This is a genomic window from Psychroserpens luteolus, assembly GCF_021032705.1.
Taxonomy (GTDB): Bacteria; Bacteroidota; Bacteroidia; order Flavobacteriales; family Flavobacteriaceae; genus Psychroserpens; species Psychroserpens luteolus.
Window position 1 is genome coordinate 749,730 of sequence record NZ_JAHVXI010000001.1, and the last position, 230,686, is coordinate 980,415.

Annotated in this window: 196 protein-coding genes and 20 tRNA genes (2 of these 216 only partly in view); 86 read left to right on the top strand and 130 right to left on the bottom strand. The window is 33.9% G+C overall.

Annotated elements, in window-relative coordinates; genetic code table 11:
* The 20 genes from KWG70_RS03325 to KWG70_RS03420 all read right to left on the bottom strand — a co-directional run.
* A protein-coding gene (locus tag KWG70_RS03325) for a CDP-glycerol glycerophosphotransferase family protein (protein ID WP_230934578.1) crosses the window boundary here: on the bottom strand, window positions 1–408 show its start. 786 nt of this gene lie to the left of the window's left edge; the window shows 408 of its 1,194 coding nt (coding positions 1–408); its start codon is at window positions 406–408; the stop codon falls past the left edge of the window.
* A 17-nt stretch (window positions 409–425) separates the two neighbouring features.
* Complete coding sequence (locus KWG70_RS03330) at window positions 426–866, bottom strand: adenylyltransferase/cytidyltransferase family protein (RefSeq protein ID WP_230934579.1); 441 nt, start codon at window positions 864–866, stop codon at window positions 426–428.
* 16 nt (window positions 867–882) lie between these two features.
* A complete protein-coding gene (gene asnB, locus KWG70_RS03335; RefSeq protein WP_230934580.1) occupies window positions 883–2,697 on the bottom strand; it encodes an asparagine synthase (glutamine-hydrolyzing) in 1,815 nt (604 codons plus the stop codon).
* A gap of 84 nt (window positions 2,698–2,781) precedes the next feature.
* Window positions 2,782–3,690: a DUF4296 domain-containing protein gene (locus KWG70_RS03340; protein ID WP_230934581.1), complete on the bottom strand. Its 909-nt coding sequence runs from the start codon at window positions 3,688–3,690 to the stop codon at window positions 2,782–2,784.
* A gap of 24 nt (window positions 3,691–3,714) precedes the next feature.
* Complete coding sequence (locus tag KWG70_RS03345) at window positions 3,715–4,968, bottom strand: sulfate adenylyltransferase subunit 1 (RefSeq protein ID WP_230934582.1); 1,254 nt, start codon at window positions 4,966–4,968, stop codon at window positions 3,715–3,717.
* Window positions 4,969–4,981: 13 nt separating this feature from the next.
* Window positions 4,982–5,887 (bottom strand): sulfate adenylyltransferase subunit CysD, encoded by a 906-nt coding sequence (cysD, locus tag KWG70_RS03350; RefSeq protein WP_230934583.1) that lies wholly within the window; start codon window positions 5,885–5,887, stop codon window positions 4,982–4,984.
* Complete coding sequence (gene cysC / locus KWG70_RS03355) at window positions 5,880–6,482, bottom strand: adenylyl-sulfate kinase (RefSeq protein WP_230934584.1); 603 nt, start codon at window positions 6,480–6,482, stop codon at window positions 5,880–5,882. Before cysC ends, cysD begins: the two co-directional genes overlap by 8 nt.
* Before the next feature lie 4 nt (window positions 6,483–6,486).
* On the bottom strand, window positions 6,487–6,921 hold the full coding sequence (locus tag KWG70_RS03360) for a DUF2061 domain-containing protein (protein WP_230934585.1): 435 nt from the start codon (window positions 6,919–6,921) through the stop codon (window positions 6,487–6,489).
* Window positions 6,921–7,730: a 3'(2'),5'-bisphosphate nucleotidase CysQ gene (gene cysQ, locus KWG70_RS03365; RefSeq protein WP_230934586.1), complete on the bottom strand. Its 810-nt coding sequence runs from the start codon at window positions 7,728–7,730 to the stop codon at window positions 6,921–6,923. The genes KWG70_RS03360 and cysQ overlap by 1 nt, the downstream gene beginning before the upstream one ends.
* Window positions 7,708–8,754 (bottom strand): GDP-L-fucose synthase family protein, encoded by a 1,047-nt coding sequence (locus KWG70_RS03370; protein ID WP_230934587.1) that lies wholly within the window; start codon window positions 8,752–8,754, stop codon window positions 7,708–7,710. Before KWG70_RS03370 ends, cysQ begins: the two co-directional genes overlap by 23 nt.
* Window positions 8,755–8,802: 48 nt before the next feature.
* Window positions 8,803–10,173 carry an SGNH/GDSL hydrolase family protein gene (locus KWG70_RS03375; RefSeq protein WP_230934588.1) on the bottom strand — a complete coding sequence of 457 codons (1,371 nt, stop codon included), beginning with the start codon at window positions 10,171–10,173 and terminating at the stop codon, window positions 8,803–8,805.
* Window positions 10,174–11,292 carry a GDP-mannose 4,6-dehydratase gene (gene gmd, locus KWG70_RS03380; protein ID WP_230934589.1) on the bottom strand — a complete coding sequence of 373 codons (1,119 nt, stop codon included), beginning with the start codon at window positions 11,290–11,292 and terminating at the stop codon, window positions 10,174–10,176.
* A gap of 100 nt (window positions 11,293–11,392) precedes the next feature.
* Entirely contained in the window at window positions 11,393–12,253 is an 861-nt protein-coding gene (gene rfbD / locus KWG70_RS03385; protein WP_230934590.1) for a dTDP-4-dehydrorhamnose reductase, read from the bottom strand.
* Window positions 12,243–12,794, bottom strand: a complete 552-nt coding sequence (gene rfbC / locus KWG70_RS03390) for a dTDP-4-dehydrorhamnose 3,5-epimerase (protein ID WP_230934591.1) — start codon at window positions 12,792–12,794, stop codon at window positions 12,243–12,245. The genes rfbD and rfbC overlap by 11 nt, the downstream gene beginning before the upstream one ends.
* A 5-nt stretch (window positions 12,795–12,799) precedes the next feature.
* Window positions 12,800–13,654 (bottom strand): glucose-1-phosphate thymidylyltransferase RfbA, encoded by an 855-nt coding sequence (gene rfbA / locus KWG70_RS03395; RefSeq protein WP_230934592.1) that lies wholly within the window; start codon window positions 13,652–13,654, stop codon window positions 12,800–12,802.
* On the bottom strand, window positions 13,654–14,670 hold the full coding sequence (gene rfbB, locus KWG70_RS03400; RefSeq protein WP_230934593.1) for a dTDP-glucose 4,6-dehydratase: 1,017 nt from the start codon (window positions 14,668–14,670) through the stop codon (window positions 13,654–13,656). Before rfbB ends, rfbA begins: the two co-directional genes overlap by 1 nt.
* A complete protein-coding gene (locus KWG70_RS03405; RefSeq protein ID WP_230934594.1) occupies window positions 14,660–15,715 on the bottom strand; it encodes a hypothetical protein in 1,056 nt (351 codons plus the stop codon). The genes rfbB and KWG70_RS03405 overlap by 11 nt, the downstream gene beginning before the upstream one ends.
* Before the next feature lie 8 nt (window positions 15,716–15,723).
* Window positions 15,724–17,412: a DUF6909 family protein gene (locus KWG70_RS03410; protein ID WP_230934595.1), complete on the bottom strand. Its 1,689-nt coding sequence runs from the start codon at window positions 17,410–17,412 to the stop codon at window positions 15,724–15,726.
* Between the two features lie 28 nt (window positions 17,413–17,440).
* Entirely contained in the window at window positions 17,441–18,943 is a 1,503-nt protein-coding gene (locus tag KWG70_RS03415) for a GH3 auxin-responsive promoter family protein (RefSeq protein WP_230934596.1), read from the bottom strand.
* Window positions 18,943–19,809: a M23 family metallopeptidase gene (locus KWG70_RS03420; RefSeq protein WP_230934597.1), complete on the bottom strand. Its 867-nt coding sequence runs from the start codon at window positions 19,807–19,809 to the stop codon at window positions 18,943–18,945. Before KWG70_RS03420 ends, KWG70_RS03415 begins: the two co-directional genes overlap by 1 nt.
* Before the next feature lie 115 nt (window positions 19,810–19,924).
* On the opposite strand from KWG70_RS03420, the gene tatA reads away from it, so the two are divergent.
* On the top strand, window positions 19,925–20,116 hold the full coding sequence (tatA, locus tag KWG70_RS03425) for a twin-arginine translocase TatA/TatE family subunit (protein WP_298755457.1): 192 nt from the start codon (window positions 19,925–19,927) through the stop codon (window positions 20,114–20,116).
* Between the two features lie 53 nt (window positions 20,117–20,169).
* On the opposite strand, the gene KWG70_RS03430 is transcribed toward tatA, so the two are convergent.
* The 4 genes from KWG70_RS03430 to KWG70_RS03445 form a co-directional block, all read right to left on the bottom strand.
* Window positions 20,170–21,144 carry a DUF4837 family protein gene (locus tag KWG70_RS03430; RefSeq protein ID WP_230934598.1) on the bottom strand — a complete coding sequence of 325 codons (975 nt, stop codon included), beginning with the start codon at window positions 21,142–21,144 and terminating at the stop codon, window positions 20,170–20,172.
* Window positions 21,145–21,164: 20 nt separating this feature from the next.
* The gene (locus tag KWG70_RS03435; protein ID WP_230934599.1) at window positions 21,165–22,766 is read right to left on the bottom strand and encodes a LysM peptidoglycan-binding domain-containing protein; all 1,602 of its coding nucleotides are present in this window, start codon (window positions 22,764–22,766) and stop codon (window positions 21,165–21,167) included.
* Window positions 22,767–22,902: 136 nt separating this feature from the next.
* Entirely contained in the window at window positions 22,903–24,090 is a 1,188-nt protein-coding gene (locus KWG70_RS03440; protein WP_230934600.1) for a phosphoglycerate kinase, read from the bottom strand.
* 14 nt (window positions 24,091–24,104) lie between these two features.
* Entirely contained in the window at window positions 24,105–25,175 is a 1,071-nt protein-coding gene (locus KWG70_RS03445) for a DUF2652 domain-containing protein (protein ID WP_230934601.1), read from the bottom strand.
* Between the two features lie 193 nt (window positions 25,176–25,368).
* On the opposite strand from KWG70_RS03445, the gene KWG70_RS03450 reads away from it, so the two are divergent.
* Entirely contained in the window at window positions 25,369–26,514 is a 1,146-nt protein-coding gene (locus tag KWG70_RS03450; protein ID WP_230934602.1) for a DNA polymerase III subunit, read from the top strand.
* A 9-nt stretch (window positions 26,515–26,523) separates the two neighbouring features.
* Here KWG70_RS03450 and KWG70_RS03455 read toward each other — a convergent pair whose 3' ends face one another.
* The 8 genes from KWG70_RS03455 to KWG70_RS03490 all read right to left on the bottom strand — a co-directional run bounded on the left by KWG70_RS03455 (window position 26,524) and on the right by KWG70_RS03490 (window position 38,249).
* Window positions 26,524–28,890: a TonB-dependent receptor plug domain-containing protein gene (locus tag KWG70_RS03455; protein WP_230934603.1), complete on the bottom strand. Its 2,367-nt coding sequence runs from the start codon at window positions 28,888–28,890 to the stop codon at window positions 26,524–26,526.
* Complete coding sequence (locus tag KWG70_RS03460) at window positions 28,887–29,798, bottom strand: FecR family protein (protein ID WP_230934604.1); 912 nt, start codon at window positions 29,796–29,798, stop codon at window positions 28,887–28,889. Before KWG70_RS03460 ends, KWG70_RS03455 begins: the two co-directional genes overlap by 4 nt.
* 52 nt (window positions 29,799–29,850) lie before the next feature.
* Window positions 29,851–30,366 (bottom strand): RNA polymerase sigma factor, encoded by a 516-nt coding sequence (locus KWG70_RS03465; RefSeq protein ID WP_230934605.1) that lies wholly within the window; start codon window positions 30,364–30,366, stop codon window positions 29,851–29,853.
* A 385-nt stretch (window positions 30,367–30,751) separates the two neighbouring features.
* The gene (locus KWG70_RS03470; protein ID WP_230934606.1) at window positions 30,752–31,270 is read right to left on the bottom strand and encodes an OmpH family outer membrane protein; all 519 of its coding nucleotides are present in this window, start codon (window positions 31,268–31,270) and stop codon (window positions 30,752–30,754) included.
* Between the two features lie 217 nt (window positions 31,271–31,487).
* A complete protein-coding gene (locus KWG70_RS03475) occupies window positions 31,488–32,345 on the bottom strand; it encodes a class I SAM-dependent methyltransferase (RefSeq protein ID WP_394801626.1) in 858 nt (285 codons plus the stop codon).
* A gap of 60 nt (window positions 32,346–32,405) precedes the next feature.
* Window positions 32,406–34,277 carry a tRNA uridine-5-carboxymethylaminomethyl(34) synthesis enzyme MnmG gene (gene mnmG / locus KWG70_RS03480; RefSeq protein WP_230934608.1) on the bottom strand — a complete coding sequence of 624 codons (1,872 nt, stop codon included), beginning with the start codon at window positions 34,275–34,277 and terminating at the stop codon, window positions 32,406–32,408.
* 77 nt (window positions 34,278–34,354) lie between these two features.
* Window positions 34,355–34,765 carry an rRNA maturation RNase YbeY gene (ybeY, locus tag KWG70_RS03485; protein WP_230934609.1) on the bottom strand — a complete coding sequence of 137 codons (411 nt, stop codon included), beginning with the start codon at window positions 34,763–34,765 and terminating at the stop codon, window positions 34,355–34,357.
* Window positions 34,758–38,249 (bottom strand): DUF4175 family protein, encoded by a 3,492-nt coding sequence (locus KWG70_RS03490; protein ID WP_230934610.1) that lies wholly within the window; start codon window positions 38,247–38,249, stop codon window positions 34,758–34,760. The genes ybeY and KWG70_RS03490 overlap by 8 nt, the downstream gene beginning before the upstream one ends.
* A 121-nt stretch (window positions 38,250–38,370) precedes the next feature.
* Between KWG70_RS03490 and KWG70_RS03495 the strand changes: the two genes are divergently transcribed.
* Window positions 38,371–39,411 (top strand): alkane 1-monooxygenase, encoded by a 1,041-nt coding sequence (locus tag KWG70_RS03495; RefSeq protein WP_230934611.1) that lies wholly within the window; start codon window positions 38,371–38,373, stop codon window positions 39,409–39,411.
* Between the two features lie 320 nt (window positions 39,412–39,731).
* Entirely contained in the window at window positions 39,732–41,243 is a 1,512-nt protein-coding gene (gene gltX / locus KWG70_RS03500) for a glutamate--tRNA ligase (RefSeq protein ID WP_230934612.1), read from the top strand.
* 37 nt (window positions 41,244–41,280) lie between these two features.
* Here the strand turns inward: gltX and KWG70_RS03505 are convergent, their stop codons facing one another.
* Window positions 41,281–41,964 carry a PorT family protein gene (locus KWG70_RS03505; protein WP_230934613.1) on the bottom strand — a complete coding sequence of 228 codons (684 nt, stop codon included), beginning with the start codon at window positions 41,962–41,964 and terminating at the stop codon, window positions 41,281–41,283.
* 76 nt (window positions 41,965–42,040) lie between these two features.
* Here KWG70_RS03505 and KWG70_RS03510 point away from each other — a divergent pair, with 76 nt between their 5' ends.
* Window positions 42,041–42,967: an SPFH domain-containing protein gene (locus KWG70_RS03510; protein ID WP_230934614.1), complete on the top strand. Its 927-nt coding sequence runs from the start codon at window positions 42,041–42,043 to the stop codon at window positions 42,965–42,967.
* 64 nt (window positions 42,968–43,031) lie between these two features.
* Here the strand turns inward: KWG70_RS03510 and KWG70_RS03515 are convergent, their stop codons facing one another.
* The 4 genes from KWG70_RS03515 to KWG70_RS03530 form a co-directional block, all read right to left on the bottom strand.
* Window positions 43,032–43,532 carry a hypothetical protein gene (locus KWG70_RS03515; protein ID WP_230934615.1) on the bottom strand — a complete coding sequence of 167 codons (501 nt, stop codon included), beginning with the start codon at window positions 43,530–43,532 and terminating at the stop codon, window positions 43,032–43,034.
* A 59-nt stretch (window positions 43,533–43,591) separates the two neighbouring features.
* Window positions 43,592–44,749 (bottom strand): GNAT family N-acetyltransferase, encoded by a 1,158-nt coding sequence (locus KWG70_RS03520; protein WP_230934616.1) that lies wholly within the window; start codon window positions 44,747–44,749, stop codon window positions 43,592–43,594.
* A 64-nt stretch (window positions 44,750–44,813) separates the two neighbouring features.
* Entirely contained in the window at window positions 44,814–45,305 is a 492-nt protein-coding gene (locus KWG70_RS03525; protein ID WP_230934617.1) for a DUF1761 domain-containing protein, read from the bottom strand.
* 89 nt (window positions 45,306–45,394) lie between these two features.
* Window positions 45,395–47,398 carry a glutamine--tRNA ligase/YqeY domain fusion protein gene (locus tag KWG70_RS03530; RefSeq protein ID WP_230934618.1) on the bottom strand — a complete coding sequence of 668 codons (2,004 nt, stop codon included), beginning with the start codon at window positions 47,396–47,398 and terminating at the stop codon, window positions 45,395–45,397.
* A 111-nt stretch (window positions 47,399–47,509) separates the two neighbouring features.
* Between KWG70_RS03530 and folB the strand changes: the two genes are divergently transcribed.
* On the top strand, window positions 47,510–47,872 hold the full coding sequence (folB, locus tag KWG70_RS03535; protein ID WP_230934619.1) for a dihydroneopterin aldolase: 363 nt from the start codon (window positions 47,510–47,512) through the stop codon (window positions 47,870–47,872).
* Window positions 47,873–47,940: 68 nt separating this feature from the next.
* Window positions 47,941–48,011: transfer RNA gene (locus KWG70_RS03540), tRNA-Cys, on the top strand.
* Window positions 48,012–48,053: 42 nt separating this feature from the next.
* On the opposite strand, the gene KWG70_RS03545 is transcribed toward KWG70_RS03540, so the two are convergent.
* From KWG70_RS03545 to rnr, 6 genes are all read right to left on the bottom strand, one after another.
* Window positions 48,054–48,920 carry a hypothetical protein gene (locus KWG70_RS03545; RefSeq protein ID WP_230934620.1) on the bottom strand — a complete coding sequence of 289 codons (867 nt, stop codon included), beginning with the start codon at window positions 48,918–48,920 and terminating at the stop codon, window positions 48,054–48,056.
* 14 nt (window positions 48,921–48,934) lie between these two features.
* Window positions 48,935–49,465 carry a GldL-related protein gene (locus KWG70_RS03550; RefSeq protein ID WP_230934621.1) on the bottom strand — a complete coding sequence of 177 codons (531 nt, stop codon included), beginning with the start codon at window positions 49,463–49,465 and terminating at the stop codon, window positions 48,935–48,937.
* A gap of 11 nt (window positions 49,466–49,476) precedes the next feature.
* A complete protein-coding gene (locus tag KWG70_RS03555) occupies window positions 49,477–50,163 on the bottom strand; it encodes a LysE family translocator (protein ID WP_230934622.1) in 687 nt (228 codons plus the stop codon).
* Window positions 50,164–50,228: 65 nt separating this feature from the next.
* The gene (locus KWG70_RS03560; RefSeq protein WP_230934623.1) at window positions 50,229–50,903 is read right to left on the bottom strand and encodes a head GIN domain-containing protein; all 675 of its coding nucleotides are present in this window, start codon (window positions 50,901–50,903) and stop codon (window positions 50,229–50,231) included.
* Window positions 50,904–50,986: 83 nt separating this feature from the next.
* A complete protein-coding gene (locus KWG70_RS03565; RefSeq protein WP_230934624.1) occupies window positions 50,987–51,280 on the bottom strand; it encodes a YbjQ family protein in 294 nt (97 codons plus the stop codon).
* Window positions 51,281–51,333: 53 nt separating this feature from the next.
* Window positions 51,334–53,520 (bottom strand): ribonuclease R, encoded by a 2,187-nt coding sequence (rnr, locus tag KWG70_RS03570; RefSeq protein ID WP_230934625.1) that lies wholly within the window; start codon window positions 53,518–53,520, stop codon window positions 51,334–51,336.
* Window positions 53,521–54,235: 715 nt separating this feature from the next.
* Between rnr and rpiB the strand changes: the two genes are divergently transcribed.
* Together rpiB and KWG70_RS03580 are read left to right on the top strand one after the other, a co-directional pair.
* Complete coding sequence (rpiB, locus tag KWG70_RS03575) at window positions 54,236–54,670, top strand: ribose 5-phosphate isomerase B (RefSeq protein ID WP_230934626.1); 435 nt, start codon at window positions 54,236–54,238, stop codon at window positions 54,668–54,670.
* A gap of 9 nt (window positions 54,671–54,679) precedes the next feature.
* Entirely contained in the window at window positions 54,680–55,126 is a 447-nt protein-coding gene (locus tag KWG70_RS03580; RefSeq protein ID WP_230934627.1) for a GNAT family N-acetyltransferase, read from the top strand.
* 72 nt (window positions 55,127–55,198) lie between these two features.
* Here KWG70_RS03580 and KWG70_RS03585 read toward each other — a convergent pair whose 3' ends face one another.
* The 4 genes from KWG70_RS03585 to KWG70_RS03600 all read right to left on the bottom strand — a co-directional run bounded on the left by KWG70_RS03585 (window position 55,199) and on the right by KWG70_RS03600 (window position 58,939).
* The gene (locus KWG70_RS03585) at window positions 55,199–56,035 is read right to left on the bottom strand and encodes an OmpA family protein (RefSeq protein WP_230934628.1); all 837 of its coding nucleotides are present in this window, start codon (window positions 56,033–56,035) and stop codon (window positions 55,199–55,201) included.
* 66 nt (window positions 56,036–56,101) lie between these two features.
* Window positions 56,102–57,736, bottom strand: a complete 1,635-nt coding sequence (locus tag KWG70_RS03590; protein WP_230934629.1) for a S41 family peptidase — start codon at window positions 57,734–57,736, stop codon at window positions 56,102–56,104.
* Window positions 57,737–57,748: 12 nt separating this feature from the next.
* Complete coding sequence (gene rnpA, locus KWG70_RS03595) at window positions 57,749–58,129, bottom strand: ribonuclease P protein component (RefSeq protein WP_230934630.1); 381 nt, start codon at window positions 58,127–58,129, stop codon at window positions 57,749–57,751.
* Window positions 58,130–58,939: a S24 family peptidase gene (locus tag KWG70_RS03600; RefSeq protein WP_230934631.1), complete on the bottom strand. Its 810-nt coding sequence runs from the start codon at window positions 58,937–58,939 to the stop codon at window positions 58,130–58,132. It lies immediately after the preceding gene.
* A 348-nt stretch (window positions 58,940–59,287) separates the two neighbouring features.
* Between KWG70_RS03600 and KWG70_RS03605 the strand changes: the two genes are divergently transcribed.
* The 11 genes from KWG70_RS03605 (at window position 59,288) to KWG70_RS03655 (ending at window position 72,802) form a co-directional block, all read left to right on the top strand.
* Window positions 59,288–63,022 (top strand): hypothetical protein, encoded by a 3,735-nt coding sequence (locus KWG70_RS03605; RefSeq protein WP_230934632.1) that lies wholly within the window; start codon window positions 59,288–59,290, stop codon window positions 63,020–63,022.
* 140 nt (window positions 63,023–63,162) lie between these two features.
* On the top strand, window positions 63,163–65,457 hold the full coding sequence (locus KWG70_RS03610) for a hypothetical protein (RefSeq protein WP_230934633.1): 2,295 nt from the start codon (window positions 63,163–63,165) through the stop codon (window positions 65,455–65,457).
* A gap of 11 nt (window positions 65,458–65,468) precedes the next feature.
* Window positions 65,469–65,852 (top strand): hypothetical protein, encoded by a 384-nt coding sequence (locus tag KWG70_RS03615; RefSeq protein WP_230934634.1) that lies wholly within the window; start codon window positions 65,469–65,471, stop codon window positions 65,850–65,852.
* Between the two features lie 320 nt (window positions 65,853–66,172).
* A complete protein-coding gene (locus KWG70_RS03620) occupies window positions 66,173–66,415 on the top strand; it encodes a hypothetical protein (RefSeq protein ID WP_230934635.1) in 243 nt (80 codons plus the stop codon).
* A gap of 123 nt (window positions 66,416–66,538) precedes the next feature.
* Window positions 66,539–67,042: an endonuclease V gene (locus tag KWG70_RS03625; protein WP_230934636.1), complete on the top strand. Its 504-nt coding sequence runs from the start codon at window positions 66,539–66,541 to the stop codon at window positions 67,040–67,042.
* A 308-nt stretch (window positions 67,043–67,350) separates the two neighbouring features.
* On the top strand, window positions 67,351–67,773 hold the full coding sequence (locus KWG70_RS03630) for a TIGR02594 family protein (protein ID WP_317206743.1): 423 nt from the start codon (window positions 67,351–67,353) through the stop codon (window positions 67,771–67,773).
* 18 nt (window positions 67,774–67,791) lie between these two features.
* Window positions 67,792–68,223, top strand: coding sequence for a phage holin family protein (locus tag KWG70_RS03635; RefSeq protein WP_230934637.1), 432 nt, complete (start codon window positions 67,792–67,794; stop codon window positions 68,221–68,223).
* A gap of 116 nt (window positions 68,224–68,339) precedes the next feature.
* Window positions 68,340–68,948 (top strand): hypothetical protein, encoded by a 609-nt coding sequence (locus KWG70_RS03640; RefSeq protein ID WP_230934638.1) that lies wholly within the window; start codon window positions 68,340–68,342, stop codon window positions 68,946–68,948.
* Window positions 68,949–68,975: 27 nt separating this feature from the next.
* Complete coding sequence (locus tag KWG70_RS03645; protein ID WP_230934639.1) at window positions 68,976–69,614, top strand: peroxiredoxin-like family protein; 639 nt, start codon at window positions 68,976–68,978, stop codon at window positions 69,612–69,614.
* 141 nt (window positions 69,615–69,755) lie between these two features.
* On the top strand, window positions 69,756–71,606 hold the full coding sequence (locus KWG70_RS03650) for a CBS domain-containing protein (protein ID WP_230934640.1): 1,851 nt from the start codon (window positions 69,756–69,758) through the stop codon (window positions 71,604–71,606).
* A gap of 47 nt (window positions 71,607–71,653) precedes the next feature.
* Entirely contained in the window at window positions 71,654–72,802 is a 1,149-nt protein-coding gene (locus KWG70_RS03655; protein ID WP_230934641.1) for a succinylglutamate desuccinylase/aspartoacylase family protein, read from the top strand.
* A gap of 49 nt (window positions 72,803–72,851) precedes the next feature.
* Here the strand turns inward: KWG70_RS03655 and KWG70_RS03660 are convergent, their stop codons facing one another.
* Genes KWG70_RS03660 through KWG70_RS03670 form a run of 3 tightly spaced genes read right to left on the bottom strand, consistent with a single transcriptional unit; the run spans window position 72,852 to window position 77,224 of the window.
* Window positions 72,852–74,717, bottom strand: a complete 1,866-nt coding sequence (locus tag KWG70_RS03660) for a M1 family metallopeptidase (protein WP_230934642.1) — start codon at window positions 74,715–74,717, stop codon at window positions 72,852–72,854.
* A 22-nt stretch (window positions 74,718–74,739) separates the two neighbouring features.
* Complete coding sequence (locus KWG70_RS03665) at window positions 74,740–76,356, bottom strand: S8 family peptidase (RefSeq protein ID WP_230934643.1); 1,617 nt, start codon at window positions 76,354–76,356, stop codon at window positions 74,740–74,742.
* Between the two features lie 7 nt (window positions 76,357–76,363).
* Complete coding sequence (locus KWG70_RS03670; RefSeq protein ID WP_230934644.1) at window positions 76,364–77,224, bottom strand: MBL fold metallo-hydrolase; 861 nt, start codon at window positions 77,222–77,224, stop codon at window positions 76,364–76,366.
* A 216-nt stretch (window positions 77,225–77,440) separates the two neighbouring features.
* Here KWG70_RS03670 and KWG70_RS03675 point away from each other — a divergent pair, with 216 nt between their 5' ends.
* Window positions 77,441–79,288 carry a cation:proton antiporter gene (locus KWG70_RS03675; protein ID WP_230934645.1) on the top strand — a complete coding sequence of 616 codons (1,848 nt, stop codon included), beginning with the start codon at window positions 77,441–77,443 and terminating at the stop codon, window positions 79,286–79,288.
* 111 nt (window positions 79,289–79,399) lie between these two features.
* On the opposite strand, the gene KWG70_RS03680 is transcribed toward KWG70_RS03675, so the two are convergent.
* The 4 genes from KWG70_RS03680 to lepA all read right to left on the bottom strand — a co-directional run bounded on the left by KWG70_RS03680 (window position 79,400) and on the right by lepA (window position 84,437).
* Window positions 79,400–80,146 (bottom strand): hypothetical protein, encoded by a 747-nt coding sequence (locus KWG70_RS03680; RefSeq protein WP_230934646.1) that lies wholly within the window; start codon window positions 80,144–80,146, stop codon window positions 79,400–79,402.
* A 22-nt stretch (window positions 80,147–80,168) separates the two neighbouring features.
* Window positions 80,169–80,936 (bottom strand): hypothetical protein, encoded by a 768-nt coding sequence (locus KWG70_RS03685; protein WP_230934647.1) that lies wholly within the window; start codon window positions 80,934–80,936, stop codon window positions 80,169–80,171.
* Window positions 80,937–81,038: 102 nt separating this feature from the next.
* A complete protein-coding gene (locus tag KWG70_RS03690; RefSeq protein ID WP_230934648.1) occupies window positions 81,039–82,544 on the bottom strand; it encodes a LytTR family transcriptional regulator in 1,506 nt (501 codons plus the stop codon).
* A gap of 96 nt (window positions 82,545–82,640) precedes the next feature.
* Window positions 82,641–84,437 carry a translation elongation factor 4 gene (gene lepA / locus KWG70_RS03695; protein ID WP_230934649.1) on the bottom strand — a complete coding sequence of 599 codons (1,797 nt, stop codon included), beginning with the start codon at window positions 84,435–84,437 and terminating at the stop codon, window positions 82,641–82,643.
* A gap of 154 nt (window positions 84,438–84,591) precedes the next feature.
* Between lepA and KWG70_RS03700 the strand changes: the two genes are divergently transcribed.
* On the top strand, window positions 84,592–87,006 hold the full coding sequence (locus KWG70_RS03700; protein WP_230934650.1) for a TonB-dependent receptor domain-containing protein: 2,415 nt from the start codon (window positions 84,592–84,594) through the stop codon (window positions 87,004–87,006).
* A gap of 7 nt (window positions 87,007–87,013) precedes the next feature.
* Here KWG70_RS03700 and KWG70_RS03705 read toward each other — a convergent pair whose 3' ends face one another.
* Complete coding sequence (locus KWG70_RS03705; protein WP_230934651.1) at window positions 87,014–88,129, bottom strand: TolB family protein; 1,116 nt, start codon at window positions 88,127–88,129, stop codon at window positions 87,014–87,016.
* Window positions 88,130–88,168: 39 nt separating this feature from the next.
* Between KWG70_RS03705 and KWG70_RS03710 the strand changes: the two genes are divergently transcribed.
* Together KWG70_RS03710 and KWG70_RS03715 are read left to right on the top strand one after the other, a co-directional pair.
* A complete protein-coding gene (locus KWG70_RS03710; protein ID WP_262910596.1) occupies window positions 88,169–89,419 on the top strand; it encodes a M28 family peptidase in 1,251 nt (416 codons plus the stop codon).
* Complete coding sequence (locus KWG70_RS03715; RefSeq protein WP_230934652.1) at window positions 89,420–89,830, top strand: DUF4345 domain-containing protein; 411 nt, start codon at window positions 89,420–89,422, stop codon at window positions 89,828–89,830.
* A 58-nt stretch (window positions 89,831–89,888) separates the two neighbouring features.
* On the opposite strand, the gene KWG70_RS03720 is transcribed toward KWG70_RS03715, so the two are convergent.
* Window positions 89,889–91,415, bottom strand: a complete 1,527-nt coding sequence (locus KWG70_RS03720; RefSeq protein WP_230934653.1) for a serine hydrolase domain-containing protein — start codon at window positions 91,413–91,415, stop codon at window positions 89,889–89,891.
* Window positions 91,416–91,541: 126 nt separating this feature from the next.
* On the opposite strand from KWG70_RS03720, the gene dusB reads away from it, so the two are divergent.
* Complete coding sequence (gene dusB / locus KWG70_RS03725) at window positions 91,542–92,534, top strand: tRNA dihydrouridine synthase DusB (protein ID WP_230934654.1); 993 nt, start codon at window positions 91,542–91,544, stop codon at window positions 92,532–92,534.
* Between the two features lie 4 nt (window positions 92,535–92,538).
* Here dusB and KWG70_RS03730 read toward each other — a convergent pair whose 3' ends face one another.
* Together KWG70_RS03730 and rbfA are read right to left on the bottom strand one after the other, a co-directional pair.
* The gene (locus tag KWG70_RS03730; protein WP_230934655.1) at window positions 92,539–93,741 is read right to left on the bottom strand and encodes an FtsX-like permease family protein; all 1,203 of its coding nucleotides are present in this window, start codon (window positions 93,739–93,741) and stop codon (window positions 92,539–92,541) included.
* Between the two features lie 39 nt (window positions 93,742–93,780).
* Window positions 93,781–94,176 carry a 30S ribosome-binding factor RbfA gene (rbfA, locus tag KWG70_RS03735; protein WP_230934656.1) on the bottom strand — a complete coding sequence of 132 codons (396 nt, stop codon included), beginning with the start codon at window positions 94,174–94,176 and terminating at the stop codon, window positions 93,781–93,783.
* Between the two features lie 123 nt (window positions 94,177–94,299).
* On the opposite strand from rbfA, the gene mce reads away from it, so the two are divergent.
* Both mce and KWG70_RS03745 read left to right on the top strand, forming a co-directional pair.
* Window positions 94,300–94,701, top strand: coding sequence for a methylmalonyl-CoA epimerase (gene mce / locus KWG70_RS03740; RefSeq protein WP_230934657.1), 402 nt, complete (start codon window positions 94,300–94,302; stop codon window positions 94,699–94,701).
* A 60-nt stretch (window positions 94,702–94,761) separates the two neighbouring features.
* Window positions 94,762–94,835 (top strand) — tRNA-Ile (locus tag KWG70_RS03745).
* A gap of 256 nt (window positions 94,836–95,091) precedes the next feature.
* On the opposite strand, the gene KWG70_RS03750 is transcribed toward KWG70_RS03745, so the two are convergent.
* On the bottom strand, window positions 95,092–97,128 hold the full coding sequence (locus KWG70_RS03750) for an adenylate/guanylate cyclase domain-containing protein (protein ID WP_230934658.1): 2,037 nt from the start codon (window positions 97,126–97,128) through the stop codon (window positions 95,092–95,094).
* Between the two features lie 113 nt (window positions 97,129–97,241).
* Between KWG70_RS03750 and KWG70_RS03755 the strand changes: the two genes are divergently transcribed.
* The 7 genes from KWG70_RS03755 (at window position 97,242) to KWG70_RS03785 (ending at window position 108,658) form a co-directional block, all read left to right on the top strand.
* The gene (locus KWG70_RS03755) at window positions 97,242–99,080 is read left to right on the top strand and encodes a sigma 54-interacting transcriptional regulator (protein WP_230934659.1); all 1,839 of its coding nucleotides are present in this window, start codon (window positions 97,242–97,244) and stop codon (window positions 99,078–99,080) included.
* Window positions 99,081–99,254: 174 nt separating this feature from the next.
* On the top strand, window positions 99,255–99,809 hold the full coding sequence (locus tag KWG70_RS03760; RefSeq protein WP_230934660.1) for an OsmC family protein: 555 nt from the start codon (window positions 99,255–99,257) through the stop codon (window positions 99,807–99,809).
* A 63-nt stretch (window positions 99,810–99,872) separates the two neighbouring features.
* Entirely contained in the window at window positions 99,873–103,346 is a 3,474-nt protein-coding gene (locus KWG70_RS03765) for a thiamine pyrophosphate-dependent enzyme (protein WP_230934661.1), read from the top strand.
* A 186-nt stretch (window positions 103,347–103,532) separates the two neighbouring features.
* Window positions 103,533–104,276 (top strand): hypothetical protein, encoded by a 744-nt coding sequence (locus tag KWG70_RS03770; protein ID WP_230934662.1) that lies wholly within the window; start codon window positions 103,533–103,535, stop codon window positions 104,274–104,276.
* Window positions 104,277–104,425: 149 nt separating this feature from the next.
* Window positions 104,426–107,452 carry a ligand-binding sensor domain-containing protein gene (locus KWG70_RS03775; RefSeq protein ID WP_230934663.1) on the top strand — a complete coding sequence of 1,009 codons (3,027 nt, stop codon included), beginning with the start codon at window positions 104,426–104,428 and terminating at the stop codon, window positions 107,450–107,452.
* 2 nt (window positions 107,453–107,454) lie between these two features.
* Window positions 107,455–108,204, top strand: coding sequence for a LytR/AlgR family response regulator transcription factor (locus KWG70_RS03780; RefSeq protein ID WP_230934664.1), 750 nt, complete (start codon window positions 107,455–107,457; stop codon window positions 108,202–108,204).
* A gap of 253 nt (window positions 108,205–108,457) precedes the next feature.
* Window positions 108,458–108,658 carry a hypothetical protein gene (locus KWG70_RS03785; RefSeq protein WP_230934665.1) on the top strand — a complete coding sequence of 67 codons (201 nt, stop codon included), beginning with the start codon at window positions 108,458–108,460 and terminating at the stop codon, window positions 108,656–108,658.
* Here the strand turns inward: KWG70_RS03785 and KWG70_RS03790 are convergent, their stop codons facing one another.
* The gene (locus KWG70_RS03790) at window positions 108,659–109,249 is read right to left on the bottom strand and encodes a riboflavin synthase (protein WP_230934666.1); all 591 of its coding nucleotides are present in this window, start codon (window positions 109,247–109,249) and stop codon (window positions 108,659–108,661) included.
* Between the two features lie 60 nt (window positions 109,250–109,309).
* Here KWG70_RS03790 and pdxA point away from each other — a divergent pair, with 60 nt between their 5' ends.
* From pdxA to KWG70_RS03885, 19 genes are all read left to right on the top strand, one after another.
* Window positions 109,310–110,356, top strand: a complete 1,047-nt coding sequence (gene pdxA, locus KWG70_RS03795; protein ID WP_230934667.1) for a 4-hydroxythreonine-4-phosphate dehydrogenase PdxA — start codon at window positions 109,310–109,312, stop codon at window positions 110,354–110,356.
* 72 nt (window positions 110,357–110,428) lie between these two features.
* Window positions 110,429–110,971, top strand: a complete 543-nt coding sequence (locus KWG70_RS03800) for a YceD family protein (RefSeq protein WP_230935017.1) — start codon at window positions 110,429–110,431, stop codon at window positions 110,969–110,971.
* A gap of 8 nt (window positions 110,972–110,979) precedes the next feature.
* A complete protein-coding gene (gene rpmF / locus KWG70_RS03805; RefSeq protein ID WP_040279531.1) occupies window positions 110,980–111,183 on the top strand; it encodes a 50S ribosomal protein L32 in 204 nt (67 codons plus the stop codon).
* A gap of 180 nt (window positions 111,184–111,363) precedes the next feature.
* Complete coding sequence (locus KWG70_RS03810; RefSeq protein WP_230934668.1) at window positions 111,364–112,359, top strand: beta-ketoacyl-ACP synthase III; 996 nt, start codon at window positions 111,364–111,366, stop codon at window positions 112,357–112,359.
* Window positions 112,360–112,396: 37 nt separating this feature from the next.
* On the top strand, window positions 112,397–112,885 hold the full coding sequence (accB, locus tag KWG70_RS03815; protein ID WP_230934669.1) for an acetyl-CoA carboxylase biotin carboxyl carrier protein: 489 nt from the start codon (window positions 112,397–112,399) through the stop codon (window positions 112,883–112,885).
* Between the two features lie 96 nt (window positions 112,886–112,981).
* Window positions 112,982–114,334, top strand: a complete 1,353-nt coding sequence (gene accC / locus KWG70_RS03820) for an acetyl-CoA carboxylase biotin carboxylase subunit (RefSeq protein WP_230934670.1) — start codon at window positions 112,982–112,984, stop codon at window positions 114,332–114,334.
* Between the two features lie 191 nt (window positions 114,335–114,525).
* The gene (locus KWG70_RS03825; protein ID WP_230934671.1) at window positions 114,526–115,116 is read left to right on the top strand and encodes a hypothetical protein; all 591 of its coding nucleotides are present in this window, start codon (window positions 114,526–114,528) and stop codon (window positions 115,114–115,116) included.
* Between the two features lie 5 nt (window positions 115,117–115,121).
* Entirely contained in the window at window positions 115,122–116,231 is a 1,110-nt protein-coding gene (locus KWG70_RS03830) for an NAD(P)/FAD-dependent oxidoreductase (RefSeq protein ID WP_230934672.1), read from the top strand.
* Window positions 116,231–116,680 (top strand): GreA/GreB family elongation factor, encoded by a 450-nt coding sequence (locus KWG70_RS03835; protein ID WP_230934673.1) that lies wholly within the window; start codon window positions 116,231–116,233, stop codon window positions 116,678–116,680. Before KWG70_RS03830 ends, KWG70_RS03835 begins: the two co-directional genes overlap by 1 nt.
* A 36-nt stretch (window positions 116,681–116,716) precedes the next feature.
* Window positions 116,717–117,256: a YceI family protein gene (locus KWG70_RS03840; protein ID WP_230934674.1), complete on the top strand. Its 540-nt coding sequence runs from the start codon at window positions 116,717–116,719 to the stop codon at window positions 117,254–117,256.
* 1 nt (window position 117,257) lies between these two features.
* Window positions 117,258–118,397 (top strand): NAD(P)/FAD-dependent oxidoreductase, encoded by a 1,140-nt coding sequence (locus KWG70_RS03845; RefSeq protein ID WP_230934675.1) that lies wholly within the window; start codon window positions 117,258–117,260, stop codon window positions 118,395–118,397.
* Complete coding sequence (locus KWG70_RS03850) at window positions 118,394–119,107, top strand: methyltransferase domain-containing protein (protein WP_230934676.1); 714 nt, start codon at window positions 118,394–118,396, stop codon at window positions 119,105–119,107. The genes KWG70_RS03845 and KWG70_RS03850 overlap by 4 nt, the downstream gene beginning before the upstream one ends.
* Window position 119,108: 1 nt before the next feature.
* Window positions 119,109–120,161, top strand: coding sequence for a type III polyketide synthase (locus KWG70_RS03855; RefSeq protein ID WP_230934677.1), 1,053 nt, complete (start codon window positions 119,109–119,111; stop codon window positions 120,159–120,161).
* Window positions 120,155–120,949, top strand: coding sequence for an enoyl-ACP reductase FabI (locus tag KWG70_RS03860; RefSeq protein WP_230934678.1), 795 nt, complete (start codon window positions 120,155–120,157; stop codon window positions 120,947–120,949). Before KWG70_RS03855 ends, KWG70_RS03860 begins: the two co-directional genes overlap by 7 nt.
* A 1-nt stretch (window position 120,950) precedes the next feature.
* Window positions 120,951–121,388, top strand: coding sequence for a 3-hydroxyacyl-ACP dehydratase FabZ family protein (locus KWG70_RS03865; RefSeq protein WP_230934679.1), 438 nt, complete (start codon window positions 120,951–120,953; stop codon window positions 121,386–121,388).
* The gene (locus tag KWG70_RS03870; RefSeq protein ID WP_230934680.1) at window positions 121,385–122,656 is read left to right on the top strand and encodes a beta-ketoacyl-[acyl-carrier-protein] synthase family protein; all 1,272 of its coding nucleotides are present in this window, start codon (window positions 121,385–121,387) and stop codon (window positions 122,654–122,656) included. Before KWG70_RS03865 ends, KWG70_RS03870 begins: the two co-directional genes overlap by 4 nt.
* A 3-nt stretch (window positions 122,657–122,659) precedes the next feature.
* Window positions 122,660–122,914 (top strand): acyl carrier protein, encoded by a 255-nt coding sequence (locus KWG70_RS03875; RefSeq protein WP_230934681.1) that lies wholly within the window; start codon window positions 122,660–122,662, stop codon window positions 122,912–122,914.
* Window positions 122,911–123,483: a 4'-phosphopantetheinyl transferase family protein gene (locus KWG70_RS03880; protein ID WP_230934682.1), complete on the top strand. Its 573-nt coding sequence runs from the start codon at window positions 122,911–122,913 to the stop codon at window positions 123,481–123,483. Before KWG70_RS03875 ends, KWG70_RS03880 begins: the two co-directional genes overlap by 4 nt.
* A gap of 70 nt (window positions 123,484–123,553) precedes the next feature.
* Window positions 123,554–125,005, top strand: coding sequence for a TlpA family protein disulfide reductase (locus tag KWG70_RS03885; RefSeq protein ID WP_230934683.1), 1,452 nt, complete (start codon window positions 123,554–123,556; stop codon window positions 125,003–125,005).
* Between the two features lie 156 nt (window positions 125,006–125,161).
* Here the strand turns inward: KWG70_RS03885 and KWG70_RS03890 are convergent, their stop codons facing one another.
* From KWG70_RS03890 to KWG70_RS03900, 3 genes are read right to left on the bottom strand one after another with little or no spacing between them, the layout of a single operon-like run.
* Complete coding sequence (locus tag KWG70_RS03890; protein ID WP_230934684.1) at window positions 125,162–127,525, bottom strand: TonB-dependent receptor plug domain-containing protein; 2,364 nt, start codon at window positions 127,523–127,525, stop codon at window positions 125,162–125,164.
* The gene (locus KWG70_RS03895) at window positions 127,525–128,448 is read right to left on the bottom strand and encodes a FecR family protein (RefSeq protein WP_230934685.1); all 924 of its coding nucleotides are present in this window, start codon (window positions 128,446–128,448) and stop codon (window positions 127,525–127,527) included. The genes KWG70_RS03890 and KWG70_RS03895 overlap by 1 nt, the downstream gene beginning before the upstream one ends.
* 56 nt (window positions 128,449–128,504) lie before the next feature.
* A complete protein-coding gene (locus tag KWG70_RS03900; protein ID WP_230934686.1) occupies window positions 128,505–129,026 on the bottom strand; it encodes an RNA polymerase sigma factor in 522 nt (173 codons plus the stop codon).
* A 99-nt stretch (window positions 129,027–129,125) separates the two neighbouring features.
* Here KWG70_RS03900 and KWG70_RS03905 point away from each other — a divergent pair, with 99 nt between their 5' ends.
* Genes KWG70_RS03905 through KWG70_RS03920 form a run of 4 tightly spaced genes read left to right on the top strand, consistent with a single transcriptional unit; the run spans window position 129,126 to window position 133,041 of the window.
* Window positions 129,126–130,697 carry a 7TM domain-containing protein gene (locus KWG70_RS03905; protein ID WP_230934687.1) on the top strand — a complete coding sequence of 524 codons (1,572 nt, stop codon included), beginning with the start codon at window positions 129,126–129,128 and terminating at the stop codon, window positions 130,695–130,697.
* 21 nt (window positions 130,698–130,718) lie between these two features.
* The gene (locus tag KWG70_RS03910) at window positions 130,719–131,597 is read left to right on the top strand and encodes a sugar-transfer associated ATP-grasp domain-containing protein (protein WP_230934688.1); all 879 of its coding nucleotides are present in this window, start codon (window positions 130,719–130,721) and stop codon (window positions 131,595–131,597) included.
* Between the two features lie 51 nt (window positions 131,598–131,648).
* The gene (locus KWG70_RS03915) at window positions 131,649–131,864 is read left to right on the top strand and encodes a hypothetical protein (protein WP_230934689.1); all 216 of its coding nucleotides are present in this window, start codon (window positions 131,649–131,651) and stop codon (window positions 131,862–131,864) included.
* Between the two features lie 58 nt (window positions 131,865–131,922).
* Window positions 131,923–133,041, top strand: a complete 1,119-nt coding sequence (locus tag KWG70_RS03920; RefSeq protein ID WP_230934690.1) for a DUF2860 family protein — start codon at window positions 131,923–131,925, stop codon at window positions 133,039–133,041.
* 66 nt (window positions 133,042–133,107) lie between these two features.
* Here KWG70_RS03920 and KWG70_RS03925 read toward each other — a convergent pair whose 3' ends face one another.
* From KWG70_RS03925 to KWG70_RS04030, 22 genes are all read right to left on the bottom strand, one after another.
* Window positions 133,108–134,511, bottom strand: a complete 1,404-nt coding sequence (locus tag KWG70_RS03925) for an RtcB family protein (protein WP_230934691.1) — start codon at window positions 134,509–134,511, stop codon at window positions 133,108–133,110.
* A gap of 187 nt (window positions 134,512–134,698) precedes the next feature.
* Window positions 134,699–135,160 (bottom strand): alpha-ketoglutarate-dependent dioxygenase AlkB, encoded by a 462-nt coding sequence (locus KWG70_RS03930; protein ID WP_230934692.1) that lies wholly within the window; start codon window positions 135,158–135,160, stop codon window positions 134,699–134,701.
* A gap of 113 nt (window positions 135,161–135,273) precedes the next feature.
* The gene (locus tag KWG70_RS03935) at window positions 135,274–135,759 is read right to left on the bottom strand and encodes a ribonuclease H-like YkuK family protein (protein ID WP_230934693.1); all 486 of its coding nucleotides are present in this window, start codon (window positions 135,757–135,759) and stop codon (window positions 135,274–135,276) included.
* A gap of 32 nt (window positions 135,760–135,791) precedes the next feature.
* Window positions 135,792–135,864, bottom strand: a tRNA-Phe gene (locus KWG70_RS03940).
* A 4-nt stretch (window positions 135,865–135,868) separates the two neighbouring features.
* Window positions 135,869–135,941, bottom strand: a tRNA-His gene (locus KWG70_RS03945).
* A 9-nt stretch (window positions 135,942–135,950) separates the two neighbouring features.
* Window positions 135,951–136,023: transfer RNA gene (locus tag KWG70_RS03950), tRNA-Ile, on the bottom strand.
* Between the two features lie 6 nt (window positions 136,024–136,029).
* Window positions 136,030–136,100 (bottom strand) — tRNA-Gln (locus KWG70_RS03955).
* 5 nt (window positions 136,101–136,105) lie between these two features.
* A tRNA-Arg gene (locus KWG70_RS03960) sits at window positions 136,106–136,178 on the bottom strand.
* A gap of 153 nt (window positions 136,179–136,331) precedes the next feature.
* A tRNA-Leu gene (locus tag KWG70_RS03965) sits at window positions 136,332–136,405 on the bottom strand.
* A 5-nt stretch (window positions 136,406–136,410) separates the two neighbouring features.
* A tRNA-Met gene (locus KWG70_RS03970) sits at window positions 136,411–136,484 on the bottom strand.
* Window positions 136,485–136,489: 5 nt separating this feature from the next.
* Window positions 136,490–136,614: transfer RNA gene (locus tag KWG70_RS03975), tRNA-Val, on the bottom strand.
* A gap of 5 nt (window positions 136,615–136,619) precedes the next feature.
* Window positions 136,620–136,745: transfer RNA gene (locus KWG70_RS03980), tRNA-OTHER, on the bottom strand.
* Window positions 136,746–136,916: 171 nt separating this feature from the next.
* Window positions 136,917–136,988, bottom strand: a tRNA-Arg gene (locus tag KWG70_RS03985).
* 6 nt (window positions 136,989–136,994) lie between these two features.
* Window positions 136,995–137,076, bottom strand: a tRNA-Tyr gene (locus KWG70_RS03990).
* Between the two features lie 8 nt (window positions 137,077–137,084).
* A tRNA-Cys gene (locus tag KWG70_RS03995) sits at window positions 137,085–137,158 on the bottom strand.
* Between the two features lie 5 nt (window positions 137,159–137,163).
* Window positions 137,164–137,235, bottom strand: a tRNA-Asn gene (locus KWG70_RS04000).
* Window positions 137,236–137,241: 6 nt separating this feature from the next.
* Window positions 137,242–137,314, bottom strand: a tRNA-Ala gene (locus tag KWG70_RS04005).
* Window positions 137,315–137,321: 7 nt separating this feature from the next.
* Window positions 137,322–137,408, bottom strand: a tRNA-Ser gene (locus KWG70_RS04010).
* Between the two features lie 96 nt (window positions 137,409–137,504).
* Window positions 137,505–137,577 (bottom strand) — tRNA-Pro (locus tag KWG70_RS04015).
* A gap of 207 nt (window positions 137,578–137,784) precedes the next feature.
* Window positions 137,785–137,858, bottom strand: a tRNA-Lys gene (locus KWG70_RS04020).
* Between the two features lie 736 nt (window positions 137,859–138,594).
* Window positions 138,595–139,152: a metallophosphoesterase family protein gene (locus tag KWG70_RS04025; RefSeq protein ID WP_230934694.1), complete on the bottom strand. Its 558-nt coding sequence runs from the start codon at window positions 139,150–139,152 to the stop codon at window positions 138,595–138,597.
* Between the two features lie 32 nt (window positions 139,153–139,184).
* Window positions 139,185–139,733, bottom strand: a complete 549-nt coding sequence (locus tag KWG70_RS04030; RefSeq protein WP_230934695.1) for a hypothetical protein — start codon at window positions 139,731–139,733, stop codon at window positions 139,185–139,187.
* Between the two features lie 510 nt (window positions 139,734–140,243).
* Between KWG70_RS04030 and KWG70_RS04035 the strand changes: the two genes are divergently transcribed.
* Window positions 140,244–142,547, top strand: a complete 2,304-nt coding sequence (locus tag KWG70_RS04035) for a CAP domain-containing protein (RefSeq protein WP_230934696.1) — start codon at window positions 140,244–140,246, stop codon at window positions 142,545–142,547.
* A gap of 3 nt (window positions 142,548–142,550) precedes the next feature.
* Complete coding sequence (locus tag KWG70_RS17935; protein ID WP_317206744.1) at window positions 142,551–144,272, top strand: WYL domain-containing protein; 1,722 nt, start codon at window positions 142,551–142,553, stop codon at window positions 144,270–144,272.
* A gap of 20 nt (window positions 144,273–144,292) precedes the next feature.
* On the opposite strand, the gene KWG70_RS04050 is transcribed toward KWG70_RS17935, so the two are convergent.
* The 11 genes from KWG70_RS04050 to KWG70_RS04100 all read right to left on the bottom strand — a co-directional run bounded on the left by KWG70_RS04050 (window position 144,293) and on the right by KWG70_RS04100 (window position 158,207).
* Window positions 144,293–144,589, bottom strand: a complete 297-nt coding sequence (locus KWG70_RS04050) for a S26 family signal peptidase (protein WP_230934697.1) — start codon at window positions 144,587–144,589, stop codon at window positions 144,293–144,295.
* Between the two features lie 100 nt (window positions 144,590–144,689).
* Window positions 144,690–145,601 (bottom strand): ABC transporter ATP-binding protein, encoded by a 912-nt coding sequence (locus tag KWG70_RS04055; protein WP_230934698.1) that lies wholly within the window; start codon window positions 145,599–145,601, stop codon window positions 144,690–144,692.
* A gap of 70 nt (window positions 145,602–145,671) precedes the next feature.
* Complete coding sequence (locus KWG70_RS04060) at window positions 145,672–147,840, bottom strand: prolyl oligopeptidase family serine peptidase (protein ID WP_230934699.1); 2,169 nt, start codon at window positions 147,838–147,840, stop codon at window positions 145,672–145,674.
* A 93-nt stretch (window positions 147,841–147,933) separates the two neighbouring features.
* On the bottom strand, window positions 147,934–150,348 hold the full coding sequence (locus KWG70_RS04065) for an FG-GAP-like repeat-containing protein (RefSeq protein ID WP_230934700.1): 2,415 nt from the start codon (window positions 150,346–150,348) through the stop codon (window positions 147,934–147,936).
* An 80-nt stretch (window positions 150,349–150,428) separates the two neighbouring features.
* Window positions 150,429–152,429, bottom strand: a complete 2,001-nt coding sequence (locus tag KWG70_RS04070) for an FG-GAP-like repeat-containing protein (protein WP_230934701.1) — start codon at window positions 152,427–152,429, stop codon at window positions 150,429–150,431.
* Window positions 152,430–152,444: 15 nt separating this feature from the next.
* Window positions 152,445–153,812, bottom strand: a complete 1,368-nt coding sequence (locus KWG70_RS04075; RefSeq protein ID WP_230934702.1) for an Ig-like domain-containing protein — start codon at window positions 153,810–153,812, stop codon at window positions 152,445–152,447.
* A gap of 226 nt (window positions 153,813–154,038) precedes the next feature.
* Window positions 154,039–154,809, bottom strand: a complete 771-nt coding sequence (locus KWG70_RS04080) for a glycosyltransferase family 32 protein (RefSeq protein ID WP_230934703.1) — start codon at window positions 154,807–154,809, stop codon at window positions 154,039–154,041.
* A 49-nt stretch (window positions 154,810–154,858) separates the two neighbouring features.
* Complete coding sequence (locus KWG70_RS04085) at window positions 154,859–155,848, bottom strand: aspartate-semialdehyde dehydrogenase (RefSeq protein WP_230934704.1); 990 nt, start codon at window positions 155,846–155,848, stop codon at window positions 154,859–154,861.
* Between the two features lie 136 nt (window positions 155,849–155,984).
* Complete coding sequence (mscL, locus tag KWG70_RS04090; protein WP_230934705.1) at window positions 155,985–156,386, bottom strand: large conductance mechanosensitive channel protein MscL; 402 nt, start codon at window positions 156,384–156,386, stop codon at window positions 155,985–155,987.
* Between the two features lie 74 nt (window positions 156,387–156,460).
* Window positions 156,461–157,567 carry an alanine racemase gene (gene alr / locus KWG70_RS04095; protein WP_230934706.1) on the bottom strand — a complete coding sequence of 369 codons (1,107 nt, stop codon included), beginning with the start codon at window positions 157,565–157,567 and terminating at the stop codon, window positions 156,461–156,463.
* On the bottom strand, window positions 157,554–158,207 hold the full coding sequence (locus KWG70_RS04100; protein ID WP_230934707.1) for a thymidine kinase: 654 nt from the start codon (window positions 158,205–158,207) through the stop codon (window positions 157,554–157,556). The genes alr and KWG70_RS04100 overlap by 14 nt, the downstream gene beginning before the upstream one ends.
* A 103-nt stretch (window positions 158,208–158,310) precedes the next feature.
* Here KWG70_RS04100 and KWG70_RS04105 point away from each other — a divergent pair, with 103 nt between their 5' ends.
* Both KWG70_RS04105 and KWG70_RS04110 read left to right on the top strand, forming a co-directional pair.
* Window positions 158,311–159,045, top strand: coding sequence for a hypothetical protein (locus KWG70_RS04105; protein ID WP_230934708.1), 735 nt, complete (start codon window positions 158,311–158,313; stop codon window positions 159,043–159,045).
* A gap of 20 nt (window positions 159,046–159,065) precedes the next feature.
* A complete protein-coding gene (locus KWG70_RS04110) occupies window positions 159,066–159,446 on the top strand; it encodes a DoxX family protein (protein WP_230934709.1) in 381 nt (126 codons plus the stop codon).
* On the opposite strand, the gene KWG70_RS04115 is transcribed toward KWG70_RS04110, so the two are convergent.
* Window positions 159,415–162,810 (bottom strand): DUF7933 domain-containing protein, encoded by a 3,396-nt coding sequence (locus KWG70_RS04115; protein WP_230934710.1) that lies wholly within the window; start codon window positions 162,808–162,810, stop codon window positions 159,415–159,417. The two genes, KWG70_RS04110 and KWG70_RS04115, sit on opposite strands and share 32 nt — an antisense overlap.
* 92 nt (window positions 162,811–162,902) lie before the next feature.
* Here KWG70_RS04115 and rsmI point away from each other — a divergent pair, with 92 nt between their 5' ends.
* Genes rsmI through KWG70_RS04130 form a run of 3 tightly spaced genes read left to right on the top strand, consistent with a single transcriptional unit; the run spans window position 162,903 to window position 164,811 of the window.
* On the top strand, window positions 162,903–163,574 hold the full coding sequence (gene rsmI, locus KWG70_RS04120; protein WP_230934711.1) for a 16S rRNA (cytidine(1402)-2'-O)-methyltransferase: 672 nt from the start codon (window positions 162,903–162,905) through the stop codon (window positions 163,572–163,574).
* On the top strand, window positions 163,574–164,143 hold the full coding sequence (locus tag KWG70_RS04125; RefSeq protein WP_230934712.1) for a uracil-DNA glycosylase family protein: 570 nt from the start codon (window positions 163,574–163,576) through the stop codon (window positions 164,141–164,143). The genes rsmI and KWG70_RS04125 overlap by 1 nt, the downstream gene beginning before the upstream one ends.
* A complete protein-coding gene (locus KWG70_RS04130; protein WP_230934713.1) occupies window positions 164,140–164,811 on the top strand; it encodes a hypothetical protein in 672 nt (223 codons plus the stop codon). Before KWG70_RS04125 ends, KWG70_RS04130 begins: the two co-directional genes overlap by 4 nt.
* Window positions 164,812–164,864: 53 nt before the next feature.
* Here the strand turns inward: KWG70_RS04130 and KWG70_RS04135 are convergent, their stop codons facing one another.
* From KWG70_RS04135 to KWG70_RS04145, 3 genes are all read right to left on the bottom strand, one after another.
* Window positions 164,865–169,439: a TonB-dependent receptor plug domain-containing protein gene (locus tag KWG70_RS04135; RefSeq protein ID WP_230934714.1), complete on the bottom strand. Its 4,575-nt coding sequence runs from the start codon at window positions 169,437–169,439 to the stop codon at window positions 164,865–164,867.
* Between the two features lie 5 nt (window positions 169,440–169,444).
* The gene (locus KWG70_RS04140; RefSeq protein ID WP_230934715.1) at window positions 169,445–172,291 is read right to left on the bottom strand and encodes a carboxypeptidase-like regulatory domain-containing protein; all 2,847 of its coding nucleotides are present in this window, start codon (window positions 172,289–172,291) and stop codon (window positions 169,445–169,447) included.
* Between the two features lie 168 nt (window positions 172,292–172,459).
* The gene (locus tag KWG70_RS04145; RefSeq protein WP_230934716.1) at window positions 172,460–173,062 is read right to left on the bottom strand and encodes a carboxymuconolactone decarboxylase family protein; all 603 of its coding nucleotides are present in this window, start codon (window positions 173,060–173,062) and stop codon (window positions 172,460–172,462) included.
* A 58-nt stretch (window positions 173,063–173,120) separates the two neighbouring features.
* Here KWG70_RS04145 and KWG70_RS04150 point away from each other — a divergent pair, with 58 nt between their 5' ends.
* The 4 genes from KWG70_RS04150 to KWG70_RS04165 all read left to right on the top strand — a co-directional run bounded on the left by KWG70_RS04150 (window position 173,121) and on the right by KWG70_RS04165 (window position 177,668).
* Entirely contained in the window at window positions 173,121–173,543 is a 423-nt protein-coding gene (locus KWG70_RS04150) for an OsmC family protein (protein ID WP_230934717.1), read from the top strand.
* Window positions 173,544–173,565: 22 nt separating this feature from the next.
* Window positions 173,566–175,254: a single-stranded-DNA-specific exonuclease RecJ gene (recJ, locus tag KWG70_RS04155; RefSeq protein ID WP_230934718.1), complete on the top strand. Its 1,689-nt coding sequence runs from the start codon at window positions 173,566–173,568 to the stop codon at window positions 175,252–175,254.
* A gap of 77 nt (window positions 175,255–175,331) precedes the next feature.
* Window positions 175,332–176,387, top strand: coding sequence for an OmpA family protein (locus KWG70_RS04160; protein WP_230934719.1), 1,056 nt, complete (start codon window positions 175,332–175,334; stop codon window positions 176,385–176,387).
* Window positions 176,388–176,390: 3 nt separating this feature from the next.
* Window positions 176,391–177,668, top strand: a complete 1,278-nt coding sequence (locus tag KWG70_RS04165) for an MFS transporter (RefSeq protein ID WP_230934720.1) — start codon at window positions 176,391–176,393, stop codon at window positions 177,666–177,668.
* Here the strand turns inward: KWG70_RS04165 and KWG70_RS04170 are convergent.
* The 4 genes from KWG70_RS04170 to KWG70_RS04185 form a co-directional block, all read right to left on the bottom strand.
* Window positions 177,661–178,419: a UDP-2,3-diacylglucosamine diphosphatase gene (locus tag KWG70_RS04170; RefSeq protein WP_230935019.1), complete on the bottom strand. Its 759-nt coding sequence runs from the start codon at window positions 178,417–178,419 to the stop codon at window positions 177,661–177,663. The two genes, KWG70_RS04165 and KWG70_RS04170, sit on opposite strands and share 8 nt — an antisense overlap.
* A gap of 10 nt (window positions 178,420–178,429) precedes the next feature.
* Entirely contained in the window at window positions 178,430–178,882 is a 453-nt protein-coding gene (locus KWG70_RS04175) for a 6-pyruvoyl trahydropterin synthase family protein (RefSeq protein ID WP_230934721.1), read from the bottom strand.
* 150 nt (window positions 178,883–179,032) lie between these two features.
* The gene (locus tag KWG70_RS04180) at window positions 179,033–180,367 is read right to left on the bottom strand and encodes an MATE family efflux transporter (protein ID WP_230934722.1); all 1,335 of its coding nucleotides are present in this window, start codon (window positions 180,365–180,367) and stop codon (window positions 179,033–179,035) included.
* Window positions 180,364–180,864, bottom strand: a complete 501-nt coding sequence (locus KWG70_RS04185) for a GNAT family N-acetyltransferase (RefSeq protein WP_230934723.1) — start codon at window positions 180,862–180,864, stop codon at window positions 180,364–180,366. The genes KWG70_RS04180 and KWG70_RS04185 overlap by 4 nt, the downstream gene beginning before the upstream one ends.
* 54 nt (window positions 180,865–180,918) lie before the next feature.
* Here KWG70_RS04185 and KWG70_RS04190 point away from each other — a divergent pair, with 54 nt between their 5' ends.
* Window positions 180,919–181,713, top strand: coding sequence for a universal stress protein (locus KWG70_RS04190; RefSeq protein ID WP_230934724.1), 795 nt, complete (start codon window positions 180,919–180,921; stop codon window positions 181,711–181,713).
* A 5-nt stretch (window positions 181,714–181,718) separates the two neighbouring features.
* A tRNA-Ala gene (locus KWG70_RS04195) sits at window positions 181,719–181,792 on the top strand.
* 803 nt (window positions 181,793–182,595) lie between these two features.
* On the opposite strand, the gene KWG70_RS04200 is transcribed toward KWG70_RS04195, so the two are convergent.
* Window positions 182,596–183,663: a LamG-like jellyroll fold domain-containing protein gene (locus KWG70_RS04200; RefSeq protein ID WP_230934725.1), complete on the bottom strand. Its 1,068-nt coding sequence runs from the start codon at window positions 183,661–183,663 to the stop codon at window positions 182,596–182,598.
* A 207-nt stretch (window positions 183,664–183,870) separates the two neighbouring features.
* Between KWG70_RS04200 and KWG70_RS04205 the strand changes: the two genes are divergently transcribed.
* From KWG70_RS04205 to KWG70_RS04215, 3 genes are read left to right on the top strand one after another with little or no spacing between them, the layout of a single operon-like run.
* Window positions 183,871–184,395, top strand: coding sequence for an RNA polymerase sigma factor (locus tag KWG70_RS04205; RefSeq protein ID WP_230934726.1), 525 nt, complete (start codon window positions 183,871–183,873; stop codon window positions 184,393–184,395).
* A gap of 53 nt (window positions 184,396–184,448) precedes the next feature.
* Window positions 184,449–185,351, top strand: a complete 903-nt coding sequence (locus KWG70_RS04210; protein WP_230934727.1) for a FecR family protein — start codon at window positions 184,449–184,451, stop codon at window positions 185,349–185,351.
* Between the two features lie 39 nt (window positions 185,352–185,390).
* Window positions 185,391–187,835 (top strand): TonB-dependent receptor plug domain-containing protein, encoded by a 2,445-nt coding sequence (locus tag KWG70_RS04215; RefSeq protein WP_230934728.1) that lies wholly within the window; start codon window positions 185,391–185,393, stop codon window positions 187,833–187,835.
* A 4-nt stretch (window positions 187,836–187,839) separates the two neighbouring features.
* Here the strand turns inward: KWG70_RS04215 and KWG70_RS04220 are convergent, their stop codons facing one another.
* The 5 genes from KWG70_RS04220 to KWG70_RS17940 form a co-directional block, all read right to left on the bottom strand.
* Window positions 187,840–188,688, bottom strand: coding sequence for an alpha/beta hydrolase family protein (locus KWG70_RS04220; RefSeq protein WP_230934729.1), 849 nt, complete (start codon window positions 188,686–188,688; stop codon window positions 187,840–187,842).
* 1 nt (window position 188,689) lies between these two features.
* Entirely contained in the window at window positions 188,690–191,452 is a 2,763-nt protein-coding gene (locus KWG70_RS04225; RefSeq protein ID WP_230934730.1) for a PD-(D/E)XK nuclease family protein, read from the bottom strand.
* 70 nt (window positions 191,453–191,522) lie between these two features.
* Complete coding sequence (locus KWG70_RS04230) at window positions 191,523–192,881, bottom strand: OmpA family protein (RefSeq protein WP_230934731.1); 1,359 nt, start codon at window positions 192,879–192,881, stop codon at window positions 191,523–191,525.
* Between the two features lie 125 nt (window positions 192,882–193,006).
* Window positions 193,007–194,200, bottom strand: a complete 1,194-nt coding sequence (gene kbl / locus KWG70_RS04235) for a glycine C-acetyltransferase (RefSeq protein WP_230934732.1) — start codon at window positions 194,198–194,200, stop codon at window positions 193,007–193,009.
* A 22-nt stretch (window positions 194,201–194,222) separates the two neighbouring features.
* Window positions 194,223–197,375: a UvrD-helicase domain-containing protein gene (locus tag KWG70_RS17940; RefSeq protein ID WP_230934733.1), complete on the bottom strand. Its 3,153-nt coding sequence runs from the start codon at window positions 197,373–197,375 to the stop codon at window positions 194,223–194,225.
* 113 nt (window positions 197,376–197,488) lie between these two features.
* Between KWG70_RS17940 and KWG70_RS04245 the strand changes: the two genes are divergently transcribed.
* The gene (locus KWG70_RS04245) at window positions 197,489–198,097 is read left to right on the top strand and encodes a superoxide dismutase (protein ID WP_230934734.1); all 609 of its coding nucleotides are present in this window, start codon (window positions 197,489–197,491) and stop codon (window positions 198,095–198,097) included.
* Between the two features lie 584 nt (window positions 198,098–198,681).
* Here KWG70_RS04245 and KWG70_RS04250 read toward each other — a convergent pair.
* The 5 genes from KWG70_RS04250 to purN all read right to left on the bottom strand — a co-directional run bounded on the left by KWG70_RS04250 (window position 198,682) and on the right by purN (window position 203,534).
* The gene (locus tag KWG70_RS04250; RefSeq protein ID WP_230934735.1) at window positions 198,682–200,580 is read right to left on the bottom strand and encodes an amidophosphoribosyltransferase; all 1,899 of its coding nucleotides are present in this window, start codon (window positions 200,578–200,580) and stop codon (window positions 198,682–198,684) included.
* Between the two features lie 89 nt (window positions 200,581–200,669).
* Window positions 200,670–201,596 carry a PfkB family carbohydrate kinase gene (locus tag KWG70_RS04255; RefSeq protein WP_230934736.1) on the bottom strand — a complete coding sequence of 309 codons (927 nt, stop codon included), beginning with the start codon at window positions 201,594–201,596 and terminating at the stop codon, window positions 200,670–200,672.
* A 72-nt stretch (window positions 201,597–201,668) separates the two neighbouring features.
* Window positions 201,669–202,265, bottom strand: a complete 597-nt coding sequence (locus KWG70_RS04260; RefSeq protein ID WP_230934737.1) for an START domain-containing protein — start codon at window positions 202,263–202,265, stop codon at window positions 201,669–201,671.
* A 68-nt stretch (window positions 202,266–202,333) separates the two neighbouring features.
* The gene (locus KWG70_RS04265) at window positions 202,334–202,975 is read right to left on the bottom strand and encodes a ribonuclease H1 domain-containing protein (protein ID WP_230934738.1); all 642 of its coding nucleotides are present in this window, start codon (window positions 202,973–202,975) and stop codon (window positions 202,334–202,336) included.
* The gene (gene purN, locus KWG70_RS04270) at window positions 202,968–203,534 is read right to left on the bottom strand and encodes a phosphoribosylglycinamide formyltransferase (protein WP_230934739.1); all 567 of its coding nucleotides are present in this window, start codon (window positions 203,532–203,534) and stop codon (window positions 202,968–202,970) included. The genes KWG70_RS04265 and purN overlap by 8 nt, the downstream gene beginning before the upstream one ends.
* 185 nt (window positions 203,535–203,719) lie before the next feature.
* Between purN and KWG70_RS04275 the strand changes: the two genes are divergently transcribed.
* From KWG70_RS04275 to KWG70_RS04300, 6 genes are all read left to right on the top strand, one after another.
* Window positions 203,720–203,953, top strand: a complete 234-nt coding sequence (locus KWG70_RS04275) for an acyl carrier protein (RefSeq protein ID WP_013750595.1) — start codon at window positions 203,720–203,722, stop codon at window positions 203,951–203,953.
* 13 nt (window positions 203,954–203,966) lie between these two features.
* Window positions 203,967–205,217 (top strand): beta-ketoacyl-ACP synthase II, encoded by a 1,251-nt coding sequence (gene fabF, locus KWG70_RS04280; protein WP_230934740.1) that lies wholly within the window; start codon window positions 203,967–203,969, stop codon window positions 205,215–205,217.
* Window positions 205,218–205,224: 7 nt separating this feature from the next.
* Window positions 205,225–205,968 carry a ribonuclease III gene (rnc, locus tag KWG70_RS04285; RefSeq protein WP_230934741.1) on the top strand — a complete coding sequence of 248 codons (744 nt, stop codon included), beginning with the start codon at window positions 205,225–205,227 and terminating at the stop codon, window positions 205,966–205,968.
* A gap of 134 nt (window positions 205,969–206,102) precedes the next feature.
* Window positions 206,103–206,585, top strand: coding sequence for an IPExxxVDY family protein (locus KWG70_RS04290; protein ID WP_230934742.1), 483 nt, complete (start codon window positions 206,103–206,105; stop codon window positions 206,583–206,585).
* Window positions 206,585–208,027 carry a pyruvate kinase gene (gene pyk / locus KWG70_RS04295; protein WP_230934743.1) on the top strand — a complete coding sequence of 481 codons (1,443 nt, stop codon included), beginning with the start codon at window positions 206,585–206,587 and terminating at the stop codon, window positions 208,025–208,027. Before KWG70_RS04290 ends, pyk begins: the two co-directional genes overlap by 1 nt.
* Window positions 208,028–208,195: 168 nt before the next feature.
* Entirely contained in the window at window positions 208,196–208,435 is a 240-nt protein-coding gene (locus tag KWG70_RS04300; protein WP_230934744.1) for a hypothetical protein, read from the top strand.
* Between the two features lie 5 nt (window positions 208,436–208,440).
* On the opposite strand, the gene KWG70_RS04305 is transcribed toward KWG70_RS04300, so the two are convergent.
* Window positions 208,441–209,439 (bottom strand): TolB-like translocation protein, encoded by a 999-nt coding sequence (locus KWG70_RS04305; protein WP_230934745.1) that lies wholly within the window; start codon window positions 209,437–209,439, stop codon window positions 208,441–208,443.
* 81 nt (window positions 209,440–209,520) lie between these two features.
* Window positions 209,521–210,630, bottom strand: a complete 1,110-nt coding sequence (gene dinB, locus KWG70_RS04310) for a DNA polymerase IV (RefSeq protein ID WP_230934746.1) — start codon at window positions 210,628–210,630, stop codon at window positions 209,521–209,523.
* A gap of 32 nt (window positions 210,631–210,662) precedes the next feature.
* Here dinB and KWG70_RS04315 point away from each other — a divergent pair, with 32 nt between their 5' ends.
* Complete coding sequence (locus tag KWG70_RS04315) at window positions 210,663–211,136, top strand: CYTH domain-containing protein (protein WP_230934747.1); 474 nt, start codon at window positions 210,663–210,665, stop codon at window positions 211,134–211,136.
* Window positions 211,137–211,147: 11 nt separating this feature from the next.
* Window positions 211,148–211,657, top strand: a complete 510-nt coding sequence (locus KWG70_RS04320) for a YciI family protein (protein WP_230934748.1) — start codon at window positions 211,148–211,150, stop codon at window positions 211,655–211,657.
* Window positions 211,658–211,707: 50 nt separating this feature from the next.
* Here KWG70_RS04320 and KWG70_RS04325 read toward each other — a convergent pair whose 3' ends face one another.
* Window positions 211,708–212,220: a heavy-metal-associated domain-containing protein gene (locus tag KWG70_RS04325; protein ID WP_230934749.1), complete on the bottom strand. Its 513-nt coding sequence runs from the start codon at window positions 212,218–212,220 to the stop codon at window positions 211,708–211,710.
* Window positions 212,221–212,313: 93 nt separating this feature from the next.
* Between KWG70_RS04325 and KWG70_RS04330 the strand changes: the two genes are divergently transcribed.
* On the top strand, window positions 212,314–213,192 hold the full coding sequence (locus tag KWG70_RS04330; RefSeq protein ID WP_230934750.1) for a DMT family transporter: 879 nt from the start codon (window positions 212,314–212,316) through the stop codon (window positions 213,190–213,192).
* Between the two features lie 54 nt (window positions 213,193–213,246).
* Here KWG70_RS04330 and KWG70_RS04335 read toward each other — a convergent pair whose 3' ends face one another.
* Together KWG70_RS04335 and KWG70_RS04340 are read right to left on the bottom strand one after the other, a co-directional pair.
* Complete coding sequence (locus tag KWG70_RS04335) at window positions 213,247–215,316, bottom strand: insulinase family protein (RefSeq protein WP_230934751.1); 2,070 nt, start codon at window positions 215,314–215,316, stop codon at window positions 213,247–213,249.
* Between the two features lie 14 nt (window positions 215,317–215,330).
* Window positions 215,331–216,665, bottom strand: a complete 1,335-nt coding sequence (locus tag KWG70_RS04340) for a M16 family metallopeptidase (RefSeq protein WP_230934752.1) — start codon at window positions 216,663–216,665, stop codon at window positions 215,331–215,333.
* A 195-nt stretch (window positions 216,666–216,860) separates the two neighbouring features.
* On the opposite strand from KWG70_RS04340, the gene KWG70_RS04345 reads away from it, so the two are divergent.
* From KWG70_RS04345 to rpmA, 3 genes are all read left to right on the top strand, one after another.
* Window positions 216,861–217,316 (top strand): DUF4199 family protein, encoded by a 456-nt coding sequence (locus tag KWG70_RS04345; protein ID WP_230934753.1) that lies wholly within the window; start codon window positions 216,861–216,863, stop codon window positions 217,314–217,316.
* Between the two features lie 77 nt (window positions 217,317–217,393).
* The gene (gene rplU / locus KWG70_RS04350) at window positions 217,394–218,083 is read left to right on the top strand and encodes a 50S ribosomal protein L21 (protein WP_230934754.1); all 690 of its coding nucleotides are present in this window, start codon (window positions 217,394–217,396) and stop codon (window positions 218,081–218,083) included.
* 39 nt (window positions 218,084–218,122) lie between these two features.
* A complete protein-coding gene (rpmA, locus tag KWG70_RS04355; RefSeq protein WP_204344633.1) occupies window positions 218,123–218,383 on the top strand; it encodes a 50S ribosomal protein L27 in 261 nt (86 codons plus the stop codon).
* A gap of 136 nt (window positions 218,384–218,519) precedes the next feature.
* On the opposite strand, the gene KWG70_RS04360 is transcribed toward rpmA, so the two are convergent.
* From KWG70_RS04360 to KWG70_RS04405, 10 genes are all read right to left on the bottom strand, one after another.
* Window positions 218,520–220,292 carry a MutS-related protein gene (locus KWG70_RS04360; protein WP_230934755.1) on the bottom strand — a complete coding sequence of 591 codons (1,773 nt, stop codon included), beginning with the start codon at window positions 220,290–220,292 and terminating at the stop codon, window positions 218,520–218,522.
* Window positions 220,293–220,376: 84 nt separating this feature from the next.
* Window positions 220,377–221,123, bottom strand: coding sequence for a succinate dehydrogenase/fumarate reductase iron-sulfur subunit (locus KWG70_RS04365; RefSeq protein ID WP_230934756.1), 747 nt, complete (start codon window positions 221,121–221,123; stop codon window positions 220,377–220,379).
* Between the two features lie 12 nt (window positions 221,124–221,135).
* Entirely contained in the window at window positions 221,136–221,498 is a 363-nt protein-coding gene (locus KWG70_RS04370) for a hypothetical protein (protein ID WP_230934757.1), read from the bottom strand.
* A 36-nt stretch (window positions 221,499–221,534) separates the two neighbouring features.
* Window positions 221,535–223,532 carry a fumarate reductase/succinate dehydrogenase flavoprotein subunit gene (locus KWG70_RS04375; protein WP_230934758.1) on the bottom strand — a complete coding sequence of 666 codons (1,998 nt, stop codon included), beginning with the start codon at window positions 223,530–223,532 and terminating at the stop codon, window positions 221,535–221,537.
* Between the two features lie 15 nt (window positions 223,533–223,547).
* Window positions 223,548–224,240 carry a succinate dehydrogenase cytochrome b subunit gene (locus KWG70_RS04380; protein WP_230934759.1) on the bottom strand — a complete coding sequence of 231 codons (693 nt, stop codon included), beginning with the start codon at window positions 224,238–224,240 and terminating at the stop codon, window positions 223,548–223,550.
* A 96-nt stretch (window positions 224,241–224,336) separates the two neighbouring features.
* Complete coding sequence (locus KWG70_RS04385) at window positions 224,337–225,572, bottom strand: hypothetical protein (RefSeq protein WP_230934760.1); 1,236 nt, start codon at window positions 225,570–225,572, stop codon at window positions 224,337–224,339.
* Window positions 225,573–225,779: 207 nt separating this feature from the next.
* Window positions 225,780–226,649, bottom strand: coding sequence for a hypothetical protein (locus KWG70_RS04390; RefSeq protein ID WP_230934761.1), 870 nt, complete (start codon window positions 226,647–226,649; stop codon window positions 225,780–225,782).
* Window positions 226,650–226,687: 38 nt separating this feature from the next.
* The gene (locus tag KWG70_RS04395; protein WP_230934762.1) at window positions 226,688–229,531 is read right to left on the bottom strand and encodes a VPS10 domain-containing protein; all 2,844 of its coding nucleotides are present in this window, start codon (window positions 229,529–229,531) and stop codon (window positions 226,688–226,690) included.
* 102 nt (window positions 229,532–229,633) lie between these two features.
* Window positions 229,634–230,344 (bottom strand): LytR/AlgR family response regulator transcription factor, encoded by a 711-nt coding sequence (locus KWG70_RS04400; protein ID WP_230934763.1) that lies wholly within the window; start codon window positions 230,342–230,344, stop codon window positions 229,634–229,636.
* A protein-coding gene (locus tag KWG70_RS04405) for a sensor histidine kinase (RefSeq protein ID WP_230934764.1) crosses the window boundary here: on the bottom strand, window positions 230,344–230,686 show its end. Its footprint extends 704 nt past the window's final position; only the last 343 of its 1,047 coding nucleotides appear in the window; its start codon lies off the right edge, out of view; the stop codon is at window positions 230,344–230,346. The genes KWG70_RS04400 and KWG70_RS04405 overlap by 1 nt, the downstream gene beginning before the upstream one ends.

The window sequence follows — 230,686 nt, forward strand, 5'->3', positions numbered from 1 at the left end:
ACTATTTGGATCATCTAAATAACCAATGGTTTTGATAGGCATACCATGCCATAGGTTAATTTTTTTTTGACAAGGAATTAATCCCAAAAAATTATATAACCCATGAGTATGAAAAATAATACTGGCAGTAAAATAATGAAAGAAGCCTGTAATAGACTTCTTTTTCACAATAATTAAGTTATTTGTTTTTGTATAGTTAGCAGTGAGTTTTAAAAACTTTTCTTTTGAAGCATAGTTATCTACTAACCATACATTTTTATACGTTTTAAAATGCTCTGCTACATATATGAAAGTCGCAAAACTATTATCAGAAAAATCAGGAAAACTATGGTATACTATTTTTTGCTCTTTCTTTGAAAATATTTGGCATAAAAATATTATGCTTTTAACAAGTACTTTTTTTAACATGTTTGATTTTCAAAAAGTTATGATTCTCTGAGTTTAGATAATGTTTCATTGATTAATGTAGATGATGTCCCTTCGGTATATGGGAAATAGATGATTTTAACACCAACTTCTTTAAATTTCGTGTCAAGTTCTTTCCATTTTTCACTTTCAAACCAGTCATCTCCCACAAACATGACATCAAACTTTAAACGTTCCCACATTTTAAATTTGTCCATATCGTTTTGAGGAACAACAGCATCAACATGTTTTATGTTTCTCACTATTTCCATTCGTTCAGAATGTCTAATAACCGCTTTTTTGTTTTTATAAGCAACGAGCTCATCAGAAGTAACACCTACTATAAGTTTATCACATAAGCCTTTTGCATTTTTAATTAAATTTAAATGTCCAATATGGAATAAGTCATACACTCCTGAAGTGTAACCAATTGTTGTTTTTTCATCTCCTCTTTTATACATACTCTATAAAATTATATTACCACCTCCAATTTTTGTTAAAATAATTCTTTTTGAACAATTCTATATTAATAAACATCCATAAAATTTGTCCAGCTCTAGTTTCTGTTTTACTTTTTTCTATCAACTCTTGAACAACACCTTCTTTTAACCAGTTGGCTTTAGGTAAAAGTTCTTCTGCTAACGACTCTAGATTTTCAAACCACTCTGTAAGTGGAACAGGAAACCCAACTTTTTTTCGTTCTATAATCTCTTTAGGAAGATACTTATACGATAATTTTCTCAATAAATATTTTGGAGTATCTAATACTTCGCTATAGTCATTAGAACTCATTTTTGATGCTCGTTCTTTAGCTGTTTCATCATTCCAGCGAAGCTTTAATTCATAAGGCACTTGACGATATGAATACTCTATTAGGTTATGGTCTAAAAATGGAACACGAGCCTCAACAGATGTTTGCATCGTTGTCATGTCAACCCTTTGCAATAGACCTTTTACATGGTATTTATGAAAAAACTTAAATACATTTTCTTCATTAGGTCTATCTTTAAATTCATTTTTAATTTCTTCGTCAAACTGTGACCTATAATTCTTTGGTGTATTAATTAATTCGTCACGCATTGATCGAGGAACATAATCGTATTTAGATATAAAGTAATCGTAAAAAGATGCTTTACTATCTTCATTTTTATAATCAAAAGGCGCTCTAAATATACGTCCATATCCGCCCATTAATTCATCAGCTCCCTCACCAGACAATACGACGGTTATTTTTTCTTTCAACTTACTAGACATTACTGCCAACGGAATTTCATTTGGAACACCTAGAGGTGCGTCTTTAAAATTTATAAGTCGTTCCCAGTTATCAATGTAGTCTTTTTTTGTCATCAATATTTCATGATGATCTGTGTTGTATTGATTCGCAATGACTTTAGAATACTCAAATTCATTTAGTTCTTCAAAACCAATGGTATAGGTATTCACTTTTTCATTTTTATTTAAAGCCGTTATTGCTGTAATAAGGCTTGAGTCTACACCACCACTTAAATAGGTTCCTAATGGAACATCAGCAATAAGCCTATATTTAATAGCTTTGTTTAGTTCTTCATCTAAACCTTCTAAAACCTCATCTTCATTATATGTTGTTGACATATTGAATTCTGAAGGAATATTCCAATACTCAAATTCCTTTTTAGTGAGTTTTTCATCAATGGTCACATAGGTGCCTGGAGGTACCTGAAATATGTTTTCAAAAAACGTATAGGGAGACCTAATGTATCGATTGGCTAAATACTCATCTACTGCTTCTTCATTAAATTTAGCATCCACTAAACCACTTGAGAGTATCCCTTTAATTTCAGAAGAAAAGACAAAATTACCATTAGAACTATGGACATAAAGTGGTTTAATCCCTAATCGATCTCGAACTAAATAGAGTATTTTGGTTTTTGAATTATACAATGCTATTACAAACATTCCATTAGCCTGAGTTAAGAACCAATCCATTCCTTTTTCTTCAACAGCAGCAATTATAACTTCTGAGTCAGAAGTTGTCTTAAAATCATAGTTAAGATTCGTCTTAATTTCTGCAAAATTGTAGATCTCACCATTAAAAGCTAAATGCCAATCATTACTATTTGAATGCATTGGCTGATTAGAGATTTCTCGAGTGTCAATAATACTTAATCTTCTATGCCCTATAACAAAATTATTATCTTTATAATAGCCATCTGAATCAGGTCCTCTATGTTGAATAGAAGAATTCATTTTTTGAATCCTTTTTTCCAAATCTGGAATAGTATTTATAGAATAAACTCCTGTAATTCCGCACATAATTTATATCTCTTGAGACTTTTTTAGTTTGTTTTTTAAAAAATAATTACAATTGTAATTATCTAATTCTTTATACCTTTTAAATTAATTCACTTGTACTTTAGGTAGGGTTAAATACACTGTAGAAAACATGTCAGATTTTCCTTCCCATGCACCAATTGATTTATCAATATCTGTCGGTCCAAAAATAATTCTCACTTTATCTATATTCGCTTTTGCCTTTATTTTGCATTGATACCAATCCTTATTTATCAATTTAATTGAGGCGTCTTCATTTTCAAAATAACCTGTAGATTTAACTCCTTTTAGCGTATTGTTATTTAAATCAAATACAGCATCCACTCTATTTGGATACACTCCAGAAATTCTTAATCCCAATGCACTTTTATTTTTAGGTTTTTTTACAAAAACCGTAACCTCTACTAAGCTATTAGGCACAATATCAATACTTCCCATTTCTGCATATGCAGAGCTAATTGTTGTTGTTCTAGAAACTTTAAGTACATCACTCTCCCTAAAATCTGTATCTGTACTCTCAAAACTTAATCTTACATTACTTACTCTATAACCATCTGTTAAATTACTTATATCGTCATTAGTAAGTAAGTGTCTTAGCCTGTTTTTAGGAATTTCTTTCCTTTTAATGTCCCTGCTTTCACCTTCAATGTCTATTTGTTCTTTTTGGGTATTAATACGTTCTTCTACCCTAATATAGATATTGTCATATGTTTCGATATCACTTGCATAGTAATTAAGACTAGATATGAATTGTAAACTATCTATATTATGCTTTGAATAAATAAAGTTTTCAGGTAATATTCCATTATTTTCGAGAAGTTTTTTATTAACTCCTTTCGCTGCAGTTAAAATTGATACATCATAGATAATATCAACCATTTTCTCTTCCGAAATAAGGTTTTTAGGTTTAGATGGTCTGTTTGAGCAAGAAAAAATCAGTACTACTATAAAAACTACTATGATGGAATATTTCATTAGGTATTGGCTTATAATAGTTTATTAAACAACCATTCCGGCTGCCACTGTTTCGTTAGTTGTATCATCGATAAGAATAATACTTCCTGTAGTTCTGTTTTCTCGATAGGAATCAATCATCAATGGTTTGGTTGTTCTTATTTTTACTTTGGAAATATCATTCATTTTAAGGTCTTTATCCTCCGTATTTCTATCTAAAGTTTCAATATTTATTTTGTAAACAATATCTTTAATCATTGCCTTTTGCTCATTGCTCGTATGACGAATGCTGTATTTAGCTCTTGGTTTTGCTGGATCATTGTGCAGCCAGCAAAGCATAACTTCAATATCTTGGAGAGGCTCTGGTTTATTGTTAGACCTTACAATCATATCTCCTCTACTAATGTCAATATCATCTTCTAAGGTTATAGAGACAGACATCGGCGCATAAGCTTCTTTTAGACTTTCGTTTAACGTGTCGATGGTTTTTATTTTTGAAGTAAACCCTGACGGCATTATTGTTACCTCATCACCAACTCTAAAGATTCCACTTGAAACTCTACCTGCATACCCTCTATAATCTCTATGTGTTTCGTTTTGAGGCCTTAATACAGTTTGAACAGGAAATCGTGCATCTACTTTATTTATATCGCTACTAATATGCATGGTTTCTAGAGTATGTAAGAGAGGAGCTCCTTGGTACCAGTCCATGTTTTGCGATCTATTGACGACGTTGTCTCCATTTAATGCGCTTATAGGTATAAATCGAATATCTTTTACTAATAACTTAGATGAAAATTCTTCAAATTGATTGATTACTGTATTATAAGCCTCTTCAGAATAGTCTACTAAATCCATCTTGTTTACACAAACAATAATATGTGGGATTTGTAGTAATGATGCGATAAATGAGTGACGTTTCGTTTGTTCGATAACACCATGTCTTGCATCAACAAGTATAATTGCTGCATTTGCTGTAGATGCTCCAGTTACCATGTTTCTGGTATATTGGATATGTCCAGGTGTGTCGGCAATTATAAATTTTCGTTTTGGGGTAGTAAAATACCTGTAAGCGACATCGATAGTAATTCCTTGATCTCTTTCGTCTCTTAAACCATCTGTAAATAATGCTAAGTCAACACCTTTGTGACCTTTCTTTTTGCTTGTGTTCTCAATAGCTTGTAATTGATCTTCAAATATAGATTTTGAATCATAGAGTAAGCGCCCAATAAGTGTGCTCTTTCCATCATCTACACTTCCGGCAGTTGTAAACCGTAATAATTGATTATTATCTAACATTCATTTAATTTCTTTAAAAGTATCCTTGACGCTTTCGGTCTTCCATGGCAGATTCTGAACGTTTGTCATCACTCCTGTTTCCTCTTTCTGTTTGCCTCATTCCTGACACCTCATCTGCTATTTTTTCGAGCGTGTCGGCTTCCGATTCTATTCCTCCTGTGATGGTAATGTCACCTAAAGTTCTAAACCTAACCTTTTTTGTTATAATTTCTTCATGGTCTTCTAGAATTAAAAATTCTGAATTAGGTATCCAGCTATCTTGTCTCCAAACCACTTCTCTTTCATGAGCAAAATATAATGACGGGATGGCAATATTTTCTCTTTTGATATAATTCCAAACATCCATTTCTGTCCAGTTACTTATTGGAAATGCTCTAAAATGCTCACCCTCAAAATGTTTTCCATTAAATATATTCCAAAGTTCTGGTCGTTGGTTTTTAGGATCCCATTGACCAAAATCATCTCTGTGTGAGAAAAAGCGTTCTTTTGCTCTTGCCTTTTCTTCATCACGTCGTCCTCCACCAATAGCGCAATCTATTTTATTAGATTCTATAGCATCAAGTAAGGTTGTAATTTGAAGTGCGTTTCTAGTGGCGTTTTTCCCTTTTTCTTCAGCAACTCTACCTTCATCAATAGACTCCTGTACAGAACCAACAATAAGTTCTACACCTAAATCTTTAATAATATCATCTCTAAACTTAATCGTTTCAGGAAAATTATGACCTGTATCGACGTGCATTAAAGGAAAAGGGATTTTTGCAGGATAAAATGCTTTCTTAGCTAAATGCGTCACTAAAATAGAATCTTTTCCTCCAGAAAATAATATAACTGGGTTATCAAACTGAGCCCATACTTCTCTTAAAACGAAAATAGCTTCGCTTTCTAATTCGTCTAAATAATTTAGGTAATACTTACTCATTGTTGAGTTCTAATTTCGGTATTATTAAGTCTATTATTTTTGCAACTGAAACGTCTATAGACTCGTGTTCTGTTTTTATTATTATGTCTGGATTTTGAGGCACTTCATAAGGTGCCGAAATCCCAGTCATATTCTTAATTTCTCCAGCTCTCGCTTTTTTATATAAACCCTTTACATCTCTACGTTCACATTCTTCAATACTCGTATTTATATAAACTTCCACAAAGTTAACATCTTTAACGATAGTTCTAATGTTCTGTCTGTCTTTTTTATAAGGTGATACAAAGGCTGCTAAAACCACTAATCCAGCATCTATCATTAAATTAGCAACTTCTGCAATACGTCTAATATTTTCTGTTCGGTCTTCAGGAGCAAATGATAGATCTTTATTGATCCCTCCTCTAATGTTATCACCATCAAGAGAATAGGTTTTTATTCCCTTTTCAAACAATGCTTTTTCAACAAGGTTGGCTATCGTAGATTTTCCTGAGCCTGAAAGCCCTGTAAACCAAATTAAAAAAGCATTATGCCCATTTAACTTTGTTCTATCTGCTTTTTGTAAATGATATGAGTGTGGAATAATATGTTTTTTCATTTATTTAAGCTTTTGGATTATTCCTATTCGTTAATCCATAGTTTAATTTATACCATAAACGCTCATGTAAGTAATATAGTGCCATTTTTGTAATTACTTCTGCAAATCCAATTTGTAATCCTATTAACGCATCTCCAGAAATAATCCAAGCTAATAAAACTGTGTCTAAGGTACCTATAAACCTCCATGTTACAGTTTTTGCTAAATGTCGTTTACGACTTTCAAGTATTTGACCATTTTTAGATAAATTAATTTTAAACCAAACGCGTTCATGTAAATAATACAGTAGCATTTTAGTTACGACCTCGGCAAATCCAATTTTTAATCCTGTTGTAGGGTTTCCTGAAATAAGCCAGGATAGTAAAACCGTATCTAAGGTACCTAAAATTCTCCAAGTTATGGTTTTAGCAATATGCCTTTTATGTGATTGATCTTTCATTACTTAGATACAATAAACCAAGGGTTCAATAGGTTTTCTTTATTATAAAGCAATGGTTTATTTGTTTCCTTTGATATGACCTCAACACCAACTGCTTGACATATGGCTTGACCAGCTGCTGTATCCCATTCCATTGTTGGCGCAAATCTTGGATACACATCTGCAGTACCCTCTGCAACTAAACAAAACTTAAGAGAACTCCCTTTTGAAACAATTTCTACATCATAGCCTTTTTCTTTAATATCATCTACATAATCTAAGGTATCCTGACTCATATGAGATCGACTTCCCACAACTTGAATTATTTGTGAAGGCTGTGTTTTTGGCTGAAGGTATTCTGCTTTTTCCAAAACAGTATGTATTGACGCTTCATGAGAATCTAATTGAACTTTATACGCTTTCTGTTGTATCACATCTCCAAAATAAAGTGTTTTAAAGGCGGGGACGTAAATAACACCTATAATTGGCTTTCCGTTTTCTACTAATGCTATGTTGACTGTAAACTCTCCATTGCGTTTTATAAACTCTTTGGTACCATCTACTGGGTCTACAACCCAACAGGTGTTCCAGTTTTTTCGAACTGAAAAATCTATTTGTTTATTCTCTTCGCTTATGATAGGAATTAATGTAGGTTCTAAAAACGAATTTATTATGTCGTTAGCTCTTTTATCGGCCTCTGTTAAAGGAGACTTATCGGCTTTAATTTCAACATCAAAAGCGGTGTCATACACTTGCATGATAACATGTCCGGCTTTTAGAGATGCTTTAATAGCTCTCTGTAAATTTTTATTTATTTCCGTACCAGTCATACATCTGTTGAATTCCGTCTTCTAATTCTATTTTATGTTTCCACCCCAAGCTGTTTAATTTTGAGACATCTGTCAATTTCCTTAAAGTACCATCAGGCTTTTCTGTATTAAAGATTAGGTTTCCTTCGTAACCTACGATCTTTTTTATAGTTTCAGCTAATTCTTTAATTGAAATATCTTTTCCTGTTCCTATATTGATATGTGTATTTCTAATTTCTTTTTCGCCTTCAGAAAAAGTATCTTTGAATTCCCTTTTTTCCATTATAAACACGCAAGCATCTGCCATGTCTTTAGACCACAAAAACTCACGTTTTGGTTTACCCGTTCCCCATATCTCGACAGTATTTTCTGAAACACCAAATGAAGACAAGTACGTTTTTGCTTCTTCAATAGTTGCCAGCCCAGTGTCTTTCAATATCTCATCATATGCCGATTTGCTTAATAGTTTTGAAAGGTGAATTTTCCTTATTAAGGCTGGAAGTACGTGGGATTTTTCTAAATCAAAATTGTCGTTTGGACCATACAAATTAGTAGGCATAACCGAAATAAAATTTGTCCCATACTGTAAGTTATAGCTTTCACACATTTTGATTCCTGCAATCTTTGCAATCGCATAAGGTTCATTTGTATATTCTAAAACATCTGTAAGAAGATAGTCTTCTTTCATTGGTTGTGGTGCATTTTTAGGGTAGATGCACGTGCTTCCTAAAAACAACAGCTTCTTAACTTTGTTGATGTAACTTTGATGAATCACATTATTTTGAATCATCATATTATCGTAGATAAAATCTGCTCTGTAAATATTATTGGCCACTATACCACCAACTTTAGCGGCTGCCAGGAATACATATTCTGGTTTTTCTGAGTTAAAAAAATGGGCGACATCGTTTTGGTTGGTAAGATCTAACTCTTTGTGCGTTCTTGTTATAAGGTTGGTATACCCTTTTTGTTGGAGGTTCTCTAATATAGCGCTACCTACTAAGCCTCGATGGCCAGCGATATAAATCTTAGAATTTTTATTCATTTTCAAAAGATGATTTTTAAATTTAAATCATTAGAAATAACCTATTAATTACTCTATAATATATGGTCTTGAAATCATAAGGTGTTTAAACTTCGGTTTACCTTCTATGACATTAATCTTTAGTTTGTGAGATGTAATGTCACAGTCAGATCTAAATAATGTATATTTCTCCTTATTTGGTTCAACTTTTATAGTGTCTTTTACAATTTGATTAACCTCAAATTTAATTTTAAAGTTTTCTGGAGTTTCGTTTTTAAGGATTTTTTCAATTCTAAAAATATTAAAATTACTTCCATCAATACAGATTCTATTTGACGTCGAAATAAACTTTCCTGAGTTAGTTCCTTCACCATCCAAGCCTGTTTTCTCTCCTTCTAATTTGAATTTAAATGTTTTGTTTACTCTATCAATTTCAAAAATTGTTATTGTCCATTCTTCTTCAATAGGAAATGTTTCTCCTAGGGTAATCTTACTTATCGCTGGCATCCAGCTTTTAAAACCTTTTGACGGTCTTTCTATATGATAAGAACCTCGAAGCTCCGACGGTTTTTTATCGTCAATAGTGATCGCTATATGAGTTTTGTTCTTTTGTGATTTATTATCTGAAACGAGTTCAATAAACGTGCCTGAATATTCTACTTCTATAGACTTTTTTATAGTATTTAATTGGATAATCTCTCTTAAGCTATCACGTCTGATATCATATGTAATAGAATCTGTTTTAATAAATTTTGATAGCACAATTTGTCTCAATAGCATATTCCCTCTATCATTTGGATGCACATTAGGGTCTACAGTATTTCCCATTAATTCATTTGGTGCTATGTTATTGTTGTCTAAATGTGTTTTCCATAACTCTCTTACATTTACAAAACCACAGCCATATTTTTTTGCAATGGCTTTTATTGCTTTTGAATCAAAGTCGTGAGATTTATTAATCGATTCTAATTTATCATTAGGAGTATTCCAAACATAATGATGATCTAATAATAATATATCTGAAGGGATTCGCTTTCTTAGGTCTTTTATAAAAGAATCATATAACCCATCCTTTATCCCACTATAAGCATGAAATATAATTAGGTCTGGGTTTTCTTGATAAACATCATGAATTACTGTATTGGTTAAATCGGGTATTGTAAATCCACCTATTGGTTTATGCTTAAAAGAAATGTTTGCAAAAGGAAAACGGGTTTTTAGAGAATCTACTAAAATACTTGTTTTCATTCCGCCTATAATAGATTGTCCATAAAATAAAATCTCTACGTTGTTTGGGTTTTCTTTTGTACTACTATTGAGAAGACTTAAAGTTCTATCAATATTAATATATTTTATCTTTCCCTCTTGAGTATATTTTATACAGCAAAAAGAAGTTAAGATAACTATAGTAAGTAAAAAAAGCGTTTTGAGATTTTTCATTTACTCAAAGTAATTTTTAATTCTATAACCTCCGTCTTTGAGGTATTGTTGTTTTTGCATTAATTTAATATCGCTAGACATCATATCTTCTACTAAAGCTGGTAGATCATATTTAGGAACCCAACCTAGTTTTTCTCTGGCTTTTGTTGCATCACCCACAAGTAAATCTACTTCGGTTGGTCTATAATATTTTTCGTCAACTGCTATAACTTCCTTACCAATTTCTACCTGATAGTCTGGATTATTACAAGATTTGATATAGCCTTTTTCATTTGAACCCTCACCTTTAAATTCTAGTTCAATTCCAACATGATCAAAACTCATTCTAACAAAATCTCTTACAGATGTCGTTTTACCTGTAGCGATGACCCAATCTTCTGGTGTATCGGCCTGTAAAATCATCCACATCATTCGAATATAATCCTTTGCATGTCCCCAGTCTCTTTGGGCATCTAGATTACCTAGGTAAATTTTATCTTGTAAACCTAAAGCTATTCTAGATGTTGCTCTAGTTATTTTTCTAGTAACAAAAGTTTCTCCTCTAATTGGCGATTCGTGATTAAATAAAATACCGTTGCAGGCATAAATACCATAAGCTTCTCTATAGTTAACTGTAATCCAATACGCATACATTTTTGCGACTGCATAAGGACTTCTTGGGTAAAACGGAGTCGTTTCAGTTTGAGGTACTTCTTGAACTTTACCATATAATTCTGATGTAGAAGCTTGATAGATTCTTGTCGATTTTTCTAAGCCGAGTATTCTAATTGCTTCTAATAATCTAAGTGTCCCTAGACCATCAGCATTTGCTGTATATTCAGGTGTTTCGAAAGACACATGAACATGGCTCATTGCTGCTAAGTTGTATATCTCATCTGGTTTTACATCTTGAATGATTCTAATGAGGTTTGTACTATCGGTTAAATCACCATAGTGTAAGATGAAATTTTGATCTTCTTCATGAGGATCTTGATATAAATGATCAATTCTAGCTGTATTGAATAAAGATGATCTTCTTTTAACACCATGAACGATATATCCTTTCTTTAATAGGAACTCACTTAAATAAGCTCCATCTTGACCTGTTACGCCTGTAATTAATGCTATTTTTTTCTGCATTTCTTCTATTTAAAACATTAAATTAATCCTTTTTTTGGATAGGTTTAATAATCTGCAAATGTATGATTTTTGTTGCTATTTATCACACCCTAAACCTAGCTTAATCTGTAGATAAGCTTTTAATGACCTCATCAACACTTGCTTTCCAGTTGTTAAGTGGTTTTTTAATGAGTTGTTCTGCTTTTTTGGTATTCAACACACTGTATAATGGTCTTTTGGCTTTAGAGGGATAATCTTTTATAGCAGAGACATTGGAAGTTTTACCCAAAAGTTGTGCTATGTGCAATGCAAGACCATGCCATGTTGTTTCTCCTTCGGCTGAAAAATGATAGATTCCAAAATTACTCACTCTATTAATGATTAAAAACATTATAAAATTTGATAAATCAACACAGCTTGTAGGTGTGCCTTTTTGAGAAGTAATTATAGTTAGTTTTTTATCGTTTTTAAGCTTATTAAAAATTGTCTTTACAAAGTTCTTATTAAACGTCGAATACAACCAAGACGTTCTGATAATAAAATGTCTATCTAAATGCTTTCTTATATAGTCTTCACCCAAAAGTTTTGATGTTCCATAAGCGTTTATTGGTTGCGTTGGATCATCTTCATTATAAGGGCGTGTACTTTGTCCATCAAAAACATAATCTGTAGATATATGAATGAGTGTTGTATTATAGGTTTTACAATTCTCTGCTAAATTTTTTACCGCATTTGCATTAATATCAATTGCAGCTGCTATTTCACTTTCTGCTAAATCTACATTAGTATATGCTGCACAATTAATACAATAGTTAAAGTGATTTGTTTTAAAAAGAAGTGCTAGACTTTTACTATTGGTAATATCTAATTCAGACCTTTCAACAAAAACAAAGTCAATGGATTTGGCAAAATTAGTTGAGAGCTCTCTAATCGTTTTACCTAATTGACCATTGGCACCTGTAACTAAAACTTTACTTTTCATTTAAATACTCTGAAAGTGATGGTAATTTTTTATCCTTTTCTGAGAGGATCGCATCGTCTTCAGAAATTCCCCAGTCAATATTTAAATCTTTATCATTAAATATAAGCCCTCTTTCTGAAGGTTGGTGGTAAAAGTTATCACATTTATAGTTAATAATCGTGTTGTCTTTTAATACGACAAAACCATGTGCAAAACCTTTAGGCACGAACAATTGCTTTTTATTGTCTTGGTTCAATTCTATTGAAAAAGATTGACCAAAAGTTGGAGACTCTTCTCGAAGGTCAACACAAACATCAATCACTGCTCCTTGAACAACGCGAACTAGTTTTGACTGTTCATATTCGCCTATTTGAAAATGTAGTCCTCTTAGCACGTTTTTGGATGACTTAGATTCATTGTCCTGAACAAAATCGATAGTTAGACCAGTTATATTTTGAAATTTATTGGCATTAAAGCTTTCAAAAAAATAACCTCTATTATCTTCAAACACCTGAGGTTTTATAACATAACAGTCTTTGAGATGTGTTTCTTCTACTATCATAAAAACTAAAGGTTTTGTAAATACTCTCCGTAACCACTTTTAAGTAATGGTTTAGCTAATTTAGTAAGTTGAGTTTTATCAATGAACCCCATTTTATAAGCAGTTTCTTCAATGCATCCTATTTTTAACCCTTGACGTTCTTCAATAACCTGTACAAACTGAGATGCTTGCATCAAGGAGTTAAATGTTCCTGTGTCTAACCAGGCAGTACCTTTATCTAAAATTTGAACATTCAAATTTCCTTGTTCTAGATACGTTTTATTAACGTCGGTGATTTCTAATTCTCCTCGCGCACTTGGTTGTATATTCTTAGCTATTTCAATTACAGAATTATCGTAAAAATAAATTCCGGGAACAGCATAATTTGATTTAGGATGCGTTGGTTTTTCTTCTATTGAAAGGGCTTTGTTATTTTCATCAAAATCAACAACACCATAGCGTTGAGGGTCTTGAACATGGTAGGCAAAAATAATGCCTCCATCAATATTGTTGAGTTGCCTTAGTTTTTCTTCTAATCCTGAACCGTAAAAAATATTATCTCCTAAAATTAGTGCCACTTTATCATTGCCCACAAAAGACTCTCCTATAATAAAGGCCTCTGCAAGACCGTTTGGGTTTTCTTGAACCTCATATTTAAAAACACAACCATAATCCTCTCCATTACCAAGTAATTCTTTAAATCTCGGTGTGTCTTTTGATGTTGAAATAATTAAGATCTCTCTAATACCAGCCGACATTAATGTTGTTAACGGGTAGTAGATCATTGGCTTATCATATACTGGCATTAATTGTTTGCTTACAACCCTAGTTAATGGATGTAATCGTGTACCAGAACCTCCTGCTAAAATAATTCCTTTCATTAGTTGTTGTATTTATCTAGATACCAATCAATCGTTTTTTTGATTCCTGTTTCAAAATTTTCATCGGCTTTCCACCCTAATTCATCTTCAATCTTAGATGCGTCTATGGCATATCTAAAATCGTGTCCAGGTCTATCTTTAACAAATGCTATTTGTTCTTTGTAAGATTGCTCTTTAGGTTGTAACTCATCTAAAATCTCACATATTTTATGAGCGATATATAAATTATCTCTTTCGTTACGACCACCTATATTATACGTTTCTCCAGATACTCCTTTTTGAAATACTAAATCTATTCCTTTACAATGATCAAGCACATACAACCAATCTCTAATGTTTTTTCCATCACCATATATTGGAATTTGCTCTCCACTTATTGCTTTTCTAATTATGGTTGGTATCAGTTTTTCGTTGTGCTGTTTTGGTCCATAATTGTTAGAGCAATTGGTGGTAACTACATTCATTCCATAAGTATGAAAATAACTCCTTACAATGAAATCAGAAGATGCTTTAGAAGCGCTATACGGACTATTAGGTGCATACGATGTTTCTTCCGTAAATAAGCCTGTTTCACCTAAAGTACCATAAACCTCATCGGTTGAAATATGATGAAAACGCTTAGATTCACACCCTTCTTTAAATTGATGCGAATCTTCCATCCAGTGCTTTTTCGCTACATCTAAAAGATTAAATGTTCCAATGATATTGGTTTTTATAAATTCGTCAGGCTTTTCAATAGAGTTGTCTACATGAGACTCTGCGGCAAAATGAATAACGGCATCAAAATCATGCGCTTCAAAAAGGCTTTCTATTAAATCTCTATCACATATGTCTCCTTTGACGAACGAATAGTTATCATACGCTGAAACCTCTTCTAAATTAGAAAGCTCACCTGCGTAAGTGAGCTTGTCTAAATTTATAACTTTTACAGTGTTGTAACTTTCTAAAAAATACGGAATAAAATTAGACCCAATAAAACCTGCGCCTCCAGTAATTAAAACACTTTTATCTTTCATATTCTTTAGCATACTTTATAACTTTCATTGTAATATACATCAAAAATAAAATTACGATTGCCAACGCGGGAAACACAAGGGAATATCTCTTAGATAATGTATCAGACCTTAAACCTATATCTGAAAAATTAGATAACACATCATAATATACATTCTCTTCAACCTTAAGTTGATCAAGAACTCGAATCGAATCTCTGATTCTCAATTCATTTTGAAATAAGTCGTACTCTTTTGTGGGAGTTCTTTCCTGAGTAATAGGTAAAAATCCATCAACTCCAACTGAGAGAGTTGCTTTTTCTGATTCTTGATTTAATATCTTTAAATATATTTTTTGTAAAGAATCTATTTTATTTAAATCTTTAAAATACATTGCTTTTTTAATAGCAATTGTAGAATCTCTAACACGCATTAGTTTTTTTGAATACTCATTACTAAATGTGGTTTTGAAACCGTTAGATAATTTCTTAAAAATATCCCTTTTTGTCGACTCTACTCTAATACTAAAAATATCGCTAGAATATAAATCTCGGTTATCAACAAAATCTTCAAAACTTACTTCTTGAGCTCTTATGCTATCAATAGATTTTGCATATTTATCATATTCTTGAATAAGTTGATTTTCTGTTTCTGGGCCAATATCGATTTCAACCTTTTTAATTGTTTTTAAGTCTTCTTCAGAAACATCAAAAATAGTACTTAGTGTCTCATAACTTTCACTTTCCAGTAAAGAGTTGTAGTAATCTATATTTGATACCAGTTGATATTTTGAATTGAAATATGGTTTAACAAGCATTTCAGAATAAAACACTGGTTTTTGTATTTTTTCTAAACCAAAACCCAATAATAAGGCGGCCAAAACCACAATAAAAATCAATTTAAAATTTTCTATTATCGCTTTAATTAAATAAATAATAGAAGAATAAATAGCTTGAAGAATATTTAATATAAAACCAAATATCTTATTAAAGAAATTTCCAATTGCGTTGAATAAAATCCCTAAATCAACTTCTTCGTTAGGATTATTATTAGGTAAATTTTCACTCATATCTGTAATTATTTAAATATCTGTTGTAATATTTTTCTTGTTATTAAATACGTTGGTCTTACACCTGAAGTGCCTAAACCTCCAGAGGCTAATGTACTTCCTGTTTCTAAAGGGTTGTCACTTGCATAGTAAGCATATCTTACTTTAACATCTGGATTGATACTTCCTCTAACTTTAGAAGCTGCTTGAATGGCTTTTTGATAATGTGCTCCTTCCATTTCAAGTCCGATGACATTCCAAGTTGAATTATAAAAGAACTTTAAAATTTCCTTATTCTGAAGAGAGGTACCTAATACTGTAATCATTGCGCCTTCATAAACATCAACGCCTTGACCTTCAAGATCGGTCTTGGATAATTCATTTTCAAATGGGTAATTATCTGCAGTCCCCTCGAATATGTGTGCAGATGGAATCATAATATCGCCTTTTCCTCCTTCTAAAATACCTGCTTTCCCCATGATAGAAACCGATTCTACATTGAGATGTATTTTCTCTTTATCAACTTTATAAGGCTTCAACAATTCATCTATAGTTTCGTAGGCTTGTTCTCCAAAGGCATAGTCCATTACAAATATTACAGGTTTTTCTTCATTTTTAAATGAATCTCCTATCTCGATATCTGTTTTTGAAAAATCTATTTTTTCCGTATCAAAAATCTGAACGTCAATGTTGGTTCCTGAAGTATCTTTAATATACATCATTCCTCTCTGCAACGCTTCTTTACTAATTTTATTGCGCAAAGTCTCATTTTCTTTTTGGCTTATCGCCTCATAGACTTCAAATATATCTTTCTTAGTCGTCAAATTTTTAAGTGCTATTGGTGCAAATATTGAATTCATTACACTGTGCATGTTAGCACTTATCACATGAATTGGTCGGCCTAAAAGATTGTTTTGGTGTAGCACCTCCTTTATATTATCTGCCCAAATTTCACCATGAATATGATGCCCTAATCGTTCTCTTAATACAGGACTAAACGTTACAGTTCTCTTATTGTTATTGACCACCTCTTCGATAGCAAGTTTCCCTAACCAATATACAATATGAAGTAGTCGTTCTGGTTTTATTTTAGTCGTAAATAATGCATGTGCATTTGTTAATTCTTGAAATGTTCTTCCTAAAATGTTCGCAGTATGGGTGATTGCAATTTCACGTTCTTGTTGTGTCAATTTCTTTTTAGAAAGTACTGCTTTTTCAAGTTTGACCCAATCCCGAGTCGTAGCGCCATCTTCGTTTATTAAAACGCGCTTACTTATTTTGTGAGACTCTACAAATAAAAATGTTAAGTGGGTAAGAATATCATAAATTTCAGATCGTCCTCTGGTAATTTCAATATTCATCTGCTCGTCATCTATTCGATAACAATTACGACGCCTTTTAGGAGGTATAATAGGTTTGAAATGAGAGCTTCCATAACCTTCATCGCTAGTAAGATTGATAAATGTACATTCTTCAATACCTTCAGGGAGTCGATCTATCACATATAATAAGCCTTCTAATTCGGCTTTTTCTTCAGCAATAGAACCATATATTTCCGGTCGTAATAACAGTAGGGATTCTCTAAGTGTCTCTCCCGAAACTCCCATAGGTTTATAAAAACCACGATTAAACAAGTGTCTCATCGTAACATACATTCTTTCAATTGCATTCGAGCTCTCTTGGGCTCTCGTTCTTTCATGATGTTTCTTTTTACTCATACGCATAAGTTTGCGCACAAATATAGCACTATTTAGTTAATTTTTGAACGTATAAAGCATCTGCAATTTTTCTGTCGTTTGATAGTCTCGGAATCTTATTTTGTCCACCTAATTTTCCGATGGATTTCATATAATCTTGGAATCCATTTTTTTGTACCGTCGTCACCTTTAGTGGTTGAAGTACTTTTCCATCGATAAGATCATAATAATAACTGTTTTGTTGTTGTAAAGATCTATCTATTTTAGTGGCAAGATCCGACAGGTTTTCAGGTTCATTTTCAAACTCAATAAACCATTCATGAAACGGCAATCCAGAGTCAGGATTAATTTGAGGTGCAACCGTAAATTCAGTAACACTAATTGACGATGACGCTATAGCTTCTTGAAGCGCCTGTTCAACCTCCTTCCCAATAACATGTTCTCCAAATGCTGAAATAAAATGTTTTATTCTTCCAGATACTATAACTCTGTAAGGCTTGGTCGATGTAAACTCGACTGTGTCTCCAATATTGTATGCCCAAAGTCCTGCGTTGGTGGATATAATCATAACATAATTGACACCTACTTCTACATCTGCAATTGTGATTCGCTTTGGGTTTTCATCAAAGAATGTATCCGCTTCTATAAACTCATAAAACATTCCAGAATTTAATTGTAACAACATTCCTTTTTCGTTTTGCCTGTCTTGAAAAGCAAAAAACCCTTCACTTGCTGGGTATAGTTCTATACTGTCTACTTTTCTTCCAATGAGATTTTCAAATTTAGATCTGTAGGGCTCATAATTAACACCACCAAAAATGAATAGGTTGAAGTTTTTAAAAACATCTCCAACTTTTTGTCCCGTTTTATGCTGGATTTTCTCAAAATACATTTGCACCCAAGATGGTATTCCCGAAATTACCGTCATGTTTTCTGGTAGGGTTTCTTCTACAATAGCTTCTACTTTGGTTTCCCAGTCATCGATACAATTTGTTTCCAGTGACGGCATTCTGTTTTTTTGAAGATATTTAGGAACGTAATGCGCTACAATTCCCGAAAGGCGTCCAAGTTGAATTCCGTTTTTTTCCTCTAAAACAGGACTGCCTTGCAGAAAAATCATTTTCCCATTAACAAACTTACTGTTTCCTGTTTCTGCAATGTACATTAAAATTGCATTGCGAGCAGCTTCAACATGGGTTGGCATACTCTCTTTTGTTAGCGGAATATATTTTGCACCCGATGTTGTCCCTGAGGTTTTGGCAAAGTAAAGCGGCTTCCCTTTCCAAAGCACATCTTCTTCACCAGCCACCACTTTATCTACATAAGGCTTTAAAGCTTCATAATCTCTAATAGGAACGCGTTCTATAAAGTCTTGATGTGTGTTTATAGATTTAAAATCGTGATCTTTTCCAAACTTAGTATGGCTTGCCTCTTTTATTAATTTCTGAAAAACTTTTTTTTGGGTTTCAATAGGTTTATTTGACCATTTTAAAATGGTCTTCCTAACATTTTTTGCAAATAGTTTTGCTAGTTTAGGCTTTAATGATATCATTAATTAAAATCTATAAATTGAGTTGGATTTACTGGATATCCTTTTTGCCATAGTTCAAAATGCAAATGAGGTCCAGTGGTTAACTCGCCTGTATTTCCTGCCATAGCAATAACTTCTCCAGATTTTACCAAATCTCCTTGTTGTTTAGTGATTGAAGCATTGTGCTTATATACTGAAATAAGTTCATAACTATGTTCAATAATAACCACATAACCTGTTTCTGCTGTCCATTCGGCGAAAATTACTGTACCATCTGCAGTGGCTTTTACTGGTGTGTCTTTTGCTACAACCACATCAACTGCAAAGTGCTTTTCTCTTAAATTGTAACCTTCAGAAATGGTACCGTTTACTGGAGGAAATAGCACAAAATTAGAGGACGAAATATTAGATTCAAATACATTATACTTGTCTTCTTTATCAACTAAATCTCTTAATATGGAATCTTCCTTTGTTGGAACCAAATCTAAATCGTTAGGATCTATTGTAGAGGCGTCAACAATAGAGTCTCTATTAAATTCAACTGTGCTAACATCTCCTGTAAGCACTTTTTTTATCGACGTATAATACTGTTCATTAAGATCAATAACTTGTTGTAGTGAATCGGTCTTATAATTTAAAACTGTTGCTTGTTTTTTAAGAGCAGTCGAAGAATAGCCTGGTATATACTCTTTCAAAGATGTAAATGCTATTAAAAAAATAGTGCCAGCTATCAATAAAATTGTACCTAAAGATAAAATAACAAATACATTGAGTCGTGTTAATTTTATAGCAAAACGTTCTTCAAAAGTATCTTCATTTAAAACGACTAAACGATACTTGTGAAGTAATTTTTTTGAAAATTTTTTTTCTTTATTTTTTTTAGCCATAAGACTACAAAATTAAATAAAATTACTCCAAGTTAGTGGGATGAATCTTAAAGTTTAAATTTAAACGTTTTGTTTGAAGTTTAATTATTAAATTTGCAGTTCAAAATAATATATTATGATATCAAGTTCAATTTTTTTAGGAATGCCAGGATACGGTTCAATCATATTGATCGTTGTGGTTGTATTACTTTTATTTGGAGGAAAGAAAATTCCTGAACTTATGAGAGGTCTAGGAAGCGGTATTAAAGAATTTAAAGACGCTAGTAAAGAAGATGATAACTCATCTACTGCAGATAAAAAAGAATAGTGAAATTTCTATTAATAAAAAAAAGCCAACATTTGATGTTGGCTTTTTTTTATTTATTTTATTCGTAATGATTTTATGATGGACTCGAGTTCAAAAACATAATCTCGCTTTTGTACTGAAGGTGCAAAAACATAACCTTCAATAACAACATATCTATCATTCACTTTGTCTTCTATGGCATAGTTGATAAATGGTCCAGACATAAAGGCATTTTTCAAATCCCATAGCCCTTTAGTCTCAAAAGCTGGCTTGTTATCTACAATGGCTTCGTTTATAAAAGGTGTGAAATGCTGATCAGTTCCCATAAAAGAGCCTTCAAGAGCGCCTTCAATATGAATTTTACCTACCGAATCTCTCACTTTAATAACATCTAAAACTGTACTGTCGCCTTTTCTTATGGACGACAAAGGAACCTCATAAACCATTAAATCTACATTACCCGTTTCAATATCTCTTCTAATCCAGAAAAAATCACCATCAGATTTAGCAATTCTATAAGCCGATGGGAATTTAAGTGAAACGCCAAGTTGTTTCTCTAATTGAGCATCATTAAATAAGGATTTAGATGTTCTACGTTGTCTTTCGGTAATTTCAGTTTTTTTGAAAGCATCTACAATTTTTGGAGCGTTTGCTTTAATTTCAGCTATGATTTCTGCATTAGTTTGTCCCGAAATAACGACCATTGTTTGTGGAGTCGCATAAGCATCTTTTGCTATTTTGGTCGCAGCTTCTTTTCCTTTTTCTATTTTTAAAACCGTTCTGTTTTTTTTTGCAAACCCCGAAAACACTTGTGTTGGCATTTGGCTCATTGTGAATTGAGGCTCTTCATTAGATAGTCCTTCTACAGGTGCTGCTAGTACATCTCTAATAGCATCTCCAACTTTGCCATCCCACAAAAGATTATCTGAAACAACAACAACACTATTAATGTTTCCAGATGATTTACCAACGAAACGCTTCTGGTTTTCATCCTCACAAGAATTAAATAAAGTAATAATTAACAGTAGGCTTAATGCTTTTTTTATCATGTCTTTAAAGTTTATTACGCTTACTTGGATACTACAAGCGTCATTCCTATTTTTAATTTGTTACTGCTAATATCGTTCCATTCTTTAATGTTTTGAACAGAAACTCCTGGAAATTTTTGAGAAATACTCCAAAGCGAATCTCCTTTTTGCACTCTGTAAGTAGATTTGCCTTCAGAATTTATCACTTTTTTGGGTTTACCAGATGTGACTTTATTACCAGAAGACGTTGACGGTTTTCTAGGATAAATAGTTAATCGTTGACCTATTCTTAAATTATTACTTCTGAGACCATTCCATCTTTTAATTTGGCTAACTCTAACCCCATATTTCCTTGCAATTTTTCCGAGATAATCTCCAGACCTAACACGATACCTAATTTTGCTGTTTGAATCAAAAAATTGAGGTAATGGTTTTTCTCTTTTGCTTAATTCTTCTTCTACAAAAGCATAAATCTGTTGCTCATTAGTTACGAACTTACCTACCGCTTCTCTTGGTAACCTCAGCGTATAATTCTCTCCTTTTATATACGGAATAATATCAAGCTTGTATGATGGATTCAAAAACTGTAATTGCTCCATTGGAACGTCAACTAGTTCTGAAACCTGATCGAGTGTTATCATTTTTTTAACATGAATCGTGTCTGTTTCAACATAGTGATACTTAGGTCTTTCAACCTTGAAACCATGTTCTTCGGCAAACTCAAAAATATACATTGTGGCTAAAAATGCTGGAAGATAACCAGCGGTTTCACGTGGAAGATGTGGTCTTATATTCCAATAATTCTCATAACCTCCAGAACGACGAATGGCTTTAGTAACATTTCCTGGTCCCGAATTATATGCGGCCAAAGCTAAATCCCAATCACCAAAAATTTTGTACAGTCGGGCTAGGTATTTACTAGCTGCTTCTGTAGATTTTATTGGGTCGCTTCGTTCATCAACATAACTACTTACATTAAGACCATATTCTTTACCTGTTCCAAACATAAATTGCCACAATCCTGTAGCACCAACTCTAGATCTTGCTCTAGGCTTTAAAGCAGACTCTACAATGGCCAAGTACTTTACTTCTAAAGGAATGTCATAGTTGTCTAAAGATTCTTCAAATAATGGGAAATAGTAGTGGCTTAACGACATCAATCGAGACATTGAATTACGACGATGTTTCAAATACGATTTTATAACACTTTCTAAAGACGGATTGTATTCAATATTGAAAGGTGTTCTTGCATTGAGTCGCTTTAACCTTGCTTTTAAAGTGTCGGTAGTTAGCTCTGGATAATCTACAGGGTCGTATTTTAATTCTGAAACAGACTTGTATATGGTATCAAATAAGTTATTGCTATATAATTCTTCAAGCCATTTTTCATCAATTTCTGCGGCAAGCTTCTGGTCTTCCAGCGTTCTAACAGCTACAGAATCTGCCACTGGTTTTATACCAAGATGTTTTCTAAAGTAGGTTTTACCATCAATAATGGTATCGACGACGTAGGTTTCGCCTTCTATAAATTCAGATTCTGTTAGTCTTTTAACTTTGGTTGTCTTCGGAATTGAGTCTTGACCAAAACCAAAAAAACAGCACAACAAAATACCAAACGTTAGGGATATTAGTTTTGGTTTCATGGGTTAACTATTTATCTATCTAAAACGATAGGTCAGCTAAAATCGTATTTTTTTGGTTAAAATGAAAGTTTAATTAGACAATTTAACGTGTTTTGTAGGATTATTCTGAGAGAATATGGTTGTTACTTACGACCATTTATTCTAAAATGGCAGCAATACCTGGAAGTGTTTTCCCTTCAAGACTTTCTAACATTGCACCTCCTCCAGTACTTACATAGCTCACCTTGTTTTCAAAACCAAATTGTTTTACGGCAGCAACAGAGTCTCCTCCTCCAACAAGTGAAAATGCACCATTTTTTGTAGCCTCTGCTATAGAATCTCCAAGAGCAATTGTTCCTTTTGCAAAATTCTCCATTTCAAAAACACCTAAGGGTCCATTCCATAAAATGGTTTTACACTGTATAACTACATCGTGAAATAGTGTTTTAGATTTTGGTCCAGCATCTAAACCTTGCCATCCATTAGGAATTTCAGTTACGTCCATAATTTGAGTATCGGCATCGTTGCTAAATGCATTCGCTGCTATAACATCTACTGGTAAGTGAATTTGAACATTTTTCTCTTTAGCTTGTTTCATAATCTCTATTGCCAAATCCATTTTATCATCTTCACAAATAGAATCACCAATAGCGCCTCCTTGTGCTTTTATAAAAGTGAAGGTCATTCCGCCACCAATAATTAGGTGGTCTACCTTATCGAGTATATTTTCAATAATTGTGATTTTAGATGACACTTTAGCACCACCAAGAACGGCAAGTACAGGTTTCTCACCTGTTTTCATTACTTTTTCAATGCTTTCAATTTCTTGTGCAAGTAAATGACCAAAGCATTTTGTGTCTGGAAAAAATTGTGCGACAATCGTCGTTGAAGCATGTGCTCTATGCGCTGTGCCAAATGCATCATTAATATAAATATCTCCTAGTTTCGATAAAGATTTAGCGAAGTTTTGATCTCCTAATTTTTCTTCTTCGTGAAAACGGAGGTTTTCTAATAATAATATTTCTCCCGGTTTTAAATTATCTGATGCTTCTTGGGCAATTGGACCAACACAATTTTCGGCAAACTTTATGGATACGCCTAAAATATCTTCTACCTTACTCAAAATGTGCCTTAATGAAAACTCTTCTTGAACACCTTTTGGTCGTCCTAAATGCGACATTAAAATGCAACTTCCTCCATCTTCCAAAACTTTTATAATGGTAGGTTTAGCAGATATAATTCTTGTGGCATCTGTGACTTGAAAATTATCATCCAAAGGCACATTAAAGTCTACTCGAATTAATGCCTTTTTATCTTCAAAATTAAAATCGTTTAACGTTTTCACTTGTTTAAGATATTTTAGTTGTTAGTTTGTTCTGTTGTAAATCCAGAATCGATTAGCAAAATAAGTTCTTTAATATTTTCTGAAATAATTTTTTGGAAGTTTTTTTTCATTAATGGCTTCATTATTATCCCAAAAGGTTTAAAATCTACAAAAACCTCAATATTTAGCTTAGTAAATCCTTTTTCTAATTCTTCCAACACATAATAAACATGTACGCGTTTTGTAAATGGGATTTCTTGAGTGGATTCTCCATATACCAATTGATTAGGTTCAACCTCCTTTTTTAGTGTAGTTTGTTCAACGCGTTTTTTATTAATTAGGCATTGGTGCTTAAGCCCAGACCTATTGACCTTGTTTTTTTCATATTCTAATTTGTCTACGCCTTTTACCCATAACAGTCTATAATCGAAGTTACTGATAACCTCATAAAGCTCCAGAATGGGTATTTGAATTATTTCAGTACTATCAAATAATTTATGTTTTGGGATGTCATCAGGAATTGGTTTTATTTCCGGTAATTGATCCTTTAGATGCGCTAATGGTTCATAAGAAAAGTTAATGCTTCCAAAATCGTAAATTCCAGTTAAGGTGTTTGGTGATGTCTTATAGTTACTCGGTATTAAGGGTTCGGTAAACATCGCATACTCCTCCAGTGGCACTTCATTTTTGAGTAATCTATGTACCTTAATCACATTGCTACCATACGGTTTTTTACTGTCTTTAATTTTAATAAACTCAATCTCGCCATAATGCACGATAAATTTCAGTGTTAAATTATATGCAGAAGAACAGGCGCCACAATTACAAATACGCTGGTATTCATAACGTTTTAAATGCGAATGAAATGCTAAATACATTTGCTCGATTTGCTTATTGACTTCTTTTAAATTCACCTCATCTTCAAGTTTATATAAAAACAAAGCGTCTCCTTCAATTTCTGCCAATTTTAGATCCATACTAATACTATCGATTAACAGCTCAAGAAGCTCAGAAATGATATGGCGACTGTGGTAGATATCTGTATTATGGACAAACTCAGTAAACCCAGAGATATCTGGAATAAAAAGAATAGCGTTTTGAGTCATTTTTTAATCTATAAGCGGCTTTTTTTGTATTCATAAAAATAAGCTGATTTATCTTTTTATGCTTACAATATTATGTTAAAACCAAAAAGAGCCTAGGTCTTATTTTTTTCAATTGTTCTAACGAGTAAAAGATAACCTTGATAGATATTAATAAACCTATTAAAGATTTAAAAAAAATATGTAGGTTTGCTTCATGTTATTCTCTGAAATTTTAGGCCAAGAGCACATAAAAACCCACCTGACTAAAAGTGCCGATTTTGGGCGTGTTCCTCATGCGCAATTATTTGTTGGCCCAGAAGGTTCTGGAACTTTAGCAATGGCAATCGCTTATGCTCAATATTTGTTGTGTAAAAACACTAATGGAGAGAACATTGAAGGTGATGAAGCTTGTAATATAAAGTTCAAAAATTTATCTCATCCAGATTTACATTTTGCTTTTCCAGTAGCAACAAATGATAAAGTGAAAAGCCACCCTGTTTCTAGTCATTTTTTAGAAGAATGGAGGCAATTAATAGACAGGCAGCCTTACGGAAACTTATTTGATTGGTATCGTTTGTTAGGGATAGATAATAAGCAAGGTCAAATTGGTGTTGATGAAGCTCAAGATATTGTTAAAGCACTGTCTCTAAAATCTTATGAAGGTGGCTACAAAGTGATGTTGATATGGATGGCCGAAAAAATGAATACGTCTGCAGCTAATAAACTTTTGAAGCTTATTGAGGAGCCACCAAATAAAACAATTTTCATTTTAATCGCTGAAGATGAAGAGCAAATTATAAACACTATTAGATCACGTTGTCAAGTTTTACATTTTCCGCCTTTAGCTGAAGAAGTCATTAAAGAGGCGTTAATTAAAAACTATCAAATTCCGGAACCCGATGCTATTAAAATAGCTCATCAAGCCAATGGAAATTATAATAAAGCCTGCGATATTGTTTATAGTGATAGCGAGGATACTCAGTTTGAAGAATGGTTTGTGTTTTGGATTAGATCTGCATTTAAAGCAAAAGGAAACAAAAGCGCTATACATGATTTGATTTCTTGGAGCGAGACTATTGCTAAAACTGGACGTGAAACGCAAAAACAATTCTTGAGTTTCTGTCTTGATTTTTTTAGACAGGCATTATTACTTAATTATAATGCCAATGAATTGGTTTTTATGGAACCTAAAACTGCATTTAAATTAGAAAAATTTGCGCCTTTTGTTCATGGTAATAATATCATGGATATTTCAAATGAGCTTCAGGATGCAATCTATCATATTGAGCGCAATGGAAATTCTAAAATTATCCTTACCGACTTATCAATTAAGTTAACAAGATTACTTCACAAAAAGTAAAAACACTATCTAAAACTCGACTCTAAACACGAGGTTTGGTGTTATTCCAAATGAAAAGAAATCAGATTGAACCACTTCATAATCTGGCGTATTACTATCATCTAAAGGATCGCCTAAAAAGAATTGACGAAACAGCACATTTTCTCTATCATATAAATTGATAACAGAAATACCTACTTTACCCTTCCATCTCCCATCTTTTGAAAATTTAAACTTGTATGTGGACGAAAAATCTAATCTATGGTAGGTTGGCAATCGTTCTTCATTAACATCGCCAAAATTGAAAAATATAAACTCTTCGTCTGAGGTAATCGATTCAAGTTCTGTGTAAGGTCTACCTGTTCTAATCCTCCATCCCAAAGAGACTTCGAGGTTTTTAAAATTATAAGCATGAGACCAGCTAAAATTATGTGTGATGTCATAATTTCCAGGATACGTCATATCATTATTAAATTCGAACGTATCAAAGTTTAACTCTTGGATGGTGATGTCGTTATTTAAAAAAGAATAGGCAATCCAAGTTCTATAATTTCCAATTTTCTTGTTGACTAATACATCTACACCAAAGGCCTCGGTGCTTCCCGTTGTATAAAAAAACGACACATCTCTAAAACCTCTAGTATTAGTTGTGATTCCTTTTATGTTTCTATAATAGGCCTCAACATCAATATTCCATTTGTTTTTCTGATATTCAAAACCTGCTGAAACCTGTCGGCTTCTCTGAATAGGAATACTATCACCAGAAGCCAAAGTCCACACTTGGTTTTCTAGACCAAATCCCAGATTTGAAGATTGAAATTCTATCACTTGACTTACAGCCTGAGTCTTTGCTTCGAAAGCAGCCTTTAGCTTAATGTCGTTTGTTAGTTTGGTTTTTAAGGTCAATCTTGGTTCAAGATACATGTTATCGGCAACGGAATAGTTTGTTGCTCTAATACCAGCAATAGCCTCAAACTTATCACTATTGTATTGGTATTCGGAGTAAAGTGTGTGTGTGTTATTAATTAGTGACAATGATTCTTCAAAAGGTACAAGGTCAAACAACTCTTGAAAGCTATATAATGAATAGCTCACATCATTTGAAGAAAACTGATACCCAGCATTTATGGCGTGTGTTTCGTTAAGCTTAATGTTCGTTTCTATAGAAGCACCTATCTCTTTGATATCATTTCTTTTTTCGCCTTCTTCAAAAAAACCAAAAAATGTTTTCTCACCAGAATAGTCTAATTCAAAATTTGAGAAAAAAGCTTCAGTTTTAAAAGCCACCTTTTCATTTAATGTTCTATTCCATGTTAAACTAGCTCCTCTGTTTTTTATATCTAATCTATCTCGAGACGTCTCAACATCATCTTCAAATCTAAACTCATAATCTAAATCATTATTTGTGTATAATGTGCTAAATGTTAGCTTATCTTTTGGAGAAAGTTCGGCAATAACTTTAGCTGTATAATCTGCAAAATAAAATGTATTGTCGACACTCGAGTTTAGTTCGTTTTCATCAATATATGATCTTATATCTTGAAATACACGATCAGAAAAATTACTAAAGGTTATAGTTTCAAAAACATCAGTAAATGATCGTCTTGCAGATACAACAAGCCCTATTTTATTCGTTACAGGAGCTTTAACATAAAAATCGGCATGGGTTAAATTAGAACCAAAACCAACTTTTAGTTCTTTAGGTACATCTGGTGTAGACGTAATATCAATAACACCAGACAATGCATTTCCATAACGCGCTCTAGTTCCATTTTTTGTGAGGTTCACCTCGTTTGTTACATAGGGATTGAACGCAGATAATATACCAAAGAAATGTCCAGAATAATACATTTTTATGCCATCCCAAAGCACCAAATTTTGATCAGGAGTTGCACCTCTTATATACAAACCAGCAGCGGTTTCATCTGGACTTTGTAATCCGGGTAAAATTTGAAGACTTTGTAATACGTCTGGCTCAATTAAACCAGGTAATATGGCTAATTTATCTGGCGAAACAGAAATGGAGCCATCACTTTTTTTATTGATTCCTATAGTGGGATACTCTGTAAGAAGCACCTCATCCAACTCTTGAAGGTTAGATATACTAGAGTTATTAGCCCTTATAGTATAATATCGATCTGTGATTTTTTTGAAACTAACCCTAGATTGTTTGGTAATAGCTTCTAGTATGCTATTTAAATCAATTTCATCGTTATTTAAAGTTATGAATTGATTTTTTAAAAGTTTTGTGTTGAACGAAAACTTTACGGCATACTTCACCTCAATGTCTTTTAATACATCTTCTAAAGGCGTTTTGTTGTAGTTTACAGAAGTTAACTCTTGGGAACATACTGTAAACGAAAGCAATAGTATAATTATTAGAAATTTATATCTCATTCGCTTTTAAAAAGAACAATCTTTTGTTCTCCCTCAAAAGTATATGAAATTTCCATAGCATCAAATAAAGTTTCTAAAGCAGTATTAATATCGTCATGTGTAAAGCTTCCAGTAAAGCGCTGATTTTTATCAATACCCTTGGTTTCAAAAGTTACATTGTATTGGTTTTGAAAAGCAATTAGAACTTGTGTTAATGGTGAATCATTAAAGCTACTCTCTCCCAGAATCCATGATGGTTTTTTGTTATTAAAGTTCCACTCTTGAATCACACCGTTAACAGACCTAAAGCCTTTGCCCTGGGTTAATGTAACTTGCTTTTGTTTTAAATCAGATGCCTTTACCTTTCCTTCTAAACATTGCACTTCAAAAAAGTTAGGTTGAACAGCCACATTAAATTCTGTTCCTAATACCTCAACAGTTCCTTCATTCGTTGTTACTAAAAACGTACTCCCCTTTTCAACTTCAAAAAAGCCTTCACCTACAAGTTTTAGAGCTCTTTCTTCATCCCAATTACCTTCATTAAATTCTATGCTCGAATTGGCATTTAATCTTACTTTAGAATTATCTGGTAAGGTTATCGCTAATTGTTCTCCAAAACCTGTTTGATAGTTTGTTGAAGTGTCTGTAAAATAAAAATATCCTAAGGTTACTACTAAAACCGCAGCTGCTGTATATATCCAGTTTTTTAATTGTTTAACAGCTTTGTTTTTATGTGTTCTTAACTGTTGTATTTTGACATATTCCTTTTCAATATCATAGTCAGGTACATTTAAATTATTAGTAGCATCTATGATTTTTTTATAATCATCATACACATTAGAAGACTTGAGTGCTTCTATCTCTTCTTGAGATAATTCGCCTTCAAGCCATTTCCTAATAATTTCTCCATTTGTAATATCGTTCTCCATTTTAAAATTCTTCTTACTTTAGTAAAACCGTTATACTGTGTTTTACCCTACTTTATATATTACTTATTTTTTTTCTCAATGTATCTAAGGCTTGACTCATCCGTTTTTCGACCGCTTTAATCGAAATACCTAACAATTCTGAAATTTCTCTGTACTTTTTCTTATCTATTCGGCTTAATAAGAAAACAACACGTTGCTTTTCTGGTAAATCTGCAATGGCTTTGTTTAGTTTTAACAGAAACTCTTTTTCTTCTAAAATAAACTCAGGACTCTCATTAGTTTGCTGCCTCATAATCGTTTTTTGATACTCTAAAACCACTTTTTTGTGAGTAACCTGATTTAAAAATGCATTGTTAGCCAATGTAAACATATAAGACTTTGCCTTTTTAAGAGCCACTTTTGCACAGTTTTTCCATAACTTAATAAAAGTGTCTTGAACAATATCTTCCGCTTGCTGAATATCACCACACTTATAGTAAATGTAATTCCTAAAGACTTTAGAATGTGTTTTAAAAAATAACTCGTAGGTTTTTTCATCACACATAGATGAGTTCTTAATTGTCGCCATATATCTAAAAAAGAATTGGACCTAAAACTATAAAAAAATACTTAAAAAGCGAGGTCTTTATTCTTTAAACAAATTAAAGCCCTAAAACCTTTCTAAATAAAATTGAAAAAAAAAGTAGGGTGTTTGTTTTTTAAACTGTTTAATATTAGTAACCGCTAGTTTTTTACTACTGGTTTTTAATAGTCTCAAGTTTGCTAATCATATATAAATCCATTTTTATGGTATAGACAACATAGTCTTTTGGTTAGAATGAAAAAGGAAACACGTATTTAGAGTTGGAAAAATTGTTATGAATTAATTAGTTAGTTATCCTTTTTTAACAAAAAGAGAGGTGAAATTCACCTCTCTTTTCTTGTTTTTTATCTGATAATGAGGTAGTTAAATACTACTCTTCCTCTTTTGATTCAGAATTCAAAGCCTCGATTACTGCTTTAGTAATATCATTCCCTTCGGCACCATACAGAACGCTCCCAGCATCATTTGATCCTAAAATATAAGTATATCCATTTTTCTTTCCATACTCTTTTACAAAAGCTTTAACCTGTTTTACTAGTGTATCTAACTCCTTTTGTCCTTCTGCATTTAAACTTTGCTCTTCTGCTCTCAACTGATAGTCCTGCATTTGCTTTTTTTGTAGCAAGGCTTGATATTGAGTCTCAGCATTCTTTTTAGACATTGAAGCAGAATTGGTTTGAAATAATTGCGCTTCAATTTGAATGGCTTGTTGTAAGCTATCTGCTTTTTTATTGAATTTGTCAATTTTAACCTGAAAGGTCTTTTCGAAATCCACTTTTTTATCAAACTTACTGACTACTTCTGTATTATCTACGAAAGCAATTTTTTGTTGTTCTTGACATGACACCAAAACAATTACGAAAGTCAAGACAGCTACTATTTTTTTCATTTTACTTTTAATTTAATTTTTGCAAATGTAAGAAAGTGCATGAGTTTTTTGGTAAAAAACAACACTATAGATAATATTTATAGAGTTTTGTTTATATATTTCTAAAAACTATAAAAATCCAACTCGTAAAACCGCTGTTTTAATTCTATAAATCTTTAAGACACCCAATTACATGTCTTCAATAGTAAAAAGCTCTTAAATCGCATAAAAATGTGTTTTAGCTCTTTTTTATCACATATATTAGTGAAGAATACTCTCCTGTGCGTCTTGCTTTACTATTTGAACGCCAACCATTCCAAAACGCTTTGATTGGGTTCATAACCCCTCTTTTATATTTTTCAGAAAGTAAGGATACATAATAGGCATCAAATAGCATTGGAACCGTTTTTACAATTTCCATGTTTTTTAGAGCCACTAATCTAGAAATCGCTTTTTGAGAAAAATGCCACAAATGTCTTGGTACATCAAAAGCTGCCCAATAGTTTTTATAATATGTAGCATCGTAGCTTTTAAAATTTGGAACAGCGATAATTAATCGCCCTTCTGGTTTTAATAATCTTTCAAAAATTGCGATATGGTTTTCTAATTGTGGTAAATGTTCAAGGACATGCCATAGAGAAATCACATCAAAAGTTTCGGGTTCAAACTTTGATAAATGTGAGATTTCAAAAACAGTATCTCCTGTTTTTTGATTAGCAATTGATCTTGCATTTTCATTTGGCTCAATTCCAAAAACATCCCAACCTTTATCTTTTACAACTTTTAAAAAATCACCTGTCCCACATCCAACATCTAATAAAGTATGTCCTTTTAAATGAAATGAATTAATCAATTTTAGTTTCCGTTTAAGAGCAATTGATTTTACAAAGTGATAGACCTTTTCAAATATATTTCGTTTAGAATCTGTATGTGAAATATAATCTTCACTATCATAATAACTACTTAATGTGTCTTCAGATGGTTGAGGAAATGTTTCAAGCATATCCATTTCAGTATTATAAATCAACTGAAATTCTTCTCCTGAAACAGAATAATCTTTAACATTCAAATAGGTCTTATCTTCAGATTTAGTTATCACAAAAAAAGATTGGTTTTAAAATGTTCCACGTGAAACATATCATATGAAATTGTGTTTTTATCGGCCCAAATATACTAACAACACCGAAACATCTGCAGGAGAAACTCCACTTATTCGCGATGCCTGAGAAATCGTAACTGGTTGAATTTTTGTTAATTTCTGAATAGCTTCAGTGCTCATAGATTTCAATTTTGTATAGTCAAAATTTGTCGGGATTTTCACGTCTTCTAACCTATTAAGTTTATCTGCGTTGTTCTTTTCCTTTTCTATATATCCAGAATATTTGATTTGTATTTCAGTTTGTTCGATGACTTCTCTGTCGAGATTATGTTCTTGAATATAATTCTCAACAGCCTCAAAACGACGCATGTCTTCAGTAGTTATATTAGGTCTAGAAAACAATTTAAACATCTTATCAGATTGCTTCACCAACGATGAGTTTTTTGCTTCTAAGACTGGATTTGCTTCCTCTGGTTTAACACTCGTTTGTCTAAAGAAGTTGACAAAATTATCAGATTGTGTTTGTTTTTCTTCCATTCGCCTCAATCGGTTCTCACTCGCTAAACCAAGTTTATACCCTTTTGGCGTTAGTCTAAAATCAGCATTATCCTGTCGTAATAACGTTCTGTATTCTGCTCTAGAAGTAAACATTCGATAAGGCTCTTCAGTTCCTTTAGTGATTAAATCATCAACCAAAACACCTATATAGGCTTCGTTCCTTTTTAATATAAATTCATCCTTTTCCTGAACTTTCAACGCAGCATTAATTCCCGCCATCAATCCTTGAGAAGCTGCTTCTTCATATCCAGTTGTTCCGTTAATTTGACCAGCAAAAAATAACCCGTCAACTAATTTAGTTTCTAAAGTGTGTTTCAATTGTGTCGGCGGAAAATAATCATATTCGATAGCGTAACCTGGTCTAAAGAATTTCACATTTTCAAAACCTACAACAGATTTTAATGCTTTAAACTGAACGTCTTCTGGAAGTGACGTAGAAAACCCATTCACATAAACCTCGACGGTATTCCAACCCTCGGGCTCCACAAATAATTGATGTCTATCCTTATCAGCGAAACGATTAATCTTGTCTTCAATTGACGGACAATATCGCGGCCCAGTACTTTGAATTCTTCCATTAAACATTGGCGAACGATCAAACCCCTCACGAAGTAAATCATGAACTTCAGGACTCGTATAAGTCATATGACACGAACGTTGTTCGGTTAATGGTTTTATATGTTCTAAATACGAAAATTTTTCAGGTTGATCATCTCCAGGTTGCTCTATCATTTTAGAATAATCTAAAGAACGACCATCTACTCGAGGAGGTGTGCCTGTTTTCATTCTGCCAGAATCAAATCCGAGATTAATGAGCTGTTCCGTAATTCCGGTTGCTGCTCTTTCTCCTGCCCTTCCTCCTCCAAAATTTTTATCACCTATATGAATCAAGCCATTTAAGAAAGTACCATTAGTAAGCACAACAGTTTTTGCTTTAATTTCTAAACCAAGCGATGTTTTTACTCCAACAACTTTGTGGTTTTCTACAATTAAACCTGACACCATTTCCTGATAAAAATCCAAGTTTTGAGTCTGCTCCAAAAGTAGTCGCCAGTCTTCAGCAAAACGCATTCTATCACTTTGTACTCTCGGACTCCACATAGCTGGTCCTTTAGATTTATTAAGCATTTTAAATTGAATAGCAGAGGTGTCACTTACAATTCCACTATAACCACCAAGCGCATCTATCTCTCTAACAATTTGTCCTTTAGCAATTCCACCCATAGCTGGGTTACATGACATTTGCGCAATGTTTTGCAAATTCATTGTAATAAGTAAGGTTTTGCTTCCCATATTGGCAGCAGCGGCAGCAGCTTCACTTCCCGCATGTCCTGCACCAACAACTATGACATCATATACTTCGTTGAACATAATCCTTTGTATTGTTCCACGTGGAACATTAATATTCAAAAATTCAGTTTGCAAATATACGCCGAATTCCTAATATACTAATGGCGTGTCGTTAAGTAGTGATTTTCTTTTGATCTCATAATTTCTATATCTTCATCTGTTTTGTCTTTGTAACCACAATAATGAAGTATACCATGAATAACTACTCGAGATAACTCTTCTAAGAAATCCACATTAAAATCCTTAGCATTATCAGCAACCCTTTCAACAGAAATATAAATATCTCCGTGTAGCTCTTTTCCGACGGAATAATCAAAACTAATAATGTCTGTGAGTGTGTCATGATTAAGATATTCTACATTTAATTTATGTAGATACTCATCATTACAGAAGATATAATTAATCTCACCTTCTCTGCAATTTTCTTCTAAAATAGTTTGTGATATCCAATCTGAAATCTCAGCTTCTTTCTCTAATATGAAATTGGTCTCGTAGTTAAAACTAATCATTAGTCTTTTTAAAATACTCTTGAACTTTCTTTTTGTAAACTTGTTGCAAAGGTAATGCTTGGCGGTTTAAAATTTCAGTAGTATTAAAATATTCTTTAGCCTTAGGTATTTGGTTGGGCGCTCTATTATCGTATGTTTTATTATTTGTTTCAGATTTTCGCTTATTATCTTGGCCTTGCATGAACGTCGCGTTCTCCAGTTTAAGCAATTGATGTTGCAATTCCATCATCTTTTGAAGCGTTTGATTAGTAAAACCCTTATTAATTAGGTCCAACTCTATCTCTTCCATTTGCTTCAATAATTCGCCTCCAAAACCTTTTTTACCTTCCTTTCCTAATTTATTTTCTAAAGCTTGACGTAACTGTTGCTGTCTTTGGTAGATTTCATAAAGTTCACCATTAGTGTCTTCGCTATTTCCTTCACCTTCGCCTTGACCTTCGCCTTCGCCTTGCTTTTTTCCATCTTTACCATCCTTTCCATTGTCTCCATCTTTTGGGTTGCCATTCTCTCCATTTTGTTCTTTCTGGCCTTCACCTTCTTGACCATTTTCGCCATCTTTTGGTTTCTTTCCTTTTTGGTCTTTTTTCATGCCTTCTTCCATTTTCTTATTAAGCTCTTCCTGGCTCATAATAATATCTGGAAGTTGTTCGCCTTGTCCTTGACCCTGACCCATTGAAGGATTCATTTGCATGTTCATATTATCTAAAACATCACTTAAAAAGCTCGCTAATTCATTAGTAGACGTAATCGTATATTGCTGTGAAGAAATGCCTTGATATATCTGATTTTCAGATAATTGAGCCATAGACTTATCTATATTATAAAACACATTGGTGATTTGTGCATTGACCTGCTCAGATATTGCAGGCTGTCGTAATGATAATGCGAATAAACTATCATCAACATGCTCAAAGTGTTCTCTTAAGTTGTATTGTTTTCTTAAGAATTTACCATACTCATTATGGTTAACTTCAATGCTTTTAAATTGATTCATTAAGTTTTCTTGATCAAAAGAAAATAACACTAAGTTGTCTAATATTTGTCGCAGCACGTCAATATCTTCTTGCATTTGTTCGCCACCACCCATCTGCATGCCTTGCGCCATTTTTTGGCTCATCTCTTTCATTTTCTGAGCCGCTTGCTTTTGCTTTTTCTTAGCCTTCTGTTGAGCATCTTGTGGTCCCTGAGGTTCTTGTGGCTCTTGCTTATCTTTAGGTTCCCCTTGTTCTTGTTTTTCTCCCTGTTGTTCCTGTTGCTCTTGAGCGTCTTTTTCTTCTTGCTTTTCTAAGGCATCAGTAGCCTCTTGTTGATCTTGTTTAATAGATTCCTCTGTTGGTTTATCTTGAGGTAAATCCATTGGTTTTTGGAGTTCATTATTTTCCTTTTCTAGATCCTCCATTTCCTTCTGGAAATCTTCAAACTTCTCGTTGAGCTTTTCTTGTTCTTCTTTGGTATTATTTTCTTTGGTTTCTTCAGATAACTTCTCTTGTTCTTCAGCAAGCTCTTCGAGTTCTTTCATTAATTTCTCGGCTTTCTTAGCTACATAAAAGCGTTTTGTGAGCTCCAAAAGTTGCTTTAGACTCTTCTCCTTGTTTTTGTTTTGTTTTGCTAACTGCTCAAGTTTCTGAGTGAATTCTTCCTTGTTAATTTTATCCTTCATCTTCTCCAACTCCTCTAAAAGTTTTTCATCCTTTTTGAGTTGTTGTTCGTTCTCTTCTAATCGCTTTTGTAAATCTTCTTTAAACTGATCTTTCTCTTTGTCTTCGTTTTGAAATTCTTCAATATTTTCTTTCAATTTTTTATTGAAGTTTTGCATCAATTGCTCTTGCTCTTTTTGGCGTTTGATAAAATTCTCAAACTTTTTCTTGTCATTAAAATTGAGTTCTTTCTTTTCTTTTTGTGTTTTAGACAACTCCTTGAGCTGTTTGTCTTGTTCTTTAAGTTTATCAAACGTGTTGCTTATGTCTTTTATCGTTTCATTTTGTTCTTCCAATTGCTTCTGCTCCTCTTCATCTTTAGTCAGTTTTCTATAACTAAAAACTGAGCTTTTCGAACTCTTATAACTATGCAGCGCATCATTGTCAAATACTTGAAAATAGAGTTCGTAATCTACTCCTTCTTCAAGGTTTAGTTGATTTGGAAAAGCGCTTACAAATTCATCAAAATTAGATTTAGAAACACTCATAACTTCATACGACTTCGCTTCTGGATTATTACTTGGGTAATACACCATTTGAAGTTTACTCAATCCATAATCATCACTTACTTGACCAAAAAAGTACAAGGTTTGATTGTCTAGAGAATCTTTTTCCATTTTCACATTCATTTCAGGATAACTATCCTTGATGACATTAATAGAAAAAGCAAGATTTTCATAATCTTTTAATTGTTCGTTACTCGTACTTATACTATAATCTGTATTGCTAAAAATACGTTTTTGGGTTTCAAACTTCCCTTCGGAAATAGACTCAAATGCTATTGTGTCTTTAGAGTAAAAAACAACGTCATCTGTAGATTTAGTGTTTACCTTCCATGTAACATTGGTGCCTTCAGGAATAGTAGAACTCCCGGTGCTTTTTAATACCTCATCCTGTTTTTTGGTATAGGCTGGGTAATCTAATACCATTTCAAAATTGACCAATGTAGGCACTTTAATAATGTCTAAGTTGTAGTTTTTTGATAGCACATCATTAGCCGATAAGCTAAACGATAAAGCCTCTTTTGGTTGTGCGAATACATATTCAAACTGACCAGGTGCTTTTTGTTGCATAAAAAACGACTGTCCATTAAAATGAATTTGCGCATTTTCTGGGATGATATCTCCTGCAGTATTGACAACTACTTTAAAGTCTTTATTTTCTATGGCTTTTAAATCTTCATTAACCACAAAAAACTGAAATGGTGCTGGAGGTTCATAAGCCGTATTGTAATTCACAACGCGTTCATAGCTATCACTAAACCAATCTATTTTTCCTGTTAGGAAAGACAGGAGTAAAATCGCGACAGGAATCGCAGCATATTTTAAATATTTGGCATTTTTCTTAAAGTTTATAGCGAGTTTGAATGGGATTGGGCTCAACTCAGCAGATTTCTGCTCAATACTAGCTTCCAATAATTCCGATTGCTGACTATTTTGGTTTAACTGAAGTACATTTAACAGTTTATCATTCACTTCTGGAAAATGGTTCCCAATAATTTGAGACGCTTCTTCGTAATCGATTCCTTTTTGAAGCTTAAACAACTTCGCTAAAGGAAATGCAATAAACTTAGCAAATAGAGCTATTTCTACAGCAATAAAGACCCAAAACAAGATGGTTCTTGCCGTAGGACTTAGCCATAAAAAATATTCAATAAGTAAGGTGACAATAAGATATAAAAGTCCGATTGCAAAAAATAAAATCGCACCTTTAAGTAATTCATTGGTGTAATAACGCTTAATGAATTGTTCTAATTTGCCTTGTATTTGATTAAAATTACTTGCCATACTGATAATTAACTCACTAATCTACAATTTTATTTTAAACGGTAAATGCCTAAATTTGGTAAGATTCTGTTAATTTCGAGGAGTTGTGTTAAAATAGAGACCAACTTAAAACCAAATTTATATGAAAGACCTCAAATACCTCGCTGCTTTTTCTATTCCAATTGTTGCCTTAATAAGTCTTTATTTTAAAGGCCCTTTAGTGTACTTAACACCTGTTTATGCTTTTGTTATTATTCCTGTTTTAGAGCTCATATTTCCAGTAGATACTTATAATTTGAATTCTGAGGAAGCTGATAGTAAATTAAAGCGTAAACTATTTGATTGGCTATTATACCTTAACCTTCCTGTAGTTTATAGTTTGGTATTCTATGGCGCCTATGTGGTATCTTCTACAGCAATTGAAACTTACGAGCTTATTGGAATTATCTTATCTGTAGGCATTGTACTTGGCGTAAATGGAATAAACGTTGCTCACGAATTAGGTCACAGACAAGCCACTAATGAACGTTTTATTGGTAAAGCCTTGCTTCTACCATCTCAATACATGCATTTTTATATAGAGCATAATTTTGGACATCATTTGCACGCAGCAACACCTGAAGATCCAGCAACCGCTAGATATAATCAAACGGTGTATTCATTTTGGGTGACTTCAATTGTTAGGCAATATCTAAGTGCGTGGCGAATTCAGAGAACAATATTAAAAAATAACGATCAAAAGTTTATTTCGGTAAAAAACGACATGCTTTGGTATATCGTCTTTCAGGCAGGTTATTTAGTTGTTATGTTTTATGTGTTTGGTGCTCTCGGACTCTTATTTGCTTTTACCGCTGCAGTCGTTGGGTTTTTATTGCTCGAAACCGTTAACTATATTGAACATTATGGTTTAATGCGTTTAAAAACCAAATCTGGTCGTTATGAACGCGTCAAAGAAATACACTCCTGGAATTCTAACCATATGATAGGAAGAATTGTGCTGTACGAACTCACTAGGCATAGCGATCATCATTTTAAATCATCAAAAAAGTATCAAATTTTAGACTGTCATGATGAGAGTCCGCAAATGCCATATGGTTATCCAACATCTATGGTGTTGGCGATGCTTCCGCCATTATGGTTTAAGATTATGAACAAGCGTGTGCCAAAGGAAATGATTGTCTAAGCTAATTAAAACAGTCTTTTAGCTATGTAAATAAATGATATGGAAATGCATAGTGCTATTATAAAACCATACAAATTATTTAGATCTAAGTAGTTGTCTGTTATATATTTACCAATAAAAAACAACAAAAATATAATGGATAAAAAAAATGAGATGTACCCTATACTGGCTAAGATGTATGGCAGTAGTTTTTTCATTAAACAAAAATAAGCAAACCAATACAACAGCTTTATTTTTTCAAAATAAAAACAAAGGCTCCACTCTATTTTCTTTGTTCTCTAATCTTATCAATCTATCTTTGCGGCTTTAAATAACAGATAATGACTAAACCCGTTCGTGTGCGTTTTGCACCAAGCCCAACAGGACCTTTGCATATTGGAGGCGTTAGAACAGCGCTTTTTAATTATTTATTTGCCAAAAAACATAATGGCACATTTGTACTTCGTATTGAAGACACCGATCAAAATCGTTATGTTGAAGGTGCTGAAGATTATATTGTGGACTCCTTAAATTGGTGCGGAATTCCTTTTGATGAAGGTGTTGGAAAAAACGAAAAATTTGGACCATACAGACAAAGCGAGCGTAAACATTTGTACAAGCAATATGCAGATGAATTGATTGCAAAAGGTCATGCCTACTATGCCTTTGATACTTCGGAGGAATTAGACTTTCATAGAAAAGACCATGAGGCTAAAGGCAAAACCTTTATTTATAATTGGCACAACCGATTAAAACTGAGTAACTCTTTATCGCTTTCTGAAGATGAAGTCCAAACAAAATTAAATGCAGGTGAGGATTATGTGATTCGATTTAAATCACCTCAAGATGAAACTTTGCATTTACAAGATATCATTCGTGGTGCTATTAAAATTGACACCAATGTTTTGGATGATAAGGTCTTATTTAAAAGTGACGGTATGCCAACATACCATTTGGCCAATATTGTCGATGATCACCTTATGGAAATCTCACATGTGATTCGTGGTGAAGAATGGTTGCCTTCATTGGCGTTACACTTTCAATTGTATGCTGCTTTTGGTTGGGAAGCGCCTCAATTTGCACATTTACCACTAATCTTGAAACCAACCGGAAAGGGAAAGTTGAGTAAACGTGATGGCGATAAATTAGGGTTTCCAGTATTTCCATTAGAGTGGAGAGATCCTAAAACTGGTGATCTCTCAAGAGGTTATAAAGAAGATGGTTATTTTGCTGAAGCTATGGTGAATTTCCTTGCTTTTTTAGGTTGGAATCCAGGCACAGAACAAGAAATATTTTCTTTAGACGAATTAATCAATGCCTTCGAATTAGAACGTGTTAATAAAGCTGGAGCGCGATTTGATCCTGATAAAATAAAGTGGTTTAACCATCATTATATGCAAGATCAAGACAATCATGATTTGGCTTTGGCATTTCAGAAATCGAAATCAGAATTATCTCAGATAGACACCCAATATATTGAAATGGTTATCGCTCTAGTAAAAGAACGCGCTACGTTTGTAAGTGACTTTTGGGATCTAAGCCATTTCTTTTTTGTAGCACCTTCGGTATACGACGAAAAAGCATCTAAGAAAGCTATAAAAGAAGGCACAACCACTATTCTTAATACAATAAAAGAATTAGTTGATAGTGTTGATGATTTCACCGTAGAGAACCTTCAAAATTCAATAAAAGGGTGGATCACATCTAATGACATTGGCTTTGGAAAAGTGATGATGCCATTACGTTTAGCGCTTGTAGGTGCTTTACAAGGCCCTGATGTATTTGACATTATTTACATGATTGGAAAAGCTGAAACCTTAAAGCGTATCGATGGCTTGATTGCCACAGCATAACTTCTAATTTTAGATATATTCTAAAATACTTGAGTTTTTAAAACGTAATCATCAAAGCAAACGATAGCATGCTTTGATTGCCTTCAAAGCGATCGGCATTACCGCCTACATTTAAGTTTTGATCATTCAGTTTATTGAATATATTGGTAAATCCGTAACTGTAAGCTGCTCTCAACTTAAAACTTCCTATGCCAGCAGAAGCGCCTACAACACCATTGACATTAAACTGTGAAATTGGTGTAATATCTTCGGCTAATAAGGCATCAAAACCATTGATAACATAGTTGCTCTGACTGTCATCTTTTAATTCCAGTTCACTATTATACTGTAGTTGTGGTCCTAAATCTATCGTAAGGTAGTCACCTAATAACTTCGCATGAAATAAAAAGGCGAGCTGTACTGCTTTAAGCTCATACTCCACTTGTTCTTGAGTAACAGTAGCTGCAGATGGTCTTCCAGTAATTTCAAATGAGTTTTGAGAAAACTGCAAACCATAACTTACGGTATACCATTTATGCGGAAGATCTACTGTGGCAATCATACCTCCAATAAACCCGTTTCCGCTTTTGGTGGCGAAATTATCAGTTTTAATATCATATTGTGTTAAACCTCCAATTACTCCTATTCCATTTCTAATATTGTAGTTCTTGGGCTGTGCAACAGATAGTGTAACAAAACCTATACAAAACGCTACTAATAAAATAAACTGCTTTTTTTGCATGTGTTTAGTGTGTGATTTGAGCAAATATAACTTAAATTAGTAATTCATTATTTTATCTAACCATTAAAAACTTTATATGGAAAATTATATTTTTATACCAATCATCTTTTTTACAGTAATTGTTCTAATTTCGGCCTTCTTTATTGTCAAACAGCAAACTGCTGCTATTATAGAGCGATTTGGTAAATATCAAAGCATAAGACACTCTGGCTTACAACTTAAAATTCCTTTAGTTGATCGTATTGCTGGAAAACTGAGTTTAAAAATTCAGCAATTAGATGTGATTATTGAAACCAAAACCTTAGATGACGTATTTGTGCGTTTAAAAGTATCTGTACAATATAAAGTGATAAGAGACAAGGTTTACGATGCCTTTTATAAACTGGACTATCCTCATGATCAGATCACATCTTACGTGTTTGATGTGGTACGTGCCGAAGTTCCAAAAATGAAATTAGATGATGTATTTGTGCGTAAAGATGATATTGCTATCGCAGTAAAATCGGAACTTAATGATGCCATGATAGAATATGGTTATGATATCATTAAAACTTTAGTAACAGATATAGATCCAGATTCGCAAGTAAAAGCAGCGATGAACAGAATTAATGCATCTGAGCGTGAAAAAATTGCAGCGCAGTTTGAAGGAGATGCTGCACGTATCTTAATTGTAGAAAAAGCAAAAGCAGAAGCAGAAAGCAAGCGCTTACAAGGACAAGGTATTGCAGATCAACGTCGTGAAATTGCACGTGGTTTAGAAGAATCTGTAGAAGTGCTAAATAAGGTTGGTATTAACTCTCAAGAGGCTTCAGCATTAATTGTTGTAACTCAGCATTATGACACGTTACAGTCTATAGGTCAAGAAACTAATAGTAACTTAATCTTGTTACCTAATTCTCCACAAGCAGGAAGTCAAATGCTTAATGATATGGTGGCGAGCTTTACAGCGAGTAATCAAATTGGTGAGGCCATGAAAAATGCTAAAAAGAAAAAAGAAGAGTAATCGACGACCTCTATAAATAAAAAAGAACCCGAAAATAGCAATCAACTTTCGGGTTCTTTTTTATTTAAATCTTCTTAGTCTTCGACGTTTTCTTTTTTTTATCAGGTTCTTTTGCCTCACTTCCTGCCCATGGAAATGTTAAAGAGGTGCTAGCAAATGTGGTTCCAAAATTAATATTCGCGTGATAGACTTGGCTTATAGCGTCTTTAACCTGGTGATCGGTCAATTCTTTTAAAGGATGAATAAAAACAGCCCAAAGAATACCTTCGGAAACAGCATATTTTACATCTAAGGCTGTATGAAAATTAGCTACTAAAGCAGCTTTAAGCAAGTCATCATCTAATGAGTTCGCTTCTACAATAGGTGAAATGATTCGCATTCTATTATGATTGGTGTCTGTAAAAGAAGCCAATTGGACATCATTGACAAAAAATTGCCAAGCACCATTATTCCCTTGAATTGAATCACTAAGTGTGGTATATATCTCGTTTAATTTGTCGTTATTCATCTCTTGACCAAAGGATAATAATGGCAAAAGACATAGCAGGAAGATTACTTTTCTCATGATATTGCGTTTTATACTAAGTCGGAAAAAACGCTAATTACAAACAAATAAGTTATTAATTATTTAAATGGATGGCGTTCATCCCACTCTCGTATGGGGTTAGCATACTTTACAACCAACTTTAAAACCGTATTAGCAATGACATTATTGGTGTGTTTTAAATAAATATGCATGCCATATGGCTTTGCGCCTACTGAACTTTTAATTTCCATGGCTGTTCTGGCGAAAATAACTTCATTATACTCATGATTAATACCAAAAGAAGCCATGTCAAATAACATATTAAGATACATTTGGTGTTGGTGTTGTAATGCTTGATCATAACCTAAAAAATACGTTTCAAGTTTGTTATGGTTCAAAACCAATGTATAAAAACCGACTAGACGATCCTCCAAAAAGTATCCAAACAATTTAAAATTGTCCTTAAGTTGAAACTTTAAATTATAAAAGTGATCCTTATGTAATTTAAAGGAGTTAACACCTGCGTTATCAGAGACACACTCGTATAATTCATATAATCTATCAGAAGATTGTTTAACCTCATCAAGATTTAATTCTTTACACCTTATGGCTGCACTTTTTTTTCGTGCTGTTTTATAGCGCCTACGATACTTCTTGTTAAACGAACTTATATAGTCATCAGGTGTTTTCCAGTCATCTCGCACATTAAAAATCATATTCGGTTGCACTTGTGCTTTATATAACTGTTCACTTTGGAAAAAAGAGGAACTATGATGAATTGGATCATCTTCAAAATAATCTTTGAAGCCTATAATTCTAATTTTTTTATTGAATTGTTCTCTAATTGTTTTTGTGAGTGCTTTAATTCCTTCGGAAATGGTATTTAAAAATTCATCTTGAGATAGAGCATCAGCATTAAAATATAAACCATGCTGTCCAGTATGCATTAAATTACCTACGATAAGCGCATTTCCTTTAACAATTTTGGAGATGAGTATCTTTCCGCAGCGTTTAAAAAACTGGTTTGATGTTTTTCTAAACACATCGTCTAAATACATTTCAACACGTTGGATAATAGCAATACCCACTAACTTTTCCGAAGAAAACACAGCTAAAAAATAACTAGAAATATTTGTTGGTGACGATGCCTCTAATGCTTTTAAAAAAGGTGTTTTTAAAAAAATATCGTTAACCAAAAGCTCATCCCAAGACTCAGGTAGATCTGCAACCGAATTGTATAGTTTAAAGTGTATCAATGGAAAAAGAAAGGCCGAAAATTACAATTCTCAGCCTTTAATTATGTTAAATCTATATAAAAGTTTAGTTCCATCCGCATAGGATTGCTCCCATTACAGCTAATGTTACTATCCAATATCCAGAATTAATAAAAATATATTTAGCATTTTTTCGTTCAAACAACGCTATGGTTCCAATTATAGGCAGTGCTCCAAATACTCCAAATAATGTTCCATGAAGCGCGCCATGTTTAAAGGTTCTGAAAGCCGTTCCGTAATCACTCATAAACGCTTCAAACGACGCTTTAGCTGTCTCTGGTTCTCCGCCAACCATACCTAGCGCTCCCCATTGATGATTAGTGAATTGCATTAATAACACGGCTAACATAGCAGCAAAAAGCAAGGCTAGACCAAAAATAACAGCCATATTGCCGCTTTTCATTTTTTCTTCGGTCATCCCAGAAGCTCTCATCCAAGCATTCCCAAATACTTTTGGGTTATACCAGATGGCTCCAAGAACCAATGCTGCAACCGCTGCAACTGGTATTGCTAATGGGGAAATTGGTAATGTATCCATAATAATAAAATTTTAGTTAGTCCTCTAAATGTACAAAAAAACCTCAAAGCGTATTTCTTTGAGGTTGTTAAAACTATAATGTGTTGGTTTTATAAAGCCTTTGCTTCCGCTACCAATAATTCGTTTTTATCTTCTAATGCTTTCGATATAAACGCTTCGATATCACCATTGCGTTCTTGCCCATTTTTAAGCAGAACGCTTAGTGTCAACATGGTTGCAATACGTGTTCCTACTTTTTTAGCTGCAGTATTGAAAAGTGGTTGTAAATCCTCATAACTAACGTTTTCTGCTAGTTTTAAAATTTCAGCTTTAGATTTTTCTTGTTTCAGTTCTGGTAAGTTTGTGTATTTTTTACCTAGCTGCTTAATCACTTCAATTGCTGGTCGCTGTTGTTGAGGTTGTTTTGGCTTATTTTGATTGTGTTGAGGTTTTGGTTTTTGTTTTGCCCAAGAGTCTCTAAGTCCAACCGTTTTATTAAACACTAACCGTTCTGAGGTTGCATCATTATCAACATTAAAATAACCAATACGTTGAAACTGAAAACGATCACCAATACTAACATTAGCTAAGCTTGGTTCTACATATGCCTCTGTCGTTTTTAAAGAGTTTGGGTTGATAAACGCCATATAATCTTTGTCTTGGTGACTATCTGGAGCTTCATCCATAAATAATCGATCATATTCTCTAACCTCAGCTTTTATAGCATGTTTAATAGACACCCAATGTAAGGTCCCTTTTACTTTCTTTTCGGTATCTGTAGAATACGTACAGTGAATTTCGGTAATGTTACCATCAGCATCCTTAATCACTTGTTCTCCTTTGATAATATATGCGTTTTTTAAACGTACTTCACTACCTAATTTTAGTCTAAAAAACTTATTACTGGCTTCTTCTTTAAAATCGGCTTTTTCAATATACAGCTCTCTTGAAAATGGTACTTTTCTAGATCCAGCACTTACATCTTCAGGGTTATTTTCAGCTTCTAACCATTCTTCTTTATCTTCAGGGTAATTGGTAACGACTAATTTTACAGGATCCAATACAGCCATGACTCTTGGTGCCGTTTTATTTAAGTCTTCACGAATACAAAACTCTAGAAGCGATACATCAATGACATTTTCGCGTTTAGCCACACCAACACGTTCGATAAAATGGCGAATAGAATTTGGCGTATATCCACGACGTCTCAACCCAGAAATAGTTGGCATTCTAGGGTCGTCCCATCCAGAAACAATTCCTTCTTCTACCAACTTGAGTAACTTTCGTTTACTCATAATGGTGTAGCTTAAGTTTAAACGTGCAAATTCTCGCTGTTTTGGAAGCATAGGAAGCTCTTTTGAAGCATAACCATATACATGTTCCTTGAACCAGTCGTAAAGCTCTCTATGCGGCTTAAATTCGAGAGAACACAATGAGTGTGATATTTGTTCAATATAATCGCTTTCGCCATGCGTCCAATCGTACATTGGATAAATACACCAGTCGTTTCCAGTTCTATGATGATGCTTTTTTAGAATACGGTACATCAATGGATCGCGCATCAACATATTGGGATGTTGCATATCTATTTTAGCTCGAAGAATATGTTCGCCTTCGTCAAACTCACCATTTTTCATGCGTTCGAACAAATCGAGGTTCTTTTCAATGCTTCTGTTACGATACGGCCCTTCAACACCAGGTTGGGTTGGTGTTCCTTTTTGCTCAGCCATAGCTTCACTAGACTGTGAGTCTACATACGCTTTTCCATCTTTAATAAGTTGAATCGCCCAGTCGTAAAGCGTTTGGAAATAATCTGAAGAATATAGTTCATTCGCCCATTCATAACCAAGCCACTTGATATCGCGCTTAATCGCATCGACATATTCCTGTTCTTCCTTTGCAGGATTAGTATCATCAAAACGAAGATTTACAGGCGCATTGTATTTTTCTCCTAAACCAAAACTGATGCCAATAGCCTTAGTATGACCAATATGCAAGTAACCGTTTGGCTCTGGCGGAAAGCGAAAACGAAGTTTATCTTTTGATAATCCATTTTCTAGATCTTCTTCTATAATATGCTCTATAAAATTGAGCGATTTAGTTTCTTCAGACATGCTTTTAAAATAATAGGCAAAGTTATTAAATAATATATCAAATAAACATCTAAAATGAATTCGATGTATAATTGATATTTGCGTCTTATATTTGTTGTAAAATAGAATACTTTGGGAATAATAAAAGTTGAAAACATACGTGTTTTTGCACATCATGGTTGCTTAAAAGAAGAAACTAAAATTGGAAGTGATTACCGTGTAGATCTTGAGGTTAAGGCTAATTTAAAAACCTCAGCTGTTACCGACAAGCTTAGTGATACAGTAGATTATGTATTACTAAATAAAATAGTAAAAGAAGAAATGCTGCAACCTTCCAAATTATTGGAAACTGTTGCACAGCGTATATTGGATCGTATTTTCAAAGAAGATTCGTTAGTAAAAAAAGCAAGTGTGAGTGTGAGCAAACTCAACCCTCCAATTGGTGGAGATGTAGAGAGCGTAACGATAAAAATGACCAAAAGACGAAAAAACTAAGGGTTTATAGTGTAAAATGGTAATTTTTTATACATTTGCCTTCCTCGTTTACGAGTAATAATAAACAAGGCATCTTGGCCGAGTGGCTAGGCAGAGGTCTGCAAAACCTTGTACAGCGGTTCGAATCCGCTAGATGCCTCTAAAACCTTCAAGTATTAACTTGGAGGTTTTTTTGTTTGTATTACTTTTTAATCTTGACATAGTAATTCAAGAATCGATATAATTGTGAATAGTTTGCGCTTTTAGAATCTGAGACCAGCTGAAAAAAGTAGCGTTCATTATTGTAATCTATAATTCTTGCCACACCAATAATACGATCGACTTTGTTTTTAATTTCAAAGTTTATTCTATCGATGTTATCAGAAACGGTTGAAGAATCGATATTATTCACTGTTAACTCACTTAAAGGATATTGGTCGACCAAACGTTTTCTAAAAGTTTCCCATTGATTAAAAAGGCTTTTGGTTTTATCTCTTTCAATTTTATTATATATAAAATAATACCCTCGAGATGTTGCTCTAACAGGAAGATCTGAATCATTATTTGCAATGGATAAATGAAATCCATCAGGCAAATTAAGTTTCATGCGTTGATTTAAAACAACAACGGTATCTTCTATTAGTTTTTTACTGAAATGTGCATTTCTATATCTATCACTTAAATAATTAAGTGTGTTCACGTGATGTCGTCTTTGATATGCTCTTTCCTGCTGCTCTTCGAAATATTTATCGTGTTGTGATTGTTGAGTAGGGTTATTATTCTTCTGATATCTTGCTACCGATCGTATTATTTTAAAACTTAGCAAGACGATTGAAATTACTACAGACGCTGTAATCCATGAAGAACTTCTATTTAGCTTCATGCGATCTCTCTCTTTCTCTTTTTTTAATAGGGCAGTATCTTCAACATAATCCTTACAAAAGCCTTCAAAATTGGGTTTTTCATCTGTTAATCCACATAATATTCCAGCTTTCAAGTTATTTTTCCTATGCACACAGTTTTTACAAAACCTTAGACGCTCCTTTAGTAAAATATCTTCATTATTCATAAAATTATGAGGTGTTAAGGTCGTTCAATTACAAAATAATCAACTATAAGCATGATGCTTAATAATAAAAAGCCAAATGTTAAAATTAATGAGCCATAAGGCCAGTGCTGTATTTTAAATAATGCTCCAAATATGATTAATGCTATTGCCACAATACAAAATCCATAATAGAAGAATTTTACAAAGCCATTGTTTATAAGTTGCCTACTTGTAAAATAATTGAGTCCATCTTCAATAAGCCACCAGACAAAAAGGATTAATAAAACTAATTCAAGTGCATATGCTATAAAAGCAATATGATATGTTTTTAGTACGAGGTTTACCGTCCATACAAGAACGAGTCCTAGTTTTACAACATCAATACGAGTTTTATCTTTTTTATATAGAAACCGAATACAATATAAAAGCATTAATAGTACACTACCTATTAATAATAATTGGTTGGCATAAGGCCAGTGCATTATTTTAAATAATACACTATAAATCACAAGTATTAATACTATTCTAAGCGGAAATGTAAGTATCTTTTTAGTTGGATTTTGCACTGTAACCAGATTTAATTACCAATAGGATTAACACGCTCTATTTGCTCTTTACTTTTTTCGTAAAGTTCAGGGAACAAACCTTGTGTTAATAAGAGTACTCCAAAACCTAAAATCACTAGAGCAATGATTTTTTTTGTTTTAAAAATGAGACGAGGCGTTAGTTTATTCTTTAATCGTTTAGCGAGTGCAATTTTAATTAAATCTGTTAAAAAATAAACCGTTAACATAGTGATAATAAAGATAAGCACACCGTTTTCAGATTCGGTAATAGTGCTTCCAATAACAATAAATCCTAGCCAACCTAATAGCACACCGATATTTATAAAATTAAGTAAGAAGCCTTTTATGAATAGCTTTCCGTAGGCATTCTTTTGGATTTCAACACGATGATATTCTTTGACAATCGAACGAAAAGACTTAGATGTTTTTATAAAAGATATAAAGCCATAAACCGCTAAAAGTATACCTCCAAAAATTAGGAAATTTGGGTCATCTTTTATTTTATCAATAAGGTTATTGGTACTATAAAATGCTAATAAAATAAAGACAATATCTGCTAAAATAACACCTAAATCAAAGATTAAAGCGCTTCTAAATCCTTTGGTAGCACTAGTTTCGAGCAGTACAAAAAATACTGGACCAATTGTGAACGCAAGGATAATTCCGAAGGGAATAGCCGCTAAAATATCATCAAACATATAGGAAATAGCTTTCCTACAAAACTAATAAAAAAGACGCGTACTCTGCTAGTTTGAGCAACAGATTAGTTCATTCGTTTAATTCGACCGCCTAATGTCGTTTTTTCTTTAACATTTTGTGGATTTCCGTAGATGTATACATCACCACCAGCAATAACTCTTGCATCTACTGTTTTAGACGCATTGATATCGGCTTCTCCAGCAGCTTTTATATTTACTGAAGTATTTTTAGTCTCGAAAGCTTTTCCTTCGTAAACACCACCAGTGTTTAATGTAATGGCTTGAGAAATAGCCTTACCACGAGTTTCAACAATGCCTCCAGATACGGCTTTAATATCAACTTGTTCTACATCTAAACCTATCTTTAAATGTGCACCTTCTTGAGCTCTTAATTCGATTTGATTTTGTTCAATAAGCTCATTAGATGTAATAAAAGCACCTTCATTACCATCAATAACATCTAGTGTTGTATAATGCACTGAAACGAAGGTACGATCGCCATTAAAACTCTTGTCGGTTTTCATTCTGATCTTTAATTTACCATCTTTATTAATTACAACTACATCTTCTATATCATCTCCAGTAATTTCTACTTTTGATTCGTCAGATTTGACAAGATTAACAGCAATGAGGTCATAAACTTTAACTTCATTAAAGTCACCAACAGCTCTCTCTTTAGGATTTTGAGCAATTAATAGTGAAGTAAATAAGGTTAGTGTGAGGGTAAAAAAAGTTTTCATCTTGATGTGTTTTTATAATACTTACGTTTGATTGATGTATTAAAGATGATACCAAATGTTAATTGTTACAGTATTATCAAAATTTAAGCAACATGAACAGCAGTTCCTGTAACAGATACAAAAAAATACGAACCACCAACCGTTTCAATATCTACACTTATTCCAACAACAGCATTAGCATTTAATTGTTGGGCGTTGGTTTTCATTTTTTGAAAGGCTTGTTCTTTGGCTTCGTTCATAAGGTCTTCAATAATCGTCATATTCTTTTCTGTTTTAAAAGAAAACTTTGTTTTTAATTCAGAAGATGTTCCTGTGACAATTCCTTTATATTCAAGTATTTTGAAACCTTCAATAGAATTTGTTGTGGTTAGAATCATAATTGTATTTTTTCAATAAGTGTCTATTTATTCTGAAATGTTACACTATAAAATTACGCATCTTCATGCTTTCCTATGAGTGTAAAATCTAAATGTTTTTTAACAAGATCGGTGTTTTTTACTTTTACAACAACCTCATCACCTAGCTGATACATGAGTTTAGCATTTTTACCAATTAAGGCATAATGATCTTCATCAAAAACATACTGATCATCTTTCATATCACGAATACTCACCATGCCTTCGCATTTATTTGATATGATTTCAACATAAATTCCCCAATCGGTTACTCCAGAAATAACACCTACAAATTCTTCATCTTTATGATCTTCCATAAAACGAATTTGCATGTATTTGATAGAATCTCGTTCGGCTTTAGTTGCTAAATTTTCCATATTACTCGAATGGTTGCATTTATCTTCATAAGCCTCTTCATTAACCGATTTTCCACCATCGAGATAATGTTGTAATAAGCGATGTGCCATCACATCAGGATAACGTCTAATTGGTGATGTAAAGTGACTGTAGTAATCAAATGCTAATCCGTAATGACCAATATTATGTGTGGTATATTCGGCTTTACTCATCGAACGAATCGTTAATGTATCAACAAGGTTTTGTTCCTTTTTACCATTAACATCTTTTAATAAATTATTTAAAGAATTAGAAATACTTTTTCTGTCCTTAAAATTGAGTTTATATCCAAAGCGTCCCACAACATTTTGTAAGGCAGCTAATTTACTATCATCTGGTTCGTCATGTACTCGGTAGACAAAGGTTTTCTTTTGTTTACCAATAAATTCGGCCACTTTTTTATTAGCCAATAGCATAAACTCCTCAATAAGTTTATTAGCATCTTTACTAGTTTTAAAGTACACACCTACAGGATTTGCTTCTTGATCTAAATTAAATTTTACTTCAACTTTATCAAAAGAAATAGCACCAGTACTCATACGTTTACGACGCATGATTTTTGCTAATTCATCTAGTTTTAAAACAGCATTTGCAATAGATTGATCTGCTTGATACGCCTTTCCTGTTAAAGACACGTCTTTAGGAATAGCATTGGTTTTAGTTTCTATAATAGATTGCGCTTCTTCATAAGCAAAACGTGCATCAGAATACGTGACTGTTCTACCAAACCATTGGTCTTTAATTTCAGCTTTATCATTCATTTGAAACACTGCAGAAAAGGTATATTTTTCTTCATGAGGTCGTAATGAACACGCACCATTAGACAAAATTTCAGGTAACATTGGCACAACACGATCAACCAAGTATACTGAGGTGGCACGCTCATAAGCTTCATCGTCTAACACAGTACCTTCTTGTAAATAATGCGATACATCGGCAATATGAATTCCTATTTCATATAAGCCATTATCTAAGATTTTAAAAGATAAAGCATCATCAAAATCTTTAGCATCTTTTGGATCTATGGTAAATGTTAAATCTTGTCGCATATCACGACGCTTGGCTATCTCTTCTTTAGTAATAGAAGTATCTAATTGGTTCGCATAATCTTCTACATCATGAGGAAATTCGTAAGGCAATCCATACTCAGCTAGAATAGAGTGAATCTCGGTACTATGTTCTCCAGGTTTACCCAGAACTTTAAGTACTCTTCCATAAGGAGAATCGGCTTTTTCTGGCCAATCTTCTAAGGAAACTAGTACCTTATCACCTTCTTCGGCTTTGTTGATTTTATTGATAGGTACAAAAATATCGGTATGCATTTTATTACCATCAGTAATCACAAAAGCATAGTTTTTATGAATTTGAATTACACCAACATATTCGCTTTTAGCGCGTTTAATAATACCAGTAATCTCACCTTCTATTCTACCGCGTTTTCTTCTTTTATAGGCATAAAATTCAACCTCATCACCATCTAAAGCTTTGTTCATATTATTAGACGCTATATAGATATCTTCATCAAAATCGTCGCTAATGATATATCCAGAACCTCTGGACGCCATATCAACAATACCGATATGATATTCGGTATTAATAATCGCTTTAAACTTACCGCGATCTATTTGTTCTATTTCCTGTTTCGCAGCGAGTTTGGCTAAAGTCTTTATAATTTGATTTCTACTACTGGCGTCATTAACACCAAGCTTAGCAGCAATTTGTTTATAGTTAAAGGATTGGTTTCTGTCTTTTTTTAAAATACTAAGAATTGTATTTGTAAGGTTTGAAATCCCTTTTTTGGATTTCCTTTTTTTCTTTTTTGTCATTATAATTTGTAATCATTTTCATTTCCTAAAAGTGTTAGGAATTCAGTCTTTAAAAAACTTAATATAAGGAGGAGTGAAGATATTAAGTTTCTGCAAATCTACGGTTTAATTATTTAATCGTGTTTAGTTAAGGTTAAATTAATGAAAAAGACTTGTTATCAACACATATATTCATATTATCTTTTTTCTTTTAAAATTTCAAAAATAAAATGATGGTTATTATTGCTTGTTAATAGTGAGTATAACTTTTTAAACTTTTGTTTTGATTAGTGACTTATATAATTCAATTAATAAGTAATGAACATTAAATTGAGATATAAACCACTCATTTTAAAGATAAATAGTAATACTATTAACAGCTGTTGATAATTGATGTTGACAACTAAAATTTAATAAGTATTTATAAAATTTGTGTTGGTATCTTAAGATTTGAATGCTGATAACTTCACCAAAAAAAACCTGTAACTTTTTTGGTTATCATAACTCTGTTTTGGTTTGAAAAAATTATCAGATAATCCTAATAAAAGTTTTAAATACTTAACAGAAGATATTAACAAGTAATGCTATAAAAATAGCTTAGAAGTTAACAACGTCTATTATCATATAAAATCAGATCTTATTCAAACTTAATTATTATGAATAACTATGTGTTTTATCCTTCGGTTTATTTATAAGCAATTATTAACTTTAAGGTTTTAAACAACACCCTAAAATTATGACCATTTCAATAGGTAACGATCACGCAGGAACCCAATATAAACAGGCTATTGTAGAACATCTGGAGGCTAAAGGTTTTACAGTTAATAACTATGGAACAAATGCTAATGACAGTGTTGATTATCCAGATTATGTACATCCAGTAGCAAATGATGTAGCTGATAACAAAGTGAATTTCGGAATCTTGATCTGCGGAAGTGCTAATGGTGTAGCGATGACCGCTAACAAGCATCAAAAAGTTAGAGCAGGAATTTGTTGGACCAAAGAAATCACCGAATTAACCAGACAACATAATAATGCTAATATTTGTTGCATTCCAGCTCGCTTTACAGCCTTACAGCAAGCAATTCAAATTGTAGATACGTTTTTAAATACCGAATTTGAAGGTGGTCGCCATCAAAAACGAGTAGATAAAATTCCTGTGTCTTGTTAATCTAGGTCTATGCTAGAGATAAAAGTAAAAACGTTTGAGGAGTTATCAACTCAAGAATTATATGAAGTACTTCAATTAAGAAGTGAGGTATTTGTGGTAGAACAAGATTGTGTGTATCAAGATTTAGATGGAAAAGATCAAAATGCACTACACGTTATTGGTTTTAAAAACAACAAAGTAGTCGCTTATACGAGAGTATTTAAACCAGGTGATTATTTTACATATGCTAGTATTGGTAGAGTAGTGGTTGATGCTAAAGAAAGAGCTCATAAATATGGTTATGATATCATGAAAGCTTCTATTGAAGCAGTGAAGTCTCACTATAATGAAACTCAAATTAAAATTTCGGCACAAACGTATTTAAAACGTTTTTATAATAATTTAGAATTTTATGAAGTAGGAGAGGAGTATCTAGAAGATGGAATTCCGCATATAGGTATGATGTATAAAACATAAGATGAGTTCTATTGCACCACAATTTATTATTAGAATTGGTAGAATTTTATGCTTCGTAAGGTCTTTAGATCACTAATTATTTTCACCAACATAGGTGACTAGAATCTCGACACGACGATCAAATTTTGGCTCACCACCTAACGGAAATTTTCTGCGCATCCCTACATATTTCATACGCCTTTTACTTACCCCTTTTTTAGCTAAATAATCATAAATAAATTTAGCTCTAGCCACTGATAAATTACGCTTTTTAGTTTTACGATCTATAGCATCTCTACTGTTTTGGGTACAACAAACGTGACCTTGAATTGTGAAATAAATATCTTCTCGCTCTACTAAAGCTTTAGCAATATTTTCAAGTGTTGGTTTTGATTCGGGTAATAATTTACTATACCCAGTTTTAAATAAAATATTGTCTAATGTAAATTTATCACCAGCTTTTAATTCGCCTTTAATGATTTCTTCAACCTTAGGTTTTTCTTCAACTACTTCTTGAACTCTAGGTGGATTATAGGGCTGAACAATAACCTCAACCTTTCTATTTAAACCTCTAATTTTATGAATATCTTCCTCTTTTACTAATTTAAGAAGCACCTCTCCTTTTCCATCAACATTCGTTATGATGGATTCATCAAATTCATTATTAGAAAAAATAGTTTTTATCGAATTAGCTCGATTTTGTGATAGAACCAAGTTATAAGAATCTGATCCTCTGTCATCTGTAAATCCATAAATAGAGACTTTTTCAATATCTAAAGTTTCAATTTCAGATAAAAATAACAGCAAACGATAGTGTTCTGTTGGAGGTACATCATACTTATCTGTTTCAAAATATACCTCATGAGTCATTGCTTCTTGAGCAAAGAAAAATTGAGTAAAAATGAGCGATATGAACAGTATTTTTTTCATTATCATACGTCTACAGATAATACAATATAGATTTTTTTAACGTTTTCGTCAAATTTAAACGTTGTATCAATCTAAGTAACTTAAATAATTTGAAGGGTTTTTTAGTATTTCAACACCCTTTTGAATTTCAAAATTATTAGCTACATAATAGGTATATAAACCTTCACGATAAAAATAGCGTTTCACGATTTCATCAGATAATAGCGATAATAATTGTGATTTATTATCATCAATCGCTTTACTTTTATAACGGTCTAAAGCCGAAATTAAATCAGAATAGTCAGAATTAATTTCATTATTTAATTGTTCTTCTTTTGCAACAGTAAGTGCATTAGCAAACGCCTTTTCTGTTTGTGTTTCGAAGTTAAAGTTATTAGCATTTAAGAAATTTTTAAAATCACTAAAGTCTGAATCGGTCAAACTAAAATTTTCTAAATCTGTTATAGAATTCTTGTAATAATAGGCTGTAGCATATTTAAAAATAAGATTTTCATTAATAATGGCTTTAGTAATGGTGCTCAACTTTGTAGCATCCAATTCTAAATCTGGTTGCACGCCTCCACCATCATAAACAGTTCGTCCTTTTTTAGTTTTAAAGGCATTATAATTTTCTTGTTTAACGCGAGTAGCATTTCCGTTTTCATCGCGATTCCAATAATCAAGAGCTTGAATACAACGTCCTGAAGGTGTATAATATCTTGAAATAGTGATTTTCATTTGCGTACCATAAGTAAGTCGCTTAGGTCGCTGTACAAGACCTTTTCCAAAACTACGAGCGCCAACTACAACAGCACGATCTAAATCTTGTAAAGCTCCAGATACGATTTCACTTGCTGAAGCACTAGCACCATCAATAAGTACAACTAAAGGAATTTCGGTATCTATAGGTTCTTTTGATGTGTAATAGGTTTTATTGTATTTTTTAACCTTTGATTTTGTCGTCACCACAAGCTGGTTCTTTGGAACAAAAATATTAGTCACGTTAACCGCTTCTCTTAATAATCCTCCAGGATTACCACGTAGATCTAAAATTAACTTTTCTGCACCTTGATTTTTTAAAGCACGAAGCGCACTAATGGTTTCTGATGATGTTTTTTCATTAAACTTTCTAAGGACGATGTATCCAATATTATCATTAACCATAGAATAGTGTGGTACAGCATGAATATCTACAGCTTCTCTTTGTATGGTTGCTGTTTCGGTTTTTCCTTGTCTGATGTAAGTCACATTTACAGAAGTTCCAGCTGCACCTTGGAGTAGGTTTCCTGCGTCATCTTTAAAATCGGCAACCACAACATTATCAACCTTTATAATTTCGTCTCCAGCTTTGAGTCCAGCTTTATCAGCGGCATAATCTTTATAAGGTTCAACAATAACTAATTTATCTTTTAAGGTTAGCACATTTGCACCAATACCTGTATAATCACCAGCATTATTTATTCGTGATGCTTCAACATCCTGTTCATTGTAATAATTAGTGTATGGATCTAGATCGGCAAGCATACTCTTAATTGCGGTATCCATGAGATCTCCAGGATTGGTTTCATCTACATAGTTCATATTTAGCTCTTTAAAGAGCGTTGTAAATATTTCTATTTGTTTAGCAATTTCGAAAAAGTCGCTTTTAAAAGCGGTTCCACTAAAAAATACGGTGAATGCTAGTAGCGGAATTAAAATCCGTTTGTGTAGTAGTTTTCTCATGATTTTAATCATTTATTGTTGGGACACCTTTTTAGAAAAAGCATCTAAAAGTTCTTTCATTTTTGTTTCTATGGAATCAAAATCCGTTCCATCCTTACCAATGTACAAAATCATTAACGCATAAGACGATAAAATGTTGTTAAAATACTCAGCTTTATTAAGGCGATAGGCTTCTCTAAGTAAGCGTTTGATACGATTTCTGTCTACAGCATTTTTAAAATGACGCTTACTTACAGAAACACCAGTTTTAAATTGAATAGCCTCCTCGTCAAATGTTGTTTCTAGATATACCAAACGCAACGGATAGGTAGAGATTGATTTTCCTTCAGAAAACAACTGCTCTATCAGTTTTTTACTTTTAAGCTTTTCTTTTTTTGGATAAGAAAATGACATCTAGTTTTTAGAGTTTTGTGATATGAGTTGTTGAAGGTCTACAATTTGACTTTCTAATTGATGGAGTCTATCATAAACATCTACTGGTTCGGGCATTTGCTTTGAAGCGAACATTGTAACGTACCAAATCTCCATAATATCTTCGGCATTAATAGTGTATGTTGGATAATTACCGTCTTTATTATCACTTTTAAGGATCAATTTCCCACGTTCTTGAATACGGTTGATCACACGCTTTAAAACAACACCATCATTTTTACTAATAATTACATAAACACGACCGTCTTTAATATCGTTAAAGTCTTCAACATAACGCCCAAAAACCATATCACCATCAAAAAATGTACGCACCATAGAATTACCTTGTACCTCAAAACATCTAAACGTGCCATTTGATAGTTGCGGCATATGAAATGCTGGCAAGGTTTCAATATATTCGGCATCGCCATAACCATCCAAGTATCCAGCTCGAGCTTTAGCAGGAACATATACTACATTTTCTTCACCTTGAGGTGTTGTAGAAATTACTTGTGGCATTCCAGAATATGTTGGAATATTTGGGAGTTCAGATTTTAACATCACCTTGCTTTTTCCGAAGAGATAATCAGGATTGATATCAAACTCATCAATAATCGCAGAAAGCACGTCATAACCTGGCTTTGTTTTTTTACGTGAGCCATCTTGTTGAGGCCTACCATTAACAATACTATCTATAGTAGTTCCGGTAACACCAATACGTTTAGAAAACGCATAATTATTTAAATGAAAATGGTTAATAATGGCGGTGATTTTCTCGTCGATCTGTTCCATAATTTTAATATTGATACATCTAACTTTTTACAAAATAATTTTGCATTTTGTTTGTTTTAATTTGTAAAATGTGTTATATTTGTACTCTATTTAAATGCTAAGATACTAAAATTAGTTAAAAATCAAACATTTGTGTGATTTTATTAGCATTTTCTTCAGGTTTTAAATCACAAAGACGTCTTATTAAAATCTATGATGGTTACGTATTCAACAAAATGTTGGAATACGATGAAAGTTTATGCCTTAGTTATTAAGGCTTTACAATTGAGGTAAACTGTTAGAAAAGCGAAACGACAACAGTTCTTAATTGAACTTAATAAAACAAGTATAAACTTTAAACAATTAAAAATGAGTACAGAAATTAAAAACACGCTCTTTCGATTTGTATCAATGAGAGCACCTGAATTAACAGATGACAATAAACCTCAAGATGGGTTTGTTTTTAGAGATGAAGCTGTTAAAAAAGGAGAATTTGATGCAGCTGCAGCGACCTTAATCGATGCTACAGAAAAATGGCAAGCCATGAAAGTGGTTGCCAATTCATTTCAACCATTATCAGTGGATGGAATAAAAAAAATTGATACCAAACTATATGAAATATCCGTTTGGATCGCAAAACACCGACGATCTTATAATATAGATGAACTTTTGAGGCTAATGGAAGGTGTTTCTAATCTCAAAGAAAATGAAGTTTTAGGGAGGTTATGGGACAATTTATTTTACCAAACACTAACGCAGGAAACATTCTACGCGAAAGAAACAATTATTCAACTTTTAATTGCTAATCATGTGCTTTCTAATTATAAAGGCGATAATGACCAATTAAAAGATTTAATCAACGCTAAAGTTGTATTACCAAAAGCTTTATTTGGAGATGGCGACATTGACAAAGGAAGCCAAGAAAAGAAAATTGCAACAAAAGACACGCAAACAGTTAAGTCGGTTCCAACAGGTTCAATGGCAAGACAGCAACGTATTGCCCAAGCAGAATTACACAACCAAGAGTTAGCGTTACTATCTAAAGAATTAAAGCGTGTTGAAAAGGCGTATCAAAAAGAAAAGTCTAAGGCTTTAGAAGTTGCTCAAAAAGATTATCAAAAACAGATTAAACCTATTTTAGATCAATACACAATAGATATTGAAAATGAAAAGAAAAGATGGTGCGGAATAAAAGACCCAAATGTTGATTATGACCCAAATGATCCTTGTAATCAACCCGATTCAATACCCGAACCAGAGTTGCCAGAATTTACATTTGAGTTCAAAAAAGAATTAGATTACGAGTATTTACAATCTAAATTAAGTCCAGAAAGTTTCGAAACGCTTTCTGATTTGATAGCTTCAACTTCTGGAGAAACTCCAGGTGTTATGGAACGTATTGAGCAATCTTCATTTGATACATTTGCAGAAGATTATGAAGGCTTTACAGATATTGATGGACATATACAAGAAGTCATTTCTGGAAACGACGATACTATTGTAGAAAACACTGAAGACGAAGGAACAACACTTGTAAGTGTTGGCGGTGTTATTATCCCTGTGGATACCACAAACACGTCACCTGATTTTAGTTTTCAATTGTGTTCTAAGGCAGTAAGAAAATTATTTTTACCAACGATTCATAATGCAGATCTATCCATTGTTGTTCCAGATGCATCATGGCAAGTAGCAAGCTTTGATTATACTTTACAGCGAACAGATGAAGATTTTACTAATAATGGCGAAATCTCTTATATGACTGTTAGATTAGGAAATACTATTTTCTTAAGAAATATGGATATTGGAGCACCACGTCATTCAGATCAACCGCAGTTAGTATCATTTTCTGGAACGATCACATTTACAAATGGCGTCGTGAAAACTATTACCACACCAGATTTTGTGCTAAGAACATGTACTTCAGGTATGTTAATTGGTGACATTGTAGATCCAAATGATGGTGACGATAGCAATCCTCCAAATCCTGGTACATCTAACGAAACCCCTTTTGTACCAAGCGGTTTCGGTGTAAAACAATTAGGTATTGCCGATTATAACAAAGTAGAGCAATCTACCCAAGGTTATGTTGAAGGTGATGTAGCACATATTGAAAACGTGATGGCGCGTGAGTTTAAGGAGCGTAGCACAAGACGTTTACGACGCAAAGAAGATACGCTTACAAGTTCTACAGAAACCGAAAGAGAACAACTCACAGACACGACGTCAACAGAACGTTTTGAAATGCAAAATGAAGTGTCTAAAGTGATTGCAAATAGTAAAGATTTTAGTGCTTCGGCTGGTGTTAATTATAGTCCTACAGATAGTCTTCAATTATTTGCGAATGCTAATTATGCAACACATAATTCTAAAGAGCAAAGCACATTACAAGCGGTGACGAACTCTAAAGATATTACTGAACGTGCACTTGATAGAATCGTAACTAAAGTTAAAGAAGAACGTATCGAGAAGATCGTAGAGGAGTTTGAAGAAAACAACGCACATGGTTTTGATAACCGAAAAGGCGATAAGCATGTTGTAGGTGTATTCCGTTGGGTAGATAAAGTCTTTAAAAACCAAATTGTAAATTATGGTAAACGCTTGATGTTTGAATTCATGGTACCTCAACCAGGAAAATTGCATAAATTAGGCATGAGAGGAGCAGATAATCAAAACGAAAATGGGTTAATTGAACCTACAGATCCTAGAACATCTACAACTCAAAATCTTAAAGATTTTACGATGCTTACCGATGCAAAATTGAAATATTGGGCAGGAAAGTACAATGTGGAGCACGATGCAAAACCTAAACAGTATATTTCTGTTGGAGAATCATTTAATATCAACCTAACTGGAGGATCATCTTTAGCGCATACCGAATCTAATTCTGGTAATGGTAAAATTAAAATCCCTGAAGGATATAAAGCATTTTATGCTACAGGTATTTTTAATGCTTCGAGTGATTATGACACCCAAGGAAATATCTTATCATTAACTATTGGGAATGCTACCGATAAATTTACTGGGCGTTTCTTAAGTCGAACATTAACTTTAAATCAAAGTATTAATGACTATGTGAATGAAGTTCCAGTATCTTATACTTTAGGAAACCATATTAGTGGTGATGTATCTGCATCTGTAAAATGTGAATTAACAACCGAGTATGAGAATAAGTGGAAACAAGAAACCTTTAAAGCAATTATTGATGCTTATGAAGATGCGCTAGCTGCATTTAATGAAAAGCTAGCTGAAGAAAAAGCAAATGGCATTGAAATTAAAGGAACAAATCCAGGATTCTATCGTGAGTTTGAAAATAAAATCTTACGTAAAAACTGTATTTCTTATTTAATAGATCAAAACCCAAGTGCACAAAACACCTACGGAAAGTCTAATTTATTTTCAACTACAGGTGGTGGAGCAGCAACCTTTGGTAACCTTGAGGTTAATGTCAATCAAGCCTTAGATAACTACGCAGCATTTGTGAAGTTTATGGAGCAAGCTTTTGAGTGGGATATTATGTCTTACAACCTATACCCTTACTATTGGGGCAATCGTCAAGATTGGACAAGCTTGTACCAATACGATGAGTCTAACGATCCATTATTTAGAAACTTCATGCAATCAGGAATGGCTAGAGTTATTGTAACAGTACGTCCTGGCTTTGAAGAAGCGGTTCGTTATTACATGCAAACTGGTCAGATCTGGAATGGTGGCGAAGTTCCTGTGATAGAAGATGAGTTGTACTTATCTATTGTTGATGAATTACGTCAGCCACAAGGCGAGAAATTAGGCAAAGCTTGGGCAACTAGAGTACCAACAGCACTTACCATTTTACAAGCACAAAGTATTGGCTTAAACGTCAATAAAGCATTGCCATATCTTGATGATCTTTCTGATTTTGAAAACCCAGATGAGGTACCACGATCGCAACAGTTTGAACTCAACGATGCCGAGATTGGTATTTCTGAAAGTGACGGCGAACGCCATATTGAGAACATCGATATTGTGAATGGTAATCTTCAGTTAAATACCGATGATAACCCAAGACAAGTGGTTGCACAGATCTCTATTGAAGCACTTAAAAATGCAATAGACCAGGTCGTATAACACCTTAAACAATCCTTATCCAAAATAAGTTAGGCTGATATAAATCAGCAAAATTTTATCCTTCCGCGCTTTTTAGTGAAAGCGCGGAACAGGATAAGGTGTGTTATAACGGAAACAGTTTAACAATTAAAAAGAAGATTATGATAACAAATATAACAGATGACTTTGATGAAGAAAGTCAAAACCAATTAGATGGATTGCGTTTTTTAGATTTTAGTCAGCTTCAAGAAAATTATAATGGATTGGATGCTCTAGATGATCTTTCAGGTGATACAAGCTTAACTGATATTACTAATGAGATGGCGCTCGCTTCTCCATTAAAAAAACGCAGCTCCTTTTATAAACCAAACTATGTTGATGATGACATAGATTTTCCGAAACTAGTACAATTAATTTTAGGTAAAAAAGATGCCGAGTTTAATTGGAAAAACTATATAGGCCACAAGACAATAACAGTAACACGTAATTATTCCTTTGGTGAAGATGCAAAGTTTGATCGTCAAGCGGGCATTGATACCTCAATTAAAGAAAAAAAGGTGGTTAAAACCGAAGTACCTTTAAGAGAAGAAAACTTATTAGGAGAACATGTTTTAAGGCTAAAGGGACGACTAAACACAGAAGTTAATATTGTAAACATTAAAAAAGATAATGATACAGATTTAACAAATGGGTTAGAGTTTGAGTTTGATTACGAGCGTAGAAAAGTAAGTTACAAGTTGCACTATTATTATGTTGATAGAAAACGCGTGTATGAAAGAAATAATAAAAACAACATTGCCTTCACAATAAGCACATCGTATTATTCAGATTTTGAAGCATTATTGAGATTATGTGAATTAAATTATAGAGAGGATTCAAGCTTTAAAAAAGAAATTTCATCAGCGTTTATTGATGCTATAGCAAAAGTTAATGCATTAGAAAATGCTATACCTAATAGTCCGCAACGACTTAATGCTAAAAAGTTTGGCGAACTAGAATGGCTATATATTAATATACCAACATTTGTAGCGAGAGAACTAGATTTTGATCAAACAGTATTTAATATTTTCCAATTAAACGGATGGGATGGTTCCTCATGGTATTATGATACGACACAATCAATCACAACGATTCTAAGTCGTTTAAACCCTGAAGATGTCTATAGTTATTTTAATAGAAACCCACAAAGCCTCTTAGAATTGTTAGATAATTTTGATGGTGATGCGCTTATAGAGAGCTTCTGCCAATATTTAACTGTGGTTGCACTTCATAAAAAAGGAAAAGGCGCTTTAGATGGAGCAAGAAAATTTAGTTTAAATGAAGACACTCACATAGAATCTAATATTTTATTTGGTGACCCAAGTGGTAAGGTAGAATTAGTAAATGAAAAACAAACACCTATTTTACCTTATCCATATATAGGGATAAACATCTATAATTTTTTTGCAGGAGATGAGGAGATTAACAACCCTAAAAACGAATCTAATTTTTTTCACCCTTTAGATCTTATTTACCTTTCTAGATATGATGAAGAACTAAAAGAAGAGGTAAAGATCCCAACAATTGCATTATATGCTAAATACTTAGGAGATAAAGGCGAATGGGCAGACGTGTTAACAGCAACCTTTGCAGTAATAGACTTAGTAAGTATTGTTTTAAGTGGAGGCGCTTTAGCAGCTGGTGTTAGAGGTGTGGCTCGTGTATTTGCCATAATTGATATTTCAGTAAGCACAATAAACTTGGCATTATTAAGCCCAGAGATTAAAAAAGCACTAAGTAAAACAGAAGCAGGAAAGTGGTTTGTAGCCCATTGGCCATTAATTAGTTTTTGCGTCGGAAGTGGCATGATTTCTGTATATTTAGCAAAGGGTATTTTGAAGTATGGCTCACGAGTAAAAACTCAAATTAAAAACAATGATGCCTTAACCAAAAATATCGACGAATTGCTTGATGAGAGTAAGAAGGTTGTTGATGGTGTGAAAACTAAAAAAACAGCTCAATTTAAACAATTTGTTAAAAAATGGGAAGGAAAGAGTATTACGAACCTTAGTCTTAAAGAAATATCTGAAAATTTAAAAGGGTTTACTCAACAGGCTAATAGAATAGCTAAACTAATAGATGAAGGAAAAATGATTATTAAAATTCTTGACGATACAGAATTTGAAAAACTTTTAATGAAATATGGAGAAACATTAGATGAAGCTAAAGCTACTGAAGCGTTTAATATAGGGGACAGAAACTATTTTAGATCCTCAAAACCAGTTGATGAATTTATGAGCGAAATTGTGCATGAAGGCACTCATACTTTAGATGATATTAATGGGTTTAAAGGTGACGTTTACCAAATAGAAAAACGAGCATTTTTTCATGAGAGAGCTTTTCAGGAAGCGACTCAGATTAATGTTGATTTTAAAGAAATAGACGATCTTTTGAACTTTATTTACACTAACTATTAAAAAAGAAAATTATGAATTTAGAAATTAAAGAGATTATAGATGAGATGATTGAGTTCAGTAAAACACGAGAACCTAAAAAACACATGAAAGATGTTGTTGATAAGTATGGCCAAGCTACTGTTTATTCTTTAAACGGAAAGTTATTGTTATGGCATAAACTAGTGTTTTTAGAACAAGAATTATCTGAGAAATATAATTTGTCAGAACATAAAACATTACAAGAACAATTTGATGGGTTTTTTAAAGTTTTTATAACTATAGGGAGAATTTTTTCGTTTAATAAAACTTATATTGGATGGGCAAATAATATAAGCAAAAACGAACAAGAAGAAATCAGAAATTATATTCACGAAAATTACAAAGCACAAGTTCGAATAAGAAGACATAAGACATAAGGAGCATATAAAATGAACTGTTTATTTCGTGCATATTCGTCCAAATAACAAAAAATAATTAAGCACACATTTTTAATGTGTGCTTTTTTTCTTAACACGAATTATTATAAATTCCCTATACTTAAACACATACCAATATATTATAAAGAGCACGAATTGCAGAGCAAGAATTTCAAATCCCTTGGGTATGATTTGTGGAATGATGCACACAAAGCAACACTAGAGGATTCTAAATTATCAGAATCAGATGCCCTAGGTAATCGAAATTTATATCACCCAAGTATTAAAACAGAAGATTTTTACCCATAAAACGAATAAAAATGAAAATAAAAATATTAGAATTTCTTTTGCAAAACAAAGAAAAAGGAACAACATATAGTAGCCTAATAACTTTAGATAGATATTTAGTTAATGTCAAAGGAGAACAAGAATATGTTGGTTCATTTTTAGTAAATAAAATGAATGAAATAGAAAAACAAAATTTAGTTATACAGAATGATAACGACAAATATGCTATCACTCAAAAGGGAATAAATTACTTAAGTAAAAACTCTGAAGAGTAGTTTTCTGTATATCTGATAACATGGATTACAAATCCATATAAATAATAAGATGATAAAAGCACACATCTTTTAATGTGTGCTTTTTTATTGAGTTATCGTAATTTAGGGCACTAAATACAACCCATGTACCTAGCCTTAGATGTTCACTATAAATCCAACTACGCCAAAAGCGTAGGTCTCACCTTTTTAAATAAAAGCGATAACGAGCCTCAAGAGACACTTATCGAAACTATTGAGCATATCGCGCCTTACCAACCTGGGGAGTTCTACAAACGTGAGTTGCCTTGTTTGCTAGAGGTCATCTCTAAAATAGATCTCAACTGTATTAATGCTATTTTAATAGATGGTCATGTGTATGTGGATAACGACGGTCGGTATGGTTTAGGCGGTTATTTGTATCAAGCCTTAGAAAATAAAACTCCAATTATTGGTATTGCTAAACGTGCGTTTCATGCAAATAAAAACACTGTCAAAGAGGTTTATAGAGGAACAAGCAATAACCCACTTCACATTTCAGCAATTGGTATCGATTTAGACGCTGCAGCACAATTTATCAAAGAGATGCATGGCAATCATAGACATCCAACACTTCTCAAAACACTCGATACCATCACTAAATCAGAATAACAACAAATTACAAAATTTAACACTATGTTTTTGTAAAATGTTTGTATAAGTTATGTAATATGATTATATTTGTATTCGCTTTTCTAACAAGGTTTAACCTTAGTTAATTACAATTCGTGTTAAGTGGAAACTCATAAAATCGAGATATAGCCAATTCTGGTTAAGAAAACAAACAACATAAGATATCTACGGTATAGAGTTTGGTCTACTTAAAATTAATTTAAACATATGTGTAAATTATTATACAGTGTTTCCAAAGGTGAATACATATTGATTCACCTAAATCAATACTATTTTAAATGATGAACATGATTACGAAAGCGCTATCAGAGTATGGCGTTAAGGAAACTGTTGGCTCCAAAGACAACCTTAGAATTTTAAAATACTTTAATGACATTGGTTTTAATGGATCAAAACTTAAAGACGAAACGGCTTGGTGTAGTGCCTTTACCAATTGGGTAGCTAAAACTTCCGGATATGAATATTCAGGCAAGTTAACCGCTAGAAGTTGGTTGCGTATGGGTACATCAACAGCAACGCCAAAAGTAGGTGATATTGTCGTGTTTTGGCGCGAATCACCAAACAGTTGGAAAGGCCATGTTGGCTTCTTCATTAAAGCAACAAAAAACTATGTGTACGTTCTTGGAGGAAACCAGCGAAACATGGTATGCATTAAAGCATATCCGAAACGTAGAGTGTTAGATTATAGACAACTGGCACCTATTAAATAACCTATAAAAACAATAGATATGGAAAAAGTAATCAAATTTTTGTTTTGGTTACTAGCACTCCTATCTCCTGTTAATGCAGTTATGGTAACAATGGTGTTTTTAATCATTGTCGATTTTATTACAGGCGCTTATGCCTCTATTAAAAATCACATACCTATTCGTAGTTCTAGAATTGGACATACCATTTCTAAGTTCTTTATCTACAACCTGGTCATTTTGGCAGCGTTCTTTTTAGAACAATACATTGTCAATGAAGTACCATTTTTAAAGATCATCGCTGGATTTGTCGCTATTACCGAGATCAAATCCATCTTAGAGAACTACAATGCCATCTATGGTGTAAACCCCTTTAAAGCTCTTGTCAACTTAATCAAGTTAACACCACTTAAGGATACCATAGATACCCTTACAGAAGATGATGAATCGAAATCAAAACCCGATTCTGAGTAAAGTAACAAAAACATCCAAAAGCCAATGATATTCTTGGTCTTGTTTCAGGAAACGAAATAGACCAAGAGTGGAGGCTTATCTAAAATAAGCGTTAACGACATTTTAAATCTGCAACAATGAAAACACAATATATATCCTTAGAAAGAACATTACTCTTGATAATCCTAGCAATCGTCATTTTTAATCTACTAGCCAAACAATGTAGCAAAGCAACTCCCAATCTTGAAGAGGTTCCAAAAGTCACTATCGTTAGAGATACGGTTTGGCAAACCAAAGTAGACACCTTTAAAGTACAAACCTTAAAATATCAAACGGTTTATGTAGATCGTGAGGATGTTAGTGTCATTCATGAGAATCTTCCAACAACCAAAGAATCGTCAACATTGCTCAAAGCTAAAGTTTATAAAGACACATTGAGTAATGATGACATTGATATCTTTAGTTACAACCTTGTAGAAGGTAACCTTTTAGACAGTGAGATCTCATACAAATTAAAAGTACCTCGAGAAGTTATAATTACCAAAACCATCGAATATCCAAAAACCTATAGAAGTGGCTTCTATCTTTTTTCTGAAATAGGAGGCAATCAAAACCGTTTTGACAATATAAGTCTTGGCTTGCAATATAACCGAAAAGGAAAATGGTTTATAAGCTACAGAGCAAATCTAAATCAATGGCAACAGCCAACACATAACTTAGGTGTTGGTGTTAGGTTATTTAAATAACAGAGACCAATTCTGAAAACGAAATATATGTCACTTACCGAAATACTAAAAGCACATGCAGATCAATCTGCCGCCAAATACCCAGAAGTCGTAAAACTGATTATGAGTGGCGCTATTGATGAATTATCAGCTTCAGAACTTACGACAAAGGCTTTGAAAACCGGAGATGCTTTTCCTGTGTTTAATTTACCCAATGCCAAAGGTGTTGAGGTGTCTTCAAAAACACTCTTAGAGCAAGGTCCTTTGATTGTTGCGTTTTACAGAGGCGGTTGGTGTCCGTATTGCAATATCGAATTAAGAGCCCTGCAGGATGCTTTACCAGAATTTAAAAACAGAGGCGCACAATTGGTGGCTATAAGTCCAGAAGTGCCTGATAATTCTTTAACTACAGTTGAAAAAAACAATTTAGAATTTGAAGTTCTAACCGATAAGGACAACGGTTTTGCAAGATCTTTAAACTTGGCATATCAATTACCAGAAGATTTAGTAGCTCTGTATGCTAATCGATTTAAAATTGATTTAAATAAAAGCCAGCAAAATGATAATAATGAGCTGCCAATTTCGGCAACATATGTCATAGATCCTTCAGGAAAAATTACCTATCATTTTATTGAAGAAGATTATAAGTTGCGTGCCGATCCTAAAGCAATATTGGAGGCTTTATAAACAAAAAACAAGTACAAGTACCGCTAAGACAAACATTTTAGCTGTATTTTTTAATATATCATGACCTTCAAACCATGACTTAAGTCATATTTTATGCCTAAAGTTTAAAGTAACTTTAATCTTATTTTAAACAGTCAGGTCATGGGAAATTTAAATGTCACTAAACTTTCAACAAAGAAAGACAAGGCAAATTATATCCATCAGCTTACTAAAGACATCGAGGCTTTAGACTATATGATTGAAAACGATATGATTGAAAAGGCGCCAATTCGAATTGGTGCCGAGCAAGAGTTTTGCTTAGTTAATGATGAGTTTTTACCACATCATAATGCGCTCGAGATTCTAAAAGAGATAGACGACGAGCATTTTACCACCGAAATAGGAAACTACAACCTTGAGATCAATCTAGATCCTTTTGAGCTTAAAGACACATGTTTTTCACAACTACATCACCAACTTAAAGAGTTGTTAGGTAAAGCTAAAAGAGCAGCCGAAAAATACAATACAAAAATTGCCCTCACAGGCATTCTTCCTACACTATCGCTTAAACATATAAGCTTGGATAACATGACGCCTATCCAACGTTATTATGTGTTAAATGACGCGATAAAAGAATCTAGAAAACAGGATTTTGATATTCATATTAAAGGTGTTGACGAACTTAATTTACTCCATGACTCCGTAATGCTTGAAGGTTGCAACACGAGTTTTCAAGCACATTTGCAAATTCATCCAGACGATTTCATTAAAAGTTATAATTGGGCACAAGCCATTTCTGGACCTGTGTTAAGCGTATGTACCAATTCGCCTTTACTCTTCGGAAAAGAACTCTGGAGCGAAACACGAATTGCCTTATTTACGCAAAGTGTTGATACCAGAGCGAATTCATTTTTATTAAATGAAAAACAATCTAGAGTCAGTTTTGGAAACAATTGGGAAACAGGAAGCATTACAGATATCTTTAAAGACAACATCTCCAGATTTAGAAGTTTGGTCACGGCCGAATTTGAAAAAGACAGTGTCGAAATGTTAGCTAATGGAGAGATTCCAAAATTGAAAGCCTTATCCTTACATAACGGAACCGTGTATCGTTGGAATCGTGTTTGTTATGGTGTAGGTGGCGGAAAACCACATTTAAGAATCGAAAATAGATACATACCATCAGGACCAACAATGAAAGATGAGATTGCCAACATGATGTTTTGGGTAGGATTAATGGTGGGTCGACGAAAATCTGATGACAACCTCCATGAGACAATGGATTTTAAGGACGCTAAGTCCAACTTTTTTGCTGCAGCCAGATACGGAATGGCCACTCAATTTAATTGGAAAGGGAAAATCATATGTAGCCAAGACTTGATTTTAAATGAACTCTTGCCAATGGCTTACAGAGGGCTTTATAAAATGGGTATTTCTCCTGAAGATGCTGAGAACTATCTTACAGTTATTGTGAATAGAGTGAAGATTCACAATGGATCACAATGGTTAATTAAAAGCTATAGGAATCTTTTAAAATCTAAAAAGCGAAGCGAGGCTTTACAAGTATTAACAGCCAACATGTACCTAAAGCAGGAACATGATTATCCTGTCGCAACATGGGAAGTCTTAGACCAAGATGCGCATACAACATTTGATATTGATAAAAAAGTAGTGCATGTAATGACTTCAGATTTGTTTTCTGTAGATAAAAAAGATAGTCTAGAACTCGTATCTCATATGATGAAATGGAAAAACATTCACCATATGCCTGTAATAAACAGAAAAAAGGATTTGGTTGGCTTGTTGAGTTGGACAGATATTAAAAATCATATTTCTGAAATAGAAGATAGCACGAAATGTGTTCAAAATTTTATGAAAACGGAATTAATTACGATAACCAAAGAGAAATCTATAGAAGACGCAAAGCAACTAATGGAGTCCAATAATATTGGCTGTCTTCCTGTAGTTAAAGGACATAAATTAATAGGCATATTAACATCTAACGACCTCTAGCATATATGGCGAAAGTCTATAGTAAAGCTGCGGATAAAATAATATCTGTGAATCGAATAATTAAGCATATCAAAGGACATCATCAAGGCGGAACCATTGTTTTTTTTGGAGGCATTCACGGCAATGAAACGGCTGGTGTTTTTGCTTTAGAAACCGTTTTAAAAACCTTAGATCGAGATATCATTCACGGCAGCATCTATGGTGTTTCTGGTAATCTTCAAGCGTTAAAAAGCAATCAGCGTTACTTAGACAAGGATCTTAATAGACTTTGGACGAAAGAACAATTAAGAGCCCTTCAGAAGAAAACTAGTTTTAATAGTGAAGAACATGAACAGTTAGAATTGTTTCAATTGTTAGAAGAGATTATAGCATCTAATTCAGGTCCTTTTTATTTTATAGATTTTCATACCACATCCAGTAAAACACTACCATTCATAACAATAAATGATGCCTTGATTAATAGAAAGTTCTCAAAACTATTTCCTGTACCTATAGTTTTAGGCATTGAAGAATATTTAAATGGTCCTCTATTAAGTTATATCAACGAATTGGGTTATGTATCTCTTGGTTTCGAGTCTGGACAACACGACGAAAAAGAGGCTATTGACAATTGCATTTCATTTATATATTTAACCTTAGTCTATGCCGAAATTATAGATCGTATCCACATTGATACCTTTGAAAATTATTACCAGCAACTACAATCTAATGCCCAACAAGTATCAGATATTTTTGAAGTGGTGTATTTACATCAGATACAAAAGGATGAGGTGTTTAAAATGAAAGAAGGGTTTAAAAGCTTTCAAAATATTACTAAAGAAACGGTTTTAGCCACAAGTAATCAAAAAACGATAAAGTCATCATATAATGCGCGATTATTTATGCCGTTGTACCAATCTAAAGGCAGTGAAGGTTTTTTTGTTATTAAAACGATTAAGCCATTTTTTTTGAAGCTTTCTGCCATATTAAGACGTTTAAAATTTGATGGACTCTTGGTAGTTCTACCTGGAATATCATGGGAAAACAACAAAAAAGAAGCGCTTAAAGTGAATTTAAAAGTGGCGAAATTTTTTGCAAAATCTATTTTTCATTTATTAGGCTATCGAAACAAAAAACTAAATGCAAACCACGTGCTACTTTACAATAGAGAGCGTGCTTCAAAATCTAAAGACTATAAAAACGAAATATGGTATTAAAAAGCCTCAGTTATTACTGAGGCTTTTTAATAGTTATGTTATGTCTTTGTTATTCTGAAGCAGGAAATGTATTGTTATCTTTTTTAATATCAGCCATCATACCTTTAGGGTCAATCTGTACAGACTTTACAGTTTTAGAAGCTTCAAAGCTATAAGTTTGGTGTGCCCAAGCCCAATCGGCTTTTACAGTTGCTGAGCTTGGCTTTTGACCACGCATCATACGCAATGGGATGTAATAGTCTTCAGTAGAACCATCAGTATAGGTTACAGTTAAATCGATAGGCATTGGCATTACTCCTATACGCTCTAAAGTAACCGTATTCCCCTCTATACCTTTTACAGCATAATCTATGGTATTGGTTGTTTGTGCAAAATCGATTAAATACCAGTCCAATTCTAATCCCGAAACACGTTCTGCGGTGCGAACCACATCCATTGGTTTTGGGTGCTTAAACGAAAAGTCATCATAGTATTTTTTGATGGTTCGCTTTAAGTTGTCATCACCAATAATATAACCCAATTGTGCAATAAATACAGCACCTTTACTATAGGCCGAAATCCCATAGGCTTGATTGATACTATAGCGATCGGCATGTGTAGTTAAAGGTTGCTCCACTCCCGAATTTGCTAAATACACATAACCTCGATAGGATCCACTTACTGGGTTATCAGCGTTTCGATCCATAACCTCGTTCATGGCTAAAGCTGAAATGTAACTGGTAAACCCTTCGTCCATCCATTCGTGTTTTGCTTCGTTTGTAGCTAATAAAAACTGAAACCAAGTGTGTGCCATTTCGTGTGCCGTGACACCAACTAAGCTTCCATAACTGCGCTCTCCAGTAATAAGTGTACACATGGCATATTCCATTCCGCCATCTCCTCCTTGAATTACAGAATATTGCTCATAAGGATAGTCGCCAATATGCTTGCTAAAATACTGCATGAGTTCAGCTGTTTTTGGTTGCAATTTTTTCCAATTGTCTAGCTTATCTTCTGGCATTGTATTCTGGTAGAAAAAATGCAATAATGGTCCATTAGGAACTTGCATCGTATCATGTATAAAATCTGGATCTGCAGCCCAAGTAAAATCATGAACATTAGGCGCTTTAAAGTGCCATGTAAGTTTTTTTCCTTTATGCTTAACATCGGCATCAGTATAGCCATACCCAATCTCGTCAGCATTTTGAAGATAACCAGTACCTCCAATAATATAATCTTTATCTATAGTGATTTTAACATCAAAGTTTCCCCAAACACCATAAAACTCTCTAGCAATATAGGGATCGGCATGCCAGCCTTCGTCATCGTATTCGGCTAATTTAGGATACCACTGCGTCATAGATAGAGATACACCTTCTTTGTTATTACGACCAGAACGACGGATTTGAACAGGAACTTGTCCGTCAAATTCCATATCAAAATTCACTGTTTCGCCAGGTTGTATAGGAGAACTAAGATTTACAATCATAACAGTACCTTCAATTTCATAGCTTAAAGATTTACCGTTTTGTTGTAACGACTTTACTTTGATATAGCCCATTTCGTCTTCAGTCAATTTCGAGATACGACTTTCAAAAACGGGGTTTTCTTTGGTTCCAATATTTGTGGTCATTCTTCCGTCAGGATCCTGTATACTTTGCAGCCTAGCATCCATTTCACTTCCAGGTTGAAATGCATTGAAGTATAAATGATAGTATACACGGTCTAGTACATCAGGAGAATTATTCGTGTATTTTATGGTTTGTGTTCCCTTAAATTGATAAGATTCTACATCCATATCAATGCTCATAGAATAGTCGGCTTGCTGTTGCCAGAATCCATCTTTCTTATAAGTTATGGTGTTGCTTTGTGCTTCAATTTCCGAAGAAAATAATACAGCACACATACACACTATTGAACCAATTTTAAATTTCATAATTTTTGAGATTTAGTCTTAATTATTTTGAATTCGCCATCTGAGACGCCATAATTAATGCATTGTAAGCATTAACAATTCTTCCTGATGTCGAAATTTCCGAAAGTGATTTCACCTCATTGTTTTCACCTACAGTCACTTTAGCTTTTATAGGAAGTCCAGAATCCATAAGAACTTTCTTTACCTGTGCAGCTGTTAAACTTGGATACTGCGAACGAATTAAAGCTGCAACACCTGCTACATTTGGCGCAGCCATAGATGTTCCACTATTGAGATCATATTCGTTTTCTGGCATTGTTGAATACACATCACTTCCCGGGGCAAATACATCAACATTTACTTTTCCGTAGTTAGAAAAACCAGAGACCATATCAGATCCATAACTTTGTGTTAGTGAACCAACAGTGATAAAATTATCGGCAACTTCAGGTCCAGTACCAACAGCATCGTTAGGGTAGTTTTTAGCCACATCTATATTGGCACTATCATTTCCAGCGGCATGTACAAATAGCACATCTTTTTCAGCAGCATAAACAATAGCATCCCTAACCCATTCACTGTGAGGAGAAAATGATTTTCCAAAACTTGCATTAATAATTTTTGCACCATTATCAGCGGCGTAACGGATCGCTAAAGCAACGTCCTTATCATATTCATCTCCATTAGGCGTAGATCGTATAGCCATTATTTGAACATTGTTTGCCACACCATTCATTCCTTTTCCGTTATTGCGTTCAGCTGCAATAATTCCTGTAACATGTGTTCCATGACTTTCATCTTTCCTCGATGGTCTAGGGTTGTTGTTACCATAACCAGGCTTGTCGTTTAAATCGTTTGGATTATCACCTGTTTTGCGACCTTTTAGGTCTTTATTAAGGTTGGCGTTTAAACGCTCATTAACTTGTTCTTGAATTTTTTTAAGCTCTTTTTTTGCATCAGCCATAGACAGACCATTTTGATTGATGTTTTTAGCAATTTGAGCCGCTTGCATCACATTTTGATCCTCAGATTTTATAGCATTAACATCTTCTATAGTATATTCTGTTTTGTTGAGGTGCTTGGCTAATGTCTCATCGGCATTATTTACCGCTTGTGCAATTTGATCATATTGGGTTTTTCTTCCAACCCATGTTTGGTATTCAGATTCATACTTCTTTTTTGCTTCCTCATATCTATGAGCTGAAGGGTCTCCTGTAGCAACAATTCTTACATATTCTAATTGTTCATCATAAGCGTCACCTAGAAAATTCCAACCGTGAATATCATCAACGTAACCGTTGTTATCGTCATCTTTTCCGTTGTTTGGAATTTCATCTTTGTTGGTCCAAATGACATCATCTAAATCTTCATGATCGATATCTGTACCAGAATCTATAACAGCAACAATAACGGTTTTACCTTTTTTGCCTTTGATAATATCTGTATAAGCTTTATCGACACTCATTCCTGGAATGGTATCTTTTACCAAATCTAGATGTGCCCAAGTATTTTGTTCTGCTTCGGTAAGTTCAGATTCCTTTAGAGGCGATGTATCTATATTTTCTATAGGTGTCGAAAGGACTCCTGTTGTTGATCCACAGCTCCATAAAATAGCTGAAAGGAAAAATGAATAGATTAATGGTTTAATTGTGTATTTCATAGTTTTATTAATTAAAAATATCATTTGTTTTATATGTGTTTTTTAAACGCACACCTTTTTCGGTATGTTGTACTGTGATGATTTCATTATGCGCATCGTGCTCTAAAAATAAATAGAAATTTTGATCTGCTGCTAGATTTAGAAATCGCTCTTTCTCATCTAAGGTTAATAATGGTCTTGTATCATAACCCATTACAAAAGGAATAGGTAAGTGTCCTGCTGTTGGCAATAAATCTGCCATAAAACAAATGGTTTTTCCTTTGTAATTAATCATAGGTATCATTTGTTTTTCTGTATGCCCATTAGCAAAAAAGATGTCAAAACCTAAAGTAGAATTATGTAGGATATCAGTTTCTGGAAGTGCAGTAAACTTGAGATGTCCACTATCTTCCATAGGTAAAATATTTTCTTTTAAAAAAGACGCTTTTTCACGACGATTAGGTTGAGTTGCCCATTTCCAATGGTTTTCATTACTCCAAAAATAGGCGTTTTTAAAAGCGGGCTCGTAGCCTGTTTTATCTTTATTCCATTGAATGCTCCCTCCACAATGATCGAAATGTAAATGTGTCATAAACACATCAGTAATATCATCACGATGAAAACCATGAGCTTTTAGAGAACTATCAATAGAGTCGTTTCCCCAAAGATAGTAGTAGCCATAAAATTTATCACTTTGCTTGTTTCCCATACCTGTATCGATTAAAATTAATCGGTTGCCATCTTCAATAAGCAAACAACGTGCCGCAATATCTATCATGTTATTAGCATCTGCTGGGTTGGTTCGTATCCACAACGATTTAGGAACCACACCAAACATAGCGCCTCCATCGAGTTTAAAATTCCCAGCATTTACGGGATATAAGTTCATGAGTGCAAATTAATAAATAAGATAAACAACACGATAGGTTTTAGCAGATTATTATGAAATCACAGATTTAAGGTGTTTTCAAAAACCTAAAAGCGCTTTAACCTCTTTGGCACTTGCTAAACGTTGCTTACTGAAACATTGAGCGCCTCAGTCTCGTTTTATTGTTTTTTAAGTTGTTAAAATTGATTTACCTTTAGCTTTCAAAAATAGCAACATATGTTAGAATTAGCAGGAATAATTATCTTAGGAATATTAGCACAATGGGTGGCCTGGAAACTAAAAATTCCAGCAATTTTACCGTTGATTTTAATCGGACTCTTAGTTGGTCCAATTGCAGCAGAATTCTTATCTGAAGATGGCGAGAAATGGATAGAACCCGTTTGGAATGGAGAAAAAGGACTCTTTCCTGGTGAAAGCTTGTACTATTTTGTATCTCTTGCTATTAGTATTATTCTTTTTGAAGGCGGTTTAACCCTCAAGCGTTCTGAAGTTAAAAATGTTGGACCTGTGATTACAAAACTTATTACGCTAGGCTCTGCTGTTACCTTTTTTGGCGCTGGAATAATTGCGCATTTTATTTTCAATTTAAGTTGGGACTTGTCTTTTCTGTTTTCGGGATTAATTATTGTAACAGGACCTACTGTAATTACGCCTATTTTGAGAAATATTCCGCTTAAAAAAGACGTTTCAGCAGTTCTTAAATGGGAAGGTATTTTGATTGATCCTATTGGAGCTTTGGTTGCCGTATTGGTCTTTGAATTTATTAGTGTAGAAGGGGATAGCGGGTTTACAAAAACAGCGTTATTAGAGTTTGGTAAAATTATTCTCTTTGGAACGACGTTTGGATTTACTTTTGCTCACGCATTGGCTTTTGCAATCAACAAAAAACTAATTCCGCACTATTTATTGAATGTTGTATCGTTGTCAACCGTTTTATTGGTGTTTGTTGAATCTGAAATTTTCGCTCACGAATCGGGTCTTTTAGCCGTTGTTGTTATGGGAATGGTATTAGGTAACGGAAAACTTGAAAACCTTAAAGAACTGCTATACTTTAAAGAATCACTTAGCGTACTTCTTATTTCTATTTTGTTTATTCTGTTAGCAGCTAATATCAATATTGAAGACATGATGCTGCTTTACACATGGAAAACAGCCGTAATTTTTTTGTTAGTTGTTTTTGTCGTCAGGCCTTTGGCTGTGTTTATAAGTACAGCAGGTTCTAAGTTAAGTTTGAATGAAAAGCTATTTGTGAGTTGGGTAGGACCACGTGGTATTGTTGCTGCAGGTATTGCATCTCTTTTTGGAAGCAAACTTATCAAGCAAGGTGTTGAAGGTGCCGAATATATTACACCGTTGGTGTTTATGATTGTTCTGGGTACGGTTTTATTAAATGCAACTACAGCGCGCTTATTTGCGAAATTAGTGGGTGTCTTCCTTAAAAAATCTAACGGAATTTTAATCGTTGGCGCGTCAAAAGTGTCGAGATTGCTAGGGCATTATCTAGAGTCTAATGGCAGACATGTGGTGCTCATTGATAGCAACCAAAGTAACATTGCTAAAGCAAAAGAATTGGGGTTAGAAGCGTTGAGTACGAATATTTATTCTGAAACGTTGACGGATAATATTGAGTTAAATGACATTGGATACTTGATGGCAATGACTGGAAATTCAGACATTAACAAATACGCCATCAATAAATTTAGTAAGCAGTTTGGTGAGAATGGCTCATTTAGATTGGTGACAGTTGATGAAATGAACAATCCAGAAGACAATCCAAAAGAAGGGTTGTTTTCACATACCGATGACTATAATCGCCTGACAGAATTAACTCGAAAATTCCCGTCCATTCAAGAGATTAAGGTGAGTGATAAAGAACATTATAAAAGCCTTATTGAAATCACTAATAAGGATAAAGATATTATTCCGTTGTTCTTAAAAGATGACCAAGACGAGTTTCACATCATATCCTCTTATAATACCGAAACTGATGAGGTTGGAGAAAACTCCTTGTTGGTATATTTAGGAAAACCTTTTGATATTGAAGAGGTTGCTAATGAAGATTAGAGCTTATGGTAAACCCTCACTTTAACAGATTAAAGCAAGGGTTCTCCACAAATTATGATTATCTATAATTAACCATAAATTTTAAAATTAACACGTTGAACTACTAACGGTTTAATCTTGTCTATCCCATAAGTTTTGGCTATCACCTAAATGATATCTAAAGGTGAACATCGCTGGGTTGCTTTTATTGATCATTGCTGAGATATTGTCTCGTGTGACCTCATTACCATTAGATTCGAATGTTCTGCTTACGAATGATATTACAGGTACTTCAACACCAATAGAAGCCTTATCACACAATCTAAAATTTGCACCAAAATAAAGACTGGCACCATAACCAGTAACGTCTTCATCAAACCCTGAAAAATCTAAATTTCCCGTGTCATAATAGGCACCAGCTCCATAAGTGAGTTGTACTTCATTAAAAGCTGTTATACGATCAAAATACGTGTATTTGGCGCCTACTCTTAATAGACTTTCATCAAAATTATCAGCACTTGAATTATGATAATTTACATAAGCACCAAGATAACCTGCGCCATTTGGATTTCGTTTGTCTTTTGTAATTCTGTGTAAATATTCTGCACCAACACAAAATGATGTTTCGCTATTACCGTCGTTATCGTTCCAGCCAAAACCAGCACTTCCACCAATGGTACTATTTGCCCAGCCAACACCTTCATCAAGTGAGTCAACGACATCATCATATCCAAAATCAACACCTGCAGACCACTTAAGAGGAGTATTACCGTCTTCATCATCTAAGGTGGCTAAATTGTAAAGCCCTTGGGCTTGAATTGTCATAAATCCTCCTAAACACAGTAGGAGTAAGGTTAGTTTTAAATTGTTTGTTTTCATAATATGTGGTTTTTAAAATTGATTATTTACGATTACGACGCCCAAAGGTGTAGACCAATGATAATGCGAGGATGTTATTTTTGTTGATTAACCCAATAGTTGAGTCACTTTTCGTTTCATTACCTTCAGACTTTATGGTTTGTTCTTCATAGGTTAATAAGTTGGTTTGCACCATTAGAGACCATTGTGTAGTTAATAGAATGTGTAAGCCTAGAATTACTCCAGCAGTTAAGACAGTGAGATCATTTTTAAAGCCATCATTAAACTTGTTCTTTCCAAAAGCATATTTTGCAAAAACACCATACTGCAAACGTACTTGCTGGTATTGTTTTGCGAGTATTGACACCATGAGGAGTTTTAATGAAAGGTCTAGTAAGTTCGTATTGAGGAAGTCTCCATTTATACTGCTATAACCTAACCCAAAAGCACCATAAAAGGCGGCGTTTTGAAAGAGCGCTAACCTAAGATAATATTCTGCGTGCATACACCATAAGGTATCGGCATCGGTAAACCCAAAGCCTACACCAAATGCAATCATATTAAGCACAAATGCCACGGCATTTTCTTGCGCTTCATATTGTGTAATACTTTTTGGCGTTAGGGAAGTATCATATTCTATACCGTCGTCAAGAGTGACTTCATAAGTTCTTAAATCGATGGTTGTTTCCGAGGGAATAGAGAACTCATTAAACTGAAGGTCGTTTTCAAAGTAATTTTGTGCATTTAGCTGTGTTGTTGTGCTTGATATGAATAACAACAACACTATTGATAATAAGTGCTTGATTTTCATAAGATGTGAATTGTTGGTTTAGACTAAAGTTATAAGATAGAGCGCTTCAATACTCTAAAATGTGATAACTAACACAAAAAACAACATATTCAACCTAAGGCATTATGCAAGATTGGCCTTATAAGTTCTGGAAAGAGGTATTTCTATATTGGGTTTTAAAAATAAAGCCTTGCTATTTAAAGCGTCAATAAAATTTTTGTTGATGACATATGAACGATGTACACGAACAAAGTTTGGAGGTAAGGTATTGAGTATGTCTTTCAATTTATTGCGGTCTATTATAGTTTTGTCATCTGTAACGAACTCCAGATAATTACCATCAGATTTTATATACTTTAACTTGTCTAGATATATTTTGGACTTGTTGTTTAAAATAACCGCAATTTCTTCTACTTTTTTGGCTATTTGTTCTTTTTCTTCCTCAACGGTTTTGAGACGCTTCATAGAACCAATTAATTTTTGCCCTAAAAAGATGGCTGCTATTGTTGCTAATAGCGCAAATAAGGTCCATTTCCAGAGATTCTTTTCTTTTGTAGAGATAAGCAATTCTTTGGCTTGATTTTCTTGTTTAAGCAGTAGTATTTCTTTGGCTTGTTTTTCTGTTTCAAACTTCGAAGTAATCTCAGCAATACGTTCTCGTTCTTCCAATAAATTAAGTGAATCCTTAACTTTATTTATATCTGTAGAAATGCGTAGTGCATTTTTATAATCACCAGCGTGTTCATATGCTCTATACAGTAGGTCGTTAATTTTTAATTTGAATTGCCGTTTCTGGGAATTCTTAAGTGCTTTATTAAGATATACGATTGCTTGATTATAGTTTTTTAAATTGAAATAAGCTTCTCCGATGTACGCATAGCTTTTGTCTTTGTTGACCACATAATTTATACGCTCCTTTATTTTTACAGACTCAAGATTATATTTGATACTATTATTGTAATCTTCTAGTTCAATATAGCTTTGTGCCATGTTGTAATAAATAATTGCTGCCAATCTAGAGTTACTTTTGTCACTAATTCCTGAAAGCAATTTTTTTGACATGGTTAACTTTTCATTTTCGTCATGAGTCGTGGGTAATATATCCTCTTCATTTTTTGAATGGCTGCCCGCTCCTGAAGCAAGAGATTTATTGTAAAAATAATCTGCTAGGTCATTTCTATTAAGCTTACTATAAATAACACCAATTTGTAAATACGCTTTTTGAAGCCCTTTTTTTATATCACCTTTTTCGTAGTGAATTATTGAGTTAAAGTAATTTTCGAGTGCTAGATCGTAATTTTCCTTTAAGTATTTTATAGACCCATAATTATAATAGGTATCCCCTTTTAGTACTTCGGAAAGTGAATCTAAATGATTGAAGTTATATTCGAAGAGGCGTTCTGCCTCATCATATTTTTTTTGTACTAGAAGGTAGGTGTTCTTGTAAACAATAGATCGTGCAATTAAGTTGACATCATTAAGTATAACACTTTTCTTATAAGCTTTTTCGGCGTAATGAAGTGCACTATCTTGGTTTGTTTTATGAAATTCTTGAGATTTATATAGTAGTGTATCTATTTCAGATTTTGATACTGTTTGAGCAAAACCTAAAAAAGAAATAAATAGCAAAGTACATTGTATGAAGTTTCCCCAATTCCTCATACCTAAAAATACAAAAACGGAAGTAAAGTACTTCCGTTGATGCTATAAATTTTATTTAAATGATTAATCGTTGAGTTTTAAAACAGCCATAAATGCTTGCTGAGGTATTTCAACATTACCTACTTGACGCATTCGTTTTTTTCCTTTTTTCTGTTTTTCTAGAAGTTTACGCTTACGTGAGATGTCTCCACCATAACATTTAGCAGTTACATCCTTACGCAAAGCTTTAATCGTTTCTCTTGCAATGATTTTTGCTCCAATGGCGGCTTGAATAGGAATATCAAACTGTTGTCTTGGGATAAGCTCTTTTAATTTTTCGGTGATTTTCTTTCCAATATTGTAAGCGTTATCAGCGTGTATTAATGCCGATAATGCATCAACAGTTTGTGCATTTAATAGAATGTCTACACGAACTAATTTAGACGCTCGCATTCCAATTGGTGAATAATCAAAAGACGCATAACCTTTAGAAACGGTTTTCAAACGGTCGTAAAAATCAAATACAATTTCTGCTAAAGGCATGTCAAAATTTAATTCAACACGCTCTGTGGTTAAATATGTTTGATTAGTGATAATACCTCGTTTTTCAATACAAAGTGACATAACATTACCTACAAAATCTGCTTTTGTAATAATGGTAGCTTTAATGTATGGTTCTTCAACACGATTTAAGGTTGAAGGTTCTGGTAGGTCAGAAGGATTATTTACTATAACAATCTCATCGGGATGTTTATTGGTGTAAGCATGGTAAGACACATTAGGAACCGTTGTAATAACAGTCATATCAAATTCACGCTCTAAACGTTCTTGGATAATTTCCATATGAAGCATTCCTAAGAAACCACAACGAAAACCAAAGCCTAAAGCAGCAGAACTTTCAGGTGTAAATACTAGTGAAGCATCATTGAGTTGAAGTTTTTCCATTGACGCACGAAGCTCTTCATAATCTTCGGTATCAACAGGGTAAATCCCAGCAAAGACCATTGGCTTTACATCCTCAAACCCACCAATAGCATTAGTTGTTGGGTTTTTCGCATCTGTAATGGTATCACCAACTTTAACCTCTTTTGCCTCTTTAATTCCTGTAATAACATAACCTACATCTCCAGCTTTAATTTCTTGTCTAGGAAATTGCTTTAACTTTAATGTTCCTACTTCATCGGCACCATATGTTTTTCCAGTCGCTATAAATTTAATTTGTTGGTTTTTCTTTATAGAACCATTAATAACTCTAAAGTAGGTTTCAACACCTCTAAATGGGTTATAAACCGAGTCAAAAATCAACGCTTGGAGCGGTTCATCGACGTTGCCTTCTGGAGCAGGAATACGCTCAATAATAGCTTTTAATATATTATCAACACCAAAACCTGTTTTTCCACTAGCGTGAATAACCTCTTCTGGCTCGCAACCTAAAAGGTCTACAATGTCGTCTGTTACTTCTTCTGGATTTGCACTTGGTAAATCCACTTTATTTAAAACAGGTATGATTTCTAAATCATTTTCTAGAGCTAAGTATAAATTAGAAATGGTTTGTGCTTGTATACTTTGAGCCGCATCAACAATAAGCAAAGCACCTTCACAAGCTGCGATAGATCGAGATACTTCATATGAAAAGTCAACATGTCCTGGAGTATCTATAAGATTAAGGACATACTCTTGATCTTCAAATGTATATTCCATTTGAATGGCATGTGATTTTATTGTAATACCACGCTCTCGCTCTAAATCCATATTATCTAAAAGCTGGTCCTGTTTTTCTCGAGCAGTCACAGTACCTGTATAATCGAGTAAACGATCAGCAAGCGTGCTTTTTCCGTGGTCAATATGCGCAATAATGCAAAAATTTCTAATGTGCTTCATAACATCCTAATTCATCTCAATAAAGATTTGCAAATATAATTGATTTATTATGCATAAAACGGTATAAATGTTTACAAAAACCTTAATAAGTGTGGAAAATCCGTAAAAAGGATTAAAAAACAAATGTTATCTTGCAGGCAAAACCCTGACTAATTTGAAATCCCTACTCAATATTCTAATACTTTGCGTATGCTCTTTTTTGAGCTATGGGCAAAATCTATCCATATCAGGAGTAGTTGTAGACGACAGGAATGCACCTATAGAATTTGCTAACGTTATTTTGTTTAACGAAGAAGAAAGCGAAATTTTAAAAGGGTCTTCAACAGACAGTAATGGCAACTTTAGTTTAACTAACCTAGAGCCTAATACATACATCATCAAAATAAGTTTTATTGGTTTTAATAATTACCAACAAAAGATTGTTCTCAGCGGAAATTTAGACTTAAGATCAATTAGGCTTGCTGAGAGTGTAGAGAGTTTAGATCAAATAAATATCACAGTAAAAAAACCAACACTAACACGTGAGGCGGATCGCCTAATTTTTAATGTCGAAAACACAGCTTTAATTGAAGGGAATATGTTGGATGTATTAAAAAGCACGCCAGGTGTTTTAGTCCTTGGTGATGAGATAACGATTAAAAATACAAGTCCGACGGTATATATCAATAACAGAAAAGTGCATTTGTCCTCTGAAGACTTGAACCAGCTCCTAGAAGGGTCATCTGCAAATGCTATAAAATCGGTTGAGGTGATTACAAACCCTTCAGCACGATATGATGCAGAAAGCGGCGTTGTTTTAAATATCGTTATGAGTAAAAATCTCATTACTGGCTATAGAGGAAATGTCTCTACGAAATATACACAAGGAGTTTTCCCAAGATATAATGCAGGAACTAGTCATTTTTTTAAAAACAAAAGCCTCAGTTTTAACATTAACTATGATTATACTAAAAGTAAAATAAATAGAGATGGTGATGATGTTGTGAATTACTTAGATAACACAAACATAGTCGATGAGAGTTGGCAATCTATTACTAACAGAAACACATGGTCTGAAACACACAGTCTAAATGCTAATTTTGACTATTTTATTGATGACAATAATACATTGAGCTTATCAACTAACACGTTGTTTGTACCATATTTTAAATATGAAATTACCAATAACACAACAATTAGAGATAACAACAATGCTTTTTTATCGAGATTTACAGCAAATAACTTATCTAGAGATGATAAATATAATTTGGGTTTTGATTTAGATTTTAACCACAACTTCACAAAAGGGCAATTAGCATTTAATTCCCACTTTACTTCATATAATTATGAAAGAAATCAAGGGGTTTTAAGTAACTTTTTTGATATTAATAATGATTTTCAAAATGCATCAGCATTTAATACAAGTGCTAATCAGGACACACAAATTTTTGCAGCAAAATTAGATTACAGCTTACCATTGAGTGAGAATTCAACTTTTGAAACAGGAATTAAAATGTCTAATATAAAAACCGAGAGTGATATCACGCAGTTTGATGTTGACATTAGCACAGGTGCAGAAACTATTGATATGCAAAATTCGGATGCTTTTGATTATGATGAACGTATTTATGCTGGATATATTAACTATTCTTCCACTACCGAAAAATATAATTTCAATGTTGGACTAAGAGCTGAACAAACTGATGTTGATGGGCAATCACCATTAACTAATGTATCTAATATGCAAAACTACTTAGAATTGTTTCCTAATTTGAGTTTTCAATATAACATTTCTGATGGATACAACGCCTATGTAAATTATAAGCGAAGTATTACTAGACCAAGTTATACCGATTTAAATCCGTTTCGCTTTTTCCTAAATGATAATTATGTGGTCACTGGAAACCCTAATCTCGTACCAAGATTTTTAGATCATTATGTGATTGGTGCGACTTTATTTGATCTGGTAACTATTGAGGCCTATTATGACAATTATGATGGTGCTATTTCTGAAATCCCTAGACAAGACAATACAAACAATATTATTGAGTATACTTCGGTTAACTTCGATAAAACAATTGAGTATGGTTTCGATTTTTCAATCGATTTTAATATCACCGAACACTGGAATACCTATTTCGTTACGTCATTCTATAATATTGAAGAAGAAACCAATTTTGGTAATGGGCTTGTTAATCAGAGTCAGTGGTCTAATTATTCAAACATTACCAATACGATATCTTTTCTAGAAGACCGAAGTCTTAATGTGTTTTTAGATGTGATATGGATTGGCAAGAACCTTCAAGCATTTCAGATTGTTGAAGATCGATTATTTAGTCAGATTGCTATCTCAAAAACACTATTTAAAAAGCAAGGGACGATCACACTCAGCGCTGGAGATTTATTTAATATGCAAGATGAAAAATCGCGCGTGAGATATCAAAACCAATTTAATTTTAGTCGATCTGATATCGATAATCGCTATGTGACTTTAGGGTTTAGATACAAATTTGGAAACACCAAGTTAGAAACCAATCAAAGAAAAATAGATCGCGAAGAACGTGATCGATTAAATAAAGAAGGAAATTAATGAATAATTAGTCCTGCCACTCTGCTATAAATAGATTGGTGTCTCGTCCACCACCATTGTTGCGATTAGACGAAAACGCTAAATACTTACCATCATTAGAAAACACAGGAAAGGCATCAAAAGTTTCACCATGTGTTACACGCTCAAGATTTCTTCCATCAATATCTATCAAGTATAAGTTGAATGGAAACCCACGCTCTGCTTCAAAATTAGAAGAGAATAAAATTTTCTCTCCTGAAGGATGAAAAAACGGACTCCAATTGGCATTGCCTAAATCGGTTAATTGGCGAAGATCACTACCATCAGCATTACAAATATATAACTCCATTTCGGTAGGTTCAACTAAACCTTCAGCTAACAAATCTTTATAAGCTTTAATTTCTTCTTCTGTTTTTGGACGCGAAGAACGGAAAATTAATTTTGTTCCGTCTGGAGAAAAGAAAGCGCCACCATCATACCCCAACTCATTAGTAATTTGCTTTACATCAGTGCCATCAATGTTCATCGTGTACAATTCTAAATCACCGCTTCTAGTTGAAGTAAATACGATTTTATCACCCTTTGGAGATACTGTTGGCTCTGCATCATAGCCTATTTCATTAGTTAGTTGCTTTACTATATTACCTTCTAAATCGGCAACAAAAATATCATAACTGTCATAGATTGGCCAGATGTATTTTCCATTTTTACGCAATGGAGTATCTGGACAAGCGTCGTCACCTAAATGTGTAGAAGCGTAAATAATGTGCTTGTTGTCTGGTAAAAAGTAAGAGCAAGTTGTACGCCCTTTACCTGTGCTTATCATTGGAGGCGCCACACTATCCATGAATGTCTCATTTACATTCATTAAGAACATTTGATCGCAACCAACATTCCAAGCTTTATTGTTAGATTGAAATACGATTTGTTTGTCGTCAAAACTCCAATAAGCTTCAGCATTATCACCTCCAAAAGTAACTTGTCTAATTGATTTGAAGTGTTTTTCCCCAGGATATATCAACGAGTCTTTTGAGGTACCAGAAACTTCGGTTTGCGTTTCTTTTTCTGCTTCAGAAGTCGTTTTAGAATCGTTTTTACAATTAAAAAATAAAACTCCTAATATTAAAATGTATGCGTATTTCATATGACAATTATTAACTAAATTTGTGCAAAATTAAGATATATGCGTATCAATCACATAATTATTGTTCTTTTTTTGACGGTTTTTACTGCTTGTAAAAAAGATTCCAAAACGGAAATTAGATCTATTTCTATTGAAGAAGATGTTGTTTTTTTGGCTTCAGATGAGCTTGAAGGTAGACAAACAGGAACCGATGGAGAAAAAGCAGCAGCAGAATATATTGCCAAACGTTTTGAAAACTTAGGACTAACAGCCAAAGGAACCAACGGTTATTTTCAAACCTTTTCATTCAAACCCAAAACAGATCCACATCAAGAAGTTAACTATACAGTAAAAGATGGAGACAGCACAATCACAGGAACCAATGTTATTGGTTTTTTAGATAATAAAGCTGAGAATACCATTATCATTGGAGCACATTATGACCATTTAGGATATGGAGCCGAAGGATCACTTTATAGAGGTGAAACACAGGAAATTCACAATGGAGCAGATGATAATGCGAGTGGTGTTGCTGTCATGTTAAACCTAGCGAAAAAGTTAGCATTAGAGAACACAGGAAATAATTACTTATTTATGGCTTTTTCTGGTGAAGAGATGGGTTTATTAGGGTCTAATTACTTTACAAAAAATGCAACTATTGATTTATCTAAGGCAAATTATATGATTAATATGGATATGGTTGGTCGATTAAAAGAAGATAAGACTTTAGCAGTATATGGTGTTGGAACATCACCTGTTTTAAAGCAGGTTGTAAAAGCTAATAATTCGAAATTTAAAATCATTGAAAACGAATCTGGTGTTGGCCCAAGTGATCACACCTCTTTTTATAATAGCGACATACCAGTAATGCACTTTTTTACGGGACAACATGAAGACTACCATAAGCCAGGAGACGACACCCAAAAATTGAATTATGAGGGTATGGATATGATTTCAAACTATCTTTTTAACATCATTTCAGACCTTGATGATAATGGAAAACTACCATTCAGAAAAACAAAAAACGAAAGTGACAACACGCCTAGATTTAAAGTAGGTCTAGGGGTTATTCCAGATTATTTATATGATGGAAAAGGCATGAGAATAGATGGTGTTAGTGAAGATAAAGCTGCTCAAAGAGCTGGACTTCAAAAAGGCGATATTGTCATCAAGCTTGGTGATAGCTTAGTAACAGATATGAATAGCTATATGCGCGCTTTGTCAAGTTTTGAAGAAGGAGATAAAACCAAAGTGGTTGTGAAGAGAGGTGATGAAGAGGTTGAAAAAGACATTGAATTTCAAAAGTTTTAAGTGTTAAAAACCAAAAACGATTTTATCTATAAAGTGCACTTGATCATTTCGGTGGTTATTGTTGTTCCCGTTGCTTTTCTATATGCTTTTTATCCTGAATCTCAATTCGAATTGTTTCCTAAAACGATAGATGAACACAATTTTTATAAGGCAGTAATGGGATTGTATTTAGGCTTTTCTATATTATGGTTCATAGGAATAGTAAAGTCCAACTATCTTAAAACAGCACTCATCTCAAATGTTATTTTTATGTTAGGTTTGGGCTTAGGAAGGCTGTTAAGTATCATTTTAGATGGACAACCAAGCTTTGGTTATATCTTCGGAACAATCGCAGAATTGTGTCTTGGAATCTACGGGTTATGGACGCTGAGTAGATATAAAACTCTAAATGGTAGCTCAACAAATTTATAAACGCTTCAAATAGGATCTACTCTTAATTAAATTAACCTTTTCAGTTCTTTTTAATGCACTATTCTTTATAAAAATCATAGGTTGTTCTTTCTACGCTTGGATGTAGTTTTAAAGTAAATTTAATCACGTTATTGTCTTCAATTACAAAAGGAAAAACGGATTCGCCATATAACGGGTTATTAAAAACCGCATAAAACTCATTGTTTTTTAAATGCATTAATTTAACATTGAGGTCTTTATGATGTTCGAAATCGATTCGCAATTGATCTTCTCCTCCTTTTTTAATGGTTAACATCCCATAAACTTCGTTTTTATAAGAGCCTTCAAAACGGTCAAGAGACACCGAAGTCTTATTATTTTCAGCGACTTCCTTTAAGCGTAAATCTTTTTCTGCTTTTTCTCTATTTTTTCCCCTTTCATAAAAGCTTCTATATAATTTGCTATAATTGTTTCTAGGTAAATCTAAGTAGGCGTCTAGAATATCCCATTTAAGTGCTTCAAAAAAATAATTCTGATCGGTGTTTGTCAAAATAACTATCCCAATATTTTTTTCAGGAACGTTGGTCACAGAGGTGACATAACCATGAATTCCTCCAGTATGCATGATTAATTTATGACCTTCATAGTCCTGCAAATCCCAACCCAATCCATATAATGAAAAATGACTTTTATGAAATGGGTGCCAACTATTCCCTTGAATACTTCTTGGGTATATAGTTTGCGCAATTGCTTTTTGAGGGATGACTTGGGTTTCATTATATACTCCATTATTTAAAAGTGCAATTACCCACTTACTCATATCGGCAATAGATGAAGAAATACTGCCAGCTGGAGCAGTTGCATCGATGTCTCCATATGGAATAATTTTTAACTTTCCATCTACAAGTGTATGTGCTAATGTTGTATTGGTAGCCAACTTAATTTCTTCGGAAAGCGCAAGGGTGTTATTCATTTCGAGAGGAGTAAATATTTTTGTTCTCAATTGTTCAGCCCATGTTTTGTTTGATGAAGCTTTGATAATTTCACCAGCAATTGTATACCCTGTATTAAAGTAACCCCAAGTTTCTCTATAGTCATAAGTAGGCTCTATTAAGGCGAATTTTTTTATAATGTCTTCAGAAGATAATTCATTGTCGAAATTTAAAAAATCACCTTGAAAGGTTTCAAAACCCACACGATGGGAGAGGATATCTAAAACATTAACTTTTTCTGTTAACCATGGGTCTTTTAATTTAAAGTACGGCAACCATTTCTTGACAGGATCTTTTAAAGAAAATAGTTTTTCCTCCGCTAAAGTGGCCATTAAAATTGAAGTAAATGCTTTAGAATTACTTCCAATCATAAACAAAGAGTTTTCATCTAAAGGTGTATTTGACTCAATATCTTTAACGCCATTTACTATAGTTTTAACAACTTTTCCGTCTTTAATAATTGCAACAGCAACTCCTGGAATTTGCCATAACTTTTGTTCTGTTTTAATATATGATTCTAAACTATCTTCAATAAATTGGGGTTGATTATCTTGAGAATAAAGGCTATAACTAAGTAAAACAAATAGCGTGGTAATTTTTTGTAATCTAGTCATTATTATATCTTTTTATGAATGTATGATTTTTAAAAACTGAAAGGCTAATGCATAAAAATACAACAATTATTAAGTGAATAGTAGGTTTGTTTAAAAAGCATTAATTTTGCGCAAAATAAAACGATTTTGGTAAAAATAGGTAACATAGAACTTCCAGATTTCCCATTGCTTCTAGCGCCAATGGAAGATGTGAGTGATCCTCCTTTTCGTGCGTTGTGCAAAGAACAAGGCGCCGATGTGGTTTATACTGAATTCATCTCTAGCGAAGGCTTAATTCGCGATGCTGCTAAAAGTGTCATGAAACTTGATATCTATGAAAAAGAACGTCCGGTTGGTATTCAAATTTTTGGAGCTAACATGGATAGTATGCTTCAGACCATCGATATTGTAGAGAAGTCTAATCCTGATATTATTGATATCAATTTTGGATGTCCAGTTAAAAAAGTAGTCAGTAAAGGTGCAGGTGCAGGAATCTTAAAAGATATTTGCATGATGGAAAGCTTAACTGCCGAAATGGTTAAGCGAACCAGTCTACCTGTAACTGTAAAAACACGTTTAGGCTGGGATCATGATTCTATAAAGATTGTTGAGGTAGCAGAACGACTTCAGGATGTTGGTTGCAAAGCGATTTCTATACACGGAAGAACACGTGCACAAATGTATAAAGGTGAAGCCGATTGGAAGCCTATTGCCCAAGTGAAGAACAATCCGAGAATGCATATTCCTGTTTTTGGAAATGGCGACGTTGACTCTCCAGAAAAAGCGGCACTTATGCGCGATAGTTTTGGTTTAGATGGCTGTATGATTGGTCGTGCAACAATTGGAAACCCTTGGTTTTTTAAACAAGTAAAGCACTTTTTTGAAACTGGAGAGCATTTACCGCCTATATCAATGGCCGAACGCGTTGAAGCAGCGAGACGACACTTGCAAATGTCTATTGATTGGAAAGGTGAAAAACTTGGAGTTTTTGAAACTAGACGACATTATACGAATTACTTTAAAGGCATTCCAAACTTTAAAGAATACCGAATGAAAATGGTGACTAGTGATGACTCAAAAGATGTATTTGCTGCTTTTGATGAGGTTTTAGATAAATTTGCTAACCATCAATTTGTTTAGAAAACTATCCTTTTACTAAGTTTTTTGTAATACGTTGTGAAGCGAGCTTTGAGGCTAAAAGACCCAAAACGACAATCGTTAGAATCACAACCACAAAGTTGACAACCTTTAACTCTACAGGATAAGGAAGTGATGGCGTTAACATAATGAGTGCAAATTGCTTTTGTAGAAATACAATAATAAACCCTAAAACGAGCCCAATAGTTCCCGCTAGAATAGTCATTAAACTACCTTGTAAAAAGAAAATACGCCTAATGTCTTTTGTAGTTGTACCAAGGTTAAATAGAGTGTTTATCGATTCTTTTTTATCCAAGATCATCATAATCAATGCACCAATCACATTAAATAATGCAATAATGATTACCAAAGTAAAAATGAGATATACAGCCACATTTTCGGTGTTGAGCATCTTATAAAGCGCATCATTAAGTTGCGCTCTATCTTTAACTTCTATAGTATTTCCTAAGGCTGTTTTTAAGGCAGTGGCGACTTCTGTTTGGTCGGCGTCTGTAGTCAATTTAAACTCTAGTGAAGACACTTGGTTATCATCATAGTTGAGCAAATATCTAGCTGTTTCAATATTAGAAAAAATGTATTCATTATTCAGTTCTTCATTGATATCTAATATTCCAACATTATAGGCTTTAACGGTTGTAAATGCACCTTTAACCGAAGTGATTTGTCCTTTTCCGGGTTTAGGCACATATATTTTTTGATGTCGCGTTAAGTCTAAAGTACCATACGATAACTTTCGTGATACACCACCTCCAGATACAATTTGGTCGGTACCACGTTCGAGCCAATTTCCGTAGTAGATCCTAGAGTCTATAGCTGTAATTTTAGTGAAATTCTCATCAACACCTTTTAAGGTTACGATTTGATGTTTGTTATCAAACTCTAAGATTACCCGTTCTTCAATAATTTTTGAGTAACCTTGAATACCATCTATAGATTGTATAGCAAGAACATCCTTTTCAGAAAGTGTAAATGATTTCCTTTCAGAAGGCACTACTTTTAAATCTGGATCCACAAACGATGAAAACTCTAAGCTGAAGGTTTTTAATCCAGCAAAACCAGAAAGCACAATAAACAAGGCAGCAGAGGCAATGACAGTTCCTGAAGCCGCAATAATAGTCATAATATTTATAGAATTATTGCTGCTTTTAGAAAACAGATACCGCTTTGCTATGTATAATGAGACGTTCATGCTCTTAGTTGCGAAAGGAAAATCAATGTTAAGATAGAACTATTTTTTCTTACGTTTTTCTAACTGATCCTGATCCTTGATGGGATCATCTTCTCTTTTAAGAGAACGTTCTATGCCTTCAATGTATTCTAAAGAGTCGTCGATAAAGAATTCTAAATTTGGCATACGACGTAATTGATTTTTGGTACGCTGCGCCAATTCGTGACGTATTAAGGGTGTGTTTGAGCGTATTCCTTTAAGTAATTCGTCGGCCTCTTTATTTGGGAAAATGCTGAGGTACACTTTAGCGATTGATAAATCGGTTGTGACGCTCACCTTACTTACCGAAATAATCACACCTCGTAAACCACCATCGGTAGCTGCTTTTTGTAATACTTCGGCTAAATCTTGTTGGAGGATGCCTCCTATTTTTTTCTGTCTTTGTGTTTCTTCCATAGTTACTATAATAAGTAATCATCTGCAAAAGTAGATGATATTTAAGGATTATCTTATTTTTGATAGCAAAATTCATACCTTATCATAAGATTTCCGTTTAAACGGAAACCAAAATACGTTTACATGAAGAAAATTGAACATATTGGTATTGCTGTAAAAGACCTTGAAGCGTCTAATACGTTGTTTGCTAAACTCTTTGGAAAAAAGCATTATAAAATTGAAGCAGTAGAGAGTGAAGGCGTTATGACCTCTTTTTTTAAGGCAGGACCAAATAAAATTGAGTTATTGCAAGCAACAAATGCAGACAGTCCAATAGCAAAATTCATTGAAAAAAAAGGTGAAGGCATTCATCATATTGCCTTTGCGGTAAAAGATATTGAAAAGGAAATTGAACGTTTAAAAGACGAAGGGTTTAAAATGATACATGAGAAACCTAAGAAAGGTGCCGATAATAAATTGATCGCCTTTTTGCATCCAAAAGCTACAAATGGCGTTCTCATTGAATTATGTCAGGATATTGACTAATAATATTGGCATAAATTTCTTGCAGTCTTTGAAAATATGTAGTAATATTGCAGCCTTATTGGTCCCATAGCTCAGTTGGTTAGAGCACCTGACTCATAATCAGGTGGTCCTTGGTTCGAGCCCAAGTGGGACCACACTTAAAACCCTTCATTTGAAGGGTTTTTTGTTTTGTATCCTATCTCTTTAAGATACTTTTATTTATGAAGGGGTTTTAATAAATCGCAAATACAGACCTATTAGAGTAACTTCTACTAAAATTATTAGGATCACCATAACACTTTAAAATTTTAGACTTATATATAAAACAGGCTGTTACGAGAATACCCTAAAAAACCACTTAGTTTTAACACATTGTATGTAGGTTTTCATAATAATCAATAAAGTTTCTATTTATTCTATTCCATGAGACCTTAAGATGGCCTGAAAGCGTTCATCTTCTTTTAAATAATCAAAAAACTCATCATGCTCTCTTTTTAGCGTTCGTGTTTGTTTATTCCGTAAGGTATCTAAATGAAATAAAACACTATCGGTGTTTTTTAAGGCAGCATAAACTACAGCAAGTTGTTGGCTCTTTTCCCTAGGGTGTCCAATTTTATGAATAGAGTCTATAGTACTATAAGCCTTAAGAGTGTCTCCGGTTTTAACGTAACAATACCCTAAAAAACGGTTAAATACGTTTTCTGTTTTTACAATCTCTTCGAGATAAGGAATTGCCTTTTTGTATTTTTTTTGATCCATAAACAATCTAAAATAAGATCTATTGATGACAAATTGATTGCTATCATCATCTCTATTTTGAATCTTATCCATTATTGCTTCAGCTCTTTCGTATTCGTAGTTTGCCGATAAGGCATTAAAATAACTATTAGCTGTTGGAAATGATAAGGGGTCTAAACGATAGGCAATTTCAGCTTGTTCTAATTGCTTTTTATATTGACCAGTATAATAGAAAAACGTAGAATATTGATGTCTTGCTGTTAGATCATTTGGTGATAGTTGTATCGCTTTTTTAAACGCATTTTCTGCAGCCTCATGACGACCTTCAATATTATTGATAAGTCCCTTTACAGAATATATTCTTGAGACCTTATCGTTTATTTTTTCTGCCTTATCTAAATACTCATTTGCTAGCTTAGATGCTTCAACAGGATCTCTTCCAGAGTAATAGGTTTCTAGATATATTGAGTTGGCAATTTCAGCATAAGCTAAGGCATATTTTGGGTCTAAAGCTATGGCTTCTTTATATAATAGAATACTCTTAGCTAAGCTTTCTTCATTTCGTTTATCTGCTTCATTTCTCCCTTCTATAAACAATTTATAAGCCTCTATGTTTTGTGTAGGAACAATAGCTAATCCTTGCTCTTCTTCAAAGGACAGATTAATTTCTAGTGCATCAACAATCTCTTCAGATACTTCTGTTTGTAAGCTAAATATATTGGTTAGTGTTTTATCATAGTTCTCTGCCCATAAATGCTCATCAGTGACGGCGTCGATAAGTTGGGCTGCTATTCTAATGTCGTTTCCGTATTTGCGAATACTGCCTTCTAAAATGTAAGACACGCCTAATTCTTTAGCTATTTCAGGAATTGTTTTTTTAGTGTTTTTATACTGCATTACCGACGTTCGAGAAATCACATGCAAGTCTTTAATTTTAGATAATTGTGTCAGGATATCTTCTGTAATACCATCTCTAAAAATTTCGGCATCGTCTTCAGAGCTAAGATTTTCAAAAGGCAAGACTGCTATTGAAAGCTCATTAGGTGTTGTGTGTTGTGTGTTAAAATGCTGAACTGTAAATATACCAGCTATGGTAAGTGCTAAAACTAGCATTGCAATCACAAACCATTTGGTTTTAGAGTTTGAGATGTCTTTGGTGTTCGAAGCGTCTTTTAGTTTGCCTTTAACCTCTTCTGGTTTTGGTACAATTAAACCATCATTCGCAATAGCAAATATAGGCATGGCACCATCAACATTTTTTAACTCATAGGCATCTAAAAACTGTGCTTTAATGTCTTGATGACTTCTGATTTGATCATGAACCTTATCAGAAATCAATACACTTCCAGAAACAGCGCAAGATTCAATACGTGAGGCAACATTAACGGCGTCCCCTATGATATCTTCATCAGTATAGACAATGTCACCAACATGAATCCCAATTCTAACAGGTATTTTGGTGCCTTCAAGAAAAGATCGTTGTAACTCTATAGCGCATTTAACCGCCTCTACACTACTCGTGAAAATACTTAATGTACCATCTCCAAAATATTGAATAATCTTACCATTAAACGCCTCGGTAGTTACCTCAAATGTACTCCGATGTCTATTTCTAATATTAAGCGCTTCTTTTTCATCACGCTGCATTAAAGCCGTGTAGTCTTCAATATCTGTAAACATTATTGCAGCTAAAAGCCTTTGCTGTGACATTTTTGGATTAATTATGTTAGGAGCTACTAAGTTAATTAAAAATGTTTTGAGATGAAATTGTTTACTAATTCTGAAATAATAATTAATATCTTTAACTAGAAATTTATCACTTAATGCCTAATCATAATTTAGTTGAATTTTTATCCAAAGTGTCATTCTTCTCAGAGGTATCAAAACAATCTCTTGAGAACTTAATTGTGAATTCATCTGAGGAATCTTTTCGAAAAAATGATACGATTATAGCTAAAGACACTATAGGCGATTCTATGTATGTCATTATCAATGGTGAAGTTAAAGTTCATGATAAAGAGCATCAATATGACACCCTTACAGAAGGTGAGTGTTTTGGGGAGTATGCTTTAATTGATAATAAGAAACGGTCGGCATCAGTGACCGCTGTAGAGCGAACAAAAGTGCTTAAGATTGAACGTGAAGATTTTTTAAACCTCATGAGCGCCGACAGTGGATTAGCTCAAGGCATTTTAGCAGTTATGATTAAGCGTCATAGAGAATTAGACACCATTCAAGAACGACTCTCGACATCTAAATTAGAACTCGAATTGGCGAGTTCTAAAACGAACGGGCTCATACAAGGCGCGATGGATGCTATTATTATGTTTGATCATAATTTTAGAATTGTGCTTACAAACCCATCCGCGAATAAGTTGTTAGAAAATGATGATGCATTACAGCGTAACATACTCTACTTTTTTGATGAAGAAAGTGCTGAGGTGATTAAATCGCTAGTTAATGAAGCCGAAAAGAATACGACCAAAACAATTAATAGTTTTATTCCAAATATGGTTAAGGTTATAGGGTCTAATGAAACCGAAACTCTAAATGAAGGCACTATTAGTAAATTTGGAAATGAAACAGAAACGTTTTATACGCTTATTCTTAGAAACATAGAAGAGCGTATTGAAGCTGAAGATCAGATTAATTTTTTAACCAAGCAAACACAGTATCTTAAAGAAGAAATTAAAGAGCTTACTAATGATTATGGAATTGTTGCTGAAGATGTAAAAATGCAAAACGTTTTAAGTCTTATAAAGCATGTTGCTCCTACCAATGCTACTGTTTTAATAAATGGAGAAACGGGAACAGGAAAAGAATTAGTCTCTAGAGCTATTCACGAAGCCAGCGACAGAAAAGACATGCCATTGGTACGAATTAATTGTGGTGCGATACCAGCTAACCTCATTGAAAGTGAATTATTTGGTCATAAAAAAGGAGCGTTTACGGGTGCAACAGCAGATAGAAAAGGGCGTTTTTTATTAGCTGATAAAGGGACAATCTTTTTAGATGAAATTGGAGAAATGCCAATCGATCTACAACCCAAATTATTACGTGTTATACAAGAAGGAGAATTTGACCCTGTAGGAAGTTCCGAAACTATTAAAGTTGATGTTCGTATTATCGCAGCGACTCATAGAGATTTATTACAGCATGTAGCCGATGGTAAGTTTAGGGAAGATCTGTATTACCGACTTAATGTATTTCCAATTGAAGTTCCAGCATTAAGAGATAGGGGGAAAGACGTGTGCTTGATCGCTGATGAAATGATTAAAGGTTTTTCGAAGAAAATGAATAAACCATTAGTTGATTTGTCGGAAACTGATAAATCAGTGTTGACATCTTATCACTGGCCAGGAAATGTTCGGGAGCTTCAAAACTTGATAGAACGTGCTATTATTGTATCTAAAGATGGTGCTATTAAACTCAAGGATATCATACCAGATAAGGACTCTGATGAAGAGCTCTCACAAGAACAACAAGATAAAATCTATACAGCTAAAGAGCTACTTGCTCTCGAAAAAGAAAATATTCTAAAAGCGCTTAAGCAATCGCGCTGGAAAATTTCAGGAAAAAATGGTGCGGCCGAACGTCTTCAATTGCCTGCAACTACATTAGCTTCCAAAATCAAAGCTTTAGGCATAGAGCGACCTGTATAATTAACGATATTTCGTTAATTTAATAACGAAATATCGTTAATATACGAGTTTTCGTTTCGTATAATTATTCTTGAAACCATTTTAACACATTGATTATCAGTATTTTATATTGTTTGGCATACCATTGGCTTTAGATTGGTCAAATAAAATGTTTAACAAATAAAATTTAAAACAATGATTACAACAGCAAACATTAAAAACGGAGTAAATGTAGACCAATTAGTAGACACTATTGGAGCAGTTCAAACAAATCCAGAATTAGCAAAGTTCCAATTCAGAGCCAAAAACAATTGGATAGATGGAGGACATTGCGTATCAAGTATTAAGGGCTTTTATGGTGTTGGTGCAGAAGACACTTCTAGAGAAGACACGTTTACGATGGAGTGTAGCCATCCTAATGTATTATTAGGAAAAGATGAAGCAGCAACTCCTCCAGAAGTATTACTGCATTCTTTGGGTTCTTGCTTAACTGGTGCGATGGTTTATCATGCAGCTGCTAACGGTGTTAATATTGATAGTGCTTCATCATCTTTAGAAGGTAATGCAGACTTACAAGGGTTTTTAGGTTTAGATCCAGAAGTACGTATGGGATTTGATGGGATCAAGTTCACTTTAAAAGTAAAATCTGATGCCTCGGTTCAAGACTTAGAGAAATTTGCAAAATTCTCACCTGTCTTTGATATGATTAGCAACCCTACTCCAATTTCAATTGAAATTGTTAAGGAGTAACTATTAATTTTGAAAAAGGCTACTAAATTAAGAGTAGCCTTTTTTCTTAGCTCAACTCAAGCAATGAAATCACAACATCAAATTATTAATGCAAATCAAGCTGTAGCCCATATTGCTTATAGAACCAATGAGGTATTTCCAATCTATCCAATTACACCATCTTCTGAAATGGCCGAATTGGTTGAAGAGTGGCATGCAACAGATCAAACAAATAATTTTGGAACGCTTCCATCAGTTTTTGAAATGCAAAGTGAAGCTGGTGTTGCAGGCGCTATGCATGGAGCACTTCAAACAGGATCTCTATGCACAACTTTTACAGCATCACAAGGTTTATTACTCATGTTACCAAACATGTATAAGATTGCTGGCGAGTTAACGCCAAATGTGATTCATGTAGCAACGCGAAGTATTGCAACACATGCCTTGTCCATTTTTGGAGATCACAGTGATATCATGGCCGTAAGGAGCTCGGGTTATGCCATGCTTGGTGCAGCATCTGTTCAGGAAGCGCATGATTTTGCTCTAATTTCTCAAGCAGCGACATTAGCATCTCGAGTGCCATTTGTACACTTTTTTGATGGTTTCAGAACGTCTCACGAAACATCTAAAATTGAAATAATCTCTGATGAGGTGATTTCAAAACTTATAGATTCAAATCAGATTGATGCACATCGGGACAGAGCCTTAAACCCTAATAATCCCGTTTTGAGAGGAACATCTCAAGGTTCCGATGTGTTTTTTCAAAGCAGAGAAGCTACAAATAGTTATTACAATGTGTGTCCAGAAATTGTTCAAGATAAAATGAACGAATTTGCGAATCTTACAGGAAGACACTATCAACTTTTTGATTATGTAGGTCATCCAAATGCAGAACAGGTTATTATAACCATAGCTTCATCAACAGAAACAGTTGAAGAAACAATTAAACAATTAAATAATAAAGGCGAAAAATACGGACTTATTAAAGTGCGATTATTTAGACCCTTTAGTACAAAACACCTTGTAGAAGCATTACCATTAACATGCAAATCAATTGCTGTTTTAGATCGAACAAAAGAACCAGGAGCATCTGGAGAGCCTTTGTATTTAGATGTTTGTCAATCGGTTTTTGAAGCGTATCAAAACAACAGCTTAGCCGAATTACCTAAAATTATTGGAGGACGTTATGGGTTGTCGTCAAAAGAGTTTACACCTGCCATGGTCAATGCGGTTTATAATAATTTAAAAAGCGAACAGTCACAAGATAATTTTACAGTTGGAATCCTAGACGATATAACTCATTTGAGCTTGCCTGTGGATAAGGAGTTCGAGTTAGAAGCAGGTAGTTTTCAAGCTGTGTTTTATACTGAAAAACCAACTATTGAAGACAACGAGTACACAAGCTTATCTCACATTATTGGTAGAAAAAAAATGAATTACGTTCAATCCTATACTGAGCTTGACTATAAAAAATCACAATCACGACAAGTCAATCATTTACGTATTGATTCAAAACCAATAAAAGCACCATATTTAATTTCTAATGCCGATTTTATTGCTTGCCAAAATGTATACTTCACTGAAAAAGACAATGTATTACAACAGATTAAACTACAAGGAACCTTACTGGTTAATTCTTCACTATCGTCTCAAGCATTTTGGCAATCACTTTCAGCAAACACTCAAGAAATTATTATAAAAAAAGAGGTTGCGCTATATACCGTAGATCTCAAAAACATAAAATCAAATTTTAATCTAGGATCATCAAAAATTTCAACATTTGATGCTTGCTTCTTGTTTCTAAATAATGGCTTTGTATATTCTAGTGCTTTAGCAGAACTGAGCACACAAATTGTTGAGGTAGATACGTCAATTCAAACGAATTTTCACCCAATTAAAACAGATAATAACAAAGCGTTTTCACCAATGCTTTTAGATAAGTTATTTCAAGACAACAATAAAACAATTTTTGTTAGTGATCTTCCTGTTGATGGCACGTTTCAAACTAATACATCTCAATATAATCCCAATAGATGCTCTGAAATGATAGCACAATGGGACTCAAGCGCTTGTATCCAATGTGGAGCTTGCAGTATGGCTTGCCCTTTAGGAGCACTTCGTATAAAAGTCTTTAGTGGTTCAGAATTAGAAAAAGCACCATCAGACTTTGAATCGATTGTTTCAAAAGAATTCAAGGAAAAGAATTTCAGCATTCAGGTCAACAGTAGTCAATGCAATGCATGTAATAACTGTGTTGATGCCTGTGACGTTAATGCGCTCAAACTAGTAGACAACACTAACAAGACAAATGACAATTGGAATTATTTTGATGCCCTTCCAGAATGGAGTCGAACAAAAATTGACATGACTAAAGTGAGCCAGCAACAATTACAAGAACCATTATTTAAATATGCTACTGGTGATGATGGCTGTGGTGAATCACCTTACTTAAAATTGTTATCTCAATTATTTGGAGATCGCTTGTTGGTCGCCAATGCTACAGGAGCTAGCTCAATTTTTGGAGGCGCTCTGCCAACAACACCTTGGTCTAAAAATCTTCAAGGGAAAGGTCCTGCCTGGTCCAACTCTTTATTTGAGGACAATGCCGAATTTGGGCTGGGATTTAGATTGTCAATAGATCAACAAGAAGCCGAAGCCAAGCGATTGCTTAAAAGCATGATGAACACCATAGATTTTGATTTGGTACATGATATCATATCTGCGAAGCAACATTCGGAAATAGAGATTATTCAGCAACGAAAACGTGTTAAAGAACTAAAAGCTATTCTAAAAACAATGGATTTAAATGAAGCAGAAGCGCTTTTGAAAATTGCTGATAGCTTGATTAAGAAAAGCGTCTGGTGTGTTGGAGGAGATGGTTGGGCTTATGATATTGGTTTTGGAGGCTTAGACCATGTTATAGCGTCTGGCAAAAATGTAAACATCTTAATTTTAGACAATGAAGTGTATTCAAATACAGGCGGACAAATGTCTAAGTCCACACCATTTGGAGCTACTGCAAAATTTGGATATAACGGAAAATCAAAACAAAAGAAAGATTTGGGCTTAATGGCCATGACCTATGGAGATGTGTATGTGGCATCAGTGGCTATTGGCGCTAACCAAGAACAAACCTTGCGCGCTTTTATTGAGGCCGAAAACTATGATGGTCCTTCAATTATTATAGCGTATACACATAGCAAATCGCATGGTATTGATATGAAAAACCCGAGCCAGTATCATAAAGCAGCAGTGAATTCTGGGCAATGGTTGCTGTATAGAAACGATCCTAGGCGAGAAGAAAATAATTTGAATGCGATGCAATTAGATTCTGATTGTCCAAGTATAAGAATTCAAGACTATTTAAAATTAGAAGGACGTTTTTCAAAACTCTTCGACCAAGATCAAGATCAATTCGATCATATGATGAGATACATTCAAAAACAAGTGGATCAACGATTTGATAGGTATTTGATATTGGCTAATAACAAACCTATTCATAGAGACCAGTTGCTGCAAAAAGCTAAAATAGGACAGCAGTTGGTTTACAGGAAATAATTAATAGTATTTACCAATTTTATATAAGACTTTAGTATTTACTAAGGTCTTTTTTTATGCCTAAACCCTATTTCACAAACGAATTCTAAACCATCCTTAACGAATTCTAGAAGCACCCAAATTTCACTTTAATGTCCACATATCTTTGAAGTATCAAACAAGTATAAACCCATAAAACAGAATACTATGAAAACTTTAAAGAACACCCAAACCGAAAACAAAACACAAACAAGAGTATCTAAACTCTTTCAAGCCGTAATGATTTTAGCCATGCTATTTATTGCTTCAGATATTTACGGTCAAACCAAAGAAGTAGAATTTGATGTCTATACCAATTCTGCAGCTAATGCCACACAATATTTATTAGGTGACGATGTCGCTTTAAGAGATTGTGCTTCGGTACACTGCGAAAAATTAACAACCGTTAATATTGGCACACGAGTAAGATTACTAGCAAAAAGCGAAAATGCACAAACGATTAATGGCGTAACGAGTAGATTTTATAAAATTAAAATGGGACCTCAAGTTGGATGGATCTGGGGAGGACTCATCTCACAAAAAACAATGGTAAGCCAAATGAACCCTGAAATTAAATTTGTATTTGGCGAAGCAGGTGTAGACTATAAAGGCTATAAGCGTTTTCAACTAAGAGCCGTAAGAAATGGCGTTGAGATCGATAAGATCTTTGTAAAGTCTGAAACATTAAACCATGAATTGGTAAGCATTATTGACAAGCAAGACAACAAATATGGTACAGACGTAATTACCTTATGCAGCAATGAAGGTGAAAGCTGTGACACGACAGATAGTAAATCCTATGTCGTATTCAAAGACAATAAATTAATGCAAACGTCTACACTAGTAGCTCTAGAAAAAGTAAAACTTCAAAAAGCAAACTATGCGTTCTCTTGTGAACTTGATAATGAATAATAAAATTAGTTGATGTTGTGATTCATGTTTTTAGCGCTGTATATCTTTTTAGAGTACAGCGCTTTTAGCCGTTTAAAAAAAATGTGCATACTTCAAGTGCAAAAACTCCGTTCAAAATTGTAAGTTGCATTGAAATCATAAAACCAGAATTGAAATTAAAAATAACATATAAATTCTTTGTTCTTTTTTTTGGAATAACACTTGCTTGTTATGCTCAAAATAAACAACTGCGTGCTTTTACATTAGAAGATGGTTTACCGCAGTCTCAAGTATACGCCATGACTCAAGATGACAAAGGCTATTTATGGTTGGGCACACAAGGTGGCGGTTTGGCTCGCTTTGATGGTAATAGTTTTAAAGTGTTTAATGAAACAAACGGATTATCATCAAATTACATCAACACATTAAACACAAAAAATAACAGGTTATATATAGGCACAAAACGCGGACTTAGCATAAAGAAAAAACACACATTTATTAATATAGAAACACCTGAGGTCAACAAAATTTGCGAACTTAACGGAGAGTTGTTTCTATTAACACATCAAGGACTATATCAGATTAAAAAAAATACAGTAGTAGAAAAAATAGAGATTCATCCCGAAATCGACACAATCCAAGTCAAGGATATGATCTTTTTTGATGACTATTATTGGATTGCCACTCAAGATGGACTTTGGCAATTTAACGAGCTTAGCAATAACGCATCATTTGTTGAAAAAATAGAACGTAATGATTTTTCAGCTTTGGTAGGTTTTGACCATAAGATTTTTGCATCAACATTTAATGATGGTACCTTAGTGTTTGAGTCACAAAATTTTGACGATGCTGTTTTAATCCGAGAACCCTTACGTATTAATCACACGTCTATTTTAAACAATAATGAACTTTGGATTGCAACAGATAATGATGGTATTTCTGTGATCGATGCAACGACAAATGCCGAGTTATTTACACTCGATGGTGTTAATGGGCTTTCGGTACCTAATGTAAAACAAGCACTTCAGGATAGACAATCTAATATCTGGATTGCAACATCTGGTGGTGGATTGTACAAATACTTCCAAAACAACTTCAAGCATTTTAGCACGGAAACAGGCCTCAATGGAAACCGTGTCTATGCAGTGCATCACAGTAATAATGCGATATGGATTTCAACCTCCGAAAAGGGATTAATGAGAATTGACAACTTTGGGATTCATAATATTGAAATTCCTGAAGCGTTTTCCGAAGTTAAAATTAAAACGATAACAAGTGATCAAAGCGAAAATATTTGGGCAGGTTCTGAAGGAAGAGGTATATTGTTTCATGGAAAAGTAACTCTAGATTCTATTGTAATAGATACATTAAAGCGAAGCAAAAAGAGGATTCCCAAAACTGTTGAGGTTTCAAAAGTGATAAGCACAGAAAACGGATTTCCTTTTGATGATTGGATTCGGAAAATACACATTGATAAAGACGCCATTTATGCTGCAACCTATTCAAGCGGAATTGTAAAGTTTAACTACAATCCCAAATTAGATAGTTTAATCATACATAAAACGTTTGCTACTCAAGACGGTATTGAAGATCTCTACATTAGAGATATGGTTAAAGATAATGCTAATCGCCTTTGGTACGCTACACGAAATGGTCAATTAGGTTATTTGCTTAATAATAAGATAACGCATTTGGGCTCAGTTCTAGATCTTCAAACACCAATCAATAGCATATTGTTTCAAAATAACACCTTGTTTTTAGGCACTGCAGGAAAGGGTATTTGGTGGTCTAACGATGAAAACTTCAGCACATTTAAGAAACTAAAAGGAGCAAAAAAGGGATCTTCAGAAAACATATACCAGCTTATTTTTGATGATCAAGGCTACCTTTGGGCAGGAACAGAGCGTGGTGTTGATAAATTAGAGTTAGATAAAGATAATGAGATCAAAGATGTCTTTTTCTTTGGAAGAAATGACGGGTTCTTAGGTATTGAAACATGTTTGAATGCTGTGGATAAAGATAATAATGGTCATTTATGGTTTGGCGCATTATATGGTCTCACCGAATATAGACCAGCCGAAAGTGACCGAGAAACCAAAAAGCCAAACCTTTTTTTAGAAGACGTTAAAGTGGCTTATCGTAGTGTAGATTCTATTCAATTATCGTCTTGGACAAACACTGACAAGGTTTTAAAACTGAAACCCGATCAAAAACAAGTGAGCTTTTCATTTAAAACGGTTGATATTGACCATCCAAACGGTGTCGAATATCGCTACAAATTAAATGACAACGATTGGAGCCCTTGGTCATCTAAAGAGACTCAGGATTTTTCTGAACTAAATTTTGGAGCACACGATTTTCTCGTTCAGTCTAGAAATCATCGTTGGAAAGAAAGTGAACCACTTCGGTTTTCTTTTTATATCGAAAGCCCATTGTATAAAAAAGGATGGTTTCAGTGGACGATTATAGGTCTCGCCATTTTAGGACTTATAGCGATAGCATATCAATATATTAAGCGTATTAAACGAAAAACGACTAAGGAAAAAGAACGTTTAGAACTAGAAAACCACCTGTTAACCTTAGAACAAAAGGCATTGCGTTTACAAATGAATCCGCATTTTATTTTTAACGTGCTTAATGGCATTAAAGCTATGGCTCCAACAAAGCCAGAAAAAATGAATGAGACTGTAAATAGTTTTGCGACATTGCTTAGAGAAACTCTAGTGAATTCTAGAAAGGATACGATAAGTTTAGATCAGGAAATTAACACGTTACGTCATTATGTTGAAGTGGAACGCCTAATGGCCGAAAAACAATTTGAATACGACATTGTATTAAATACTGATTTAGATCCTGAAGAAATTTTAGTTCCTCCTATGCTTATTCAGCCTTTTGTAGAAAATGCAATTCGTCATGGGATTTTGAAAGGCCCTAGAGAAGGGGAGTTAAAAATTCAGTTTGATACCACTGATGACCTTTTAAAGGTGAGCATTACAGATAATGGTATTGGAATCTATAGTTCTCAACAACAAAAGTCTAAAACCGATCATCAATCTATGGCGCTTAAAGTAACAAGAGAACGATTAGAATCTATTTCAGGTAAAAACGCTTTAGAGGTTTCAGAAATAAAAAACAGTGACGGAAGTATTGGTGGCACGACCATTGTATTTAAAATTCCGTTAGAAACCGATTACTAAATATGTTAACAGCAATTATTGTAGAAGATATGAAAGATGCTATGGCTCTATTAAAAAGAGACATTGAAAGTCAGCATCCCGATATAAAAATTATAGACACAGCTCAAAGTGTAGTGGAGGCAGCAAAAGTGCTAAGGAAAACACAACCAGATATTTTATTTCTTGATATTATGTTAGGAGACGGAACTGGATTTGATGTCCTGGAGATTTTTCCAGAACTAAAATCAAAGATCATTTTTGTTACAGCTAGTGATGAATTTGCGATTAAAGCATTCAAATTTGCAGCTATAGATTATGTGCTAAAACCTTATGCTCATGAAGAGTTAGCGCAAGCTATCGAACGCGCAAAACAACAAATTCAACCAAGTAAAGAGCGTTTAAACATTTTAAAAGAAACATTATCAGCACCAGAAAAGAAACCCGATAAGATTTCATTACATACTTTAGATAAGATTATAATAGTCAACTTAGATGATATTGTGCGTTGTGAATCTGATAGTAATAACACCATGTTTCATCTTCAGGATAGCCGAAAGATTTTTGTAACTAAAACATTAAAGTACTTTGCAGATATGCTAAAACCTTATGGGTTTTTAAGAATTCATCAAAGCCACTTAGTAAATCTTCAATGTATAAGTGCATTTATAAAAACGGATGGTGGTTATTTGATGCTAAAAAATGGAGAAAATGTTCCGGTTTCTGTTAGAAAAAAAGCCAAAGTTATTGAGATCTTAGATCAAATGCATCGATAAGAAAGAAATATTATAAAACTGATACTTTTAAAATGTCGTAAGTAAGAGCGTAAAACACATGGTAACAATTATTTAAAATTAAAAACATGCAGATTTTGTCTCGATTATGATAAAAAAGCATATATTTGATTTTAATATAAATTTAACGCAAACGTCGAAAAACGTGCTTTTCGTCGATTTTTTTTGCATTTTATGGATGTTTTTTTGCTATTTTATTTTGTTGAGACCTTTTTTTTTATACATTTACGCCATAATGAGAATACAAAACAAGAAAATCTTTGCCTCGATCTTATTTGTATTAATAAGTTTTGTATGTGTAGCCCAAGGTGGTAACCCACCTCCTCCTATGCCACCACCGCCTCCAGGTTTACCTATTGATGGTTTCACCACAATAGCCGTAATTCTAGGAGCTTTCTTTGGTATTAAAATGACTATTAAAAATTCTAGAAAGTAGTTATAGCCTGGCCTCGTAGAGCTTTTGTATATATTTCCCTAAGACATCAAACTCTAAATTAATTTTAGAACCAACATGTAAATTCTTGAAATTGGTATGCTCATATGTGTACGGAATAATAGCGACACTAAACTTGTTTTTTTCTGAATTCACTACAGTTAAACTAACACCATTAACAGTAGCAGATCCTTTTTCTATGGTTACATTTCCAGAGCTTTGATCGTAACTAAATGTAAAGAACCAGCTGCCATTTTCCTCTTTTATGCGCTCACAGGTCCCAATTTGGTCAACATGACCTTGAACGATGTGCCCGTCCAATCGGTCCCCTAATTTCATAGCGCGTTCTAAGTTTACAATATCTCCAACCTGTAGGTCACCTATATTTGTCTTATCAATAGTTTCCTTTATGGCTGTAACGGTGTAATTGTCACCCAAAACAGCTACTACAGTAAGGCAAATACCATTATGAGCAACACTTTGGTCTATTTTCAATTCTGAAGTGATATTGCTTTGTATGGTTAAGTGAAGATTATCTTGTTCTTTTTTAAGATTGGTCACAACGCCAAGATCTTCGATAATTCCTGTAAACATAGTGTCGAATAATTGGTTAAATTTGCAATTGTAAAATTACGGACTATAGATAACATCTTAATGGAAAAAGATAAAAAAATAAAACTAGGAATTTCAATTGGTGATCTTAATGGAATAGGATCTGAAATTATCATCAAAACTTTTGAAGACAATCGCATGTTGGAGTTTTGCACACCAGTAATTTTTGCCTCTATAAAAACGATGTCTTTTTTTAAAAAGCATTTTAAAAGCAGCATCAATTTTCACGCAATCAATCATACAGACCAAATTATTCATGGAAAGATTAACGTATTGAATGTTTGGAAAGAGAATGTCACTATTAATTTTGGAGAAGAAGATGTTAAAATTGGTGAATATTCGGTGAAATCGCTCGAAGCAGCTACAGCTGCTTTAAAAAATGAAGCTATAGATGTATTAGTTACAGCTCCTATACATAAACATAATATTCAGTCTGATGACTTCAAATTCCCTGGTCATACTAATTATCTTGCTGAAAAATTGGGAGGAAAAAGTTTGATGTTCATGGTGACAAACACATTAAAAGTAGGATTACTTACCGATCATGTTCCAGTAAAAGATGTTCCTAATCATATCACTGCCGAACTCATTAATGAAAAAATTAATACAGTTTACATGTCACTAAAACAAGATTTTAGAATCAGTAAACCGAGAATTGCGGTCTTGGGAATCAATCCACATGCAGGAGACAACGGTGTTATTGGAGAAGAAGATGACAAGGTGTTACGACCAACATTGCAGGACATTAAAGAAAAAGGTAAGATGGTATATGGCCCTTATTCTGCCGATAGCTTCTTTGGGTCTGGAAATTATAAAAACTTTGACGCCATTGTTGCATCATATCATGATCAAGGACTAATACCATTTAAAACTATTGCTTTCGGACATGGTGTAAATTATACAGCAGGACTTAATAGAGTAAGAACGTCTCCAGATCATGGAACTGCTTTTGAAATTGCCGGAACAGGAAAAGCAGACAATGGTTCATTTAAAGAAGCTGTATTTACTGCAATAGAAGTTTTTAAGAATAGAAAAGAGTATAATGAATACTCAAAAAACCCTCTAAAAAAGGCACCAAAAAAGATATAAACATTTTTTGTTGATAAGCGCTGTTTAATTAATTAAAATTTATATATTTGCAGGCTCAAAATGAATGCGATGATGAAGCCCTTAAAGGAATTTACGATACCATTTATTGGTCTCAAGGTTGGAAAGCACCATTTTGATTATCAGATTGATAAAAAGTTCTTTGAACATTTTGAGTATGATGATTTTAATGATGTAAATGTAAAAACAGAGTTGTTGTTTGAAAAAAAGACGACCTTGTTGGAGTTACATTTTGAAATTTCAGGCATTGTAAATGTCAATTGCGACCTTACAAATGAACCTTATGACCAAAGTGTTGAAGGTAAATTTAAATTGGTAGTCAAGTTTGGTGACGATTATAATGATGAATTTGAAGACATACTAATCATACCTCATGGAGAATATGAAATCAATGTTGCACAGTACATATATGAATTAATCATATTGTCGATGCCAGCAAAACGAATTCATCCAGGAGTTGAAGATGGTACATTAGATTCAGAAATACTTAAAAAACTAGAAGAATTAAGTCCGAAAGGCTTAGACGATAAAGAAGAGACATCAGAGGACATTGATCCTCGTTGGAATACATTAAAAAAACTATTAACGGATAAATAACATATAAAATGGCACATCCTAAAAGAAAGATTTCTAAAACAAGAAGGGATAAAAGAAGAACACATTATAAAGCATCTGTTCCTACTATAGCTACTTGTCCTACAACAGGAGAAGCACACCTTTACCATAGAGCTCATTGGCACGAAGGAAAGTTATATTACAGAGGTCAAGTATTGATTGACAACTCTGAAAAAGAAGAAAACTTAGCATAAGTATTATGCATGCATATAATAAAACGCTCATACTTGAGCGTTTTTTTTATGTTTAATTTCTCTAAGTCTTAAAAACGACTTATTTTGCGTCATATTCGTTCAAAATTTAGTAAATTCATTAAAATTTTACCGTTTTTTGACGATTTTTGTCTTTTTAGGACGATTTTTTAAAAATTTAGTATGAGTAAAATCACAGCTGCAATTACAGGAGTAGGCGCTTATTTACCTGAATATAAATTGACCAATCAGATTTTAGAAACCATGGTCGATACAAATGATGAGTGGATTACCACTCGAACAGGTATAAAGGAACGTAGAATTCTTAAAGAAGATGGTAAAGGAACTTCCTATTTAGCCATTAAAGCCGCTCAAGACCTAATTGACAAAAAGGGAATTGACCCAAAAGATATAGAACTTGTTATCGTTGCCACTGCAACTCCAGATATGAAAGCTGCCTCAACCGCAGCTTTTACTGCAACTAATATAGGAGCAACTAATGCCTTTTCTTTCGATTTAGAAGCAGCGTGCTCTAGCTTTCTTTTCGGAATGTCTGTTGCTGCACGTTACATAGAATCTGGAAAATATAAGAATGTACTGCTCATTGGAGCAGATAAGAACTCTTCAATGATTAATTATAAAGACAGAGCTACTTGTATCATCTTTGGAGATGGCGCTGGAGCTGTGTTATTTGAACCTAATCATGAAGGACTTGGTCTACAAGACGAGCTATTGAGAAGTAATGGAGAAGGGCGTGAGTTTCTACATGCACAATATGGAGGCTCTTCTTATCCGTCTACACCTGAAGCAATCGCTGAAGGAAAGCATTTTGTGTTCCAAGAAGGAAAAACGGTATTTAAAAACGCCGTATTTAATATGGCAGATGTCACAGAGCGTATTTTAGAAAGAAACAATTTAACTAATGACGATATCTCATGGCTTGCAGCACACCAAGCTAATAAGAGAATTATAGAGGCTACAGCAAATAGAGTGTCTCTAGACCCAGCAAAGGTGATGATGAATATCCATAAATATGGAAATACAACTTCGGCAACATTACCATTGCTATTACACGATTACGAATCGCAATTAAAAAAAGACGATAAAATTATATTCGCAGCCTTTGGTGGCGGATTTACTTGGGGCTCAATTTATTTAAAATGGGCTTATAATTCTTAACCGACTTTTAACTAACTAATTAAAAAGACTAATAATTATGGATATTAAGGAAATTCAAAACTTAATCAAATTTGTAGCCAAATCAGGAGCAAGTGAGGTTAAATTAGAAATGGATGATGTTAAGATCACCATCAAAACAGGTGCTGATGACAAAGGGGACTCAACCACTTATGTTCAACAAATACCAGTGAGCCAACCTGTAGCGCAAGCTATACCTGCAGCAGCACCAGCCGCTCCTGCTGCACCAGCCGCTCCTGCAGCTGAACCAGCATCAGACGATTCGAAATATATAACAGTTAAGTCACCAATTATAGGTACATTTTATCGTAAGCCATCTCCAGACAAACCTGTGTTTGTTGAAGTAGGTAGCACTATTGGTGAAGGTGATGTATTATGTGTCATTGAAGCGATGAAATTATTCAACGAAATCGAATCTGAAGTATCAGGAAAAATCGTTAAGATTTTAGTAGATGATTCTTCTCCAGTAGAGTTTGATCAACCATTATTCTTGGTAGATCCATCATAACCGTTTAAAAATTCCAATTCACATCTCATGTCATGAGACCCAAAACCTAATGTTTGGTTTTGTACTTGGAATTTGAAATTTTTAATTCAAGAAGTTATGTTTAAAAAAATATTAATAGCTAATAGAGGAGAAATAGCACTACGTGTTATTAGAACCTGTAAAGAAATGGGTATCAAAACGGTAGCAGTGTATTCTACAGCAGATGCTGAAAGCTTACATGTGAAGTTTGCAGACGAAGCTGTCTGTATTGGCCCACCATCAAGTAGTGACTCTTACCTTAAAATATCCAATATTATAGCAGCAGCAGAAATCACAAATGCTGATGCCATACATCCAGGTTATGGGTTTTTATCTGAAAACGCTAAATTCTCAAAAATCTGTGAAGAGCACGATATCAAATTTATTGGAGCGTCTCCAGAAATGATTGATAGAATGGGAGACAAAGCCAATGCAAAAGCAACAATGCTTGCTGCAGGTGTGCCATGTGTTCCAGGAAGTGAAGGTATAATTGAAGACTTTGAAGAGTGTAAAAAACTAGCTAAAGAAACCGGCTATCCAGTTATGCTTAAAGCATCTGCTGGAGGTGGAGGAAAAGGAATGCGTGCTGTTTGGAAACCTGAAGACCTTGAAGATGCTTGGGAATCTGCTAGAACAGAATCTAAAGCAGCTTTTGGAAATGATGATATGTACATGGAAAAACTTATTGAAGAGCCACGTCATATTGAAATCCAAGTCGTAGGAGATTCAACAGGTCGCGCATGTCATCTTTCAGAACGTGATTGTTCGGTGCAAAGACGTCACCAAAAGTTAACCGAAGAAGTGCCATCTCCATTTATGACTAAGGCTTTACGTGATAAAATGGGGAAAGCGGCTGTGAAAGCTGCAGAATATATCAAATATGAAGGCGCAGGAACAGTAGAGTTCTTGGTAGATAAGCATCGTAATTTCTACTTCATGGAAATGAATACGCGTATTCAAGTGGAGCACCCAATTACAGAACAAGTGATCGATTTCGATTTAATTCGTGAGCAAATTCTTGTGGCTGCTGGTGTGCCAATTTCTGGTAAGAACTATACACCTAATCTACACTCTATCGAATGTCGTATTAATGCCGAAGATCCATTTAATGATTTTAGACCATCGCCAGGACGCATTACAACGTTGCATGCACCTGGAGGACACGGAGTTCGTTTAGATACACATGTGTATGCTGGTTATGTGATTCCGCCTAACTACGATTCTATGATTGCTAAGTTGATAACTACTGCACAAACACGTGAGGAAGCCATCAATAAAATGAAACGTGCTTTAGAAGAGTTCGTTATTGAAGGTATCAAAACAACCATTCCATTCCACAGACAACTCATGGAGCATCCAGATTATTTAGCGGGTAACTATACCACTAAGTTTATGGAAGATTTTGTTATTGAGACAACTCCAGAAGATTAATACTATAACTCCGAAATTTACGTTTCGGAGTTTTTTTTACCTTTTTCTTAGGGTGTTCTTTTATCCCGAAGTGTCGGGACAAAAGGCAGGCTCTCGCAAGTCGCTCTCGGTGAGGAGCTCCAACAATAGCTCCATCCTTAACACGAACCAATATTTCTTGTTATATTTAAGAGAACTAATAACCAAGGTTAATGATTAAGACCAAAGAATCTGTTTTCATCTGTCTCTTATTTTTACTCTTTTTTCCTGCTTACGCCATGTTTAACAATGCTATTTTATTTTTGTTTGATCAAGCATTTACAGGTGGTGAAGTCTCAAAAATTTTCACATACAACTATACGGGAAACCTACTCGGCTGTTTAGGAATGGCGAAATATATAGAGTTGTCAAGCTCATTTAATTTTTTTCAAAAAAATGGCGCCTTAATGCTAACTTTTTTAGTTTCAGTCGTTGCTTTTTTAATGATTCTCAAAAAGAAAGAATCCAAGAACTATCATGCTAAATGGTGCCTAATTTTTGTGTTTTCGGTATTTCTGTTTACAGGGCTTGAGTTTTTATATTACACGTTTTCTTATATGATTAAGGCAGATGTTGAATTTTCAGAAGTGCTTTCTTTGATACTAATATTTAGTCTAATTGTTGCTCTATTAGCTGCAATTCTATTTTTTAAAAATTTCAGTAAAAAAGAAAAATTACAAGTTTTTATCCTAGTGATACCAGCATCTTTTATAAGTGCTTATCTTTGGTTAGGTTACATCGGACCAGCAATTTTGCCAATATAAACTCTATGAATCTATCCTACTGGGAAATAAAATCATGGCTCACTAATGTCGATTATACAATCGTAGGTAGTGGTATTGTAGGTCTCAATTGTGCATTACAATTAAAACAACGATTTCCAACAGCTAGCATTTTAATTCTTGAGCGTGGTACATTGCCACAAGGTGCCAGCACTAAAAATGCAGGTTTTGCATGTTTTGGGAGCCTGAGTGAAATCATCAATGACCTTAAAACTCATTCTGAAGATGAAGTGTTTCAGTTGGTAAAAAAACGTATTGATGGCTTGCAGTTATTGCGACAAAGATTGGGAGATGATATTATAGACTACCAAGAGTTAGGTGGTTATGAATTGTTTTCAAAAACAGATGATTTATATGAAGAAAGCCAGTCTAAAAAAGACAGTATAAATTTACTTCTAAAACCACTATTTAATCAAGAAGTATTTAGCTTTAAACCCAATGAGTTTAATTTTAAAAACTGTCACGATACCTTAGGTTATAATCAATTTGAAGGCCAAATAGACACGGGAAAAATGATGGCTTCATTAACGCAATTAGTATTAGGTTCTGGGGTAAAAATATTGAATAATAGTACTGTCGAACAGTTCTCTGAAAACGACAATTCGGTTAACATTAAAACAGATCAATTTGAATTTTCTACCTCAAAACTTTTAATTGCCACCAATGGCTTTGCTTCAGCGTTAGATATTTCCGAAGTAAAACCAGCTAGAGCACAAGTCCTTATTACAAAACCTATAGAAAACCTTCATATTAAAGGCACATTTCATTTAGATCAAGGGTATTATTATTTTAGAAATATTGATAACCGCTTACTATTTGGAGGTGGGCGAAATCTAGATTTTAAAGGAGAAGAAACTACTGAATTGACCCAAACCCAACGTATTCAAGATAAGTTAGAAGACTTATTAAAAACGACTATATTACCTCATACAGCTTTTGACATTGATTATCGTTGGACAGGCATTATGGGTGTTGGACAACAAAAAAAACCCATTGTAAAACAGCTTAGCAATAATGTGTTTTGTGGTGTGCGTTTAGGAGGTATGGGAGTCGCTATTGGGAGTTTGGTTGGAAAAGAATTAGCCGATTTATTGTAATGGATACCAAAAAAAAACTGTATTACCAATGCCAACAATTTATTGACAATCGCTTACAAGCGATTCAAAAAACCATACATGAGATTCAAGAATCATTAACCTCTGAAACGAAAAGTTCGGCAGGAGATAAACACGAAACAGGTCGAGCCATGTTGCAATTAGAGCGAGAAAAAGCCGGACAGCAATTGGCAGAAATTCAAAGAATTAATCAATTATTATCTAAGATTGATGTTTCAAACACATCAAAAGTTATTGGCTTGGGAAGTGTAGTAATAACAACCAATGCCAATTACTTCATTGCCATTAGTGCTGGAGAATTGAAAGTTAGCAGTCAAGTATTTTATGCGATTTCAGCTCACACACCTATTGCCCAATTGTTATTAGGGAAATCTATAGGAGATAACATTCAATTTAGAAATCAGGATTTTAAAATTATTGAAGTCTACTAATTTTTATCTCATTCAATTTCAGTGTATCTTTAGTTTATGAAAAAGATTAAAATTACACTTGTATTGCTTACAAGTATGGTATTCTCATTGATGAGTTTTGCTCAAGACACTAAAACTCAAATTTCAGTAGATTTTAAAATTAGAAACCTTGGATTTAATGTTGATGGTTACTTTTCAAGCGCCTCTATTACCACAAACTTTAACAGTAACAATAGTGCACAATGGACCTTATCTGGAAGTGTAAAAGCCAACTCCATTGCTACAGGTATCAAAAAACGTGATGAGCACTTATTAAGAGAAGACTATTTTGATGTTAAGACCTATCCAGATATAACTCTAAAAGCAACAGGTTTTAAAAAGATATCTGAAAATAAGTATAAAGTTGAGGTGAATCTTACCATTAAAGACGTGACCAAACGGATAACAATTCCAATGCAAATTAGTGACGACGACAATAGCTTGAAGCTGAGTGCTTATTTTGAAATAAACAGACGTGATTTTGGTGTTGGAGGAAGTAGCCTAACGCTATCAAATACAGCAAGAATAAATGTAAACTATACCTTAAAAAAGGAATAACTTGAATCAAAAGAGTTCCAAAATAGATGTGCTTATTATTGGAGGTGGATTGGCTGGTTTATCTTGTGCAATCCACTTAGCAAAGCACAATATTAGTGCTTTGGTTATAGAGAAAAATAGGTATCCTAAGCATAAGGTTTGCGGCGAATATATTTCAAATGAAGTACTCCCTTATCTCAATTATTTAGACATTGATGTTTTTAAATTAGGCGCCAAAAAGATTGATAAATTTCAACTGTCTACCACAAAAAGTAAACTCATTTCTACTATTCTACCCTTAGGTGGTTTTGGAATTAGTCGCTTTTGTTTGGATGAGGCGCTTGCTCGAAAAGCAATGGATAATAATGTTGAAATTATTCAAGATACCGTTGAAGATGTTCAATTTGATAATGATCAATTTACTGTAATTACCAAAGACCAAAAACACTTTAAATCTAAGATGGTAATTGGCGCCTATGGTAAACGATCTAATATTGATGTAAAGCTTAAGCGTCAGTTTATAAAAAACAAGTCTCCTTATCTAGCTGTTAAAATGCACGTTAAAGGAGATTTTCCTGATGACTTAGTGGCTCTTCATAATTTTGAAGGTGGTTATTGTGGTGTTTCCAAAGTTGAGAATGATAGTATCAATCTCTGTTATATTGCAAATTTCAAAGTATTCAAAACGTATAAAAATATTGAGGAGTTTCAACGCAAAGTGGTATTTAAAAACACCTATTTAAAACATATTTTTAGTGCCACAACACCAGTTTTTGAACACCCCTTAACGATAAGTCAGATTTCTTTTGAAGACAAAAAACCATTAGAGAACCACATCTTAATGTGTGGTGATACAGCCGCACTTATTCATCCATTGTGTGGCAACGGAATGAGTATGGCAATTAGAAGCGCACAAATAGCATCAGCATTGATTATTAAATTTTTTAATTCTGAAATTTCAACAAGAGAAGCACTAGAAAAGCAGTATCTTAGAGAATGGAATACAGCCTTTAAGTCACGTTTAAAAACGGGACATATGATGGCTAATTTGTTTGATCGACCAAAATTGTCAGAAATTTTGATGAAAGGATTGCAATGGTTTCCAGGTGTTTTGCCATATATCATTAAACGAACGCATGGTAAATTAATGCAGATTGAATGAGCTTACTCGTCAATACAAAATATAGAAGTGATGCAGAAGAAATCATGGATGATTTGGACTATAATGGTCCAATACTTCATGATGCGCTCGATAAATTAGCAAAGATCAACCAATGGTTAGGAGGAAATAAAGTGACGCTTAGCGGACTTAAAAAAGTACTAAAGAATCAACCAAAAGGGAAACCTATTACCATTATTGATCTTGGATGCGGAAGTGGAGATATGTTGAGAACCGTTTCACAATTTGGAAAACGTAATGGCTATAATTTTCAATTGCTAGGCATTGATGCTAATCACCATACAATCGATTATGCTAAGGCATCATCAAAAGCGTATAAAAACATTGAGTTTAAAGCCATAGATATTTTCTCGGAAGATTTTAAACAACTCAACTATGACTTGGTATTGACGACATTATTTTTACACCATTTTAAGGAAGACGAATTAGTGTCGTTTTTAAAACCTGTTTTAGTAAAAGCGAAGTTAGGCATTGTAGTTAACGATTTACACAGGCATAAACTAGCCTATTATCTTTTTAAACTATTGTGTTTAACGATAAAGAACAAAACAATAATTGAAGATGGGTTAACGTCTGTACTAAGAGGGTTTAAACGACAAGAATTAATACATATATCACAACAATTGCATGCCAATTATCAAATAGAATGGAAATGGGCATTTCGTTTCCAGTGGCTATTGAAGCAAAAATAATATGAGTGTAAAAATAACAGCTGTAGCTAAACAATTGCCTAAATATACTAGAGAGACTAAAGATATTATTCCGTATTTAAACCTTTGGCTAACTGGTCAGGAAGAGCGCTTTCAACGTAAAGTAGTTAAGCTTTTTGAAAATGCTGGAGTCGATAGGCGTTACTCTATTATGGATGCTGAAGATGTCTTTATGAAAACCTCTTTCGAAGAAAAAAATGACATTTATTCAAAAGAAGTCGTGAAGCTAGCCGAACAATCTTTGAGTAAAGCCCTTGAAAAAGTCAGCCTAAAACCTACAGATATTGATTATATCATAACGGTAAGTTGTACAGGAATCATGATTCCATCTATGGATGCTTATCTAATAAATAATCTTAAGATGAAACAAGACATTGTAAGGCTTCCTGTAACCGAAATGGGCTGTGCTGCTGGTGTTTCAGGGATTATCTATGCAAAGAATTTTTTAAAAGCTAATCCTAATAAACGCGCTGCCGTCATTGCTGTAGAATCACCAACGGCAACCTTTCAGTTAGATGATTTTTCGATGGTAAATATTGTAAGTGCTGCTATTTTTGGAGATGGAGCTTCAAGCGTGATCTTATCATCTTATGAAAACGAAGAAGGGCCTAAGATTATTGATGAAGCCATGTACCACTTTTATGATGCTGAAACTATGATGGGTTTTAAATTGGTAAATACGGGGTTACAAATGATTTTAGATAAAGCAGTTCCTGAAACGATTGCTACTCATTTTCCTAAAATTGTACATCCTTTTTTAAAGCAGAATGGTATAACCATTGAAGATGTTGACCATCTTATTTTTCATCCAGGAGGAAAGAAAATCGTGCAAACAGTTGAAGATTTATTTGGCTCATTAGGAAAAAACATAGAAGACACCAAAGAGGTATTGAAACGTTATGGAAATATGAGTAGCGCAACAGTATTATATGTACTAGAGCGGTTTATGGATAAGCAATTACCAAAAGGTGATAAAGGTTTAATGTTAAGCTTTGGGCCAGGGTTTTCAGCACAACGAATTTTATTAGAATGGTAAAAGAATTTGAACACAAAAACTATTGGGCACTCATTTTGGGAGGTTCTAGCGGATTAGGTTTAGCTACAGCAAAAAAACTCGCTAAACACGGGATGAATATATGTGTTATTCATCGAAATTCCAGATCTCAAGAGACGGAAATTAATGCTGAGTTTGATAAAATCAAAGCCGAAGGAGTAACGTTTAAATCGTATAATGTAGATGCATTTAAGCCAGAAAAACGCGAACAAATTATTAGCGAATTAGATGCAATATTAGAAGGAGGAAAAATAAGAAGTTTAGTGCATAGTGTTGCCAAAGGAAATTTAAAACCTATGTTAGATGATGAAAAACCAACACTTCAAAATGATGATTTCAATTTAACTATCAATGCAATGGCAATTAGCTTATACGATTGGACCAAGTCTCTTTTTGAGGCAAAATTATTTTCAGAAGACGCACGAATCATAAGCTTCACTAGCGAAGGTAATACGAAAGCATGGAAGAATTATGCAGCAGTTTCAGCCGCAAAGGTGACGCTAGAAGCCATTACAAGAAATATTGCTTTAGAATTTGCACCATATGGTATTAGGGCCAATTGTATTCAAGCAGGTGTTACAGATACAGCTTCATTGCGAATGATTCCTGGTAGTGATCAAATAAAAGTACACAGTTTAAAACGCAACCCATTTAAACGGCTAACCCAACCTGAAGACGTCGCCAATGCCGTCTATCTATTAAGTAAAGATGAAGCGCGTTGGATAAATGGTTGTGTAATTCCTGTCGATGGAGGTGAGCATATAAGTTAAAATGACAGAACAACAGATTATAGCATTATTACCTTATCAAGAACCTTTTTTGTTTGTTGATGGGCTTAGTGCGTTTTCTGCTGAAGGGATTACAGGGCACTATACTTTTCAAAAAAATGCTTATTTCTATAAAGGACATTTTAAAAACAACCCAATTACACCAGGTGTTATTCTAACAGAGTGTATGGCGCAAATCGGACTGGTATGCTTAGGCATTTATATGTTGAAAGACGAGCTTTCAGATCATACGAATCCTCAAATTGCATTGACTTCAAGTCAGGTAGATTTCTTTTTACCAGTATATCCAGGCGAGAAAGTGACAGTAGTTTCAGAAAAGGAGCTGTTTCGATTTAATAAACTAAAATGCAAGGTTAAATTATTTAATGAGAACGGTGATTTGGTATGTCGCGGAAGAATTTCAGGAATGATCAAAGCATGAAAAACAGAGTCGTCATAACGGGTTTAGGAGTTGTATCACCAAATGGTGTTGGCCTTGATGCATTTACTACAGCTATCAAAAAAGGACAGCCAGGAATTACCTTCCACCAGCAATTAGCCGACTTACAATTTTCTTGCTGTATAGGAGGAGTGCCTCTAATTTCCGAAGAAAAAAAACTCGAATACCTCACGCCTTTACAACTAAGAGGTTTTAATAGTTCTGGGATTTTATATGGATGTATCGCGGGAATGGATGCATGGAGAGATGCAGGACTATCAATTGATCCTAAAAGTAAATTGGACTTCGATAGTGGAACTGTTTTCGGTACAGGAACATCTGGTGTTGAGAAGTTCAGAGAAGCGATCTATAAACTCGATGACAAACAAGTCAAACGCTTAGGGAGTACCGTTGTAGTACAAACTATGGCTAGTGGTATTAGTGCATTTTTGGGAGGTATCTTAGGTTTAGGAAATCAAGTAACAACAAATTCTTCGGCATGTACCACAGGAACCGAAGCCATTTTAATGGGTTATGAGCGTATTAAAAATGGTCAAGCCAAATGTATGCTGGTTGGGAGTTGTAGTGATGATGGCCCATACATTTGGGGTGGATTTGATGCCATGCGAGTAATGACCTATAAGCACAACGATACACCTGAGCAAGGCTCACGTCCTATGAGTGCTAGTGCTTCTGGATTTGTGCCAGGATCTGGTGCAGGAGCTTTGGTATTGGAGTCTTTGGAGAGTGCTTTGGAGCGAAACGCAAAGATCTATGCTGAGGTTTTAGGCGGACATATAAATTCTGGAGGTCAACGGCAAGGTGGTACTATGACTGCGCCAAATCCCGAAGCTGTTCAGCACTGTATCAAAGAGGCTGTTGTCAATGCCAATATTTCAGCTATAGACATTGATACGATTAATGGGCATTTAACAGCAACGTCAAAAGACGCTTTAGAGGTTGAGAACTGGACCAAGGCTCTAGATAGACAGGGTAATGATTTTCCATATATCAATTCTTTAAAATCTATGGTGGGTCATTGTTTGGCTGCAGCAGGAAGTATCGAATCTGTAGCAACAGTATTGCAGTTAAAAGAACAATTTGTGTTTCCAAATATTAATTGTGATGATGTTCATCCAGAAATTTCCAATTTAATTTCCGAAGAAAAGATTGTAAAACGTGCACTAAAAACTGAATTAAATATTGCAGCAAAAGCCAGTTTTGGTTTTGGTGATGTGAATGCTTGTATTATCTTTAAGAGATATAATTAAGCTATGACCAAAGACGAATTAATTGCCAAATTAAAAACTATTGTTCAACCCTATATTCAAGACGAAGCAGCCTTTGACAACCTGTCTGAAGACACAGATTTTATCAATGATCTCAAGATTAACTCTGCGAATCTTGTTGATGTTATTCTAGATGTGGAAGATGAGTTTGATATTAGAATCGAAAACGACGATATGGAAAAAATGATTTCGGTTAAAGCAGCTATGGGCATCGTCAATGAAAAATTAGCCGAAAAATGATAGGCAACGACATTGTCGATTTAAAGTATATTAAAGAGACCTCTAATTGGAAACGTCCTCGTTTTTTAGATAAGGTGTTTACGACAAAAGAGCAGCATCTTATTTTGTCTTCGGAAAACCAACATCAAATGGTTTGGTTACTATGGAGCATGAAAGAAGCGGCTTATAAATGTCATGTTCAGCAATATGGAAGGCGTTTTTTTAATCCGAAACGATTAGTGTGTGAGCTCATTTCCGAAGATAAAGGACAAGTCAATATTGACGCTATCCAATATTATACAGCAACAATAGTAACTAAAGATTATGTTTATACCATTGCTAAGCAAACCGATGACCAACCTGTTGAGACTTCTATTATTGAAACTAAAGCTCCTAAACTGGCAACACAAAGTGTCCTATTAAAACGATACGCTCTAGAATCTATTGCTGAAGTTAAACACTTAGATCTTGATATGTTAGAAATTAGAAAAACCAAAATTGGAGCCCCTGAAGTTTACTATGCTTCTCAAAAAACGCCTATTGATTTGACTTTAACTCATTGTGGGCGCTTTTCAAGCTTTGCGTTTTAAAGATTAAAAATTGAGTGTGTTATGTTTGATTTGTAGTATCTTTATTACAATTAAAACCATCAATCATATTATGAAATATCTTTATATTGCTTTAGCAATAGCTCTCACTCTTTTTAGTTGCCAAGACACAAAAACGATCAAACCTACAACACTAACCATCAAGACCAATGTAGACACGGTTAGTGTTGCAAAAGTATTTAGACCTGTTAATGGTACTATATTATGGGATAATATCTTGGACGAATTCATCAAAAATGAAGGCGATTCACTTTCGGGAGATTTAAATATAGAGGGCTCTGAAATAGTAAGGGTATTAGTTGGCGGAAAACGATTCAGAATGATTTTATTTCCTAACCAAAATTACGGAGTTGGGTTTCAAGATGACTCGAGAGTTTTTACTGGAGATAATGCCAAAGGACAAGAGGCTTTGAATGCATTTGATAGAACATATGCATCGAGTTTTACATTTTTAAATATCTTCACGCAAGATACCACAGCTACTTTATTATCCAATCATATTTCAGACCTCAAAACTAAAGACATCTCAATTATAGATGACCTATTGAAAACAGAAGCTATAGATGCCGATTTCTATGAGGTTTTAAAAACAGAGATTGATTATTATTATGCTGATGGTTTAGTTAACATTGCCAATTATAAGAGTGAGCGAGCAGAAGGTAAGACACTTAGAGATCTTAAAGATTTAATAGAAGCAACAAAGGTTGCTTTTCCTTTTACAGCTGAACAAAAACCAATAAACTGGGTAGACTATGTCATGGAAGCAGAAATTCGACCAGCCATTGTAGAACGTTATAATAAAGAGGATCGAATACAATTTTTCAAATTGGATACGATTCATCATATATATAAAAGCATTATCAAACAGCAACTAGAAGAACCATTTAGAGAACAGTTACTTGCTAATTATATACTGAATGCTTCTAGGCAAAACCAATATGAAAAGAGCTTAATCCAAATTTTTGATGAGTTCAATATGAATTATCCTGAGAGTGTTTACAGTTCATATCTTGAAAAAGATATTTCAAAAATTAGAACATACTATCAGAAAATTCAGGGAGAGTTACCAAAATCGGTGACGTTTGTAGAGGGCGAACAAATCAATACATTACAGGAGCTTCTTAAAGAGTTTGAAGGAGAGAAGCTTTATATTGACGTTTGGGCAACATGGTGTGGTCCTTGTAAACGTGAATTCGCCAATAACCATATGATAGTAGATATTCTTGAAGACAATGGTTATAAAAAATTATTTATTTCACTTGATCAACCAGAAGCAAAGGATAAGTGGATAGAGTTAATAAAATATTATGACTTATCGGGCTATCATCATTTGGCAAATCGAGAATTTTTTATTGATTTTGAAAAGAATCATTCAGCGGTGAAAAATGGTATTGCCATTCCGCAATACCTATTAATTGACAGCAATGGGAAAATAATTACAAATACTGCCCCTCGGCCAGGAGATCCAGATGCTATACTGAAATTAATTCAGGATCAATCTTAAAGATAATCAACTAGAAATAGTGTTGTATTCAAAGTTATAGTGTTCGATAATATATGCAGCGAGGTTTAACTATCGCTCTGCACGATCTAAGACCTAGGCATCAAAGTACAATATTAAAAACAACAGGATTTAAGATCTATTTCTAAAACCTATACTTTAAAAATTTACTCTAAATACAATATTTGGCGTAATACCAAGTCCAATGGTGGTTTGTTCTACTAACCTTGGGTCGTCATCTTGATTATGCTCTATTTCAAATGTTTTATCTATTTGGTTTTTCTGGTTATAGATATTTAATACCGAGGCACCCAGACGAGCTTTGACAGATTTTTTCTCACCGATAAAAAAATCATAAGTGATGCTTGCATCTAGTTTGTGATACGTATTAAGACGTTTATTATTTTGATCTGAAAAAGTTACTCTGTATTCTGTTTCACCTATATCATTTGTAAAAGTCTCTATTCCAGATGGATTTGAATACGGTTTTCCCGAGGCCAAAGACCAGCCTAAGGATAGTTGAAATTGTTTATACTTATAAGTGTTGGACCAAGAAATTATATGACGTTGGTCAAAATTACCAGGAAAGGAACCGTCTTGGATGCCTTTAAATTTAAAATCGGTTTTGCTTAATGAATAAGCTACCCATGTTCGAAAATGTTTAATTCGTTTTTTTAATAATACATCTAATCCATAGATTTTACTGCTACCAAAAACATAGCGTTCTTCATCAACACTCACCTCGTTAAATCCTTTAGTTAAAGAGGTTAATCCTTTAATTTCTTTAAAATAACCTTCAATATCTGCGGTCCATCCATTTTTAGAGAACAATACACCAGCCGCTATTTGCTTGTTGTTTAATACAGGAGTTTCATCTTCATCTGACAATACCCATAAGACATTGTCCAAACCAAGTTCATTAAATTCAAAAGACACTAGTTTGCTTATTGCTTGATTTTTTATTTCTGCAGAGGCCTTTACCTTCCATACATTATTAAAAGCATAATCTGTATATAGCCTAGGTTCTATATACCATTTTTGATTATCGGTAAACAAACTATTTCTAAGCCCCATTCTTACATACCAACCTTTTGACTGAAAATTGTATTCTCCAAATATGCTATGAAAACTCTGATTATTACTTTCATTAAAACTTTCATCATCTTCATTTAAGAAACGCAGATTATAACTTACATCTGCTGTGGTTACATCATAACCCAAAGAGATGTTTTGTTGTTCATTAATTTTATATCTTAATTGCAATAAAGCACCTCTGTCTTTAATATTGTTTTCTTTGGAAAAGTTCTCCTCCAATACATTGTTTGTCGATTGTATAAAATCATATTTAGAAGTATAATCAGATAACCGTAGTTCAGCATCGATTTTCCAATCTGATGTTAATAGGCCATTCCAATGAAAACTGAGACCATTATTATTAAGTTCTAACATATCAGATGATACTTCATTATCAATGTCTTCGTTTTTATAATCAAGTCTGTTACTTATTTTTAAGGCACTAACACTGAAAGTGTGATTTGTATTAGGTTGAAAAATTACTTTTGTACTAAGATCTGTGAAATAAAAATCATTTTCTAAAATAGTTAATTCTTCTTCTTCAACAATATCATTGATTTCTTCCACTCTTGTGTTTTGATAAACTTTATTACTTAATGCTGTAAATGGAGGGGAATCAAAAAGGTCTGTAGTAGCTCTTCTTGCAGAGACTATAATGCCTATTTTTTCATCGAGTAATGATGTTTTAACTAATGCATCTGCTTGCAATAAATTACTACCCAATCCAATAGTTGTTTTTTCTGGAACAGTTTCAGTCATATGCATATCTATAACTCCAGCAATACGTTCGCCATATTTAACGCTTGCACCACTACGATATACATCAACTTGCTCTATAATGTATGGGTTTAATGGAGAGATCATGCCAAATAGATGTCCTTCATGATACATTTTAATGCCATCTAATAAAATAAGATTTTGATCTGGTGTTCCGCCTCTGATATGTAAATTGGATGCCGATTCTGTAGGACTTGAAATACCTGGTAATAACTGAAGGCTTTGTAGTACATCTGGTTCGGTTAAACCAGGCAGAATACCTAATTTATCGGGTCGCATAGTAACTGAACCATCTTTCTTTTTTTGATAAAAACCTGAGGTTAAATACTCGGCAACCAAAAGAACTTCATCCAAGGTGTTAATATATATTAGTTCTTCTGGTTCTTTATAAAGAGGTTTGACGATAATATTAGTTGTATTTATATACTGAAATTCCAACGCACTTTGTTGAGAGATCATTGCTATTATTGTTTTTAAATCTGCATTGCCAGAAAAAGAAAAACGTTTGCCGTCAAACAAACTACTATTAAATGAAAAGCGAATATTGTAACGTGTTTCAATATCCTTTACTACTTGTATAAGAGGGGTATTGTTATAGTTAAATGTATGCTCTTGAGCGTATAGTTTAGTTGAGAGTACAAGAAAAAACAGAAATAATATGTAACGCCTCATTAATATTTTTTAATTATAACGTTGCCATCTATCTTTAATATATATGGAATATCTAAAGTTTCAAAAATGGTTCTTAATGCTACATTAAGATCACCATGTGCAAATCGACCAGTGAAATTAATAGGTTTTAAATGCTCTTTACCTTCAACTTCTATAGAATATTGTCGTTCTAATTCTTCTATGACTTCGAGAATATTAACAGTGTTAAAGCTACTTTCGTGTTGTAGCCACCTAGGAGAATTATCGTTATTTATATAATTGTTTTGTTCAATACTGTTTTGTATCGAAAAGCCTTGTCCTTTTGTTAATACAATTGATTCATATCCTTCAACCATAACCTTTACTTTTCCTTCATAACACACCACGTTGTAAAAATTATCTCTGGAGTTTACAGTAAATCGTGTTCCTAATACTCTAACATCACCATTAACTGTATTTACAGTAAAAGTTGATCCTTTTTCTACCTCGAAATAAGCTTCTCCTTCTAGAGTTAATCCTCGCTTTTTATTCCAATTGTAGGGTTTATATTTGATATTAGAGTCGGCATTTAAATACACTTTAGAATTGTCTGGTAAAGAGAACTCTATTTGCTGAGCTAGTTGGCTTCTATAGGTAGTTGTTTTAAAAAATAAAGAGTAACCTAAAAACAAAAATAAGGATGCTGCAATAGCATAGATCCAGTTTGAGATTTTAAATTTTGGCTTTGATACTAGGTTTTTAGTGTTTTCTAACTCAATCTTCTCCCAAGTTGCCTTAAAATTAGCATCAATATCAAACTCAGGGAACTCAGCCAAGTTAGTGGTTTCAACTATATCCAAATATTTTTTGTAGTCTGGATCAGCTTCGAACTTGCGCAACTCTTCTTTTGATAGAGTTCCATCAAGCCACTTTGCTAAAAAAGTGTCATCGTAAAGCTGTTCCATATGTTTAATTTTTGGGTAGTATAACTTGTAAACAGCTAAGCTTAAAAAAACCCTAGTTAAAGCTTATAGTTTTTTATGCTTTTCTTTAAGTTAAGTAATGCAGAGTGCATTCGTTGCTCTACTGCTTTTACCGAAATATCCAACATTTCTGCTATTTCCCTATATTTCTTTTTTTCAATGCGATTTAATAAAAACACCTCTCGCTGTTTGGGAGACAAATTATTTATTGCTGCTGTTAATTCTTTTCGAAATTCTTTTTCTCTTAAAACGAATTCAGGATCTTCATGGTTAACTCTTGAATCGGATTTTGTTTTTTGATACTTTAAAACCACTTTTTGGTGATCTAATTCGTTGAAAAAGGCATTTTTAACAAGAGTAAGCAAATAAGACTTTGCTTTTTCTATTGGAACTTTCGCACAATTATTCCAAAGTTTTATAAAGGCGTCTTGAGTTAAGTCTTCAGCTTGTTTTCTATTGCCACATTTCGAGTAGATAAAGTTATTTACCATTTTTGAATAGTTTCTATAAACTTTTTCAAAAATATATTTTTCACAAATTGAGGCTAAGCTTTGACTCATTTATCACTTTTATTAAAGTCAAATTTAGTTATTTTTTTATCAACCTAGGGTAAATTTTTTTGAGCCTGTTCTAGTAAAAACACCTCAAATGAAAAACCTATGCGTAGAAACAAAAGCCTCACAGTAACTTTACTAATTATTGCTTTAATAGCTTTTATTTCATTGGGCTTTAAGGTTAAGCCTATGATTAATGCCTATGAAGATTTTCTTCCCAAAGTCGTTTACGATGTAAGTTATAATTTTTATACAAAAGGTATTGACCGCAAAGTCTTTGTTAAGACATTTCTTCCTGAAAGTAATAATCGGCAAAAAATATCAAATGTCAAGCAAAAGGCGAATGACATGAAGTTTAGAACCGAAGAACAAAATGAAAACCTGAGAGCTATTTGGAGAGCTCAAAGTAAAGATAAGTTTTATACCATAAACTATGCTTTCACTTATAAAGGAAAAGCTGTAAAGTATTTGATCGATGATAATCTCTCTCTCCGAAAACAGAGCGACACTATATTATACCGTTATCTTAAACCAGAAACTTATATTGAAGTAAATCATAATAAAATAGATGTATTAGCATCTGATTTAGCTAAAAACAAGAGTGATTTAAAATCACTAATTAAGAGTATCTATGATTATGTTCACAACATACCTTCTGCTCCTATTCGAGACCTTACAAGTGCTTTAAAGGCTTACGAACAAAATCAAGCGTCATGTAATGGGAAAGCCCGTTTGTTTGTTGCGCTTTGTAGAAACCGTGGCATTCCTGCCAGATTAAAAGGCGGATTGATACTAGAGGACACAAAAAAGAGAACGTCTCACCTATGGGCAGAAGTTTACATTACAGACCATTGGGTGCCTTTTGATGTTCTTAATGGGCATTTTGCTTATTTGCCAGCCCATTATTTAGAATTATATACTGGCGATCATTTTTTAATAACACATACGCCAAATATTCTATTCGATTATAATTATACCATGGAGGAAAATCAACACATTCCATTTATGAATGTTACTACAGATGATGCCTTAATGGACCATCCTATATCTTTATTAAAGCTATCTAGAAGCGGTATTGTTCCAAAACACACACTTCACTTTTTATTGCTATTACCTCTTGGTGGGCTCATTATAGCATTATTGAAAAATGTACTAGGGTTAAAAACCTATGGAGTGTTCTTACCTATACTTATCGCTTATACTTTTACATCTACAGGATACATTACTGGCATGTTCTTGTTTTTGATAATAACGGGCTTAGTGGCACTTATATCTGTTCCCTTAAATAATTGGGGATTACTATATACACCTAAGATTGTTATCATCTTAACCTTTACGGTCATTATGATTTTTATATTCCTTAATGTAGGTCTATCCTATAAACTAGATTGGTTAACGGCAATTTCATTTTTCCCTATTATCATATTATCAATAATGGCAGAACGTTTTGCACGAGCTATAGAAGAAGATGGTACGAAAAAGGCCTTAAACAATATTTTGCAAACACTGGTTGCAACATCGGTTTGTTATTTGGTATTTGCTTCAACAACCATAAAAATGGCGTTATTGATATTTCCAGAGATTATATTACTTCTAGTGATAGTCACTTTACTATTAGGTAAATGGATAGGGTTGCGAGTTTCAGAATATAGACGTTTCAGTTTTATTATTAGATAAATATTAAAAACATAAATAACTATGAAAATCTTAAATATTCTAAAAAAAAGCTTACAAAACGATTTTGATGTCTTAGGAATAAACGAGAGAAATGCATCTCTAATTTATCCGAATAATAAACGCAAAGATTATAAGTTAGCAGATGATAAAGTATTAACTAAAAATATTTTAGAAGCATACCATATTCCTTGTTCAAAAACCTATACTGTTATAGAGAATATTGGTAGCATTCAAGAAAAATGGAACGATGTACAGCGCCAAACCAAAATAGCGATTAAACCAGCTAATGGTAGTGGAGGTGGCGGTATTAAAATTATAAAAAAAGATAAAGAAGGACATTGGACCTCGGGAGGACATAGGATTTTAAAAGAAGAGATTTTTCTTCATTTATCTAATATCATAATGGGACGCTACTCTTTTGGGTCTACCGATCGAGTACTTATTGAAGAATGTATAGAGCCGCACTCATTCTTCAGTGAAATTTATCCTCAAGGTGTTCCAGATTTTAGAATAATATTGCTCAAAAAAAAACCACTGATGGCTATGCTAAGGGTGCCTACAGATAAATCTGATGGCAAAGCAAATTTACATCAAGGCGGATTAGGTATTGGGATAGACATGAAAAAAGGAATACTGACACAGGCTTATGATGGTGTATCTTATTTTGATACGCATCCAGATAATGGAAATCAAATAGTTGGCAAGCGCATACCATATTGGGAGTCTATTGTACAGATATCTATACAAACAGCAAAGCATTTTCCTCTTAACTACTTAGGGGTAGATATTGTTATAGATAAGATTCACGGACCATTGATAATGGAAGTCAATGTGAGACCAGGTCTAGGAATTCAACTAGCTAATAAAACTGGCTTGAAATTTTTTTTAAAGACAACCTAGGGTTTTTTAAAAACTCCCTGTTTTCCTTTTAAACACCCAAAACTTTAAATTATGGAATTTAAAAAATCCCCATTCCCATACATTTTACTTTTATCCTCTATTTTAAGTATCGCATTTTATGCCAATAGAACTTGGGATAAAAAAATGAATGAACCACTTACATATTCATTGCACAAAATTGAAAACTCATCAAAAAGCGAGTTAACAAATCTAGCACCACCTTCGTTGATTTCTATTTCTGCTGCCGTAACTAAAGACACTAAATAGGCTGTAATTCAATCTTACTTTCAACAATCTCTAATCTTTTATAATTAAAAAATATATTATGAAGCACTCTTTTTTTTTCCTATTCCTTTTTGCTATTGGGTTGTCTAGCGCTCAAGTTGATCTAAGTGTAAACACACTTTCAGGCTATGAGTATAATATCAATAGATCTCCAGAAACGCTTTTTGAAGACTCAGAACTTGTTGATAAAGAAGATTTAATATTTAGTGGTTTTTATCAAGAAATAGGTGTTAGATTAAGATATAGTAAAGAGCTAAAATCGGGTGTTTTTAAAGCCTATTTAACACCTAAGAGACGATTTTTTATTGCAGAGCCAGAACTTAACCTATTACTGCTAAGGTCTGGGTTAAAATACACCCATACCTTTAAGAAGAAATTAAAATGGGAAAGCGGTATTAATTATACCATTAAAGATCGCGAAGGTTTAGATTTAGATGAAAATGAATTAAGTGTTCCCTTAGGCTATAATTTACTTAATGTGAAATCTGGATTGCATTTAAGACTATATAAAAATAACAGGACACAGTTCCATTTGCACTATGGAAAGAAGAACTTTAATGCATCTGAAAACAGAACAACCTCCTATAACAAATATGGTGTAAGTGTAGATTTTAAAACCATTTATTGGAAAAACCATTTATTATACTCATATGGCATTGCTGCCAAGTTCTTTCATAGGGATTATGTGACATTGAATGAGGAGGAAGCTTCCGAAATTTCTAGAACTTGGCAGTATATCAACTTTGAATTATATTATACTATATCTTTAAATAAGAAATGGACCATTAAACCGTCTATTGACTATCAAAAGCGAATAGATGCTACAAATGATCGATTTGGGTATAATCAAATTCGTGCAGGTTTAAATCTTAATTTTAAATCTGAAAAATTTAAAAACAGTATTAATTTCTCCTATAACAATAGGCGTTTTGATATGCTTCAAGCTGAAAATAATTCGGGAGCATCGATAGACAATTTGAAGTATGATTATTTAAGGGTAAGATATAATGCAGACTATAAATTAAATGATAAGCTATCTCTTATCTCAGAAGCATATTTAGTAAATAGAGCATCAAACAACGACAATCAAAACACAACGACTTTTCGTTCTTATCAAAACTTTTATGTTGGAATAGGACTTCGTTGGCAGCTATTTTAGTGCTTTCTGTATGAATTTAAAGAGATTTTAAAAAGCAGACCAACCAAAGTTAGTCTGCTTTTCCTTTTAAGAATTATTATTTCTAGAGTTTTTACGTTTTTCCCTGCGAATCTTCCAAGGTGCATTTTTCTGCCAGTCACCTGCCATAATACAACCATAAGGCATCACTTCGTCAATGACGTTACCCAAATCAAATTCATCCATTTGATCTCTAACGGTTTTTGCGTTTTTATAAGCACTAGGTAACTCAGTAATGTCAATTTCCTTTGAGAAAAAACGAACATCCAAACCTTTAGTTTCTTCTTTAAAGATTTGCATGATGGTTCCTGTTTTACTTTTTCTATGTTGTGTTCTGCTCACATTTCGACCTGCACCATGAGGCGCAAAACCTAAATTGGTTGTTGTCGTAGATCCTTCAACGATTAATACAGGTTCGCTCATATTTAATGGGATCAATCTCGGACCAGTAATATCTGGCATAAACTTAGCATCCAAAGGTGTAGCACCTTTAGCGTGGTAAAATAAATCACCATCTTTAAAGACAAAATTATGCTCATTCCAGTATCTGTTTTCGATAGCAATCTCTAAAGACTCTGCTACCGAATTATGAATCACTTCATGATTGGTCTTTGTCCAATCTCTTATAGTTTGTAAAGCCTCCCAATACGATTGTCCTTCATCGGTATCAAAAGGAATCCATGCATTTTGCTTCTTCGTTTCAGGCGATAATTCCTTTCTAAAACGTTCGGCAATTTTCATTCCTTTCGTGTATAATCGTGCCCCAGGGCCTCTTGATCCATGGTGTGTGACCATCATGGTATTTCCTGTTTTTTTAGACGTTCCTACAAATAAGAAATGATTACCATCGCCTTGTGTTCCTAAATGTGATCTTGCGATTTGAATCATTTGATTATCATTCAATAAAAAATTACCCTTAAAAGCATCTAATAATTCCTTCGGAAATCTAAATTGCGTATGTCTATCACGTCCTCCAGGACCAAAATGGGTGTTGACATGAGCTGCATCAAGGATGTCTTTTGGATTAGCATTACCAAAATCGGTTAACATTACTGAACAACAAATATCGGCACTATGCATTCCTGGATGAATCGCATTTTTTGCAACAGCCACACCTCCAACAGGAATAGTTCCATCTGGACCTGCTGGACAAGCATCAGGCATGATAGCACCATCAACTAATGTTGGTGTTTTCATCAAAGTTTGCATAGAGTTGATCACTTTAGAAACATTGTCTTCTTCCAGCTCATTTTCAGCTTTTATATTAATAGAAAACTCAATTGACGTTTTATGTAACGCTATTGGGTCTTGTGATTTAAACTGCTCTAAGTAAGTTTCTAAAGCATCACCTTCTAATCTGTTTTCATTAATATAAATTATGGCGTCTTTCATCCATTTACCTTGTCTGTATCCTAAGGCGATTAAATCGTGACCTGTGATTTTTGTGTTCATGTTTTTATTTTTTATTAAGCTCCACCAGTTCCCTCGACTGATGGAGCACTACTACCAAAGTCTAACTAATAAGACTTCTTTATGATTACGTTGCAAATATTTAACCCTATTGCGCAATCTTTTTGCGTAGTATAATTATTTTAATTTTCTAAATGTTAAACTCATTCTTTCATTGTCTGTATTTGATCTAATTATGGCATGCTGCCATACATTTTTGAAACTCATTATTCATGTAAATTAATGAACCAGAAATAAGATTAAAGTCAACAATTGTCTCTCGATTTTCAATATTTCTAAAACGAAGTGTCCTTGTTTCACCAACAGAGACAATTACCACTCCTGTGTTTTCTATCAGTATGTCTGTTCGGTCAGAATGGAATCCCATTCTTGAATTTCCATTTTCATAATAATTGATCAAACAGTTGTTTGGTCTGAAGCATAGAAATTTTTCAATAGAAGCTATGATTTCTTTCATTTCTTGTGTGAACTGCTGAAAAGGATATTCCATCTGAGAGTAATTATAAGGTCTTCCAAAACTTGCAGTTTTTCTATTTACCATGCTCTCGTCCCAAATCGTATTACGCCTTAAATTTTCAAATAACAATCTGTGATTATTTAAAAAGCTTTCTCTGTAAGTTATTCCTTCCATAATTTCATTAAATTTTAATCACTTCGTTTAAAAATTCCGCCAGATTTTAGACTTATAAAAACCCAGCAGAATTTAATAATTAAGAATAGGAGCCTATTCCTCAGTGAAGTAATTTATACAACCTTATCTGCACATGATGAACTCGCAAAAGCATAAGGCTTGGCCTTAAAAACAAACCCCATTCCAAGAATGTAGCCCATTGCATCTTTTAGAGCTACATTAGATTTAAATTTAGGATCTGTATTAATATCGGCATGAACCTCAAGTTCTACATTGTACGTATCTAAAATGTCACAAATCGAATATGCGACCTCTACAGACATCGTTACTTCCTTAAGCATACGTTCTTTAATGCCAATATATTTTGTCCCTTTGTAATTTCTCATAAACATAAAACCACCTTTTCCTTCACGCAGTATCACAATAACTGTTGCATATTCAACATGAGATTTATAGGCTTGAGAGTCTGAACCAACACAAATCTTTAAACGATGTCCGTTTTTTTGTTCTTTTACAATAGCATTTTCAATTACTTCGGTGATGGGTTGGTCAAAAACCTTCCCACTAAAGTTTCTCCATTTTTGTTGTACAATTTTCATCTCTATTTAGTTTCTATTTAATAATTATGTTGTGGAACAAACTGGGATCGAACCAGTATTTTCGGAGCTTCAATCCGACGCATAGACCAACTTTGCTATTGTTCCTATTGGGTGATTCCGAGATTCGAACTCTGTTCTCCTCATTCACAGTGAGGTACTTTACCATATAAGCTAAAACCACCATATTTTAGTTCTGACAAAAGGAATCGAACCTTTATCCACAAACGTATCAGGTTTGCACTTTACCAGTTAAGCTATGTCAGAATATTGTTAACCTGACAGGATTCGAACCTGTACCGAAAGATTCAAAGTCTTCCATGCTGCCGTTACACCACAAGTTATTTTGTAAGCTTAATAGGACTTGAACCCATATCACTAGATTCGTATTCTAGCATGTTATCCAATTACACCATAAGCTTATATTGTACTCCACCCAAGATTCGAATTTGGACTTAAAGGCGCTTAAAACCTTTGCCTCTTCCAGTTGGGCTAGTGGAGCATATGTTGCCTACGCGCCACCTGGCACGTTTGCTTAAAATGTCTACTAGACATTTTTTTCACGCAACGCCCTGTACAGGAAGAGAGATTCGAACTCTCAAAATCTTGTTTCTAAGACAAGAGCGTATGCCAATTCCGCCATTCCTGCATTAGTTGAGATGCCAGGAGTCGAACCTGAATCCTTCGCCTTATGAGAGCGATGCTCTACCAGATTAAGCTACATCTCAATATGTTGAGGTAATAGGATTAGATCACATGACCCTATTTCTTTTTGTTTGAGTTCGTGAATGCGTTGCATTTCGAACCTATGACTCTCACGATGTAAGCGTGACGCTCTTACCACTGAGCTATACCTCAATTTGTACTCTATAAGGGAGTCGAACCCTTGTCTTCCGATAGAAATGAGTTTACGAATTCAACGAAACCTATTTCTTTAATTTGCATGAGTGAGTTAAAGTCGGATGCACTAACCACTATGCTAATAGAGTCTATTTTTATGGCGTTACCCTATTGGGTCAGGCTTTCGGTAGTCGCTCTCTGCGAGGAGCTTCAACAGTACCTCAATCCTTAACGCAAATTGCGGTTCATACGAGATTCGAACTCGTATCTCCCAAGAGACAGTCGGGAAGGATAGCCATTACCCCAATGAACCAGTTTTGTACATCTACTAAGAATCGAACTTAGACATGGAGATTAGAAATCTCCTGTGCTATCCATTACACCATAGATGCCTGATGTGGGAATTATAGGATTCGAACCTATTTAGCAATCGCACCAGTTTTACAGACTGGCTCAACTCTCCAACGTTGACGTATTCCCTTATGTTGAGACAAGGATGAGATTTGAACTCATAAAAACCAGTTTTGCAGACTGACGCCTTAACCAATTCGGCCACCTTGTCTTTAGCGATACCGATAGGATTCGAACCTATAGCCTGTCGGTTAACAACCGACTGCTCTACCATTGAGCTACGATATCATATTGTGGAGCTACGGAGACTTGCACTCCATTCTGCGAGTTGCAAACCCACTGTTTTGGCTTGTTAAACTATAACCCCATTTTTGCGGAGAGTAAGAGAATCGAACTCTTACTGCATTTAAGCAGACTTGCTTAGCAGGCAAGCACAACAAACCATTATTTGTCTACTCTCCAATAATTATTCTATTCTGAGAGGCAGGATTGACGTCGTCTCTCCTGTTGTATCTCCTTGCTAATCAAATTCAAGCAAGCTTGATTTGATTGTTTCGTCTGAGAGACAGGATTCGAACCTGCAACCTCTCGCTTCCAAAGCGAGTAAACTAGCCATCGTTCTCCTCTCAGTTTTGCGGAAGGAGTGGGGTTAGCTCATGTGATTTTTATTTTATTAAATAGGAATTCGTGAATGCTTTGCATTTCGAACCCACACGAGTCATAATCTCCGAACACTTTTAACTCAAAGAATACTATTTCTATAAATAGGATTCGTTGAATTCGAACCCTCATTTCAAAACTGTGGCCACCGCCAATTGGCTTGTCCTTCCTATGTTGTTGACGCAGTGAGAGTCGAACTCACATCACCTCGATTAAAAGTCGAGTGCTCTAGCCAGTTAAGCTACACGTCATCTTATTGTTTTAATACACACCATAAAAAAAGCACCTCGTTTTACGGAAGGTGCTTTTCTTAATTTTATAAATACATCAACTCATGTATCTATAACCTTCCTATAGTATATGTTTAATCCGGCATCACAACTAAATATGACTTCAATTCGCTTCGGTTCGAGCGACCAGATCATGTATTGAATTATATGTTGTAAATAATTTTGCATTATTATGTTGTTTGTTTTGATGGTGCAAATATGAAGCCAATTTTTTAATTACGCAAGAAAATTTTAATTTAATTTATTGATAATCAAACAGTTAGACTAAATATAAACAATAGAATTCCTGTCCGTTTTTTAACGGATAATGTACATGTTATACAATAGTCTGTCTCCCAATTGTTTCACTGTTTATTAGATCTCTATTTTACGTTTTATTGCTTCAGAATCATTTTTTAAAAAAAATTAAAAAAAAACGTCCAACTTTTAGGTTGGACGCTTCATATTATGGTTTTAATAGTATTTAAATTATATTCAACTCTTAAAAATAGATACAAAACGTCCTTGTAGGGAATTCAGTAAAATGACTGCCCATTTATAATCGCATTCACTAAAGCGCGACATCGGTTGTTTATGTATCTGTTGTTTTACCATTTTATATTGTAAATATACTTTTTTATTTATACTGCAAATATAATTCCATTAATATGCACTGTTTTTGCGTAGTATAATTATTTTTCTTCTTTTTTATTCATTTTTAAAATGGAGGTTCCCATATTTTTTTACTCATAATGGCTTTGACTTCTTCGTAGGTTATCGGATAGAAATCGTGACAATCTACACCAACATCAAAACTGTTCATTGTTGGGTCGTCTGTTAAACTTCCATGTGAATGGCCGTAAAGGTGCCATGTTCCTCTAAAGCTTGATCGCCATACACGCATTGCATAATGTAAGAGTATGATTTTCTGCTTACCATTTGGCGCCTCTTCATCATTAACATTGAGTTCGAAATAATCTTTTATCCATTCAAATCGGTTTGGGTTTGCCAAGGCAGCACCTTCGTGATTGCCTCGAATTAAAAAGATATGTCCGTTTAATTGCTCAAGTATGTCTCGCATTCGCTCGGCTTTACAGAGTCCGAAATCACCTAAGTGATAGACCTTATCATGTTTATTGACTCGACTATTCCAGCGTTTTATGAGTTCTTGGTCCATGTCTTCTACACTACCAAATGGACGATTGGTGAATTTTATAATATTCTCATGACCAAAATGATGGTCTGAAGTGAAATATATATTTCTAGTTTTATTCATGTTTTCTAATATGTTTTTATGAAAAGGATTGCTTAATCCTTCTTCTTTTTTTGCTTCCCTTTTTTTGTTTTTTTCTTTTTGGAAGCTTTCTTTTTCTTTGGTTTTATCTTGTTTTTAACTCTTGTTATTTCAGAATCGATAAACGCCATAAAACTGTTGTTGTATACGTACAACTTTGCTTTTTTAAAAGTTTTCAATGCTTTTTTATACGCGTCTTGACATTCTAAAAGCTGTGCCTGTAATACCATAAGCTCGCCTTTTTGAATTGACTTTACTGTAAGTGCAAAATCGATTAATTTTTGCGCTTCATCATAATCATGATTCCAAATCAAAACCAAGATGTACTTTGGATAAACTTTTACAAAATCCATCTTACTAGCTAAGGCTTCAGCAAAATAATATTTGGCTTTTTCGTAATCGCCAAGCTGTTCCGATTGTAATCGTCCCATGAGATATAATGCATATGCATTAGTGTTCTCGTAAGACAACGCATAATTTAGATTTTCTACAGTTTCTTCTAAATCGTATGGATAAGCATCTATGGCTTTAAGCACGTAATTATTTAACAAATTCGTGTCCATTGTTTTTTACTATTTTTATAATTCATTTTTTGCGACACATAAGTTCGCTAAAGCCATTTAATGGCTTGATATTTTAACTGTTTTGGAGGAGGTTTAGCAGACTTGCTAATGACTGAAAACAAAAAATCCGAAACAGTTAAACAAATGCTTCGGATTTTTCATTGTGTTTTGAAAAGTATATTAGCTATACGCTCGAAGCATCACAGAATGGGCTTTTCCCACTGGATTTCCTGAAATAGGTATGAATAAATACATAGCTTCGTGTTTTTGTTAATACTAATTTTTTTACCTGAATTGTTTAATTCTTCGCTACAAATATTTGGATTTATTTTTCAATTATCAAAATTTATTTTTTCATTTTCAGAAAATTATATGCCTTAATACGTAGTATTAACTTTTTTTGAAAAATCAAAGATTTAATGCGGATTTTTCATTTTTTGATCTAATTTCCTTTCTACGCAATTAAATTGCGTATATTTAATTTTAGTATAAAAAGCCCTCTATATTTATATGAAATTGAAGTGTTTTATTTTCTGTTTTTTTGTTATTAGTTTTCAGAGTTTGTATGCACAACTTAGCATTGCAGATGAAGAGAAATTAGCGGTTCTATTGACCGAAAAAATCAATAACCTTAGAGTTGAAAAAGGGAAACAACCTCTTAAAAGACATGAAGATTTAGCGAAGGCAGCAAAGTTACATTCAGGTTATATATCAAAGCGAAATAAGCTCACGCACATTCAAATTAAAACGGCACTACCACAACCAAGGGATAGAGTTGAAAAATTTAATGTATCATTTACAAATATTGGAGAGAATATTCTGTATTCAAAAATTATAAGAACGCCTTTATCTATGGGCAATTTAAAAAAGTTGGCAATTGATATGTACCGTTCTTGGAAAAACTCTCCTGGTCATTATGCTAATATGATTTCTGATAGTTTTAGCTATGGCGATTTTGGATTTACCTATAATTCAAAATCGAAGCGTGTGTTTGCTGTTCAAGTTTTTGGTAAAAAAGGACATATTGTTGGTGGTCAATTGTCTAAAAATGCATTTGGGATTCTAGCAAGTGATTTATCATGTCATGATTTAATAGGTAATAAAGGAAATATTATTGTTAATATGGGCAATGCCTTATCAATTGTTAATGATGAAGTTGTCTTTTCATATCATAATCTTGAGAGTATACAAGAGATCTTTGAAAGCGCAAAAGATGGCTTGGCAATTGATTTGGTAACTAGAGATCAACTGGTTTGTGGCCAAGAGAATAAGTTGGATGCATCTAGCATTTATGAAGGTGTTTTGCTTAAACCTAAATACCGAGATGAAATTTTTGCAGGTAATACTGCTCAAAACCCCAAACGGCTTGTGGTAGTTTTAGGGAAAGTACCAGAGCATCTTAAAAATGAGACGTTAAGCCCCAATTTGATTTTAATTAAAGACGGAAAAAAGTGTAGCTATGCTGTCCCTTCAAATATTCCGAGCAGAAGATATAACCTTAGACCTATTGACCCAGAAGTTTTTATACCAGGAGTAGCATTAAAAACAGAAGGAGTTCATGGGATTTATGAGGTTCGTTTTGATTTTGAAAGTGGTAAAACAAAACCTTTATCCAATCCTAAGATTGATATTGATAGGAGTAGTATTCATTCTATTGATATCAAAAGTTTCACTTCAGTTGATGGAAATTCAAAAGCGAATCACCTATTACACACTAAACGCGCGAACTACATTCATGATTTCTTAAATAAGAATTTAGATTTGAGTAAGGTTCCTATAGATATTAATGCTAAAGAAAATTGGGAACTGTGTTTTTATCATCTAGAGCTTTTAGGATTAGAACATACGTTAGGGCAAAATAAGGAAGCGATTAAAACCTATATTCAGAATAATTTGGATGATAAATGGGAAGAGTCTCTTAGTTTACAACGGCAATCGAAAGCGATAATTTATACAAAGGGGACCTGGAATAAGCATGATGATCTTCATTTAAACAATAATTTGATTGACGCCCTTTTAAATCAAAACTATGATTTGGCAAATCAGGTGTTAGCAGATATGTATTTTGAAGTTAATAGTGATCTTTTTTTAAACGAAGAGTTTATTCATGATAAGCTGTTTAATAAGCAGGAATTGGTTCAAAATGTATCGGCTTTACTGTTAAAAAACATCAATTTCTATGCTACTGATAATGTCGTGTTTTTTGTTAGAAACTGGTTATCGAAGTCTCATTTACTCTCAGAAGAAGCTCAAAAAAATTTACTAAATCTGTATACAATTACGTCGAGAAAACTGCTTAGGAACTGGGATAGTAGTATAGAAGACTTCTCTAAAGTCATGCATCCGGAAAAGGTGGAGCCTCTTTTTGAAAATTATAAAAATCAAAATAAGGTCAACCCTTTGTTTCTCAATTTTCATATGTCGAGTATTGAATATTTCGGACAAATAAATTACAGTCCTAAAATTGGTGAATCGTTTGATTTTATAACAAATTACTTTAAAAGTGTTTCAAAAAACATAAAAGATGATACCGATTTAAGTTTGTTTTTTAATAGTTGGAGTATGTACACTATGACTGTAGAAAGATTATTAGAACGGTTTGAAGATGGTAAATTAGATGAAGAATCCTCTTTTGTTTTAATAAAAACTTTTGTTGCAAATAATAAGGATTATGATGCTGAAGTGCTGTTAGATATTCATAAGAAAGCCATCTCATTTAACAAGGACAGATGGTGTAGATGGATTGATAGAGACTTTCAAAATTTAAGAGATGATGGTGTTAAAAATTTGTTTTGTAAAACGTGTAATGACTAAGATATGGCAGTTAACAAAAACGCATTAATTAGATATAAAACCATTGATAAATGTCTTCAAAATAACTTTAGGCAATGGACGCTTAACGACTTAATTGAAGCTTGTTCTGATGCGTTGTATGAATATGAAGGAAAAGGTGTTGATGTAAGTAAGCGAACGGTTCAATTAGATATTCAAATGATGCGAAGCGATAAGTTAGGTTACAATGCACCAATTGTGGTTTATGATCGAAAATTTTATAAATATGAAGATGCGAATTACAGCATTACCAATAGTCCCATTTCAAATCAAGATTTAAGTAAATTATCTGAAGCGGTTTCGTTTTTAAAACAATTTCAAGGGTTCTCGCATTTTGCTGAATTGGGTAGTATGGTTCAAAAACTTGAAGATCATGTTTACACGCAACAAACACATGAAAAATCACTCATAGATTTTGAAAAAAACGATAACTTAAAGGGTCTGGAATTTCTGGATGAACTCTATCAGTTTATTTTGAAAAGACAAGCTATTGAGATGACGTATAAATCATTTAAAGCTAGACAAGAAAGTACTTTTAGTTTTCATCCCTATCTGTTAAAAGAATTTAGGAATAGGTGGTTCGTTATAGGCAAACGAAAATCTTCAGAAGGGATTATGAATCTGGCTCTAGATCGCATTATTTCAGTAGAAAAAAGTAATAAAACATTTGTTGCAGATAAAAGCTTTAATTCGGAAACATATTATAAACAGGCGATTGGTGTTTCTGTGAGTCCAAACATGAAACCAGAGAACGTATTGCTTTATGTTAACCATAAGCAAGCCCCTTATGTACTTACAAAACCATTTCATTATTCTCAAAAAGAAGTAGCGCGAGATAATTATGGTGTGACCATTTCATTGGATGTGCAATTGAATTTTGAGTTGGAAAAAGAAATTCTAGGTTTAGGAGAAGGTATAAAAGTAATAGCACCAGAGCGTTTAAAACGAAATATTAAAGAACGTTTATATGATGCTGTAGATGCTTATGAAACTGAAATTAACGACAAAAATCTGAGAACTATTTCGAAACGATTGGAATATAAAGGTTTTGGGATTTTGAATCATGTATATTCTAAGCGTGATATTAGAAAGTTAAAGACAAAACTTGATGCCTATATTAAGCTTAACAACGAACAGGTTTTTGGGATGCGAGAAGTTCTTTTAAAACTACCTGAACTTAAACCTATTATATTCAATAAAAATTTTAAAAAACTCATAAAGTCTATTGATAAAGATGTTTTCTTAACAAAAGCTATTTATTTTGATAAGTCCCCTAAAGATAATTGGTATGTGACTTGGCATCAAGATATACCTATTAACGTTTTAAAAAAGGTGGAAACCGAAGGGTTTAGTGCATGGACCAATAAAAAAGGGGTTATTAGTGTCATTCCGCCGGAAGAGATTTCTAAAAACACATTTTCTATGCGCATTCATTTAGACGATACCACCATCAAAAATGGAGCGCTCAAAGTTATTCCTGGATCGCATCAAAAACGATTAAACACCGAAGAAATTAAGTTAATAACTATGAATTCTATTCCGTTTGTAAGTGAAGTTGGTTCTGGAGGCGTACAATTGTTAAAACCCTTATTACTTCATGCGTCTTCTGAATCTAAAATTCAGCGTAGACGGCGTGTATTACATTTGGAGTTTACGTCTATAGAATTACCAAATGGATTAGAATATGCTGAAAAAGAATTGTTGTAAATATTTTAAATAGGTAATGTCTATGACATTGGTAATATCTCTATTACTTTTCCATAAACATTTTTTGTCCATCCGTTAATTCTACCGTGATTATTACCAATTAATAAGCCACGTCGGTTGTTTTTGCCCTTTACAAGGTGCGTAAAACAATTTCCTCTAACTTTACAATACACAATATCTCCAGTTTCACAGTGTTCCCAATTAATAGGAGCAAGTTTAACAGGTTGTTTAGATTTTAATAGAGGTAACATTGAATTACCGGGTTCTTTTGAAATGATGGTTTGACCATTTTGAAGTTTTTGAATTTTCCAATTCATAATTTTAAATTTTAAAAGTTATATAAGTCATTATTGACTTACATATCCTTCAAGATTTTACAAAAGAACTTTCAATGAACTTGCACAAATATATAGGAAATTATTTAAGTGATTTTAAAAACACGAGATCTCCAGCTTTGAGTTTAGTGTCGTTTTCGAAAAAAACAGTATCCTCATTTACTTTTGCTTCGATTAAATAATAATTGCCTTTAAAATAACTATGGACGACAGTAGCCTTTAGTTGAGATGTTTTAGCGGGTTGTAATTGATGTGCATAAACAATCTTGTTATTAATGACATTAAATTCGCCAAAAAATGAAGCAATTAATGGTGTTTTTGGGTTTTTAAAAAGGTGTTCAGGTGTATTAATGGTTTCAATTTTGTTGTTGTGCAAAATGATCATAGTATCTGCAAAACCAAGCACATCGTCTTTGTCGTGCGTCGCGACAACACAGGTAATATTTTTTTCTTTCAGGTATCTAAAAACACGTCTTCTTAGAGATTGTTTTTTAAAATTATCAATATGACTAAAAGGCTCATCTAGGAGAATAATTTCGGGTTGTTTAGCTAAGGCTCTAGCGAGAGCAACCCGTTGTTTTTGTCCACCAGAAAGCGTTTTGACTTTGGTTTTAGCAAAAGCTGAAAGCTCTACGACATCAAGTAATTCGGCAGTACGCTCTTTTTTTTCCTCTGGAAAGAAATTGGAAAGAAACTTCCCTATATTTTCTTCTACTGAAATAAAAGGCATTAGATCAAATTCTTGAGCAACATATTTCATAAAATCGTAGCCAACAACCAAGTTGTATTTTGGGCCAAGAATCTCATTGTTTTTCCAATGAATACTACCTAGGTCTAAATCATATTCACCATATAATAGTTTCAAAAGCGTGCTTTTACCCGAGCCACTTTCGCCAATAACAGCAAGATGTTCACCTTGATTGATATTAAAAGACAAGTCTTTTAATACTGGTGTTTTATGATAAGAAAATGAAAGGTGTTTAACGCTTAACATACGATTGCAAAAATACTACAAAAAAGTCGCTCTAATTTAGAGCGACTTTTACATATATTGAGAAAAAGGATTATCCTTTTACTTCTTCTTTTGTTTTGCTAGGCAGGACATCAAAGCCCATATTATATAATGTAAAACCAAAAATATCTGCATATTGTTCAATTGTTTTACTAATAGGTGTTCCTGCACCATGACCAGCATCGGTTTCAATACGAATTAATGTAGGGTTATTACCTGTTTGCTTATCTTGAAGTTCTGAGGCAAATTTAAAGCTATGCGCTGGAACCACACGATCGTCATGGTCTCCTGTGGTGACTAAGGTTGCTGGATATTGAACTCCTTCTTTCACATTGTGAACAGGTGAATAGCCTTTAAGGTATTCGAACATTTCTTTATTGTCATCTGCAGTACCATAATCGTAAGCCCATCCAGCTCCTGCGGTGAATGTATGATAACGTAGCATATCAAGAACACCAACGGCAGGGAGTGCTACTTTCATTAAATCTGGACGTTGGGTCATTGTTGCACCAACTAATAAACCACCATTAGAACCTCCTCTAATTGCAAGATAATCACTCGAAGTATATTTATTCGCGATGAGGTATTCTCCAGCAGCAATAAAGTCATCAAACACGTTTTGTTTTTGCATTTTGGTTCCTGCTTTATGCCATTCTTTTCCATATTCTCCACCACCACGTAAATTTGCTACAGCATAGATGCCGCCTTGCTCCATCCAAACAGCATTGGTGACACTAAAACCAGGGTTTAGGCTAATATTGAATCCTCCATAACCATAAAGAATTGTTGGATTTTTGCCATTGAGTTCGATACCTTTTTTGTGTGTAATAATCATGGGTACTTTTGTACCGTCTTTTGAGGTGTAAAATACTTGTTTACTCTCGTAATCGTCACTATTGAATTCGATAGACGGTTTCCAATACAATTCAGATTCTCCAGTGTCTACATTATAGGTATAAATACTGCTTGGTGTATTATAATTTGTGAATGAGAAGTAATCTGTTTTTTCTTCTTTTTTGCCACCAAAGCCACCAGCATTACCAACTCCTGGAAGTTCTATGTCTCTAATGAATTTTCCATTGTAATCATACTGCTTCACTTTTGATACGGCATCAACCATGTACTCGGCAAAGAAATAACCACCACCAGTTGAAGGGCTTAATACATATTCAGTTTCAGGAATAAAATCCACCCAATTCTCAGGAGTTGGATTAGAGACATCTGCAGTCACAATTTTTTGATTGGGAGCGTTGAGGTTTGTTACTAAATATAACTTGCTTCCTTCATTTTCTATAATATAAGTATCACTATCGGTATTATCTAAAATAGTTACTAATGGACTATTAGGCTTAGTCAAATCTTTAATAAATAATTTATTTCCAGAAGTTGAAACACTTGCAGAAATAACTAAATAGTCGTCATTTTCGGTAACGTTTCCACCAATGTATCTATGTTTTTCAGCAGGAGTACCTCCAAAAATTAATTCGTCATCTTTTTGCGACGTTCCTAATTTATGATAGTACACTTTATGTTGATCGGTTTTTGCAGATAATTCACTTCCTTTTGGCTTGTCATAACTTGAGTAGTAAAAACCTTCGTTTTTATACCATGACATACCACTAAATTTAATATCGACTAAAGTATCTTCTATAATTTCTTTAGTTTCAACATTCATTATTAGAATTTTTCTCCAGTCACTTCCGCCTTCGGAAATAGAGTAAGCTAAAGTTTTACCATCTTTAGAAAAGCTTAGTCCTCCTAGCGAAATGGTTCCGTCTTCTTTAAATGTATTTGGGTCTAAAAACACACTTGCAGTGCTTGGGTCTGCTCCAGTTTTATGTCTGTAAATTACATATTGATTCTGCAGCCCATCATTTTTGTAGAAATACGTATAGTCACCTTCTTTGAAGGGAGCACCTACTTTTTCGTAATTCCAAAGTTTAGTTAAACGATCTTTTAATTCTTCGCGATATGGTATATTGTCTAAGTACCCAAATGTTGCTTCATTTTGTGATTTTACCCAAGATTCTGTTTCTTCACTTCTATCATCTTCCAACCAACGGTAAGGGTCTTTTACATTTGTACCGAAATAATTGGTTACTGTATCTACTTTTTTGGTTTCAGGATAGTTTACCACAATATCTCTTTTTTTTGATTCGGCTTCTTCTTTACAGGAGCTAAATGCAATTATAGCAATTAATAATATTGAAATTTTTTTCATGATGTATCATGTCTTGATTAGTATCTCAAAAATAAACAAAAAAGCCTCTACAACTTAATGTAAAGGCTTTTTTAAGATATCATTAAGAGTTATCTATTGTTTGATAAACTTTTGACTTTTAATAGTGTTTCCAGACACAATTCTTAAGATGTAGTTCCCAGTATTTAGGGCAGAAACATCAATTTTGTTTTGGTCTAGCTTTGCATTCATAACACGTTTGCTAGTAATATCAAAAATGGTATAAATGGCATTTTGTAAGTTATCACTAGTTGAAATGTTTAATACATCATTTGTAGGGTTTGGATAGATAACTAAATCGTTTACAAAAGAATCTTCAATGGTAAGTGTAGCTCCTTCTACAACTTCTAAAGGTGTATTTATTGCAGGGTTAGTAACTGTATCAATAATACCAGAAGGCCAATAGATCACAACGCTATCTATAGTTGTTTGAGATCCAATTCCAAAGTGCGTGTTAATCGTACTCATGTATTCAAAGCCTTCACCACTTCTTACATCTCTAATTTGAACTCCAGCGCTTGTGTATAACTCTACTCTCGCTCCAATTCCATCAATATTACTAACTGTTCCTATGGTGTTAATTTTAATCCAATTATTAGATGTAGTACCATTCCAATAGATCACATCATTATAATAAGTATCTATAAATCCATCGTTATTTAAATCACCAAAAGATCCATTTTTATAGTTGATTTGGTTAGAGTCTAAATCTTCAAAGGTCATATCACCTTTACCGTACATGATTGTACCATTACAAGCAATGTCTAAAAATCCATCATTATCGAAGTCATGGCTAACATTTTCATGACCAGTAGGCGCAGAACTCACATTGGCAGCAGTCGTAACATCTACGAATACACCGTTACCATCATTTCTCATTAATTTATGATTACCAGAACTTGCACCAACAAAAAGATCCATATCTCCATCGTTATCATAATCACCCCAAGACGAAGACCATGTTTGCATTGGATCATCTAAACCAAGTGAGGCAGCATTTTCTGTATAAGTGCCATCACCATTGTTGGTTAGCATATTATTTCTTCTTCTATCTGTTTCTCCTCCACATTTAGCGATAAACATGTCTAAATCTCTATCGTTATCATAATCTATCCAAATAGATCCATAATTACCTCCTGAAGAATAATCTCCTAAGTTAACTGGAGCGTTTGGAGTGACATTTGACTGATAGAATGTTAAATTACCATTACCATCATTGATATAATATACATTGGGAGCAACATCATGACAAACAAAAGCATCTAAATGACCATCATTGTTGATGTCGGCAAAATTTGATCGTTGAGAGAATACATATTCTGAGCCTGAAATTTCAGAGAAGGCTGTTCCATCGTTATTGGCTTTCATGAATGTTACACCAGATCCATTACCGTAAAGTAAGTCTGTGTGTCCGTTTCCATCAAAATCAGCTGCTGCCATACTCCACGTAGGAAGAAAATTAGCGTTAGGCGTTGGAATGTCAACCTCATTAAAGCCACCAGTGCTTAATTGGTAGAAAATATTTACATTAGTGCTTGATGCCGATACGATATCATCTAAGTGATCGCCATTCATATCTACAACAGTTAAATCATAGCCTCCAATTGGAAATGATTCGGTTATGAAGTTAACTCTTGCAGGTGTTAATGTATTAAAAACAACTGGTCCAACCCAATTGCTATAATCTGAACCACCACAATACCCTCTTACATATATTTCGTAACTAGTTCCAGAATTTAAACTGGTTAAAGGATACGGGTTATTTGATGATGTTGCGGTTCCAGATCCAGTAGGAATACCAGAGCCTGGTGTTTGTACTACTATTTCCCAGCTTGACTCAGTACTTCCAGCTTGCCAAGTTATATCGGCAGAATCTGTGGTGATATTTGTAGATGTAAGACCCGTAATATTTGGACAAGTAGGAGGTGTTTGAGAGCTTATCGTAGGTGATTGAAAACAAAACCCCCATCCCCATACGCCATTATCATCATATGAAACTCTATATCTAAAATTGCTTAACTGGTTTGCACTAAAGCCTGATATATTTAGTGGAGCAGAAGTAAAGCTTTGATAAGATCCAGAGCAAAAGTTATTGTTAGGAGGGTTAGAAGTCCCTGTAAGAGGGTCACCCCAAACAACCCAAACGCCTGCATCTGCATCCCAGTATTGTATAGTTAGTAATTCTCCAATGTTATTAAACACATAGCTTGATCCAACTGAAATCCAATTTTCTCCTGCAGCATTAGCTGCAGTTAAATTTATAACTGGTGATTCAGCTGCGATGTCATCATCATGACCATTTTGTGCATCGTCATCATCATATGCAAACGTATTAACTTGTGTAGGATTTGCTTCAAAAACCTCAGAATCAAATAAGTAGTTGCCAGTAATAGACCAATTAGGGTTAGGCCAGTTAGCTGGTTGATTCAAGGTTTGGGAAAAACTAAAAAAGGCACTTAATACAAAAAGTGTTAGGGTAATTTTTCTCATAGATTTTCAAGATTAATTAATAAAAAGGATTATAAAAGTAAGAAAAAAGCCCCTAAACTGTTAGTTTAGAGGCTTTTTGTTTAGCTTTTGATGAATTTTTGACTCTTTATTGAAGTGCCTGATACAATTCTTAGAATATAATTTCCTGGACTTAATTTGGAAACATCTATTATAGGAGACTCTAATTTAGAATTCATAATTCTTTTACCAGTAATATCAAAAATTGAGTAAATCGTAGAGTCATTTAGCTCTAGGGATTCAATATTTATAACATCTTTAGCTGGGCTAGGATAGATTATTAGCTCATCAGTAAGTGAGTTTTCTAAGCCTAATGTCGCTCCTTCTTCAACTTCTAAAGGTGTGTTTATTGATGGGTTGGTAACCGTATCGATAATTCCAGATGGCCAGTAAATAACAACACTGTTAATGGTTGTATCAGAACCAATACCAATATGAGTATTTAAAGAATTCATATATCTAAAACCATCACCACTTTTCACATCTCTTATTCTTATCCCTGATGCTGTGTGAACTTCTACACGAGCTCCAATACCATCTACATTACTTACCGTTCCTACAGTATGAATTTTAATCCAGTTGTTATTGCTTTCAGCATTATTGATGTATAAGTTTCCTGAATTGAAAGCATCTATATAACCATCATCATTTAAATCACCATACGCACCCGAACCAGGGAAAACAGTTGTATAAACATCGAAGGTCATATTACCATTTCCAAATAAAATATTACCACCAGAAACTAGATCTAAGTTACCATCATTATCGAAGTCAAAAGTAACAGTCTCTGTAGAGTTGCTTGTAAGTACAGTTACACCTGAACCAGCAGTGATATCGGTAAACATACCATTATCATTTCTCATAAGCTTATGCGCTCCAGAGCTGGCTCCAACAAATACATCCATGTCACCATCACTATCAAAATCTCCCCAAGCGGCAGACCATGTTTGCATTGGATCTGCTAAACCAATCGCTGCGGCATTTTCTGTGTAGTTTTCATTTCCATCATTGGTATGCATTTGATTTGTTCTACGTGCAGTTTCGCCACCACACTTAGCAATAAACATATCTAAATCTCTATCATTATCATAATCAATCCAAATAGATCCATAATTTCCACCAGAGGCATAATCTCCTAATCCACCTTGGTTAAATGTTAAGTTTCCACTACCATCATTCATATAATACACATTAGGAGCAACATCATGACAAACAAAAGCATCTAAATTTCCATCATTGTTTATATCAACAAAATTAGAACGCTGAGAGAAGACATCTTCCGGACCAGAAATTTCAGTAAAACCTGTTCCTGTAGAATTTGCTCTCATAAATGTAACACCACTACCAGCACCATATAATAAATCGGTATAACCATTTTCGTCATAATCTGCTGCTGCTAAACTCCAAGTAGGAAGGAAATCAGCACTTGGTGTTGTTATATTTTTTGTGGTAAAACTACCATCAGAATTTTGTTCTCTAATATTGACATTAGTTTGTGAAATAGAAACCATATCGTCTAAAAAGTCACCATTCATATCAACAACAGCGATTCTATAAGTTCCAGAAGATCCAGAAGCTTGAGACGTAAATGTTACTGGCATTGGTGGAGGAGGGACGTAATTGATAGCTTCTAGACAGAAAGCTACATCAGAAAGTCCTGTTCCTTGGAAATCATAGATTTGAATTACTAGATCGTCTCCAATAGTCCAACCATTAATACTTTCTACAGCAAATGTATCTGTACATGCAATTTCGGTCAATCCATCAGAACTCCATACTACGATCCCAGGGTTTCCTGGGTTCTCAGAAGAAAAAAACAGCCCATTAGTTGTTGCTGTCCATGTAAAAAATTGATCTCTACCAGAGGTTCTGCAAGATCCTTGAACACCACTATCTGTGGTGCCATCTGTAGAAAAAGGCAGGTTAAAAGTAGGAGAGCCACATCCTGTGCCTTCAGCCGAAGGAGTGATTGGAATTGCTCCAGCGAAATTATCATTTGCAGGCTGACCAAAAGATAGGCTGCAACATGCAAAAATTGTTAATACTAGTAATTTTGATTTCATAACTCTTTATTTAATTTATTCACATTCTCCGTTAAGAGAATTAATCCATTCTTCGATTAGTCTAACACCTTCATCGTGTTTTAATGTTCTTCCTAAAAGTGGCATTCTGTTTTGTTCTTCGGTAGAGTTGATTCTAAATCGAAGCACAGAAGCGTTTATGTCTCCAGGAACTACTATATGTGTTGTTCCAGTAATTTGAGTATCTGGGGTAACACATAATCCTTTATTTATATCATCATCATTTTCATTAAAAGCAAAACGCATAGGTCTATATTCGCAATAGCTTTCTTCAGAGTGACAATGTGCACAATTAATATCTAAGTAAGAGCGTACTCTTAATTCTAGGTCTAAAGATTCGTCATCCCATTTTACTGTAGAGACGATAGATGTTGGAAGGTTATCTTCTAGATATCCAACATTAATCCATTTTTGTAATTGATTAGAAACACCATCAGTATAGGTTAGGTCTCTATTTAGGTTTTGTGGTTTTGGTCCAATAGGTAATGGTGTTCCAAATTTGTTATGACATGTAAAACATTCATTTCTTGATGGAATTCGGTATGTTGTATTATAAGGCACTCCATTTTCTATCCATTCAACATCTGTAAAACTTCCAGCGTTGGTAAATGTTGCTTCAGTTTGATCATCATTCCAAACATACTTTGCAAAATCCCACCCTTCTTCAGTCATATACATCAATCGTGTTTCAATGATTCTTGTAGTATTGCTTGGTTGTACATTATCATAATAGAAGTTCTTTATAAGCACAGCGCCCAGAGGAAAATCTAAAGGTGTAAAATCACTATTATAATTTGCTTTTGTTCCGTCAGGCATCCACACAAAACGTTTTTTGTGAGCGTAATCTGTAAATAATGTAGAATTTAAATTATAAGGTAAAACACCATATACTGGGTCTAAATCTTTCATTTCACCGTCAAAGAAATTGTATTCTGAAAGGGTCGCATAAGGAATCTCTCCTAAATCGAAATTAACTGGAGAAGTAGGTGTTACAGTAACTGTAACTGTTCCTGTTGCACAATTGTTATTGTCATTACAAATGGTGTATTGAAACGTATCATTTCCTACAAAGTCTGCAGTTGGAGTGTACATAACAACATCATCAGACGGGTTGTTGGGCGTTGCATTGGGATCTAGAATTTGAGTTGTCCCATTTTGAGAATTCTGAGCAGAAAGTGTTCCAAGTTCTGGAACATTAGTGTCGTTTAATAATACGTCAATTATGATTGAATTATTTTGAGATACCTCTGCAGAATCTGTATTGGTTTCAATAACTATAGGCACATAATTATCATCCTCACTACAAGAGTAGGTTATTGTAATAAGTATACATATGTTAAGTAATTTCAGGTAATTTTTTAACATTTATAGTAAAATTTGGATAGTAAATATAGTTACAAAGCCATCAATCCTTACAATTAATTAGTTGTAATACACTTTTTATCAGACAACAAGAGTCCAAATGCTAAAAAAATCTGCAAATATTATTAGCTAGTTAGGAACTTTGCAAAGTTTATACTAATTAAACAACTTAAATGCAAAAAACCCTACTTTAATTTTAGAATTACACATAATAATTTAACTGCTCAAGCTACTTACTTTTTTTGAGCATTGAACGCAGTTTTCTTAAATTGAAAAAACCAATGATTTTTTCGGTAGTGTTGAGTCCAATAAGCTTTATAATTTCTAACCGAAGAACATTAGTGAGTGAGAACCATGAATGGTTGTAATAATGAATAGTATAGGTCTTTTTTGATTTTGAAATTTTACGCGTTTGATGGTTTTTAGGACTGAAGTATTCGTAAGGGAATAAGAATAAGGAGTCTTCATTTTTAATCAGGTTACGAATGTTACCTACTTCATCAGATTTAAGATGTATAATTTTTCTCTTTTTCTCAATTTGAGTTTGCATGATAATCGGCAAAGTCTCTTGGTCAAAACTACCATCTTCTTTTATAAAAGATCTACCATCATAATAATTCAAACAGGTTTGAAGCCAATCGGCTCCTTTTTCAGCACCAAAAATAGCGGCTTCAACATCATTGTCAAACTGAACACCAATGAAGTATGGTAGATCAAGAAGATCGTCAAACTTTTTTAAAACTTCAACATCCATATCTAAATAGATACCACCATGCGTATAAACAGCATGTAGCCTAATATAGTCTGCGGCAAAAGCATATTGTTTAGCCTCAAAAGCTTGTTGGGTCCATGTTGTTGAATTAACATCAAAACGTTCGGTATTCCATAATCTCAATTCGTAATCTGGAAGTTTCTTTTTCCAAGAATCAATATATTTTTTAATTGACTTTGGATACTCGTCATTACTTAACCAGCAAAAGTGAATAATTTTAGGAATCATAATTGTCTCTTTAGCAGTATTTTACTTACTAAAGTTACAACATAATTACTTAAACCAAGTTGTTTTCAACTAAATGTTCGGCAATTTGGATGGTGTTGGTTGCGGCTCCTTTTCTAAGGTTGTCACTTACTATCCATAGGTTTAAAGAATTAGGTTGTGAAGAGTCACGACGAATTCTTCCAACAAATACATCGTCTTTTCCATTGGCATAAATAGGCATTGGATATGTATTAACATCTACATTATCTTGAACAATAACACCTGGTGTTTCATTAAGTAGTTGTCTTATTTCTTGAACATTAAAGTCGTTTTCAAACTCAACATTTACAGCCTCACTATGACCACCAGCAGTTGGAATTCTTACAGCTGTAGCAGTTACAGCGATGGTGCGATCGTCTAATATTTTTTGAGTTTCACGAACCAATTTCATTTCTTCTTTAGTATACCCATTTTCTTCAAATACATCACAATGCGGAATTGCATTCTGGTGAATAGGATATGGATAAGCCATCTCGCCCTTAACTCCTGCAAGTTCGTTTTCTAATTGTCTCACTGCTTTTACACCTGTACCAGTTATGGATTGATATGTAGACACCACTATGCGTTTGATCTTATATTTTTTGTGAAGCGGTGCTAAAGCCACAACCATTTGTATTGTAGAGCAATTAGGGTTGGCAATAATCTTATCTGTTGTTGTTAATTTGTGAGCATTAATTTCTGGTACGACTAATCGTTTGGAATGGTCCATTCGCCATGCCGAAGAATTATCAATTACAGTAATACCTGCTTCTGCAAACTTTGGAGCCCATTCTAAAGAGGTGCTTCCGCCAGCCGAAAATAAAGCCAGATTAGGTTTCATATTAATAGCATCTTGCATCCCAACCACTTTATAGTCGTTCCCTTTATATGAAATTAATTTACCAATTGATCGCTCTGAAGCAACAGGAATTAATTCTGAAACAGGAAAATTGCGTTCTTCTAGAACTTTGAGCATGACTTCGCCAACAAGACCTGTGGCACCAACAACAGCTACTTTCATAAGAAAAAAATTACATGTTTTATAGAGGCAAATGTAGTTATTAAATCAATTTGAGTTCTAAAAAAAAGCATAAAAAAACCGCTTCAATTTTGAAGCGGTTAAAGTTAAAATATATAGTGTAGCGATTAGTTACATATTATTTTTTCAATGAATCTCTGATTTCAGTTAATAAATCAATTTCAGATGGTCCTGCTGGAGCTTCTGGTTCAGCTGGTTTTTTAGTCTTATTATAAGCCTTAACAATCATAAACATTACAAGTCCAACAATTAATAAGTTGATGATTGTGTTAATCCATGCACCATAGCGTATAGCGTTCTCAGGTGTAGTTACATTTCCATCGGCATCCATTACAGCTGGTGAAAGTACATGTTTCATACTTGCAAAGTCCATTCCTCCAGCAAAATTACCAACAATTGGCATTACAATGTCATTTACAAAGCCGTTAACAACAAGCCCTACTGCGCCAGCCATAATTACAGCAACTGCAAAATCGATGACATTTCCTGTCATGATAAAATTCTTAAATTCTTTCAACATAATTTCTATATTAAGTTAGTTATTAGAACCCTAAAATAACTAAAAAAACAATATGTTAAAAAAAACCTAATGTTTTATTTTAAGATAATACGCTTAACACGTTGAGAAATGGCTGTAATTATTTCGTATGAAATGGTATTCGCTGTTTGTGCAAATTTTGAGGCGTCAGATTGTTTTCCGAAGATAATTACTTCATCACCTTCTTGGCATTCTATATGGCTAATATTAACCATAATCATATCCATACAAACATTACCTATTATTGGTGCTTTTTTGCCATTAATAATTACAAATCCTTTTTCATGTCCGTAGTGTCTCCCAATACCATCTGCATGACCAATAGGTATTGTGGCTGTTTTTTCAAAACCACTACTAATATAAGATCTATTATAGCCTACACTTTCTCCTTTTTCAATCTTATGAATTTGAGAAATAATAGATTTTAAAGTTGCAACGGGTTTAAGATGTTTATTCTCTTTTTCAGAATTCCCAAAACCATATAGACCAATTCCAGTTCTCACCATATCGAGATGTGCTTCGGGATAATTAATAATTCCAGAGGTATTTGTTAAATGGAGCATAGGTTGATATCCTATAGTTTTTGAAAAATCCTTCGCTATACTTTTAAAGCTTTTAATCTGCGTTTCTGTGAATTCTTTTTCGTTTAAATCCTCACTGGCAGCCAAATGAGAAAATAACGATTTTACTTTTATTGATGAGGTGTTTTCAAGTTTTGAAACGATATAATCGACATCATTTTCCCAAAATCCAAGCCGATTCAAACCTGTATTGAATTTAATGTGTACAGGGTAATTGGTTTGGTGTTCTTCTGAAGCAATTGCAATAAACTCATTTAAAACCTTTGCATTGTAGAGACTTGGTTCTAAACAGCGCGCAATTAAGGTTTTAAAATTTACTGCTTGAGGGTGTAGTACTAAAATAGGTGTTGTAATTCCAGCATCACGCAATGCAACGCCTTCATTAACATAGGCAACAGCAAAATAATCGACTTCTAAATCCTGAAGATACTTTGCAATAACATTGGCATCACTACCATAAGCAAAGGCTTTAACAACAGCTAAAATTTTGGTGTTACTTTTAAGTTTAGACTTGAGGTACTCGAAGTTATGTTTGAGTGCTTTTAGGTCTATTTCTAAAACAGTTTCTTTAGCTTTGGGCATTGGTTTTACTGTCTTTATTAGAAACTTCTTCAGCATCGTTAACCTTCATATGTCGAATTTTATCGCGTAACATAGCTTTGTAAAAAGCAGCACGACTTAAAGGCTCATATTCATCAACTTCTCCTAGTAAGACGAGAGCATCACTAGTGGCTTTACGATAACTATATTGCGCTAAGTTTCCTGTTCTAGTACAAATAGCATGTACTTTAGTAACGTATTCTGCAGTAGCCATTAAATTAGGCATAGGACCAAATGGGTTGCCTTTAAAATCCATATCTAAACCAGCTACAATTACACGTATCCCTTTGTTGGCAAGGTCATTACAAACTCTTACAATTTCATCATCAAAAAATTGAGCTTCATCAATTCCAACGACATCACAACCATCTGCTAAAATGGGAATATTTGCAGCTGCAGGAACAGGTGTGGATCTAATTTCGTTAGAATCATGAGAGACCACCATATCTTCATCGTAACGAACATCAACAGCAGGTTTAAAGATTTCAACCTTTTGTCTTGCAAATTGCGCACGTTTGAGTCTGCGAATCAATTCTTCGGTTTTACCAGAGAACATTGAACCGCAAATGACTTCAATCCATCCAAATTGTTCTTTATGATTTACTGTATTTTCGAGAAACATTTTGTAATTTTAACACTAAAACTCACCTAAAGTTCGTTTTGTATAAAGGTGGCGTAAATTTATTAAAAAACAAAAACCTATTTGGGAATAAAAAATAAAAGTTATGAAGAAGAAGCTGGAAGCAGATTTAATTAGTATTGCACATAGAATTTTAAAGCTTAAAGGAAAGGAAGATGTTGTGAAATTGCATGCTGAGGTTACTGCGTTGTATGAAAAATTAAGTGTTCTCAAGTTTGCAAATGAGAATTTTGAAGGGGACTTACCAACAATAGGAAGCAACTCTTCATTCTTCGGAATGTTAGATACAGCTTTCAATAATAAGGTGAGTGACAATATAGAAATTGAGGATAAGATTTATGTTAATCTAGATGAAAAGGAAGACGACCATATCTATGAACCAGTCATGGAAAAAATTAAAGATATGGTGGCCCAAATGCCTCAAGAATCACAACAAGTTGATGAAATGGTTGAAACGGCAGTTGCAGAGCAACCTAAACATGAAACACATCTGGAAGATATTACAGCAGGTTTTGAAGACATTCCTGTTTTTGAGCCTGTATCGGAGTCTAACGAAAATCTAAGAAAGTCATTAAATGATAAACTTAAAAATGGTGGACTAAATATTGGTCTTAATGACAAGTTAGCGTTTATAAAACACCTTTTCAACGACCAAGTCGAAGATTATGAGCGTGTATTATCTCAATTGAAAACAACAAACTCCTTTAAAGAAGCGTCTCACCTTATAAAGAACATCGTTAAACCCGATTATAATAATTGGGAAGGTAAAGAAGAGTTTGAAGAACGCTTTTTATCGATTGTAGAGCGTAAGTTCGATTAAGGCTTTTCGACTATCACCAAATGAGAACAACCAAAATTGTATATTGGATTTCTACAATCCTCTTATCGCTTATATTTTTATATTCTGCACAGATGTATTTTTTCAATACTGAAATGGTAAAAGGGTATTTTGAAGCACTTAGTTACCCCTCTTATATTGTGATTCCGTTAGCGATCATTAAAGTCTTAGGTGTTATTATGATATTATGGAGAAAAAGCAATTGGCTTACAGAATGGGCTTATGCAGGTTTTTTCTTTGATTTGATTTTAGCAACTGCAGCGCATCAAAATGCAGGACATGCAATAGGACTTTCGGTAGCAGGAATCCCTATGTTATTAGTGTCGTATTTTCTCGGAAAACGTGTACGCTCTAATAATTTAAATACACCCAGCCTAGGATAGGTTTTTCTCCGTTATTTAGGTCTAAAATATAAAAATAAGTACCAACAGGAAGTAATCCTGAAGTTGTTGGTATACCCATATTTGGTGTTCCATTCCAATTATTTTCGTAATTCTTGCTTTCATAAACTTGTACACCCAATCTATTGTAGATCTTAATAAGGTTATTAGGATATTCTTCGATACATTCTATAGAAAACACATCATTTAAGCCATCATCATTTGGCGACAACCCTTCAGGGATATATAGGCAAAAGCCAACAGTAACTTCAGCATCGTCCATGTTGTTGGTCTCATCTCGATCAGGTTGTTCTAAACTATTGAGTAAGGCCACGTTTAGTAAATCAGAACTTGAAGTAACTTGAGCAACAATAGTTAATATTTCAGATTGATTACTATCTAATGCACTAATAGACCAAATAAATGTTGAGCTATCAAATGTTCCTGCTGAAGTGGATGTCGATATGAAACTCATTCCATTTGGAAATACATCGAGTATTTCTATTGTAGTACCTTGAGACGTTCCCAAGTTAGTAGCAGTAATTTGAAAAGTGACTTGATCTCCAATTGAAGCTTCTTGCGGAGAAACAGTTTTCAAAACTTGAATATCTACATCAGAATTATCATCTAACACCGTTAATGTTGCATTCGTTTGAGACGTATCTATATTGTTTTGAGATTCAAAATTATTAGTGTCATTAAGATAGACTCCAGGCGTATTGGAAGTGACCACAACATCAAAAGTACAAGAGGCTACGCCTTCAGGAAAAACCAAATTAGTAACACCTGCAAAATTATCTCCAGTATTCCCAACAAATGTTGCTGTACAACCATTACTCATCACCCAATCTGGTGCCGAAACTAAAGTAATCTCTTGAGGAAACACATCAGTAAATGAAATGTCACTCTGAGATGGGTTTGACGGTAAATTAGTAATGGTAAATGTTAGAGTGCTTTGTTCTCCAATGATTATAGTATCCGGATTGTAGTTTTTGTCAAGAACTGGAGCCACAATTTGAACATTACTAATAGAAGTATTGGTTTCTGGTGAAATTTCAGAATTATCATTTTCATTTGGTGTAGCTACGGCAATATTATTATAAGCACCTCCAAAACTAGGAGCTGTAACCGGTATTGTAATTCTTATCGTAGAACCTGCATCCATATTAGCAATAGTTCCTGTGACACTATTATTAGTTATAGTAAGGTCTGTACTGCATGTTGCATTTCCGTTAGTAACGACACAAGTAGGCGTGCCGTTGGTTATAAATACGTCATTAATAGTATCTTCAAAGTCGATATTAATAGCATTTGAGCTGTTTTCACTATTTGTGATATCGATAATCCAGTTAAAATTTTGATTGATATTTACTTGAGTAAATTCTGGAAATGTTTGAACCACTAAATCAACACAAGGCGCAATAAATGTTGTGACAGTGTCTTCATTATTTGCTGGATTATTATCAAAAGAACTATTGGCATGATTGATTTCTACAGAATTAAAAACAGGTATAGCATTGACATCACAATCGGTTTCCCAGGCAACTGTAACATGAAACGTCACCGAGCTATTGGCTGGTAAAGTCCAATTATCGGCTTCGGTAATTTCCCAAAAGATATCAGGTTCACCATTAAGAGAGATACCATCTAAAGGCACACCAATATTGGCGGTATTTATAGTAAAACATTGTGCGTTACCTGTTGTTGAAATACAGTCTACCGAGACCAGTTCACCAGTGTAACCTATATTTCCTAAATTTTCGGTAAAGTCTATCAATTCAATTTCTGTATCTAAATCACTGAGGTTTGAAGCTGTAATTTCATAGGTCACATTTCCGGCTTGTATGGTATTATCAGGTGACTCACCAATAGGTAATACAGGATCGATTTGCGTTTTTGTGACTTCTAAATTTATTGTAGGGCAAGCCTCTGTTGCAGGCAACATAACAAAATCGGTTTGCGAACTATTTTGAACGTTAGAATCTAATATATCGGCTTCAAGCACATTTGTCCCACTTCTAATATTGGCCATACTTATATCGGTACTGAAAGAACATTCGGGCTCTAAAAATATAACGACTGTCGTAATCGTGATTGTAGCACCAACAGGCATTAGAAAGGGGTCACTAACCCAAAATAGATCGTCGACATTTATATTGATATCATCACAACTTATATTTCCTGTGGTTTGTGTACAGTTTACTGAAATGATCTGCCATTCAATTGCTGGTGATAAATTTTGAAGAAAGAATGCAGCATTAGCATCCAATGGACCATTGTTGCAAATGGTAGTTTCAAAAGTCACTTCCTCATTCCAATCGGCTACAGTTGCAGGATCTGGATCGATTTGGATAGTGTCAATACAAAGATCTGTTAACTGACATAGTTCAGCTTCTAGTAATGGTGTAATGACCGGATCTGATTCGCTTGGTGACACATTAGCGTGATCTAATTCTATCCGTATAATACTCGACACCGAAATAGGCATTTGCTCTACAGCACAAGACGGATCAAGATATTCATATACTATTTCAAAAGTAGCCGAACCTCCTGCGGTAAATATAAGCGGAGCTCCAATAGAAAACATATCTGTAGTGGCACTAATCAAATTAGGCGCTCCAGGAGCAAGTCCTGAAACATCTGGACATTCTGTTCCATTAGTGGTGCCAATACATTCAATAGATTCTAATTTTACATTTGGTCGACCATAGTCTAGATCTGAAAGTAAATTAAGCTCACCTATGATCTCAGTTAAAGGGAAGTCAATATCACTATTATTGGTAATGGTAAATTGATAGGTCACAAAAGTATTCCATGAAGGAATAGGTGTGCCTTGAGTAGGAGAAATTTGAGAATGTTCTACAGTAAAATCTATAAGCACATCAATCACATCAATAGAGATTAGCGACTGGTTATTAGAGTTGTTTGTATCTGTTGTTCCATTAGGCGGCGTGATTATCGCATTAATAGCAATACCTCCAACTTGAGGAGGAGCTGTGACTTCAATTTTTAATTCCACACTAGAGTCACTCGGTAAATTAGCAACGGTTCCAGTAAGAATACTTCCGTTTAGATTAAGGTTTGATGCATCAGAGGCACCTCCAGAATTATTTTGAGAACTAATGGCATCAATATCTAAATTTGCCAAATCATTGTCCATTGTAATTTCAAATGTCGCATCGTTTACAGTATTACCAGAGTTGATTATGGTTATGATGTATTGAAAATCTTGAAAAATTTCTACTTGCGATACGGCACTACCACTTGTATTTTGAGCTTGAGCAACAATAGACAAATCTGTAGTTTGCCCATAAATTTGACTGTAAGCACATAGAAAGAAAATTAAGCGGAAAAATTTTCCAATCATAAAGGATGGTTTAATACAAGACGCTAATTATTGCGAAAGGTTGCGTTAATATAGTCTAAAACATTGTAAATTTGAAAAGAAATCTCTTACAAATGAGCAAACTCTATATTGTACCAACACCTATCGGAAATTTAAAAGACATGACATTTAGAGCTATTGAAGTTCTAAATGATGTTGATTTGATTTTAGCTGAAGATACACGTACATCTGGAAAGCTTTTGAAACATTTTGAGATTGGAACACCAATGCAAAGTCATCATATGCATAATGAGCATAAAATGGTGGATCAACTCGTACAAAAATTAAAAAGCGGAATGTCTATCGCACTCATTAGTGATGCTGGAACTCCAGCAATTTCAGACCCTGGGTTTTTATTAACTAGAGCTTGTATTGAAAACAACATTGAAGTCGATTGTTTACCAGGCGCAACGGCTTTTGTTCCTGCATTGGTCAACTCAGGATTACCAAACGACAAATTTGTATTTGAAGGCTTTCTTCCGGTAAAAAAAGGAAGACAAACACGGTTAAAATTATTGGCTGAAGAAACCCGAACTATGGTGTTTTATGAGAGTCCGCACAAACTGATAAAAACGCTCACTAATTTTTGTGAATATTTTGGAGACGATCGATTGGTTTCGGTATCAAGAGAATTAACCAAGCTTTATGAAGAAACCATAAGAGGTAGTGCAAAAGAGGTTTTGGAGCATTATACCAATAAGCCGCCAAAAGGCGAAATAGTGATTATAGTAGGCGGGAAAAAATAATGGAAGTTTTACTTAACAATATTAGACAATGTAGCATCTGCGAAAAGCATTTACCGCTTGGTCCGCGTCCAATTGCGAGTGGACATCCAGATTCTAAAATCGTTATTATAGGTCAGGCACCAGGAACAAAAGTACATGCCTCAGGAATCCCATGGGATGATGCTAGCGGAAAGCAATTACGTAAATGGCTTGGTGTTTCTGATGACGACTTTTACGATGAACGTAAATTTGCCATAATACCTATGGGGTTTTGTTATCCTGGAAAAGGAAAAAGTGGAGATTTGCCGCCAAGAACTGAATGTGCACCACAATGGCACCAACCCTTATTTGATCATATGAAACATGTGGAGTTGGTGATTTTAATTGGCATGTATGCGCAAAAATATTATTTGAAAGATCAGGCTAAGCGCACTTTAACCGAAACCGTTGCTAATTATAAAGACTACTTGCCTCAATATTTCACCTTGCCACATCCTAGCCCCAGAAATCGCTTTTGGCTAGCTAAAAACCCTTGGTTTGAAACCGAAGTGTTGCCAGAGTTGAAGAAACGTATTGAACCTCTATTATGAGAAGAAAAGTTCTTTTATTATTAGTTATAGTTATTTGCAATATGAGTTATTCTCAAGAGAGAGATGAATGCGACTTGTTGTCAACAACTAGTGTTGCTACTTCAGCGCTTAAGTTTAATTTAAGAGAAATAACTGCTAAAAACTATAATTCTAACAAAATATCAATTGCTGAAAAGTTTAGCTTAATTTCTAATAGTGATTCAATAGAAAATGTACTAAAGAGTAAATACCCTAAGCTTTTTAAAAAGAAAAACAACAAATTTGTTTTTGAGACTTTTGATGGGAAAAATATTACGGTTCATAATAATTTAGTTCAAGATAAAACATACATGACATACACATTTAAAGCTCTGTATAAAAACTATGTTATTATTTTTCAAAACTATTATGAAGGTTCAAGTTCTATATTAATCGACACCAAAACCAATGCGGTTTATTTGCTTCCAGATAAACCCTATTTTATTACAGATACATTAGTATATAGCTATGGGCATTATAATGGAGGGACTGATTTAACGATACTAGATATAGGAAAAAATAAAGCTTTATATTTTACATTTGACAATATTTGGTTTGAAAGTACTTATTATCTATCGACAGACTTAAAGTTTAAAGTTAAGTGTATGGCATCTGAAGAAACAAAATACTTGGAGGTGTTTAAATATTAAAAGCCTCTCCATTTCTGAAGAGGCCTCATTCAACAACTAAAATATGACAACCATCAATTCAAAATCTTAATTGTATTTCCTTCAATCCAAGTTTTGAATTCATCACCATAATATAAGTAGGCAGTACTGGCAGGTGCTTGATAGTCACCTGCAATATCGGCTTTGAGGTCAAGCCTGATGGTTTTTGTTTCAGAAGGTTTGAGCGACCTCCAGTAAAACACCAGATAGTTATCAAACACTTCATAATAGGCTACTTTTTCTTCTTCTAATAGTTCTTTCAATTGCCAAGGTTGTGCTGTAGTTCCAGATGGAATACCAATAATAGATGTCACCATTCCTAAAGGTTCTGCTTTAGCATTAGATACGTGTATAGTCATACTCACATTGTCACCAACTTTATACTTACTTTCAAGAAGTTTAGTGTCTAATTTTAGCGGATTTTCAGAAGAGGAATCTGGAACATAACTATCCCAGTTTATAGTTAAACAATATGGAAAAGTGACGTCATCATTAGCAAATTGCACTTGAATCTTTTGTTGCCCTTTTTTGAAATAAGTTTCTAAACTATCAATGACGATCTTTCCTTGAGAGTTAATATTCAATCGTCTTTTTAGAGACTGACCATTAATTGTTAATTCTACGGTATCATTAGCTTTGATAATATGCTGTTTTTGCATTTTAGTATAATTGATCAATGCTTTTAATGCCATAGCTGTAGATTGCGTAGAACCAAATCTATCGTACTTTCTTAGACCTACTAAGTACTCAACACCTTTAGCAATCAAAACTTTATCTGCCTGAACTTCTCTCATTAAAGCTAATAAGGTAAAAGCGGTAGTTTCTATATGTTTTGCATTTCCGTAGGACCTTGTAATGGTGTTTTTCACAGGTAAACCTTTAAAATCACCCTTAAAGATTTGATCTTTAAGTTTACCAATAAGTATACTTGCATTTTCTGGCTTATTAAGATTATAGCTCGCTAAGGCCATCATTGCCATTTTATAAGCATCTTTACTTTTTAGAGCATCTTTAAATGCTGCTTCGTACTCTAAGCTGAGGTCTACATCAATTCCTGCTTCGCTAATCGCATAGACGATATAAGCATTGGCAACATCGGCTGGAGAGCTCGCAAAACTATCATAACCTTTAGTACTTTTTTTAAAGCCACCTTTCCCGTCTTTTCTGCTCATGAGCCATTGTACAGTTCTATCGATCATGGCTTGATCTACATTATCATAGACCTGTTTCATCTCAGTAAACTCTAAAATACCGTAAGCCGTTAAGGTTTCATGAGGAGGTGTTTTTCCAAACCACTCAAAACCACCTTTTCTGGTTTCAAACCCAATGAGACGCTTATAACCTTTATCAATAAAATCTAAAGCTTTGGCTTCTATTTCAGGATTGCTTTTACCAGATTCTTTAAGATACTGAAGCACCATAATGTTTGGATATGTTGATGATGAGGTCTGTTCAAAACAACCGTAAGGAGCTCTTATTAAAGATTCTATTCCGTTCATTACGTCACCAATAACATCTGTGTAAATATTGAATTCGGCGCTTAGACTTCCGTCAACAACACTATTAATATCAAATTGGTAGACTCCAGATTTAGAACCAGAAATCGAGGTTTCTGTTGGGAAGTACGGACTTAAAATCGTCACCTTCTTTTTAACCACGTCACTTAGAGTTTCAGAGTTTATATGAACTTCAATCGTTGCTTTTTCCACTTTTTCAATAGGAACTACACGAACGTTTCTCAACACCGAGCTGTTGGCATTAACAGTGACTTGACCGTCATAACTTTCGATAAACTTTAACTGTTTAGGTAGTATAATTTCGATATCAGCAGTAATGTCTTTATCGGTCTCGTTTGTTATGGTCAATGGTAAAATCACGACATCTTTAAGCGCCATATAGTTAGGTGACTTAAAATCGACATTCAATAATTTTTTTGTGGCATAGGTTTCTTCTTGTCTTCCAATCATACCATTAAAGCCAACCCCTTCAGTAGTAATTTTAAAAGAGGTGATGGCATCATTATTGTAAAACTCAACTTCTGCTTGTCCATTAGCATCTGTTTGAACCACTGGATTCCAATAAATAGTTTGTCTAAAATCGGTTCTTTCGCTTGTAGCATTTCCACCTACATAAACAGGAACGTAAAATTCTTTTGAGCGAGAGAGTCGCGCTGGTTTCGAGTTTTGAAAATAGGCGATACCATAGTTATTGAACTTGGCATTATTTAATTTTTTCTTTGAACTATTATTAATATAACCACCACTATTGGTTTGAATAACAATAACACCATTAGCACCTCTACAACCATAAATTGCTGTAGCTCCAGCATCTTTTATCACGCCAACACTGTAGAGGTCTGAAGGATTAAGGTTTCTAAAAACACTTTCGTCTACAGGGACGCCGTCGACTATAAACAAAGGTTCGGTATTTCCAGAGATACTTCCAACACCTCTCAATTGGACAGTTGAGTTTGCACCAGGCGCACCATTGGCTGTTGTGATATGAAGTCCTGCCACTTGCCCTTGTAATAATTGTGCTACCGAAGATGTGTTTGAGAGGGTTTCTTCTGAGACTATTACTACAGAAGTGGTTGATGCGCTCTTACTTGTTGTTCGATATCCTACAACAACTACTTCATCAAGTTGGCTAGAATCTTCGGTAAGCGCAATTTTTGTTGCTTCTGCTTTTTTTAGAATCTTCTTTTTTAAAGGCTTTTCTTCTTTATCAAAAGCTTTGATGTCTTCGGTATTTTCTTTATAAGGAGCGTCTTTATGATATTGATAGCGACCATTAATAAAGTTCGTTTTTTTAATAAATACAGATTTTCTATCATCTCTGTAAGCCAATAGAACCAGATGCTGACTATCTGTGAATTTAAATGTAAATGTCCCATCGTCTTCGGTATCAAATACAAGTATTTTATGACCAGATCTATCCATAAGGAGTAAATGTGCTGTAATTGGCTTTCCGTTTTTATCAACGACGGTTCCGGTCTGTATAGCATGTTGTTCTGGTAAAAACTCAGCATTTTCTAATGTTACTTTTGGATCCACAATATAGTTCCTCCACCCATGCGTAAGCATTAAATAGTCTAAAGCTTCGGCAGATTTTTCTTCTTTAGGATTGAGGTAAAAACTTGGTTTATGAATTTTTCCTTTTAATTCTGAAGACACTAATAAGTACGACAGGATATGATCTTGCTTGTCATCTGCAAACGATAACAACTTGTTGTCTGCAACAGCAATAGATACGTTGGAAGGCAAAGGCTGACCTTTGGCATCTGTAGTATTGATCTTTAATTTTACTTTTTCACGAGTTTCGTAAACGGTTTTTTCTAAGTCTATAGCAATATTTAACTGTTTATGTGCATTGACAAACACCAAACGTTCAGCCACAATTTGATTTCCCTTATTTTTTATACTGAATTTGGTAATTCCCATTGGAAAGTCTTCAGTATTTATACTAATAAAATTCTCGTTGTTAGATATTTTTTTCTCAAGTAATACTTTGGAAGCACTTGAAACCTCTAAGCGTAATGACTTTTTTTCAGTAGAAAACAGTATGATTTTAGCTCTAGATTCTTCCGTTTCTACTGAAAACCGAGTTCCTTCGTTTTGAACTTTTGGAAGCACAATTTCGCGTTCAGAAGCAAAAGGCGATTTTAATTTTGCTACATAGGTTTCACCTTGTTCTGCGGAAATCGCAACACGTCCCATACCGTCATGAAAACTTGAAAATGTGGCTACAGTGTTACCTTTGCTGTCAATAATATCACCGCTTACATCAACGGGTTTTGCAAATTCATTAAGGGCCTTGAATGCAATAGTATTTGTAGTTCCTGCTATGATTTGTCCACTTTCAGGAAAAAACTGAAGATCAAGATTGTCTAAGACCACAGGAACACTTCGAGAAATAGATTCTGTTGATCCTTTGTATGGAATAAGAATATTGAGAACCACATCTGTAGAGCTCAACTCTTTAGGAAGCGTAAATGATGGATTTGTTTTTCCTTTGATGTCTGTCACTGCTTTTTGAGTGATTATTTTTTGTCCTTTTACTGAGACTTCATATGTGATTTCTGTACTAGCAAGCGGTTTGTTCTTTAAGTCTTTAACTTCAAAATTGGCAATGACTTCGCTGTTTTTTCCGTAGCCTTCTTTTTGAAAGTCCAATGTTAAAAGCAAGTTAGGTTTTACCACTTTTTGAACTGTTATTTGTTTTGTAAAAAAGGCGTGTTCACCAAAATTACGCATCCAATTCGTATAGATTTTTAATGTGTAAATACCGCCTACCCAATTAGCGTTAATATCAAAATCGCCATAGGCATAACCATCTTTGATAGATAACTTTAGAGATTTAACTATAGCGCCTTTAGGTGAAATAAGTTCTGCATGTGCGACATCACTAAGGTTGGAAACCGTATTATTTTCGGTAACGATATAAGATTTAAACCACAGTGTCTCACCAGGGAAGTAAAATGGTCTATCAGTTTGTGTATATATTTTTTCTACTGGAGCTATTGTATTTTGATATGCTTTAAAAGCCGTCAATGATGTCATGACAATAAAAGCTAAAAGACAATAAACACCTGTGTTTTTTATAGTTTTCATAACGATTATATTTTAATGTTGAGCATAAAACCAACCTCACTTGTAATTGGCATATTAAAGAAGTTTAATCCAAGACTAGATGATGTGTCGTAGAGGTTACGATAAGGAGAGGCACCATCAAACTTGGTCCATGTGATAAGATTATTAGCGTACAAACCAAGAGTTAATTCTCTTATAAAAGTAGAACGGTCGTCGTCAAAATCGAAGTTATAAGAGAGGTCGATTGATTTTATATTAACATAACTCGCATCTTGAATAGCTGTTTCATCAACGCCTGAAAACCCATAGCGTACAAATCTGTTTTGTGAAATATCATTTTGCGGATTATAAAAATCAACAGGAATTGTATTTTGTTGTCCTTGCTGATTGACGCCTGAGAATATAAAGTTGGTAATTGTTCTTTCATTAGCAGACTGTTGAGATCTCCCTAAATAATTGAGTACATTTTGAGTGCCATTCCAAACATCTCCTCCTTTTTGGATATCTAAAACAACTTTTAGTTTTAAATCTTTCCATGCAAATGACTGCTTAACTCCAAGATTAAAATCAGGAATTGGGTCACCAATAATTTGCGGTTGACTAGCCACTAAGGGAAATCCTTCGTTATCAATGATAATGTTGTTTTGACTATCTCTAGCATAAGCAGATCCTACAATGGCTCCGGCAGATTCTCCTACAATAAGATTTTTAGACACCGATGAAAATCCGGCAATTGGAACACGTTCTTCGTCACTATTTATGCTAGTGACTTTTGCCCTATTAGTGGAAAAAACAAAAGTAGGACTGTAATAAAAATCTTCTGATATTCTAAGTCTTGAATGGAGACTCATTTCTAATCCTTTGTTTGTTATATCTGCAATGTTCTTTAGTACGTAATTGCTGTTTTCAAAAACTGGAAACACAGAACCTTTAGTTTGCGTATTGAAATAATCCAGATCAAAATTGAAATAAGTATTACCGATATAAAATCCAAGATCTACACCAAACGCATAGCTTTGTTTTTCCTCTAGATCTAAAGCATCACTCAAAAACAAATCGTTGTTGGCCGTGTAGTTTAAACTTTGTGATGGTAATAAGGTCAGGCTGTTATGACTTTGATTGTTGTAAAACAACGATGGGTTATTAACATCGAAAGACGTTGAAGCATAAATATTGAAATTGCTAAAATTATAAATGTCGAATATCCTTTCGAGATCCGCATTAAATTGTAAAAATGGAAGCGCCAACTTATTGTTTTGAACAGATGAGATATACGAATTATTACCTATAGTAAACTCAACATCAGAATAGTTTAAGCCATAAGTGAATTTGTTTAGAATCCGCAATGTATTTCTGTTCAAGCGATTATTAATGGTATTAATTGTTTGCGGGTTTTCAAAGCTAAATGAATTAAAACCAATACCTTCATTGAGGTTATATATTAAGTTTTCAGCAGAAAAGTCGAGTTTAGAGATGATTTGAATTTCATTTTTACGATCGTGACTTTCATATTCAAAATCGAGTATGGCATTGAAGACGTTCTTTTCAATAGTTTTATCACTAGAATACCCATCTTCAAATCCAGCTGAATTATTTACCAGCCCGAAATTTTGAGTGTCCTTATTTCTAGTATAACTTAAACTGTTATGAATATTAACGGTTTCAGATAGGTCAATTCCATTTTTAAGATAAGCGACAAAGAATTTGTTTTTTTCGGAGTTACGATTATTGTCTAATAACCAATTAGGGTTATTGAAGCTTGTATTAAAACGACGTTGCATGCTATTGGCTAAAATGGAATTTTGAGCATTACTAAAACTAGCTGGAGTTGCCCAAGCATTTAATAAAGTGTTATTTAAAAACCCATTTACATTGGGTTGATTGTCTCTGTTTTTTCCAAACTTTAGATAAGATTCCCATGACAATTTTTTAGAGTTGCGGTAGCTTTGATTAAAAGAGATTTTCATAAAATCGCTAACGCTTTTCTCTCTGTTGAAGACATCTTTAAATTGGGTGTTTGTATAGTTAAGTTCGAGAATACTTCCATCTGTAGATGCGCTAAACGAAAGGGTGTTATCTGTTTTGTATGTTGTTTGTAATACGGCATTGTCATATAGGTTAGAAGCTATCCCATTGCCATTACCAAGGGCAACTAATTGTCCGTTAACATCATAATCATAGATGCTACCATCAAATTCTAGATTATTTAGTTTTGGGCCATAAGAAAATGGATTACCTGTTTCGGCACCTAAAAAAGCAAGTTCACCATTAAGAGAGGCACCTTGAGCATAAACAGATTGTAACTTAGGCAAGTTCTCGTCTTTAAAAAATTGAGTTCCGAACTTGCTATTGAATTTGATTTCAAAATAGATATCCGAATTAAAGTAAGTCAAATCTACTTTGTTGTCCTTTACTTGAATTTCCTTGATACGATCATATTGGTAATTATTGACTTTGTTATAAGTTCTGTTAGAAATGTCTAAACTGGGTACGTTAAATTGAGTAAGGTCTTTAGTTTTTATGGCATTCTTGTATGCATCATTTTCAATAGGTTTTATAGGAATTTGATCAACAAAAAAATCGTTAGAATCTAATCCTAGCATTTTTGACGTGACCCTTACCTCTTTGGTTGTCATAGCGATATACTTAAACACTAAAGTTTCTCCAACTTTGCATTTAATACTATAATTACCATCAAAATCGGTTTGAACGCCTCTAGTTGTGCCTTTCACTATAACGCTAACACCTGGAAGCGGAAGACCATCTACTTCAGAATTTATGGTGCCACTCACAATGCCTTCTTGAGCAAACAAGTTTGCCGAAACAAACATGACCAACCCCATACATAGTTTTTTAAGTAATTGATTTTTCATAATACTGACGGTTTAATGGTTCAAATCTATTTCAGTATTAGAGATTTAGAAACCAGAAATGAGTGAAAGCTACGTTTCAATGAGTGAAGTACTTCAATAAAAAATCCCCTTCAAATAGAAGAGGATGTATTATTTTAAAGTTTTTTGTAGGGATTAGACAGTCATAATCTAATATTGAGAACCATCATGTTTACCGCTTTCCCAGCCGTGTTTACCTAGGTATTGATCTCCGCTTTCTACAGCGCCTTCTTCAATAGATGTTCCCATGGAGTCATTCCATCGGTTGAGGTAACCAAACAGAGATATCACACCAAGCATTTCAACAATTTCACCTTCATCCCAGTGTTCATACAAGCGTTTTTTGATATCAGCGTTTACAGCATTAGGCACAAGAGAAGCGGCCAAACTAAAATCTAAGGCAGCGCGCTCGGCATCCGAAAACGCAGGATGGGTTCTGTATTCCCAAATATTATCAAGTTGTTCTTGTTCGGCGCCATAACGTTCTGCGGCACGAATAGCATGAGCTTGGCAATAGCGACAGCCAGTAGAATTACTACTTACCCAAGCAATCATACGCTTTAAGGCTGAGGTTACGCGACCTTCATTGGCCATAACTGCTTTATTTAAATTGATAAATGCTTTACTAATAGCAGGACGACGTTGCATAGTTAATACCGAATTTGGGCAAAACCCAAGGGTCTCGTTAAAAAATTCAGCAAGTTGTTTTGTTTCTAGATCGTGTTCTGCAGATAAAGGTGTAACTAATGGCATATTTTTGTTTTTTTTAGTGGTATTTTTGAGATAACAATAAACGAAAAATTCTTCAGATATGTCTCATAAAGTTATCACACATTGGAAAGGAAATTTACAATTTGAATCTGATAATCCTAATGGTAAATTAGTGACTATGGATACGACGCCAGAACACGGTGGTCACAATTCTGGATTAGGTCCAAAAGCAATGATGCTGTCGTCATTGGCAGGCTGCTCTGGATTAGATGTTGTTTCTATTCTTAAGAAAATGAAAGTGCCTTTTTCAGATTTTAGAATCGACACCTATGGTGAGCTTACCGATGAACATCCAAAATACTATCATACCGTTTCAGTAGAATACCATATGTATGGTAAAGATCTTGATGAAGAGAAGATTAAAAAAGCGGTAGATCTTTCAATAGATAAGTATTGTGGTGTTATGGAAATGTTCCGAAAATTTGCAGATGTAAAAACATCTATTCATTATCATAACGTATAGCGAAAATTTTCTATATTAGTATATGCGTTGGACTTTAAAACCAAAACCTAACCCTCAAACGGTAGATACTTTACAAAAAGCATTACAGGTAGATATGTCTATTGCGTCTTTATTAGCACAAAGAGGTATAGAGACCTATGAAGATGCCAAAGCATTTTTTCGCCCAAGTTTTGATGATTTGCATGACCCTTTTCTTATGAAAGATATGGATAAGGCTGTAGCACGTATCGAAATAGCGTTAGCAGATAATGAAAATATCTTAGTGTATGGTGATTATGATGTTGATGGCACGACTTCGGTTGCGTTAATGTCGTCGTATTTGAAAACTAAATCAGATCAAATCGCAACCTACATACCAGATCGATATGATGAAGGCTATGGGATTTCTTACAAAGGAATTGACTTTGCTCATGATAATGGGTTTTCGCTTATCATTGCTTTGGATTGTGGTGTTAAAGCTATTGACAAGATTGATTATGCTTCGGAAAAAGGCATCGATTTTATTATTTGTGATCACCACAGACCAGGAGATAAATTGCCAAAAGCTATTGCTGTTTTAGATCCTAAACGAGACAACTGCTCGTACCCTTTTAAAGAATTATGTGGCTGCGGTGTTGGGTTTAAACTTATTCAAGCATTAGCTTCAAAAGAGGGAAAAACAACAGAAGATCTTGTTGAATATTTAGACCTCGTTGCAACTGCAATTGGAGCTGATATTGTTCCAATTGTAGATGAAAATCGAGCTTTGGCCTATTTCGGATTGCAAGTGATTAACACACAACCAAGACCAGGAATAAAAGCCATCATAGAACAAGTAAAAAAAGACCAACTCACAATTACGGATGTCGTATTTATTGTGGCTCCTAGAATTAATGCTGCCGGACGTATGAAGCATGGAAATTATGCTGTTAGCTTGTTAACAGAAACAAATGAAACCCTTGCTCAAGAGTATGCTCAAGAGATCAATACCTTTAATCAAGATCGGAGAGAAGCCGACAAACGTATTACAGAAGAAGCGTTGCTTCAAATTAAAGAACATAAAGAAGAGGAACGATTTACAACTGTTGTTTATGACCAAACATGGCATAAAGGTGTTATAGGAATTGTTGCTTCTAGACTCACCGAAACCTACTACAGACCAACGCTAGTTTTTACCAAAAGTGGTGATAAGTTAGCGGCTTCGGCGCGATCGGTTTCTGGTTTTGATGTGTATAATGCGTTACAGGCTTGTAGTGAACATATTGAACAATTTGGTGGACATAAATATGCTGCTGGATTAACGCTGAAAGAAGAAAACTATGAAGCGTTTAAGCAAGCGTTTGAAGATGAGGTCACCAAAACTATTGATAGAAGTCTACTCACTCCAGAAATTAAAATCGATAGACAAATAGAGTTACGTGAGATTACGCCAAAATTCTATCGAATTATTAGTCAGTTTGCACCTTTCGGACCAGGAAATATGACCCCTATTTTCATGACCGAAAATTTAAAAGATACTGGTTATGGTAAATGTGTTGGAGACGATGACAAGCATTTACGATTAACAGCGACTCAAGACCATAACAAAGTTGTGGGAATTGGATTTAACTTAGGTGACAAAATCACCTTGATTAAAAATCAAAAACCTTTTAATGCAGTGTATTCTATCGATGAAAACCATTGGCAAGGTCAAGTGAGTTTACAACTGAAATTACGTGATATTAAATCGTAATATAAAACTTGGTTTTGCGTTACTCCATTATGAAATTAACCATCATCTTTTCTTTTTTACTATTTCTGAAATTTTCAATGGCTCAAAACCTTGTGTTAAACCCTAGTTTCGAATCTCAAAAAACAGATAAATGTGTTTTTTATATAGGCGGATTTAATAGTAAGGTTTCTAATTGGTCAACACCAAATATGGCATCGACTGATTTTTTTGACAAATGTAGTAGCAATGCAGGCCTTAAAAATTATAATGGATATCAAAAACCTAAAACGGGTGACGCCTACGCAGGAATGTATTTTTATACAGATAAAAACTATAGAGAGTATGTTCAAGGTGAGCTATCTGAGACTTTAAAAAAAGGAGAGAAGTATAAGCTTATGTTTTATTTAAGCCTTGCCGATCAATCATCTTATGCATTAAAAGATATTCAAATTTTAATGACTGAAGAACAGTTAAAACCGTGCTATCACTCAAACAGTTGTGAGAAAGTGATCAAACCATCAAAAGTCACGAAGAAGAAATTTAAATTGTATTCTAATACAGAAGGGATTTATTTTTCTAACAAAGAATCTTGGATGGAATATTCATTTGAGTTTATTGCCGAAGGTTATGAAAACTACTTTTCAATTGGTAATTTTTATAGAAACTCTAAAACTCTAAAGCAGGAGGTGTTATCGTCTAGCGAGTTTTACTTTTCTTATTATTATATTGATGAAGTTTCGATAGAGTCGTTAGAAAAAAAAGCATTAAAAAAAGATATTCAGATCTCGGATGAATCAAGTATAAAAACCAATGAAATTTATATCTTCAAAAACGTATTGTTTGATTTTGATAAGTCTGAATTATTAGAAGCTTCGATAGAAGAATTAAATCAATTATATAAGCATCTGAGCAAAAACTTAGACTTAAGTATCGAAATTTATGGACACACTGATAATGTTGGTTTAGATAGTAGAAACAAAGAATTATCAAAACAACGTGCCAAAGCTGTCGCAGATTATTTAATTTCGCAAGGTCTAGATGAGTCTAAGATACTATCTTTTGGGTTTGGCAGTTCCAAGCCAATTTTAACAAACGATACAGAAGAAGGGCGACAACAAAATAGACGAGTAGAGTTTAAAATAATTCAAAACTAACTTTTGCCTAAAAACGATCCATACGCAGCATTACGATATAGAGAATTCAACATTTTTTTAATTCTTCGTTTTGCTTTAGTTTTTGCATGGTCAATGCAATTTGTAGTTATAGAATGGCAAGTCTATGCTTTAACTGAAGATCCATTATCATTAGCAATTATTGGTCTTTGTGAATTTTTACCAGCTTTTTTTCTTGCACCTTTTGCAGGACATATTGTTGATAAAAAAGAAAAGCGAAACTTATTTACACTATGCATAGCATTATTTTCTTTAATAAGCTTTGGGCTGTTTTGGCTAACTTCAGATATGATTGAATCGTCATGGGAAACACATACCATTTTATACGGAATTTATGGATTAGTATTTTTTGGTGGTGTATTGAGAGCTTTTTTTGGTCCCACGATATTTTCACTTATTGCATTGCTGGTTCCTAAGAAAATATATCCTAATGCAGCGACGTGGAGCAGTAGCACATGGAAAGGCGCTAATGTTTTTGGAGCTTTATGTGGCGGTTTTTTAATTGCTTGGATAGGAGTAAATCATACATTAGGCATCATATTTTTATTAGTAATGATAGCTTTAGTATTGGTATTTCAAATCACTAAAAAGCCAATTTTAAATAAAGGAAATAATGAGTCAATCAAAGAAAGCTTAAAGGCTGGACTTAGTTTTGTGTTTAACGATAAAGTTATTTTAGGCGCACTAACTTTAGATATGATTGCTGTTTTATTTGGAGGCGCAGTTGCAATTTTTGCTGTATTTGCAAAGGATATTTTAGATGCAGGACCAAAAGGATTCGGGATATTAAATGCAGCGCTTTCTTCAGGTAGTATTATCACTATGTTAGCGACAACATATATACCTATTACAAAAAATACAGGAAAGAAATTGCTCGTTTCAGTTTTTGGGTTTGGGTTTTGCATGATTATTTTTGGTGCTTCAAAACTTCTATGGCTGAGTGTTTTAGCCTTATTTTTTTCAGGAGTTTTTGATGGAGTTTCAATGGTCGTGCGTCAAACCATACTTCAGCTTAAAACACCAGATCACATGAGAGGTCGTGTAGGCGCAGTAAATTCTATGTTTGTAGGATCTTCTAACGAACTCGGAGCTGTTGAGAGTGGTATAGCCGCTAGGATTTTTGGAGCACCTTTAGCAGTTATGTTGGGAGGAACCGTAACATTAATTATCGTTGCTATAATAGGTGTTAAAAATAAACCACTACGTAATCTCGATTTAACAAAAGATATTGAAGCGCATGAAAAGGAAGAAGAACTTATTTAAAGGTCTTTAGTTCCATATGTTGACCATCAAAAACACCATAAGTATAATAACTAATCCAATCGCCAAGGTTGATATATTTTGATTTCTCATTGAGTTCAATGTCAAGAGGTAGATGTCTATGCCCAAACACGAAAAAATCACGATGTTTATTTTCTAATTTTCGCTTACAGTATTGAACCAGCCATTCGTTATCCTCACCTAAGAACTTAGCATCTTCATCGCCAGAGATCATTTTATTCTTTACAGACATATAATGTCCTATACGCATTCCAAAATCTGGATGCAATAAACGTTTAAATAACCATTTACAAATAGGGTTTGTAAATACTTTTTTCATGCGTTTGTAACCCTTATCTCCAGGGCCTAAACCGTCACCATGCCCAATAAAAAAATGTTTGTCGTTAAATACAAATTCTTTGGGTTTGTGAAAAACAGGAATATTAAGTTCTTCTTCAAAATAACCATTCATCCATAGATCGTGATTACCAACAAAGTAATAAATAGGAATTCCAGAGTCACTAATTTCAGCAAGTTTTCCTAAGGTTCTTGTAAACCCTTTAGGAACCACACGACGGTATTCCATCCAAAAATCAAATAGATCACCTAATAAGAAAATTGCAGCGGCATCTTTTTTAACTTCGTCGAGCCAAGCCACGAATTTTTTTTCACGCGGTAAAGACGCTTTCTTGTTGGGAGCACCCAAATGGTTATCTGATGAAAAATAAATTTTCTTGCCTTCAGGAATTTTTATGTGCGTTGACTTAGTCATTATCAGTAGCATACCACTCGGCGTAAGAGGTTGCTGTTTCTTGAAGTTTTAAGGAGTGTAATTTTATAGTACTAGGCAAACGTTGTGTGATCTTTTCAGCAAAATCAATAACCATCATCTCACTGGTAGGCTGGTAATTTACGAGCAATACGTTATGACCACGATCTTTCAGTTCTTTTGCTAATTCGACATGAGGTGTGTTTTTATTAAACACAGTGGCATGGTCAAAAACATCTACAATTTCTTCTTTAACAATCTTTTTTAGGTCACCAAAGTCGATAACCATCCCATATTTTACATTGGTATTATCTGAAATAGGTTGCCCTATAACGGTTACATCCAAGCGGTAACTGTGACCGTGAACATTTTTACACTTTCCATCATAACCATAAAGGGCATGACCAGTTTCAAAAGAAAATTGCTTTGTGATTCGAATGTTACTCATTATCGTCTTTTGTTACGGTTATAGAAATAAACAATAACCAAAACTATCCCTAAAATAAGGAATAAACCGTTTCCGCTTACAAATGACATGATATCCATAGACTATATTTTGAACTATTAAACTAAGTTTAATATGTATTATGCGCCAAAGTTACGTCTTTTGGGAAAGCGATAAAAATAGTTGTCTGAATTTTATGATTAGAGGCACACCTCTGGCAATAATCCAAACCGTTAATGCAATAAACACTGCATATAATTTAAGGTCATAACTATCCAATATTAATAGAACAGGTATGAACACCAAACCAGTAGATAATAGTAATAGATTTCTTAGGAATTTCATTTTCCCCATACCTTTAAACATTCCATCAAAAATAAAGGCTAAAGCACATAAGGGCTGCATGGCTAAAACGATCCAATAGATTTTGTAAAACTCATTAAGAACCTCTAGATCTTTGGTGAAAACAGAGCCAACAAAACTATAACTGGCTAATCCAATTACGGCTAAAATAAAACCAACGCCTATACCACATTTGATTAAGAACCGACTTAATTCCACCAGTTTTTTGTAGTCTTTTGCACCTAATAGTTTTCCCGAAAGGATATTTCCAGCGCTTGCATAGCCATCTATGATAAAAGCGCCTAAAAACCACAAGTTAATAGCAATCGTATAGGCGGCAATATATTGCGTTCCGTATAAAGTAGAATAGCTCGTTGCAAAGTATAGCGTAGCATTTAAAGCTAAAGTTCTCACAAACAAATTGAGAACCATGATGGTGAAGGTCTTAATTTGTTTATTAAACGGAAATGTAACTCGTAAAGAAATATCAGTCTTTTTCAGAAGGAAATAAGCAGAACATAATGCCATGATAATTTGAGCGATAACGCTTGCATAAGCAGCACCTTTGATATGCATTGGACTGATAAACCCATCAATACCATATACAAAAACAACGTCTAAAACGATATTGACTATAGTTCCAACAATAGCAATGATCATGGGATAGAATGTGTTTTGCAACCCTCTAAACGTGCCAAAAACAGCAATGGTAAAAAGCGTAAACGGAAATCCGAAAACACGAATATTATAATACTCAACACTATAATCTAGTATTTGACCAGACGCATTGTAGAAATTAAAAATTTGAGATGAGAACGGTAAGGTTATGGCTATAATTACAATACTGATCGAGGTGATTAAAAAAATGGCTTGAGCCGGGAGGTTTTTAACCTGATCCAACTGATTTGCACCTAAATGTTGCGATACAATTGATGAAATAGCACTTCTGGTTTGTCCAAATACCCAAATAAGCATGGAGATAAATGCACCAACAATTCCAACAGCTGCTAAGGCTTCAGCAGCATTATAATCAACATTACCAATAATAGCGGTGTCTGTAAGTGATAAGATAGGCTCAGCCACTCCAGAGATTAAAGCTGGAATAGCAAGTTTGTTGATGTTTTTTAATGTGATAGCTGTTTTCAAATAATACGTTCGTAACAATAAAAAGGGAACTCACTTTGCTTCGGAAAATAAATATTTCCCAAGCGTTGATAGCCACGAAGTTCGTAAAATTTTTGGTTTCTTTTGTTCTGAGAGAAGGTGTCTAATCGAATAGAGGTATAGTTATTTTCTATGGCGTAGTTTTCGGCAAAGTCCATTAATTGTTGTGCATAGCCTTGCCCTTGGTATTTTGGATCAACCGCTAAGCGATGGATATAAATGTTGTTTTCATTTGGCGTTAACCACTTTATTGGCTCATATTCTTTATCCATTACTGTAGATATGACGATACAGCCACTAATACTGTTGTCGATATCTAATACGTAAAGCTCATCACGACGAACGTCATTTTCAAAAGCAGCTCTATTAGGATAATGCTCATTCCATTGAAATATGTTTTGATTAATCATATGTATGGCACATGCTTTTGTTATGTCCATGATTGCATCTATATCGGCTCGAGTTGCTTTACGTATCATATTAATAGTTACCTTTGCAAAAATTTAAACAAAGTTACTTTTAATTATTTGATTATGAAGTCTATTCTTGTTCCAGTCGGGTCCTCTAAAAATGCAGAAAGTCATTTACAGTATGCTGTAGATTTTGCTAGAGCTTTTGGCGCTAAATTGTACGTGGTACAAATTTATAATGTTTATACAAAAGCTGGGACGATGATTAAGGTTGATCATATTTTAGAGCGTGAAAGTTTAGAGTTCTTAAAAGGACATGTATCTAAAATAGACACTAAAGGGGTTGATGTAGTGGTGAAGACATTTAAAGGAAAACTTGTAGATACTATAGAGTTGGCTTGTGAAGCATTAAACGTTGATCTCATTTTATTAGAGCCGCGAACAAACTCGATTAAAGATGAGGTGTATTTGGGAAAAACATCTGGAAAAATTGTAAAGCAAACGAATATTCCAGCGCTAATTGTTCCTGAAGGCTATGTTTATAAACCAATTGTAAAGATTTTGCTTGCGGTTAAATCTGCTGTAATTAGAAAAGAGGATGCTTTAGATCCGTTAAAAGCTATAAAAAATCAATTTAAAGCAGTGGTTAATTTGCTTTTGGTGAAAACACCATTTTACAATGAAGGCGATTTAAATGTTGATGAAGATTTAGCTAGTTTGATTACAAACACAACAACCAGTGAAAACGCTACGACCTATCAAGGTGTTTTAGAGCACTATAAAAATAATAATCCAGACTTATTATGTGTTGTGAGACGTAAGCGTGGGTTTTTTGTGAAGAAATGGGAAAAGAGTACCATTTTAAAGAAAGACTTCAGTAGCGCTTTACCTGTCTTAGTTTTAAGAGGTTTAAAATAATTTTTGGGGATGTAGCTCAGTTGGCTAGAGTGCTTGACTGGCAGTCAAGAGGTCACGGGTTCGAATCCCGTCTTCTCCACATCAAGCGCAGCTTGTAATAAATCAAAACTAAAAATCTGACAAGTTTACTTGATCAGATTTTTAGTTTTGATTTATTATTTCTTATCGGAAACGACGTTGCATTTGCAGTAGTGGATCATAGAGGAACTGCCGGGCTAATCCCGTCTTCTCCACAATTAAGCGTAATTTAAAAACAAAAAGCCCGACTGTAAAATGTAGGGCTTTATTGCTTAAAACCTTAAACAAGAGGTTCAAGGTTCTAACTAACTACATCGTATAGCATATCTATTTAATTCGACATAAATATTCCTATTACTATAAATGTGTAAAATAAAATCAAGAATAGTATTATTTTTCTTTGTTCTGAAACTGTTCTTTTCACCATCATAGAAATAAATTAATATGTTATTTTAATCTAAGAGAAAAAGAACCCATAGTATAGCACTACAACTATGGGCTCTGAAAAACCTCTTGTCTCAAATCAGAGATTATTGTTATTAATCTAAGATTCTACTATTAACCAAATATTATGCTACTAATACAATAATTTAAAAGAGGTTATTATATGTTTATTCTTTTTCATTTCTTAATACTCATTATCAATGATGATTTGATAAACGAAAAGTATTGGTTTTTATGCAAACCTGAAATAAGCACCAGCGCGCAATATATGAGTACTGGCACTTATAAGCTTCTTTAGAGATAAATGATATAAAGAGATATAACACATGATAAAAAAACCCAAAACTTTCGTTCTGGGTTTAGTTTTGAACTAAATCGAATCTAGTTCTCCCTTATTTAAACGTTTAAGATTGCTTTAAATTAATCTTTAATAAGCTTTTTGGTAAGTGTACCTTCAGCGTATTTGACTTCTATTAAGTACAATCCTGATGCAAATTCTGAAATATCAAAACGTAGCCCCTCAACTATATTTGTGTCTTCCTTTATCAATTTTCCTGAAATATTATAAATAGATACTTTTTCTATTTTAGAATTGCCTGAATGCTCAATTCTAAATGCCCCATTAGTTGTAGGGTTAGGCACTAGAGCAATATTGTTTTCTGTAAAGTCTGATTCATTAACAGATAAGGTATCGCAAGATCCTGAAACACCATTAGCTGAGGTATCTCTAAAATTACCTTCTACACTCATGAGTTCAAACCCAACTAAATTACCGTCTAAGTTATTTGAGGATTTGTCGGTAACAGTAGTAATCGTTGTATTATCTGTATTTACCGTACCTTGATTTAGATCAAAGTTTAGGATCAACCCTGTTTCATCTCCAATTAACTGACAATCCATTGATGCATTAATTTCGACCTCAGTCCTTGCATAATTCCATAAACGAACTTCATCCATCATACCTTGCAACGGATATGGGTCACCTCCTGCAGTGGCACCTGCACCAATTCTGAGAGGGTTACTGTTAGGTGTTAAACTTCCTGAGCCGGCTTGAGTTCGAACATTTATACCATCAATGTAAAACTTTACTTCGGTACTGCTTAAAGTTACAGCTATGTGATACCATTGATTTGTAGTTACCGAGTTCCATATATAATCGGTGAAATTACCTCCAAATCCAGAGTGATAAAAACGAAAAATCTTATTACCTCCATCTGTTAACAGCATAAGCCCATAAGACTCGTTATATCTAGATTTAGCAAAGATGCATTCCCAATCCCATCCGTCAGTTGTTCTATTGACTTGATCAAAATTTACCCAAGCCTCAAACGTAAAGCTCGTGGTGAAATCTAATGAATTATTATCAGGGATTTCTACATAATCCCATGAAGCAACTTGCCCATCAAAGTCTAACCCTGTGGCAGTTTGTGCTGTTAAAATTTGGCATAGAAATACCGAGGTAAGTAAAAAAAGTAGTTGTTTTTTCATAATTAAATAGGTTAAATAGTGTTTGTTACTCCTATGACATGTAACTCTTAACCTACCCTATTTTTTTTTTTCAACTTTTTAACTTTAATGTTTAAGAATGCTAAAACTGAGTTGGTTATTATCGCTTATGACATGAGATAAGAACTTCATCTTGTTTTTTTGTGATATATTTTAGTGCTTTGAGTATTTTTGAACTCTCATTAGAAAATGATGCAAGACAAAGAACCTTCTATTTGTGAAGAAAACGTGTATAACGAATTGTTTCGGAAATATTACGAACCCGTAACAAAGTACATTTATTATAAATGCGGAAATTTGCATCAGGCCGAAGACATTGTTCAGAATGTATTTATTAAAATCTGGAAACTGTGTGCTACTATTATGTATTCGAAAGCAAAATCGTACATATATTCTGCCTCAAAACATTCCTTTTTAAATGAAGTTGCACACGAAAAAGTGGTTTTAAAACACAAAAAGACCATTGAGGAAAGCACAGATTATGAAAGTCCAGATTTTTTAATTGAAATAGATGAATTTAGAATGAAGTTAAAAGAAGCTATAAATACTTTAAATCCAAAAGAAAAGGAAGTTTTTTTATTGAGTAGAGTAGAAGATAAAACCTATAAAGAAATTGCTGAAATAACAGGGTTAACAGTTAAGGCTATAGAACGCCGAATGAGTAAAGCCTTAAGAGAATTACGTGAGATGCTCGGCGCACATATAAAAGTATAAAATAGGGTAAAGGCTAATTTAAATGTCTTATAGTTAGAAGCTTATAACAGAGGATGAATACTTACGATACAGATGATACTTTTTTAGGACGTTGGATAGCTGGAGAACTGTCTGAAGAGGAACTTATTGCTTTTAAAAACACCAAAACCTATAAGCAGTTTAAACTCATTAATATGGAGTCTCAATTATTAAGCGGTCCAGATATTGATGTTGAGAAGGCACTTCGTGATGTAAAACAAAGATTAAAGCAAAACAAATCTAAGACAAAAACAGTTCGCCTTTGGCAAACAATTAGTGTCGCTGCAATATTAATTCTAGCCTTAAGTTTCTTTTTCAATTCATCTAAAACCTACACGACTGCAATTGGCCAAACCCAAACTATTCTCTTAGAAGATGGTTCAAAAGTATATTTGAATGCAAATTCTAGTCTATCGTTAAAACGCTTTTTTTGGTCGAGTAATAAAACTGTAAACTTGAATGGTGAGGCTTATTTTGTGATTACAAAAAACAATGATTTTAAAGTAAAGACTTCAAAAGGTTTGGTAAAGGTATTAGGGACAAAATTTAATATAAAAGACAGATCTAACTTTGAGTTGAAATGTTACGAAGGGAAGGTAGAGTTTTCTCAATTGAACGATTCATCTTCTTCGAAGATCTTGACTCAGGGAATGCAAATAATAATTGATAACGATCGTGTTGATGATTTACATTTTAAAGAAGAATCACCTTTGTGGCAAAAAGGTATTTCTAAATTTGAGGAGCAACCGTTACATCTAGTATTAGAGGAATTAACCCAATATTTTGATATCAATTTTGATGCTCAAAACATTAACACCAACAGATTGTTTTCAGGAAGTTTCGATCATAACAATTTAGATCTTGCATTAAAAGCGACATTGGTTCCAATGGGAATAAATTATAAAGTCGAACAACAAACTATTATCCTTTCAGAATAAACCGAAAAGTCTAAATTTGCATTCCCAAATCAAACCCGTATGAAGCATTATTTTTTCGTTTTAGTGTTCTTTTTTTCTATGACGATTGTTGCCCAGCAAAAACAGGATTTCAAGTATTCTCAAACTCCTTTATCCCAAGTATTAAAAGAAATTCAAGAGAAAAATGACGTGTCGATTTCTTTTGCGTCCGATGTTATAGAAGACATTCTTGTTACTGTTGATATAAGGCAGGTGACTTGGATTGAATTTTTATCAGTTTTAGAAAGTGAAACAGGTTTGATTTTTGAAAAAATATCTGATAGTCAAATTATAGTCACACCTAATTCAGATAGCAATACACTAATCCCTATTGAAGCTTTAGATGATGTGATTATTTTAGGATATGTTACAAATGGGATCGATAAAAACAAAGACGGTTCTATAGCTGTAGATACTGAGAGACTAGGAATTTTACCAGGAATGGTAAATACTGATATTGCGCAAAGTATTCAATTAATTCCTGGGATTTCAACTTTAGACGAATCGGCAACTGGAATACAGGTTAGAGGTGGTTCTCCGGATCAAAACTTAATACTGTACGACAATATCAAACTATTTAATACGGGTTATTTTTATGGGATGTTTTCGTTATTTAATCCTTTTGCCACTCAAAAAGCAACTATTTATAGATCTGGAACAAGCGCTAGCTATGGCGATCGTATTTCTGGGATTATAGATATATCTAGTGGTCATAAAATTTATGAAAACACCAAAGGAGGACTTGAAGTCGATGGTCTATCTATTAATGGTTATTTAAAAACCGCGTTGTCAAGTAAGATAGGATTATATCTGTTTGCCAGACGATCTTATTCAGATTTATTAGAAACACCTACATATACTAGTTATGTCGATAAAATTTTCACAAATTTTGGAATTGCTAGAGATGTTAATGGGACTATTTTAGAATTAGAAACTGATGATGATTTTAGCCCAGAAACTAGTAATAATACATTTAATTTTGCCGACGTTAGCACCAAGTTAATTATAAAACCAAATGATAAGAATGATATTGAATTTAGTGCACTATATACTAGAAACCGTTTAGATTTTGATTTTAAAGGAGGAGATGAGGTGATTGTAGACTCGCTAATTACTCAAAATAAAGGACTAAGTTTTAATTGGAAACATAACACTAGTGAAAAACAGCAAGAGGAACTTACAGTTTATTTTTCTGAGTATAATTCTTACTATCAGAACGATGAGATAAAAGATGAAACAGGAGACGGTATTTTAGATCTTAGCGAAGTCAATATTAGAGAAAATAATATTACGGATATTGGCGTCAATTTTACGTCTGTTACTCAAATTGCAGCGTCTCAAAAGCTAACACTAGGCTATCAGTTGTCATATACCGATTTGGATGTCACCATTAGCAAAGAAGAACCGGTTGAATCTGAAAAAGAAGTCCTAGTACAAGATGATAATAATCTAAAAAATGCATTATTTGGAGAATATACTATAGATCTAAACAATAAGGGTTTAATTAATGCTGGTGTACGTTTTTCACATTATAGCAGCTTGAATGAATTTTTAATTGAGCCTCGCATTAACTTTGAATATGCTTTAAGTAAACGTCTAAGATCAAAAATTGCAATTGAAAGAAGAAACCAACCTATTTCGCAATTAATAGAATTCAACCATACCGAATTACGCTTAGAGAACAACTTATGGCGCTTGTCGGATGATGAACAATATCCATTACTCTCGAGTAATCAAATTTCAGGAGGGTTGTTATATTCCCATAAAAGCTTAAATATCGATATTGATTTTTATTACAAAGAATTAAAAGGGCTAACGACGTTTACAAATGGCTTTAGTAACCCTTTAGAAAATTTAGAACAAGGTGAAAGTACAATAAAGGGTATTGATGTTTTATTAAAATATAAACGAAACAATTATAAAGTTTGGCTAGGATATACCTTTAATGATATAACTTTTCAGTTTCCAAATTTAGAAGACACACCATCTAAATTTAACGGTAATAATGACATTACACATCAATTTAGAATTTCCAACTCATTTAAATTAAACAATTGGCAATTTGCTTTAGGATGGCAAATTAGAACTGGAAAGCCAATTACACCAGTAAATAGTTACACTATAGAAATTGATGCTGATGGTGAAAACGCTGGAGTTGTAAATTTTGGAGCTATAAATAGTGATAGATTACCGAGTTTTCATCGATTAGATGCTTCAGTCTTATATGATTTCAAGATTAAAAAAACAGATGCGCAATTAGGGATATCATTCTTAAATATTTACAATAGAATAAAACCATTAAATTTAATTTACAAGGCCGAACGTAAACCTCTAGATGATGGTGGTATTGCTGTTGAAGGTACGACTGGTGCAACTCCTGAAGAACGAGAAATTATATTAGAACAGGTGATTCAACGATTTTCATTAGGGTTTACACCTAATATTTCATTTAAGTTATTCTTTTAACGTATTAACTTTCCGAAGTTATAAAAGCAATGGTTTCTTTAACTACAACGTCTAATGCTTTAGGTAAATGATTTGCACTCCAAGGATGGCTTGCTCCAAAGACATGGTTAGAATTTTCAATAGAAATGAGCTGATTGATGGAACACCAAGAATCTAAAGCTTCGGCTTCCTCAAATTTCACCGATGGATCATCTTGAGCATGAACGATCAAAATAGGACTAGTAATTCGTTGTATCGCAGATTCTATATGAAAGCGCTCTTCATTGGCTTTAAAATCTTCATAGAATTGGTAGTTATGAGGCATTTGTTGTTTGGTTCTTCCGTTTAACACATACTTCACGCCATCTTTTCGCCATTGTTCCAAATCACCTGTAGTGGAGGTTCTCTTACCAAAACTACTTACACTTGCCCAAGTAACCAATTTGGAGATGCGATTATCTTCAGACGTTTTGATGATAGAAATCCCTCCACCTCTTGAATGTCCAATTAAAATAATCTCTCTTTTATTAATTTCGTTTTTGTATTCAAACGCTTCAGAAGTGGTAAAATTTAAAAGATCGTTTAGATCATCAAGTTCTTTTGTGTAATTATTTTCGGCGAAGGCTTCCAAGTCTGGAAAATCAATAGGGTTCTCAACGGTTCCGCCATTATGAGAAAAGTTGAATTTTATAAAAAACAGACCATGATCACTAAACTGTTGTGCAACTAGATCCCATGCACCCCAATCTTTAAATCCTTTATACCCATGACAAAAAATCACGACTGGTTTTTTCTTTCCGTTAGACTTAAAAAAAGCATCCCAAACCATTGGTTTTTTCTCATTTCTATATAAAACTTGATTTTTAACTATCATATTACACCTCTTTTTCTACAAAATCTATATCTAAATTATAAATTTCGGCAATTAATTTTTTAAGCTCAATTTCGAAGGCGTTCAATGTTTCTTCAGTAATAGCATATACTTTAGTTCTGCTATTTGAAGAAGGTTTTGTAGCAAACTTTAATAAACCAGAACTTAAATTTTTAAATGAAATAATACCAGCTTCTACGGGAAGATTAATCTTTGATGATTTTTGCATCATATAGGCGTACATCAGTATTTGGAAGCTTTTGCTATACTTGTTGTAATCTGTTGAAATTGCGTCCCAATCGACTATTTCTACTTTACTAGATTCTACTCGTCCAGTTTTGTAATCTATTATTCTTATGGTTCCGTTATAGGCATCTACACGATCTACTTTACCTATTAACATCACTGTTTTTGAAAGGCTTTCTAGGTGTAAGGGCACTTTGTTTTCGGTTTCAATAGCAACAATTTTGATCTCATTGCCTTGTTTGATATCCTCAATCTCCATATTCAAAAAATTGGAAATGTAACGTTGCGCAATTTCAAAAATGATAAGGTTTTTTCCAGACGTGATATCTCCTTCTTTAAATTCAGCTTTAAAATGGTGGAGTACTGTAGAGCTAATCTTAGATTTCATTGTTTTGATGATCTCTACTGTTAAAATCTGGTTTTCAAAAGGCTTATAAAAATCTTCAAGTGTATTATGAATTACAGTTCCTAATGTATTGTAAGCAACGCTTTCTTCGACCTCTTCATACTGCTTAATACCTAGCACCTTGTCATAATAGAAGTCAATGGGATTACGAATATAATTGGTCAATGATGACGGAGAAAATCCTTTTTGAGCCACCTTGTCTAATTTTTCTATAACGTCTGAAGTCTTTTGAATTTGCTGTAACTGTTGTTCGATAGAAGGTACTTGAGCCGAAATTAAATACTGTTGTATGTCATGTGTTTTATCAACTTCCAATTGTGTAATAAACCTACTTTTTTCACCACCATTAAGAACATCAGGTTCTGTATTGTACAATATATAAGCTGTTTTTGCACGTTGTAATAAGCGATAAAAATGATAGGTGTAAACCGCATCTTTTTCTTTGTAGGTAGGCAACTCGTTTTCTATTTTAACATCAAAGGGGATAAACGAATTATAGCTTTTTCCTGCTGGTAAAATGCCTTCATTAACCGATGTTATAATAACAGTTTCGAAGTCTAGCACACGAGATTCCAGCATTCCCATAATTTGTAAACCTTTTAGAGGTTCACCTTTAAAGTCTAATGTTTCACTCTTAATAAGTTCTCGATATAAACTAAAAAGTGTAGTTATGACTTTAATATGAGAAAAAGAGCTATTTAAAGTATCTAGACTATTAAATACCTGATGAAAACGATACAGATATTCTAGAGCTAATAAATTGTTTGATTTGTCTTGATCAAGGTTGATTTTAATCTTAGCAATAAGCTTAATGCAATGGTTTATAGCAGTTTTAGGGTTGTCATTCCAAGAATCGAACAGCAGCTTTAAAAGTGCTTTGTGAGTAGGAGCTATTTCGCATAAATCTTCTACAGTAAGCGATACTTTATTATTGAGCTGTATTTGGCTTATGATGTGTTCAGTGGCATTAGTGGTTTCAGTTTGAAACAAAGGAGAAACAAATTGATTGGATAAGACATCGACCACATTCTTATAATACAAAACCTGTGAAGGTGATTTATGTAAACCGAATAGTGCCTCAAATAATGAAGCTAATGGAATAACTTTTAAAGGTAATCCCATCGTGACGTTTATTGTGGTTATTGATTTTGGAATGGAGTTGAGTAAGGGTAATAGTAAAGTTTCATCACCTAAAACAACAGCTGTGTTTTGAAGATGACCTTTCTCATTATAAATACCTTCTAGAAGCTCTCCAACATATTTGACTTGACTAATATTTTTTGGAGCTCCAATAACATGAATATCTTTTTTTTCGGCATAAGATTCTCCAACCCAATTAAAATTATGTTTATTAAAATATTTCCAGTTTTGTTTGTGGTGTCTCGTAAACAAGCCTGCATCATGAATAGGGTCGTTTATAAAGGTTTTATCTATATCCCAATAGATCAATGCCATTTCCTGTTGTAATAACTCCTGAATTATGATCTCTTCAGCTTTATTGAGTGCATTAAAGCCAACAAACACAAATGTTTTATTTTCATGTAATGCTATATATTGTTCAATATTATTTACAGCTTCCCTATAAACGAGGCCTTGATAGGCTTTTTTCTTATGTTTAAGTTGCTTCTGAAATTTTGCGTAATAGACTTTTAAGCGATTCCAAAAAAGTAAGTAGTTTTTAATGTATTGTGTAGGCTGCTCATCTAAAGACCAATGCTTGTGTTCTATTTCTTTTATGGCAGATAAATAGTCAAAGACATGATTAGGAGGTATTAGATAACGATCAATTTCATTGAAGTCTTGAAGTAACAATTGAGCCCATTTAGAAAATTGATCAAAAGGCTCTATATTTTGCTTTGGAGTGTGTTTGAGGTAGACATCATAAAATTCAAATAAGAGCTCTGCATTAGTCGCATATTGAAAATCTGAAAGCGTTTCTATAAACTCTTCAATAGATAGTATTTCAGGTGAAAAGATAGTTTTGTTGACGTGATTTGATATGGCTTGCTTTAGAAATGTTCCAGCACGCTTACTAGGCAAAACAAAGGTCAATTGAGAAATGTCATGATCGGTTTCTAATAAATTTACAATGACGTCGTCTATGAATGTTCTCATTATATAAAAATAAAAAACGCTCCGATATTCGGAGCGTTTTTTTACTTATTTATGTTTGTAGTGAAACTTATTACTTAAGTTTTACTTCTACACGTCTGTTTTCTTTTCTACCAGCTCTAGTTTTGTTAGTAGCGATAGGATAATCTTCACCGTAACCGTTAGCAGTTAATCTGTCTGCACTAATTCCGTTTGCGATTAAGTAATCTCTAACAGCGTTAGCTCTTCTTTCAGATAAAGCCTGGTTAGTTGATTTAGAACCTACACTATCAGTATGACCGTCGATAGAGAAATCTGCTCTTGGGTATTCTTTAAAGATAGCTACCATTGCTTGTAATACAGCATCAGTTTCTTTTTTGAAAGACGCTTTTCCTGAATCAAACAAGATAGATCTTGCGTAGTCATTTAATTGCTTTAATACAGGCTCAGTTGGCTTAACTTCTGGACAACCGTTGTTAGCAACAGTACCAGCTTCGTTAGGACATTGATCATCTTTATCTAAGATTCCGTCACCATCAGTATCAGGCCAAGGACATCCTTTGTTAGCAGAAGGACCTTTTTCGTTAGGACAGTTATCATCTTTATCAGCAACACCATCAGAATCAGCATCTGGACAACCATTTAAAGCTTTTAAACCAGCAACTGTAGGACAGTCATCATCTTTATCAGCAACGCCATCAGAGTCAGAATCTGGACATCCATTAAACTCAGCTAAACCAGCTTCGTTAGGACAATCATCTTTAGAATCTTCGATACCATCGTTATCAGAATCTGGACAACCGTTGAATGCTTCTAAACCAGGAACGTCTGGACAAGCATCATCTTTGTCGTATATACCATCACCATCAGTATCTTTTCCACCAAATCTGATAGAGATACCAGCAGAATGTTGCCAGTGCTTAGGAAGGTAATCTTCGAAAGCGTGCTTATATGAAGTTTGAACGTTAAAACCTAAGTTATCGTTTAACCAAACATTAAGACCTAAAGTACCATTTAATGTACCAGCACCAATTTCATCTACCCAAGTGTAACCACCACCAACACCTAAATAAGGGTCAACAGTTGAAGAGTTGATGATATCAGCAAAGCTGTAAGAAATAGTTCCATCAGCAGCGTAGTAAGATAAGTCGTCTGCTCTAGAATCTCCAATTTTCTTAATTTGGTTAAGAGAACCTGCAACAGAAATACTAAACCCATCACTTAAATATCTCGATACAGAGAATCTAGATAAAGAAGGTAAAAAGTTGTAGTGATCGTTTGCGTTAAAAAATTCGTCAAAGTAGTCACCTAATGGCGCTTCTTCTCCAACTGGATAAAGGTCAACAGCATTGACACCGATATCAAATTTCCACGGGTTGTTTTGATCTTGCGCATTAGCACTGAAGCTTAATGATAATAACAAAACGAATAATAATCTGCTAAGATTTTTCATATTCTAAATAATTTTAATTTTAAGTGTTAATTAAAGGCAAAAGTAAGTTGTTAAATTTTATTAACAAAGACAAATATATAAAAATATTGATTATTGGTACTAAAAATAAGGAGTTTGGACTGATTTTAAATAATTTCAAGTTTTTCTCCAACCTTAATAAATGCCTCAATAGCCTTATCCAAATGTGCTTTTGTATGAGCCGCTGAGAGTTGTACGCGGATTCTTGCTTTCTCTCGCGGTACTACTGGGAAAAAGAACCCAATTACATAAATACCTTCGTCCAACAGCATTTTTGCCATAGTTTGTGATAGTTTAGCGTCATACAGCATCACAGGTACAATTGCCGAGTCTCCATCAATAATATCAAAGCCAGCTTCCTTCATTCCTTTTTTAAAGTAAGTAGTATTACTTTCTAGGGTATCTCTTAATGTTGTATCGTTGGCAAGCATATCAAAAACCTTAATTGAAGCGCCTACTATTGCTGGAGCTAAAGAATTAGAGAATAAATAAGGTCTAGAGCGTTGTCGTAAAATCTCAATCACCTCTTTTTTTGCAGTTGTATAACCACCCATAGCGCCACCCATAGCCTTACCAAGTGTTCCTGTAATAATATCTATTCGTCCTAAAACACCTTTTTCCTCTAAAGTTCCTCGTCCAGTTTCACCAATAAAGCCAGTAGCATGACATTCGTCAATCATGACAAGCGCATCATATTTATCAGCTAAATCGCATATTTTGTCTAATGGAGCAACTAATCCGTCCATAGAAAACACACCATCGGTAACAATGATTTTAAAACGCGCACCATTCTCATTAGCTGCAATGAGCTGTTGCTCTAAGTCTGCCATATTATTATTTGCGTAACGGTATCTGGCTGCTTTACATAAACGTACGCCGTCAATAATAGATGCATGATTCAACGAATCTGAAATAATAGCATCTTCTTTTCCTAATAACGGTTCAAAAACGCCACCATTAGCATCAAAGGCCGCTGCATACAAGATTGTATCTTCGGTTCCGTAGAAATTGGCAATCTTTTGTTCAAGCTCTTTATGGATGTCTTGCGTTCCGCAGATAAAACGTACAGAAGACATTCCAAAACCATGAGAATCCATAGTGTCTTTTGCCGCTTGAATCACTTCTGGATGTGATGACAATCCTAAATAGTTGTTAGCACAAAAATTTAAAACAGTTTGACCAGTACTCAGGGTAATTTCTGCACCTTGAGGCGAAGTAATAATGCGTTCTTCTTTGAAAAGCCCATCATTTTTTATTGTTGCGATTTCATTTTGTAAGTGTTCTTGTATTTTTCCGTACATGATTGATTGATTTTTTACAAATTTAGAATTCTTTTATGGTAATATCATCATTAATATAAATTAGAATTTTTTTTATGACTTCAAAGCCCATTTCTTCTAAAACATATTGATAATCGTAGAGTTGTTCTTTGTGACTAGAATCTTGCAAACCTGTTTTGTAATCTATAATGATGGCTTGATTGCTAGAGTTAATAACTACTCTATCTGGTCGTAATAGTTTTCCTTTTTTTGAAATAATATCTTTCTCATTATACACGATTAGATTGTCTTCAAAAAGTGCTTTTAGATCCTTGTGATTTACAAGGTTATGTATAATGTGTTGTAAGGTTTTGGATTGCTCCGAATTAATAAACCCAGAACTTAAAAAATGATCTATAGCAAAATCAACATCATGTTCTGTTTTAATAAGTGCCATGATTTGATGAACCAAATTACCGCGTTCTATAGCTTGTTCTTGAGCGGTATCCCATAAATAACCAGAGCTTGTAATAATATTAAGGTTCAGCTCTTCTTTTTTGGTTGAAATAAATTGACGCTGTTCTATAGTATCCAGATTAGAGCCTTCGGCTTCTAAAACTTTTTTAGCTTCACCAAAAGTATACTGCATTTGCTCTTCATTCCATATCCCAATCGTTTTTAAATAATTAATAAATAATCCAGAATAATGAGTTAGCTTTTCTAATTGATTTTTATCTACATCATATTCTGATATGATATAGAGTTGACCAATAGCTCTAGTTAAGACTACATAGAGCAAATTAAGACTGTCTAATTCTAATTGTGCACGATAATCTCTATAAATTTGAGCACCTAAATCATTAAATTCTTCAAGGTCTTTATTTAAATTGATATATAAATTTGAAAAGCCTTCAAAAAGAGTTTTGTCCACAGGGAACCATACTTTAGGACTCATATCAAAATAAATATCTTGATTGGCATAAGGAAAAATCACTACAGGAAACTCTAAACCTTTAGACTTATGGATGGTCATAATTTGAATAGCATTTTCACTTTCAGGAGAGACAATACTTAATTTGTCTTTTTTACGATCCCAATAGTCTAAAAAACCTGAAAAACTCGCGTTGTATTTTTGAGAGTAATCAAATACTTCATCTAAATAAAATTGAATGTAAGCATTAGAGGTTTCATTTAAATGGAATCCTCTAATAATACTTTCTACCGCTTCATATATAGGTAATTGTAAAAACTCGCTATAATTAAACTGAAAGCCAAAACCATGTAACGCTTCAAATAAAGCCATCGGTTTTAAATGAATGAGACGACTAAAGAACTCATGTTTATTAATCGATTCAAGTTTTTCTTCTGCTATAAAATTGAGGAGTTTAATTTTGATTTCATCATTTTGAGCCTGTAAGCTTAAGGTGATGAGGTGATTTATAAATTGAACTTCAGGAGCATTTTTGAGTAACAAAGTTTCAGAAGAAATAATGTCAATATCTAAATCGCTAAGATACTCGGCGATGGCGATTCCTTCTTTAGTTTTTCTAACTATGATACATATATCCTTTCTTTTAAAACCTTGGTTTTCTACTTTTTTAATGGTGTTTAAAACGGCTTCGCAATGTAGTTCATTTTTGTCTTCGCCTTTAGTATCTAAAAACGATAATTCAACATAGCCAATTGCTCCTAAGAATACATCTTGTTGTGCATTTTTGTAGATGAATTGGTGGTCTGTATCAGAGAACGCAAAATTTGAAATGTGATCAAAAAAAGCATTATTGAACTCCACTATTGTTTTATAGCTTCTGTAATTGAATGTTAAATCTCTAACATCTTGATCAGTAGCCAACGGCTTCTCTTTTTCAGAATACAGATCAATAAATTGTTCTGCTCGTCCTCCTCGCCATCTGTAAATTGCCTGTTTAGCATCGCCAACCAACATTGCTGTTCCTGTTTCCCCTTTAAGGTTTTCTCCAGATACAGCATTATTGACTAGAGGAATTAAATTACGCCATTGTAAGCCAGAGGTATCTTGAAACTCATCAATAAAATAGTGTTTAAATTTTTCGCCTATTCGCTCATAAATAAAAGGGGCAGGTTGTTCTTTGATTTCATTATTAATAAGATTATTAAATTCTGAAATAAGTAATAAATCGTCTTCATCTTTAATCTCTTGAAGTGTCTTTCCTATTGCACTTAAAACCGATAATGGCGTAATGTTTTTTAATGCATTGTTTAAAAATTTAGACGTATAAACAAGTCTTTTAATAGTTAAATAGTTGGTTTCTATTTCTGGAAGTAAACGATCAATTGACGTTGCCTTTTCTGCATCAAGTGTTTTATTGTAGATTGAAGTATTAGATGCTAAATTGTCTTGCAGCTTATTACTGTAAAGTCCAGAGAAACTTAGACTTTGAGCTTTTTTAAAATGATTTGGTAATGTTTTTCTGGTGAAGTCTTCAACATCCAAACCATTAGATTCTATAAGATTTAATGTGGCTTGAGCTAGATTTATAATTTGGTGTTCAACTTCGATTTTCTGTTTTTGCAGTTTGGATTTTAAGGCTTTAAAATCATCTAAACTTTTATCTTTTAACTCGTCTAGATATGGGATTTCATTTTCATTAACTAATAGTGGTGCTATGGCATTTAAGTCATAAGAGATATCCCAACTTTTATCGTCATCCATTTTTTCAAAAGCAAAATCAACCAATACCTTAGTTAGTGCTTGATCGCTTCCGGCTTTATCAATAAGTTTATCTACTGCTTTTCCAAGCAGTGTTGCAGCGTCTAATTCTACTTCAAAATTTATTGGAAGTTTAAGGTCGTAAGCAAAGGTTCTAATGAGCTTATGATTAAACTTGTCTATAGTAGAGATATCAAAAGCAGCATAATTATGTACAATACGATGCAATACTATTTTTGATCTATTGTGAAGTTCTTGTAAATCAATATCAAGTTCTTCTACCAACACTTTAGACATACTATTTGGCGATTCTAGAATGTTGTCTTCGGAAAATAGTTTGAGCATATCTATAACACGCTCTTTCATTTCACTAACAGCTTTGTTTGTAAAGGTGAGTGCTAGAATGTTTCTAAATGCTAATTTACTTTTAGATTGAAATAAAATTTTGAGATAATCTTTTACTAACGTGAAGGTTTTTCCGCTTCCAGCTGAGGCATTGTATATAGTAAAAGGTGATTGATTTTGCACGCTTAAAATTATAAAAACTATCTATGAGTTCATAGGTATTTAATATTTTTAATTGCGCTGTTTTATGCGTAAATTTGGAGGAATTAAATATTAACAATAAAACCAATAATATTATGGCTTTCGAATTACCGAAATTAAAATATGCATATGACGCATTAGAACCACATATTGATGCGCGCACCATGGAAATACATCACTCAAAGCATCATAACGGATATACTACTAAATTAAATGCTGCTATTGAGGGTACAGATTTAGAAGGGAAGTCTATAGAGAATATCTTAGGTAATCTTGATATGAACAATAAAGGTGTTAGAAATAATGGAGGTGGATTTTATAATCATTCATTATTTTGGGATGTGATGAATCCAGAAGATAGAGGTTATCTTTCTGGAGAGTTGAAAGATGCTATTGACGCTGAATTTGGTTCAAAAGATGCTTTTGTTGAAGCATTTAGTAAAGCAGCAGCAACGCAATTTGGATCTGGATGGGCTTGGTTATGTGTTCATAAAGGCGGAAAAGTTGAGGTGTGTTCTACACCAAATCAAGATAATCCGTTAATGCCTGGAGTATCATGTGGAGGCACACCAATTTTAGGATTAGATGTATGGGAACATGCGTATTATTTGAACTATCAAAACAGAAGACCAGATTATATTGACGCATTTTTTAAAGTAATCAACTGGAACGAAGTTGAGAGACGCTATGCAGAAGCAAAATAATTAACGTCATATAATATAGAAATAAAGCAGACTCATTTGGGTTTGCTTTTTTTATGCTTCGGAAATGAAAACTGATTTAATTTGAGTACGACTGAAAATGAAAAAAGGTGAACGAGAGTTCACCTTTTTTGCCCCAAATCTACCATAAACTTAACCTACTTATGTTATGGTGAAACAAATATAACAGCACTTTTATTTAATATTTTAATTTTTTAGACCAACGACGAATAAATTGGCTTAAACGGAAAAATCACTGTTTCTGATGGTTTTAGAACCTTGAATAAAGTTGAACTTTAAGTGATGAAACGAACAAATTGATTAACAATGGTTTAATGAAAACTTTGAAAAAATGTGTTTTTAAGGCTTAACTTACTGAAGGTCTATAAGTTATATTAATAAAAAAAGGTGAACAGAAGTTCACCTTTTTTTGCCCCAAATCTACCATGAACTTAACCTACTTATGTTATGGTGATACCAATGTATGTGTTTATTGGGTAAGGATGATTAAATATTAGACGAAATGCGTTTTTTTCGGGTAAAAAGCACTTTTTTTAGGATAAAGTGCAAAAAAACTAACTGTTTATCTAGTAAGCTCTTTCTTTATTTCCTTCATAAAAATTCACAAAAGCTCTGTTAACCACACGATTACCTCCAGCTGTTGGATAGTTACCTGTAAAGTACCAATCGCCTAAATTTTTCGGACATGCCTTATGTAAATTCTCTATAGGTTGGAAAATGGTTTTCACTTTAGCTTTTACAGTATCATCAGAAATGAGCTCAGCAATTTTATCTGAAATCTCATCAGCAGTAAACTCATCATATAAGTCCTTAACGAAATTTTTAACTTCTGTATCTTTTAATTCGAGTTGAGCTTTACACTTATGATAAACCTCTTCGACCATATGATACTTATTCGCCTCTTTTAATAATTCCAACATTGCTCTAAAGGCGATGAGGCTCTCAAGGTTGGCCATATCAATTCCATAACAGTCTGGGTATCTAATTTGTGGCGCAGATGACACAACAATAATTTGCTTTGGACTTAATCGGTCCATCATTTTGATAATACTCTTTTTAAGTGTTGTTCCTCTAACAATACTGTCGTCGATAATAACTAAATTATCTGTTGGTTGAATCACACCATAAGTCACGTCATAGACATGCGCTACCAAATCATCACGACTACTGTCTTCAGTAATAAAGGTTCTAAGCTTTACATCTTTAATAGCAATTTTTTCAATTCGAGGTCTTTCAGAAAGAATATCGATAACACTTTCTGCTGAAAGTTTTCCATTACCATCTAATATGGCTTTAGTTTTTCGTTCGTTGAGGTATTCTTCAACAGTTTCTATCATTCCGAAGAAAGATGTTTCTGCAGTATTTGGGATATAAGAGAATACAGAATTTTTAGTATCGTTTTCAATAGCTTCAAGAACTTTTGGCATTAATAGCTTTCCTAGATTTTTACGTTCTTGATAAATTTCGGCGTCACTTCCTCGAGAAAAATAAATACGCTCAAATGAACAAGCTTTACGTTCTAGTGGTTCTATGATTTGCTCAATAAAAACATCACCAGATTTTTTGGTGATAATAGCATGACCAGGCGCTAATTCTTTAACATCGTCGAAATCAACATTAAAAACTGTTTGAATTACAGGACGTTCAGAAGCAACAACCACAATCTCATCATCTTGATAATAATAGGTCGGGCGAATACCTGCAGGATCTCTTAATACAAATGAATCTCCATGACCTAATAGTCCGGCCATAGCATAGCCGCCATCCCAGTTTTTAGATGCTTTCTTTAAGATTTTTGCCACGTTGAGGCGCTCAGCGATCAAAGGAGAACATTCATTTTTATTATAGCCTTCCTTTTTAAGTTTCTTATAAATTTTTGCAACAGCGTCGTCCAAGAAATGACCGATTTTTTCCATAATGGTAATCGTATCTGCTTTCTCTTTTGGGTGTTGACCAAGTTTTACCAATCCGTCAAATAACTGATTAACATTTGTCATATTAAAATTACCTGCTACGATAAGGTTTCTATGCATCCAGTTATTCTGTCTTAAAAAAGGATGGACGCTCTCTACGCTATTTTTACCAAAAGTACCATAACGTACATGACCTAAAAGTAATTCGCCAACATAGGGAATATGTCTTTTTTGAAGTGCAACATCATTTTGATATTCTGGATGTTCAGTTAATTCTTCGTTGATACGTTCGTTAATTTGAGCAAAAATATCTTGTATGGGTTGTTGAGCAATAGAACGTACGCGACTTATATATCGTTCTCCAGGTTGAGTGTCTAATTTGATACTTGCAAAGCCTGCACCATCTTGTCCACGATTATGTTGCTTTTCCATCATGAGGTACATTTTGTTTACACCATAAAATGCACTTCCATATTTTTCTTTGTAATACTCTAATGGTTTTTTAAGTCTAATGAGTGCAATTCCGCATTCATGTTTTAAAGCATCGCTCATTGTTGTGTTGTTGTTTTTGAGTACACCAAAATTATAAATTTTGGATTTAGTTTTAAATAAAAAACGCGCTCAAATTTGAGCGCGTTGGTTTATGATAATTCAATATTAAATTGTGTGAGTTGTTTAAACTGCTGCATGCGCTTATGCACTTCGCTGTTTTCTAAATCAACCATACGTTCGGTTCCAAATTTTTCAACACAAAACGAGGCTAATGTAGACCCATAGATCACAGCATTTTTCATGTTCTCGAACGAATAATCTTCTGTTTTTGCTAGATAACCAGCAAAACCACCTGCAAATGTATCACCTGCTCCTGTAGGGTCAAATACTTCTTCTAAAGGTAAGGCTGGTGCGTAGAACATATGATCATCATGAAATAATAAAGCACCATGTTCTCCTTTTTTAATGACTACGTATTTTGGTCCCATCTCATGAATTTTACGTGCAGCTACAACTAAAGAATATTCTCCTGTTAATTGTCTAGCTTCCTCATCATTAATAGTAATAACATCAATCTTTTTCATCACATTATGCAAATCGTCAAGAGCGCAATCCATCCAAAAATTCATCGTATCTAAAATGGTCAATTTTGGTTTGGTCGTCATTTGATCTAAAACACCCATTTGTACAATTGGATGTAAGTTTCCTAACATGACAACTTCAGCATTTTTATAAGCTTCAGGTACAACAGGGTTAAAATCTGCTAATACATTAAGCTCTGTGGCTAGAGTATCACGAGAATTCATATCATTATGATACCTCCCACTCCAGAAGAATGTCTTTCCCTCTTTTACAATTTCAACACCGTCTATATTAATATTTCTATTTGACAAGAGGTCTAAATATTTCTGTGGAAAGTCACCACCAACAACAGATACTGCTGCAGAATCAACATTAAAGTGAGATGCAGCTAAGCCAATAAAGGTTGCAGCACCACCAAGAATTTTATCTGTTTTACCGAAAGGTGTTTCAATAGCATCAAAAGCTACTGTACCAACTATAACTAATTTGCTCATAAAGCGTTTTAAAATTTGCTGCAAATATACAGCGATTAATTTCAAACTCAATTTTTTTTATGAGGAATACATCTATTTACTTTGAGTGACTGTTTTATGAAGATCTTTAAAGGTTTTGTAAGGTCCTTTAATGAGCAAGCTATTTACAACAAAAGGAGGTAAGTTACCTTCAGGGTTTAAAAAAAGTTGTTGAGTGACTCTGGTTTTCCCATCGATTTCTTCTAATAGCCAATGACCCATCAACTTTTTTACACGTATGGTCTTGTCTTTTTTTGGAAGTTCATCAGGAAGGCTTTCTAATGTTAATTTGACTGTGGTTGAATCTATTGTCTTAACTGTAAGTAAAGTGACTATATCTCGATCTTTAATTGGCCATGGCAAATCTTTATGAGCGTAAAACACATGCTGATTTTTATCGAGCTCCTTTACATAATAACTTGTATTAGGTTTACAATTCTCATAATATTCTGGAGCTGTTAGCAATTCTTCCAAAATATGTTTTGAAGCTGTGTTTATAGTAGTAACTGCTTTAAACTCTTTTAAATCAGAATTGGAAGCATCTCGTGTATATATTTTAATATCATTATCCTCTTTTTTGAGATGCCATTCATTTTGAGAAAAGCCTAAAATAGGTAAACAGAAAAGGAGTATGATTATATTCTTTTGCATAACACTATTAATTTAAACCTTAGTAGGTAAATTGTGTAATGCATTACAAAAGCAATAAAAATTTAAGATTATTTTCTACCAAAATCTGCAGGAATTTCTCCCCAAGCTTTGGTTTCCCATTTTACAATGGTAGTAGTGTAGGTGTTGTTTTTTAACCAATTCACAGCACGATCTACTAATTCAAATAAAGCTTCATTTTTTTTATTTCGCTTTAATTTAGTGTTACAGGTTTTTTTTCTCACCCAGCTCATTGCTGTTTTTGAGTCTGTATATATAACTAGGTCACTATTTTTCTTTTTCAATAATGCTAGTCCGTGAACAATAGCCAAAAACTCACCAATATTGTTGGTGCCTTCTTCAAAAGGGCCTTGTATAAATAATTGCTTTTTGGATTTAGTGTCTACACCTCGATATTCCATTTTTCCAGGATTACCAGATGAGGCGGCATCAACTGATATGGATTTATAATTAGGTTGCCCAATTTTTTTGAGTTGTGCTTCAGAAAGTTCACTAGTAAACTTTTTACTTTTTCCTATATAATCTTTATAGTTGCCTTTTAACGCTTTTTTTGCAGCATCAAACGTTGCAAAGGATTTGTATTGCGCGCCTTGAAAGTCTTTAATTTGTGCTTTACAATCATCCCAAGATTCAAAAACACCTGTATGATGTCCTTTCCAAACCGTATAATATTTTTTCTTCTTTTTACTCATTAAGAAGTTTTTCTACCACTTTCGGAAAGTGTTCCATCTCCAATTCATGGATTTTATGTGCAACATCTTGAGCCGAATCGGAAGCCTCGACGTCACATTTCGCTTGAAAAATGATTGCGCCTTCATCATAATGTTCATTAACGTAATGAATGGTGATGCCAGTTTCTTTTTCTTTATTAGCAACTATGGCTTCATGAACGTACATTCCATACATGCCTTTTCCGCCATATTTTGGCAGTAAAGCAGGATGAATATTAATAACTTTATTAGGAAATTCTTTAAGGATATGCTCAGGAAATTTCCACAGAAAACCAGCTAGAATAATTAAGTCTGGTTGTGCCGATTTCAAAATATGAAGCACGTCATTAGTTCCAGTGAAAGCCGTTTTATTGAATGATAAAGCGCTAATTTTCAATTTTTTAGCACGATCCAAAACTTTGGCATGAGGATTGTTAGTGAGTACCTGAATGACAGAAGCATTTTCTCTGTTGTGAAAAAACTTAATTAAATTTTCAGCATTAGTGCCACTTCCGGACGCAAAGATTACAATACGTTTCATTTACAGACAAACAGTTAGTGTTATTCAAAACAAAAAAAAGAATAATAATTAACAATTAGACCGTAAAAGATAAATTCTTCAAAGTAATTTTAGTAAATTACAAACACATTTTTAATGTAAAGGTGTGTATTAAAATAAAGTTTTTTTATTTTTGCGACCTAATTAAAACTTAAAATTAAAAAATTATGTCAGACATTGCATCAAGAGTAAAAGCGATTATCGTAGACAAATTAGGAGTTGATGAAAACGAAGTTGTAACTGAAGCAAGCTTCACTAACGATTTAGGAGCAGATTCATTAGACACTGTTGAGTTAATCATGGAATTCGAAAAAGAATTCGATATTCAAATCCCAGACGATCAAGCTGAAAATATCGCAACAGTTGGTCAAGCTGTATCTTATATAGAAGAAGCAAAATAAGAACTTTATTTTTATGGAATTAAAGCGAGTAGTAGTTACCGGTTTAGGAGCACTTACACCAATTGGCAATACCAAAGATGAATATTGGGATGCGCTAGTTAGTGGAAAAAGTGGTGCTGCACCTATAACGCATTTTGATGCTGAAAAGTTCAAAACGCAGTTCGCTTGTGAAGTAAAAAACTTTGAAGTTACTGACTTTATTGATAGAAAATTAGCAAAGCGAATGGATAAGTTTTCGCAGTATGCAATGGTTGCTTCAGATGAAGCAATTGCAGACTCAAAACTTGATCTAGATGCTGTAAACAAATTAAGAGTTGGTGTTATTTGGGGAGCTGGTATTGGTGGTTTAGAAACATTTCAAGAAGAAGTGTTAAACTACGCTGCTGGAGATGGTACTCCACGTTTCAACCCATTCTTTATTCCAAAAATGATTGCTGATATAGCACCAGGAAACATATCTATAAAATATGGTTTTATGGGTCCTAATTATACCACGGTTTCTGCTTGTGCGTCTTCTGCCAATTCAATGATTGATGCTTTAAACAATATTCGTTTAGGTCATTGTGATGTTGTAATTACTGGAGGAAGTGAAGCAGCAGTAACCATTGCTGGTATGGGAGGTTTTAATGCTATGCATGCTATGTCTACTCGTAATGACAATCCAGAATCAGCTTCTAGACCTTTTGATGCTAACCGTGACGGTTTTGTGTTAGGAGAAGGAGCAGGTGCTATTGTTTTAGAAGAGTATGAACATGCAAAAGCTAGAGGTGCTAAAATCTATGCTGAAGTAGTAGGCGGAGGATTATCTTCTGATGCTTACCACATGACAGCACCACATCCTGATGGTATAGGTGTTGTTGCAGTAATGAGAAATTGTTTGCAGAATGCTGGTTTAAATCCCGAAGATGTAGATCATATTAATACACACGGAACATCAACACCTTTAGGAGATGTTGCCGAATTAAAAGCTATATCTGAAGTATTTGGTAGCCACGCTAAAAGCATTAATATTAATTCTACCAAATCTATGACAGGACATTTGTTAGGTGCTGCTGGTGCTATTGAAGCTATTGCTTCAATAATGGCTATCGAGCATGGTACAATACCTCCTACAATCAATCATGAAACGGTTGACGAAAACATAGATCCAGAATTAAATTTAACACTCAATAAAGCTCAGAAAAGAGATATTAAAGTTGCAATGAGTAATACCTTTGGATTTGGCGGTCATAACGCTTGCGTATTATTCAAAAAAATAGACTAAATCCCGAATGAGCTTCATTCGTAACATACTAAAAAATTCCCGTTTCCATAAGGACGGGAATTTTTTTTTACAACTCAACGATATTGTTGGTTATAAGGTCAAGAAAAAATCGTTATACATCAAAGCATTTACGCATCGTTCTATGAATATAAAGGACAAAGACGGCAATGCTATTAATTACGAACGACTCGAATTTGTTGGAGATGCAATGCTGGGCGCTGTTATTGCATCTTATTTATTTGAGGAAGTGCCTCATGGAGATGAAGGATACCTCACTAAAATGCGTTCTAAGATTGTAAGTAGAGAACACCTCAATGAATTGGGAAAAGAACTCAACCTAATTGATTTGGTGGAAAGTAAAATCCCTAAATCAAACTTTGGAAACAATATTCATGGTAACCTTTTCGAAGCTATAGTAGGCGCTATTTACCTTGATAAAGGGTATAAATATTGTGAAAAATTCATTCATAAACGCGTGATCAAGCCTCATGTTGATATTGAAACATTAGAAGGTCGAGTGATTAGTTATAAGAGTTTATTGATTGAATGGTGCCAGAAAGAAAAGAAAACCTTCGATTATAATGTCTATGAAGATACAGGTAATGACGACTTAAAACATTTCTCTGTAAAGTTGTCCATAGACGAAAAAGTTATATCAAAAGCCAGAGCAACTTCAAAAAAGAAAGCTGAAGAAAAAGCGTCGAAACGTGCCTTTTTTGCTTTTCAAAAAGAAATAAGCAAGGCCTTTTAGATTTGATTTTTGATTTCGTTTTTAAAACCTCGCAACTATAACGTTTTCGTTGCTATACTTGACATAAGATTAACCAAAACTTCACAATTGTATAGCTTTTATGTGTTATATTTACAACTTGTAGTTGATAAATTATGGCATTACACAAATTATTAGTTGACGATTTTTATGATGCTTCTTTTTCGCTTCTAGCTATTCATTGTAGATTAGAAGATTATAGATTAGCTTATCTCCTCAATAAACATTTGGGACTTAATTTAGAGCGAAAACCACAAGATTTAGACTATAATTATTTTGCAGCTTCCTTTTCTATTTACGAGTGGGAAAACAAAAGGTTTGATACCGTTTGGAACCTTGTATCTAATATTTGTAAAAAAGAAGAAGCGGCGCTCCAAAGCTCAGGTTCGTTGTTTGAAAGTCCAACAACAGTCACTAGAACCTTTAACCTGTTACCAGAATTGAAATCAGTAGATTATCTTATTAAAGTATCTAATGAACACAGAAATTTTAATGAGAAGCATATTCTAAATACAATTCAAACGATACCACAAGTGATTACCACTTACAGTGTAGATGTCGACCAAATAAAATCTAAAGACCACTTAATTTTTGATTAATGTTAAGAACTAAAAAAACCAAAATAGTAGCTACATTAGGTCCAGCGACAAGCAGTAAAGATGTTCTAAAAGGAATGCTTGAAGAAGGCGCAAATGTATTTAGAATTAATTTTTCTCACGCCGATTACAAAGATGTAGAAGAGCGTGTAAAAATGATTAGAGACCTCAATAAAGAATTTGGTTACAATGCTGCTATTTTAGCAGATCTTCAAGGGCCAAAATTGCGAGTTGGTGTCATGAAAGGCGAGGTTATTGTTAATGAAGGCGATGAGATTGTTTTTGCAACGGGTGAACGTTTTGAAGGAACTAAAGAACGTGTTTATATGACTTATGACAAGTTTCCTCAAGATGCTAAACCAGGAGAACGTATTCTTTTAGATGATGGAAAACTAATTTTTGAGGTCGTATCTACAGATAAGAAATCTGAAGTCAAGGCAAAAGTTATTCAAGGTGGACCACTTCGCTCTAAAAAAGGGGTCAACCTTCCTAACACCAATATTTCACAACCAGCTCTAACCGAAAAAGATGTGAAAGATGCCATATTTGCTTGTGGATTAAAAGTGGATTGGATGGCATTATCCTTTGTGCGACATGCAGAAGATCTTATGCAGTTAGAAGAGTTGATCAAAGAACATAGCGATCATAAAATTCCAATTATCGCAAAAATTGAAAAACCCGAAGCGGTAGACAATATTGATAAAATTGTAGCCTATTGCGATGGATTGATGGTAGCCCGAGGAGATTTAGGTGTTGAAATTCCTGCTGAAGAAGTGCCGCTCATTCAGAAAAAATTAGTATTACGAGCAAAACGTGCTAGAATTCCTGTAATTATTGCGACTCAAATGATGGAAACCATGATTACAAGTTTAACACCAACACGTGCGGAAGTTAATGACGTGGCCAATTCTGTGATGGATGGTGCAGATGCTGTAATGCTCTCTGGAGAAACGTCTGTAGGAAACTATCCAATACAAGTCATCAAACAAATGGCTGGTATTATTAGGAGTGTAGAAGATTCCGATTTAATTCAAGTACCACAATCGCCACCACACATTAAAACCAAGCGTTATATTACAAAATCTATTTGTTTCCATGCGGCCAATATGGCCAATGAGATTAGTGCCAAAGCCATCTCAACATTAACTAATAGTGGGTATACAGCGTTTCAAATTTCGGCTTGGCGACCAAGTGCGCATATTTTAGTATTTACATCTAACAAGCGTATTTTAACACAACTCAGTTTACTTTGGGGAGTTGAAGCATTTTATTACGATAAGTTTGTGAGTACAGACGAAACTATTGAAGATGTAAATGCCATAGCCTGTAAAAAAGGGTATCTCGACGTAGGAGACATGCTTATTAGTTTGGCCGCAATGCCAATTCAAGAGAAAGGAATGGTAAATACCTTAAGAGTAACCGAAATTACGAGTTGTAGTTTTTAATATTTGGGCGCCTGCCTGCCGCAGGCAGGGTTACCCAAGGGTCGCGCTTTATTCGTTGGTTTCTATTTTATATTATGGAATTCATGAATATGAACATTTCACTACTCGCTCTCTTTGAGGAGCTCAAACATGTCGTTTAATCGCTAACGCAGAAGCCTTATCACACCAATGATTATTTTAAAAGAAGATTGGTCCTATACCTTAGAAAAAACGAAATCTGAATCGTATATATTAACGGTAGTTTGTGGAAGTATTGGTATTTATGAAATTAAAATAGCACTTAATCCAGAGGAAATTCAAAAGTTTATAACTCATGGAGAGTCATATATTGTTCAAAGCGTTCGAAACATACAAGAATCACCTTCAAAATATACACATCGGCATATAGATAATACATCTAAGTTGTAATGCTTTTATTTATTTTCAATTATAGCTTTAAAATCAACTTTATAAATCCGGCTTGCACCATTATCATATCTATTAATCTGGTCTAGGAGTTCTTCTGTATCAGTATATCCAGATTCTTTTTTTTCGATATTACTTCTGCGGCTAGTTAAATACAATGTTCCTGTTTTGGTGTTCACAAACGGACAATACTCCATATCTTTAGAATTAATGGTTTCTCCTAAGTTGGTCGCTGTTTGCCATATGCCATTTTCACGTTTGCTCATATAGATATCGCCACTTCCAAGACCGTCTGGTCTACGCCAACCACCAAATAGGATAAACGATTCGTCAGGCGCTACAAAGGCATTGTATTCGGCACCTTTAGTATTTACACCTTCGCCCAATACAACAGGCTCAGAATAGGCACCATTTTTCCATTCGCACATAAAAATATCATCCTGAGATTCTAACTCCTTTTTAACCGTTGTAAAATAAATGTTGTTTGATGAGGTTACCGATGGGTAAAATTCATCCAACGCTGAGTTTACTGGAGCACCAAGATTGATGGGCTGCGACCATTCCAAATCCAATTGATCTCGCTGCACATACCAGATATCAAAATCCTTAACGCTAGTGCTATCTTTTGAAATAGGTCTGTTAGACGCAAAGTAAAGCTTTAAACCATCAGGAGATAGAAAAGGCTCTAAGTCTGTATACTGACCAGAGAAACTAGCAATTTTTGGGTCGCTCCATGAATCATTTTCCTTTTCTATATGCATTATAACAGACAGTTCTCTGGCTGGACTTAATAATGTAAAATAAGCTTCATTTTCTTCAGAATCTATTGTAAAATCTCTAACATTAATAAACTGAGAAAATATGCTTGGAGCAAACGGAGTTACAGCACCTTCTTTGTATGTGATTTGTGATGGTTTCTCTTGGTCTGCTTCAGTCGTTTCGGAGGTCTGTCTTTCATTACAATTAAATAGTAATACACACAGTACTAATAAGCTTATTGATTTCATAAGGATTGGTTTTATATTACAATTTAGAAACTATCTGATCTAATGCGTAAAATATTAACAGTATTTAGCATTTGAGATCTATTAAAAATCAAATTTCAATTGTACACTAACAGGTTTTTCTTTGGCCTTAGGCGTTTTGGCTTTTGAAGTTTCGGTATTTAAATTAGATAAGGAAATTCCTAATAATCGCACCGAGTTATTTAATTTATCTTGATATAATAAATCTTTAGCAGTTTCCAGAATGATACTTTTATCACTAATAAAATAAGGTAAGGTTTTACTTCGAGTTTGCAATGTAAAGTCACTATACTTTATTTTTAAAGTGACTGTCTTTCCGGCAACGTTACTTTTGGCAAGACGTTTAGCTACCTCTTCAGCAATATGATCTAGTTTTTCGAGCATGAAGATTTCCGAAGATAAATTCTCGCTAAAGGTGCGTTCGGCAGCGAGCGATTTTCGAATGCGGTTTGGTTTTACTTCACTGTTTTGGATACCACGAACAATGTAGTAATAATAACGTCCCGATTTTCCAAAGTTCTCATCGAGATATTCCAGTGATTTCGCTTTTAAATCCTTACCAGTGAAAATCCCTTTCTGGTACATTTTTTCTGCAGTAACTTTTCCAACACCATAAAACTTTCTGATGTCTAAGTCTTCCAAAAATTGAAGCACCTCTTCTGGGTTTACAGTTTTTTGTCCGTTAGGTTTATTATAATCGCTGGCTACTTTAGCAATAAACTTGTTGATGGATATGCCAGCAGAAGCTGTTAATCCTACTTCATTAAAAATACGTGCTCTAATCTCTTGAGCAATTAAGGAAGCACTAGGATTCCCTTTTTTATTTTCAGTGACATCAAGATAGGCTTCGTCAAGCGATAAGGGTTCAACGAGATCTGTGTAATCATAAAAGATATGACGTACTTTTTTAGAGATTTCGGTGTAACGCGCAAAATCGGTTCGTACAAATATCAGTTCAGGGCATAACTTGATTGCCAGTCGACCAGACATGGCGCTTTTAACGCCAAATTGACGTGCTTCATAACTTGCAGCGCTTATAACGCCACGCGTACCACCACCACCTACAGCAATAGGTTTACCTTTAAGTTCTGGATTATCCATTTGTGCTACAGAGGCATAAAAGGCGTCCATATCGACATGAATGATCTTTCGTATTGGTAAATCGTTTGACATCATGTAAATTTAGACATTAAAAGTCTTTTTTCATGATAGAAATAGAACGTAAATTTTTAGTGACTTCTAAAGCTTTTAAAGGCGAAGCTCATAAACAAATTCGAATTATTCAGGGTTTTTTAAACACAGATCCTGAGCGAACAGTTAGAGTACGGCTAAAAGGTGATAAAGGGGTTTTAACCGTTAAAGGAAAATCTACTAATGATGGGTTATCACGTTTTGAATGGGAAAAGGAAATTTCAAAAACCGATGCAAAAGCACTTTTAGAGTTATGCGAGAAAGATGTTATCGATAAGCTGAGATATGAGGTAGATGTTGGACATCACACCTATGAAATTGACGAATTCTATAAAGACAATGAAGGTCTTATTATTGCTGAGGTAGAATTGAGCCACGAAGATGAAGCTTTTGAAAAACCTACATGGTTAGGACGAGAGGTGACAGGAGATATTCGCTATTACAACTCTCAATTAAGTAAGGATCCATTTAAGAATTGGACATTATAAATTTTAATATTATGAACATAAAAATTTTATATTTTTTCACAGCTTTGCTAGTATTGTCGTGCAATAAAGATGCAAAACATACTGAGATTACTGGCGATAATACAGCAAGTGATATTGCAAAAGAAAAAAAGCCATCTATTAAAGCCCTTAAAGAAGAACTCAAGGCAAAGGGCTATCAAACATTTGATTATATAGATGAAAAAACGCAAGATACTATTGTGATGCAACAGTATTTCATTGCGTTTTTAAAACGGGGAAACAATAGGTCGCAGTCAAAAGTAGAGGCCGATAGTCTTCAAAAATTGCATTTGGCACATTTAGGTAAAATGTATGAGATGGGCTATGCCGATATTTCTGGTCCGTTTGGAGATGATGGTGATATAAGAGGTATTACAATTTATAATGTACCAACACTAGCTATGGCAGATAGTTTGGCTAATGCCGATCCTATGGTAAAATCTGGACGCTTGGAGATTGAAATTCACCCTTGGTGGGCAGGAAAAGGACTTCCTTTACGATAACAAAAAACCCACTCGTTCGAGTGGGTTTTTAAATATCTTAAGAGTTTTGATTATGCTTTCTTCTCTGCACAACAATCTTTTTTGCAATCTTCTGCACAAGCCATTTTTTCTTTAGCGCTTTTATTAGCACAAGCGGCTTTTTCTGCAGCAGTACATTCATGCTTTTTTTCTGAAGAGAACGAATCGACAGTTTTCATGTCTTTTACTTTGTATGTGTCTCCTGCTTTTGCAACAGCTTCTTCTAGAGAGTTTGGTGTTACCATCGCTTCATCATACTCAACCATTGCGATTTCTTTTTCAAAATCTACTTTTGCAGATTTCACACCATCCATTTTTGCAATTTTCTTTTCGATAGTTTTAGCACAACCCATTGCACAAGTCATACCTTCAATTCCGAATTCTGCTTTTGCATAAGTAGCATTAGGATCTAACTTCTTAGCCGCATTCGTATTAATTTCTGTTTTAGATTCTACCGTCTTTACTTCAGGTGATGTTTCACTCTTACAAGCAATCATTGATGCTGAAATGAATGCGATAGCTAAAATATTTCTTAATGTTTTCATAGTTAAATTTAATAGTAATTCGAACAAACTTAATAAATATTGATGTTCCTTGCATGAAAATTAACGAATTTTGTGAATTACTTAAGAAAACCTATGCAAAACACGAACATTAAATGGCTGTATTTACTGGTTTTATCATTAATTTGGGGAAGTTCTTTCATTTTAATAAAAAAATCTCTTCTTGGTCTAACACCATTTCAATTGGGTGCATTGCGAACACTTATCACAGGTGTTTTTTTATTTGCAGTTGGGTTGAAAAGTATTAAATCGATCAAAAAACAAGAATGGAAATGGGTTATTATTTCTGGTTTTCTTGGGTCGTTTATTCCAGCATTTTTGTTTGCCATAGCTGAAACCGAAATTGATAGTGCGATTACGTCAATTTTAAATTCGCTTGTGCCATTAAATGCCATCTTATTGGGTTTTGCAATTTTTAAAATAGGATTTACTAGGCGCCAATTTCTTGGAGTGATTATTGGTTTTATAGGTACAAGTATTTTGATTTTAAGAGGTGCAGATTTAAATCCGAATCAGAATTATTTATATGCTGGGTTTGTTATTATTTCAACCGTAATGTATGCACTCAATGTAAATATTATTAAAAAATACCTTCAAAATGTAAAACCCTTGAGTATTGCTACAGGAAATTATGTTGCGATTATGATACCAGCACTAATTATTTTGATGTTTACAGATTTCTTTTCTCAAAACACGTATAAGCATCCAGATTTTAAGATGGCGATGGTGTATGTGGTTATTTTATCTTTATTTGGAACAGCTTTAGCGAAAGTTCTGTTCAATACCTTAGTACAAATTTCGACACCAGTATTTGCTTCTTCTGTAACGTATTTAATGCCAGTTGTTGCTTTAGTTTGGGGCTTGTTGGATGGTGAGGAGTTTGGTGTTATTCAAGTTATTGCTAGTGCAATTATTCTTTTAGGAGTGTATTTAGCTAATAAGAAAAAGACATAAAAAAAACCCGAAGCACTTATGTTCTCCAGGTTTTTTTGATTTGATATTTATACTCTAATCTTCAAAATCTGCGTCAGTAACTCCTGTATTAAGAATTGCTTCTACTAATTTTGATTCTACAGTTTGTGGGCCTAAAGCACCAACTTTAGTATGAGGGAACATGATTCCTTCTACTGCTTTGTAATTAGAAAATTCAGATTCTTGGTTTTGAGTTTGACCTTGGAAATTAATCACAGATACTTCTTTAACTTTTAAACCGGATTCTACATCATAAAAAGATGTAATAGCAACAGTACTTCCTGGGATTTCTATTTTGTATGCGTCTTTCCCATTTACTTTTTCAATACCTGAAAGTTTAGCTTTTCCAGAAGCCATAAATCCTAACTCAGGAAACACACCTATAGATGGTTTAAGATCATCTAACATGGCTTGAGGCATTGGTATTTTTTGTCCACCTTGCTTCATATACATTTCAGAATCTTTTGCAACGACAGACATCATTGGAGATCCATTCATTGAAGTCACGTTAGCAAATTTATCAGCTGTTCTCTTTTCTTCAACCAATACGGTAGCTCCCATTGCAGAAGCTTCATATTTTAGCACAACAGATGTTATTCTACTCACTTTATCTTTACCACCAATAGCTTCAATATAGTTAGCTAGTACTGTGTTAGCATCCATACCTTCTGGCATCTCAACGTCATAGTTAGGCTTTTCAGTAGGATTAGCATAAGCGTCATAATACTTAATAGGAATTCCAGTTTTTTCAAGATTTTCTAAAACTTCACTTCCTTTTCCAACAACTATAAAACGAGCGTTTTCAGTTTTGAAATATTTATTTGCCACACGATTAACATCATCTGCAGTAACAGCGTTGATTTTTTGTAAGTATGTTGTGTAAAAATCATCTGGAAGATCATTAAGCTTAATATTTAAAGCATAACGTGCTATGGTTTGCGGACTTTCTAAAGCCAATACAAAATCGCCAACATATTTAGCTTTTGCATTTTTAAGCATGTCTTGAGCTACAGGTTCTTTTTTAATACGATTGATCTCCTTTAAGGTTTGAACAACAGCACTATCGGTCACCATGTTTCTCACAGCAGCTCCTGCGCTAAAGCGAGAAGCATACTCATCTACTCCAATTCTAGAACGAGCACCATACGTATAACCATGCTCTTCACGAAGATTCATGTTTAGGTAACTATTAAATCCACCTCCTAAAATCTTATTGGCAATTAATACCGAGTGGTAATCATCATCTTTCATTTCTAAATCAACATTATTTGTCAATGAAATGTTAGATTGAACAGCATTAGGCATATCAACAAAGTTGATTTGAGTGTATTGTGCATTAGGCGCTTCTTCAGGAACCGTATAATCTACAGCAACTGATTTATCCCACTTACCAAAATGTTCAGTAATTTGTTTTTTAACAGTTTTAAAATCTACATCTCCAACAACAACTAAATAGGCGTTGTTAGGATTGAAATATTGCTCATAGAACGAAACGACATCACCAAAAACAACATTACCTGCAGTTTCTTTTGTTGTGAATTCTCCATAAGGATGATTTTTACCATAAGATAATGCACCTCCAACTCGACTAGCAACAGCATCCACACTTTTCTCATTAGTTTTTAAACCTTCGATAAGTTTTTCTTTTTCTTTCTCGAACTCTTCTTTAGTCAATAGTGGATTAATAGCAGCATCTGCCATTAATTCTAAGATACGATCTGAATATTTAGATAGAGAACTTGCAAAAGCACCACTAAATCCAAAGTTAATGTTAGCTCCTAAGAAATCTACCTCTTCGTTAAATTCGTCTTTAGTGATATTGGTAGTTCCATTCCCCATCATTGCACCAATTAAACTTTCAACACCTGCTTTGTCTCCAACAGTCATTGGTTTATTGTCTATAGTTAATGAGTAAGATACTCTAGGCAGTTTATGATTTTCAACCACTAAAACTGTTAATCCATTTTTTAATTTGAATTCTTCAGGTTTATCCAAAGAGATTTTTGGAGCAGGTCCTGGTTCTGGCATTTTAGATCTGTCAACTTGTGCAAATACACCAACAGACATTAAAAATGCTACTATAAATATTGATATTTTAAATTTCATTTTCATCTTATTTTTTAGTTGTCAGTTTTTTCTTTTGGTAAGTATTCTAACTCAACACGTTGGTTAGGATTCAAGTATTTTTTTACAACATCTTGAATTTCCTGTCTAGTAATTGATCTGTAGATATCAATTTCGTTATTGATTAAGTTAATGTCTCCATATAACATATAATATCTTACCAAAGAATTAGCAATTCCTTGAACACTAGAATTAGAGTTTACAAATCTATTTTCAAATTTATTCTGAAGTTTTTGATAGTCTTTTTCTGAAATCAATTCATTTTGCATTTTAACGATTTCTTCGTCAATTTCGGCAAGCAAAGTATCTAAAGATGTATCTCCTAATGGAAGTCCATAAATAGCATAGATACTGTAATCCATTTGCTCGACGTTGATAGCTCCGGCTTGAAGCGCCATTTTTTGTTCATCAACTAATTTTTTATAAAGCTTAGACGTTTTACCATCACTTAAATATGCCGAAACCATATTTAAAACATAAGAATCTCTTGTACCATACCCAGGAGTTCTGTAAGCAGTAATAATACCTGGAATTTGAATATTTGGATCATAGAACTTTGCTTTGATCGTTTCTGTAATTGGTTCTTCTTTAGGGAAGGCTCTTACTGGATCTGTTCCTTTAGGAATATCCTTGAAGTATTTGTTTACTAATTTCTTAGCTTCTTTGCTATCAATGTCACCTGCAATAACTAAAGCAGCATTGTTAGGACCATACCATTTTTTGAAATAGTTTTGAAACTCTTCTAAAGTAGAGGCATCTAAATCTGCCATTTCACCAATATTCTTATTCTTATATGGATGTACTTTAAATAAGTTTTCGCTTACGGCGAATAAAAATTGCCCATAAGGCGAATTATCATAGCGTAAACGCTTTTCTTCTTTTACAACTTCGTTTTGTGTGTCTACACCTACTTGGTCAATCACAGGATGAAGCATACGTTCAGATTCCATCCAAAGTCCTAGTTCTAGATTATTTGATGGGAATACTTCATAGTAATACGTTCTATCAAGAGAGGTATTCGCATTATTACTTCCTCCATTAGAAGACACAATAGTAAACCATTCGCCTCTGTCAATATTCTTTGTTCCTTCAAATAAAAGGTGCTCAAAAAAGTGAGCAAATCCTGTACGTGGCGCTTCGGGCTTTCCTCCTAAGTCTTTTCCTCCAACATCATACATTACACCAACAGTAACTACTGGAGCGGTATTATCTTGGTGTAAGATAACATGAAGTCCGTTATCTAAATCAAATTCTTCAAATTCAACTTTTTGAGCATTGGCATAAAAACCAACAAGCATCAAAGAAGCTAAAAATAATAGGCATTTTTTCATTGTGAGTTTGTTTTAATTTTTTTTATATGTGTGATAAGTGTCTCATTTAAAAAAAATGTTACACAGTTTCCACAAAAATAGCGAATAGCAATGCTTTTTTAGTAGTTTTTGATGCAAAAAAAATCATAAAAACACCCTTTTTGATCATTTTTTTTCCGAACTTTAGTAATCCTACGATTTAAAAACCAGATAGTTATGAATACTTCATTCAAAGTAGCTTTACGGTATGGCATATTTGTTACCATAAGTTTGATCGCTTATTTTTTAATTTTAAAGTTGTTTAACCTCCATGAAAACCCATGGCTAAGATTATTTAATGGTGTCGTTATGTCTTTAGGTATTTACTATGCCATAAAGCATTATAAGTTAATTTCTAAAGATGAATTCTCTTATATTAATGGGGCAAAAACTGGTCTGGTAACAGGGTTTGTAGCTACAGTAATATTTACTGTTTTTATGGCGATATACATGTTTCATTTAGATTTGCCTTTTACTGAAAAATTGCTTGGCGACTGGTTTAATGATTATGAAGTAGGCGCTAATATTTTACTCTTTATTATCTTTATTGAAGGTTTAGCCTCGACTGTTGTATTATCTTTAGGATTTATGCAACTCTTCAAAAAAAGCTATAATATCTCTCAAAATCTATAAAACGTTTGTAGATTAAGAATTTAGACGTATATTTGCACTCATTTTTTGAACAAATTAATTAATAAAAACGTTACGCTATGTACGCAATTGTAGAGATAGCAGGGCATCAATTTAAAGTTGAAAAAGACCAAAAAGTTTTTGTTAACCGTTTAGCAACAGAAGAAGGTAAGAAAGTTTCTTTCGATAACGTTCTTTTAATAGGAGATGGTAACAATGTAACTTTAGGCGCCCCAGCTATAGACGGAGCACAAGTAAGTGCAAAAGTCTTAAAGCACCTTAAAGGTGATAAAGTGATAGTTTTCAAAAAGAAAAGAAGAAAAGGTTACCGTGTAAAAAATGGACACAGACAATCTTTATCTGAAATCGTAATCGAAAGCATCGTAGCTTCTGGAGCAAAAAAGGCCGCTCCAAAGAAAGAAACTAAAAAAGCTGAACCGAAAAAAGTAGAAGCAAAAGCTGCTGCTCCAAAAACTGAAGCTAAGAAAGCTGCACCAAAGGCAGCTGCTAAAAAAGCAACAGGAAAAGCTGACGATTTAAAGAAAATCGAAGGTATTGGACCAAAAATCGCCTCAACTTTAGTTGAAGGAGGAATTGTAACTTTCGCAGATTTAGCAAAAGCTAAACCAGCTCAAATTTCTGAAATCATCGCAGGTGTTCGTGGAAATCACGTGACTGATACTTGGCCAAAGCAAGCTAAATTAGCTGCAGATGGTAAGTGGGATGAGTTAAAGAAATTACAAGACGAATTAGATGGTGGTAAAGCGTAAGCAAACCACTTAAGTATAACAATATAAAACCTTAAGACAATGGCTCATAAAAAAGGAGTAGGTAGTTCTAAAAACGGTAGAGAATCAGAATCGAAACGCTTAGGTGTTAAGATTTTTGGTGGACAAGCTGCAATAGCTGGAAACATTATCGTAAGACAAAGAGGTAATACACATCACCCAGGTGAAAATGTGTATGGCGGAAAAGATCATACTTTACACGCTAAAGTTGATGGTGTTGTAAAATTCACGAAGAAAAAAGATGGTAAGTCTTTTGTGTCTATTGAGCCGTTTGAAGCTTAATTTGAATTTTATACAATAATATAAAAACCCATTCTCATTGAGAATGGGTTTTTTGTTTTTGCAATATTAAGATGCTATTATGGTTATATGAAATCTCTCAACTGGTCTGTAAAGTTTCACCAATTATTATTGAAGACTAATCCACAATCTCCATTTTCTTCAAGAGGAAACTCGCATTCATATTTTGGCAAATCCCCTTTTTGAATTTGTAGTCAAAATACAATTCGTCATCGACGATTTCAGCATCAAAGTAATAGTTCTTGACGTCATCTAATTCTTCGGAAATTTCACAAAGACTTAAATCGTGAGTGGCAATGATACCAGTCGCATTTCCAGCAACGAGTTTCTCAACAAATTTTCTGGAACCAATAGCTTTATCGGTACTGTTTGTTCCTTTTAAAATTTCATCTAGAATGATAAAGTACGGTTCTTTATCAATAGCATCTACAATAAACTTTAAGCGTGTTAATTCTGAAAAGAAATAACTACTATCGTCGGTTAGAGAATCACTCGTTCGCATACTGGTAATGAGTTTTACAGGCGAGTATTCACTAGACGCAGCACATACTGGTAAACCTACATTTGCCATGACAATATGCAAGGACACCGTTCGCAAAAAGGTACTTTTACCAGCCATATTGGCGCCAGTCACAATAAAAAACTCTTGATCGTTAATAGTGACATCGCTGCTAACACGCTTGGATCTATTTAATAAAGGATGACCAAGTTGAGTCGCTTTAATCACAGATTGATTTTGAGTTATTTTTGGAAACACATGTTCTGGGTGATTAAACGTATATGTTCCTAAGCTGTTATAGGCATCAAAAAATGAAACGACCTCAAACCAATCTTCTACTTTATGCGCATAAGTTGAAATCCATTGTTCGACCTTATAGGCATTTTTAATATCAGATAGGAGGTAGCCATTTCCAAAAATTGCCGAAATGAGGTTGTTTCTGTTATCAAGTGCATCTAAGTGTTTTGAGAATTCTGAGAAAATGACAGAAGCTTTTTTATTTTCAGATTGAATCTTCTTTTGTTTCTTCTGAAGTAACTCGGAGGTAAACGTTTTGTTTTCTATCTGAAGTAACAATGAAGCATATTGTTTAAATGTATCTTTTGTTTTATCAGAATTAGAAGCAAGGTTATTGATGTTTTTTAAATAGCGTCCGGTTATTACTAAACCAACAAAAATCCAATAGCCAAACACACTAATATCTAAGATTTTTAATATAGCTAGAGTCAATAGTCCTATGGAAATAGACGCAAACACCCATGGAATCCATTTCATTTGCTTTGGGATATAAGTTTTATGCGTTTTTAACCAATCAATAATTTTTGGTGCAGGCGTTTCGGTGGTAATTAAACTTGAAGTGGCTGCATATAGTTGAATCCATTCGGGATTTTGAGACAGTTCTTTTATGGCGTCTTGGCGTTTTTCAATCTGGGTAATAGTATTGGCTTTTAAGCTTTTGGCCAGTTGTTGTTCGCCTTCTGAAGAACTCGTTCTATTAAGATATTGGAAAAAAGAGCCTTTTCCGAAGAGATCAATATCTAAACTATAAAAATGCTTTGGCTCTTGAAACGTAGATCCTGTATCCCTATGGTAAAAATCTCCTGATGCAATTTTTAACTCCTCTTCGTTTATTGAAACTAATGCTCTATGGAGTTGGCGCTTTGCTTTTGTATCGGTATATCTAGACAAGAAAAAGATAAAAATGCCTAGTCCGATAAGACCTAAAACAGTAGCCATCTGCCAATTAGGAAACGCGATATACACGGCACTTGCAGATGCTATAAATGTTAATAAACGTAAGGTGCTCAATACGATGAGTCGCTTTTGAAGTAAAGCAGCTTCGGCCTTATGCTTTTCTAATTGAGAGGTATAAAATGATGTTGGACTATTCATAGTTTAATTTGAGGTATAAAGAAACAAAAAAACCCAAGTCGTTACAACTTGGGCTAAAATATATTTAGAATGTGGTTGGTTAGTTTAACCTTTAAGTGATGCTTTTAAATATTCTTGGTTCATACGTGCAATATTTTCTAAAGAAATTCCTTTAGGACACTCTACTTCGCAAGCTCCAGTATTGGTACAGTTACCAAAACCTTCTTCATCCATTTGTTTTACCATATTTAATACACGATCTGTAGCTTCAACTTGACCTTGTGGTAATAAGGCAAATTGAGACACTTTTGCACCAACAAATAGCATGGCACTCGAGTTTTTACAGGTTGCTACACATGCACCACAACCAATGCAAGTTGCTGCACTAAAGGCATCGTCTGCATCATGTTTGTTTATAGGAATTGCATTGGCATCAATTGTATTTCCAGAGGTATTTACAGAAATGAATCCTCCTGCATGTTGGATGCGATCAAAAGAACTTCTATCAACAATTAAATCTTTTATTACAGGAAAGGCTTTTGCTCTAAATGGCTCGATGTAAATAGTATCACCATCTTTAAATTTCCTCATGTGCAATTGACATGTTGTAATGCCTCTATCTGGCCCGTGAGCTTCTCCATTGATGTATAGAGAGCACATACCACAAATTCCTTCACGACAATCGTGGTCAAAAGCCACAGGTTCATCGTCTTTGGCAACCAGACTTTCATTTAAAACGTCCAGCATTTCCAAAAAAGACATATCTGGAGAGACATCACTAATTTGATAGTCTACCATTTTCCCTTTGTCGTTGGCGTTTTTTTGACGCCATATTTTTAATGTTAAATTCATAACAAGTGTTTTTTATTGTTCTATTCTATGGTCTTTACCTATTTGAGAAATCTCTAAACCCGTTTTCTCAAAATCGATATCTATACCACCAGTTTTCTTTAAGATAAAATTTAAAAGAGAACACGCTATTATAGTGATTATAAAAACAAATATTCCCGCAATAACTAACATAAAAATAATACCTAATATTCCGCCGCCTAACATTGCCGCACCAGCCGCTAAATCATTTGAGCCACCTATTAATGACCCTAATAAAAGAAAAGGAACATATATTATTAACAGAATCAGTAGATATACTAATGTGACTACTACTGCATACTTTACTGGATCAATTCTTTTTAATTTTAATTTTAAGGTATTAATATTAGTATTCATTGTTTATAATTTAGCTGGTTAGTGTTTGATTACGTTTTATTTGTAGCTTCTTTCTTTTACTTCAATATTTTCGTATATAAGGTCCTCTTTGTGGAGTACAGCATCTTTTGGTTCTCCTTTATATTCCCAAGCAGACACATATTGAAATTCTTTACGACGCATGGCTTCACCTTCACCTGTTTGATATTCTTCTCTAAAGTGCCCTCCAGCAGACTCTTCTCTTAATAACGCATCTTTAGCAAATAATTCACCTAATTCTAAGAAATCTGCAACGCGTAATGCTTTTGCCAATTCTTCGTTATATTCTTGATCTGTACCTGGTACTTTAACATTTTTCCAGAATTCAACTCTTAACTCGGCGATCTCTGTAATAGCAGATTTTAGATCTTCGGCATTACGAGCCATTCCACATTTATTCCACATGATCTTTCCTAAACGTTTGTGGAAATGATCAACAGAATGCGTTCCGCTATTATTGATCAAATGGTTAATATTATCAATGACGCTCTTTTCGGCTTCATCAAATTCTTTGGTATCTGTAGAAATTTTTCCAGTACGAATATCATCAGCAAGATAATCACCAATAGTGTAAGGCAATACAAAATAACCATCGGCTAGACCTTGCATTAATGCCGAGGCACCAAGACGGTTAGCACCATGATCTGAGAAATTAGCTTCTCCTATGCAGTACAATCCTGGAACTGTAGTTTGTAAATTATAATCTACCCAAACACCTCCCATAGTATAATGTACAGCAGGATAAATCATCATTGGCGTTTCGTAAGGATTTTGATCTACAATTTTTTCGTACATCTGGAATAAGTTTCCATACTTGTTCTTTACGATTTCCTGTCCTAATTTTTTAACAAGCGCCTCATCATTTTCGTCTAGACCTTTAACATGGGCTTGCTCTTTTCCGTAGCGCATAAATGCCGAAGCAAAATCTAAGTAAACAGCTTCACCAGTGGCATTTACACCATAACCAGCATCGCATCGCTCTTTAGCAGCTCTTGAGGCAACATCACGAGGCACTAAATTTCCGAAGGCAGGATAACGACGTTCTAAGTAATAATCTCTATCCTCTTCAGCTAATTGTGTCGGTTTTAATGTTCCTTCACGAATTGCTTCTACATCTTTTTTATGTTTAGGAACCCAGATACGTCCATCATTACGTAATGATTCAGACATCAAGGTTAATTTTGATTGGTGATCTCCAGAAACAGGGATACATGTTGGGTGAATTTGAGTGTAACATGGATTAGCAAAATAAGCACCACGTTTGTGTGCTTTCCATGCTGCAGTCACATTACTTCCCATAGCATTGGTAGATAAGAAAAATACATTACCATAACCTCCAGTACCTAATACAACAGCATGAGCAGAATACCTTTCAATTTCTCCAGTGACTAGATTACGAGCAATAATACCTCTTGCTTTTCCATCTACAATGACCACATCTAACATCTCATGGCGATTGTACATTTTTATTTTACCACGACCAATTTGACGGTTCATAGCCGAATAAGCACCTAGTAATAATTGTTGCCCTGTTTGACCAGCAGCATAAAACGTTCTTGATACTAATACACCACCAAATGAGCGGTTGTCTAATAAACCACCATATTCACGAGCAAATGGAACACCTTGTGCCACACACTGGTCAATAATATTTGCAGATACTTCAGCTAAACGATAGACATTGGCTTCACGCGAGCGGTAATCACCACCTTTCACAGTGTCGTAAAATAAACGATAGGTAGAATCACCATCGCCTTGATAGTTTTTTGCTGCATTAATTCCTCCTTGAGCTGCAATAGAATGCGCACGTCTTGGAGAATCTTGAAAACAAAATGCTTTTACATTATAACCGAGCTCGGCAAGCGTTGCGGCAGCAGAACCTCCTGCTAAACCTGTTCCAACAACAATAACATCAATGTTACGTTTGTTTGCAGGATTAACGAGGTCTATTGTGTTTTTATGATTGGTCCACTTGTCTGCTAGTGGTCCCTTTGGTATTTTAGAATCTAAAGCCATATTTAGATGTGTTTTTTAATGAGAAAAAGAAAAGTGATGAAATAACGCAATGAAAATAAATCCTAATGGAACAACGATTGCATAGAATTTTCCAAACCCTTTTAAACCTTTTGTGTATTTATTATTTGCTCCGACCGATTGAAATGCAGAGTCAAAACCATGTAATAAATGAAGTGCTAAGAATACAAAACCTAGACAGTATAAAGCGACGCGCCAGATAGGCTCGAACTTGTGAACTAACTCTTCATGATATCTAAACGCACTTGTGACGTCTTCTGGATTTATTCTACCAGACATGTCTCCAAGAATATACTTTGTATTAATTTCTGGAAACCAAAAGTCGATAAAGTGAATTATCAAGAATACAAGGATAAACCCTCCACTCCAAATCATGTTTCTACTCATCCATGATGAATTAGCAGCACCATTATTTTTAGCATAGCTAATCTGTCTTGCATTTCTATTTTTGATCTCTAATACAAACCCCATAACAAAATGGAAGATGACACCAATAATCAAAACAGGTTGCAAGGCATATTGTACTAACGGATTAGTACCCATGAAATGTGATACCTCGTTAAATGTATCTGGATTGAATACCGAAAGGATATTTATTGCAAAGTGTTGTAAAATGAAAAACATGAGGAAGAGTGCCGAAAGCGCCATGGCAAACTTTCTTCCTATCGACGAATTTAAAATTCCGCTCATTATAATTGTAGTTAATTATTTGTACTACAAAGATAAGGTTCACAGGTATGTGCTACAAATTTTAGCTTCTATTTTAGTTATTTAGAATGGGTTTAATTAAAAGTTGAATCTCGGATTGACAATAGAATTGTAAATCGATCCAAATTGATAACTAAAGCCTAGACTTACAAAGTAGTTATAACCGGATTGTAGTTGTTGTTGTTGAAGTAATAATTCTTCAAGCGATACATCGCCTGCAGGAAGATTGATTTGGTCTCTTGTAATTCTGTAACTACCACTTACATTAAAATTAAACCCTTTAAATACACGAATGTTAGCGCCTAAAAAGAATCCGAATGAATGTAATTCTGTATCGTGTAGATATTGATTAAATGAGGCTTCTCCATTTATATTTCCCCATTCTTGACGAAAACTTCCTCCTAATAAAAAAGAATGTTGAAACAAGAGTTCTTTGTCTTCTGCAAATATGGATCTTTCAATATAATTATTGAATACTAGTCCGTTTCTATACGATAAAATCAGTTGCTTTTTTGCAGATTCAGCATATCTAAAAAAGTTATACTCCAAAGCTGGTCTTAATCGCCAAAATAGGTCATAGTTACTAAATGTTGAGGTTCCAATATTTCCGAAGATTCCATAAGACCAATGATCATTAATACTTATGACATCACTAACATTTAAAGATTTGTTATTGTTTATTGCGACAATGTCTTCACCATCAAATGTGAATGTTGATTTGTTTTCACCAAAATTTGCACGAAATGAGAACTTGTTTTTTTCTGTTACTCGTCTTGCCGAAAGGTTAAAATTTAATCGGCTGAACTTATTAGATTCTTGACCATCAAAAAAGCCATTAGCTCCAACTCTAAATACCCAATAATTCCATGGATCTACCTCAGGCTTATCTTCGGTTTCGGTTTCAGGGCCAGGAACAGAAACGCTAACGCTTGATATATTATCATTAGCAATCCAGAATCGGACTAACCCTAATTTTATGTATTCTAAAGTACGTCGTCTAACATCATCACGTGTCATATTAGAATCTGTAGAGAACTCTAATTTATAATTGATGTTTTCGAACTCATTTTTCCCAATAAAGTCAATTTCGTATAAACGTCCTCCACTTCCATTTCTTTGAGTGACAAAAAATAAGTGTACATCACTAAGGTCTTGATCTCTAACAAATTGTACGTTACCTAGGTTTTGTCTCATGTAGGTGTTATCACAAACATTACAATCGAGAAATATTTTTAGGTCATCGCTCGGCTCATCTTGCGAAAAGGCAATAGAAGAGATAAACAATGCTAGTAGTAAAAAGGCGGACTTTAGCATAATTTGTGATAGTTAGGTTGCAAATATTGAATATTAAAATTTAATAGTGTGGTCGCGTTGCGATTTTAAGTTTTTTTTATGATTGTTATATTTTGAATGTAAAACTAGACAGGTTTTAATTAAATAATGTCAAAAAATTGCAAAAGAAATGTCAAGTCTTTCTAAAATACTTAGTTTTTTAGGTCATATTGAAGACCGGTTCTTTATTTAATTCTCTACATTAGGAATTAATCCTCTTAATCCCATATCGACAACTTGTTCTCCTGCTTCTGGTTCGTACTTTCCATCTACATTTACTTCGGTCCACTCAAAACTATTATTAATTGAGAAGGATAATGTAACTACAACATCTTCAGTTTCATTTCCAGAAATGGTTAATCCATTTTCAAATTCACCTGTAACTACACATGAACCTTGTGGAATTGGAGACGAACTAAATAATGGGTTTGGAACTGTCGTTGCACCTTCAGGAGCTTGACCTTGAGAAGTAAAACCTAAGGCTTCAAATGCCCAAAACCCTTGTGCTCGATTTCCGTTAACGTCAATCGCTGAACCATTAAGGTCAAAAGAGGTGATGTATGAATTGTAACCAACAAAACTGGCTAAGGTTCCTGAAATATCTTGACCATTTACAAATACGTCTATAGTCCCTTCTTGATAGGCTAGAGACACTCTAACCCATTCGTAGTTTCCTGCTGAAATACTGTTTAATGGAACAGATAAAAAGACCTCGTTGTCACCAGCAAAAAGGGCATTTTGGAAATCGATGGCCTGAGAACCTCCTGCTGAAGTTTCGAAACCTTCAAAAATGATTTCGCCAGTGCCTAAAGCTGTTGTAGCCGTTTGAGCAAACTCAATATAATTGGCACTCATTTGGTTTATTGTTGGCGATTGTGCTGCATTACCATTAGCCACAGATACAGGTTGTCCAAGATTACCTAAACGCTCTTGTGTTGGATCAAATTTTAATTTGATGACTAAATTCGGCGTTGTAGGTTGGCTTATGTTGTCTTGATCATTACCACAAGACAAGATCAAGCATAATGTCAAAACACAAATACATTTGAATGATTTCATTAGTTAAGAGTTTTTAGTATAACTCCTAACCCAATAATTTATTTTACTTCGAACATTCTTTTTTCTTTGCCAATTTGAATGGTATACTTCCCTTTTGGGATATAGTATTTACCATTTTGTGCTTTGTTAATATCGATGCTAGAGTTTTCTTTTAGTAATGCTTTTCTCCCTTTTTCGGTAAGTGTCAAATCATAAGTTGTATAATTAAAACCTTTATCGGCATTAATTGTCATCTCGTTCAGCAAAGTACCATTTTCTGAAAGTACTTTAATTGTTTTTCCTTCTGTACTATTAGAGAAGAAGCTTATGTCGATTGATGGTTCATATGGATCAGACCACTGGCTAAAAGAACTTCCCCAACGTGATGAAAATCTGATGTCGTTAACCTTAAATAAGGTCTCAGCTTTAGACATCATCTGATCATTCATTTGTTGTAGAGGAGAAATATCAGTTTTATAAATACTTCTTCCATGCGTTCCTAAAAGTAAATGCTTAGCATCTGGTTGCACTACAATATCATGAATGGCCACATTTGGAAATCCCTTACTAAAGGCTTCCCAGCTCACACCTTGATTAAATGAAACATAAGCACCATTATCGGTTCCTAGATATAACACATTTTCGTTTTCAGAATCTTCTCTAATCACATTTACTGGAGAAGCAGGAATATTAGAACTTATATCTTTCCATGTGTTTCCATAGTCATTACTCATATACGCATAGACTTTAAAATCGTCCCAGCGATACCCATTAAGTGTCACATAAACACGTTCTTTTTTATGCTGAGAAGCGACGATTCGGCTTACCCAAAGATCTTTAGGGAATGTATTGGAAATATTTCCCCAGCTTCCACCAGCATCTTTAGTGATATGAACTAATCCGTCATCACTTCCTGTATAGATTAATCCAAACTGAAATGGCGATTCACTTATTGAAGTTAAGGTTCCGTAGGCCACATTGCCTTTTTTCCCACCATTAGTAAGATCGTCACTAATGGCTGTCCAATTAGTTCCTTGATTCATTGAGCGCATAAGTTTATTACCGCCTAGATATAAAATGTCTTGATTGTGTGGTGACAATAAGATAGGAGTTTGCCAATTAAAGCGGTATGGATTTTCGCCTAATTCATGCTTTGGCTGAATATAGGTTTGCTCATCAGTTTCTAAATTAAGTCTGAAATAGTTTCCAAATTGAAACCCAGTATAAACAACATTGTGATCTCTACTATCAATTTGAATTTGCATACCATCACCACCCATAATACTTTTCCACGGATATTGACCACTTTGATGCCACCTTTTGTTTTCTCTTGAACCATAGGCACCAACCCAAACGCCGTTATCTTGCAAACCTCCATAGACATTATAAGGTTGAGCATTGTCAACATTTATAGCATAAAATTGACCAACTGAAGGTGAATTATTTTTAATCCAGTTCTCACCGTCATCATAGGTAATATTAACACCACCATCATTACCATTGATAAGATGATTAGGGTTTTTAGGATTAATCCAAAGCGCATGATGATCGGCATGAACATTTTCGGCACTTATAGATTTGAACGTTTTTCCACCATCTTTAGATTTTACGATAGGCACACCATAGATGTAAATGTTATCAGAATTATTTGGAGCCACATAAATATGTCCAAAATAGTAGCCATAACTATAATAGATGCCATCCAAATAGTTGTCATGTGTCTTTTTCCAAGTTATTCCGCCATCCGTACTTTTGTAAACTTCGGTGCCAATTACTGGAGTGTCAAACAGCAGTGAGTTTGCATTTTCTAAGTATTTAGCGAGGTCGATAGGTTTAACATTTCCACTACGTACCATTTGTTTGACATTATCTGCTCGATATTTTTCTTGAAACCCATTCATTTTTAAATAAGTATTAAGCTTTTTATTATCTAGAGCTAAAAATGTTTCGGTTGACATGGTTTTAAAATCGTCTTTAGACAACATTTTAGAAGCTTCTTTTTTTGTTTCAGAAGGTCTACGAAACTGACTGTCATGAATAGCATAAATAATAGTATCATCAAAAACTGCTAGGCCAATTCGCCCAACACCTTGACCCGTTGGGAAACCACTTTTTTCGGTAGAGACTTTTGTCCATGTATTCCCTGCATCTGTACTTTTATAGATGGCAGAATTATTTCCACTACCATCAAAATTCCAAGCTTTTCGATCTTTGGTCCACGAAGAAGCAAACATCAAATTAAAATTATTTGGATCACGTTGTACGTCTATAATCCCACTCATATCATCAACAAATAATTTTTGAGACCATGTCTTTCCGCCATCAGTGGTTTTGTAAATACCACGTTCTTGGTTAGGAGAATATAAGTGACCAGTTACACCAACAACGACATGGTCTGGATTGTTTGGGTTTATTAAAATACGACCGATATGATGAGAATCTTTGAGACCCATATTCTGCCATGTCTTTCCATTATCTGTAGATTTTAAAATTCCAATTCCAGCATAACTTGATCGGGATGAATTGTTTTCTCCTGTACCAACCCAAATTGTTCCATTTTTCCAATCAACGGCAATATCTCCAACATTTTGAGTATTTGATGTGTCTAGTATTGGATGAAATGTTGTTCCGTTATTGTTTGTATGCCATACACCTCCAGAAGCATAGCCCACATAAAATTCGGTTGGGTTGTCTGGGTTAACATCTAGATCTGTTACTCGACCACTCATTACTGTAGGACCTATATTGTCAAAAACAACGTTTTTTACTAATGATGTTTTAGTGAGTTGTTCTTTTTGAGCGAGTGCTTTATCTACAATTTGAGATGAAGTTGAAGGTTGTTGTGCAGCTACTGTAATTGCACTTAAAATAAGTGTAAGCGAAAGAAATCGTGAATAAAACATATTGGTTAGAATTTTATTGGCATGAAATTACCATTTTTTTAAATAACAATGATAGTTTTCAATTGTATTTAACGCTTTAATACGGTGTATGTTTAAAGAATTTTAGAGCTGTCTTTTATTAATGGCATCAAAGAATTTTTTACGATAAGTATTACCAATAGGCAATTGCTTTTCCTGTATCCAAACAGTGTCATTGTCGATCTTATTTATATGTGATAAGGCAATAATATAGGACTTATGAATTTGGATGAACTGTGCATTAGGTAATCTTTCAGATAAGTGTTTGAGCGTGCTGTATGTTATAATTTGTTCATTCTTTAGTTGTACTGAAACATAGTTTTTTAAACCTTCTATAAATAGTATTTCTTCAATAAAGACACGATTGAAATTATGTTTCCCATCGGTTTTAATAAAAATAAAAGCATCCTCATTTTCTTCTGTTTTGAAAGGTTTTGCATATTGTTTTTGCGCTTTTAAAACAGCTTTATAAAAGCGTTCAAAAGAAAATGGTTTCAGTAGGTAATCAGCTGTTGCTACTTCATAACTATCTAGTGCAAATTCAGAATAAGCTGTTGTGAATATGATTTGAGTATGAGATGCAATAATTTTTGATAGTTGAATACCTGTAATTTGAGGCATCTGTACGTCTAGGAATACTAAGTCTATGGTGGTGGACTCTAGAAATGCTAGAGCTTCTAGTGGTTTAGTAAAGGTCTTTTGTAATTTTAAAAAGGCCACATCAAGCACATACCGTTCGAGCAATCTTACAGCTGCAGGTTCATCATCTATAATAATACATTTTAACTGTTGCATCAAATGGGAATTTTTAGATAAGCTAGATAAGTGTTGTTCTTGTGTTTGGTATTCAATATGTAGTTGTTATCAAATAATAGCTTTAAACGTTTTTTAATATTGTTTGAACCAATGCCTTTATCCATATAGTTTTCAGAAGGGTTTACTTCATTTTTTGTTTGAATTTCCAAATACTCATCGCTAACATTAATTTTAATAGTCGCTCGTTGCTTTGAATCGTTAATAATACCATGCTTACATAAATTTTCGATAAAATGGATGAGCATTAGTGATGGAACTTTTTGGTTACTTACTTTTCCTTCTATTGATAAATCTACAAAAAACTCGTCCTCATATCTCCTT

Excerpts from the sequence above, each read along its gene's own strand:
- KWG70_RS03330 (WP_230934579.1), bottom strand. The coding sequence starts at position 866 with ATGTATAAAAGAGGAGATGAAAAAACAACAATTGGTTACACTTCAGGA.
- asnB (WP_230934580.1), bottom strand. The coding sequence starts at position 2,697 with ATGTGCGGAATTACAGGAGTTTATTCTATAAATACTATTCCAGATTTG.
- KWG70_RS03340 (WP_230934581.1), bottom strand. The coding sequence starts at position 3,690 with ATGAAATATTCCATCATAGTAGTTTTTATAGTAGTACTGATTTTTTCT.
- KWG70_RS03345 (WP_230934582.1), bottom strand. The coding sequence starts at position 4,968 with ATGTTAGATAATAATCAATTATTACGGTTTACAACTGCCGGAAGTGTA.
- cysD (WP_230934583.1), bottom strand. The coding sequence starts at position 5,887 with ATGAGTAAGTATTACCTAAATTATTTAGACGAATTAGAAAGCGAAGCT.
- cysC (WP_230934584.1), bottom strand. The coding sequence starts at position 6,482 with ATGAAAAAACATATTATTCCACACTCATATCATTTACAAAAAGCAGAT.
- KWG70_RS03360 (WP_230934585.1), bottom strand. The coding sequence starts at position 6,921 with ATGAAAGATCAATCACATAAAAGGCATATTGCTAAAACCATAACTTGG.
- cysQ (WP_230934586.1), bottom strand. The coding sequence starts at position 7,730 with ATGACTGGTACGGAAATAAATAAAAATTTACAGAGAGCTATTAAAGCA.
- KWG70_RS03370 (WP_230934587.1), bottom strand. The coding sequence starts at position 8,754 with ATGAATAAAAATTCTAAGATTTATATCGCTGGCCATCGAGGCTTAGTA.
- KWG70_RS03375 (WP_230934588.1), bottom strand. The coding sequence starts at position 10,173 with ATGAAAAATCTCAAAACGCTTTTTTTACTTACTATAGTTATCTTAACT.
- gmd (WP_230934589.1), bottom strand. The coding sequence starts at position 11,292 with ATGCAGAAAAAAATAGCATTAATTACAGGCGTAACAGGTCAAGATGGA.
- rfbD (WP_230934590.1), bottom strand. The coding sequence starts at position 12,253 with ATGAAAAGTAAAGTTTTAGTTACAGGTGCCAATGGTCAATTAGGTAAA.
- rfbC (WP_230934591.1), bottom strand. The coding sequence starts at position 12,794 with ATGATAGTAGAAGAAACACATCTCAAAGACTGTTATGTTATAAAACCT.
- rfbA (WP_230934592.1), bottom strand. The coding sequence starts at position 13,654 with ATGAAAGGAATTATTTTAGCAGGAGGTTCTGGTACACGATTACATCCA.
- rfbB (WP_230934593.1), bottom strand. The coding sequence starts at position 14,670 with ATGAAAGATAAAAGTGTTTTAATTACTGGAGGCGCAGGTTTTATTGGG.
- KWG70_RS03405 (WP_230934594.1), bottom strand. The coding sequence starts at position 15,715 with ATGAGTGAAAATTTACCTAATAATAATCCTAACGAAGAAGTTGATTTA.
- KWG70_RS03410 (WP_230934595.1), bottom strand. The coding sequence starts at position 17,412 with ATGAGTAAAAAGAAACATCATGAAAGAACGAGAGCCCAAGAGAGCTCG.
- KWG70_RS03415 (WP_230934596.1), bottom strand. The coding sequence starts at position 18,943 with ATGATATCATTAAAGCCTAAACTAGCAAAACTATTTGCAAAAAATGTT.
- KWG70_RS03420 (WP_230934597.1), bottom strand. The coding sequence starts at position 19,809 with ATGGCTAAAAAAAATAAAGAAAAAAAATTTTCAAAAAAATTACTTCAC.
- tatA (WP_298755457.1), top strand. The coding sequence starts at position 19,925 with ATGATATCAAGTTCAATTTTTTTAGGAATGCCAGGATACGGTTCAATC.
- KWG70_RS03430 (WP_230934598.1), bottom strand. The coding sequence starts at position 21,144 with ATGATAAAAAAAGCATTAAGCCTACTGTTAATTATTACTTTATTTAAT.
- KWG70_RS03435 (WP_230934599.1), bottom strand. The coding sequence starts at position 22,766 with ATGAAACCAAAACTAATATCCCTAACGTTTGGTATTTTGTTGTGCTGT.
- KWG70_RS03445 (WP_230934601.1), bottom strand. The coding sequence starts at position 25,175 with ATGACTCAAAACGCTATTCTTTTTATTCCAGATATCTCTGGGTTTACT.
- KWG70_RS03450 (WP_230934602.1), top strand. The coding sequence starts at position 25,369 with ATGTTATTCTCTGAAATTTTAGGCCAAGAGCACATAAAAACCCACCTG.
- KWG70_RS03455 (WP_230934603.1), bottom strand. The coding sequence starts at position 28,890 with ATGAGATATAAATTTCTAATAATTATACTATTGCTTTCGTTTACAGTA.
- KWG70_RS03460 (WP_230934604.1), bottom strand. The coding sequence starts at position 29,798 with ATGGAGAACGATATTACAAATGGAGAAATTATTAGGAAATGGCTTGAA.
- KWG70_RS03465 (WP_230934605.1), bottom strand. The coding sequence starts at position 30,366 with ATGGCGACAATTAAGAACTCATCTATGTGTGATGAAAAAACCTACGAG.
- KWG70_RS03470 (WP_230934606.1), bottom strand. The coding sequence starts at position 31,270 with ATGAAAAAAATAGTAGCTGTCTTGACTTTCGTAATTGTTTTGGTGTCA.
- mnmG (WP_230934608.1), bottom strand. The coding sequence starts at position 34,277 with ATGTTCAACGAAGTATATGATGTCATAGTTGTTGGTGCAGGACATGCG.
- ybeY (WP_230934609.1), bottom strand. The coding sequence starts at position 34,765 with ATGATTAGTTTTAACTACGAGACCAATTTCATATTAGAGAAAGAAGCT.
- KWG70_RS03490 (WP_230934610.1), bottom strand. The coding sequence starts at position 38,249 with ATGGCAAGTAATTTTAATCAAATACAAGGCAAATTAGAACAATTCATT.
- KWG70_RS03495 (WP_230934611.1), top strand. The coding sequence starts at position 38,371 with ATGAAAGACCTCAAATACCTCGCTGCTTTTTCTATTCCAATTGTTGCC.
- gltX (WP_230934612.1), top strand. The coding sequence starts at position 39,732 with ATGACTAAACCCGTTCGTGTGCGTTTTGCACCAAGCCCAACAGGACCT.
- KWG70_RS03505 (WP_230934613.1), bottom strand. The coding sequence starts at position 41,964 with ATGCAAAAAAAGCAGTTTATTTTATTAGTAGCGTTTTGTATAGGTTTT.
- KWG70_RS03510 (WP_230934614.1), top strand. The coding sequence starts at position 42,041 with ATGGAAAATTATATTTTTATACCAATCATCTTTTTTACAGTAATTGTT.
- KWG70_RS03515 (WP_230934615.1), bottom strand. The coding sequence starts at position 43,532 with ATGAGAAAAGTAATCTTCCTGCTATGTCTTTTGCCATTATTATCCTTT.
- KWG70_RS03525 (WP_230934617.1), bottom strand. The coding sequence starts at position 45,305 with ATGGATACATTACCAATTTCCCCATTAGCAATACCAGTTGCAGCGGTT.
- KWG70_RS03530 (WP_230934618.1), bottom strand. The coding sequence starts at position 47,398 with ATGTCTGAAGAAACTAAATCGCTCAATTTTATAGAGCATATTATAGAA.
- KWG70_RS03545 (WP_230934620.1), bottom strand. The coding sequence starts at position 48,920 with ATGAATAATGAAGATATTTTACTAAAGGAGCGTCTAAGGTTTTGTAAA.
- KWG70_RS03555 (WP_230934622.1), bottom strand. The coding sequence starts at position 50,163 with ATGTTTGATGATATTTTAGCGGCTATTCCCTTCGGAATTATCCTTGCG.
- KWG70_RS03560 (WP_230934623.1), bottom strand. The coding sequence starts at position 50,903 with ATGAAAACTTTTTTTACCCTCACACTAACCTTATTTACTTCACTATTA.
- KWG70_RS03565 (WP_230934624.1), bottom strand. The coding sequence starts at position 51,280 with ATGATTCTAACCACAACAAATTCTATTGAAGGTTTCAAAATACTTGAA.
- rnr (WP_230934625.1), bottom strand. The coding sequence starts at position 53,520 with ATGACAAAAAAGAAAAAAAGGAAATCCAAAAAAGGGATTTCAAACCTT.
- rpiB (WP_230934626.1), top strand. The coding sequence starts at position 54,236 with ATGACCATTTCAATAGGTAACGATCACGCAGGAACCCAATATAAACAG.
- KWG70_RS03580 (WP_230934627.1), top strand. The coding sequence starts at position 54,680 with ATGCTAGAGATAAAAGTAAAAACGTTTGAGGAGTTATCAACTCAAGAA.
- KWG70_RS03585 (WP_230934628.1), bottom strand. The coding sequence starts at position 56,035 with ATGAAAAAAATACTGTTCATATCGCTCATTTTTACTCAATTTTTCTTT.
- KWG70_RS03590 (WP_230934629.1), bottom strand. The coding sequence starts at position 57,736 with ATGAGAAAACTACTACACAAACGGATTTTAATTCCGCTACTAGCATTC.
- rnpA (WP_230934630.1), bottom strand. The coding sequence starts at position 58,129 with ATGTCATTTTCTTATCCAAAAAAAGAAAAGCTTAAAAGTAAAAAACTG.
- KWG70_RS03600 (WP_230934631.1), bottom strand. The coding sequence starts at position 58,939 with ATGGAACAGATCGACGAGAAAATCACCGCCATTATTAACCATTTTCAT.
- KWG70_RS03605 (WP_230934632.1), top strand. The coding sequence starts at position 59,288 with ATGAGTACAGAAATTAAAAACACGCTCTTTCGATTTGTATCAATGAGA.
- KWG70_RS03610 (WP_230934633.1), top strand. The coding sequence starts at position 63,163 with ATGATAACAAATATAACAGATGACTTTGATGAAGAAAGTCAAAACCAA.
- KWG70_RS03615 (WP_230934634.1), top strand. The coding sequence starts at position 65,469 with ATGAATTTAGAAATTAAAGAGATTATAGATGAGATGATTGAGTTCAGT.
- KWG70_RS03620 (WP_230934635.1), top strand. The coding sequence starts at position 66,173 with ATGAAAATAAAAATATTAGAATTTCTTTTGCAAAACAAAGAAAAAGGA.
- KWG70_RS03625 (WP_230934636.1), top strand. The coding sequence starts at position 66,539 with ATGTACCTAGCCTTAGATGTTCACTATAAATCCAACTACGCCAAAAGC.
- KWG70_RS03630 (WP_317206743.1), top strand. The coding sequence starts at position 67,351 with ATGATTACGAAAGCGCTATCAGAGTATGGCGTTAAGGAAACTGTTGGC.
- KWG70_RS03635 (WP_230934637.1), top strand. The coding sequence starts at position 67,792 with ATGGAAAAAGTAATCAAATTTTTGTTTTGGTTACTAGCACTCCTATCT.
- KWG70_RS03640 (WP_230934638.1), top strand. The coding sequence starts at position 68,340 with ATGAAAACACAATATATATCCTTAGAAAGAACATTACTCTTGATAATC.
- KWG70_RS03645 (WP_230934639.1), top strand. The coding sequence starts at position 68,976 with ATGTCACTTACCGAAATACTAAAAGCACATGCAGATCAATCTGCCGCC.
- KWG70_RS03650 (WP_230934640.1), top strand. The coding sequence starts at position 69,756 with ATGGGAAATTTAAATGTCACTAAACTTTCAACAAAGAAAGACAAGGCA.
- KWG70_RS03660 (WP_230934642.1), bottom strand. The coding sequence starts at position 74,717 with ATGAAATTTAAAATTGGTTCAATAGTGTGTATGTGTGCTGTATTATTT.
- KWG70_RS03665 (WP_230934643.1), bottom strand. The coding sequence starts at position 76,356 with ATGAAATACACAATTAAACCATTAATCTATTCATTTTTCCTTTCAGCT.
- KWG70_RS03670 (WP_230934644.1), bottom strand. The coding sequence starts at position 77,224 with ATGAACTTATATCCCGTAAATGCTGGGAATTTTAAACTCGATGGAGGC.
- KWG70_RS03675 (WP_230934645.1), top strand. The coding sequence starts at position 77,441 with ATGTTAGAATTAGCAGGAATAATTATCTTAGGAATATTAGCACAATGG.
- KWG70_RS03680 (WP_230934646.1), bottom strand. The coding sequence starts at position 80,146 with ATGAAAACAAACAATTTAAAACTAACCTTACTCCTACTGTGTTTAGGA.
- KWG70_RS03685 (WP_230934647.1), bottom strand. The coding sequence starts at position 80,936 with ATGAAAATCAAGCACTTATTATCAATAGTGTTGTTGTTATTCATATCA.
- lepA (WP_230934649.1), bottom strand. The coding sequence starts at position 84,437 with ATGAAGCACATTAGAAATTTTTGCATTATTGCGCATATTGACCACGGA.
- KWG70_RS03705 (WP_230934651.1), bottom strand. The coding sequence starts at position 88,129 with ATGAAATACGCATACATTTTAATATTAGGAGTTTTATTTTTTAATTGT.
- KWG70_RS03710 (WP_262910596.1), top strand. The coding sequence starts at position 88,169 with ATGCGTATCAATCACATAATTATTGTTCTTTTTTTGACGGTTTTTACT.
- KWG70_RS03720 (WP_230934653.1), bottom strand. The coding sequence starts at position 91,415 with ATGACTAGATTACAAAAAATTACCACGCTATTTGTTTTACTTAGTTAT.
- KWG70_RS03730 (WP_230934655.1), bottom strand. The coding sequence starts at position 93,741 with ATGAACGTCTCATTATACATAGCAAAGCGGTATCTGTTTTCTAAAAGC.
- rbfA (WP_230934656.1), bottom strand. The coding sequence starts at position 94,176 with ATGGAAGAAACACAAAGACAGAAAAAAATAGGAGGCATCCTCCAACAA.
- mce (WP_230934657.1), top strand. The coding sequence starts at position 94,300 with ATGAAGAAAATTGAACATATTGGTATTGCTGTAAAAGACCTTGAAGCG.
- KWG70_RS03750 (WP_230934658.1), bottom strand. The coding sequence starts at position 97,128 with ATGTCACAGCAAAGGCTTTTAGCTGCAATAATGTTTACAGATATTGAA.
- KWG70_RS03755 (WP_230934659.1), top strand. The coding sequence starts at position 97,242 with ATGCCTAATCATAATTTAGTTGAATTTTTATCCAAAGTGTCATTCTTC.
- KWG70_RS03760 (WP_230934660.1), top strand. The coding sequence starts at position 99,255 with ATGATTACAACAGCAAACATTAAAAACGGAGTAAATGTAGACCAATTA.
- KWG70_RS03765 (WP_230934661.1), top strand. The coding sequence starts at position 99,873 with ATGAAATCACAACATCAAATTATTAATGCAAATCAAGCTGTAGCCCAT.
- KWG70_RS03770 (WP_230934662.1), top strand. The coding sequence starts at position 103,533 with ATGAAAACTTTAAAGAACACCCAAACCGAAAACAAAACACAAACAAGA.
- KWG70_RS03780 (WP_230934664.1), top strand. The coding sequence starts at position 107,455 with ATGTTAACAGCAATTATTGTAGAAGATATGAAAGATGCTATGGCTCTA.
- KWG70_RS03785 (WP_230934665.1), top strand. The coding sequence starts at position 108,458 with ATGAGAATACAAAACAAGAAAATCTTTGCCTCGATCTTATTTGTATTA.
- KWG70_RS03790 (WP_230934666.1), bottom strand. The coding sequence starts at position 109,249 with ATGTTTACAGGAATTATCGAAGATCTTGGCGTTGTGACCAATCTTAAA.
- pdxA (WP_230934667.1), top strand. The coding sequence starts at position 109,310 with ATGGAAAAAGATAAAAAAATAAAACTAGGAATTTCAATTGGTGATCTT.
- KWG70_RS03800 (WP_230935017.1), top strand. The coding sequence starts at position 110,429 with ATGAAGCCCTTAAAGGAATTTACGATACCATTTATTGGTCTCAAGGTT.
- rpmF (WP_040279531.1), top strand. The coding sequence starts at position 110,980 with ATGGCACATCCTAAAAGAAAGATTTCTAAAACAAGAAGGGATAAAAGA.
- KWG70_RS03810 (WP_230934668.1), top strand. The coding sequence starts at position 111,364 with ATGAGTAAAATCACAGCTGCAATTACAGGAGTAGGCGCTTATTTACCT.
- accB (WP_230934669.1), top strand. The coding sequence starts at position 112,397 with ATGGATATTAAGGAAATTCAAAACTTAATCAAATTTGTAGCCAAATCA.
- accC (WP_230934670.1), top strand. The coding sequence starts at position 112,982 with ATGTTTAAAAAAATATTAATAGCTAATAGAGGAGAAATAGCACTACGT.
- KWG70_RS03825 (WP_230934671.1), top strand. The coding sequence starts at position 114,526 with ATGATTAAGACCAAAGAATCTGTTTTCATCTGTCTCTTATTTTTACTC.
- KWG70_RS03830 (WP_230934672.1), top strand. The coding sequence starts at position 115,122 with ATGAATCTATCCTACTGGGAAATAAAATCATGGCTCACTAATGTCGAT.
- KWG70_RS03835 (WP_230934673.1), top strand. The coding sequence starts at position 116,231 with ATGGATACCAAAAAAAAACTGTATTACCAATGCCAACAATTTATTGAC.
- KWG70_RS03840 (WP_230934674.1), top strand. The coding sequence starts at position 116,717 with ATGAAAAAGATTAAAATTACACTTGTATTGCTTACAAGTATGGTATTC.
- KWG70_RS03850 (WP_230934676.1), top strand. The coding sequence starts at position 118,394 with ATGAGCTTACTCGTCAATACAAAATATAGAAGTGATGCAGAAGAAATC.
- KWG70_RS03855 (WP_230934677.1), top strand. The coding sequence starts at position 119,109 with ATGAGTGTAAAAATAACAGCTGTAGCTAAACAATTGCCTAAATATACT.
- KWG70_RS03860 (WP_230934678.1), top strand. The coding sequence starts at position 120,155 with ATGGTAAAAGAATTTGAACACAAAAACTATTGGGCACTCATTTTGGGA.
- KWG70_RS03865 (WP_230934679.1), top strand. The coding sequence starts at position 120,951 with ATGACAGAACAACAGATTATAGCATTATTACCTTATCAAGAACCTTTT.
- KWG70_RS03870 (WP_230934680.1), top strand. The coding sequence starts at position 121,385 with ATGAAAAACAGAGTCGTCATAACGGGTTTAGGAGTTGTATCACCAAAT.
- KWG70_RS03875 (WP_230934681.1), top strand. The coding sequence starts at position 122,660 with ATGACCAAAGACGAATTAATTGCCAAATTAAAAACTATTGTTCAACCC.
- KWG70_RS03880 (WP_230934682.1), top strand. The coding sequence starts at position 122,911 with ATGATAGGCAACGACATTGTCGATTTAAAGTATATTAAAGAGACCTCT.
- KWG70_RS03885 (WP_230934683.1), top strand. The coding sequence starts at position 123,554 with ATGAAATATCTTTATATTGCTTTAGCAATAGCTCTCACTCTTTTTAGT.
- KWG70_RS03890 (WP_230934684.1), bottom strand. The coding sequence starts at position 127,525 with ATGAGGCGTTACATATTATTTCTGTTTTTTCTTGTACTCTCAACTAAA.
- KWG70_RS03895 (WP_230934685.1), bottom strand. The coding sequence starts at position 128,448 with ATGGAACAGCTTTACGATGACACTTTTTTAGCAAAGTGGCTTGATGGA.
- KWG70_RS03900 (WP_230934686.1), bottom strand. The coding sequence starts at position 129,026 with ATGAGTCAAAGCTTAGCCTCAATTTGTGAAAAATATATTTTTGAAAAA.
- KWG70_RS03905 (WP_230934687.1), top strand. The coding sequence starts at position 129,126 with ATGCGTAGAAACAAAAGCCTCACAGTAACTTTACTAATTATTGCTTTA.
- KWG70_RS03910 (WP_230934688.1), top strand. The coding sequence starts at position 130,719 with ATGAAAATCTTAAATATTCTAAAAAAAAGCTTACAAAACGATTTTGAT.
- KWG70_RS03915 (WP_230934689.1), top strand. The coding sequence starts at position 131,649 with ATGGAATTTAAAAAATCCCCATTCCCATACATTTTACTTTTATCCTCT.
- KWG70_RS03920 (WP_230934690.1), top strand. The coding sequence starts at position 131,923 with ATGAAGCACTCTTTTTTTTTCCTATTCCTTTTTGCTATTGGGTTGTCT.
- KWG70_RS03925 (WP_230934691.1), bottom strand. The coding sequence starts at position 134,511 with ATGAACACAAAAATCACAGGTCACGATTTAATCGCCTTAGGATACAGA.
- KWG70_RS03930 (WP_230934692.1), bottom strand. The coding sequence starts at position 135,160 with ATGGAAGGAATAACTTACAGAGAAAGCTTTTTAAATAATCACAGATTG.
- KWG70_RS03935 (WP_230934693.1), bottom strand. The coding sequence starts at position 135,759 with ATGAAAATTGTACAACAAAAATGGAGAAACTTTAGTGGGAAGGTTTTT.
- KWG70_RS04025 (WP_230934694.1), bottom strand. The coding sequence starts at position 139,152 with ATGAATAAAACTAGAAATATATATTTCACTTCAGACCATCATTTTGGT.
- KWG70_RS04030 (WP_230934695.1), bottom strand. The coding sequence starts at position 139,733 with ATGGACACGAATTTGTTAAATAATTACGTGCTTAAAGCCATAGATGCT.
- KWG70_RS04035 (WP_230934696.1), top strand. The coding sequence starts at position 140,244 with ATGAAATTGAAGTGTTTTATTTTCTGTTTTTTTGTTATTAGTTTTCAG.
- KWG70_RS17935 (WP_317206744.1), top strand. The coding sequence starts at position 142,551 with ATGGCAGTTAACAAAAACGCATTAATTAGATATAAAACCATTGATAAA.
- KWG70_RS04050 (WP_230934697.1), bottom strand. The coding sequence starts at position 144,589 with ATGAATTGGAAAATTCAAAAACTTCAAAATGGTCAAACCATCATTTCA.
- KWG70_RS04055 (WP_230934698.1), bottom strand. The coding sequence starts at position 145,601 with ATGTTAAGCGTTAAACACCTTTCATTTTCTTATCATAAAACACCAGTA.
- KWG70_RS04060 (WP_230934699.1), bottom strand. The coding sequence starts at position 147,840 with ATGAAAAAAATTTCAATATTATTAATTGCTATAATTGCATTTAGCTCC.
- KWG70_RS04065 (WP_230934700.1), bottom strand. The coding sequence starts at position 150,348 with ATGAGAAAAATTACCCTAACACTTTTTGTATTAAGTGCCTTTTTTAGT.
- KWG70_RS04070 (WP_230934701.1), bottom strand. The coding sequence starts at position 152,429 with ATGAAATCAAAATTACTAGTATTAACAATTTTTGCATGTTGCAGCCTA.
- KWG70_RS04075 (WP_230934702.1), bottom strand. The coding sequence starts at position 153,812 with ATGTTAAAAAATTACCTGAAATTACTTAACATATGTATACTTATTACA.
- KWG70_RS04080 (WP_230934703.1), bottom strand. The coding sequence starts at position 154,809 with ATGATTCCTAAAATTATTCACTTTTGCTGGTTAAGTAATGACGAGTAT.
- KWG70_RS04085 (WP_230934704.1), bottom strand. The coding sequence starts at position 155,848 with ATGAAAGTAGCTGTTGTTGGTGCCACAGGTCTTGTTGGCGAAGTCATG.
- mscL (WP_230934705.1), bottom strand. The coding sequence starts at position 156,386 with ATGTTGAAAGAATTTAAGAATTTTATCATGACAGGAAATGTCATCGAT.
- alr (WP_230934706.1), bottom strand. The coding sequence starts at position 157,567 with ATGCCCAAAGCTAAAGAAACTGTTTTAGAAATAGACCTAAAAGCACTC.
- KWG70_RS04100 (WP_230934707.1), bottom strand. The coding sequence starts at position 158,207 with ATGTTTCTCGAAAATACAGTAAATCATAAAGAACAATTTGGATGGATT.
- KWG70_RS04105 (WP_230934708.1), top strand. The coding sequence starts at position 158,311 with ATGAAGAAGAAGCTGGAAGCAGATTTAATTAGTATTGCACATAGAATT.
- KWG70_RS04110 (WP_230934709.1), top strand. The coding sequence starts at position 159,066 with ATGAGAACAACCAAAATTGTATATTGGATTTCTACAATCCTCTTATCG.
- KWG70_RS04115 (WP_230934710.1), bottom strand. The coding sequence starts at position 162,810 with ATGATTGGAAAATTTTTCCGCTTAATTTTCTTTCTATGTGCTTACAGT.
- rsmI (WP_230934711.1), top strand. The coding sequence starts at position 162,903 with ATGAGCAAACTCTATATTGTACCAACACCTATCGGAAATTTAAAAGAC.
- KWG70_RS04125 (WP_230934712.1), top strand. The coding sequence starts at position 163,574 with ATGGAAGTTTTACTTAACAATATTAGACAATGTAGCATCTGCGAAAAG.
- KWG70_RS04130 (WP_230934713.1), top strand. The coding sequence starts at position 164,140 with ATGAGAAGAAAAGTTCTTTTATTATTAGTTATAGTTATTTGCAATATG.
- KWG70_RS04135 (WP_230934714.1), bottom strand. The coding sequence starts at position 169,439 with ATGAAAACTATAAAAAACACAGGTGTTTATTGTCTTTTAGCTTTTATT.
- KWG70_RS04140 (WP_230934715.1), bottom strand. The coding sequence starts at position 172,291 with ATGAAAAATCAATTACTTAAAAAACTATGTATGGGGTTGGTCATGTTT.
- KWG70_RS04145 (WP_230934716.1), bottom strand. The coding sequence starts at position 173,062 with ATGCCATTAGTTACACCTTTATCTGCAGAACACGATCTAGAAACAAAA.
- KWG70_RS04150 (WP_230934717.1), top strand. The coding sequence starts at position 173,121 with ATGTCTCATAAAGTTATCACACATTGGAAAGGAAATTTACAATTTGAA.
- recJ (WP_230934718.1), top strand. The coding sequence starts at position 173,566 with ATGCGTTGGACTTTAAAACCAAAACCTAACCCTCAAACGGTAGATACT.
- KWG70_RS04160 (WP_230934719.1), top strand. The coding sequence starts at position 175,332 with ATGGCTCAAAACCTTGTGTTAAACCCTAGTTTCGAATCTCAAAAAACA.
- KWG70_RS04175 (WP_230934721.1), bottom strand. The coding sequence starts at position 178,882 with ATGAGTAACATTCGAATCACAAAGCAATTTTCTTTTGAAACTGGTCAT.
- KWG70_RS04185 (WP_230934723.1), bottom strand. The coding sequence starts at position 180,864 with ATGATACGTAAAGCAACTCGAGCCGATATAGATGCAATCATGGACATA.
- KWG70_RS04190 (WP_230934724.1), top strand. The coding sequence starts at position 180,919 with ATGAAGTCTATTCTTGTTCCAGTCGGGTCCTCTAAAAATGCAGAAAGT.
- KWG70_RS04200 (WP_230934725.1), bottom strand. The coding sequence starts at position 183,663 with ATGAAAAAACAACTACTTTTTTTACTTACCTCGGTATTTCTATGCCAA.
- KWG70_RS04205 (WP_230934726.1), top strand. The coding sequence starts at position 183,871 with ATGATGCAAGACAAAGAACCTTCTATTTGTGAAGAAAACGTGTATAAC.
- KWG70_RS04210 (WP_230934727.1), top strand. The coding sequence starts at position 184,449 with ATGAATACTTACGATACAGATGATACTTTTTTAGGACGTTGGATAGCT.
- KWG70_RS04215 (WP_230934728.1), top strand. The coding sequence starts at position 185,391 with ATGAAGCATTATTTTTTCGTTTTAGTGTTCTTTTTTTCTATGACGATT.
- KWG70_RS04220 (WP_230934729.1), bottom strand. The coding sequence starts at position 188,688 with ATGATAGTTAAAAATCAAGTTTTATATAGAAATGAGAAAAAACCAATG.
- KWG70_RS04225 (WP_230934730.1), bottom strand. The coding sequence starts at position 191,452 with ATGAGAACATTCATAGACGACGTCATTGTAAATTTATTAGAAACCGAT.
- KWG70_RS04230 (WP_230934731.1), bottom strand. The coding sequence starts at position 192,881 with ATGAAAAATCTTAGCAGATTATTATTCGTTTTGTTATTATCATTAAGC.
- kbl (WP_230934732.1), bottom strand. The coding sequence starts at position 194,200 with ATGTACGGAAAAATACAAGAACACTTACAAAATGAAATCGCAACAATA.
- KWG70_RS04245 (WP_230934734.1), top strand. The coding sequence starts at position 197,489 with ATGGCTTTCGAATTACCGAAATTAAAATATGCATATGACGCATTAGAA.
- KWG70_RS04250 (WP_230934735.1), bottom strand. The coding sequence starts at position 200,580 with ATGAGCGATGCTTTAAAACATGAATGCGGAATTGCACTCATTAGACTT.
- KWG70_RS04255 (WP_230934736.1), bottom strand. The coding sequence starts at position 201,596 with ATGAGCAAATTAGTTATAGTTGGTACAGTAGCTTTTGATGCTATTGAA.
- KWG70_RS04260 (WP_230934737.1), bottom strand. The coding sequence starts at position 202,265 with ATGCAAAAGAATATAATCATACTCCTTTTCTGTTTACCTATTTTAGGC.
- KWG70_RS04265 (WP_230934738.1), bottom strand. The coding sequence starts at position 202,975 with ATGAGTAAAAAGAAGAAAAAATATTATACGGTTTGGAAAGGACATCAT.
- purN (WP_230934739.1), bottom strand. The coding sequence starts at position 203,534 with ATGAAACGTATTGTAATCTTTGCGTCCGGAAGTGGCACTAATGCTGAA.
- KWG70_RS04275 (WP_013750595.1), top strand. The coding sequence starts at position 203,720 with ATGTCAGACATTGCATCAAGAGTAAAAGCGATTATCGTAGACAAATTA.
- fabF (WP_230934740.1), top strand. The coding sequence starts at position 203,967 with ATGGAATTAAAGCGAGTAGTAGTTACCGGTTTAGGAGCACTTACACCA.
- rnc (WP_230934741.1), top strand. The coding sequence starts at position 205,225 with ATGAGCTTCATTCGTAACATACTAAAAAATTCCCGTTTCCATAAGGAC.
- KWG70_RS04290 (WP_230934742.1), top strand. The coding sequence starts at position 206,103 with ATGGCATTACACAAATTATTAGTTGACGATTTTTATGATGCTTCTTTT.
- pyk (WP_230934743.1), top strand. The coding sequence starts at position 206,585 with ATGTTAAGAACTAAAAAAACCAAAATAGTAGCTACATTAGGTCCAGCG.
- KWG70_RS04300 (WP_230934744.1), top strand. The coding sequence starts at position 208,196 with ATGATTATTTTAAAAGAAGATTGGTCCTATACCTTAGAAAAAACGAAA.
- KWG70_RS04305 (WP_230934745.1), bottom strand. The coding sequence starts at position 209,439 with ATGAAATCAATAAGCTTATTAGTACTGTGTGTATTACTATTTAATTGT.
- dinB (WP_230934746.1), bottom strand. The coding sequence starts at position 210,630 with ATGTCAAACGATTTACCAATACGAAAGATCATTCATGTCGATATGGAC.
- KWG70_RS04315 (WP_230934747.1), top strand. The coding sequence starts at position 210,663 with ATGATAGAAATAGAACGTAAATTTTTAGTGACTTCTAAAGCTTTTAAA.
- KWG70_RS04320 (WP_230934748.1), top strand. The coding sequence starts at position 211,148 with ATGAACATAAAAATTTTATATTTTTTCACAGCTTTGCTAGTATTGTCG.
- KWG70_RS04325 (WP_230934749.1), bottom strand. The coding sequence starts at position 212,220 with ATGAAAACATTAAGAAATATTTTAGCTATCGCATTCATTTCAGCATCA.
- KWG70_RS04330 (WP_230934750.1), top strand. The coding sequence starts at position 212,314 with ATGCAAAACACGAACATTAAATGGCTGTATTTACTGGTTTTATCATTA.
- KWG70_RS04335 (WP_230934751.1), bottom strand. The coding sequence starts at position 215,316 with ATGAAATTTAAAATATCAATATTTATAGTAGCATTTTTAATGTCTGTT.
- KWG70_RS04340 (WP_230934752.1), bottom strand. The coding sequence starts at position 216,665 with ATGAAAAAATGCCTATTATTTTTAGCTTCTTTGATGCTTGTTGGTTTT.
- KWG70_RS04345 (WP_230934753.1), top strand. The coding sequence starts at position 216,861 with ATGAATACTTCATTCAAAGTAGCTTTACGGTATGGCATATTTGTTACC.
- rplU (WP_230934754.1), top strand. The coding sequence starts at position 217,394 with ATGTACGCAATTGTAGAGATAGCAGGGCATCAATTTAAAGTTGAAAAA.
- rpmA (WP_204344633.1), top strand. The coding sequence starts at position 218,123 with ATGGCTCATAAAAAAGGAGTAGGTAGTTCTAAAAACGGTAGAGAATCA.
- KWG70_RS04360 (WP_230934755.1), bottom strand. The coding sequence starts at position 220,292 with ATGAATAGTCCAACATCATTTTATACCTCTCAATTAGAAAAGCATAAG.
- KWG70_RS04365 (WP_230934756.1), bottom strand. The coding sequence starts at position 221,123 with ATGAATTTAACATTAAAAATATGGCGTCAAAAAAACGCCAACGACAAA.
- KWG70_RS04370 (WP_230934757.1), bottom strand. The coding sequence starts at position 221,498 with ATGAATACTAATATTAATACCTTAAAATTAAAATTAAAAAGAATTGAT.
- KWG70_RS04375 (WP_230934758.1), bottom strand. The coding sequence starts at position 223,532 with ATGGCTTTAGATTCTAAAATACCAAAGGGACCACTAGCAGACAAGTGG.
- KWG70_RS04380 (WP_230934759.1), bottom strand. The coding sequence starts at position 224,240 with ATGAGCGGAATTTTAAATTCGTCGATAGGAAGAAAGTTTGCCATGGCG.
- KWG70_RS04385 (WP_230934760.1), bottom strand. The coding sequence starts at position 225,572 with ATGCTAAAGTCCGCCTTTTTACTACTAGCATTGTTTATCTCTTCTATT.
- KWG70_RS04390 (WP_230934761.1), bottom strand. The coding sequence starts at position 226,649 with ATGAAATCATTCAAATGTATTTGTGTTTTGACATTATGCTTGATCTTG.
- KWG70_RS04395 (WP_230934762.1), bottom strand. The coding sequence starts at position 229,531 with ATGTTTTATTCACGATTTCTTTCGCTTACACTTATTTTAAGTGCAATT.
- KWG70_RS04400 (WP_230934763.1), bottom strand. The coding sequence starts at position 230,344 with ATGCAACAGTTAAAATGTATTATTATAGATGATGAACCTGCAGCTGTA.